Consider the following 225,573-nt stretch of genomic DNA (forward strand, 5'->3'; position numbering starts at 1 on the left):
CGCCGATCACCAGGTTGTTCGTGAACTGCACACGGGTGAGGCGGTCGAGCCCGGAGATGCCGGACAGCGACACGGCGACGGTCTGGGTTCCGGGTGACGGCCGCTTCCCGGAAGCTCAGCTGCCCTTGTGGGCGCCCTGGTACTCCTTCGTCACGATGACGATCACCCCGGGGCTCGCGCTCTGGATGCCTTCGAAGCGGGGCTCGGCCTTGATGCCGAACTCCTGCGCGAGCTGCTTGGCCGCGGCTTCCTCGTCGGTGCCCGGGCGGTAGTACGCCGTCGTCGTCGGGATGATGCCCTGGGAGTAGTTGCTGACCTCGTTGACGTTCCAGCCCGCGCCGCGGAAGTCCTCCGCCGCCCGGTCCGCCAGGCCCTTGATCGTCGAGTTGTTGAACACCCGGACGGTCACCCATTTGTTGGACGCCTGCTGGTCACCGCCCGGCTGACCGGGCTGTCCCGGCTGTCCCGGCTGTCCCGGGCCGGCCGACGTCGGCTGGCCGGCCCCCGGCGAGGTCGTCGACGGCGGTGCGGGCGACGAAGGGTTCGTCGACGGGGAAGGCGGCGTCGAAGAAGAAGTCGAGCCCGAAGGCGGCGACGAGGTGCCGGACGTCCCCGGCTGCGTCGACGTGCCGCTCGGCCCGGCTTCGTTCGCCCCGTCGCCCCCGCCCAGCGCGGAGATCCCGCCGATGACCGCGGCGATGATGGCCACGCCGATCAACGCGACGCCCGCGGCCTTCATCGGCCGCGACATGCCCGAAAAAACACTCATTTCAGCTCGATCCCCAGTCGCCGGGCGCCACGCTTGCGCTGGCGGGTGGCGCGCGTCTTGCGCAGCCGCTTCACCAGCATCGGATCGGCCTCGATCGCCTCCGGCTTCTCCAGCAGCTTGTTCAGCAGCTGGTAGTAGCGCGTCGCCGACAACGAGAACCGTTCGCGGATGGCGTTCTCCTTCGCCCCGGCGTGCCGCCACCACTGACGCTCGAAGGCGAGGATCTCGACCTCGCGTTCGGTCAGGCCGGGCACGGGCTTCGGCGGCGACGGCTGCGGCTCAGCCATCGACTCCGCGGCGTCCATCCGAGTCCCTCTCAATCGGGCGTCATGGCGAATCAGACCTAGCTCTTCCGCGGGCGCCATTCAACCACGGAAGCCGCCGCCGACGTGGGCATCGACGTCGGCGCGTCACGGTCTGATGCAGGTGTACCAGAGGGGTCCGACTAAACTGGCCCGCCGTGACCATCCACCCCATCGTTATCGCCGGCGAGCCCGTGTTGCACCAGCCGACTCGGGAGATCACCGAGTACGACGAGAAGCTGCGCACGCTCGTGGACGACATGTTCGAGACGATGTACGCCGCCGAAGGCGTCGGTCTCGCGGCCAACCAGATCGGCCTCGACCTGCGGGTGTTCGTCTACGACTGCCCGGACGACGAAGGCGTGCGGCACAAGGGCGTCGTCGTCAACCCGAAGCTGGAGACGTCGGAGATCCCGGAGACCATGCCGGACCCGGACGACGACTGGGAGGGCTGTCTCTCGGCGCCCGGCGAGTCGTACCCGACGGGCCGCGCCAAGTGGGCGAAGGTGACCGGCTTCGACGTCGAGGGCAACCCGCTCGAGGTCGAGGGCACCGGCTACTTCGCGCGCTGCCTGCAGCACGAGACCGACCACCTCGACGGCTACATCTACCTCGACCGCCTGGTCGGGCGGCACGCGCGCGCCGCGAAGAAGATGCTGAAGCACAACAAGTGGGGCGTGCCGGGCAACTCGTGGCTGCCGCCGAAGACCCCCGAGGACGACGGCGCCGTCATCTGACCCCAGAGGTCCGTGAATGCCACATCGAGGGACGCGAGTCCCTCGATGTGGCATTCACGGCTTTTGGCGACGCGTCAGCAGCCGAGGAAGTGGCAGCGGACGACGCGAGGCATCTCCAGCACCGACCCGGCCCTGACGTCCCAGGCGAGCCGGACGTACTGGGCGTGCGTCCAGGCCAGCGGCGTCGCCGAGGTGTTCGGCGTGCCGGCCGGGAAGCCGGTCTGCCCGGACGGCGGGTTCTCGTCCCACACCTGCTCCGGCATGGTCTCCGCCGAGCTGCTCACCCGGCCGAGGTCACGCAGCCGCCGCGCGGCCGAGGAGCGGTCACCGAGAGCCAGTTCGTACTCGCCGCGTTCGCCGGCGAGCAGCGGCCACAGCCTGCCGAACGTCGTGCGGCTCTCCGCCGGGAACGTGTAGTCCCACGGCGAACCGTCAGCCTGCTCGCCGTAGCCGTCCTTGGTGTAGCGGTGCCAGAACTGGCCGGTCGGCGTGGTGAAGGCGATGTCGGAGTCCGTGACGCGCACGCTGTTGAGGATCACCGGGTCGTCGGCGCGGTAGATGCCGAGCCGGACGAGGTCGAGGAAGCCCGCGTCGGTGACCGCGCGCTGGTCCATCGTCACGCTCGAGTTGCCCAGGTTGTACGTCGTCCCGGCGTTCGCGTCGGCGTCCTTGGTGAGCCGGACGAAGTACGGGTCCTTCGACAGCGGCCCGTTCGTGGTGATCGTCTGCTTGGGCAGGTCGGCCTTCATCTTGTCGGCCGCCGCGAGGTACCGGGCGGCGTCCGCCCAAGCGCCGTTGTGCTGGGCGAGGTCCGCGGCGCAGACGAGCCCGGCGATCACCGAGGCGATCGTCGACGGGGACCAGCCGTCCTGCTCTTCCCACCGCTCCTGCTGGGTGTACGGCGACGGCTGCCCGTTCGGGCCCCGGTACCCCAGGATGAAGTCGGCGGCCTTGCGCACGCCGGGCCACAGGTCGGTGCGGCCGAGCTGCTGCGCCAGCACGATCGGGAACGCGGTCTCGTCGAGCTGGATCGACGTCCAGTACGGCACGCCGTCGACCCGGCTGTTCTGCGGCATGTGCCCGTCGGCCTGCTGCTGCGTGCCGAACATGTACGTCACGGCGCGGTTCGCCGCGGACTTGTCGCCGCCGGCGGCCAGCCCGGTCGCGATCTGGTAGAGGTCACGCGGCCAGACCAGGTGGTAGGTACCGGACGGCGACCACTCCGGGTCGTTGTTCCCGAACCGCCACGGCATGCTCGGCGACGCGATGAAGGCGCCCGGGTGGTGCTTGTCCTCGCTCGCGGCGAGCGTCAGCATCGACGCCTGGTAGAGGTCGCGCTCGGCGTCCGTCTTCAGCGACGACGGGGGCTTGCCGATCCCGCGCAGGTACTGCGCCCAGCCGCGGTCGTAGGCGCGCGTGATGTCGCGGACACCGCGTCGCTGCGACGCCTGCGCGTTGCCGAGCGCGTCGGCGGCCTTCGCGCCCATGCCGAGCGCGAGGGTGACGTGCCGGCCGCGGACGCCGTCGGCGGCCGTCTGCCCGGTGAGCACGACGTTGCCCTTCGCGGCGCTGTCGTACGGGGCCAGCTTGAACGTCTTGGCGAGCTGGGTGTTGCCGTCGGACGCGCCCGCGTAGCCGACGCTGGTCTTCACGAAGGCGGGCCTCGCGGTGAGGGCGGCGGCGTTCGACGCGTCCTGCGCGGTGACGGCGTCACCCGAGCGGGCGGCCGAGTCGTCGGAGCCGTCGTTGGTCAGGTCCGGGTCGGCGACCGCGTAGAGCTGGTAGGGCCGTCCGGTGAGCGACTGGAAGTCGACGTCCACCAGCACGGTCGTGGCGGCCGGGTCGGTGACGTAGGTCTTGCGGAGGCGCCAGCGGTGCTGGTCGTCGGTGATGGTCTGCTCGTAGGTCAGGCTGTCGTCGTCGGTCCGCCGGACCTGCTGCGACTTCGCCGCGTAGTCGGTGACGGCGAAGCTGCGGCCGTCCGTGACGACGAAGTTCAGCGACCGGACGCTGGGTGTCGACAGGTCCGGGTAGTAGACCTCGGACATCTGCCCGCCCTGGAGCGTGAACCAGACGTTGCTGCCGCGGTCGCGGGCCGTGCCGAAGCCGGTCTTGTTCGCGGGCAGCCAGCTGGGATGGGCCCCGGGCGCGCCGGGAGCCGCGCCGCCCTGGGCCGCCGCGGTCGCCGGGAGCAAGCCGGTGACCAGCAGCCCGGCCAGGGCGCCGAAGATGAGTTTGCGCATATCAACCCCACAGAAAAGTCACCTCTGCACCGTTACAGAAGCGACTTGGGAGTCTGCCGCCCATCCTTCACCGGCGCATGGTCCGATCCGGTGAACCACTGACCGTCACTGGTCCGGACAATGGTGTTGCGGCCCGTTGACAGCCAGCCCACGCAGGCTTCCGCTCCGGGCTGGTCACGAACGTCGGCAACCCCAAGGCGGGCGTGTTCGCCCTGTCGTTCCTGCCGCAGTTCGTCCCGGCCCACGCGGGCTCCGGCGCGCTGCTGGTCTGCGCCGCGACAACGTGGAGCGATGGCTGGAGCGCACCTCGGGCGGGCTGCTGATCGGCTTCGGCGTGACCGTCGCCCTCGAGAGCTGAGTTCACCAGCAGCGAACGGACCTCCCGCCAAACCGAGCGCAGACTTGTAGTACCTGCAACGCTGTAATCGAGGTACGCATGGACGACGCCATGGACGCCTACTCACGCGCGGTCAGCACGGTCGCCAAGACCGTCACCCCGCACGTCGCCGGGGTGCAGCTCGCGCGCGGCAGCGGCTCGGCGGTCGTCTTCGCCGACGACGGTCTCCTGCTCACCAACGCCCACGTCGTCGACGACCACCGGCAGGGTGTCGCCACCTTCGCCGACGGCACTGAAGTGCCCTTCGACGTCGTCGGCGCCGACCCGCTGTCCGATCTCGCCGTGCTGCGAGCGCGCGGGGGAACACCGCCGGCCGCCGTGCTCGGGGACGCCGACCGGCTCGTCGTCGGGCAGCTCGTCGTGGCCGTCGGGAACCCGCTCGGCTTCTCCGGGACCGTCACCGCCGGCGTCGTCAGCGCGCTCGGGCGGGCGCTGCCGGTGCGGCAGGGCCGCACGACCCGCGTGATCGAGGACGTCATCCAGACCGACGCCGCGCTCAACCCGGGCAACTCCGGCGGCGCGCTCGCCGACTCCGCCGGCCGGGTCGTCGGCGTCAACACCGCCGTCGCCGGGGTCGGCCTCGGGCTCGCGGTGCCGATCAACGCGACGACGCGGCGGATCATCGACACGCTCGTCGTCGAGGGCCGGGTGCGGCGCGCGTACCTCGGTGTCGTCGGCCTGCCCGCGCCGTTGCCGGACGACGTCGCCGAGCGCACCGGGCAGAACGCCGGGCTGCGGGTGCGGGAAGTGGTCGCGGGCGGGCCCGCCGACCGGGCGGGTCTCAAAGCGGGCGACCTCGTGCTCACCGTCGGGCGCGCCCGCGTCTCGGACGCCCAAGGCATCCAGCGGCAGCTGTTCGCCGAAGTGATCGGCACCGCACTGCCGATCACCGTGCTGCGCAACGGAGCCATGGTCGACGTCTACGCGACACCCGCCGAGTTGGTCGGGTGAGGTGAGGACACTTGAGTATCCCGACCCGGCGTGGCATGGTCGGGGCACAACACCAACGCGGGAGCTCGCGCCATGGCGGGCTGAGAGGGCGACTTGGGGTTTCCCAGGCGTCGCCGACCGCATGAACCTGACCGGGTAATGCCGGCGTAGGGAGTGAAAGTCGTTGACGACGCTAGAGAACAACGCTGCCGTAAAGGTGACGACCGGTCCGATCACCGGCTCGCACAAGGTGTACCACCAGACCGAATCCGGGCTCCGCGTTCCCGCGCGCCGGATCGATCTCTCCAACGGGGACCACTTCGACGTCTACGACACTTCGGGCCCGTACACCGATCCGGAAGCCGAGATCGACGTCCACAGTGGACTTCACCGGCTGCGGGCGGGCTGGGCCGACGGGCGTGAGCACAACACCCAGCTCGGCTGGGCCAAGCAGGGTGTCATCACCCGCGAGATGGAGTACATCGCCGCCCGGGAACGGGTTTCGCCCGAATTCGTGCGCGACGAGGTCGCCCGTGGCCGCGCGGTGATCCCCGCCAACCGCAAGCACCCCGAGTCCGAACCCATGATCATCGGCAAGAACTTCCTGGTGAAGATCAACGCCAACATGGGCAACTCGGCCGTCTGGTCGTCGGTCGAAGAAGAGGTCGACAAGATGGTGTGGGCCACCCGCTGGGGCGCCGACACGATCATGGACCTGTCCACCGGCAAGCGGATCCACGAGACCCGGGAGTGGATCGTCCGCAATTCGCCGGTCCCGGTCGGCACCGTGCCGATCTACCAGGCACTCGAAAAGGTCGACGGGGAACCGGAAAAGCTGTCGTGGGAGGTCTACCGCGACACGATCGTCGAGCAGTGCGAGCAGGGCGTCGACTACGTCACCGTGCACGCCGGCGTGCTGCTGCGCTACATCCCGCTGACCGCGCGGCGGGTCACCGGCATCGTCAGCCGTGGCGGGTCGATCATGGCCGCGTGGTGCCTGGCGCACCACCAGGAATCGTTCCTGTACACGCACTTCGAGGAACTCTGCGAGATCCTCCGGCAGTATGACGTGACGTTCTCCCTCGGCGACGGCCTGCGCCCCGGCTCGATCGCCGACGCCAACGACCGCGCCCAGTTCGCGGAGCTGGAAACCCTCGGCGAGCTGACGCACATCGCGCGCTCGCACGACGTCCAGGTGATGATCGAAGGCCCCGGTCACGTGCCGATGCACAAGATCAAGGAGAACGTGGAGCTGGAGGAAAAGCTCTGCGGCGAGGCGCCGTTCTACACCCTCGGCCCGCTCGCGACGGACATCGCGCCGGGGTACGACCACATCACCTCGGCCATCGGGGCGGCGCAGATCGGCTGGTACGGCACGGCGATGCTGTGCTACGTCACGCCGAAGGAGCACCTCGGCCTGCCCAACCGCGACGACGTGAAGACCGGCGTGATCACGTACAAGATCGCCGCCCACGCCGCGGACCTGGCCAAGGGGCACCAGTACGCGCAGGAATGGGACGACGAGCTGTCCAAGGCGCGCTTCGAGTTCCGCTGGAACGACCAGTTCAACCTCTCGCTCGACCCCGACACGGCGCGCTCGTTCCACGACGAAACCCTGCCCGCCGAGCCGGCCAAGACCGCGCACTTCTGCTCGATGTGCGGCCCGAAGTTCTGCTCGATGCGCATCACGCAGGACGTCCGCAAGTACGCCGAAGAGCACGGACTGTCCACTGTGGAAGCGATCGAGGCCGGCATGGCGGAGAAGTCGGCCGAGTTCGGCGAGCAGGGCAACAAGGTCTACCTGCCCGTGGTGCAGCCGTGACACCGAGGACCGCCCTCACCATCGCCGGCTCGGACTCCGGCGGTGGTGCGGGCATCCAGGCCGACCTGCGCACGTTCTTCGCGAACGGCGTGCACGGGCTGGTCGCGCTGACCGCGGTGACCGTCCAGAACTCCTTGGGCGTGCAGGGCTTCACCGAGATCCCGGCCGACGTGGTCACCGCGCAGATCAAGGCGGTGGCGACCGACATGGGCGTCGACGCGGCGAAGACGGGCATGCTGGCGACCGCGGAGATCATCCGCGCGGTGGCGAAGACACTCGACGAGCTCGGCCTGGACTTCCCGTTGGTGGTCGACCCGGTGGCGGCCTCGATGACGGGGCACGCACTGCTGCGCGAGGACGCCCTGGAGGCGATCCGCACGGAACTGTTCCCACGCGCGACGCTGATCACGCCGAACCTCGACGAAGTTCGGTTGCTGACCGGTGTTCCGGTGGTCGACTCCGCATCGCAGCGCGCCGCCGCCGAGGCCCTGCTGGAGTTCGGCTCGCGCTGGGTCCTGGTCAAGGGCGGTCACATGACGGGCACTGCGGATTGCGTGGACCTGCTGTCGGACGGCCGCGAGTTCATCGAACTGAGCGGCCCGCGGTACGAGACGGAGAACACCCACGGCGGCGGAGACACGCTGGCGTCGGCGATCACGGCGTCCCTCGCGAAGGGCACCTCGGTGCCGGATGCCGTGGCGGCGGGGAAGAAGTTCATCGAGCGGTGTGTCGCGGAGGCTTATCCGCTGGGCGCCGGGGTGGGCCCGGTGTCGCCGTTCTGGGTGCTGGAGCGGTAAATCGCCCGCGGACCGGGCATCCGGACTGCCAGACTGGGCCGATGGAACCCGAGGAGCTGTGGGCGATCCTGCCCGGCGAGCTGCGCACCGAGATCGACGCCTGGCTCACCGAAGGCCACTTCCTGCGCGTGATCACGGCCCTGCGCGAGAAGTCCGGCATCACACCGGTACCGGGCATCAACGAAGGCAAGGGGCTGGTCGGCTACCGCACCGCGCTCCTCCACGAACGTGGCCTGCTGAAGCCGCCGCCGGAGTACACGGTGGACGGGATGCTCGCCGACCTGGCCGAGCAGAACCTGACACCGGTCGCCGTCGAGATCACCTGGGACGGCGACTCCCGCGGCTGGCACACGGAGTTGTGCGTGGTCGTGGCCGCTCCGAAGTTCCACCTGGTCGCCCTCGGCCGGTTCGTGCCGCACCTCGGCCGAACGGAATCAGTGCGAGACGAAGCCGTGCGGAAGGGTCAGGCGATCGCCGAGCGGCTCCGTGTCCCGTTCCACTTCCCGCTGCCGGACGAACCCGGCGTCGACCAGCCGCACTGGTGGGAATCGTGAGTCAGCGGACCGGCTGAGGTGCGGACGTCCGGGATCCTCGTCGAGCCGGACCGCGGCGGGCTGACCGGCCTCGTCGAACTGATCGAGGCCGGTCAGCCGCACGTCCGCGTCGAGCAGACCTTCCCGCTGGAGCACGTCGCCAAGGCGCACGAGCTGGGTGCGTCCGGCCGGGTGTCCGGCGAGCTCGTGCTGACCGTCTAACCCCGGGCGAGCACCTGGGGCAGCACCGTCGTGAGCCCGGTCCAGTCCGCGGTGACCACCGATGCGTGCTGCTTCGCCAGCTCGGCGACGCGCTGGTTGGCCTGCTCGACCGTCGGGTTGTGGGCGTCGATGGCCGGCGCGACGTTCTGCCCGTCGGTCATCACCACGTAGTAGTGGTTCGCGTCGTACCACCACGGCCCGGTCTGGGTCACCCACGCGTTCGCGTCGCCGTCGAACACCACGAACCACGGCTTGAGGTCGGCGGTGTACTTGTCCCGCGGGTCACCGCCGGCCGCGCCGTGCACGGTGGGGAAGATGTTCGCGTCACCGAGCCGGCCCGCGTTCTTGAGCCCGACCAGGTACCGCGCGTACTCGACGTCGGTCTTCAGCGTGTCGGTCGAGTTCCCCTCCTCCACCGTGCCCGGGATGATCTCGGTGAGCACCCGGCCCCGCAAGGCGTCCACCGACGGCCAGTTGTCCGCTTTGGCCGCGTCGTCGAGCGTGCCGTAGCTGCCGAGCAGCTCGGCCGGGCGGAACGCGACGCTGCCGAGGTGCGCCCGGAACGTGGCGTCCAGCTCGTCCGGGCCCATGCCGGTGTTGTCCGAGAAGCCCGTCTTCATCTCGAGCTTGAGCGTGATCGGCGTGTGCCCGGGGTGGGCGGCCAGCCAGATCCGGATGTCGTCGAGGCAGTACTCCAGGTTCTTGTTCTTCCCGCCGGAGTACAGCTGGGCCGCCGACGTCGCCGCGACGCAGTTGTTGTTGTTCCCCAGCGGGTTCGAGTGGCTGACCTTCCACTCGTGGGTGAAGAAGTCCGGCCAGACGTCGAGCTCGATCAGCGACGACCCGGCGTCCAGCGCCCGGGCCAGGTAGTCGTAGGCCGCCGGGTCGTACGTGTTGTGCACGCCGACGGTCGTGACGTGGGAGAGCTTCGCGCTGTCCGCGTTCGCGGCCGTCGCTCCGGAGAGCGCGAGAGCGGCCGTGAGGAATACCACCGAGAAGAGCTTCATCCAGGCTCCTTCGCCCGTGAACTGGTGAGTAGCCCCCACAATGTGCCACCGTGGTTGACTCTTGATGAAGGAAAAGCGGCCGATTGGCCCAGACCAGAAGTCGGGAAGACGATGACCTCGAGCCCTCCCTCGGCGTTGACCATCGCCGGGTCGGACTCCGGCGGTGCCGCCGGGCTGCAGGCGGACCTGCGCACGTTCCTGACCTGCGGCGTGCACGGCCTGGTCGCGGTCACCGCCGTCACCGTGCAGAACACCCTGGGCGTGCACGACCGCGCCGACCTGCCGCCGCACATCGTGGCCGGGCAGATCGAGGCCGTCGCGGCGGACATGGGCGTCGGCGCAGCGAAGACCGGCATGCTGGCGTCGGCCGAGATCATCCACGCCGTCGCCGCGGCCTGCGACCGCGCGGAGATCGGCCGGGACGCCCGCATTCCGTTCGTCGTCGACCCGGTGGCGGCGTCGATGCACGGCCACCCGCTGTTCGACGAAGCCGGGCTCGTGGCCCTGCGCGACGAGCTGCTGCCGCGCGCGACCGTGCTGACGCCGAACCTCGACGAGGTCCGGCTGCTCACCGGGATGACCGTGACCGACCGCGAGGGCATGCACACCGCGGCCGTCGTGCTGCACCGGATGGGCCCGCGGTACGTCCTGGTCAAGAGCGGGCACCTGCAGGCCGACCCCGAGTGCGTCGACCTCCTCTTCGACGGCTCGACGTTCGTGGAGCTGCCGGGCGAGCGGTACCCGACGCCGCACACGCACGGCGCGGGCGACACGATGGCGTCGGCGCTCACCGCGGGCCTGGCCAAGGGGATGTCCGTGGTCGAGGCCGCGCACTACGGCAAGTGGTTCGTCGCCCACGCCGTCGAGCACGCCTACCCGATGGGCGCCAAGGTCGGCCCGGTCTCGGCCTTCTGGCGGCTGGCTCCCGAGGAGCGCTGAAGGTTCAGCCGATCGACTGGTGGCCCAGCACGCGCAGGAAGCCGCTCAGCGGTCTTCGTCGGAGATCAGCGCTTCGAGCGCCGGCAGCGCCGCCAGCAGCGCTTCCCGGTGCTCGGGCGCAAGCCGGTCGAGCCGCCGGTTCAGCTCCTGCACCCGCGTCGAGCGGACCCCGGAGACGAGCCGCTCCCCCTCTTCGGTCGCCTTCGCCAGCCACGCCCGCCGGTCGACCGGGTCGGACTCCCGGCTGACGTACCCGGCTTCGACCAGTGACGCGATGATCCGCGACATGGTCGCCGCGGCCACCCCCTCCTTGGCCGCGAGGTCGCCGAGCCGGAGCTGACCCGCGTGCACCAGCGTCGCGAGCGCCGAGAGGGCGCCGTGGCCCGGCCCCGGCACACCGGCCTGCCGCAGTGACCGGGACAGCCTGCCGACGGCGAGGTACAACCTGCCCGAGACGTCCTGGACCGATGTGCTCGTCACGGCTGGCTCCTTCTGCCCTGCCCCGCCGCGGGTGCGCCGGAAATGCCGTCCACCTTACGGGTCCGGGGTCACGCTCGGTGTTACCAACCCGGCCAAAAGCAGGCCGCCCCTCCGCGCGGCACGTGACCGTTGCTGCGAAGCCATTCGGCTGTGACTGTGGTCGGATTGGTAACGATCGGCACCGTAAGCCACCTCGGTTCAGCGGGGCGGGCTCGACGCCTGCGCCCAGAAGCGCTGCGGTACGCGCCCGGCCTCGCGGGCGAGCCGTCCGGCGACGACGCCCGCCCGCATCGCCGCGGCCATCCGCTCGGGATCGGCCGCCCGGGTGACGGCGGTGGACAGCAGGACGGCGTCGCAGCCGAGCTCCATCGCGAGCGTCGCGTCCGACGCCGTGCCGATTCCGGCGTCGAGGATCACCGGCACGCCCGCCCGCGCGACGATCAGCTCGATGTTGTGCGGATTCCGGATGCCGAGGCCGGTACCGATCGGCGCGCCCAGCGGCATCACCGCGGCGCAGCCGGCCTCCTCCAGGCGCAGCGCGAGCACCGGGTCGTCGTTCGTGTAGGCGAACACGGTGAACCCGTCGGCGGCCAGCCGTTCGGCCGCGTCGAGGGTTTCGATCGGGTCCGGCAGCAGCGTCCGGTCGTCGGCGTGCACTTCGAGCTTGATGAGATCGGTATCGAGCGCCTCGCGCGCGAGCTGCGCGGTGAGCACGGCCTCGGCGGCCGTGCGGCAGCCCGCGGTGTTGGGCAGCAGCTCGATGCCGAGGCGGCGCAGCAGCTCGAGGACGCCGGAGCCGCCTTCGGCGTCGGCGCGGCGCATGGCGACGGTGGTCAGCTCGGTGCCGGACGCGACCAGCGCGCGTTCCAGCACGGCGAGGTTGGCCGCGCCGCCGGTGCCGATGATCAGCCGGGACGTCAGCTTGCAGGCGCCGATGACCAGCGGTTCTTCGTCCATTTCAGCCTCCCTGGACCGCGGTGAGCACGTCGACGCCCGCACCTTTGGGCACGGGCGTGGCCGGCCAGTCGGCGCGGCGGACGACGACCCCGTCGACCGCAACGGCGATCCCCGGCCGCGGCCCGCCGGTCGCGGCGAGGACGTCGGCGACGGTCGCGCCGTCCGGGAACTCCGTCCACTCGCCGTTGAGCTTGATTTCCATCACACGTGCTCCTTCTGGTGCAGGCGGGCGGGGGACGCGGCTTCGGTGCCTTCGGGCGGCTCGTCCCCCTCGAGCCAGGCGACCACGGCGTCCGCGGTCACGGGGGCCATCAGCAGGCCGTTGCGGTGGTGCCCGGTCGCGGCGAAGACGCCGTCGTCCAGGACGCCGAGGTACGGCAGCGCGTCCCGGCTGCCGGCCCGCAGGCCGGCGGCGGTCTCGGCCAGCTCGTACTCGGTGATCGCGGGGAAGACGCGTTCGGCGCCCTCGATCAGCTCGCGCACACCGCGGGCGGTGACGGCCTGGTCGAAGCCGGCTTCGTACTGGGTGGCGCCGAGGACGAGCTCCTGGTCACCGCGCGGGACGAGGTAGATCGGGCGGCCCTCGACGACGGCCCGGACGGTGTGCGTGGGCGGCGGCAGGCAGCCGCGGCGCGGCTTGAGCCGGAGGATCTCGCCCTTGAGCGGCCGGACGGCGTCGGCGAGCTGCGGGTGCAGCCGCCCGGTCCAGGCGCCCGCGGCCAGGACGACGGCTTCGGCGTCGGGGATTCTTTCGACGCGCTCGCGGACGAACCCGACGCCTCGCCGTTCGCAGGCGGCAAACAGGGCGCTGAGCAGTTTCCGGTTGTCCACGGCCAGGTCGCCGGGCACGTGGAGTCCACTTCGGACGGACCCGGTGCCGGGTTCGAGCCGCTTGACCTCCCGGCCGGTGAGCCGCTCGGCCGCGCGCCCGAGGGAGTGCAGGTAGCCGGCGAGGATGTCGAGGTGCCCGACATCGGCGCTGTCGAAGGCGACGACGAGCGTCCCGTGCCCGGCCAGGCCGGGGTCGACGCCCTCTTGCGCGAGGTCCCGGGCGAAACCGGGCCAGCGCTTCAGCGAGGCCTCACCGAGGCGCAGGACGTCCTCTTCGCCGGGCCAGGCCTCGGTGACCGGGGCGAGCATGCCGCCGGCCAGCCAGGACGCGCCGCCGCGGACGGGTTCGGGGTCGTACACGGTGACCCGGTGGTTCCGGGCGGCAGCCCGCCACGCCGCGGCCAGGCCGATCACGCCGCCGCCCACCACTGCCAGGTTCGTCATGGGATCACGCTCCCTGCGCCGGCATGACCCGGATCAGGTTCCACGGTCGGAGCGGCAGCTCCCTCTCAGCCCGTGCCTCGGGCTCCCGTGCGGACGCGTCCAGCCTACTGTGCCATTCGTTGATAATCCAACTGGTCAAGGCGCGGGGTACGGTCGCCGCTATGCCCGCCCTCTCCGGTGACAAGATCCGCGCCCGCCTCGACGCCGCGCGCCTTTACCTGTGCACGGACGCCCGCACAACCCGCGGCGACCTGGCTTCGTTCGCCGACGCGGCCCTCGCCGGCGGTGTCGACATCATCCAGCTGCGCGACAAGACCGGCGCGCTGGAGGCGGCCGGCGAGATCGCGGCGCTGGAGGTGCTGGCGGAGGCGTGCGCCCGCCACGGGGCGCTGCTGTCGGTGAACGACCGCGCGGACGTCGCCCTGGCGGTCGAGGCGGATGTGCTCCACCTGGGGCAGGACGACATCCCGGTGCCGCTGGCCCGCCGGATCCTCGGCGACGAGGTCGTGCTCGGCCGGTCGACGCACTCTCTCGACCAGGCCCTCGCCGCGGCCGCGGAGCCGGGGGTCGACTACTTCTGCACGGGGCCGTGCTGGCCGACGCCGACCAAGCCGGGCCGCCCGGCGCCAGGCCTTGATCTGGTGCGCGCGACGGCGGCCTGGACCCCGGACCGGCCGTGGTTCGCGATCGGCGGCATCGACGGGCCGCGGCTCCCGGAGGTCCTCGACGCGGGGGCGTCGCGGATCGTCGTGGTCCGGGCGATCACCGAGGCCGAGGACCCGGAGGCCGCGGCGCGGGAGCTGCGAGCCCGCCTCCCCTGACAGCCGTGAAGGCCACCCGCTGGGGTGGCCTTCACGGACTCACGGGGTCGGGGTCGCCGCCGCGCCCTTGCTGGTCGGCGGGGTTGCCGTCGTCGCCGGGGCCGAGGTCGACGGCTGCTGGGTCGTCGTGCTCGGGGTGGACGTCGGGGACTCCGAGGAGGTCGTCGGGGCCGTCGACGTGTCCGACGGCGGCGTCGTGGTCGTCTCCGTCGGGGACACCTGCGTGTCGTCCGTCGATGTCGGCGGGGTCGTCGACGGCGTCTCGGCCGGGTGACCGTCGCCGCCCGCAAAGATCTTGCCGATGCTCGAGCCCGTGCCGCCGCCGATCTGCGTTCCCGTGGCCGACTCGAAGCCGACTATCGACACGATCGCCACCACGAAGGCCACCGCGCTCGTGCCGATGAGCAACGGCCAGCGCAGCTTGCGCAGCCGCGAAACCGCCTCGGGCTTCGCCAGCTGGACCGTCGGCTGGTCGGTGATCGGCACGTCCCCCGGCTCGGCGGGACCCCGCCGCCGGATGCCCGACGTCGCCAGCTGGCGAGCCTTGAGCGCGGCCTCGCGGGTGCGCTGCAGTGAGCGCAGGTACAGCTCACTGCCGACCGTCGACACCACGCTCGCCACGCCGGCGCCGACCACCGTGCCCGCCACGCCCAGCGTCGAGCCGAGCAGCGCCGCGGTCACCGCCGCGAGCGCCGCCGCCATCACCTGCGCGATCCTCAAGCCGGACTTTTCTTCCTTCACTTCGGAAGTCGCTGCGTTCTCCTTGCTCATGGTCCCGATCCGGTAGTAAGTCTTCTCCCCTGCCCAACGTGTAAGGCGCGCGAGGAACTCCCCGCGTTGCCACAGCGTGAGGAGCGCCACTCCGACTGTCTACAATAGACACTCCATATCGAACGTTTTCTTGACATACTCGGCACATGGAACTGGTGACGATCTCTGACATCGAGGCCGCCGCGAAGCGCGTCGAAGATGTCGCCGTGCGCACGCCCCTGCTGCTCCAGACGTGGGATCCCCGCGGGACCCTGTGGCTCAAACCCGAAAGCCTGCAACCGGTCGGCGCGTTCAAGGTCCGCGGCGCGTTCAACGCGATCGCCGCCCTCGACGACGCGGCCCGCGCCCGCGGCGTCATCGCGTACTCGAGCGGCAACCACGCGCAGGCGGTCGCGTACGCCGCGCAACGGTACGGCGTGCCCGCGGTGATCGTCGTGCCGGACGTCGCGCCGCGGATCAAAGTGGCGGCCACGCGCTCGTACGGCGCCGAAGTCATCGAGGTGCCGATCGGCGAGCACGAGGCGAAAGCGCGCGAACTGGCCGCCGAACGCGGGCTGACCCTCGTGCCGCCCTTCGACGACGCGGCCATCATCGCCGGGCAGGGCACCGCCGGCCTCGAGATCGCCGAGGACCTGCCGGACGTCGAGGTCGTGCTCGTCCCGATCAGCGGTGGCGGGCTGGCGGCCGGCGTCGGTACCGCGCTCAAGGCCCGGTGCCCGCGGGCGCGCGTGATCGGGGTCGAGCCCGCGCTGGCCGCGGACGCCGCCGACAGCCTCCGGCGGGGCGAGCTGGTCCGCTGGCCGCAGGCCGACCGCGCCCGCACGATCGCCGACGGCCTGCGCTCGCAGCCGTCCGAGCTGACCTTCGCCCATTTGCAGGCCGTCGTCGATCAGATGGTCACGGTGACCGAGGACGAGATCCGCGAGGCCGTGCGCGTCCTCGCCCGCAAGGCCCGGCTGGTGGCCGAGCCCAGCGGCGCGGTGACGACGGCGGCGTACCTGTTCCACGCCGACGAGCTGCCCGCCGGGCGCACGGTCGCCCTGGTCTCGGGCGGCAACGCCGACCCGGCGATGTTCGCCGAGATCCTCGCGACGGGGTGACCGAGCTCAGGAGCCGGCGACGGAGGAGCCTCGGCGGATGTGCGTCGGCGGCCCCTCGACGCCGCAGTGGTAGCACTCGCCCAGGTGGGGGCACTCGTCGTCCGGCTTCGCCACCGGAGGTGGTTCGAGGACGCCGTTGTGGATGCCCAGCGCGATCAGCCCACCCGCGATCGCCAGCGCCGCGCAGATGATCAGCGCCGTCCGCCAGCCCGCGGTGAGCGCGACCGGGTCGGCGTACGCCTCCCCGGTCAGCCCGGCCGCGGCGGGCAGCACCGCCACCGCCAGCAGGCCGCCCGAGCGGGCGATGGCGTTGTTGACGCCGGACGCGACGCCGACGTAGCGGTCCGGGGCCGCGGCGAGCACCGTCGCGGTCACCGGGGCCACGACCGTCGCCAGGCCGAGCCCGAACACCACGACCGCGGGCAGCACCGTGCCGAGGTAGGACGCGCCGGGTGCGATGCGCAGCATCAGCAGCATCCCGATGCCGACCACGATCGGGCCGACCACCAGCTGCGTGCGCGGGCCGATGCGCTGCGCGAGCGCGCCCGAACGGCCCGAGAGCAGCAGCATGATCACCGTCAGCGGCAGCCCGGCCAGCCCGGACGCGGTCGGCGAGTAGCCGAGCGACACCTGGAGCTGCATGACCAGCAGCATCATCACGCCGCCCAGCGCCGCGTAGACGACGAACGTCAAGGCGTTCGAAAGGGTGAACGTGCGGTCGCGGAACAGCGACGGCGGCACGAGCGGTTCCGCCGAGCGGTGCTGGACGGCGACGAACCCGGCCAGCCCCGCGATCCCCAGCAGGCCCGCGACCAGCACGAGTGGGTCGCCGATGCCGCGGGCGGGCGCCTCCACCAGCGCGCCGGTCACTCCGGCGAGGCCGAGGGCGCCGAGGGCGGCGGCACCGAAGTCCGGGTGCCCGGTGGCGTCGGTGTCGCGGGATTCGGGGACGAACTTGCGCGCCATGAGGAGCACGGCGACCGCGATCGGCACGTTGATGAGGAACGCCAGCCGCCACGACCAGACCTGCACGAGGAAGCCGCCGAGCAGCGGCCCGGCGGCGGCCGCGATGCCGCCGAGGCCGGACCAGGCGCCGATCGCGCGGGCACGGGCGTCGTGCGCGAAGGACGCCTGGAGGATCGCGAGCGAGCCGGGCGTCAGGAGGGCGCCGCCGATGCCCTGCAGGATCCGCGTCGCGACGAGCATTTCGGTGGACGTCGCGGCGGCGCACAGCCCGGAGGCGATCCCGAACCAGACCACGCCGATGAGGTAGGTGCGGCGCCTGCCGTACCGGTCGCCGAGCGAACCCGCGACGAGGATCAGCGCGGCGAGCGCCAGCAGGTAGCCGTCGAGGATCCACTGGAGCCCCGCCACGGAGGCGTTCAGTTCGGCGCCGATGCGGGGCAGGGCGACGTTGACGATGGTCCCGTCGAGCATCGCCATGCCGGACCCGAGGATGGTGGTCGCGAGCACGCCCCGCGCGGCGCGGGTTCCCCACCGGATGCCGGTGTCTTCGGTGGCAGTCACCCGGTCACTTCACCGCGACCGGGGACCGCCGTCAACCGCGCTGCCTACGGCAGCAGCGTCGTCACGAACTTGTAGCGGTCACCGCGGTAGACCGAGCGGGCGAACTCGACCGGCTTGCCGTCCGTGGCGAACGAGTGGCGGGTCAGCATCAGCACCGGCATGCCGACGTCCGCACCGAGCATTTCCGCTTCCTGCGGCCCCGCCAGCGACGTCTCGATCGTCTCTTCCGCACGCTCCAGCTCGACGCCGTAGTGCTCGCGTAGAACGGCGTACAACGACCCGCCGGCCGAGACGTGCTTGCGCAGCCCGCGGAAACGGCCGAGCGGGAGGTGCGTCGTCTCCAGGGCCATCGGCTGGGAGTCCGCCAGTCGAAGTCGTCGAAGGCGAAGGATTTTCGCGCCGGTCCGGATTCCCAGCAGCTTCGCGAGGTCGCCTTCGACCGGCATTTCCTCGACTTCCAGCAGCTTCGACGACGGCTTCAGGCCTTGCTTGCGCATGTCCTCGGTGTAGGAGGACAGCTGCAGCCGCTGCGCGAGCTTCGGCTCGGCCGCGAAAGTGCCTTTTCCCTGCACACGGTGCAGCCGGCCCTCGGCGGTCAGGTCGGCCAGCGCCTGGCGGACGGTGGTGCGGGAGACCGTGAACTCCCCGGCGAGCGCGCGTTCGGTCGGGATCGGCGACCCCGGCGGCAGCACGTCCAGGAGGTCGAGGAGGTGCTGTTTCAGCGCCCAGTACTTGGGCTCGCGCTGCCCGCGCATCCCGGCGACGACGCCCGCCTCGCCCGTGGTGGTGGTCTCCAACATGCCCGACTCCCTATGTCTTCCCTCATCGCACGCCACGTCCCCGTAAGAAACGTACCCTTTTCCCCAAACGTGCCGCCCCACTAAGATTGGTCTAGACCTGACCGACGCCGCCTGAGTCCGGTACATAATGCCGGAGGTGGAGAGGAAAATGATGACGGAACAACGGCCCGGCGCGCACATGGCCGCGGAGATCGCCCAGCAGCCGGACGTCTTGGCGGGGCTGGTGCAGCGTCAGGCGGAAATCGCCGAAGTGGCGGAAAAGATCGCACAACGGCCCCCACGGTTCGCTTTGCTCGCCGCGCGTGGATCGAGCGACCACGCAGCGTTGTACGCGAAGTACCTGATCGAGGTACTGCTCGGCCTTCCGGCCGGTCTGGTTTCCCCCTCCACGGCCACGCTCTACGGCGCGCGGCCCGATCTGCGGGACGTGCTGTTCGTCACGGTCAGCCAGAGCGGCGGCTCCCCCGACCTGATCGAGGTCACCGAAACGGCGCGGCGCCAGGGCGCGCTGACGGTCTCCGTCACCAACACCCCGGACTCCCCGCTGCGGGCCGCGTCCGAGCTCGGCATCGACATCGGCGCCGGCGTCGAGAAGGCCGTCGCGGCCACCAAGACGTACTCCGCGACGCTGATGGCGCTGTACCTGCTCATCGACGCGGTGCGCGGCGGCAAGGCGGCCGACGCCGACAAGATCGGCGAGCTGGCGCAGCAGACCCTCGACGGCGCCGCCGAAGGCGTGCAGCGCGCGGTCGACCGGTACCGCTTCGTGGACCGCGTCCTCACCACCGGCCGCGGCTACTCCTACGCGTCCGCGCTCGAAGGCGCGCTCAAGCTCGCCGAAACCAGCTACCTCGCCGCCCGCGCGTACAGCGGCGCGGACCTGCTGCACGGCCCGGTCGCGGCGGTGGACGGCGAGACCGCCGTGCTCGCGGTGACCAGCGCCGGGCACGGCGGCCGGGCGATGCACGAGGTCCTCGAGGCCGTCGGCAAGCGCGGCGCGGACGTCCTCGCGGTCGGCTCGGCCGCCGCCGAGGTGCCGGCAGCGCTGCGCATCGACGTCGCGCCGACGGTCGAAGAGCTGGCGCCGATCCTGGAGATCCTCCCGCTCCAGCGGATCGCGCTCGGCCTGTCGCTGGCCCGCGGCGGCGACCCGGACAGCCCGCGCGGCCTGCTGAAGGTGACCAAAACCCGGTGAGCTTCGCGGTGGGCGTCGACGCCGGCGGCACGTCGACCAGGGCGGCGCTGGTCGACGCCGCCGGCGCGGTGCTGGGCACCGGGCGCGGCGAAGGCGCCAACCCCAACGCGCACGCGCCCGAGGTCGCCGCGGGCCGGATCGCCGACGCGATCACCGCGGCGCTCGGCCCCCACGACCCCGCCGCCGTGCGGGCGTGCGTCGTCGGCATGGCCGGGGTCAGCAAGCTGAGCGACCGGGGCGTGGCGGCGGTCTTCGACGCGGCGTGGGCGCGGATCGGCCTCACCTGCGCGGTCCGGACCGTCGCCGACGCCGAAGTGGCGTACGCGTCGGCGACCTCGGCGCCGGACGGGACGGTCCTCGTCGCCGGCACCGGCTCGATCGTGGGCCGGATCCGCAAACGACGGCTCGCCGGCACCACGGGCGGCTACGGCTGGCTGCTCGGCGACGAAGGGTCCGCCTTCTGGCTCGGCCGCGAAGCCGTCCGTTCCACTTTGGAAGCACTCGGGCGCGGGCTGCCGCTCGAGGGGCTCCCGTCGGCGGTGCTCGCCGCCGCGCTCGGACCGTCCGGTTTGGACGTCCGGACCGACTCCGGGCGGCTCGCCGCGTCGCGGGCGCTGATCACGGCGGCCAACGCCGAGGCGCCGGTCCGGCTCGCCCGGTTCGCCCCGTTGGTGAGCGCGGCCCACGCCGCGGGCGAGCCCGCGGCCCGGGAGATCGTCACCCGCGCGGCCGGGCTTCTGGTCGCGAACGCCCTCGCCGCGCGCGAGCCCGGCGAGTCGACTCCGGTCGTGCTCGTCGGCTCGGTGCTGACCGGAGCCAGCCCGGTCGGCGCGCTCGTGCGCCACCGGCTGGCCGGTCTCGAGGTGCTGACCAGCTCCGATGGGGTGCTCGGGGCGGCCTGGCTCGCCGCTGTCGAGGCCTTCGGGGAAGGGACACCGCGGCCCCGGTCGCAAGGAGATTGAGCAAAACGCGGCGCAAAGACGCGAAACCGTCGACTGAACCCGGGTAGTCCGGGTACCGTAGGCAGTGGCCCCCGGACCCTCCCCCCTCGCCGGGGGCCGCCTTATGCCCCGGGTACGTCGTCCGATCGGGTTTCCGGAACCAGGCGCAGGCCGGGATGCTCCGGCGGCAACGCCCGGTAGAGCACCCAGCCACTGACCGCGACGGTCAGCGCGACGAGCGGCCACGACAGCACCGTGCGGGCCACGCCGAGCGCGAGCACCTGGCCGGCCCACCACAGCAGGCCGTAGACGACCACGCGCAGCGTGTACTGGAGCACCCACACCCAGCTGGCCCGCGAGTACGCCTTCAGCAGCGCCGGGTCGCGGCGCCAGCGCGTCTTCTGACCCAGCAGCAAGCCGACGACGACGCCGAGCAGCGGCCAGCGCACGACGATGCTGGCCGCCCACAGCAGGGCGCTGGCCACATTGGACATCAGCTGCAGCAGGAAGAAGTCCTGGGCGCGGCCGGTGTGCAGGGCGATCAGCGCAGCGGCGACGACGGCGGCCAGGCTGACGACCAGCGCGCGGACCTTGCCGCCGCGGACCATCCGGTAGGTCCCGAGCGCGACGGCGACCACGATGGCGGCGCCGGCGCCCCAGGCGACGGACTGCCCGGCCGCGACCCAGCCGGCGACGAAGCCGACGGGCGGGATGCTGGCGTCGAGCGCGCCCCGGCGGCCACCGAGGATCTGCGCGAGCGATTCACGGGGTTCTCCGGACACGTGTCCAGCCTGCCGGATCGGGTCCCGCACGCCCCGGGCAGGGAGATTTTCGCCACATCGGGTGTTCGCTTTGCCTCCGAGCGTGCCCTTTCACGGCATGCCGAAGGTGAAGACTACGTAATAGAGAGGCGCAACAGGCCGACAAGATAAGACACTGTTACCGCTGGCTGAACGCCCGAGGTGGCGCGGGGGTGACGTCCCGATGGTTAGTTGAGGTGTACAACTACACGTCGGGGAGTGTCGGTCGCAGGATGGGAAGGGGACCCACGTGTACGGAATCGACAGCTACGTAGCCCTGGGGGACAGCTTCACCGAGGGCCTCAACGACGCCCTGCCGGACGGCTCCTTCCGGGGCTGGTCCGACCGGCTCGCGGAGGTCCTGGCGGCCGGCCGGAGCGACTTCCAGTACGCCAACCTGGCCCTGCGGGGCAAGATGCTCGACGAGATCCTGGACGAGCAGCTGCCGATCGCGTTGGAGCTGAAGCCCGACCTGGTCACGCTCTGTGCCGGCGGCAACGACATCATCGTGCCGGGCGCGGACGTCGACGCGGTCACCGAACGCCTGGAGGAGGGCGTCGCCAAGTTGCGCGAGGCCGGCATCCCGGTGCTGATGTTCAACGGCCCGGACACGAAGGTGCTGTCGGTGATGTCGGTGCTGCGCGGCAAGGTGGCGATCTACAACACGAACCTGTGGGCGATCGCCGAGCGCCACGGCGCCCGCATGGTCGACCTCTGGACGATGGATCCCTTGCACGACCGCCGCGCCTGGAGTGACGACCGGCTCCACTTCTCCCCGGAGGGCCACCACCGCATCGCCCTCAAGGCGGCGGAGGTCCTGGGTATCCCGGTGGCGGACGACTGGCGGGAGCCGTGGCCCCTGGAGGTGGCGCCGAGCCGCTGGATCGACTCGCGGCGGTCGGATCTGACGTGGACGAAGGTGCACCTGCTGCCGTGGATCCGGCGGCAGCTGCGGGGCGAGTCCATGGGGGACGGGTTGTCGCCGAAGCGGCCGCAGCTGGCGCCGCTGGTGCCACTGGACGTGCTCGACGTGCTCGAGGTGCTCGAGGTGCCGGACAACGCCCGGCAGCAGGCCAGCTGACGGAATCCGGGTCACCGAGGGCGCCACCGCGTCCCTGGCCCCCCTTTCGACGGAAAGTGTCCAAGCGATCACCGCCCCGCGAGTTGTCCACATGTCGACTTGCCTGGGGACAACTTGTGGATCACCACCCGGTTTCAGCTCGCCAAGCCGCGTCCCCCGGCTTACAGTCCCCTTATGTCCGGTGGTCGGCGCTGGATCCTCGTGGTCCCGATCGCGGTGCTGGTCACCGCACCGCTCGCGGGGGTCGCGACCTGGGCTCAGTCCGGGACCATGGAGCGCGACCTCGCCGCGCGGGCCCAAGCCGCGCTTTTCGAGGCCGGGCTGCCCACCGGAGACGTCCGCTTCGACGGACGGGACGCCACCCTCAGCGGCTTCGCGCCCGGGCAGGCCCTTCGCGCCCTCGAGGTCGTGCAGAGCGTCGACGGCGTGCGGGCCGCCAAGGTCAACGGCGATGTCACCCCGGTGGCGCCGAGTCCCTCCAGCAGCGCGCCACCGCCGCCGCCGACCACCACGACCACCAGCCCGCCGCCGACCACGAGCACGACCGCGCCGCCGCCCACGGACAAGGCCGGCGTGCAGGCCGAGATCGACCGGCTGCTCACCGAGGCGCCGATCAGCTTCGCGCCGGACACCGCGCGGCTCACGCCCGAAGGCGAACAGGCCGCCCGCAGCATCGCGATCGCCCTCGCCAAGGCGCCGGCGGGCTTCCGGTACCGCGTCACCGGCCACGTCGCCCGGGGCCCCGGCGGCGAAAACGCCGCACTGAAGCTTTCCCGGGACCGCGCCCGGGCCGTCGCGCGGATCCTCACCTCCAACGGGCTGGCGGCCAAGCGCGTGACGTACCGGGGGCTGGGCGACACCCGCCCGACCACCGGTGGCGAAGAGGACCGGCGTGTCGAAATCACGGTCGTTTGAGGGGTGATGGCAGATGATGTGGCTGTTCGGGCAGATCTGGCTGTGGCTGATCGTCGCCTTCGCCCTCGGCGCGCTCACCTCGTGGCTGCTCCTGCGCGCCGCGCAACGCCCCCAGGCGCAGCCGATCGAGCCGGAAGCGGAACCGGAGCCGCAGTACGAACCGGCACCGCCGCCGCTGTCGGTCGAGCAGACGCAGTTCATCCCGGCCGCCTGGGCGCAGCACGAGCCGGAGAACCGCCCGCCCGCCGCCGACGAGCCCGAGCCCGTCGGCCACCGCGAGGGGCGGCTACCGCTGCCGCCGCAGCGCGGAGCGGAGGCCGAGGACTGGCCCACCGAGGAAGAACCGGCCTGGCCCGAGTCCGAAGAGGCCACGCCGCGGTGGCCGCACCAGCCTGGGCGCGGTGGCTGACACCCATCCTGGTAAGTTCGGCTACGCACTGTGAGCGAGGCCTGAGGAGGGGGTGGAGTTTGGCGCTCCCCCATTGGACGTCACAGCAGGTCCTGCCGCCGGGCCGGCACGCCGGCGACCTCGCCGACGTCTACGAACGCCTGGTGTTCGACGCCCCGCACCAGAACGACCGCGAGATCCTGTTCAGCGCGCTCAACAGCTACCTCGGCGTCGCCCGGCGGATCATCCCGTCCGGCCGCGCCTGGATCGGCGGCGAGCTCATCATCCGGACCGCTCACCCGCCGCAAAGCCTCGACGTCGTCCTCATCCCGGACGAGTGGGGCGCGCTCAAGCGGCTCGACGGCGCCGGCCGGTCCGCGCTGTACGGCCTGCTCACGCTCCGCGGCGTGATCGTCGGGCAGCCGGCGATGTACCTCGACCAGGTGCAGCCGGTCGGGGGCATGCTGGACGGCTTCCTGTGCCGCCCCGGCGACGAGGACGTGTGGGCCGAGGTCTGGGCCGAAGGCGGCAGGGGCTACCCGGAGATGATCTGGTGAGGAACGAGTTCCGGCGCATCGCCGACGAGATCCCCGGTGGCACGTGGCTCGACGACCTGGCCCGTGCGTCGGCGATGGCGGCCAACGCCAAGTTCGAGCGGACGTCCCGCTCGCCGCTGCTGCACGTCTCGGTGATCGGCGAACAGACCATCGACGCCTACACCTTTTCCGACATCAGCCGTGCGCTGCAGGACGCGACGGCGAAGATCGGGCACATCATCCGCAACCCGTCCGGCGAGGTCACCCAGGTCCAGCAGAACGACCGGGACAAGGCGCCGCTGATCCAGCGCGGCCAGGCGGGCAACGCGATCTTCTTCGGCTTCCCGGAGCCGGTGGCCGAAGACGCGCTGATCGTCGACGGCATCGAGACGCTGTCCGAGCGCGCGGTCAAGGAACTGTGCGACTTCCTGCCGGCGAACGGCTCGGACGACGGCGCGCTCGACGCCGTGCTGCTCCAGCGCGACACCGTCCGCAACGCGGTGAGCGACATCGTCAACGCCGTCGCGAAGAACGCCGGCATCGGGATGGCGCTGACCCCCACCACGGGCGAGCAGGTCACCCGCAGCATGACCACCGAGCAGGCGCGGATCCTGCAGGGCAGCCTCCGCGAGTCCCGCGAGGAGGTCGGCTACGAGACGGTGCGCGGGCGGCTCGACGGCGTCCGCACCCGGCGGCGCATCTTCTACCTCGACCGCGAGTCGGGCGGCACGATCCAGGGCGCGGTGGCCCCGGACCTGCTCGACGAGATCAAGGAGAACCTCGACCGCCCGGTGACCGCCCGGCTGCGCGTCGTGCGCACGACGACGATCGACGGGCGCCGCGGCCGGCCCGTCTTCGAATTGCTCGAAATCACCCCGGAAGTAAGCCTTTTCGACTGAGAAGTCCGTTATGCGACTTTAGTCGGGAACGTCGGTACCTACGGTCGTCGTAAGCCTCACGGCGGTGCCGGGATGTCCGTACGGTATTTACGATACCGGCTGCGAGGTCGCGAAAGACCGCGTCGAACAGTGGGACTTCCGATATTCTTCCCATTGATCACCGGGCCACACCCTGCGCGCAATGTCAGGAAATACCGATACCTGACGCAAAACGGTGGGACAATGACTTTTTCCAAAATGTAACAATTTCGTTCTGGGCCACACTTATGGGTTAACGTCGTCGCACTCCCACCCGAAGGGGTTCGCATGATGACCGACCCGCAGTACCCGCCGGCCACCGCGCGCCATGGCCGACCCGCACCGCCGGTTACGGCCACGGAACGTCGTCAAGCCATTGCGAAGCGCAGCCGGAACATCCTGGCGGTCGTCGCCCTGGTGCTCGGCGTGGCCGCGCTGGTCGTCACCTTCGTCCCGGACGTCGAGTTCGTCGCGTGGCCGCTGGGCGGGCTGGCGCTGATCCTGGCGATCGCCGGATTGGTCCAGGTCAAGAAGGGCACCTCGGGTGACCGCGGGCTGGCGATCACCGCCACCGCCGTCGCGGCCGTCGCGCTGCTCGCGTCGGCCGGGATGCTGCTGTACTCGACCTTCCTCGGGAGCGGCGATTCCGGGCTGCACCTGCCCGCGGTGGCCGGCGACAAGCACGCCGTGACCTTCCAGGTCACCTCCGCCGGCGGCGCGACCGTGCGCTACGGCAGCCTGAGCGACCAGCGCACCGAAAACGCGCCCGCCAGCACCGACGCGTGGCAGGGGCAGGCGTCCTACAACAGTGGCTCCTACCTGTTGACGCTCACCGCGGACACCCGCAATGCCGACGTCAAAAACGAAATCCGCTGCGCCATTCTGGTCGACGGCAAGAAGGTCGCGGAAAACAGCGGGACGACGATCGCGCTCTGCACCGCGAACGTGAACTGAGCGGGCGCGGCAACCCGCCTGGCGACCGGCCGGCCTACCCCCATCTCGGCCGGCCGGGTCGCCACGAGCCGCTCCTGGCGGCTCCGGGCCCCGCCGCGGTTTCCCGCGCGGGGCCTGGCACCGGCGTCTCAGCCTGCCCCTCCCCTAGGGCTCTGCCGGCACCGCCGAACCTACGCGGACACCGCCCGCGCTCACTAAGAATCCACTAAGGATTCAGCGCCCGGGCGGGGTCGTGACCCATTCGCAACCGAAAGCCCCGCCGCCGAAAGTGCTGGAAAGCTTTCACTGCAGATCGGCGAGTTCGGTGCGGACCTCACCGACGAGCTTCGGGTGCACGCGCTCGTAAATGCGCACGGACAACGCGAGTTGTTCGCGTGCGCCGTCGATGTCGCCCCGGGCCCGCAGCACCCGGCCGAGCGTCAGCCGCAGCGCGCCCTCGCGCGCGACGAACTGGCGGCTGATCGCGAGGTCGATCGCCTCCCAGACGTACCGCTCGGCCGCCTCGTGGTCCCCGGCCCGCAGGCTGAGCTCGGCCAGCTTGTCCAGCGAGACGACGACCTGGTCGTCGTCGCCCAGTTCCCGGTCGATCCGCAGGCCGGCGCGCTGGTGGGCGATCGCGTCGGAGAGCCGGCCCGCCCGCTTCTCCGCCTGCGCGCAGCTGCTGAGCGCCTGCCCGCGCAGGGTGGCGTCGGGGGCGTTCGCGATCGCCTCGGCCAACCGCTCGATGGCCTTCTCGTGCTCGCCGAGCCGGCTCAGCGCGCGCCCGAGGTGCAGGTCCACCGACGTGCGCAGCCGCTCGTCGGCCAGGGCGGCGGACAGCTCCGCCGCCCGCCGCGCGTCGGCGAGGCCGAACCCCGGCAGCTCGAAGCTCAGCGCGATCTCGCACCGCGCGAGCCGCAGCCAGCACTGCCCCGCGACGTCGCCCGCGGCTTCGGCGGCGGCGACGCCGAGATCGCACATCCGCGACCACTCGTCCAGCAGCGGGCAGGCGACGCGGTAGGTGTGCCCCAGCCGGGCCAGCCGCCAGACGTCTTCGTGGCGGCCCGCGGCGTACGCGGCGTCGAGGACCGCGAGGAGGTTCGGCCACTCGGCCGCAAACCAGTTCTGCGCCTCGGCGAAGCCGGGGAGCGGCGGCATCGCGTCGTCGGCGAGCACGCCGGAGAAGTCGAGCGGGTCGGCGACCCGGCCCAGCCGGCGCCGCGCCCGGTCGGCCACCGCCTGGTAGTAGCGGATCGTCCAGCCGAGCGCTTCGTCGCGCTCCTTCTCGCCGAGCTCCTGTTCGGCGAGCTCACGCAGGTACAGCCAGACGAGGTCGTGCGGCACGAAGACGTCCCGCTCGGTCTCGGTGATGAGGTTGTGCGCGGCCAGCGCGCGCAGCCGCCGCCGGGCCTCGGCCACCGGGATCTGCGCGACCGCGGCCATCACGTGCGGCCCGGCCATCACCCCGGGCACCGCACCGAGCTGCAGGAACGTCTCGGCGACCTCGCCGGGCAGGCCGCGGAAGGAGACGTCGAACGCCGCGCGCACGCTGTCGTCGGCGCCGTCGACCTGCAGCCCCGCCAGCCGGGTGCGTTCGTTGCCGAGCTCGTCGACCAGTTCCCCGGCGGTCCGCTGCGTGCTCGCCGAGAGCCGCGCGCCCGCGATCCGCAGCGCCAGCGGGAGGTAGCCGCACAGCCGCGCGAGGGCGTGGTTGAGGGTCGCCGGGCCGGCGAGCTCCTCGATGAGCTGCACGGCGTCGTCGGGCGCGAGCGTGCCGAGCACGCGCTGCTTGGCCGCGTTCGAAACGGCGAGCCCGTCGAGGCGCGACCGGCTGGTCACCACCGTCATCGTCCGCGCGCTCGGCGGCAGCAGCGGGCGCACCTGCTCGGCGGTGCGGGCGTCGTCGAGCAGCACCAGCATCCGCCGTCCGGCGATCAACGACCGGTAGAGCGCGACGCGCTCGTGCAGCAGCTCCGGGATCTGCGCGGTTTCGACGCCGAGGCCGAGCAGGAACTGCGTGAGCAGCTCGGCCGGCTCCAGCGGCGGGTGGTGGGGGTCGAAGCCGCGCAGCGACGCGAACAGGACACCGTCCGGGAACCGCGGCGCGACCCGGTGCGCCCACCACACGACCAGCGTGCTCTTGCCGACCCCGGCGGTGCCGGTGACCACGGCGATCGTGGTCTCCCCGGCCTCGACGCGGGTGACCAGGCCGTCGAGCCAGGCCAGCTCGTCGGCGCGCCCCGCCAGGCTGGGCACCGCGGCGGGCAGCTGCGAAATCGCTTTCGCCGGTTCGGCATCGGCGGCCGGGGCGACGACCTCCCGCGCCGGCAGGTCGTCGTTGAGGACCCGCTCGTGCAGCCAGCGCAGCTCGGCGCCGGGCTCGACGCCGATGGTGCGCAGCGTCGCGCGGGAGACCGTGCGGTACAGCTCGAGCGCGTCCCCGCGGCGTCCCGCGTGGTAGAGCGCCCGCATCAGCTGCCCCGCGGTCCGCTCGGCCAGCGGATCGGCCCGGACGATCGGGCTGAGCTCGACGATCAGTTCCGCGTGCCGGCCGAGTTCGAGGTCGGCGTCGACACGCGCGCCGTGCACGGCGAGGCGCAGGTCCTCCAGCTCGGGAGCCCGCAAGGAGTCGGGCACCCCGCCGAGCGCGGGGCCCTGCCAGAGCGCGAGCGCCTCGGCCAGCAGCGTGGCCGCGACCTCCGGGGTGGCCACGGACGCGCGGTCCAGCAACGTGCGCGCCCGGTGGACGTCGATCCGGTCGGGCTCGATGTCCAGCCGGTAGCCCGGCGGGGTGGTGAGGATGCGCGGCCCGTCGAGCTCGCGCAGGACCCGCCGCAGGTGGGAGACGTTGCCGTGGACGATGGTGCGGGCGGTCGCCGGCGGGTCGTGGCCCCACAGGGCGTCGATGATCTCGTCGAGCCCGACGACCTTGCCGGGCTTGAGCGCCAGCAGCGCGAGGAGGCCGCGGACGCCGGGTCCGCCGATCGGGACGGGGTCGTCGCCGTGGAACAGCTGAACGGGCCCGAGCAGCTGGAGCCGGGTTTGGGCCATGCTCGCGCCCACCTCCCGGGTCCACGGTGTCCCGGCGTCGCCCTCGCCGGAAAAGTCAACCTACCGTGATCGCCCGCCGGCGAGTACCACCCCACCGGGCCGGGACCAGGCCGTTTCGCCGGGCTGCGGATTCCGCAGCGCCGCCCCCGCCGACCTGCGACATCCCCCGGTCGGCCCCAAGCGGGCGGACATGACACGACCCCGCACCACCGGTCCCGATCCGGTGGTGCGGGGTCGTGCTGGAACTTCCGGCCGGGCCGCCAGGGGGCCGGTCCGCCCGTCCGCCACCGAGGGCAACCGGGCAGGTGAGCTCACCCCGAGCGAAGCACCCGCTGCCGATCGTCCGCGAAGACGTGTTGCGCGGGCCACACGCTCGCGCGGTGGCGACACGGTAACAAAGCGCACCGGGACGGTCACCGGCGGGGCAGGATCAATGGCTTTCGGGGGCTCCTGGTAGCGAAGCCCCGGGATGACTCAGCGCGTGATCGGCGTCGAGTCGCGCCCCGCGATGAAGGCCGGCCTCGGCGCGCTCGCCGCGTACGGCTGCGCCAAGGCGTTTTCCACGCTGTTGAACACCAGGAAGATGTTCGAGCGCGGGTACGGGGTGATGTTGTTCCCGGAGCCGTGCATGATGTTCGAGTCGAACCACAGCGCCGAACCGGCCTGGCCGGTGAACTGGTCGATGCCGTGCTCGGCCGCCATCTTCGTGATGTCGTCCTCGCTCGGCACGCCCACCCGCTGGTCCTTGAGCGAGCTCTTGTAGTTGTCGTCCGGCGTCTCGCCGGCGCACTGGACGAACGTCCGGTGCGAGCCCGGCATGATCATCAGGCCGCCGTTGAACGGGTAGTTGTCGGTCAGCGCGATGGAGCAGCTGACCGCGCGCGGGGTCGGCATGCCGTCCTCCGCGTGCCAGGTTTCGAAATCCGAGTGCCAGTAGAACCCGGTGCCCTTGAAGCCCGGCATGTAGTTGACGCGGCTCTGGTGGAGGTACACCTCGGAGCCGAGCAGCTGCCGGGCCCGGTCCAGCACGCGCGGATCGCGCACCAGCTCGGCGATCAGGTCCGAGATCTCGTGGACGTCGAAGATCGACCGGACCTCACCGGTCTTCGCCTCGGTGATCACGCGCTCGTCCCGGGCGAGCCCCTTGTCGGAGGACAGCCGCACCAGCTCCTGCCAGTACGTCTGGACCTCCCCGACGGAGAGCATGTCCTCGACCACGGTGTAACCCTTGGTCTCGTGGTTCGCCAGGGTCGCGGCGTCGATCGGGCCGTCGGCTTCGGTGCCCCACACCGTGGGGTGCACGCGCGGCAGCTGGGCCGGAGTACCGGTGATCCGGGTCGGGTAGCGGTCGTCGACCCGGGTGTCCGTCAGCGTCACGGGCTTCGCCTCCTGTGTTCCTCTCCGGTTCTTACGATTCCTCGGTGATCAGCGGATACACCCCGTTTTCGTCGTGGACCTCGCGACCGGTCACCGGGGGGTTGAACACGCACACGCACTTGATCTCGGTCTTGGGCCGGACCTGGTGCTTGTCGTGGTCGTTGAGCAGGTAGAGCGTCCCGGGCTTGAGCTCGTACACCTTGCCGGTGGCGAGGTCTTCGATCTCGCCCTCACCCGAGGTGATGAACACCGCCTCGATGTGGTTGGCGTACCAGAAGTCGTTGACCGTCCCCGCGTAGAGCGTGGTCTCGTGCACCGAGAAGCCGACGCCCTCCTTGGCGAGGATGATCCGCTTGCTGCGCCAGTTCTCGGTCTTGATGTCGGCGTCGGTGTCGGTGATTTCGTCGAGCGTGCGGACGAGCACGGCGGACTCCTTATTTGGTCAGGACGGCCTTGACGGACTCGTCGATGATCGACAGCCCCTGCGTCAGCTCGTCGTCGGTCAGGGTCAGCGGCGGCAGCAGTTTCATGACTTCGCCGTCGGGACCGGAGGTTTCCATCAGCAGGCCGCGGGCGAACGCCTCGGCGCAGACGCGCCCGGCCAGGTCACCGTTCGCGAACTCGAGGCCGCGCGCCAGGCCGCGGCCCTTGGCGAGCAGCTTCGCCTCGGGGTAGGCCTCGACGAGGCCGCTGAACGCGGTCGCGATGCGCTCGCCCTTCGCCTTGGTCGACTTCTCCAGCGCGTCGTCGCTCCAGTAGACGTCGATCGCTTCCTTGGCGGTGACGAACGCGGGGCTGATCCCGCGGAAGGTGCCGTTGTGCTCGCCCGGTTCCCAGACGTCGAGCTCCGGCTTGATCAGCGTCAGCGCCATCGGGATTCCGTAGCCGCTGATGGACTTCGACAGGCAGACGATGTCCGGCGTGATCCCGGCGTCTTCGAAGCTGAAGAACGGGCCGGTGCGGCCGCAGCCCATCTGGACGTCGTCGAGGATCAGCAGGATGTTGTGGCGCTTGCAGAGGTCGTCGAGGCCCTTCAGCCACTCCAGGCGCGCGGCGTTGATGCCGCCTTCGCCCTGCACGCCTTCGACGATCACCGCGGCCGGCTCGTTGAGCCCGCTGCCGGAGTCCTTCAGGAGCTTCTCGAAGTAGAGGAAGTCCGGCATCGCGCCGTCGAAGTACTTGTCGTACGGCATCGGGGTGGCGTGCACCAGCGGGATGCCCGCGGCGCCGCGCTTCATCGAGTTGCCGGTGACCGACAACGCGCCCAGCGTCATGCCGTGGAAGGCGTTGGTGAAGTTGATGACCGATTCCTTGCCGGTCACCTTGCGCGCCAGCTTCAGCGCCGCTTCGACGGCGTTCGCACCGCCCGGCCCGGGGAACACGACCTTGTAGCCGAACCCGCGCGGGTCGAGGACCTTGTCGCGGAAGGTCTGCAGGAAGTCCCGCTTGGCCACGGTGAACATGTCCAGGGCGTGGGTGACGCCGTCGCGCTGGATGTAGTCGATCAGGGCCTGCTTCAGCTGCGGGTTGTTGTGCCCGTAGTTCAGCGCGCCGGCCCCGGCGAAGAAGTCCAGATAGGGCTTTCCGCTCTCGTCGTGGAGCCAGCTGCCCTGCGCGCGGTCGAACACGACCGGCCAGCCGCGGCTGTAGCTGCGGACTTCGGATTCGAGCTCTTCGAAGATGCTCATGTGATTCTTTCTCTCCTAATCGCCCGGATTCGCGGGTGCCGTCAGCGGACCGATGCGGTAAAGCTCTTCCGGCAGGTGCCCGGCTTCGGGGAAATCCTCCCCGCCGAACAGCACACTGGTTTCCGTCGCGGCGTTCCACCGCTTCGCGAACGACGCGAACAGCCGGATGGAGGCCTCGTTGTCCGGGGTGATGGTGGTCTCGAGGTAACGCACCCCCTCGCCGGCCAGGCGCGTGTACAGCGCGTCGAGCAGGGTCCCGGCCAGGCCCTTTCCGCGCTGGGACGCGTCGACCGCGACCTGCCAGACGAGCGCCGACTCCGGCTCGTCCGGCCTGCGGTAGGCGATGACGAAACCGACGGCCTTGCCGTCCTCGCGCGCGACCACCGAAGACCCGGCGAAATCGCGGCACCACAGCATGTATGCGTACGGCGAGTTGAGATCGAGCTTGGCGGAATCACGCGCGATTCGCCACAGCTCCGCGCCGTCCGCCTTGGTCGGGGATTCGATCAAGTGCGTTACGGACATACTCAGGAAACGTAACAGAGAATTTTCGGCGTGCCAGCGACGCAGCTCACCGACCCCGCGATGACCTGCAGCGACGCCGAGTACCCGGTGAGCAGTCCCACAAACATGTTTGAAGTGGACGGATCAGGGGCAAACGCGCGCCGTGGCCGCGTGCCGCGGCGCGCCGCCTCTTCGCACCATGAACCCAAATCGGGTTGATCGCAAGGCGACGGGCCGAACCGGCGTCGTCGCTCAGCGCGAGCGTTCGACGGCGGCCGGGCTCGATACCGCCCCGCCGGGCTCCGTCGCCCGCAACCGGGGCGAACGGCCGTTGCCCGACACGTTGAGCACGACACTCTTCGCTTCCCCGGACCGGGTGCGGCGGTGGCCGAGCCGGCGCAGGAAGCCGTTCACCGGCATCACGACCGCCGGCAGGATCAGCAGCCCGGAGACCACCAGCCACCACACCGCGCCCTCGCCGCGGCGCCAGCCGGCCACCACGTCACCCAGCCAGCCGAAGAACGGCTGGGCGAGCGGCGGCAGGAACGCCGCCAGCAGCAGCGCCGCCACGACCAGCGCCCCGAGCGCCGCGAACAGCCGGCGCGGGGTGCGGCCCGTCGTGAGCAGCGCCGTCGCCAGGTAGACGACGGCGCCCGCGAGGACCGGGAGGCCGATCCACTGCAGGACCGCGCCACCGTCGTTGCCGATCACCAGCCCGGCCAGCAGCGCCAGGACGCCGGCCGCGAGCGAGCCCGCCGTACCGAGCCGTGACGCGCCCTGCGCGACCCTCGCGGTGCTCCTGGCCACCGTCCGGAGGATGCCCGCGACCGTCTGCGGCCAGCCACCGGGCAGCCGGAACGCGATCGTCCCGGCGTTGACCGTGGCGGCGCCGAGCGCGACCAAGGTCCGGGTCAGCCGTGCGGTGCCCTGCTCCCCGGCGAGCTTTTCGGCCGAGACGCGGCAGGCCTGGAACTGGGCCTGAGCGGCGCCCGCGTCGACCGGGGGCCGGTCCTCGGCCAGCGCGTCCTCGATGCCCCGGCGGTCGTCGGCGTCGTAGCGCGCCGCGAGCGTGACGACCGGGAGTTCCTCCGCGGCGATCCCGGCCTGCCGCGTCCGGGCCAGCACCATGGCCGTCACCGGCAGGCTGACCGGCCGGTCGCGGCCGAACCCGACCGGGGCGAGGTCGGCGTCGAGGCCGAGGAACGCCAGCTCCGCGGTCAGCTGGTCGCACAGCTGCGCCACCTCGGCCGGCGTGCACCGGTCACGCTCGTCCGGCTTGCGCCAGGCCGGCTCGAGCGCCGCGACGAGCTCGTCGCGGAACCGCTCCGGCCCGATGATGTCGCGGAGCGTCTCGAGGCGGACGGGGTCGAGCAGGCACTGGACCAGCCAGCCCGCGCCGTCGATGCGGCCCCACATCCAGTCGCTGGCCCGCCACGACGCCTTGTAGAAGGCGCCGAAGTAGCTCGCCTGCATCCCGGTCAGCTTGTCCCACGACCGGCGCCGCGTCATGTCCAGCAGCGTCCGCGAATCGGCGCTGACCTGCACGAGGTCGACTCGCTGGTCGACCGACGGCGCCTGCGCGAGCAGCCCGCGCGTGGCCACGTGGAGGGCGATCAGCCGCGCCTGCACGACGTCGTCCGCGCCCGCGTCGTCCGGTCCCAGTGCCAGCCAGTCCAGCAACGTGGTCACCGTGCCGGCGTCGTCCTCCGCGGCCAGCGCCCGCAACGTCGGCGCCGCCGCCCGCAGGCCCGCGACCACCTTCGGCCACGCCTCGGCGACGGCGGCCGAGCGGCCCAGCCCGGCCCACTCCTCGGCGAGCTCGCGGATCCACACTTCGAGGGTGCTGCTCGCGCCGGGCCCGGCGTGCGCGGCCACCCACTGCGCCAGCCGCACGCCGCGGCCGGCGGTCCGGCGCGCCGCGTGCAGCCGGCCGCGCGCGTCGTTCAGGGCCGCCGCGCGCGTGGCGTCCGGCCGGAGCCGGAACCCGGCGTTGATCAGCTGCAAACCGGTCGCGACGGCGTCGTCGAGCGCGGTCGTCCGGTAGCCGACCAGGTCCTCGACCGCCAGCTCGGCGGCGGGCGGGCCGGCCGGGACGCCGCTGCTCAACGCGGTCACCGCGATCGCCCGCAGCTGCCGCGACATCCCGGACGCCCACTCGCGGTCCGGGGTGTCCGCATCGGACAGGGCGTACCGGCGAGCCGCGGCGCGCACCAGCTCGGCGGCGTCCTCGGCGGTCCGGCGCTCGAGGTACGCGGCGGCGATCCGGGTGTCGACCAGGCACCCGGGCCCGCAGCGCAGGCCCAGTGCGGCCAGCGAAACCCTGGTGTCCCGAGCGCGGAGCACGGCGTCGTTGTGCCGGGTCAGGTCGTCCAGCTCGGCGCTGATCGACTGGCTCATCACGGTGTTCACGACCTGGGCCATCGCGCTCGACAGCAGCGGCGGGTTCGCCGGATCGCAGCCGACGGCGTCGGCGTCGCGTTCACCGGTCGGCACGACGTAGAGCAGCAGCCGCCGGACGTCCGCGTGCGACGTGCGCTCGAAGATCTCGCGCAGCGCCGGCCGCAACGGCTTGTTCAGCAGCACGCCGCCGTCGGTCAGCCAGTGCGAGCGGGTCAGCTCCGTGTACGGCGTCATGTCGGGGTGCAGCCGATCGGTGCCGTCGGTGCCGATCGGCATCCGCGACAGCTCGAACGCACCGGGGAAGGACGCGGTGGAGCGGGCCGCCAGCGCGAGCGGCCCCTCCACCCCTACTGTCCAGAGTGGACCACAGAACCGGAAGAGCATCCGGTGTTCGGTGTCGCGCACCAGGTTCCCGAGCGCGTCGTCGAACCGGGTGGTCTCGCCGTCGATCATCGTGCCGGTGAGCAGCACCGTGATGTCGGGTTCCTCGGTGGGCGGCGTTCCCTCCGCGGTGATCTGCCGCAACGCCCGTTCGAGGTCGCCGAGCAGCACGCGGTCCCCGTCGAGCACCGAGCGCGGCTGCGGCTCCCGCGCGTCCCGGATCAGGTTCTCCAGCGAGCCGGTGGTGATCCAGGTGTCCCGCAGGACCTGCGGGGTGGCGTTGAAGGCCTCGGCCAGGCCGAGGCAGGCCGCGTTGATCCCGCCGGCGCTGGTGCCGGTGAGGACGTCGATCGAGACGGTCGCGCGCAGCAGGTCGAGCAGCTTGCGGTAGAGGCCGGGATCGGCGTCACCTCGTGATTCCCGCAGCAGCTGCGACGTCTCGGTGGCGACCCCGCCCATCCAGATGGCCAGGCTGGCGCCGCCCACCATGGTCATCGCCAGCCGGATCTCCTGCGGCCACGGTTCCGCTGTCTCGGCCATGGGCTCTCCCCGGCGGTCGCTCGTCCTGACGCAGAGTAGAGGCGAACGGAAAGCCCGGGGATACGTCCGGAGGTACGGCCGTTCGGGTGGTCTTGTACGCCCGCTCAGCCGCCCACGGTGACCACCACCTTGCCGAACTGGCCGTTCGCCTCGAGGTAGCGGTGGGACTCGGCGATGTCGGCAAGGTCGAACACGCGGTCCACCCGCGGCCGGAACGTGCCCGCCCGCACGCCGGCCCGGATGAAGTGTTCCGCGCGGGCCAGGCGTTCGGGGTCCATCGTCAGGTCGAACGCGTTGAACAGCCGCATGGTCGGCACGAACCACAGCGGGAACGGCGTTTCCTTCGTGTCTAGCGCGCCGTAGACGACGAGTGTGCCGCCCTTCGCGGTGGCTTCGGCCAGCTTGCGCACGCCTTCGCCGGCGACGGCGTCGAAGACGAACTCCGCACCCCGGCCGCCGGTGATTTCGCGGGTGCGTCCGGCGATGTCCTCCTCGTCGGTGACGATCACGTGCGCGGCACCCGCGTCGAGGAGCCGTTGCTTCTTCGCGGCCGTGCGGGTCGCGGCGATCGGGATCGCGCCGATGTGGTTGGCGACGTCGATCGTCGCCAACCCGACACTGCTGGACGCCGCCGTGATCAGCACGAAATCGCCGGGCCGCACCCGTCCTTCGTCGACGAGCGCGCCGTACGCGGTGAGGAACGGCCCCCACAGCGCGACGGTTTCGTTGGCGCCGAGCCCTTCCGGACGCCGGAGCACGGCGGTCGCCGGCACGATCGCCGCCTCGCCGTAGACGCCGTAGTTCCGCATCGAGAAGCCCGCGACCGTGCTGACGGCGTCGCCGATCCCGAACCCGGTGACCCCTTCGCCGAGGGCTTCGACGATCCCGGACGCCGAGTAGCCGAGCTTGGCGGGGAATTCGCCGGGGCGTTCGAAGTAGAGCCCGGCGCGGAACATGGCCTCCGCCCGGTTGAGCCCGATCGACTCCACCCGCAGCCGCAGCTCGCCGGGCCCCGGCTCGCCCAGCTCGACGTCCACGAGTTCCAGCACTTCCGGTCCGCCTTCGGCCGCGAACCGCACCGTCTTCGTCATTCCTGGTTCCTTTCCCGTGCTTGCGGAATCGATCGTGCCCCGGTGGCGTTCCCGCTGGAAGACGGCACTTTCCTGGTACGACGGCACACGTCTGTTACGAATGAGGTCACGGCGATGGACAACGGCGAAATTCCTCCGGCGGAGATGTGCTCCCTGCGCGAGGTGCTGGATCTGGTCGGCGACAAGTGGGCGATCCAGGTCCTGATCCGGCTCGGTGACGGGCCCCGGCGGTTCAGCGAGCTGGAACGCGCCCTGGACGGCGTCTCCCGGCGGATGCTGTCGCTGACGCTGCGGGGCCTCGAGCGCAACGGGCTGGTGACGCGGAAGGTCTACCCGGAGGTCCCGCCGCGGGTCGAGTACACGATGACGCCGCACGCGGCGGAGCTGGACGAGCCATTGCACGCGTTGTCGGCGTGGGCGGCCAAGCACCGGGCGAAGGTCGCCGAGGCGCGACGCGCCTACGACTTCGCGTGACTCACGCCGCCAGGTGCTCCAGAACCAGCACCTGCGCCTCGCCGACCGCGAAGCCCAGCACCGCGCCCGTCGCGATGAGGATCCACTCGTCCTGTTCGAAGGCCGGCCGCAGCAGGCGCTCGAACTCCTTCGGGGACAGCTGCTTCATCTTCGACACCAGCACGTTGCGGATGTCCATCGCGTCCGTCGCGTAGTCCTCGATGTAGCGCATCGTCTCCGGCAGGCGGCTCATGATCTGCGACGAGATCGCCAGCTTCAGGTCCTGGTACCTGCGGCTGCCGACGGCGAACACCAGCAGCGGCTTGACCCGGCGGCCGAGTTCGAGGTCGAGCTGGCGCTGGATCAGCGCCAGCACCCGGTCCGACAGCGGTCCGTGCAGGATCGCCTCGATCACGTTGTGCGGCGTGATGATCTCCTTGGCGATCAGCGAACCGTACGCCTCCGCGACCTCCGCGCGCCGCTTCAAGAACAGTCCCTGCCAAGTGACACCGAAGTACTTGCGCGGCTCGATCGGGTAGAAGATCATCCTCAGCGCGAGCCAGTCCGTGAACCAGCCGGTGAACAGGCCGAAGAGCGGCATGATCGGCGGGAACTTGAACAGCACCCACGCCACCATCTGGACGACGCCGATCGCGCCGCCGAACACCAGGCCGGACCGGGCGATGAACTTGAACTCCTGCGCGCCGGCCTCCTGGAAGATCCGGTTCAGCAGCCGCTTGTCCTTGACCAGGCTGGTGACCACCATGCCCTTGAGGTCGAACACGCTGTCCACATCGGACTTGATCAGGTCGAGCACGGCGGCGACCATCCGCGGCGACTCGTGCTGGACGCGCTCGATCACCAGCCGCTGCACCCGCACCGGCAGCGACTCCCACAGCCCCGGCTGGTAGTGCCCCGCGACCTCGCGCACGATGTCCTCGATGCCCGCGAGCAGCGGCTTCTCGATCTCCTTGGCGATGCGGGCAGCGTCCAGCCGCGCCACCACTTCGGCCGGCTTGATCAGCTGCTCGGTCATCGTGTCGCAGGCGATGCTCGCCATGCGCGCGGCGCGCTTCGGCACGATGCCCTGCCAGCCGAGGAACGGCTTGACGCCGATGAACTCCACCGGCTGGAACATCATCCGGATCGCGACGAGCTTGGTGCCGTAGCCGATCAGCGCGGCGACGACCGGGATCGAGACGTAGAGGGGCCAGTGCCGCGCGAAGTCGGCGACGATGCCGCCGAGGAAGGCCCCCACTCCGCTAACCCGTGCTGTGTTCGCCGAAAGAAGGGTCGCAGGCCCGCCAGAACTGCGCGCCGAGGCGTGAGACGTGGATCGTCCGCCGGACGAACTTCGCCCGCCTGACGTGCTTCTCCGCGTCGCGCACGGTTTCGTCGGTCAGCAGGATCTCGTACTGCGTCTCCAGCGACGGCACTTCTTCGTCGAGGTCGACGAGGCCCAGCCCGATCAGCCGGGTCACGTAGCCGGGCACCTGGTCGGGCAGCGACACCCCGGCCGCCTTGCCGACCGTCGAGGCGTTGCGCAGCACGACCCGGCCGTTGCCGCCGAGGCCGGTCCGCTCGACGACGTCGAGGGCGGGGAACGGCGACCCGTCGGACAGCGCGGCCAGGATGCGGGCCTCGTCCGGCGTCAGCTGGCGCAGGATGATCGCGTAGAAGTACTCGCGGGCGCGCTCGCGGCCGAAGCCGACGGAGTGGTTGAGCAGCTCCGCCATCGCGGCGCGCAACGGCTCGGCGTGGTTGTCGCGGACCGGCACGAGCGTCACGGCGGCCTCGATCGGGCGGCGGCCGGGGACCGCCGGGCGGTTCATCGCCGACGCCGCGGTGAGCGCCGCGTGGTACGGGTCGTCGACCTCGTCGAGCCGGCGGCGCAGCTCGGTCAGCAGCTGACGTTCCACCTCCCGCACGGTGCGTTCGGCGGTCTCGACGCCGGGGAACTTGCGCCCGAGCGCGAAGCCGGTGCGCGCGGCCCAGCCCGCCAGCTGACCGGCGCGGCGGGCCAGGTCATCGGCGCCACCCCGGCCGTTCGGTCGCTCTGCGTCCACGGCCCTGCTCCCCTCTGCTCACGCGCTGATGCTACCTGCGGGTAGGCCGAATGGAGGTGTGACTTCCGTGTTGGATGGGGTCATGAGTCCGACCCGCTGGGGCCCGCCGATCGACGTCCTCCCGTACTTCTCGAAGGAAGAACAGGCGCTGATGACGCTGCTCGGCGCGCTGACCCCGGAAGACTGGACGCGACCGACGGTGTGCGACGGCTGGACGGTCAAGGACGTCGCCGCCCACCTGCTCGGCGACAAGGTCGGCCGGCTGTCCCGCGGCCGCGACGGGCACGCGTCCAAAGGCCCCCGTCCGGGTGAGGCCTTCCCGCGGTTCATCGACCGGATCAACGAGGAATGGGTCGTCGCGTGCCGCCGCCTCTCGACGGACGTCCTGATGACGATGCTGTACGAGTTCATGGGCCAGACGACCGACTACTGGGCGAAGCTGGACCTGGATTCCCTCGGCGAGCCGGTGAGCTGGGCGGGCGAGGAGCCCGCGCCGCGCTGGCTGGACGCGGCTCGCGACTATTCGGAGTTCTGGGTCCACCACGTGCAGATCCGCGAGGCCCTGGAGCACACGCCGCTGGACGCGGAGTACGCCGAGCCGATCGCCGACACGTTCGTCCGCGCCCTGCCGCACACCCTGCGTGACGTCGACGCCCGCGCCGGCAAGCAGATCGGCTACACGGTGACCGGCCACGGCAAGTGGTACGCGCGCCGCGAGCGCGACGGCTGGCTCCTGGACCGCGGCGCGCCGCCGTCACGCGCCCCGCTGGCCACCGTGACGACCGACCTGGACACGTTCTGGCGGCTCTGCACCCGCAACGCAGCGGACCGCGGCCGGGTGCGGACGACCGGCGACGAAAGCGCTTGCGCGGTGCTGCTCGGGATGACCTCGATCGTCGTCTAGCGGCGGCGCGCCTGCTTCCGCAGCTGGAGGATCCGGGCGCCGCCGATCAGCGCGACCAGCACCGCCCCGCCGATGGCCGAGAACAGCATCGCGATGGCCAAGGGCAGGTTGCCTTCGGCGCCGAAGAAACGCACGGTCGCCGGGGCGAGGTTCTGCAGGATGAAGACCAGCAGCACGACGAGCACGAGCAGACCGGCGATCACCGCGACCCAGGTGCCGCTGATCCGCGTCGGGCGGGCCCGGCCCGCCGCCGGTTTGGCGGGCGCCGGGTGTACCGGCGTCGCCTCCTCCGCGCCCGGCCGGACGTCGCCGGCGCGGAGCTCGGCTGGTTCCAGGGCGCCTTCCGGCACGTCGGTGCCGGGCAGGTCGGTGCCGGGCAGGTCGGTGCCGGGCAGGTCGTGGTGGGTGGGACCGGTGGGGCGGTCTGCCGCGCCCCCGCGCGCGTGCGTCATTCACCCAGTGTCCGTCCGGCGCACGGGGAGCGCTGACTCAAACCCCCTATCGGGCGAAACCGTCTACCTCCCGCAGGACGCGGAGGGTGTTCTTCCCGGCCAGTTTCGCGCAGTCGTCCTCACTCCACCCCCGCTCGAGCAGCGCGGCGAACAACACCGGGTACTTGGACGTGTCCTCCAGCCCCTCCGGCAGCGAGGCGACGCCGTCGTAGTCGCCGCCGAGGCCGATGTGGTCGATGCCGGCGACCTCGCGGGCGTGTTCGACGTGCGCGACGACGTCGTCGACGGTGGCGAGGGGCTTGACCGGGCCGTCCCACTCCTTGACGAACTTCCCGCGCAGGCTCAGGTTCTGGTACTCCAGCCCGGCGTCGGCCATCGCGGCCTCGAGCTGCTCGTTCCAGGCGGCGACCTTCGGCGAGACGAACGCCGGCACGAAGGTGATCATCGCGACGCCGCCGTTGCCGGGCAGCTTGGCCAGGACGTCGTCGGGGATGTTGCGGGGGTGGTCGTTCACCGCGATGCAAGAGGAGTGGCTGAAGATCACCGGCACCGAGCTGACCTCGATCGCCGCCCGCATCGTCGACGGCGCGACGTGCGACAGGTCGACCATCATCCCGATCTTGTTCATCTCGCGCACGACGTCGCGGCCGAACTCGGTGAGACCGCCGTGGACCGGCTCGTCGGTGCCCGCGTCGGCCCAGGTGGTGTTGAAGTTGTGCGTCAGCGTCATGTAGCGGACGCCGAGGCGCCGCAGGATCCGCAGCACGCCGATCGACTCGGCGATGCTGTGCCCGCCCTCCGCGCCGAGCAGGGACGCGATCCGGCCGTCGGCGAACGCGGCCTCGGCCTCGTCCGCGGTGGTGACCAGCCGGAGCCGGTCGGGGTAGCGCTCGACCAGCTGGTGGACCACTTCGACCTGCTCCAGAACGGCGGTCACGGCGCTGTGGCCCTCGAACTCACAGGGCACGTACACCGACCAGAACTGCATGCCGAGCTTCCCGTCGGCGAGCTTCGGGAAGTCGGTGTGCAGGGCGGGCTGCCGCACGGTCAGGTCGAGCGACGCGGCCGCCTCGACCGGGTTCGGGCCACCGTGCTGCCGCAGCTCCCAGGGCAGGTCGTTGTGCCCGTCGGCGAGGATGACGCCGTCCAGCAATTGGGTAGCACGCTGCAGTGCCTCGTTAGTCATCGGCCGATCGTAGGGAGCCCCGATATACGGGCCGTACAAACGCGCTGACGTCTTTCCAGGAAGATATTTTCCGGCGAGGTTTGGCGGTAGAGTACGGTGCGTGACACCCGATCCCAACACCGACGACGACGAGATCGTCACCTGGTGGGGCCTGGTCATCGAGGGCTACCTGGCCACCCAGGACAAGCTGATGGGCGAGATCGCCGACCGCTTCGGGCTAGCGCCGGCGTCGTTCGACATCCTGCTGCGGCTGGTTCGCTCGCCCGAGCACCGGATGCCGATGACCCGCCTGGCCACGGAGGCGGCGCTGTCCAGCGGCGGGTTCACGAAGGTCGCGGACCGCCTGGTGGCGGCGGACCTGATCTGCCGGATCCCCAGCCCCGACGATCGCCGCGTCACGTTCGCGTCGCTGACCGACCACGGCCTGGAGGTGGCGAACAAGGCCCGCGCGGCAGCGGCGGACATCCTGCGCCGCATCGTGCTGACCCCGCTCGGTGAAGACGCGGCGGCACTCGCCGAAGCGATGCGGACACTCCGCGCGTTCAACGCCGAGCGGTGAAAAAGTCGAGGTCACGGCGATGCGCGTGAGGGCGCACGATGAGAGCCATGCTGACCGAATCGACCATCACGACCATGCTTCCGGTGACCGACAGTGCACGCGCCGGCCACTTCTACACGGACTCCCTCGGCCTGACGCAGACGGGCCGGGGCGAGGACGGAACCCTCTACTTCGCGGCGGGCGCGGGCGCGATCGGCCTCCGCCCGATGCCGGCCGGCGCGCAGAGCGAAAACACGGCACTGAGCTTCGAAGTCGGTGACCTGCCGGCCGAGGTCAGGGCGTTGGAGGACCGCGGCGTGCGGTTCCAGGACTTCGAGACCGACGGCCTGAAGACCGTCGGCCACATCGCGGAGCTCGGCAACGAGCGAGCGGCGTGGTTCAACGACTCCGAAGGCAACGTGCTGTGCCTGCACGAGGTCCTAAGCTAGGCCCGGCATCAGCTTCACCGCGTTGCCCCCGAGGACGCCGCTCAAGACGTCCTCGGGCAGTCCCAGCCCCGCCAACGTCCGGACGTTCGCGGCCACCGACGGCACCCCCGGCCAGTCCGTCCCGAACACGAACTTCCCGGCCAGCCGGTCCAGGTCGAACCGCTGGTAGTACTCCGGCAGCTTCTTCGGCGGCAGCCCGGCGAGATCGAGCCACACGTTTTCCCGGGCCAGCGCCAGGAAAGCCGCCACGTACAGCTCCTTGTCCGCCGGCGAGAACGCGCCGTGCACCGGGTGGATCTTCAGCGCCACCGCGCCCCGGTCCAGCTGCCGCGCGACCTCCGCCGCCGCCGGGTGGTGCACGTACGGGTTGACGTTCGCCACCAACCGGAACCGCGCCGGGTTGTGTTCCACCAGGGGCAGGTTGTCCTCGATCGGCTGGATCCCGGTCGCCCGCGGGCTGTACTCGCAGAACAACAGGACCCGGTCGACCCCCTCGGATTCCATCAGTTCGTCCATCGCCGGCGGGATCACCGCACCGTCGGCCGAGTACACCGAACGCCACGGGTACGCCCCCGCGAAGTCGTGCGCCCACTGCAGCCACGCGGGCTTGAGCGTCGGCAGCCGCGGCGTGTGGACGTGGGCGTCGACCACGAAGTACCCGTCGATCACGAGCTGGGCACCGTCCGCAGCGAGTCGCGGACCAGCTCGCGGATCACGTTGCGGCGGATCTTGCCGGTCGCCGTCTTCGGCAGCTCCGCCAGTTCGACCACCCCGCGCGGGCGCTTGAACGCCGCGAGCCCCTCGCGGCAGAACTCGATCAGCTCGGCCGGGTCCACCGCGAACCCGGGGGCGGGCACCACGCAGGCCACCGGCTTGTCGAGACCGTCGGCGTCCGGCGCGGCGACGACCGCGACCTCCGCCACCGCCGGGTGCTGCCGCAGCCGTTCCTCCACTTCGGACGGTGACACCCAGATCCCGCCCGCCTTCAGCATGTCCCCGAACCGGCCGAGACAGCTGTACGTCCCGTCCTCGTTCCGCACGTAGCTGTCCCCGGTCCGCAGCCACTCGCCCTGGAAGACCAGCTTCGTCACGTCGTAGCGGGCCCAGTAGCCGGTCGCGGTCGACGGGCCGGCCACGAACAGCTCGCCCGGCCGGCCGGCGGCGTCGATCACGGCGCCGGCCTCGTCGCGGATCTGCAGGGCGTACCCGGGCACCGCGACGCCGGTGCTGCCGGGCCGCACCGCGCCGGGCTGGTTGGACAGGAAGATGTGCAGGGCCTCGGTCGACCCGATACCGTCGAGGATCTCGAGCCCGAAGCGGGCGCGGAACCGTTCGAACAGCGACGCGGGCAGCGGCTCCCCGGCCGAAACCGCTTGCCGCACCGAAGAAAACGAGTCGTCGGGGACGTCGCTGGCGAGCAGCGCCGCGTAGAACGTCGGGACCGCGAAGAACAGTGACGGTTGCTCCTCGCGAGCGCGGCGCGCGAACAACGCGGGCGTCGGACGCGAAGGCTCGAGCAGCGTCGTACCGCCCGCACCGAGCGGGAAGAAGCACGAGTTCCCCAGCCCGTAGGCGAAGAAGAGCTTCGGCACGGACAGGAACCGGTCCTCGCGCGTCGTCGCCAGCACCCCGCGGGCGTACGTCTCGCAGACCGCGCGGATGCTCGCGTGGCGGTGCATCGCCCCCTTCGGCTGCCCCGTCGTCCCCGAGGTGTACAGCCACAGCGCGGGCGAGTCCTCCCACGTCCGTCCACCCCGGAACGAACCGGCCAGGTCGGACCACTGGTGCGTCCGGACTTCGAACCCGGCTTCGTCGCAGCGGTCGAGCACGACGTCGGTGACCTCGGGGGCGAGCCCGAGCGCGGTCGCCGCCTGCTCGGCGAACTCCCCGGACACGCACAGCACGCGCGCCCGCGAATCGGCCAGCACCTGGCCGAGCTCCACCCCGGTGACCATGGTGGACACCGGGACGGCGACCGCGCCGGCCAGCATCGCGCCGAGGATGCCGGTGAGCAGCTCGACGTCGTCGACCATGCAGAACATGACCCGTTCTTCGGGCCGCACCCCGAGTTCGGCGAGCCCACCGGCGACGCGCCGGGACTCGGCCGCGAGCTCGGCGTAGGTGAGGGTGCGTCGGGGCGACACCACCGCGGTCGCGTCCGGGTGCCCGGCCGAGAGCAGGTACTCCGCGGCATTGAACCCTGTCGCCACCAGGCCTCCTACGTGAGGTACACGTACTCGTAGTCGAACGGCTTCCCGTTGATGCCCTGCCGTGGCGGCGCCACCCAGCTCGCGATCTTCCCCCGCTCGTACACCGGGTGCATCAGCGAGCGGACGAACGTGAGGTCCTCGGTCGTGGGCAGCCACTTGCTCTTTCCGGCTTGCCAGGTCGCCTCGTCGACGATGGTGCCGTCGGGAGTGACGTGGTGGCCGGAGTTTATGCCGACTTCGCGGTTGAAGCCAGGGTGCGGCAACCGGAACGTGAAGTCCACGCCGGCGTCGGCGAGGATCTTGTTCCAGCGCTTCACCCCGGTCTGGCAGTCGGCGACGTACTCGCTGCGCAGGTCGAGGTTCAGCAGCAGGATCGCCTGCAGCTCCTCGGTCGTCCACGTGCCGTCGCCGGTCGGCCGTTCCAGCGTGCGGGCGTCCTCGGTGAGCTTGTGGTCGTCCCGGCGGCGGGTCTCCTGCCAGCGGCCCTTGAGCCCGGCGGTGTAGTAGTTCGCCGCGTTCGTCGACGTCTCGCTGCCGAACAGGTCCAGGGACACCGTGTAGTGGAAGTTGATGTAGCGCTGGACGAGGTCGAGGGGGATGCCGCCGTGCGGGCCGATGTCGTAGGTGTCGTGCTCGCGGATCAGCTCGGCGCTGCGGGTCACCACGCGGTCGACACCGGTGGTGCCGACCATCATGTGGTGCGCCTCCTCCTTCAGCATGAACTCGCAGGTGCGCGAGAGCGGGTCGAAGGAGCTCTCCTTGAGCGTGCCGAGCTGGTACTTCCCGTCGCGGTCGGTGAAGTAGGTGAACATGTAGAACGCCAGCCAGTCGGCGGTTTCCTCGTTGAACGCGCCCAGGATGCGAGGCGCGTCCGGGCTGCCGGAGTTGCGCAGCAGCAGCCCTTCGGCTTCGTCACGGCCTTCGCGCCCGAAGTAGGCGTGCAGCAGGTACACCATCGCCCACAGGTGACGGCCTTCTTCGACGTTGACCTGGAACAGGTTCCGCAGGTCGTACAGGCTCGGCGCGGTGAGCCCGAGCAGCTTCTGCTGCTCGACCGAAGCCGGCTCGGTGTCGCCCTGGATGACGATCAGCCGCTGCAGGTCCGCGCGGTATTCGCCGGGCACCTGCTGCCACACCGGCTCGCCCTGGTGCTCCCCGAAGGCGATCCGCCGATCGGGGTCGCGCTCGGCGAGGAAGATGCCCCAGCGGTAGTCGGGGACGTTGACGTGGTCGAAGTGCGCCCAGCCTTCGCGGCCCACGCTGACGGCGGTGCGCAGGTAGACCCCCTGCGTCTCCAGCGTCGGCCCCATCTCGCCCCACCAGTGCATGAACTTCGGCTGCCAGCCCTCCAGCGCGCGTTGCAACCTGCGGTCCTCGGAGAGGTTGACGTTGTTGGGGATCTTGGCGTCGTAGTCGATCTTCTCGGGCATCTGGGCTAGACCCGCTTCCTGTCGAAGACGGCCTTCTGCCCAGTACCGTAGCGGCGCAGCGCGCCTTCCGGTCCGGATGCGTTCGGCCGGGTGAAAATCCAGTTCTGCCAAGCCGCCAGCCGGCCGAAGATCTTGGTCTCGATGGTCTCCGGACCGACGAACCGGTGGTTGGCCTCCATGCCGGTGAGCGCGTCCGGGGACAGCGACGCGCGGCCTTCGAGGATGATCCGGATCTCGTCCTCCCAGTCGAGGTCGTCCGGGGCGTCGGTGACCAGGCCGAGTTCGAGGGCTTCGGCGGCGCTCAGCTCGCGGTTCTTCTCGCGCGCGAGCCAGGCGAGGTGGTCGTCGTCGCCGTAGAACCGCGCCTGCAGGCGGGTCAGGCCGTTCCCCATCGGGAAGGCGCCGAAGTTGGCGTCGGTCAACTGAAGGGACGCGCGTTCGTCGCTGTCTTCGTCGTCGATCGGCGGGCCGTCGAGGATGTACTGGCGGTCCGCGGCCAGCGCGATCTCCAGCAGCGCGCCGGTGAAGCAGCTGCCCGGTTCGATGAGCGCGATCAAGCTGCGACTGGTGACGTCGAGGCGCTTGAGCGTGCGCTTGAAGTAGTGCGTGATCTCGTTGGCGAGCCAGTCCTTTTCGCCGAGGACGGCCTGCTCGTGCGCCTGGACGCGCGCGGGGTCGCCCTGGGTCCGCAGGATCCACGTCCCGGCTTCGACCTCGTTGGTGCGCAACCGCAGGATGGCGTCGTCGAGCTCGCGGGTCATGGCGAGGAACCAGCCGCCCGCGCCCTCTTCGTGCAGGTCACCGGGGTCGGTCTCAGGGCCCTTGATGGTGATGGCGGCCTGGCCCTTGGTGACCTCGATGTCGACATAGCGATGTTCGAGCGGGGTCAGCTCGATGCCGTGCTCGCCCCGCTTGTCCGACCGGCGCGCGAGTTCCCGTGCCTTTTCGAGGACCTTTTCGCGGAAGTCCTGACGCGGCACCAGTTCGTCGACCAGGCGCCAGTTGACCGCCGTCTTGCCCTTGACGCCGTCCGGGCGGGTCGCGAAGACGTCGGCGAGGTCCTTGCGCACGCGCCGTTTGTCGACGACCCGGGTCAGGCCGCCGGTGCCGGGCAGCACGCCCAGCAGCGGCACCTCGGGCAGCGCGACGGTCGAGGAGTTGTCGTCGATCAGGAAGATCTTTTCGCAGGCCAGCGCGATCTCGTAGCCGCCGCCGGCACAGGTGCCGTTCACCGCGGCCACGTAGATCTGGCCGGAGTGCTCGGTGGCGTCCTCCATGCCGTTGCGGGTTTCGTTGGTGAACTTGCAGAAGTTGACCTTCCAGTGGTGCGCCGACGCGGCGAGCATGCGGATGTTCGCGCCGGCGCAGAACACCTTGTCCTTCGCGCTGGTCACGATGACCACGCGGACCTCGGGGTGCTCGAAGCGCAGCCGCTGCGTGGCGTCGTAGAGCTCGATGTCCACGCCGAGGTCGTAGGAGTTGAGCTTGAGCTCGTACCCCGGGACCAGCCCACCCTGCTCGTCGACGTCCAGTTCCAGCCAGGCCACCTCCCCGTCGAGCCGGAGGCGCCAGTGGCGGTACTCGTCCGGACGGCGGTCGAAGGCAACCGGTGTGGTGGTGGTCACTCACCCGATTGTCTACACGAGTCAGACGAACGTCAATGTTGTGTAGAAAGTTGATCTCGCACAGTGACCCGGTTGAGCGCGGCCCAGGCCCAGGTGAGGAACACCCACAGCGCGAGGCCGGCCGCGGCGTCGGTGAAGATCGTCGCGAACCAGAACGCCGGAATCCGCGGCACGCCGGTCAGGAAGTGGCCGAGCGTGATCAGCCCGGCCAGGGAGTAGACCAACAGGAACGCCAGCGCCTGCGGATACCAGCCCCGGCGGTACGCGCGGTAACCGAGCCCGCCGAACGCCGTGAGCAGCACCCAGGCGAACGCGACGACAATGCCGCCGACAAGCGGTGAAATGCCCGGCAGTTGCGGGTAGTCCGCGTACCGGATGGCGTTGTGCGTGTAGTGCAGCGTCGTGCTGAGCAGCGAGAAGCCGAGGATCACGCGAAGCAGCGTCAGCCCCTTCGCTTGAAGAACGTCCATCGCGGGGCCCCCAATTTGATAGATCGCTCTAGCGACGGTACCGCGCGGCGGCCGCGCCCGGCAAGGCACGGCCGCCGCTGCGGGTCAGACCAGGTCGATGCGGTGCTGCACCACCGGGTAACCCGCCTTCGCGAAGGCCTTGGCCATCGGGACGTTGCCGACGTCGGTGCCCGCGACGATCCGGTCCGCGCCGTGCGTGACGAGCTCGTGCGTGGCCTCGGCCACCAGGTCGTACGCATAGCCGTGACCACGGTGTTCCGGCAGCACGGCGATGTAGCCGACCACCGGGTCGTAGGCGTTGCGGCTCGGCAGGGTGAGCCCGACGAGCTCGCCATCGCCCCGGTACGCCAGCCGCCACCAATCCCGCGGCGCCGGCATCCACCGCATGATGTCGAGGTCCTCCCGGGCGGCCGCTTCGAGGCCCTGCTCTTCGACGGTCTTCCGCACGTGCGCGTCGAGGCTGCCGACGTGCACCCGCCGGAACACGTCGAGGATGACGTCGTCGTCCGGCTCGGGCCGGAAGTCGAGCCGTCCCGGCCGTTCCGGCAGGCCGATTTCCGGCGTCCAGCGGAACCGGTAGCGCTCGACGAGCTTGCGGTAGCCCGCCTTTTCGGCCGCTTCGACGCGGATGCCGACCTCGTGCGCCACGTCCGGATCGTCCCGCCACGCGGGCGGCGTGGTCAGCGAGTACTCCGCGCGCAGCGGCGCCGTCTTCAGCAGGTGGACCCCCGCGTCGAAGTCGGTGAAGTCGAACCAGTCCAGCGCGATCGGGGTTTCGTCCCCCGGTCCGGCCCACCAGGCGGCCCGCGCCACGACGACGTCGTCGCGCAGCGCGACCCACGTCCACTCGGGCCGGTATTCGCCCTTAGCCGCCATCTCGGCGAAGTCGTTCCCGAGCAGCGCGCGGCCGACGAGACCGCGATCGGGCAGGGAGAGAAAGAGCGCTTCTTCGCCCGCTTCGAGCGGGCGCACGACCAGATCGGTCATGAAAATCCTTCCAGGAGAGCGCGCTCCCGGTCAGATACCCGGCACCCTCGACCCGGGGTGGGAGCGCGAGATCGGTTGCGTGATCATCGGACCCACCTCCTTTCGTTGACCAAGGGTGCTTCCGCGACCTTAGGGCATGCCTCCCGCGGTGATCAACGGATTTTCTGGAGCACCACCCGCGTGCTCAGCCGCGGCTCCGCGTAGGAGTGCGAAGCTTCGAGAACGTACTCGCCGGCGATGTGCCGCCAGCCGTCGCGCCAGACCGAGACCGACCGCGGCGCGATCGCGATGTCGGCCTCGACGGACTCGCCGGGCCGGGCTTCGACGCCGGCGAACCCGGCCAGCCAGCGGTGCGGCCGGTCGCCGCGTTCGGTCGGGACCAGGTAGAGCTGGACGACTTCGCGTCCCTTTCGCGTCCCCGTGTTGCGTACCCGGATCCGGACGCGTGCGCCGCCTTCGTCGTCCGGATAGACGTCGAGTTCTTCGTACACCCAGGTCGTGTAGCCCCGGCCGTGGCCGAACCAGTACGCGGGCTGCCGGTCGGTGCGGGCCCAGGCACTGTAGCCGATGTACACGCCTTCGCCGTACTCGAGCACGCCTTCTTCCGGGGTTACGGTGGTGACCGGCGCGTCTTCCAGCTTCGCCGGCCAAGTCGTCGGCAGGCGGCCGCCGGGCTCTTCGCGGCCGAAGAGGACGTCGGCGAGCGCGTCGCCGCCGGCCTGGCCGGGGAACCAGGTGAGCAGCACCGCGGCGACCTCGTCGCGCCACGGCATCTCCACCGGGGAACCGGCGTTGACGACCACGACGGTGTTCCGGTTCGCTTCGGCGACCCGCGTGACGAGTTCGTCCTGGCGGCCCGGCAGGGTGAGGGAGGTCCGGTCGAAGCCTTCGCTCTCGACTTCGGCGGTCGTGCCGACCACGACGATGGCCACTTCCGACTTCGCCGCCAGGGCCACGGCTCCTTCGAGGGTCGCGTCCGGGTCGAGGACCGGGCCGCGGTGGCCGAGCGCGAAGGTGACCCAGGCGAACGTGCCCCTGGCGAACTCCGCCATCTCCGACGGGATCCAGTAGGTCAGGCTGACGTCGACCGGCTCGCCCGCGGTCAGCTCGACCTCCCGCCGCTGCTCGTGCACCTGCATGATGGACGTGAAGACGTCCCCGCCCTCCGGCAGGTTCACGCCGTCGAAGAGGGTCTGGCCGTCGACGGTGAGGCGGAGGTCGCCGGGACCGGTGACGCCGAAGGTGTGCGTGCCACTGCGCTCCGGCAGGAACGTGCCGGCGATCTCGACCGACCCGAGCGTGCCGATGTCGAGCCCGGCCGGCAGCTCGCCGATCCAGTCGATCCTGGCTTTGCGCAAGGAAAATTCGGCGAGTTCGGTGCCGTCGGCGGCCCGGGCCGTCGCGCGGAGCCGGAAATTGTCGGTGGCGGTCGGTAACGTCGTTCGCGGATCGGCACCGGGGGCGTAGGTGAGCTCGGTGCCCGGGGGAACGGCCGCTTTCAGGCCGTCGAGAGGGGAGACGACGTGATCGGGGAACACGGTGGCGCTGCCACCACCGAGGATCTTGGGGTCCGCGGCCAGCGCGCCGATGAGCGCGATGCTCCGCGGTTCCCGCAGGGGCAGCACACCGGTTTCGTTGCTGAGCAGCACGAACGACCGGTGCGCGACCTCGCGCGCGACCGCGTTACCGTCCACATAGGACGCCCCGGGGACGGGGCTGCCGCCGAGCGCGCCGGTCCGGTGGGCGAGCAGGAGCACGCGGCGCACCATGTCGTCGACGACTTCGGGGCTCACTTCACCACCGCGCACGGCTTCGGCCAGCCGCGCGCCGAACACGGTGCGAGGGCCGGGCATGGCCACGTCGAGGCCGCCGTTGGCGGAGGCGACGGTGTCGCGCGCGGCCAGCCAGTCGGAGACGACGAAGCCGTCGAAGCCCCACTCGTCGCGCAGCACACCGTTGAGCAGTTCGGCGTGCTGGGTCATCGTGACGCCGTTGACGCTGTTGTAGGCGGCCATGATCCCCCACGGCTTCGCGCGCCGGACGATGAGTTCGAACGGTGCGAGGTAGAGCTCGCGCAACGCGCGCTCGCCGACGTGCACGTCGGCGGTGAAGCGTTCGGTCTCGAAGTCGTTGGCGACGAAGTGCTTGACCGTGACGGCGACCCCGCCGTCCTGCACGCCGGTGACGTAGCCGGCGCCGATCATCCCGGTGAGGAGCGGATCTTCGGAGTAGCACTCGAAGTGGCGGCCGCCCAGCGGCGAACGCTGGAGGTTGACCGTCGGCGCGAGCAGCACGTGCACGCCCTTGCGCCGGGCCTCCTGCGCGAGCAAGCGGCCGACGCGCACGGCCAGCCGCGGGTCCCAGCTCGCGGCGAGCGCCGTCGGGCTGGGCAGGGTCACGGAGGGGTCGTCCGGGCTCCACCGCACCCCGCGGACGCCGATCGGGCCGTCGGAGAGGACCAGCGACGCGAGCCCGACCCGCGGCAGCGCGGGGAGGGACCAGACGTCCTGGCCGGCGAGCAGGCTCGCCTTGGCGTCCAGGTCGAGCTCGGCCAGCAGCGCGTCGACGTCGAAGCTCATGCGCACCCTCCCGGGTCGGTCCTGCCGTTACCCTACCTGGCGCCGACTAGTGAACGTTACAGTTCCGTGACAACGGGTCCCGTAGGCTCGGATCATGACCCGGGCCAGGGGCGCCGACCGCCGAGCGAGCATCGTCCGAGCGGCGTTCGAGATGATCGCCGAGCGCGGCTATCGCGGCACTTCGCTGGCCGCGGTCGCCGAGCGCGTCGGGCTGACGCAGCAGGGGCTGATGCACTACTTCCCCACGAAGGAAGACCTGCTGACGGCGGTGCTGGAGACCCGGGACGAGTGGGACCTGCTGCACTTCGGCCACGCCCCGGCGGGCGACCCGTCGGCGATGACGGTGAACCAGCTGGCGGACCTGGTCGACTACAACGCGACCCGGCCGGGCATCGTCCAGACGTACACGGTGCTCTCGGCGGACAGCGTCACGGAGGACCACCCGGCGCGGCAGTACTTCCACGACCGCTACGCCCGGGTCCGGGCGGGCATGACCCAGATGCTCGAACGCCACCGCGACGAACTCCCGCCCGGCACCACCCCGGAACAGCTGGCCCCGATCGCCGTCGCCGTCCTCGACGGCCTGCAGCTGCAGTGGCTCCTCGACCCGGCGGAGGTCGACATGTCCGCCGGGTTCCGCACCTTCCTGACGCTGCTGGGGATCAAGCCGGACTGACGCCTCAGCGCATGCCCACGCTCTGCCGCTCGGGTTCGATGAGCGCGACGACCCGCAGCTGGTCCCGCGAATAGGGCCCACCGGTGTACTTGGTCGCGATCCGGTCGACGATCTCCCAGGCGGCGTCGCCCTCGAGCCACTCGACGACCCGGCCGCGGATGATCACCGGCTCGAACGGGTTGTCCGGCGGGGTCAGGGAGAGCGCCACGCGCGGGTCGCGCCGCAGGTTGCGGGCCTTGCGCGAGTCCGGGCCGGTGAGGATGGCGATGCGGTCACCTTCCGGGTCGACCCAGACCGGCACGGAGTGGGGCGCGCCGTCGGGCAGGACGGTGGCCAGGTGACCGATCGCGGTGGTGGCGAGGATGCGGCGGACGTCGGCGTCGAGCATGGTGGTCAGCTCCTTGCGAGGGTGGGGTTTCAGGCGACTGCGTAGTGGAGGTGGGTGACGCCGGGCGCGGCAACGGCCTCGACGAGGCGGAGCCGCACGTGCGACGGTAGCTCCCGGAAGAAGGACCGGCCGCCGCCGAGCAGGACCGGCACCTGGTGGAGCACGACTTCGTCGACGAGGCCGGCCTGCAGCGCCGAAGTCAGCACGCCACCGCCCATGAGGCCGACGTCCTTGCCGCCGGCGGCCTCCCGGGCCGCCGCGATCGCGTCCTCGACGTTGTCGACGAGGGTCTGCCGCTCGGTCAGCTCCGGCGCGGGCCGGTGGCTGACGAGGAAGAGCGGGGCGTTCGGGTGCGGGCTACCGCCGCCGAAGTGGTCCGAGTCCTCGTAGGTGTTGCGGCCCGCCACGATCGCGCCCACCCGTCCGGCGAGGGCGTCGAAGACGCGGGCGCTCGGTGCGCTGAGCTTGAAGAAGTCGAAGACCCGGCTCTGGGTGTCCCCGTCGGAGTACCAGTCGAAGAGCGTCCCGCCGTCGCCGAGTCCCTGTCCGGGGCGGGCGTCGCGGCCGGTGATGTAGCCGTCGACCGACACGGCGTGGGCGCTGAAGACCTTGCTCATCGCGGCATTCCCTTCCGAGTTCCTTCAGGAGACTCCAGAACCGTAGCAGCTTGAGTTCCTTGAGGGAACCCCAAGTGGTAACCTGGCTTCATGCAGCGCACGAACTTCAGCGAACTGGCCGCGTGCTCGATCGCGCGCACGCTCGACGTCATCGGCGAACCGTGGTCACCGCTGATCCTGCGGGACGTGTGGGCCGGCATTTCGCGCTTCGAGCAGCTCCAGGCGGACCTCGGCATCTCACGCAAGGTCCTCACCGAGCGGCTCAACCACCTGGTCGACGAGGGCGTCCTCGAGCGCCGCCCGTACGACCGGCGGCCGCGCCACGAGTACGTCCTGACCGAAAAGGGCACCGAACTGGTCGACATGCTGATGGTGATGACCCGCTGGGGCGACAAGTGGCTGGCGGGCAAGGCGGGGCCACCGGTGCTCTACCGCCACCACGCGTGCGGCGAAATCAGCGCGGTCGACCTGCGCTGCGCCCACTGCGGCGAGCCGATGCACGCGCGGGACGTCGACCTGCTGGCCGGCCCCGGCTCGGCCCGCTGACGCCGGCTACGGCAACCGCTGCTGCGCCAGGACTTCCCGCAACCGCCGCAACGTGCGCAGTGTCGTCTCCAGATCCTCCTGCGACACCTCGGCCGCCACGTCCTCCGCCCACTCGACCTGCGCTTCCCCCAGTGCGCGCAGCGCCTCCTTCGCCCGCCGCGTCAGCAACAACAACGGCGCCCGCGCGTCGGCGGGGTTCGGCCGGCGGTCGAGCATTCCGTTGCGCAGCAAGCGGTTCGCCGTCTCCTGCACGCTCTGGCGACGCAGCCCGCGGCGGCGCGCCACCTCCGCGGCCGTCGCCGGGCCGTCTTCGAGGAAGTCGAGGACCTGCCACTGCGCCGCCGTCAACCCGACGGGCCCGGTCAGCGCGTCGCCCGCGGCGAGGAAACCGCCGTTGCACGCGAAGACCGCGTCGATCACGCGGGTGAACGTCTCGGCTCGATGCGACCGCATGCGTGCTAGTCTCGCACATCGACAGGCACCTGTCGAAATGGAGACGACCATGGACATGCCCCGCCTCGGTCCCGCGCACGACGCGCTGAAGGCGTTCGTCGGCGGCTGGACCGGCACCGAGGAGCTCGCCGCCTCGCCGTGGGCGCCGGCCTCGACCGCGCACGCGGACTGCGAATACCGCTTGGCCCTCAATGGTTTCGCCGTGCTCCAGCACTACCGGCAGCGCCGCGAGGACGGGGCGGAGTTCCTCGGCCACAACGTCTTCACCGTCGATCCGGACACCGGCGAGACGCTCTGGTACGGCTTCGACAGCTACGGTTTCCCACCCGAGTCGCCCGCCCGCGGCAGCTGGACCGGCGCGACGCTGACCCTGGAGAAGAAGACCGCGCGCGGGGCGGCCCGGCACCGGCTCACCCCGGAGGGCGCGACGCTGACGCACGAGATCGACGTCCGGATGGGTGAAAACGACGCGTTCAGCCCGTTCCTGCGTGCCCGGTACACCCGGAAAGGCCAGTAGCGGGCCGGAAACTGTCGGCCCCCCGGAGTACAGATGAAGGCGTGCCCGATTCCGCCGAGACCACCACGGACCCGCCCCCGCTGATCGGGGTCGAAAACTTGAAGATGCCCGAGTGGGCCCGCGTCGACGAACGCGTGGCCGCCGCCGGCTTCGGCCAGGCCGTGCGCACGCTGCCGACCGCGATCTCGGTCGTGCTGCGGCTGGCGTGGCGGACGTCGCCGCGGCTGACGCTGCTGGCCGGCGTCGTGCACGTCGTCTCGGGCGGCGTCACGGCGTTCGGCCTGCTCGCCACCGCGAACGTCTTCACCGCGCTGCTCGAACAAGGCCCGACACCGGATCGCGTGCTGCAGTCCCTGCCGGCGATCGCGGTCGTCACCGGGTCGTACGCGGCGCGGGCGGTGCTGGACGCGGCCGTCGCCGCCGTCGAGGGTGCGCTGCGGCCGCGGGTCACCGCGGCGGCGGACGACGCGGTGACGGCCGCGGTCGTGCGCGTCGGGCTGATCGCGTTCGAAGACGCGGACTTCCGCGAACTGGCCCGGCAGGGCGCCCGGTTCGGGGTGCGGGCCATCGAGACGAGCCTGCGCCGGCTGGCCGACCTGACGTCGTCGGTGATCTCGCTGGCGGCGGCGATGATCACGGCCGGGCTGCTCAACCCGTGGCTGGCCCCGGTGCTGCTGCTCGCCGCGGCGGCCGACGGCTGGGCCGCCGCGCGCGTGGCGAAGCTGAACTACCGGCACTTCCTGGACACCGTCGGGCGCAACATCCGCAAGTCGGTCGTCGAAGAGGTCGCCACCTGGCGCTCGATGGCCCTCGAACGGCACGCCTTGACGCTGCAAGAACCGTTGCTCGGCGAGTACCGGCGCATCTCGCGCAGCCTCACGCGCGAGGAGATCCGGCTGGCCCACCGGAGCAACCTGGTGCGCACCACCGGGCGGGCGGCGGCCGGCTTCGGCACGGCCGTCGCGTACCTCGTACTCGGCTTGCTGCTCTACACCGGGGCGATGGAGCTCGCGCTGGCCGGCACGGCGGTGCTGGCGATGCGCACGGCGTCGACCGCCCTGTCCAACACCATGCGCGCGATCAACTCGCTGTACGAGGACTCCTTCTACATCGGGTTCTACAACCAGCTGCTCGCGGAGTCCCGGAAGCGGCAACCGCCGCCGACGGCGGTGACCGCGCCCGCCGATCCGGCCGAGATCCGGCTGGAGGGCGTCACGTTCACCTACCCGGGCGGGAAAACCCCGGCGCTGCGGGACGTCTCGGTGACGATCCGGCGCGGCGAGGTGGTCGCGCTCGTCGGCGAGAACGGCTCGGGCAAAACCACGCTCGGCAAGCTGCTCACCGGGCTCTACCCACCGGACGAGGGCACGGTCCACTGGGACGACGTCGACCTCGCGCGGGCCGACCCGGCCTCGGTGCACGCGAACATCGCGGTGATCGCGCAGGAGCCGGCGGAATGGCCGATGACCGCGGCGAACAACGTCACGGTCGGGCGCCTCGGCCGGGCCGACCCGGATCGGCAAGCGTGGCGCGAGGCGGTCGGCTACTCGGGCGCGGACGAGGTGATCGGTTCCCTGCCCGCCAAGGAGAACACGGTCCTGTCGAAGAAGTTCGACGAGGGCCACGACCTCTCCGGCGGGCAGTGGCAGCGCATGGGCATCGCCCGCGGGATCTACCGCGACGCCTCGGTCCTGGTGGCCGACGAACCGACGGCGGCGCTCGACGCCCGCGCCGAAGCCCGGGTGTTCGCCGGGCTCCAGCACGCGAGCAGGTCGGACCGCGGCCGCCGCACGACGGTGCTGGTGACGCACCGGCTGGCCAACATCCGGTCGGCGGACCGGATCCTGGTCCTGGAGAAGGGCAGGCTGATCGAAGAAGGCACCCACGACGAGCTGATCCGCGCGGGCGGGGTCTACCACGAGCTGTACGAGATCCAGGCCCGCGCCTACCGGAACGGATCACCATGACCGAGCACCTGGCCCGCGTCGACGGCATCGCGCTGTGCCCCAAGACGTTCGGCGTCCCCGGCGTGTCCGCTGATCCACGTCTCGGGCGCCCGCGCCACGGCCCGCGCGATGTCGGGCGTGGCCCCGGTGATCGCGGAGATCACGCGGATCGCCAACCTCGCCGAAGTGGCGCGCTGACGCGTCACTCGCGTGATTGAGCACGCATCTCGCGTGATTGAGGGGGCATCACCGTCAGGCGGAGAGGGTGAGGGAACCGAGGTGGGAGAAGTGGGCCGCGACGCGGGAGTCTCGGCGGACCGGGACCGCGTCCGTCATGCCGCCGGTCAGGACCAGCCAGCCCGGCTCCAGGGCCAGGCCTCGCGCGGCCAGGGCGTTCGCGGCCAAGGCCAGGGCTTCCGCCGGGTGGCCTTGGACCGCCGCTCCCGTGGCCGTGTCGACGATCTGGCCGTCGACCTCCAGCAGCGCGGCCTCCAGGGACAGGTCCAGCGAAGCAGGGGGCAGCCCGACCGGGCCGACGCTGAAGTACGCCGACGAGCCGTTGTCCGCGACGGCGTCCGGGAGGGTGAAGCGGTAGTCGGCGTACCGGCTGTCGATGACCTCGATGCCGCCGTACACGCGGTCGACCGCGGCCATCGCCGTCGCCGCCGTCACGCCGGGGCCCGCCAACGGCCGGCCCAGCACGAAGACCAGCTCGGGCTCGGCGCGCGGGTGGATCAGCGCGTCGTGCGGCACCGGCACACCCGTCGGCAGCACCATCGCGTCGGTCAGCCAGGCCAGCAGCGGCGCATCGATGCCCATCCGCTCCTGCTTGGCCCGCGACGCCAGGCCCAGCTTCACCCCGATCAGCGTCTCGCCGCGGGCCCGGCGCTGCCGCAGGGCCTCGTCCTGGATCGCGTACGCCGTGTCGACGTCCAAACCCGGCCAGTCCTCCGAGAGCGGCGCGCGCTCCGAGACCGTCCCCAGCAGAGCGGTGGCCGCCTCGCGCACGTTCATGATTCCTCCGAGAAGACCGCGGTGACACTGCCGACCCCGGCGATCGTGGTGACGATCGTGTCGCCCGGCGACACCGGGATCGCCCGGGTCATCGACCCCGGCAGCACGACGTGCCCGGGCTCCAGGGTGACGCCGAGCGGGCCGACCGTGTTCGCCAGCCACACCAGCGAGTTCAGCGGCGACCCGAGCACCGCACCGCCCGCACCGGTCGCGGCCACCGAACCGTTCCGGTACAGCACGCAGCCGGCCAGCCGCAGGTCGGCGTCGCGCAACGCGGCCGGGCTGCTCCCCAGCACCACGCCGCCGGAAGACGCGTTGTCGGCGATGGTGTCGAAGAGCGAGATCTTCCAGTCCCGGATGCGCGAATCGACGATTTCCAGCGACGGCAGCACGAAATCGACGGCCCGTACCGCGTCGGCGACCGTGACGCCGGGGCCGCGCAGGGCCGAGCCGAGCACGAACGCGATCTCCGGCTCGATCCGCGGCTGCAGGAACGCCGACGTCGGGATCGGCTGGTGCTCCAGGTGGAACATGCTGCCGGTGAGGTGCCCGTAGTCGGGCTGGTCGACGCCCATCTGCCGCTGCATCGCCGCCGAGGCGAGGCCGACCTTGTGCCCGCGGACGGCGTCACCGCCCTCGACCCAGTGCCGCACCTGCTCCTGCTGGATCCGGTACGCGTCCTCGACCCCCGCCTCGGGGTAGGTCTTGATCAGCGGCTCGATCGGCTCACGCGTGGCATAAGCCCGCGCCAGCACGGCGGCGGCCTCCTGCACCCTACTGACGTCCACGTCCGGGACTCTGCCGTGCGCGTCCCGGCCACACAAGCTCCGGCGTTCCGCTCAACGGAACTCTCGCTAGACAACCTCTTGTGCGCGAGATAAATACGGCGTACCGTTCGAGGGACCACCAGGAAGGGACGTGAGGGACATGGCACCGACCCAGGCCGAGGTCACCGAGCTCGCCGGAATCCGCGACGCGCTGCGGGAGCGCCACCTGCACCCAGCCGCCGATCGCCCGGCGACGAACGGCCGCGGCATCCACCACACCGCGCTGATCTCCAGCGACGTCGAGCGGACCATCGAGTTCTACCAGGACATCCTCGGCTTCCCGCTCACCGAGCTGATCGAGAACCGCGACTACCCGGGGTCCAGCCACTTCTTCTTCGACGTCGGCAACGGCAACGCCGTCGCGTTCTTCGACCTGCCCGGTCTGGACCTCGGCCCGTACGCGGAAGTCCTCGGTGGACTGCACCACCTGGCCCTGTCCGTCGAGCCGGAACGGTGGAACGCCATCAGGGACAAACTGGACGCGGCCGGGGTCGAATACCTGTTGGAGAGCCAGACGTCCATCTACCTGTCCGACCCCGACGGCGCCCGCATCGAGCTGATCTCCGACCCGCTCGGCGAGATGTACGGCGAGAAGATCGGCTGAAAGCGTGGTCCGGGCGTCGCACGCCAACTAGCCTGTGCGCGACGCCTGGAGGTCCGATGCCCGACTGGTCCCTCTCCCGCGCGAAGGCGCGGCTCGATCACCGCGAGCTGCTCGACGAACTCACCGCGCGCACCCGGTTCGAGGTGCGGCTGCACCTGAACGAGCCGGCGACGAACGGCGCTTACGACGAGCTCACGAGCATCTTCGCGATCGGGCACGGCGAGTGCGCCGCGTTGCTGGCGCACCGCCGTCTGCTGCCGTGGTGGGAGCGCTCGCTGCTGTTCCGGTACGCGCGGCGCATGCACGGCAAGGCGATCACGCGCAGCGTCGGTGCCGTTCCCGCCGAGGTGGCGCCGCAGGCGGCTCGCGCGTTCGGCGCCGAGATCGCGGAGCTCGCGCCCGGCTCCGGGGACACCGGCGCGAAGTACGACCTGCAGGGCCGCGGGCTGCTGACCGTGTTCCGGATCGCCATAGGCGCCAAGGGCGAAACCTGGCCGGATCGCCACGAGGTGGCGACGACGTCCGCCCGCAACATCCTGACCTGCGCCGCGACCTTCGCCCGCCGGAAGCCCTGGCACGTGCTCTGGCCGGTCTACCGGGTGCGCGGCCTGCGGCTCTGGAAGCTTTGACCCCCGCCGAGCGTTCCACCGGTATGAACGCAGAGGAGATCCTCGCCGGCGCGAAGACCATCGCCGTCGTCGGCCTGAGCCGCGACCCGGCCAAGGCCGCGCACGGCGTCCCGGCGGTCCTGCAAGCACACGGCTTCCGGATCATCCCGGTGCACCCGACCGCGACCGAGCTGCTCGGCGAAAAGGTCTACCGGTCGCTGAAGGACATCCCGGAGCCGGTCGACCTCGTCGACGTCTTCCGGCCGTCGCCCGAGGCGCCCGGCATCGCCCGGGACGCCGTCGAGATCGGCGCCAAGGCGCTGTGGCTGCAGCAGGGCATCGTGTCCGCCGAAGCACGGCGCATCGCCGAAGAGGGCGGGCTCGAGTACGTCGAGAACCGCTGCACCGCCGTGGTCCGCGCGACGGCCGCGATCTCGAAGCGCTAGCCGGACGCTCCGAAGTGGACGATGCGGCGGTTGCCCGCCCTCCGTTCACCAGCTCCAGCGGGAGCACGTCCGCCGGTCGAGGAAGCTGTACGCGGGCAGCGGTCCGAGCCAGTCCGCCTGGACGCCGCCACCGCCGCCGAGCCCGGCGACGGCGTCCCGGACGACGAGCAGGTCGCCCAGCCCGACCAGGAACGCCCACCGCTCGTCGGCGCTCTCGCCCGCCGGCAGCGACACCGAGTCGTGGGCCCGTTCGGCGACCTGGGCGAGCAGGACGTCCGAGCGGGCCGCCCGCCACGCCGAGCCGGGCTCGGTGAACCGGAGGCAGACGTGCACCTCGGCCAGGCCGTCGAGCCGGTCGAGGTCGGCGCGGTAGGTGTCGGCGGCCGGGGCGAGCACTTCGGCGCGGACGGCGTCTTCGTCCTCGGCCACGGTGCCGAACCGGACCGGCAGCACCGGACCGCCCTCGATGAGCGCCGACACCACCGCCAGGTGCGCGGCCGGATCGGGCTCGGGTTCACCCACCACCATCGCGAGGTCTTCCCAGCACACGGTGCGCGGCACCCGCGGGTGCCCGGCCCGGACGACGCCGTAGAGCTGCAGCGTCACGGCTGGTCGACCGGGATGGCGGGGTCCACCGGCACCGCGACCGCGGGCGTCGGCGGCGGGGGCGGGATCAGCCCCGTCGTCTGGCCGAGGCCCTGCGAAATCTGCCCGGGCGCGGCCGTGCCCTGCAGCCGCTGCATCGCTTCGAGGTAGCGGATGTAGGTGTCGACGCTGGCGATGACGATCCGCGCCTCGATCGCCAGCAGCTCGATCCCGATCACCGACACCCGCACCGAGGCGTCGATCACGAGTCCCTTGTCGAGCAGGATGTCGAGCGTGTCGGCGAGCCCGCCGCCAGTCTGTCCGGGTCTGCTCATTTGGCTCCTTCGGTCGTGGGGATGGCGTCGAGGGCGGCGCGGATCTCGGCGAACCGGAGTTCCAGCGCGATCAGGGCCTGGCCGAGCGCTTCGACCTGGGCCGGGGCGAGGGTGCCGGCGTCGAGCCGCCGCAGCGCCTGCCGCTCCAGCACCTCCTTGAGGATGTCGAGCACGGTGACGACCAGGTGACCGAGCCCGCGCCCGGCATCGGCGGCGATCCGCTCGGTCATCCGGGCGCCCCCTCCAGCCCGAGCAGCAGCAGCCGCAGGTCGAGCCGCACAAGATCGATGCCGGCGAGCGAGATGATCACATCCCCGCTGACGACGGCCCCGCGGTGCACAACCCGGTCGAGCAAGTCGACGACGGCCTCGGCGGCGTTGGTACCCGTCGGCGAGACGGCCTCCGCGAGCAGAGCGCCGCTCACTTCGGCACGGCTCGACGCACCGGCGCCCGCGAGCAGGTCACCACCCATCTCGGCGTCAGCCATCGGCCGTCGCTCCCAGCTCCACGTTCGTGAACGAGTACGGCGGCCACGGTCCCGATGTCTCCACCGTCGCTCCCGCCGCGTGCAGCTCGCGGGCGAACCACTCCACCTCCGCGTGGAACGCCGCCTCCTGCCCGGTCTTCACCAGATAAGCGGTGTTCATCAGCACGCCGTGCGGCCGCGCCCGTCCCACGCTGTCGGCTGCGTGCCGGCGCAACGCCTCCACCAGCCGCCCGGCGGTGCCGGCCACGTCCTCGCGGGCCCGCTGGATCGCCTTCAGCCGTTCGCGCCGGCGGACGAGGTACTGCGTGCCGGTCAGGCCCGCCGCGTCGGGGCGGCTGGTCGCGGCGGGCTCGGTGTGCCGCACCCGCACGCCCCACTCGCGGTGCCCGGCCACCTCGTCGAGGCAGTCGCGGGCCTGGTCGTAGCCCGCCTCCAGGAGCCGGCGGGCGGCGTCCTCGCCGTCGAGGACCGTGCCGAACCGCAGCGGCAGCACGGGTTCGCTGCGGAAAACCGCCCGCACCACGGCGTCGTGCTCACGGGCCAGCTCGGCGAGCGTGCCGTCGACCGGGTCCAGCGTGTCGATGCGGTCGAACCGCGCCGGAGCCACCTCGGAGACGACCACCCCGAGGTCCCGGTAGCCGATGAGCCGCGGCGCCGGGCCGATGTCCAAAGCGGACGGATGGTTGCGGGTGATCGCGTACGCGCACAGCCAATTGCCGGTGCTCACCGCGGTTCTTCCCTCCCGCCCGGCACGGGCAGCCGGGCCTCCAATTCGGCGACGCGCGCCGCCAGTTCGGTCGTCTCCAGTTCAGTCCGCGCGGCGTTCGGGGCGAAGAACGGATCGTTCGTCCACCAGTCCATGCCCATTTCACGCGCGGTCTGCGCGGACGCGATGAACAGCCGGATCCGCAGGGTCAGCAATTCGACGTCGACGACGCTGACGCCGATGTCACCGGCGATCACGACGCCCTTGTCGAGCACGCGTTCCAGAATGTCCGCCAAAGAATCGGACGAAGCGGCCAATCGTGTCGACCTTCCTTTCAGGAATCGGTGGCGCCCCGCGTGAACCGCCGCAGCCGCTCGCACGCGCCGAGTTCGCCGTCGGCGTCGATGTCCACCCGATAGGTGGCCATCACGCTGGTGGAGTCCGGGATGCGGGCGAGCTCGACGACGTCGACGAGCACCGACCAGGCCCCGTCGCCCCGGCTCCGGATCCCGGTCACGGCGTGCGGGGTCAACCCGGTCACCATGCCGAACTGGGCCGTCGCCGCCCGAATGGCGTCGGCGGCGCGGAGCCGGGAAACGGATTTCCCGGCGGCTTCGGGTACATTTTTGTTTTGAGCAGGGAGCGGTAGTGGCGATTTCGTCATCGCTTTCCTCGTCACGGGTGTGTGCCCACCGTAGCAACACGAGGGATCGGCTGCAGGGGCGTCAATGGACGGTATTTTTCACCGGTTCGCGGGAACGACTGGGCAATCCGCGGCAACCAGTGGAGGCAAACGGCGCAACGCGGAACACCCAGCGGCACCAATTTTCGGAAAACGCGCGTTTGATTACGATCGAGTAACGTCCACGAGGCGGTACCCCACGCCCCGGACCGTCTCGATGGTGTGGGTGCCGAACGGCGCGTCGATCTTGCGCCGCAGGTACCCGATGTACACCTCGACGACGTTCTCGTCGCCGTCGTAGTGCGCGTCCCAGACGTGGCCGAGGATCTCGTTCTTCGACAGCGCGGTTCCCACCCGCCGCAGCAGGAATTCGAGCAACCCGAACTCCCGGGCGGTCAGCTCGATCCGCTGTTGTCCTCTGTGGACGGTACGAGCCGAGGGGTCGAGCCGCAGGTCGCCCGCCTCCAGCACCGCCGGGCGGGCCGGGGCGCCGCGGCGCAGCAGCGCCCGCAGCCGGGCGATGAGCACGACGAAGGAGAACGGCTTGGACAGGTAGTCGTCGGCGCCGAGGTCGAACGCGTCGGCTTCGTCGTACTCGCCGTCCTTCGCCGTCAGCATCAGCACCGGCGTCCAGTTCTCCGCCGCCCGCAGGCGTTTGAGCACCTCGTAGCCGGACAGCTCGGGCAGCATGATGTCGAGCACCACGACGTCGTACTCGTGCTCGGTCGCCCGCCAGAGGCCCTCGCGACCGGTGTGTGCGACGTCGGCGGTGAAGCCTTCGGCGACGAGCCCTCGCCGCAGCGTCTCCGCGAACTCGCGCTCGTCCTCCACGATCAGCAGGCGCACTACTCCTCCTTCGGCAGTTCGATCACCGGCAGCTCGATCACGAACCGCGCCCCCGGCTCGTCCGACGCGGTGTAGCGCGCCCGGCCGCCGTGGCGGGCCGCGATGCCGGCCACGATCGGCAGGCCCAGCCCGGTTCCGCCGTGCCCGCGCTGCCGCGACGCGTCGAGCCGGACGAACCGCTCGAAGATCCGCTCCCGGTCGGCTTCCCCGACGCCGGGGCCGTCGTCGCTGACCTCGACGACGGCGAGCTCGCCGCGCACCGCGCTGCTGACGCGGATGCGCGAGCGCGCGTGCCCGCGCGCGTTGTCGACCAGGTTGCGCACCGCCCGCCGCAGCTGGGCTTCGCTGCCGTGCACCTTCGCCGGCCCGGCCCGGACCTCGACGTCCACCGTGCTTTCGCCGCGGACCCGCTCGGCCTCGGCGCGGACGATGTCGTCGAGGTCGACCTCGGTGCGCTGCGGCCGGTCGGTCGCGTCGTCGGTGCGGGCCAGCATGAGCAGATCGTCGACGAGCTCGCGCAGCCGCGCGGTCTCGCGGGCGATCACCGGCACCAGCTCCCCAGCGCTTTCCGGGTGCCGCCCGGAGACGTCGAGCGCGGTGCTGATCGTCGACAGCGGCGAGCGCAGCTCGTGACTGGCGTCCGCGACGAACCGGCGTTGCGCGGCCTGCGCCGAGGCGAGCCGCCCGAGCATCTCGTTGAGCGTCACGGCCAGGCGGTGCACTTCGTCACCGCCCGGCGGCAGCGGCACCCGCGCGGCGAGGTCGCGCGTCGAGATCTCCGCGACGGTCCGGCGCATCCGCTCGACCGGCCGCAGCGCCGAGCCGACCGCGCGGTACACCGCCAATCCGGCGATCGCCAGCAGCGGCACGGCGATCAGGCCGAGCAGCAGCGTCAAGCGCGTCGACGCTTCGGTCACCGGTTCCAGCGAGCGCGCGGAAATCACGGTGAACGGCCCGCCGGGCCCGCTCACCTCCTGCGACACGACGCGGTAGTCGTCGTTGTCGCCGTTCAGCCCGAGCGGGAGGGTCTCGATGACCTCCTGCCCGACGACCGGGCGGGCCGTGGTCAGCGGCGGGTGCCCGACGATCGCCGGGTCGCTCGCGATCGGCGTGCCCCGCGCGTCCAGCACCTGCGTGACGGCTTCGGTGTCGCCGGTGCTGGCGACGTCGCTGGCGCTCAGGTCACGCGCGCCTTCGCGGACGAGCTGGATGGCGACCTGCCGCCCGGTGCTGCGGGCACTCTCGGTGACGCTGCGGTCGAGCGACTCCTCCAGCAGCAGCACCACGATCACCCCGGCGGCGGCGATGGCCAGCGCCAGCGCGAACACCGCCACCGCGGTGGCGCGCATCCGGACCCCGGTCGCGGCGATCACCTTGCCCAGTTCCACCAACGCAGCGTAACGACCAGCCGCGGCCCCGCCCGTCCCGACCGGCGGCGCGGACCATCGGCTCACCGGCGGCGGCGCGGGACGGCGAGCCGCTCCCCGCGCAGGCGATCGACCTCGGCCACGCTCAACGGGCCGAGCGGGTGCCCGATCGTCCAGGCCAGCAGCAGATCGGCCAGCGCCGGGTTGCGGGCGAGCGCCGGGCCGTGCAGGTAGGTACCCACCACCCGATCGGTGACCGCGCCCTCGGTGCCGTCGCCGTTGCCGGTGCCGCGCACGACCCGCCCGAGCGGTTCGCTGTCGGCGCCGAGCTTGCTGATGCCCAGGTGGTTCTCGAATCCGGTCAGGGTGTCCCCGCCCAGGAGCCGGGACGGCGTCGCGACCAGCTCGGCGACCGCGCGCTGCCCGCCGGGTTCGGTGGTGAGGTCGAGCAGGCCGAGGCCGTCGTGGTCGACGCCGTCGAGGCCGCGGAAGCGGGTGCCGAGCACCTGGAGGCCGGCGCACACGCCGAACACCACCGCGCCGGCCGCGACCGCCCGCCGCAGGCCCGGGTACTTCCGCAGGTGCGCGGCGGCCAGCACCTGTGCGCCGTCCTCACCCCCACCGAGCAGGTAGAGGTCCAAAGTGGACGGCACCGGGTCGCCGAGGCCGACGGGGACCACCTCGGCGTCGAGCCCACGCCACTGCAGCCGCTTGCCGAGCACCTGCGCGTTGCCGGTGTCGCCGTAGGTGCCCAGCACCTCCGGTAGCAATAGTCCGATGTAGACGGTCGAGTCACCCACCGGGCAGCCTGCCCACCAGGTCGCGGAACGCGGTGTAGTTGGCGACCAGCTCGACGGCGCCGGGTGGCAGCGCGTCGATCGCGGTGACCGGATCCGGCTCGGCCCAGTGCGCGACTTCGGCGTAGCAGAGCCGCACGGAGAGATCGGCGCCGCGCTCGCCGGTGACGACCACCTGGCGCCCGCGGAGCCGTTCGAAGTGCACGTCCCACAGCCAGGACAGGTCCCGGCCGTCGGCTTCCTGGGCGTTGACCGCGACGACGACCGGGGTGTCTTCGTCCAGCACGCGCAGCGTTTCCACCCAGCCGGCCGGGTTCTTCGCGAGCATCAGCCGGACGGAGTGCCGCGAGCGGCGGATCGTGCGGTAGCGGCCGCCGATGTCGGTGATGGTCCGCAGCCGGCCCGCGGCCGTGTGCGGCGGCACGCCGAGCCGGTGCGCCGCGGCGAGCGCGAGCGCGGCGTTCGCGCGGTTCGCGTCGCCGGGCAGCCGCAGGTCGAGATCGACCTGGCGGCCGCCCGGCGTCCCGACGAGGTCGCCGTCGAGCGTCCAGCCGGGTTCCGGCCGGGCGAGCCCGCACGCGCAACCCCAGTGCCGCCCTCGGGTTTCGATGCGCCCTTCGCAGCGCGGGCACGCCGTCGAGTCGCCGGTCCAGCGGCGGCCGACGCTCACCCACACGGCCTTCGCGGCCACGCTCGCCGCGGACGTCACCAGGACGTCGTCGCAGTTCGCGACGACGACCGTGCCGGGCAGCTTTTCCACGGCGGCGCGCAGATCGCGCTCGGTGGCGCGCACCTCGCCGACGCGGTCCAGCTGGTCGCGGCTCAGGTTGAGCAGGACCAGGACCGCCGGCCGGACCTGGCCGGCCACCCACGGCAGGTAGGTCTCGTCCACCTCGAGGACCGCGTAGGGCGCGTCGGGGCGGGCGGTCAGCGCAGCGAGGATGCCGTCGGGCATGTTCGCGCCGTCGCTGTTGGCGGCGACCTCGGCCAAGGTTTCGAGCGCGCGGGTGAGCATCAGCGAGGTCGTGGTCTTGCCGTTGGTGCCGGTGACGAGCACGACGGTGCGTTCCCGGCCGAGGCGGCGCAGGGCGAGCGGATCGAGCGCCAGCGTGACGCGGCCGCCGATCATGCCGCCGCGGCCGAGCCCCGAGCTGCGGGAGAGCCAGGCGGTCAGCCGCCCGGCGGCCACGGAGGCGCGGGTGCGGAGGGGGCTTCGGACGGACACCGGCTGGATGGTGCCCGTCGGGCGCTGTGAGTTTCCTGAGTCCGTGACCCCGCTCTCTACAGCGTGACGACGACCTTGCCGTGAACGTGCCGCGCGGCTTGCAGGGTGACGGCGTCACGGATCCGCTCGACCGGGAAGACCGCGGCGACGGGCACGGTGAGCTCGCCGGCGAGGATGGCGTCGGCGATCCGCGCCACGGCGCCCGGCTCGGCGTCGGCACCCCCGGTGGCGCGCACGCCGCCGGGTGGGTGGGGGCCGGCGGCGATCGTGGCGATCCGCTCGGGCGGGACGCCGAGTGCCAGCGCGGCCTCGGCCGTCTCGGTGCCGAACAGGTCCGCTGCCGCGGTCACGCCGCCCAGTTCCCGCACCCGGTCCGCCAGGCCGGGCCCGTAGGCCACGGGCTCCGCGCCGAGCTTCCGCAGGAACGCGAAGGTGCCCTCCGAGGCGGTGCCGATCACGGTGGCACCGGCGAGCTTCGCGAGCTGGACGGCGAAGATGCCCACGCCACCGGCCGCGCCGCCGATCAGGACGGTGTCCCCGGCCCGCACGCCGACCGCGGCCAGCGCGGCGGCCGCGGAAGAGCCGGCCACCGGGAGCGTGCTCGCCACCTCGTCGCTGACCCCGGCCGGGGTGGGAAAGAGCGCGTCGGACGTCTTGATGACCACGAAGTCGGCGACCGCTCGCGCGAGCGCGCCGCCGTGGACGCGGTCGCCCACGGCGAAGCCCGTGGCGCCGGGCCCCACCTCGTCGACCACGCCGGCGAAGTCGTACCCGAAGCCAGCCGGCAGGGTGATGCCGAACTGCGCCGCCGCCTCGGGCCGCGAGGCGAGGCCCCAGTCCATCGGGTTCAGCCCGGCGGCCGCCACGCGGACGCGCACCTCGCCGGGGCCGGCGTGCGGCTCCGGGACCTCTCGCAGCTCCAGCACGTCGGGACCACCGAACTTCTCGTAGACGACGGCTCTGCTCATGGAAACCTCCAGTGATGAGACTTGGTCCCATCACCGTACACCGCCGACGGGACCAAGTGCCGTAAACTTCTCCCCATGGCCCGCTGGGAACCGAACGCACCGGAGCGGCTGAGCAAGGCCGCCCTCGAACTGTTCGCCGAGCGCGGCTACGAGAACACGACGGTGATCGACATCGCGCGGCGCGCGGGCCTGACCAAGAGCACCTTCTTCCGGCACTTCCAGGACAAGCGCGAGGTGCTCTTCGGCGGTAGCACGCTGGCCGGCCTGCTCGCCGGAGCGATCGCCGCCGCGCCGGCGACGGCCACGCCGATCGAAGCGGTGACCCAGGCGATGGACGCGGCCGGCCGGAAAGCGTTCACGCCCGACCGCCGCGAGTTCAGCGCGCTGCGGCGATCGGTGATCGCCGCGCACGCGGAACTACAGGAGCGCGACGCGCTGAAGGGCCTGGCGCTCACCGCGGCGATGACCGATGCGCTTCGGGAGCGGGGCGTGCCGGACGTGACCGCGCGGGTCGCCGCGGAACTGGGGGCACTCGCGATGAAGATCGCCTACGAGCGCTGGATCGCCGCGGCCGCCGAGGACTTCGGCGAAGCGGCGCGGCGGGCGCTCGATGAGGTGCGGGCGGCCATCGCCTCCTGAGTGGCCTGAGCGGGCCGAGCGACCGGAGCGGGCCGAGCGACCGGAGCGGGCCGAGCGACCGGAGCGGGCCGAGCGACCGGAGCGGCCGGAGCGGGCCGAGCGGCTTGGCGGTTCGGACCTGGGCCAGCGGCTGCTGATCGCCGAACGATCCATCGAACCCGCCCCGCAGGCCGAGACTGCTCGCGGTGCGAGCGGGCCGACTTCCCCGGGCAGGCCCGCTCGGGGCGAGGCGGCAAGCCCGATCTCCGCGCGCAGGCCACTGACAAGAACAGCAAAAGAGCGCCACCCGGAGCCGGTTTGTCCACATTACGTCCGGGCTGTTGACAACCGCGCACACATTCACGGATATGAACGAAACCGCCGTCGAAGCTGTCGAACGAGGCTGGTCTTCGCTGCGCAACCGCCATAGGTAGGAAACTTAACCATCGGATGTTGAACCAATTAGCATCCTCAACTACTCGCATTGCGGCGAGTCAATCCAAGATCTTCCCCCCATACATCGGAGGTGTTACCGTCCAACCCCAGCCAGCGGAAAGGCGTGCCGCTGAGCGGGAAACGTCCAACGGAGGGCAACGTGGGACCGGAGCGCGGGCTGGACCAAAGCGGAACTCTCGAACGCGGGCTCGCCGTGCTGGAGCACGTGGGCCGGCACCAGGAGATTTCCACCAATGCGATCGCGCGGCAACTGGGGCTTTCCCGCAGCGCCGCCTACCGCATCGTCGGCACCCTGAAGAACCTCGAGTACCTGGAAGCCGATCAGGTCACCGGCCGGGTGCGGCTGGGGACGCGGCTCGTCGAACTCGGCGCCCGCGCGATGGCCGCGACCGATCTGCACCGGTGTGCGCCGCGGTACCTCGCGTCGCTCGCCGAACGGTCCGGGGAGACCACCTACCTCGCCGTGCCGGACAACGACACCATGGTCTACGTCGCCACCGAACGCAGTGCCAGCGCCGTCACCCTCGCCTGCCGGCTCGGCACCCGGCGGCCGCAGCACGCGACGTCGCTCGGGAAGGCCTGGCTCGCCGCGCTGCCCGAGGCCGACCGCCTCGAACGCGTCCGCCGGATGAAGCTGGATCCCTTGACCCTCAAGACGATCAGCGATCCGCACCGGCTGCTCGACGAGCTCGCGAAGACCAGCCGCCGCGGCTGGGCGATCGACGAGGTCGAGAACGAGCCGGACGTCGGCTGCGTCGCCGCCGCCGTCCGCGACCACTCGGGACGGCCGATCGCCGCCATCAGCATCGCCGGGCCGGCGCCGCGGGTGCTGCGCCGCCTCGACGAACTCGGCGCCTCCGTGGCCGGGACCGCCGCCGCCCTGTCCCTGCGGCTCGGGTACGTCCGGGGCCGGCCGGCCTGAGCACCCGAACCCGGTGAAGGAGCCGACCGTGACCTGGATCCAGGACTACCAGCCGGCGGGCGCGCTGTGGGTTTCCGCGCTGCTCGCCGCGCTCCCGATCATCGTGCTGCTGGTTTCGCTCGGGGTGATCCGCTTCTCCGCGCACCTTTCGGCGGCCCTCGCGCTGGTCACCGCGCTCGGTGTCGCCCTGCTGCTGTACCGGATGCCGGCCGCCCTGGCGTTCGACTCCGCGGCGATGGGCCTCGTGTTCGGCGTGTGGTCGGTGGCCTGGATCGCCTTCCACGCCGTGTACTTCCACAACGTCACGGTCGCCACCGGCCGGTTCGACGCGATCAAGCGGGTGCTCGCCGGGTTCAGCGAGGACCGGCGGCTGCAGGCGCTGCTCATCGCGTTCGGCTTCGGCGCGCTGCTCGAAGGCATCGCCGGCGGCGGGTCGCCGATCGCGATCACCGCCGCGATGCTGGCCGCGCTCGGGTTCCCGCCGGTGAAGGCCGTCGTCCTGGCGCTGCTGGCGAACACCGCCCCGGTGGCGTTCGGCGGCCTGGGCAACCCGCTGATCGTGCTCGGCCGGCTGACCGCGCCGATCATGCACCTCAAGCAGGAGCAGGCGACCGAGCTGTTCTCGGCGGCGGTCGGCCGCCAGGTCCCGGTGCTGGCGCTGATCATCCCGGCGTTCCTGGTCGTGGTCCTGGCCGGCTGGAAGCGCATGCTCGAGGTGTGGCCGGCGGTGCTGACGGCCGGGCTCACGTTCGCGGTCATGCAGTTCGTCGTGTCCAACTACATCAGCGCCAGCCTGGTCGACGTCCTCGCCGCGCTCACCGCGATGGCTGCGCTGTGGATCCTGACCCGGTTCTGGCAGCCCGCGACGGTGTGGCGCTTCGACGGCGAGAAAGCCGCGGTCAAGAGCCTCGGCGCCGCCCAGGCCGAGCGCGGCGCGCTGTACGCGTGGATGCCGTACATCGTCCTGATCCTGGCGATCTTCCTGTCGCGGATCGGCACGATCTTCAAGAACCTGCCGGGTTGGCTCGACCTGACCAAGCTGCTGCACAAGGCGGACTGGGTCTTCGCGTGGCCGGGGCTGCACAACCACGTCGTACAGCACCCGCCGATCACGGCGAAGAACGCGCCGTACGCGGCGACGCTGACCGTCGACTTCCTGTTCTCGCCGGGCACGGTCGCCCTGATCGCGGCGGTGATCGCCGGGTTCGCGATGGGCGCGCGGCCGGGTCTGCTGCTCAAGACGTACCGGAGCACGCTGGTCCAGATGCGCTGGGCACTGGCGACGATCTTCATGATCCTGGCCATCGCGTTCGTGATGAACTACTCGGGCGCGACCCAGACGCTGGGCTTGGCCCTGGCGACGACCGGCGCGGTCTTCCCGCTGTTCTCGGCGTACATCGGCTGGCTGGGCGTGTTCCTGACCGGTTCGGACGCGTCGACGAACAGCCTGTTCGGCCCGATGCAGGTGATCTCGGCGCAGCAGCTCGACCTGAACCCGATCCTGGCCGGCGCGACGAACACCTCGGGCGGCGTGATGGGCAAGATGATCTCGCCGCAGAACCTGTCCATCGGCGCGACGGCGATCGGGCAGAGCGGCAAGGAGGGTTCACTGCTGCGGCAGACGTTCCTGTGGTCGCTGCTGCTGACCGCGGTGGTCGGCGTGATCTCCCTGCTCCAGGCGACGATCCTGACGGCGATGATCCCGTCGCCCTGAGCCGCTGGGCCGGTGGATCACCTTCCGCGCGATCGCATGATCGGTGGAGAATTCCCCCTCCGCGTTTTCCGCAGCGGGCGACCCGGTTTCATACGCTTTTCCCGGAAGCGAAAGACGATTTACTTACCCAGCGGAACCGAATTTCCCCTCCCGTTGATACATCCGAGTGAAGGTGTCGACGATTCGCTTGTTCGACCATGGGGGCATTGCTACGTTCACAGGTGGTGACTCACCGAGAGTCACCGACACCGGGGGCTACTTCTTTCTTTGGCGGCGACGCGCGTCGTGGATCCACCGCGCGGGCGCATGGCCGTTTTTCGGGTGGACTTCCCGGAGTTTCACTGATTGTCGGTTCCCGGCGGTCCGTGCCGAGCAGGGAGCTCGGGCTGCCAATACGGAAAACAATCGAATGGGGAGTGGTTCAGTCATGTCAACTTTCATGGTCAAAACCGCGAAGACGGCTTCGGTCGCTTCGCTGGCGCTGTTCATGACCGCGGGGGTCGCCACGGTCGCGCAGGCGGCACCGGCCCGGAGCGGCACGGCCGCCGCGCCCGCGACGGTCCTGTCCTGCTCGAACGTCGGTGGCGGCACCTGGTGCCGCGGCACCCAGCCCGACGGCGTGCTCAAGCAGTGCTACTCGAACTACATCCACAACAACAATTACCACAGCGCGACCGCGGCGATGGCCGGCGGGACCAGCAAGAGGTACGCCAACCCCGGTTACTGGGCGAACGCGTCCGTCACAGCAGGCTGGGCGTACACGTGCTACACGTACTACAACGACAACGCCTGATTTGTCGTGAGATAGCCCGGAGCACGTGCTGAACCGGTATCGGGCCCGAGAAATTCCGGGCCCGATACCGGCGCTGATAGAATTGATGACCATCGTCGGAGAAACGCGGCAAATGCGGTCGCTGGTTTTGACAGGGAGCATCGTGGGTGACGACGGGAGCGAAGACCGGTGCGACTGACCCTCGTCGTCCTCTTCGTGGGAGTCCTCCTCGCCATTCCGGCGGTGGTGCTGGCGGACGCGGTCTTCGAGCGGGAGACGCAAAGCGAGACGGCCGCGTACCGCGTGGGCACCCCGTTCGTCTGGCCGGAGCACCCGCGAGCCGCGGACCCCGAGGGAACGCTGCGCGTGCTCGCCGAAGCGGCGACGGCGACCGGAACGAACGTGCTGCGCACCACCGTGAACACGCCGCGGTCCGGGCAGAAACGCATCAGGAACTACCTCTTCATGGGACGGGACCACACCGCGTTGTTCGACGGGTTCACCTTGGCCGAAGGGCGCTGGCTGAGCCCGGCCGAGTCGCGCGGCGGCACGGCGACCGTCTCCTCGGCGCGCGGCGGCGAGCGGGACAACGTGGGCGTGCCCGCGGTCTTCGGCAACCGGTACGAGCTCACGTTCGCCCCGCTGCGGCAGGCTTTCGACGCCCTGCCCAGCCCAGGGCGCTACGTGGTCGAATCCCCGGACGGCGCCGCCACCGGCCGCTTCTTCGCCATCGTCCGCCAACGGCTGGTCGAGGCGGGTGTCGAGGGGCTGACCCTGGCGGACCTCACGCCCGCGAACGTCCGGCCTTCCGTCGAAAGCAGCGGGTACCTGGAGGTGCTGGCGTACCTCCTCGCCGGCCTGGCCACCCTGATCATCGCGTTCCTCCTCCTGCGCGAGGGCAAGCGCATCGGCGTGCTGCGGCTGGCCGGGTTCCCCGCGACGCGGATCTGGTACGAGGTGGTGGGGCGGTTGCAGCTCGCCGCGTTCCTGGCCGGGCTGGGCGCCTGCGTGGCCGTCTCACTCGCCGTCCCCGGGGTGGACCCGTTGTTCCTGCGCGCGCTCGCCGTCACCCTCGGCCAGGTGGCGGTGGCCGGGTTCGCCGCCACCTCGGTCGTCGGGCTGGTCATCATCCACCGCGTACGAATCTCCGACCTCGTCAAAGGAAGCCTGCAGTGAACGAGCAGATGCAGCGCGCGGACCGTAAGCGGAGCCGTTCGTCCTTCGGCACGGCGATCGCGGTGCCCGCGGTGGTGAAGGCCGTCTGCGGGGTGGTGCTGGCCGTCCTGGCCGTGGTCGTGTGGCAGCAGTTCGCCGACCTGGGCAAGCAGCTGGAGTCGATGGCTCCGTGGGAAAAGGTCCAGGACTACGCGATCTTCTACCCGCGTCTCGTCGGGGACGACCAGCAGGAGCTGGAAACCGGCGGCAACGCCTCGACGGTCGCGGAGGCGCGCGGCCTGTACCTCGTCCTGGAAGAGCAGGGCGCGCTCTACGTCGACTCCGTCAACTACCAGACCGGCGCGCCGAACGACCCGTCGTCGCCGTGGCCGGTGCCACCCATCCGCGTGAACAGCAACTACCTCGAGCAATACCCGGTTCTCGACGACACGCGGAAGCGGATCGAGGTGGCGGACGGCGAACAGGCCTGGGTGGTCGTCGTGCCCGAGCGGTTCAAGCCGCGGGAAGCCGAGCTCAAGGAGCTGTTCCGAAGCACGCGAACCGGGGCCGGGGGCACCACCGGCGCCGCGCAGGCGGAGGCGCGGATAGCCGGGGACAAGGCGCCGGAGCGGTTCGCCGAGCAGGACGTCCGCATCATCTGGCTGGCGTCGGGCCAGGAGGTGTTCAGTTTCGACCCCGAGGTCGCCCCCGACCACGGGAATCTGATCACCGACCCCATCATCGAGGTCATGACGCCGGCGAACAGCCTGACGGTGGACCGGCTGAACTCGATCACCGGTGGCCTGGACACCGGGTTGAAGGTCCACGTCGACGGCGATCCCGGGGCCGTGCTCGCCAAGCTCTCCCCGCTGCTGCGGCAGCTCAAGCTCGACGACAACCTGCGGTACCTGGTGAGCGTGCACGACGCCATGGGCACGCAGGTCAACGAGTTGCGCAGCGCCATGACGCAGGCCGCCGCGTTCGCGGGCGGCGCGCTGCTCGTCATGCTCGCGCTGACCGCGACGATCGTGGTCATCGGTGCCGATCGGCTGCGGCGGCGGCTCACCGTGCGCCGCCTCCACGGCATCGGGTTCACCCGGTCCTACCGGGAACTGCTCCTCGTGGTCGGGGGAACGTGGCTGGTGCAGAGCCTCGTCGCCGCGGCCGTGGTGGTGTGGCTGGGGACGCAGAAGATGTCGATGCCCGGCGTCGAAGTGGATCCGTACGCCCAAGTGCCGAAACTGCTGGCCGTGGCGCTCGCCGCGTTGCTGGTCGAGGTGCTGCTCGTGGTCGTGACCGGCCGCGTCGTGGAACGCCGGAACGCGGCCAAGCGATTGAAGGAGCTGTAGTGGTGGAATTGTGTTGCGAGCTCCGGGGAGTACGCAAACAGTACGGCGAGCGCCGGGTCCTGGACGGCTTCGACCTCGACGTCGAGGCGGGTGAGTTCGTCGCGCTGACCGGAGCGAGCGGGGCGGGGAAGTCCACGGTCCTCAACCTGATCGGGTTGCTCGACGCCCCCGACTCCGGGGAGGTCCGGGTGCTCGGCCGCCCGGCGCCGGGGCCGCACACCCGCGCCGCGAACCGCCTTCGCCGGTCGCACCTGGGGTACCTGTTCCAGAACTTCGCCCTGATCGACAGCGAGTCGGTCGCGCACAACCTCGGCATCGCCCTCACCTACGCGGGGCGCGGCACCCCGAAGCGGGAACGCATCGCCGAAGCGCTCGCGCGGGTCGGGCTGCCGGGAGCGGAGCACCGCAAGATCTTCTCCCTGTCCGGGGGTGAACAGCAGCGGGTCGCCGTGGCGCGGCTGCTGCTCAAGCCGTGCGACATCGTCTTGGCGGACGAACCGACCGGCTCCCTCGACACCGACAACCGCGACATCGTCCTCGCTCTGCTCCGCGACCTCAACAAGGCCGGCAAGACCATCGTCGTCGCAACGCACGACGAAGCCGTGGCCGGCAGTTGCTCGCGGGTGGTGGACGTGGCCGGGCACGTCGTGCGCGGCTCCGCGTGACCGGTCGTCCGTCGCCCTAGGCTGGGCCCATGAGTGCAGACGGTCTCGCGTCCTTCGGCTACGAGCTCGGGCTCTTGAAGCGGGTCCGGCGGTCGGGGTGGTGGCACGCGGGGGTCCGCGACCCGGAATCGGTCGGCGAGCACAGCCTGCGCACAGCCCAGCTCGCGGCGCTGATCGCCGCGGAGGAGGGCGCCGCGCCGGAGCGGGCGGCGTTCCTCGCGCTGTGGCACGACACGCAGGAAACGCGCACGGGCGACCTGCCGCTGACGGCCGCCGGCTACCTGCGCAAGCCGGAGCCGCGGGAGATCACCGCCGATCAGACGGCGTCGCTGCCGGAGCGGTCGCGTGAGCTGGTCCGGGCGGCGGTGGACGAGTACGAGACGCGGGAATCGGCGGAAGCGTTGTGCGCGAAGGACGCGGACAAGCTCGAGATGCTGCTGCAGGCGCTGGAATACCGCGACATCGGGGTGCGGCCGGTCGACGAGTGGATCGAGTCGGCGCGCAAGGGCCTCAAGACGGAGACGGCGCGGAAGATCGCCGAAGCGGCGTTGACGCTGTCACCGCTGTCCTGGCGGGGCCGCTAGCCACTCACCGCCGTCGCGCGGTTCAGCAGCAGGGCGCGCTCGCGGGAGTTCTCCGTCATCTCCGCCGCCCGGCGGAACTCCTGCTCGGCCTCCTCGAACCGGCCCAGCTTCTGCAGGAGGTCGCCGCGGACGCTGGGCAGCAGGTGGTAGTCCTGCAACGCCGGTTCCGCGGCGACGGCGTCGACGACCGCCAAGCCCGCCTCGGGTCCGTACGCCATCGCCACCGCGACCCCGCGGTTCAGCTCGATCACCGGGGACGGCTGGAGCTTGCCGAGACCTTCGTAGAGCGCCGCGATCCGCTCCCAGTCCGTCTCCTCGGCCGTCCGCGCCCGGGCGTGGCAGGCCGCGATCGCCGCCTGGGCGGAGTACGGGCCGTACGCGCCGTCGGCGATCTGCTCGGACAGCGACAGCGCCGCGAGGCCGTGCTGGATCAGCAGCCGGTCCCAGCGGGAGCGGTCCTGGTCCAGCAGCAGCACCGGTTCGCCGTTCGGGCCGGTGCGGGCCTTCGCGCGGGACGCCTGGAGCTCCATCAGCGCGACCAGGCCGTGGACCTCCGACTCGCCCGGCATCAGCCCGGCCAGCACGCGGCCGAGCCGCATCGCCTCTTCGCACAGCGCCGGCCGCATCCAGTCGTCGCCCCGGGTGGCCGAGTAGCCCTCGTTGAAGACCAGGTAGACGACCTCGAGCACGGACGACAGCCGCGCGACGCGCTCGTCGCCCTCCGGCACCTCGAAGGGCACCTTCGCCGCGGCGAGGGCCTTCTTCGCCCGCACGATCCGCTGGGCGATCGTCGACTCGCGGACCAGGAAGGCGCGCGCGATCTCGTCGGTGGTCAGGCCGCCGAGCATGCGCAGCGTCAGCGCGACCCGCGCCTGGGTGTTCAGCACCGGGTGGCAGGCGACGAACAGCAGGCGCAGGACGTCGTCCTCGATGTGGTCGTCGAGCGCGGCGTCGAAGTCGGGCAGCACGCCCTCGCCGAGCTGGTGGTGGCGCCCGACTTCTTCGAGCTTCTCCGCGTACCGCTCGTTGCGGCGGAACTGGTCGACCGCGCGGCGCTTCGCGATGGTCATCAGCCACGCGCCGGGGTTGCGGGGCACGCCGGACTCCGGCCACTGCTCCAGGGCCGCGACCAGCGCGTCCTGCGCCAGTTCCTCGGCGAGACCGACGTCGCCGCGGGCCATCCGGGCCAGGCCCGCGATGAGCCGCGGCGATTCGATCCGCCAGACCGTCTCGACCGTTCTCTGTGCGTCCGCAACCGTCACCCGGCCATCAGACAGGGTGACCCGCCGCGGTGCAACCCGCTACTCGCTGATCGGGCGAATCTCCAGCACGCCGCCCTTCGCCTCCGGGTTGGGCGCCTGCTTCATCAGCTCGGTGACCTCCTCGAGCGATTCGCCGTTGAGCACCCAGAACCCGGCGACCAGCTCCTTCGTCTCCGCGAAAGGCCCGTCGATGACCTTCGGCTCGGCGTCGCCTTCGAAGACCACCCGGACGCCCTCCGCGCTCGACGTCAGGCCCTCGGCGAGCACGATCCGGCCCTCCTTGAACAGCCGGTCGTTGAACGCCGCCATCTCGGTCAGCTCCTCGGCGCTGGGCTGGAACCCGGGCACCTCGGGCTCGGCGCCGGGCTTCACCATCACCATGAACCGCATCACGCCTCCTCGGCGCTTTGCGCGCGAAGCCGTCCTTCCAGCGCCTCGACCTCGGGCGTCATGTTCTCGAAGTCGGACGCCTCCGCGACGCGCCGGATCTCGACGACGCCGGCCTGCCCTTCGGGGTTGGGCATCCGCTTGATCCACTCGACGCACTCGTCGCGGTCGCGGCACTGGAGGATCCAGAAGCCGCCGACGAGCTCCTTGGTCTCGGCGAACGGGCCGTCGACGACCTTGGGCTCTTCGGTGCCCGAGAAGACGACCCGCGCACCCTGCGAGCTCGGCGTGAGGCCTTCGCCGGCGAGCAGGATGCCGGCCTTGACCATCTCTTCGTTGAACTGGGCCATCTCGGCCAGCAGCTCGGCGCTGGGGCCCTTGCCCGCCTCGGACTCCTCGTTCGACTTGACGATCACCATGAACCGCACAACGGTCTCCCTTCGTTCGCTTTGCCAACGCGTCGAACGGCCGGGTGCCGGATCGACAGCCTCCGCCGAAAACTTTTCGCGCCGGAAAACTAGCAGCTCAGGGTCGGTCCGGGTGGGCAATCCGGACAGGGGACAATCGACAGCCGTGGCGGTTCTCCCCGACGACCTCTCCTCCGCGCTCGACGAAGAGCTGGCCAGGCACCCCGTGCCCCGGCTGGCGCAGTCCGTCGACCGGCTCAGCACGCGTTACCGACAAGGTGACGCGGCGACTTCGCCGATCCTCAACTCCGAAGCCGACGTCGCCGCGTATGCGGGCTACCGGATGCCGGCCACCTACGCCGCTGTACAGGCTGCGCTCGCCGAAGCTGCTTCACGCGCTCCGGGCTTCGAGCCGCGTACGCAGATCGACGTCGGCGGAGGCACCGGTGCCGCGGTGTGGGCCGCCGCGGCCGTGTGGCCGTCGCTGGCGAAGTGCACGGTGCTGGAGCAGGTCGCCGGCGCGATCGGCCTCGGCAAGCGGCTCGCCGCGGGTGCCGGCCGCGCGGCGGTCCGGGACGCGGAGTGGCGGCGCGGGTTCGTCGACCCGGCCGCGCCGGCACCGGAGGCGGACCTCGTCACGCTGTCCTACGTGCTCGGGGAGCTGCCGGACGCGACCCGCGACGACGTCGTGCGCTGGCTGGCGGCGAAGGCCGGGGCGGTCGCCCTGATCGAGCCGGGCACGCCGGCGGGGTACGAGCGGATCCGCGCCGCGCGCGCCCGGCTGATCGACCTCGGCCTGCACGTCGTCGCGCCGTGCCCGCACGACGCCGCGTGCCCGATCGTGCCCGGCCAGGACTGGTGCCACTTCGCCGCGCGGCTCCCGCGCTCGGGACTGCACCGGCGGCTGAAGGCGGCCACGCTCGGGTTCGAGGACGAGAAGTTCGCGTACGTCGTCGCGACGCGGAGCACGCCGGAGCGGCCGGACGCGCGGATCGTCCGGCACCCGAAGAAGCACAAGGGCTGGGTCGCGCTCGACCTGTGCACGGCCGGCGAAGGGCTGAAGCCGGGTGTTGCCGTCTCGAAGAAGCAGGGCCCGCGGTACCGCGCGGCCCGGGACGCCGAGTGGGGCGACGGCTGGTCTTCCGCCTGATCCGGCCGCCGAGCCGGCTTCAGCGGGTTCGAAGACGGTCACGTCGACGACGGGACGGAAAGCGTGCCGCGGCAGGTGAAGCCCGGTGACCCCCTGACCTTCCGCGTGCTGAACTAAGGCATCCGGACCGTCCGCAGGAACGCGGGGAGCAGCCACGGCCGCGGCCCGCCGATCCGCACGCCACCGCCGAGCACCGCGCGGGCCCGGGAAATCCGGCCGAACATCATCGGCACGAGCAACGACGGGTCGAACCGGAGCCGTACGTCGGCGGTGCCGTCCGGCTCCTCGAACCGCAGCTTTCCGTGCTGGAGCGCCAGCACGGCGGGTCTCGTGTACCGCGACCGGAACTCCACCGCGATGCGCCGGGGTGACGGCGTCGCGTCGTCGAGCAGGTGGCCCATGTCGTTCCGGACCATGCCGAACAGGAACAGCTCGAGGAACAGCGCCTCGAGCCGCGCGGGGATGCGCCACGGCTGCCCGAGGACGCGGGCGATGTCGAGGCCGTGCATCAGCATCTCGTTGACCAGGTGCGCCAGGACGCCCGCGACCGGCACGCGGGACCCGCCCAGCCACCACACCGGCTTCTCCGGGTCGAGGTCCACGCTGACGAGCAGCAGGTCGTTGATGTCCGCGCGCAGCCGCTCGGCCAGCCGGAGAGGGTCGCGCTCGGGGTGGAGCTCCAGCGCGAGCGCGTTCATCCCGGCGATCGTGTCGACGCTCGCCGCGTCGATCGGCTCTTCGAGGCCCGGCAGCGGGAGCGGCCCGCCGTCACCGCGGATCATCGCCCGGTACATCAGCGCGATCATCCCGACGTGCGACGCCGTTTCGGCGATCGACCACTCGCCGAGCGAGCGCGCGTGCGGGTCTCCGACCCCGGTCAGCAGGTCCGCGAACCGGCCACCGACCTCGGGCAGGGCCGCGCGCACCTGGTGCCACTGTTCGACCGTCACGGCTTCCGACGCTAGCTCGCGGGCACACCGGCCCGGATCTCCGAAGGTGCGGTTATCTTCTGAGCATGGCCCGGTTCCTGCCCCGGTCGACCCGGTGGCGGGTCGCCCTCTTCGCCTCGCTCGCCTCCGCGTTGGTCTTCGGTCTCGGGTCGTACTGGTTCGTCCAGTCGCTGCGAGGCGGCCTCGAGAACAGTGCGCGGATGTTGGCGAACGACAAGGTCTACGCCGTGTTGGCTCTGCTCAACTCCGGTGTCGCGCCCGCGGACGTCCCCAAGCAGCTGGAGAAGGGCGGCGGGTACATGATCAGCCGGGAGCAGGTGAACCGCTGCTCAACCGGCCTCCCGGACGTGCCGTTCGAGGGCCGCGCCCAAGTGTTCGCGCCGGACTGCGTCATCGCCATGCCCTACGGCGAAGCGGACGAGGTGTACGTCGGTTCGGCCACGGCGGACCGGCGGTACTACGTCGACGCGGCCGAGTTCCTCGACCCCGTCGGCCTCCAGACCGTGGCCACCGCCGAGCAGATCCTGTGGGGCGGGGTGCCCGCGGCCGCGCTGCTCATCGGGGCCGTCGCCTGGTTCGCCGTGCGGCGGTCGCTGCGTGCGGTCGGCGCCATCCGCGCCGAGGTCGACGGGATCCGCGCGCGGGACCTCGGCCGCCGCGTCCCGGTGCCCGACTCCGGTGACGAGATCACCGAGCTCGCCGTCACGATGAACGAGATGCTCGCCCGGCTCGACCAGTCGGTGCAGCGGCAGAGCCAGTTCACCGCGGACGCGTCGCACGAGCTGCGCACGCCGCTGGCGTCGATGCGCACCCAGCTCGAGGTCCAGCTGGCCCACCCCGACCGGCTCGACTGGCGCCGCAGCTTCGAGAACGCCGTGCTGGACGTCTCGCGGATGGAGACGCTCACCGGGGACCTCCTGCTGCTAAGCAAGCTGGACGCCGACCAGCCGGCCGGGACGACTCGCATCGCGCTGGCGGACCTCATCACCGAGCACGTTGCCGCGCGGCTCCCGCGTGACGGCGTCGAAGTGCGCGCCGAAATCCACGCCGAGCCCGTGGTCCAGGGGCACGCGGGACGGCTGGAGCGCGTGCTGCGCAACCTCGTCGACAACGCCGAGCGGCACGCCGTGAGCCGCGTGACGGTCACGCTCACCGCGTTCGACGACCACGGCGTGCTGACCGTCCGGGACGACGGCCCCGGCATCCCGGCCGAACACCGCGAGCGCGTCTTCGACCGGTTCGTCCGGCTCGACGACGACCGCGCCCGCGAGGACGACGGCGGCTCGGGGCTGGGCCTGGCGATCGCCGCGGAGATCGCGCGGACGCACGGCGGCGCGCTGCGCGTCGCCGACAGCACGTCCGGCGCGTGCCTGGAGCTCCGCTTGCCGCTTGCCTGAAGACTTCTTCAGCCTGCTTAAGCTTCGGTTCAGCGTGGCCGCAAGAGCATCCCGCCATGCTGATCGACTTCGCGCCGGCTCCGGCGCGCACGCGCGAAAGCCGCGCGGTCCCCTACGTCGTCGCCGTGGTCGCCTTCGCCGGGTACGCCGCCTGGTCGCTGCAGCGGCTCCGGACGTTCGACGCGAGCGGGTTCGACCTGGGGATCTTCGAACAGGTGGTGCGGTCCTACGCGCACGGGCAGTGGCCGGTGTCGGACCTGCTCGGCCCGGGCTACCCGACGCTCGGCGACCACTTCCACCCGATCCTGGCGCTGCTGGCGCCGTTTTACCTGCTGTGGCCGTCGCCGGGGTGCCTGCTCATCGCCCAGGCCCTGCTGTTCGCGGTGTCCGCGGTGCCGGTGACGCGATGCGCGATCCAGGTGCTCCGCCCTCGCCGGGGTGCCCTCGTGGGCGCCGGGTACGTGCTGTCGTGGGGGCTGCTGTCCGCGGTGAACTTCGACTTCCACGAGGTCTGCTTCGCGGTCCCGATGCTGGCGTTCACCGCCGAGCACCTGCTGCACGGACGGTGGCGGGCCGCGGTCTGGTGCGCGCTGCCGCTGGTGCTGGTCAAGGAAGACCTGCCGCTGACGCTCGCCGCCGTCGGCGTGGTCCTGGTGCTCAACCGGCAACGACGGCTCGGGTGGACGGTGATCGTCTTCGGCGTCGTCTCGTCCGCGTTGCTGTTCCTGGTCGTGCTGCCGGCGCTGAACCCGGCGGGCGCGTACGCGCACAGCGGCGGCTTCAACCCCTTCGGCGGGTCGATCGTCAAGGTTTCGATGCTGCTGGCCCTGCTCGCGCCGACGGCGTTCGCGGCCCTGCGGTCGCCGCTGCTCGTCCTGGCGGTGCCGACGCTGCTGTGGCGGCTGGTCTCGGCGAACGACCGCTACTGGGGCATGGGCTACCACTACAGCGCGGTGCTGATGCCGATCGTGTTCATCGCCGGCGTGCACGGCGCCCGGCGGTTCGGGGGGCTCCGGCGATACCTGCCGGCGTGCGCGGTGGTCGTCGGGCTGGGTTCGCTCGGCCTGCAGGCGGCGCACCTGACCAGCGGCGTCTGGACGCCTGCGCAGCGAGCCGGGATCGACGCGGTCCTGGCGCGGATCCCGGACGGCGCGACGGTGCTGGCGTCCAACCGGCTGGCTCCAAGACTGACGTCCCGCTGCACGGTGCGGTTCTTCGACGGCGTGACGAGCGAGCGGCCGGAGTGGGTCGTCGTCGCGCAGCCGGAACAGTCCTGGCCGACCACGCTCGCGACGAAGGCGGCGGCGCTGGCGGACCTGGAGAACACGGGGTACCTGCGCGTCGACGGGACGGACTCCGTCGTGCTGCTCCACCGTGAGTAGGAAACTCGCAGCGGTAACCGGCCAGTCGGGGGGCGTGCCGGCCGGTTACCGCCGCACCGAGGAAGAGGGGAACCCGCGCCAGGAATGACGCCCGGCCCCGCGCTTCACTCGATCGAGTGACGTCAGGCCGGATCGGCCAGGATGCCGTTGACATGCGAGCCCGGGTGGGTGGCCGCGTCCTGGCGGAGGACCCGGTGCCGCCACCCGAAGCCGGCGCCGCGGCGGGGCTGGACGACCCACCGGCCGCGAGCGCGAACGCCCCGGCCGCGCTCGGCTCAAGCCCCTCAGCTGCGGCCGAAGCACACGAACGGCATCAGCGGTTCCGCCCGCGCCGCGTCCGCCAAGGCCCGCGCCGGGGGCGTGCCCACCGACAGCGCTCGGTGGAACGCCAGCATCACGCCGCCCGCGGTGCGGTCGTCGACCCGCGCCACGCTCGAGACCACCGTGCGGCTGCCGCCGTAGAGCAGCGCCGCCGTGAAGCCGAGGACCTCGTCGCCCGCGCGGACCACCGCCTGGCCGACGTCGCACGACGACAGCACCACCTGCTCCGGCGCCGTCGCGAGCTGCTGCACGTCGTACGCCATCAGCGGGCCGTCGGCCAGGTTGAGCCGCGAGAAGAGCACGTTCTCCTGCTCGTGGTGGCCGTGCACGGCGAAGTGGGCCAGGCGGCAGCCGTCGAACGCCTTGAGCGTGGCCGCGACCGTCGCGTCCGGGCCGGTCAGCACCTCCGCCTCCGGGTACAACGGCGCCAGCCGCGCGATCTCCGCTTCCGCGTGGGTCAGGTCCGAGCCCGCGACCAGCAGGGGCGCGCCACCGGCCCGCCGGGGCCGCCGGCCCGCGTCCAGCCAGGCCGACGACGACGGCGTGACCGTCACCGGACGGCCGCGCAACGTCGGCAGCAGTCCCCACGGGATCGCCGAGAGCGCGCCGGTGGGCACGACGACGACGTCGAGGTCGCCGAGCCGGGGAGCCAGCGGCGCCAGCAGGATCGCGTCCAGCGCGGTGACCTGCGTCCGCACCGAACGGCGGATGACCTGGTCCAGCTGCGGCGGCAGCTGGCGCCCGCACAACGCGTCGAGGTCGCTGTGCAGCCGCGCGACCGGCTCCGCCACGGCCGACGCCGGGCCGAGCTCAAGCAGCGCCACCCGGTGGTTCGCGATCACCTGCGCGCACAACGCGCCGCGGTCGGCGAGGAAGCAGACCATCGCGCTGCCGGTCGCCGCGAGCTCGTCGCCGACCTCGCGCAGCTTCGCCTCCGCGTGGTCGACGTCCACGCCCTCGGCCTGCCAGCCCTTGGCGCGGATTTCCCGTTCCAGGGCGGCGCACCGCTTCACGGCTTGGGTGTCCGGCTTCCCGGCCAGCTCGCCCGCGCGGATCTGCATCGAGAGGAACCGCAGCTCGGCGACGGCGTCGACGGTCTCCGGGTGCGCCGGCGGCCGCACCGGCCGGAACCGGAACGCCTGGGCGCGCGAGCGGTCGAGCCAGCGGAACACCACTCCGGGCGAACGCTGGGCGAGCGCGGCGGCGAGACCCGCGGCGGCGAGTTCCCGGCCCAGTGACGTCGTCCCGGTCTGCAGGTCGACGCTGCCGAACCGGCTGCGGTGCCGCTGCAGCTGCGTCAGCCCGGCCCGCGCGTTGGCGAACGTCACGCGCCGGTGGCCGCTCGCGGCGCCGAGCTCGGCCAGCGCGAGCCGCCGCACCAGGCGGTTCTCCAGCGGCGCGGTCCGGCGGTCGCGCGGGGCGATCCCGGCGCGGGCACCGGCCAGGTCGCCCAGCGCGATCCGGGCCCGCGCGGCCAGCAGCGCCGCGATCTCCGCGTCGTTGCGCAGGCCCAGCCCGGTGAGCCGCTCCGCGAGCGCGGTCGCCTCCGCGACGACGCGGGCGATCCGCCGCCCCGCCGCGAAGTCCGCGCGCAGCACGGTCAGCTGCGCCACCGCCGCCCAGGTTTCGTTGCCACGACGGCGAAACCGGCGTTCCGCGCGCCCGGCCCAGCTCCGCGCGGCCACCGGATCGCCGCTCGCCAGCGCCGCCAGCGCCCTGGTCAGCTCGGCCTCGGCGTGTTCCTGGTTCATCCGCAGCCGCGGGAACAGCTCCAGCGCCGCGTCCAGCTCGGCGGCCGCCTCGTGCGGCAGCCCGGCGGCCAGCAGCGCCCGCGCCTTGTCGACGGCCAGCACCGGCAGCATCCCGACGCTCCGCGCGGCGTAGAACCCGCTCGCCGCGTCGAAGTCGCGCAGGGCACCCGGGATGTCGCCGGTGAGCACCCGCGCCTGGCCGCGGCCGTGCGCCGCCTTCGCGAAGATCCTTTCCAGACCTTCTTCCGACACCTGCCCGGCGCCGATCTGCTCGCACTGGTCGAGGTCGGCGAGCGCGAGCCGCACCCGCCCGGCGTACTGGTGCAGCATCGCGCGGTTGAGCAGCGTCCTGGCGAGCACGACGAACTCGCCGGCCTGCCGCAGCAGCGGGATGGCTTCGTCGAAGCACACCAGCGCCTCGTCCATCCGGCCGATCAGGATGAGCACGAGACCGCGTTGCTGGCGCAGGATCCCGCGCCCGGCGTCCGACACGAGGGCGTCGGCCTCGTCGAGCAGCGCCAGCCCGCGCGCGCTGTGGCCCAGCGCCGTTTCGACGGCCGCGTAGGTGCCGAGCACGCGCGTCGCGAGGTCGGGCCAGGCTGGCCACCCCGGCGGCGGCGCGGACGCGGGCAGGCCGAGCAGCCGGGCGGCCGAGCGGATCAGCCGTCCGCCGACCACGGGCTGGCCGTTGTTGGTCGCCGCGACCGCACGCCGGTGCAGGTCGCGAACCCGGTCTTCGGCCTTCGGGGACGCGACCAAGGGCTGACCTTCCGGCCGGGACCGTCCCCCTCGGCCGAGAAGGACGCCGGCGGATCGTACCTCCGCGCCGGCGGTGTCCGGGAGTTCTCGGAGGTCACCCGGGGTTTCGGGTCACAGCTCGACCGCCGGTGTGCTCACCGTCCTCGACCGGCCGGCCGTGCGGACCAGGACCTGCACCATCCCGTGCGGCACCCCGCTGACCGCGAACCGGCCTTCGGCGTCCGAGGTCGTCGTCAGCGATCCGTTTCGCGTGCGGACCTCGATCGGGTGCTCGGCGGGCGGGGTGAGCCAGCCGTCCAGGCGGATCGTGCCGCCGGGTTCCGGGCTCACGTTCACCATGATGGTGAGGCTTTCGCTGTCGAACGTGATGAGCCGCCCCTGCTCGGCGGCGCTGCGCGTGACCGCGAGCCCCTCCTGTTCCCGGATGCGCATCACTTCGAGGTCGACGTCCTCCAGCTGGATCGCGAACCGGATCTGGTCCACGAGCGTGGCGGGCATCGGGTCGGCGTCTTCCCACAGCTCGCGCACGCCGGCCAGCAGCCGGAAGTCGAGCTCGTCCAAGGGCTCGCCGGCGCCTGGTGGTTCGACGGTGGTCACAGCCAATCTCCTTCGCCGTTGGCGAGTAGCTGCTCGCGCAGGCGCGCGAGACAACGTCCCCTGGTCGGGCCGATACTCCCCCTCGGCATTCCCAGCCGGGCGCCGATTTCGGCGTAGTCCGGCCGGTGCACGAACGCCACGATCCGCAGCAGGCTGCGGCAGCGTTCGGGCAGGTTGTCCACCGCGCGCCACAACCGCGCGCGCTGGTCCTCGCGCAGCACCCCCTCCTCGGGTGCCGGCGACGCTTCGGACAGCCGCTCCGGGAGCTCCGGCAGCGGCCGTTCGATCTGGCGCTTTTCCCCCGTGCGCCAGGCCTCCCGCTTGGTGACGGTGATCAGCCAGCCGGTCAGCGCAACCGGCGAGCGGATCTCCGCGAACGAGCCGAGCAGCCGCAGCCACGTCGTCTGCACGACGTCGGCCGCCTGGTCGACGTCGAGTCCCTGGTCGCGCGCCACCTGCCAGAGCAACGGCGTGAGCAGGGAAACCAGCTCGTCCAGCGCCGCGCGGTCGCCCTCCCGCGCGGCGTCGAACAGGGCCGCCACGCGGCCGTGGTCGGTCTTGGCCACGTTCACAACGAGCCCAGCGCGGCCCAGGCGCGCTTGACGACGGTTTCGCGGTCGACCGTGGTGAGGTCCCCGGACTGCAGCAGGGCCTTGCCGAGCTCGGCGGCGGCGAGCGGCGCGGCGAACGACGTCCCGTCCCAGACCGCGAAGCCGGCGCTGTAGTCGTCGGGGTCGAACGAGTTGCGGCCGTAGCCGGGCACCTCGTGGTCGGCGGCCGCGGTGCCGCGGACGTCGGCCGGGTAGGTGCTGACGACGCCGGCGCCGGTCGCCCAGGCGCGCACCCACGGGCCTTCGTTGGAGAACAGCGCCTTGCTCGCGGTGACGTCGGGGTTGAGCGCGCCGACGCTGATCACCTGCGGGCCGCTGCCGCCGCCGAGCGGCTGGTCGGCGAAGGCCGCCGGGTAGAACCGGCGCGTCGTGGCGTCGTTGCCCGCGGCGGCCACGACGAGCACGCCGAGCCCCAGCAGCTCGGCGATGGCCGCGCCGAACTGGCCGGTGTAGGCGATGTCCGCCGGGTTCTCCTCGTAGTAGCCCAGCGACAACGAGACGATGTCGACCATGTCCTCCGGCCGGTTGTCCGCCTGCGCGGACCGGACGCGGTCGGCCAGCAGGTGCAGCGCGAGCAGGACGTCGGCTTCGTACGCGACGCCGTCGCTGTGCACGACGCGGATCGCGAGGGTGTCGGCTTCGGGGCAGGCCTGCCGGACGATGCCGGCGATGAACAGGCCGTGCCCGGTGTCGGTGTCGACGTCGCCGATCAGCGGCTGGCCGCTCGTCGGCGCGTCCCAGTAATCGGTGAGCAGCTGGGTGGGCAGTGTGGTGCCGGAATCGAGCTCGGCCTGCAGGATCGCCGCCTGGATGCCCGGCGCGACGGTGAGCCCGGCGCCGGCGGGCGGCGGTCCGCTGCGGTCGGCCAGCCCGAACCACGGGTGCGGGCCGATGCCGGTGTCGAGCACGGCGATCACCGGCCGCCGGTGCCCGGGCTTCTCGCTGCGGTAGGGCGGGGCCGCGGCCAGCGTCACCGGGATCCGGTTGGCGCCGCGGGTGCGCCCGTAGGAGCTGCCCGCGCCGAACCCGCTGGTCTCCCAAGGCGTGCCGCCGAGGCCGCTGGTTTCCCACGGCACCCCGCCGAACACCGGCGTGCTGAACAGCAGGTGCTCCGGAGAAATCCGCGCGACCATCTCGGGGTCGACCTCGGGCCGCTCGCCCGACGCGGCGGACCGCAGCAGCTGAAGCGCTTTCCAGCAGTCGACGACGACCGGGTCGACGCCTTCGCGGACGCGCAGCAGGGCGCGGACGGGCAGTTCGTCGAGCTGCTGGGGGCGGACGGCGTCCTGGGTGCCGCCCTCGCGGCCGGCCGGGGTGGCGTAGACGCCGATGCGGGCGAGGACGTCGTTGATCGCGGCCAGGGTCTGCTGGTCGCGCAGGTACCGCTGGGGGATGAGGAACACGCCCGGCCGGTACACGGTCGTGCGCGGGGCCGGCTGCCCGGCCGCGACGACGGCCGTCGCCGGGTCGAGCACGCGCGCGCCGTGCCGGTCGAGCAACTGCCTGGGCGGGGCCGGGAGCTCGTTGAGCGTGCTCGCGTCCTCCGCCGCCACTTCCGCGATCTCGTCCCGCACGAACCTGACGACCATCGGGTCCACCCTCCGCTACTGATCACCACCGGCACCCGGGAAAGACCCGCGGGCCGCCACTGGGATACGACACCGACGTCACGAATGCATAACGGCGACGGCAAACGGGTGAACACGTATCTGGCGCCCCCGGCTCACCCACTTGGCCCTCTGAACGTCACGGAATCAGGCGGGGAGATCACCATGGTTGTGCTCCGGTCGAGCACGCAAGAGGCGGCCTTCACGCCGGACCCGGCAACCGGCGGTGGCTGCTTCACCGTGCCACTCGACCTGCCGCCCGGTCCCGGTGGCAGCGCCCCCGCGCTCGCCCTGCGCTACGCGACCGGAGCGCCGGACGGCCCGTTCGGCGGCGGGTTCACGCTGCCGCTGCCCCACATCGGGCCGGCGGACGGCCACGCGCGGACGGCGACCGCGGACCGGCTCGTCCGCCGTGCCGACGGCTTCCTGCTCACCACCCGATCGGGCGTCCGGCACTTCTTCGGCCCCGGCGACGGCTCCGCCTGGCACCTCGACCGGACCGAAGACGCGTTCGGCACCACCGCGGCGTTCGGCTGGGCGCACCAGAGCGGCCAGACCTACCTCACCCGCGTCTCCTACGGCCCGTACGAGGTGGAGTTCACGTACGAGCCACGGCCGGACGTGCTGCGCCAGGGCCGCGACGGCACCCTCGTCACGACGGCGCTGCGGTGCGCGCGCATCGACCTGCGGGTGCCGGGCTCGACGCGGCCGCTCGTGCGGCGGTGGACCCTCGGCTACGACGCCGACGAGGTCACCGGGGCCTCGCTGCTGACGTCGGTGGCGCTCACCGGATTCGACACCCACGGCGCCGAAACGGCCGCGCCGGTGCTGCGCCTGGCCTACGCCTCCGCGGAGTCACCGGCAGCCGGGCGGGTCCGGCTGGCCGCGCGGGCGCGGTCCGGCGGCGGGGTGTCCCTGCTCGACGCCGTGCCGTACCACTCCTTCGGGCACCTTCCCCGCACCGGACGGCTGTGCGAGATCGACCACGGGACGGGGCTGCGCACCGCGATCGAGTACGCGACCGTCGAATCGGTGCCGGTGGTCCGGCAGGTCTCCCTGCGGGAAGCGGTCAGCGGCCACGTGGGCGTGACGCAGTTCGAGTACCACGACAGCCGGTTCCCCTGGTTCGGCCGGGTCGTCCAGGACGAGCTCGGCGACGAGTACGCGCCGACGCTGCGGACGGTGCGCTGGTTCGGCGACGAAGGGCTCCTGGACAAGGAAGAGACCTACGGCCTCGACGGTTCACCGGCCGCGGACCGGCCGTACCGCCGGGTCGAGCACCATCGCCGTCCACAGTGGACGCGCTCGGTGACGACGGTGCTCGAGCGCCGGGAGACGCCGGTTTCGGTCACCACGAAGGAGACGGCCTCCGACCCGGCCGGGAACCCGGCCCGGGAGGTGGAGACGACCGAGCGGCCCGGCCGCGACCCGGTCGTGCGCGAGACCCGGACGAAGTACGCGGCCGACCCCGAACGCCGGTTCACCGCGTTGCCCGCACGGGTCCGCGAGGTGGACGGCGCCGGGAAGGTGCTGTCCGACAAGATCTTCCGGTACGACGAAGAGCCCGACGGCTTCGCCGGTTCCCACGGCTTCTGCACCGCGCAGGAGGAGCTGGTGCTCACCGACGCGCTCGTCGCCGAGGTCTACGGCCCGGTCCCGCCGGACCTGCGCCACCACGGCTACCACCGCCGCCCCGGCGAGGACGGCTGGTGGGTCACGACGTTCCACGGCCGGCTCGACACCGTCACCGGCCTGCGCACCACGACGACCGATCCGCTCGGCCACCCCCGGGAGGTCCGGTATTCGGCCGACCGCTGCTTCCCCGAGGTGGCCACGGACCCGGTCGGGAACGTGACGATCACGCGCCACGACGTCCGCACGGCGCAGGTGTGCCAGGTGACCGATCCGGCGGGCGCGGTGACCACGGTGACCCACGACCCGCTGGGCCGTCCCGAAACGGTGGTGCGGCCGGGCGACTCGGCGGACCTGCCGACCATCCGCTACCGCTACGACCACAGCGGGCCGGCGCGGGTCACCACCGAGCAGCGCGCGGTGTCCGGCGAGGCGGAGGTGCTCGTGACCGCCGAGCTGCGCGACGGCGCCGGGCGGTTGCTGGAGCGACGGCACGCGGAGCTCCTCGGCGACGTCGTCGACGAGCACCACGAGTACTGCGCCCGCGGGCTGGTGTGCCGGACGAGCCAGGCGTTCCGGGACGGCGAGCCCCTGCCCGCGCCGGCGGTGTTCCGGTACGACGCGCTGGGCCGGCCGCTGCCCACGGAAGGTCGTGAAAGCCGGCCTGACGGGAGTCTCCGGGACCTGCTGGGGCGGGAGCTGCGCGGCGCGGACGGCGTTGCGCACGTCCGGGACGCGGCCGGGCACGTCGTCGAGTCGCGGACCGGGGGCGGGCACACGGTGTTCCACGTGCACGACGCGGCCGGCCGGGTGGCCGCGGTGCTGGTCGACGACCCGCACGGCACCCCGGTCACCACGTTCACCCACCACGACGGCGGGCTCCCGGTGCCGCTCGGCGCGGGCCCGCACAGCTGCGGGCGCCTGGTGCGCGTCGCCGACGAATGCGGTGTGACGCAGTTCGGCTACGACGCGCTCGGCCACCCGGCGGAGAAGCGCTGGCGCCCGGCGCACGTCGCCGTGGAGTACCGGCTCGACGTGGCCCACCGGGCCGACGGGCGGCTGTCGGAAGTGGTCTACCCCGACGCCGGCGACGGCCGGCTGACCGTGCACCACCAGTACGACGAGGTCGGCAGGCTGGTGTGCGTGCCCGGTTTCCTCGACGCCGTCCACTACGACCTGAGCGGCCGCCGCACCGCGGTGCACTACGCGAACGGCGTCAGCGAACACTTCACCGACGGACGGCACGTGCTCACCGGCCCGGGTGGGCTGCTGCGTGCCATCGGCCCCGGGCCGTCCCGGGAAACGCCGTCAGGCAGCCAAATCCGGGACGCGTTCGGCCGGTTGCGCGGGGTGCACGGCGACGACGGCGGCAACGCGCTGTACAGCTACGACCACACCGGCCGCCGGGTCCGCACCCTGATCACCAACGGCACGCGCATCCACGAAATCCTGACCCCCGACGAGCTGTACGCCATCGAAGACGGCGAGCTGGTCGTCGTGGTGGCGGGCGCGGTGCGGCAGTACGCGGACGGCAGGCGCCGGTACCTGCACTTCGCCGACACCGACGAGATCGCCCTGGTGACCGACGAAACCGGCGCCGTGGTCCCGGAAATCAGTCCAGCACCGCCAGGTCCAGCCGGCTGAGGCGGTCCGGGTCGGCGAGGATGTCGATCTCGACGATCCGCCCGCCCGCGACCGTGAAGCCCAGCACCGAGAACGGCCGGCCCTCGCGGGTCGCCACCACGCCCGCCGCGCCGTTGACCAGCGCCCGGTGCACCACGCCGCCGCCGGCGCCGAGGCGCGAGAACGTCAGCGCCTGGTTCGCCACCGCCGCCGCGCCGCGGACCTCGGTCGAGCCGCCCTGGGCCGCGCCGCGGTCGGCGCGCAGCACCACCTCGGGGTCGAGGACCGAGACCAGCGCGTCGAAGTCCCCGCCGCGGGCGGCCGCGAGGAAGGCGTCGACGACGGCACGCTGGCGGGCGAGGTCCGGGTCCGGCGCGACCGGTGCACCCTGGACCCGCCGCCGGGCGCGGCTGGCCAACTGGCGGGTCGCCGCCTCGGACCGGCCGACGATCGAGGCGATCTCGCCGAACGGCAACGCGAACATGTCCCGCAGCACGAACGCCAGGCGCTCGGCCGGGGTGAGCGTGTCGAGCACGACCAGCAGCGCGAGGCCGACGGAGTCCGCCATCAGTGCCTCGTGCTCGGGGCCGTCGTCGTCGCGGCTGACGATCGGGTCGGGCACCAGCGCTTCCCACGGCTCCTCGCGCCGGGCCTTGCGCGAACGCAGCATGTCGAGGCAGACCCGACCGACGACCGTGGTCAGCCAGCCGCCGAGGTTCTCGACGGCCGCCGAGTCGCTCCGGCTCAGCCGCAGCCACGACTCCTGCACGGCGTCCTCGGCCTCGCTCAGCGAGCCCAGCATCCGGTAGGCGACCGAGCGCAGGTGGTCGCGGTGCGTTTCGAAGCTCTCAGCCAGGACATCAGCTGTTGCGGGGGTCCGGGTGGCGGAGCCCCCGGCCTGGGGCGAAGCCCCGGATGTCGCAGCGTTCACGGTTCGTCCTTTCGCGGTCGATCACCACCTTGACGAACGCGGGCGCAGATTTGTGACAGGCCTCCGGGATCCGGGGCAAGCTTCGACACTCCGGCGGCTGCGGCCACCTCTCCCAACGGCCGAGGGCTTCTTCGAGTGCTCCGATGGCGCCAGTGGAACTCGCGGAGATATCTTGTGATCTTTCACGGTGTCCACTTGTTGCCCTGTTTCACCACAAACGGAATTCCAGTATGAATGAGGTTCGACGCTTCTCCGGCACGAGCGGATAACGTCTCGGAGAAGCTCCCGAGCGTCACGAAAAACTGCCAGCTATGGTTGAAACTTCACCCCGTTGCACTAGCTGACAGGGCCTGACCTGCCCTTACTCTGATGATCGACGCCAAGGTCGACAGCGAACCTGGCGTCGCTCGCTCGTTTGGGTCGCGCGGGAGGAGGCGGAGCGAATGTTGAAGAGCTTCGTCTCCTGGCTCGATTCGTACACCGCTCAGCGAGGTGCGCCGGGTGTGATCGGCGACCTTGTCGGGGTGCTGAGTTTCGCGGGCCTCCTGGGGACGCTGTTCGGCAGTCAAATGGTCCGCGCGGGAGCGTTCCTGGCGGCGGGGTTGCTCGTGATCGTCGGGATCCTGTTCGTCTTGGCCGGCAACCGGCGACTGCGGCGAGACTATGCCGTGTACCGGGAGTTGCTCGCCCAGTACTGCGACTTCATCATCGACCACCGGCCCGAGCCGCTGGTCCTGGTGAACGACTGGGATCAGACGGTGGTCATCCAGCGAAACGGTGACGTTCGCGAGAGGTTGATCATCAAGGCGGTGGCACTGCGCGAAGAAGTCCACTTCATCAGGTTCTATGCCGGCAGCGAGTGGGATCAGCCGGAGAAGTACCGGGACAAGGTCGCGATCAACGCCCGGAGCTTGAAGGTGAACGGCAAGCCCGGGCCACATTGGAACGTCACCAAATCCTGGTTGACCAGCAGGCGAATGGCGATGATCGTGCACCTGCACGCACCGATCCGGCAAGGCGAGGAGATCTGCCTCGACATAGAGCGATTTTGGCCGAAGAAGTGCAAACCGATCATGTGCGACGGGGTCGCCGAGGACTTCCACTTCCACTCGGGCAAGGTCCTGCAGATCGACAAGGTGACTCACCGAGTCGTCTTCCCCGGCAACTTCACCGTTTCTTACGACGCCATCGGCTTCCGGGACGACCGAACGAGCGGCACCTTCATCACGTCGGACACCGACGCTGACGGCCGCACGGTCATCACCCTGCACATCGACCACGTGCCCGTCGACGCCAAGTACGGCATGAAGCTGGACGTGGGGTAGTCCGTGCCACCCGCAGGCGGCACGGACTACCCCGGCAGTCAGTCGCCGCCTTCGGAACCGCCCATCAGACAAGTCACCTTCGTGTCGCGCGCAAAGTTCAAGCCCGCCCGAGAACGGGCGGACAATGAGTTGCGGGGATGTTGGTTGTCTTGTGCCGCAGGACAAGAAGCCCGAGTTGCGGCACTCGGCGACGCTAGCGCACAGACGGCCAGACTGTCCACAGTGAACACCGAGCGTACCGCTTCGGGTGATTTCGGCCGCGAACCATAAAGGCGTGACTCACACCCCCTGGACAGGCGCTTCACACCACCCCTTCGACACTCAGTGACGACAGAGAGATGTCCAATAACCCTCAGTAGTCGCCAGCGAGTAACCGGCATTCCGGTCGTTCGGGAAGCCGTGCAGCGAGACGCAGCAGGCCTTCGCGCGATGCCGCAGCAGCGCATCGACCCACCTTCCCAATCAGCCACACCAGTGAATCGTCCGGACCGAGCGGTTGGTTACACCATGAACCACCGACACCAGGTCAGCCGGTCGAAATCGAGCGCGTGACAGATCGGACGACTGTGTGCCGATGAGCGGCATCTTCCCTTGACGTACGATAAATGAGCGTCTAATCATCGGATCTCTCCGGACGAGGAGGTCCCTTGAGAATCCGACTGCTTGCCTGCCTCGCCGCAGCCATCGCGCTGGTGGCGAGCCTGGTCAGCCCCGCGAACGCCGAGCTGTACCACCCGCGCCAGGACTGGTTGCGGGCCTCGACGGCCGGGCTGTTCCTGCACTGGGGCATGTTCACCGCGCCGCGGCACACCGACTGCGCCGCCTGGGAGCGCGACGTCACCGACGGCGGCTGGACGCCGGGGTACTGGATCGACGAGGCGAAGAAGCTGGGCGCGTCCTACGTCGTCCTCACCACCTTCCACAGCCGCCTGGGCTACGCGCGGCCGTGGCCGTCGAAGATCCCGGGCAGCTGCTCGACGCTGCGCGACTTCCTCGGGGAACTGATCGCCGCGGGCCAGGCCAAGGGCGTCCGCGTCATGCTCTACATGACCGACGATCCCCAGTGGCACAACGAGACCGGCCACGAGTCGCTCGACTCGGCCGCCTACTCGGCGTACAAGGGCAAGCCGGTCGACCTGACCACCCGGGCCGGCTTCGGCGAGTTCGGCTACGACCTGTTCGACGAGGTCATGGACCGCTACGCCGGGCTCGCCGGGTTCTGGATCGACAACGACAACGAGTACTGGGAGCAGCACGGGCTCTACGAGCGCATCCGCGAGAAGCGGCCGTCCTGGTTGCTGAGCAACAACAACGAGGACACGCCGATCATGGACACGGTCAGCAACGAGCAGAAGACCGGCATGACACCGTCGTACGACTACCCGCAGGCGGTCTACACGCCGATGCCGCGGCTCACCGAGGCGGACTACAAGCTGCCCACCAACGGCGACTGGTGGTACAGCGGCGGCGACCAGGCCGTCGACTTCCGGCTCTCCACCGGCCGCTACATCACGAACGCCGGCTCGTCGATCAAGTCGCTGATGGCCGAAACCGCCATGCTGAACGGGAAGTTCCCGCCGCAGCAGGAGGCGTTCAACAACTTCATGGCGTCCTGGACGCAGCCGATCCGGGAGTCGTTCGAGGGCACCGAAGGCGGCGGGTACCTCTACGGCGGCATGCAGCCCGGCTTCTGGAACGACGGCGCGCACGGCGTGCTCACCGTCAAGCCCGGCGCGAGGACGCAGTACGTGCACGTCGTCACGCGGCCGTCGACGAACCTGGTCCGCCTGCGCGACAACGGTTACCGCGTCACCGGGGTGTCCGACCTGCGCACCGGCAAGCCGATGCGGTTCGCGCAGTCCGGCGGCTACCTGTCCATTCTGGACATCGAGGACTGGGACACCTACGACACGGTGTTCGAAGTGGACACCGCGGGTCAGCAGTACTTCTACGACAAGAACACGATCAAGGCGACCGCGTCGGCGTCGGCGGCCGGGCACCCGGCGGCGAACCTGACCGACGGCAGCTACCTGAACTACTGGGACGCCGGCGGTCAGCTGCCGGTGTCCGTGACGCTGGACCTGGGCCGGAAGCGGTCGACGGCCTACCTGGCGGTGCACGAGCGCGAGTCGTCGCCGACGTCCGCGCGGGAGTCCTTCGGCCGCGCCGAGGATTCCGCGCGGATCAAGGACTACCGCGTCTACGCCAGTGCCGACGGGAAGAACTGGGGTGCACCGGTGCGCACCGGCGCCTTGCCCAGCAACCGCGGCGTGCAGTTCGTCGACGTCGGCGAGGTGCACGCGCGGTACCTCAAGCTCGAGGTGCTGAACACGTGGTCCGGGCCACAGGCCAAGCCGTACTACCGGCAGCTCGCGCTCGACGAGATCGACGTGGCCTACGGCTATCCCGATCCCCGCGGCGAGCTGCCGCTGGAGGCGGAGTCGTGGCGCAACGGCTTCGAAGGCCGGGCGACGCCGGTGTGGTGCGAGGCGTGCTCGGGCACGAACGTCGTGACCGGCCTCGACCGCGGCGCGGTCGTCTTCCGCGACGTCCAAGCCTCGGGTCCGTCCCGTCTGCAGCTGGACACCACGGGGCCGGGCACGCTTTCGGTGAGCGTCAACGGCGCGGCCCCGATCGCGGTCACCGCACCGGCCGCGATCGCCGTGCCGCTGAACCCGGGAGCCAACACGATCAAGGTCTCCGGGACGGTGGACCTCGACCGGATCGCCGTGGCACCGCTGCCGCCGGAGTCGTACACCCCGCGGACGACGTTGACCGTGCAACCGGCGGGTGTGCAATGGGTTTCGCCGGGACAGCAGTCCCTGAAGGTGACCGCGTCGCTGCGGCTGGACGTCGACGACCCGATCGACCAGGTGTCGCTGGCCCCGGTCGTCCCGGCGGGCTGGACGGTCCAAGGTGACCCCGTGACGGCGTCGAACCTGCGGCTCGGCCAGGTCCTGAGCGGATCGTGGACGGTGACGTCCCCGGCCGCCCAGGACGCGACCATCCCCGTGACAGCGTCGTTCCGGACGCTCGGGCGGGCGAAATCGGTGAGCAAACCCGTGCAGGTGAGGCTGCGCCCGGCCGACCGGGTGTTCATGCGCGAAGCGGAGGACTCGGCGAACGACATCGGCGACGCCGGCGTCACGAACTGTTCGCCGTGTTCGGGCGGCCAGAAGGTGCGCAACATCGGGGGCAGCGCGGGCGCGGCGGTGACGTTCCCGGACGTCACGGTGGGCGCGGCCGGGCAATACCCGCTCCACCTCGACTTCACGGTCAACGGCGACCGGTCGTACTTCGTCTCGGTGAACGGCGGCGCACCGGCGGAAGTGCGGGTCAGCGGGGCCGGGAACAACACCCCGTACACCACTTCGGTCCCGGTGACGCTGACCGCGGGCGCCAATACGATCCGGATCGGCAACGACCGCGCCGGCGCCCCGGATCTGGACCGGATTTCACTGGGTTAGCTCGCGCAGCACCCGGGCCGGGTCGATGTCGACGGCCAGCCACGTGCCCGGGTGCTCGCTCGGCTCGCTCCACGCGACGGACACCCACAGCTCGGCGTAGTCGCCGCGGTCGATGCGGGGCAGCCGCCAGGTGAGCCGGCCCCCGGTCCGCTCGACGGTGTCGCCGCCGAGCAGCCGGGACCAGTACGGCGGCACGTGCCGGCCGGCTCGCGAGCAGCGCCGCAGCAGCTCGGCCCCGGGGCCGCCGACGCTCACCACGGCGTCGGCGGTCTCGGCGGTGAAGGCGCTTTCCCAGGTGCGCGCGTCTTCCGGCGCGCCGGCCAGCTCGGCCTGGACGACGAACTCGCCGACGTCTTCCCGGGCCAGCACCCGGAAGACGGTGACCTCCCTGGTGACGATCGCGTACCCGCCGGGCAGCCGCGGCACGCTCGGCCCGGAAACGACGTCGAGCCGGACGGACCGGTGCCGCCACCGGCACAGCCACGCCCCGGAGTCCAGGCTCCAGGTGAGCTCGGGTCTCGCGGGCACGTCCCAGCCGTCGACGCGCACGGCGAACCGCACGGCGCCGAGCGGAGTGCGGACGTCGAGCGCCCGCGGCGGGATCCGGGCCAGCACGTCGGTGTCCAGCATCCCGACATCCTCGCCCCACGGCGGTCGGCCCGAAATCCGAGCGGCCGAGGCTCACCCGACCGGGGTTCCCCAGCCGGGCATTGGTCCAGACAAGTGTTACCGAAAAGTGATGGAAGACCCGCTGAGCGGGAGCTACTTTGTTGTGACTCGCAACAAATGCTCGTGGATCCCCAACGGCGGAGGTGTCACGGCGTGAACCGGACCTTCAACAAGCTTCGACGACGCGGCCCGAGGATCGCGCTCGTCGCCTCGGCCCTGCTGGTGGCGGCGGGGCTCAACGCCCCGGCCGCGCTCGCCGCGGACGACTACACGCAGAGCGTCACGCAGCTCAGTGCCGGCCAAGTGCAGCTCAACTTCACCCCGGCCACGCCGGCGCTGTACGTGGACGTCCACTACACCGGCGTGCCGGGCGTCGGCCAGCAGAACCTCCGGATGACCAACGGCTCCGGCACCTGGCGCACCACCGTGACCGGCCTGAGCAGCGGAAACGTTCTCGACTACTGGTTCACCTACGAGAAGGGCGGCCCGCAGTACGACACCCCGCACTTCAGCTACACCGTCGGCGGCGGCGGCACGACGACGGTCGCCGCGCCGACGTTCAGCCCGCCCGGCGGCACCTACTCGAGCGCCCAGACGGTGACCATCGGCAGCGCCACCGCCGGCGCGACCATCCGGTACACAGTGGACGGCTCGACGCCCACCGCGTCCTCACCGCTCTACAGCGGACCGATCAGCGTCCCGGCGTCCCGCACGGTCAACGCCATCGCGACGAAGTCCGGCTCGGCGGACTCGGCGGTGTCGAGCGCGAGCTACACGATCGGCACCCAGGCGGGCTGCCCGACGCAGTCCGACACCCCGAACTTCGGGTCCAACGTGCGGATCTTCGACCCGGGCATGTCCGCGGCGACGATCCAGGCGCAGCTCGACACGGACTTCAACAACCAGAAGGACACGCTCACCGCGCAGTTCGCCGACCGGCGGGTCGCGCACCTGTTCAAGCCGGGCACGTACAACAACGTGCACGACAACGTCGGCTTCTACACCTCGGTCGCCGGCCTCGGCCAGAACCCCGGTGACGTCGTGATCAACGGTGACGTCACCGTGGACGCCTTCAACGCCTCCGACAACGGCGTTGCGCTGCAGAACTTCTGGCGCTCGGCGGAGAACCTCGCCGTCGTGCCCTCCGGCGGCAACGAGCGCTGGGCCGTGGCGCAGGCCGCGCCGTTCCGCCGGATGGACGTCCGCGGCAACCTGCAGCTGTACCCGGCGAGCTACGGCTACGCCAGCGGCGGCTACATCGCCGACTCGAAGGTCTCCGGCCAGGCCGCGTCGGTGTCGCAGCAGCAGTGGTACACCCGCGACTCGGCGCTCGGCAGCTGGGACGGCGGCGTGTGGAACATGGTGTTCTCCGGCACCAGCGGCGCGCCGGCGAACACGTTCCCGAACCCGCCGGAGACCACGCTGGCCACGACGCCGGTCTCCCGTGACGTGCCCTACCTCTACGTCGACGGCACCGGCAAGTACCGCGTGTTCCTGCCCTCGCTGCGCACGAACGCGTCCGGCCCGAGCTGGGCGAACGGCAGCACCCCGGGTTCGTCGCTGCCGATGAGCCAGTTCTACGTCGTCAAGGCGGGCGACACGGCCGCGTCGATCAACAACGCGCTCGCCGCGGGCTGCAACCTGTTCTTCACGCCGGGCATCTACCACCTGAACCAGACGCTCAACGTGACCCGCGCGAACACGACCGTCCTCGGCATCGGCTACCCGACGCTGGTGCCCGACAACGGCGTCAACGCGATGCAGGTGTCCGATGTGGACGGGGTCCGGCTCAAGGGCCTGCTCTTCGACGCCGGCACGACGAACTCCCAGGCCCTGCTGACCGTCGGGCCGTCCGGGTCGTCCGCGAGCCACGCGGCGAACCCGACGACGGTCCAGGACGTGTTCTTCCGGATCGGCGGGCAGCTCGCCGGCAAGGCGACGAACAGCCTGATCGTCAACAGCGCCAACACGGTCATCGACCACATCTGGGCCTGGCGCGCCGACCACGGCAACGCGGGCACGGTCGGCTGGGGCACGAACACCGCCGACACCGGACTCGTGGTGAACGGGGCGAACGTGCTGGCCACCGGCCTGTTCGTCGAGCACTACCAGAAGTACCAGGTGATCTGGAACGGCCAGGGCGGCCGGACGATCTTCTTCCAGAACGAGATGCCCTACGACGTGCCGAACCAGGCGTCGTGGAACGCACCATCGGGGGTCGCCGGGTACGCCGCGTACAAGGTCGGAGCGAACGTGACGTCCCATGAGGCGTGGGGGCTCGGGAGTTACTGCTTCTTCGACACCAATCCGGCGGTGTCCAGCTACCACGCGTTCGAGGTGCCGAACAACGCCGGCGTGCGGTTCCACAGCCTGCTGACGGTGTCGCTGAACTACCGCGGCACGATCACGCACGTCATCAACGACACCGGCGGCGTCACGCCTTCGGGCACGGTGCCGGTCAACGTGGTCAGCTACCCGTAACCCGGGTGAGCGGCGGCCTCCACACCGGACCCGACCCGGTGTGGAGGCCGCCGTGTTTTCAGGCGACGTGCCACACCGCGCCGGCGCCGTCGAGCAGCTCACGATCGAGCCCGAAGTAACCTCGTTCGGGCTTGGTGTCGGTGCGCCGGCGACCGGCCGGAACGTCGGCGGTCAGCTTCCAGGTCTTCGTACCGCGCTGCAGCATCCCCTCGTAGGTGTCGGGCGCCGGTTCCCCGAGACCGAGGGCTTCGCTGTGGCCGAGGCTCCCGGCGACGAAGGCGTACCGGTCGCCGAGCAGGGCCGCGACGATCGCGCCCGCACCGGAACCCGAGCGTTGCAGGTGACTGTTGTGCGCGAACACCAGCGTCCGGCCCCTGCGGGCCTCGATGGCCCGGATGTCCAGCAGGTTCTCGGCCATGAGCACCGCGCGCATGCCCGCGAGGCGCGAGATCCTGGTGTCCCGGTCGCCGGGCCGAGCCGACGCCGCGTGGTAGCGGAGCAGGCCGCGCCCGGCGGTGGCGTGGACCTTGGCCCGCCACCAGGCGGCGTCCGTCGTCAGCCGCGGTGCGTGGGCGTAGAGCGCGGTCACCAGGTCGTCGGCGAGCACCCGCAGCTCACGGGCTTCGGCGGTGGCGCCGGGTGAGGCCGCCGGGTCGAGGATGGCTTCCTGGCGGCTCCACCGCTCGTCGGCACCGGTCAGGGCTGCGACGTCGACGTCGAGGCCGAGGTAGTCGCGGACGTGTTCGAGGTAGGTGCGCGGGCTGGGCGCGCTGAACATCTCGGTCGGGGCGTCGAAGCCGTGGAAGGCCAACGGCTCGCCGGTGTGCTCGTTGTACTCGCGCAGCCACGCGACGAGCTGCCGGTTGGCGTCCACTTCGCCCAGGTCGTGCGAGAACTCGCCGTCCAGCGCGGCCACGCGGTCCGTCTCCAGCGCGATCGACCGGAAGCCGTGCTCGGCGAGCTGCGCGAAGAGGTCGTTGCGCAGGTACGCGAAGGCCGGTTCGAAGTGCGTGGGCTCGCCCAGCGCGACCAGTTCGGCGGTGAGGTCGGTGAGGTTCATGTGGTTGAATCGTATCCTTGAAGACTCAGTTGAGACCTGCTGACCTCGCCCGTGAGCACGGCATCTCCACTCAGGCGGTCCGCAACTACGAGCGGGACGGCTTCCTCCCGCCGTCGGCGCGCACCCCGAGCGGCTACCGGATTTACACCGAGGTCCACGCGGCCGCACTCCGGGCGTTCCTGGCTCTGGCCCCGGCCTACGGGCACGCGACGGCCGGCGGGATCATGCGCGCCGTCCACGACGACGACCTCGCCCGCGCGCTGACGCTCGTCGACCGCGGCCACGAGCAGCTGCTCCGGGACCGCGAAACCCTCAACACGGTCCGGAAGGCGATCGGGCACCTGGCGACCGGGCCGGCACCCGAGCCGACCGCGAGCGGCTGGTCCGTCGGCGAACTGGCCCACCGCCTCGGCGTCACCGCGGCCACCGTCCGCGCCTGGGAACGCGCGGGCATCCTGGTGCCCGAACGCAACCCGGCCACCGGCTACCGGGTCTTCCGCGCGGCCGACATCCGCGACGCCGAGCTGGCGCACCTGCTCCGCCGCGGCGGCTACCCGCTGGCCCACATCGCGACGGTGGTCGGCCAGGTCCGCACCGCGGGCGGCACCGAGTCGCTGGTCCAGGCACTCGAAACCTGGCAGGGCAGGCTGACCGCCCGCGGCCTGGCGATGCTCGACGCGGCCGCCCGGCTCAGCGCGTACCTGACCTCACGGTCGTGAGCCCGGGTGCAGCCGGTCGTACTCGTGCGCGGCCGAGCGCTGGGTGCGCACCGGCAGCACCTTTTCCTCGTCCTCGTCGTCGACCTCGTTGAGCCCGAGCTGCACGGCCAGCCGGATCTGCTCCCGGTTTTCGCGGACGACGGCGGAGAAGAAGTCGTCGATCCGCGGGTCGAGGAGGACTTCGAGCAGCACGCGGAAGGAGGTGTCGACGCAGGCGCGCACGATCTCGTCGTGGAACGGCAGCCGCTTGAGCTTCCCCAGCTGCGGGTCCGCAGCGATCTTCTCGGCGATGATCGAGCGCAGCTCGTCCTTGTGGGCCCCGAGCGACTTGGCCAGGTTTTCCGGGTAGTTGCCGGTTTCCAGCACCTTGACGACCTCGTCGAGCACCGCGACCGTCACCGGCTTCTTGATCGCCTTCACGATCGGCTCGGAGAGCTTGTCGACGAGCCGGTAGGTGAACTGCTCGCCGACGGCCCGGTCCGCGGCCCGCCCGATCCGCACGAGCAGCAGCACGACGCTGACGAACTTGTGCGCGGCCATGGCGGGGTGCGCGACGGGAATCATCGCGAACAGCTCGTACCAGTTGCGCACGAGGAACTTCTTGGCCCACCGCCGTTTCCGCCACCGCCACAGGAACTCGAGGAGGAAGACCCCGCAGATCCCGCAGTCGACGGCGAAGATCACCAGCCCGGCCTCCCGCGACGGCGGGCTGAGCACCATGAACCCCAGCAACCCGACCGAGCCGGCGGCGAGCACGAGCATGATCCAGTCGTCGGCGCGCACGTTCCCGGGCAGCACCCCGGTGTTGAGCTCCGGTTCACGGGCGTCGCGAAGGGTGACCATGCCCGATGATGACACGGACGGCGTCGATCAGCCGGTCCGGACGGCCGTACCGAACTGTCGCGTTTTCGTCCGGTTTTCGACGCGGCGCAGGCCGCCCTGATACGGCATCGTGGACGGAGGCGGTCACGGCGAGGAGGAGCATGGAGCGCACACCGCACAGCCGGCGCGCTCCGGCTCGCGGGGAAGCGGCGGCAGCCGGCCGTTCAGGCAGCCGGCTGCCAGCCCACGCCGTAGGACCGCGCCGGCCGGAGGTCCCGGAACCCGGTGTGCACCTCGCCCGCGTTGTCCAGGAAGAGCGGCTTGCGCGCCGGCAGCGGGTCCTGGGCGTCCTTGGAGAATTCGCCGTCGATGCGCCAGACGCGCAGCGGGGGCTTCCCCCGGTCGAAGCGGACGTTGAGGTCGAAGCTCTCGCACGGGAATTCCGGCGTGCAGCAGTAGAAGGGCGACGTCAGCTCGGCCACCCGGATGCGGAAGAAGAACTCGTGCTCGTCCCCGGCGTCCAGCGGCTGCGGCGGGCGCAGGCTGAAGGCGACCCGGCTGGAGCTGACCATGCGCACGGAATGCACCTCGCCGCCGGCGACGACGTCGATGCCCAGGCCCGAGAGGTCCGGCCGGCCGGTCGTGCTGGCGGGCCGGGCGAGGGAGACCGCGTGCTCGATCTCGGCGAGCCCGGCGACGTGGCTGACCACCCTGCGGGTCTCGAAGACCTCAGCGGCCGCAGCACCCGTCAAGGTCAGCCGGACCGCCAGTGCCGACGTGTGCCAAGGGCCGTCCTGGCTGATGGCCGAGGCACCCCCGTACGGCGACGGTGCCCCGTAGGCGGCCTCGGCGATCAGGTAGATGACGTCGTCGGCGCGACGCTGCATCGTGCGCACGTTGCGGTCGGCGCCCGTGCCCAGCAGTTCGAGGCGCTGCGTGTAGCGCTCGTTCGCCCCGGTGCCGAATCCCAGGACGATCCGGGCCGTTTCGCGCTGCGATTCGGGCAGCTTTTCGATCAACCTGCGAAGCGTTTCGACGACCTTGCCGCGAACCGTTCCCGGGTTGTCCTCCTCGTGGACCCCGCACACTTCGCGCAACCGTTCGCCGACGACAGCAGGCAGGGTCTTCGCTTGGATGCCCAGCCCCTTGCGAAGCAGTTTCAACTCCGCTGAGAGAGCGTTGATCTTCGCTTCGGGCGCCTCCTGAGCCAAGCCCGCCACCTCCCTCTTGGTCGTTGCCGGGGAAGTCTACTCATCTTCCCCGCGGTCCACGACGCCGTCACCCGTTTCCCAGCCGTTTCCGGATCCGGGAAACAGCGCAGGTCGAAGGAGTGACCGCGCTTTCTATTGAGAGGCAACGGGAAACGTCTGTCGGCGCGGAAATCGCCGGGTCAAGCTGACGTCGTCGAAATCCTTCGGCAACCAAGGAACTCGCCGCGGCGAAACGGCGGCGACGGCGATCCGGAAAGGGTGAACGCGATGCACACGCACCTCATCATCGTGCTCGGTCAGCTGGTCTCCCTGCTGGGCTGACGAAGTGCGCCGCCGGCGGTCCCGGGCCGCCGGCCGGCTTCCCCCCGTCCGCCGAATACAGGATGATCGAGCCATGCCGGACTTTGGAGCGGAATTGAAGCGTCGACGGACGGCAGCCGGCATGTCACTGACCGGTCTCGCGGCATCCGTCCATTTCACCAAGGGCTACCTGAGCAAGGTGGAGAACGGCAAGGTCCGGGTGAACCGGGACCTGGCCAAGGCCTGCGACCTGGCACTGAGCGCCGGCGGAGAACTGCTCGCCATGGTCACGGAATCGGCATTCCCCGCCCGCCGGAGCGCCGGCGGCATCGTCGGGCTGCCCGATGGCGGGCGGTACTTCGTCGGCCGCGAAACCGAACTCGAAGCGCTTTCCGCACTGCTGCTCGGCCCGGGCGAGGCCCGGGTCGGCGTGGTGCACGGGATGGCGGGGGCCGGCAAGACGGCACTGGCCGTCGCCGCCGCCCGGCGGGTCGCGGCCACCTTCCCGGACGGCTGCCTCTTCTTCGACCTCCGGGGGCACACCCCCGGGGCCGTCGAACTCTCGCCCGGCGAAGCCCTGCACCGGCTGCTGCGGCTGCTCGACGTCCCGGCCGATCAGCTCCCCGCCGACGAAGACGGCCTGGCCAACCTGGTCCGCGACCAGCTGCGCGGGCGGCGGATGATCCTCGTGCTCGACAACGTCCGGTCGGCCGAACAGATCCGGACCATCGTCGACGGCGAGACGTCGTCCCGCATCCTGGTGACCAGCCGGGGCCGGCTGCCCGCCCTCGACGACGCCTGGCACTACCCCGTCGGCGTGCTGCCGCTCGACGACGCCGTGCGGCTCCTCCGGAGCGTCGCCGGCGAGCACGCACCGGACGACGAAGAGGTGGCGACCGAGATCGTCCGGCACTGCGGGCAGCTCCCGCTCGCGGTGCGCATCGTGGCCGCCCGGTTCGTCGCCGGCGGCTGGACGGCGGCGAAGCTGCGCGACCGGCTGGCCGACGAGACCACCCGGCTCGGCGCGCTGGAGGACGGTGAGCGAAGCGTCGCCACCGCGTTCGCCGTCTCGTACGAAGCACTGCCCGGCGACCAGCAGCGGCTGCTGGGGCTGCTCGCCCTCCACCCCGCGGCCGCCGCGGAAACCGGCGCCGTCGAGGCGCTCGCCGGGCTCGGCCCGGGCGAAGCGGACCGGCTGGTGGACCGGCTGCACGACGCGCACCTGGTCGTCCGCGACGAACGGGGCTACGTCGAATTCCACGACCTGATGCGCACTTTCGCCGCGAAGCACGCCCTTCCGCAGGTCGGTCCGGACGACCGCGAAGTCGCCGTGCGCAGGCTGGTCGAGCACCTCGTCGCGATGACCGTGGCGGCCGACGAGCTCACCGAGCCCTACCGGTTCCGCCCCGCCACCGGCCTGCCGGTCCCGGCCGCCGTGCCCTTCTCGGACGCGGACGGCGCGCTCGCCTGGCTGGGCGCGCAGTGGCCGACGCTCGCCGACATCGTCGATTCCGCGGCCCGGCACCGGCTGCACGACCGCTGCTGGCAGCTCGCGTTCGTGCTCCGCGCGTTCTTCTTCCGCGAGAAGCTGTTCGAACCCTGGATCCGGACGCACGAGCGCGCGCTCGAAGCCGCGCGAGCGGCCGGTGACCCGAGTGCGACGGGCATGATCCTCAACAACCTGGGCATGGCCCACCTCGAGTCGGACGGCGTCGACGACGCCGTCCGCTTCCACCGGCAGGCCCAGGAGCAGTTCGCGCTGGCCGGCGACGACCGGGGCGCGATCGACGCGCTGTCCAGCCTGGCCTGGGCCCGCCTGTACCGCGGCGAAGCCGAGCCGGCACTGGCCGACCTGACGACGGTGCTGGCCGTCTACCGCCGGACCGGGCGCACCCGGAACGTGGTGATCGCGCTGCGCGGGATCGCGCTCGCCTCGGTGGCGCTGAGCCGGTTCCCCGAGGCGCTGGCCGCCGCGCGCGAGGCGGCCGAGCTCGCTCAGCTGCCGGTCGACCGGGCGATGTCGGCCAACTGCGAGGCCTGGGTGCACTTCCGGGCCGGCCGGTGGGACGACGCCGAGCGCGGCTACCACCACGCGGCCGAAGTGGCCGACGACGCGGGCAGCGAGTACGAGCGGGCCCGGGCGTTGACGGGCCTGGGCAACACCGCCGCCGAGCGCGGCGACCGCCGGACGGCGGCGCGCTGGTGGGCGGAAGCCGCCGCGTACCGGGTCACGCTCAACCCGGCCGTGCTCGGCGAAGCCGAATACCGGAACCGGCCGTCGTTCGCGCAGTGATCGGCCGGACGGCGAACTCCCCCCGATCCGCCACCCTCCGGAAAACAGGCCAAAAGCAGGACACCCACCTCGCCGGGGTTTCCCCGTGACACGCGGTTTCCGTCAACGGGAAACGCCTTGCCGGCACCTGCCCCCGGGCACACAATCAATGCAGAAAGAATTTCGCGAACACCGCGAAATCAATCGAATCCCGTTTTACGGGGAAATCGCGAGGAGCCTGCCATGATGGTCGTCTGTTCCCTTTCCGCCCTCATCCGCACGGCCCTGTTCATCGTCATGCTCGCGCTGGTCGCCGGGCTTGCGCTCGCCGGGCCCACCGCGCCGGCGACGCCCGGCTCCGGCTCCGGCTCCGATCAGGCGGTGTCCACCACGGAACCCGTCACGCACTGAGGGGCCGGACGTCAGTGCTGTTCCGGCTGTTCCGGCCCGAGGTGCTCGATCAGCCTGGCCAGCTGGTCGGCGTACTGCCGGACGAACTCGGGCGAGTCCCCGTCGGTCCCGGTCAGTCCGTCCACCACGTGCGGCAGCGTCACCGGGGCCATCGCCGCCGCCATGAGCAGCACCGTCAGGCACGCCGGGTCGACCCACTCCGGCAGGCGGCCCTCGGCCTTCAGCGCCGCGATCTGCTCCACCGTCCCGGACAGGCGCTGCGTGCGCGGCGCGTGGTCGGGGTCGGTGTCCGGGCCGTCGTACTCCAGGCCCGACCACGCCACCAGCCGGACGCCGTCACGGTTGGCGAGTGTCTCCAGCGCGAACCGCCGCACCTGCTCGGACAGCGGCAGCTCCGGTGTCAACAGCTCGCTCTGCCGCTGCCCCCACCCCTCCGACATGGCCCGGTACAGGCCTTCTTTGCCGTCGAAGTAGTACGAGATCAGCTGCTGGTTCACCCCGGCCCGCGCCGCGATCGCCGCGATCCGCGCTCCGGCGTACCCCTTCGCCGCGAACTCCGCGCCCGCCGCCTCCAGGATCAGCCGGCGGGTGCGCTCCGGATCCCGTTGGCGCTCCTGGGGCTTCGGCGAACGACGAGGCTTCGACGCGGTCACATCGTGACTATACGTCAACCAACCGCTTGACTCTGTGGAACAGAAGGTTGACGCACGGGCAGTGCTGTCGCCAGGAGGAGGGCCAGCACGAGCACCCCGGCGCTGACCGCGAGCGCTCCCGCGGTCGCGGATGCGGACCCGTTGCCGAGCCGGGTGAAGAAGACCGTGCCGAACAAGGCGATCCCGGTCGCCGTGCCGAGCTGGACGGTCGTGTTCACCACGCCGGACGCCGCCCCGGCCTGCTCCGGCCGGATCCGCGCCATCGACGCGGCGAAGAGCGAGTTCAGCGCCGCGCCCATCCCGAGCCCGACGGCGATCACCGGAACCAGCAGCGCCCACCCGCTCAACGCGGAGTCCAGTCGCGACACCAGGATCGCGAGCACCACGAGACCGGCCAGCAGCACCGCGACGGCGCCGGCGGTGAACGAGCGTCCGAGCTTCGGGGCGAGGCGCATGGCCAGGACGTTGCCCGCGACGATGCCGAGCGTCGACGGCGCGAACGTCAAAGCCGCTTCCCACGGCGAAAACCCGAGCCCGAGCTGGAGGTGCAGCGTCAGGACGAAGAACACGCCGACCCCGGTGTTGACGCAGAACAGGACCGCCTGGCTGCCGGCGAGGTGCCGCAGCAGGTCCGGCGGGAGCAGCGGTTCACCGCCGCGGCGGAACTGAAGCCGCTGGTGCCACGCGAACACGCCGAACAGGGGGACGGCGGCCACCGGCAGCACGATCGACCACACCGGCCAGCCCAGCTCGCGCCCCTGCACCAGCGGGTAGAACACCGCGAACAACGCGGCGGTCAGCAAGGCAAGGCCGCCCGGGTCCATGCGGTGGCGGAAGAAGCCCGGCCGGGCCGGCATGGTGACCAGGGCCCCGGCCAGCGCGAGCACCCCGATGGGCAGGTTCACCAGGAAGATCGCCCGCCAGCCGGTACCGAACAGGTCGGCCTCGGTCAGCGCGCCACCCAGCAGCGGGCCGGCGAGCCCGCCCACCGGGAACGCGGCCGCGTACCAGGTCATCGCCTTGGGCCGCTCCCGCTCGTCGAACTCCGCGTGGACGAACGACAGGACCTGCGGCACCATCAGGCCGGAGCCGACGCCCTGCACCACGCGCGCGGCGATCAGCACGCCGACGTGCCCGGCGAGACCGGCGGCGAGCGAGGCGGCCGTGAACACGAGCATGCCGGCCATGAACAGCTTCTTCGTCCCGTGCCGGTCGCCCAGCCGTCCCCCGGTGATCAGCGTGAGCGCGAACCCCAGCGCGTAGCCGGCCGAAATCCACTGCAGCGCGGACTCACCGGTGCCGAGCTCCCGCCGGATGGTCGGCAGCGCCACCGCGACGATCTGGTTGTCGATCATGTCCACCAGCACCGCCAGTACCGCGACCGCCAGCGCCCACCACCTGAGCGCGTGCTTCTCCACGACGTACCTCTTCTCTCGCAGCGACCGTGACCCAGCCATGGTCAACCAGCCAGTCGACTCTGTCAACTAGATGTTTGATTGAGTCCGTCGTGCGTTGGAGAAGGTGCGTCCGCGACGTGTGTCAGCCCTCGAGGACCTCCCGCAGTTTTTTGGCGAAGGCTTCGGGCTGACCGGCGTAGCCGAATTCGCCGCCGAGGAAGCCGCCGTGGTGACTCGGGAACACGGTCGCCTCCTGCCCGAGCCGCTCGGCGGTCCCGACGGCGGTCCGCCCGGTGAAGACCTCCCGGGACTCCTCGCCGACCGCGATGACGATGCGTGTCGGCGCCGCGACCAGCGCCTCGACGTCGAGCCGGTAGGTGGTCACCGGCAGGGAGCGGTCGGTCAGCAGCGGGTCGTCGCGGCGGCCGTCGTCCTCGGCGGGCATGCCGAACTGGGCCGGGTCCGCCGGCGGCTGAGCGAAGTAGGCGTCGGTGAATTCGCCCGGCCACGACGTCATCACGATGAACGCCGCCATCCCGGCCCCGAAGCCCTTGGCCTGGTAAGCGTCTCGCATCGCGCGGCCGGCGCGCTCGGCCGCGGCCGCGTCCGGCAGCGATTCGACGAGCGGCGGCTCGTGGGCGACCAGGGTGCTGACATCACCGGGGTGCGCGGTGACCAGCGCGAGCGCGGCGACGGCGCCACCGCTGCTCCCGAACACCTCGACGGCGCCGGCCCCGAGTGCCTCGATGACGGCGTGGATGTCCTCCGCCTGGACGGCGGGCACGTGGTCCTCGCGCCCGTCCTTGCGGACACTGCGCCCGAGCCCCCGCGGGTCGTAGGTGACCACGGTGCGGTCGGGGAAGTACGACGCGAGGGTGCTGAACCCGTCGGCGGTCATGGGCTGCCCGACCATGAGCAGCGGCGGCCGCGGGCTCTCGGCGGGCGCCGGGCCGTGGACGTCGTAGACGATGTCGGCTTCGGGTGTTTCCAGTGTGTGCGTGGTGGCCATGGTTCCTCCCCGGTCAGGTCTTCTCGGGAGACTAGCCCGGGGCACCGACAGTTTCGGTGCCCCGGGAACGGTCGCGCGCCGTGGTGTCGATCCACGTGGGCGGGGCTCATGAAGCCCCGCTGGTTGCCGAACCGCGCGCGGGGGTGGCCGACCGGACTCGCACCGGCTTCGCCCGGGTGCCCCCGGCCGGAGTCGAACCTGCGACCTGCGGCTTCGGAAGCCGCTGCTCTTTCCACTGAGCTACGGGGGCGCACCCGCGTCGCCCGCACTGTTGCGGCCGAGACGAGCGCAGGAAAAACGGCACCGGCGGAAGGAGTCGAACCCTCTGGTCGCGGTTTTGGAGACCACGCCGCTTCCGAAGCACGCCGATAAAGAATTGCGGCAGCAGAAAGAAGAAAGCCGCCCGAACCGGTTTCCCGATGAGCGGCTCCCGTGCCATGACGAGCACTACGTCATGACGAGGAGCCAGGAAGGCCATGCCACCGCAGGCAACCGGCCATCGGCGCACGTACGGCAACGCCGGCGGCGGCAGCGTTGTGCCACGCCTCTCGCGTCCACACATGCGTCATGATCACTCCCGAGGTTTCTTTCGTGTGGGACCATCATGAGATACCCGAACACGCCGGGTCAATGCATTTATCCCCGACCCACCCACCAGAACACGGCACCGATCCCGCCGCCGGCTTCCGGACCTGCCGAAGCCGCTGCACACGGTGGCCGACGAGGCCGACCTCGACCTGACGTATCATGGAGGCGAGTCGGCTTTACGACCCGGCGCTGATGTCGACTGGGGTGCTGGTCCGCCCGGACGGCGTCACCCCGGTGGACCTGCCCGAGGACGCAGTGGCGGCGGAGTGGCGCAGGTGGCCCGGCAGGCACTGCATCGCTCCGGGAACCCAACGGCATCGGCCGACGTGAACGAATCAACCGGGGCGGTCTTGGCGCTGTTCGATGGCGTCGGCGCCCGGCACGCGAGCAACCCGGAGTTGTTGCTCCACTGAGCTCACCGGGACGTGTCGATCACGGCTACGTCCAAGGAATTCCTTCCTCACCGAACGGAGAAATATGGCAGTAAAAGCAGGAGCCATCGAAGTCGAAGGCACTGTCGTCGAGTGCCTGCGCAACGCCACCTTCAGGGTGGAGCTCGAGAACGGGCACAAGGTGCTGGCGCACATCAGCGGGAAGATCCGGAAGAACTACATCAAGATCTTGCCGTACGACCGAGTGCTGGTGGAGCTGAGCCCGTACGACCTCACCCGCGGCCGGATCCGCTTCCGTTACCGCACGTAGAAGTCGATGACACCGCTCGTGGCCACCGTGCGTTCGAACCGACAGCAGGTCGAATTCACTGCCGCGCCGTGAGCCGGCGCCTGCGATCTCCCCTGCAGGCGCAGGCTCACGGCGCGCCCTGCGTTGTGACTCAGATCACGCGAATGCTTTGACGGTGGCGGTCCAATCAAAGACGTGACACGGATGACGAAGCACACCGCGGACGGGGAGGCGGCGCCCGACACGGACGATCGGCCGGACCTCGGCGCCCCGGACGCAGTGCGGACGTTCGGCCTGCTCTACGACCGGCACGCGCTCGCGCTGCACCGCTACCTCGGCAGGCGGGTCGGCGGTGCCGCGGACGATCTGGTGGCGGACACGTTCCTGGTCGCGATGCAGCAAAGGGCCCGGTACGACCCCGCCAGGGGAACGGCCCGCGCGTGGCTTTACGGGATCGCGACCAACCTGCTGCGCGGGCACGTCCGGGAGGAAGCACGGATCCTGCACGCGTCGGCCCGGGCTGACGCCGGCCGGACCGGGCAGGGCGACACGCACGATGGGCGGGTCGCGGACATGGTCGACGCGCAGGTACGGACGAGACGGCTCGCCGAGGCGATCGCCGGCCTCGATCCCGGCAACCGGGACGTCCTTCTGCTCAGCAGCTGGGCGGCACTCGACGTGGCCGAAATCGCCGAGGCGCTGGACATCCCGGTCGCCACCGTCCGGACGCGACTGCATCGCACCCGTCGCCGTTTGCAAGCGCACATCCGCAGCGCCGACGCGATTTCCGCGCGGCGGGCGAGGGGAGGAAAGACTCGATGACAGAGAACCACGACAAGGCGGCCGTGCACGAACTGTGGCTCGCCGACGACGAGCTCGACCGCGCGCTGCGCGAACTTCGCGCGGACGTCCAACCGGACGACCAGGCGGTTTGCCGGGGCCGCACGATCGTGCTGGCCGCGGCGGAAGACCTTCAGCACCCGGAGCCGGTCGCGGGCGGGTCCGCCCGGCGACGGAGCCTGCGCTCCTGGATCGCGGTGGCCGCGGCGGTCACCCTGCTGACCGGCGGCATCCTCGTCGCGCAGACCATCGGTGACGATCCGGGTCACGCGGCGGTCGCCGACACCCTCGGCAAGGCGGCGGACCAAGTGGCGACCGGCGCCCGGGACGACGTCGTCGGGGCCGGCCGGTACCGGTACATCGAGACGCACGCCTGGTGGGAGGCGGGATCGCCGGGCGGCTCCGTCTGGCGGGAGAACCTGCACCAGACCTGGGTGCCCGCCGACCAGCGGCAGGAGTGGCTGCAGCGCCGCGCGGTCATCGCCACCCGGCCGTCGATTCCCGCTTCGGGTGAAGAGGCCGGAGTCCGCTCCGGCGGGCGTGAGGAGGAGTCCGAGTCGCGCGCGCTCTGTGGTGACTTCTTCGCGGGCGAAGAGGGCAGGAAGCCGTGTGAAGGAATGCTGGCCGGTTGGCAGGTCCCGACGCCGCAGTGGCAGGCGGGTTTGCCGAAGAACCCCGAAGACTTGCTCCAGCGGCTGCGCACCGACGCGCCGGACAACTCTCGCGGCGATATGGAGCTCCTGGTCTACGCCTCGGACGCGCTGCGCACTGGGCTGCTCGAAGCCGAAGTACGGGCCGCTCTCTACAAGGCGCTGGCGAAGCTGCCTGAGCTGAAGGTGGTCGACCAGGCCGCGAACCTCGACGGACGTATCGGCGTCGCGCTCGGCCTCGACGACGGCCACACGCGCGAGGAGATCATCATCGACCCGGCGACCGGACAGTTCATCGGCGAGCGGTCGGTCCTCACCGAGGCCCGTGGGGGGCATCCCGAGGGCACGGTCGTCGAGTCGACCTCGGTCCGCACCGTGGTTGTGGACGCACTGGGAGCGCTGCCCGCGGGCTGAGCCGAAGCAGACGGCCAGGGTGGCCAGTCCGGGAAGCCCCAGTCGCCAGGCGCCGCTCCCCCGGTGTCGTGCCCGACCGGCGTCGTTGTCGCGCTCACGGTCAGTGTGGAGCGGCGACGTTTGCAGTGGCTGAGGCGGGCTTGGTGCCCTCGTCGACGGCGCCCAACGGACTCCGCCCAGGGTCCGGGTGTTCGCGCAGTGCTCACAGGCGTGCCTCCAGGCGGCGCTTCAGCGGCGCGTAGTCCAGGCCGGGAAAGATGCCCGGCAAGGCGTTCACTCCGTTGTGCAACCCTTCTGCGACGTGCTGCAGGGCAGGATCGGTGAGGAAGACGTCCGCGAAGAGGTACTGCCAGCCGTGCAGCCCCTTGGTCAGCAACAGCGTCTGCACGTACTCCGTGAACGTCAGGTCGAGTTTCACATAGCCCGCCGGGTAAGGGTCCGCCCCTGTCCCGGCGAGGTCCGAGAACCAGACCTCCAACGGCGCCGCCCCTGGCCGGGGAACCATCCGCAGGAACGTCATGAAACCCCGGCTCGATTCGTAGGCGTTGTCGATGTAACGCAGCTGGGCGGCGAACGACCGCTGGAATTCCGTTTTGAACGTGTCGGTACCCGGCATCCGCCCCTGGCTCAGGATCTCCATGGGAGACGGCACTCGGTACTCTCCGGAAAACGGCGGGGTCGCCGGACCGGACTCCCAATGGGCGGCCACCTCGAACCTGAGCGCATCATCGAGCATGTCCGCGTCGAGGCGCAGGTCCTCCCACGCCGCGTCGAACATGACGAGTGGTTCGATCTCCTCGAAGGCCGGACCGATGTCGCCGTGCCGCGAATCGAGCAGCGCGATGGACTCGGCGTCGCGCAGGTCGGCGAGTGAGTCCAGATGGCGCTCCTCCGGCTTGTTCAGTGAGCGCACCGATCGACACCTTCCGGGAACTTGCATCTCTGATAGAGACAGAGTTCCGGCAGGATAGCGCTGTTGGCGAGGCCTCGTGATCGTTTCCAGGATGAAGCGTGGGAACTCCTGCACCAAGCGCTGGGCGCGGACGCGATCCGGGTCCACCGCCAGGCGCTCGCCGCCGCCCTGGGCCGTCGCGCTCGCGCTCGGACTGAGGCAGGGCGAGGCTCTCGGCTTGAAGTGGACCGACCTCCAGGTTGAGCGGCACCACGGATGCGCGGAGCCGCGCTGCGCCGCGCGCAGAGCGCAAGACTGCCCGAGCGCGCATGTCACCGGGGTTCTGGTTGTCCGCCGTGCCCTACAGCGGCAAACCTGGCAGCACGGCTGTGGCGAACGGCCCTGCGGCCGCAAGCGCGGCGCCGACTGCCCCCAGCGGCACAGTGGCGGGCTCGTGGTGGTCGAACCGAAGTCCCGCGCCGGCCGCCGGGTCATCAGCGTGCCGCCTCCGCTCGTGCTGGCTCTGCTCGCCCACAGGGAGCGGCAAGAGACCGAACGCCAGGTTGCCGCCGACCTGTGGCATGACGGGCAGTGGGTCTTCGCCCAGCCGACCGGCAAGCCCACCGACCCGCGGGCGGACTACGGGGAGTGGAAGGCCGTCCTGAGGGCCGCCGGTGTCCGGGAGGCACGGCTGTACCCGCGTAGATCGCCGAATGAGACGGGAACTGAGACGGATGACGACCAGGGAGTTTCCGAACGGCGGAGACTCCCTGGTCAGGGATGAGCCGGCAAGGGGGCTCGAACCCCTGACCTTCTGTTTACAAGACAGATGCTCTACCAGCTGAGCTATACCGGCCTGGCGCCAGGACGCCGCGCTCAGTGTATCGGGCCGCCTTCCATGATCGGTTCGGGAGGCGGGATCCGCAGGTCCTGGCCACCATGGAGCAACGTGGTGGACGCCACTGGATGATCCGTGCAACGGTCGGCGGGCGGCCGTCGATGGTCATCGGGAACGAGCGAGGAGGTGGATGGATCATGAAGATCAGCGAGCGCACCAACGGGGGCCGGGCGACGAGATGGCCGCTGCTCGAGCCGCCTCGGCAAAAGCCGCGGGCCCACCGCCCCAACCTCCTCAAAAGAAGGCCGTGGCACGTTCTCGAGGCGCCCACCGGTGAACTGCCCGCCGTCGACGCCGAAGAGGCCATGGGGCCGCGGCTGCCCGACGAGACCACCGTCAACTTCGTGCTCGACCTCTCCCTGCGCATCGGTGAGGTCCAGATGGCCAGCGGTGCCGGCGCGTCCGACGTGACCGCGACCATCATCGCCATCGCCGGCGCGCTCGGGCTGCCGCACTGCGAGGTCGACGTCATCTTCACGTCGATCACCGTGACCTGCCACCGCGGCACCGACCTCTCGCCCATCACCGCGCTGCGCGTCGTGCGGAGCCGCAGCCTCGACTACACCCGGCTGACCGAGACCGAGAAGCTCGTCCGCAAGATCGTCCGCGGGCACATGGGCGCCGAGCAGGCGCAGACCGAACTGGAGCGGATCACCTCGGCGCCGCACCCGTACCCGCGCTGGGTCGCGACGCTGTCCTGGGGCGGCGTCGCGGCGTTCGTCACCATCCTGCTCGGCGGCGGGTTCGACATCGCGCTCGTCGCGCTCGTCATCAGCGCCGTCATCGACCGGGTCGGCCGGGTCGTGAACCGCTACGGACTGCCGTTCTTCTTCCAGCAGGTGATCGGCGGCCTGGTCGCGACGCTGTCGGCCATGGTCATCGTGAGCAGCAACGTCCTGACCACCGACAAGCCGACGCTGGTCGTCGCGGCCGCGGTCACCGTGCTGCTGTCCGGGTTGTCCACCGTCTCGGCGGTGCAGGACGCCATCACCGGCTACAACGTCACCGCCGCCGGCCGCACCATGGAGACCGCGCTGATGTCGGCGGGCCTGATCGCCGGCGTCGTGCTCGCGCTGCGGATCGCCGTCATGCTCGGCCTGCCGCGCACCCCGCTGCCCGAGGTGACCGGCTCGACGCCGCAGCAGCTGCCGCTCGTCGTGCTCGGCGGGGCCGGCGCCTCCGCCTGCTTCGCGCTCGCGAGCTACTCCAAGATGCGCGCCATGCTGGTCGCGGCGGCCGCGGGCAGCATCGGCGCCGCCGTCTACGGCTCGCTCATGCTGGCCCGGCTGGACGGCGTGAGCTCGTCCGCGGTGGCCGCGACACTGGTCGGTTTCTGCGGCGGTGTGCTCGCGCGGCGACTCGGCGTTACTCCACTGGTGGTCGCCGTGTCCGGGATCACTCCGCTGCTTCCGGGCCTGTCGACCTACCGTGGTCTGTACCAGATCGGGGTGGAGCCGAGCGGCAACATCTCGACGCTCATGACGGCCATCGCAATCGGGCTTGCGCTGGCAGCGGGCGTGGTACTCGGAGAATGGCTCGCCCAGCCGGTCCGCACCGGCCTGGGCAGGCTCGAGCGGCGGTTCGCCGGACCACGCATGGCTGGTCCGCTCGAACCGACCGAACGAAGCTTGGAGTAACCCAGAGGTCACGGACTGTTCATCGCGCACGCGATAGGGTTTCACTCTGGGGCCGCGACCCAGGACGCGAGGAGCAGGCGACGTGAGTGGAAAGACGGACGACGGTAACCAGGCCGATTTCGTCGTGGTGGCGAACCGCCTACCGGTGGACCTCGAACGCACGACGGACGGCGAGCGTCGCTGGACGGCCAGCCCGGGCGGGCTGGTGTCCGCGCTGGAGCCGTTCCTGCGCTCGCGCAAGGGCGCCTGGGTGGGCTGGCCGGGCGTCCCCGACGTCGACGTCGACGAGTTCGACGACGACGGCCTGGTGCTGCACCCGGTTTCGTTGAGCGCCGACGAAGTCCGCGACTACTACGAAGGTTTCTCCAACGCGACGCTCTGGCCGCTCTACCACGACGTCGTCGAGCGCCCGGTGTTCGACCGGGTGTGGTGGAACAGCTACGTCAAGGTCAACCGCCGGTTCGCCCAGGCCAGCGCCGAGGTCGCCGCCCAGGGCGCGACCGTCTGGATCCAGGACTACCAGCTCCAGCTGGTGCCGGCCATGCTGCGCGAGCTGCGACCGGACCTGCGCATCGGCTTCTTCCTGCACATCCCGTTCCCGCCGGTCGAGCTGTTCATGCAGATGCCGTGGCGCGCCGCGCTCATCCGCGGCCTCACCGGCGCGGACCTCGTCGGCTTCCACCGCCCCGGCGGGGCGCAGAACTTCCTCTGGCTGTGCCGCCAGCTGATCGGCCTCGAGTCGACGCGCGGTGCGGTCGGCGTCCGGTCGCGGCCGGGCACCATGCAGGTCGGCGACCGGACCGTGCGGGTCGGCGCGTTCCCGATCTCCATCGACGCCGCCGGGCTCGACACCCTCTCCCGCACCAAGGGCGTCCAGGAGCGGGCCGCCCAGCTGCGGCGCGACCTCGGCAACCCCAAGACGGTCCTGCTCGGCGTCGACCGGCTCGACTACACCAAGGGCATCGACCTGCGGCTGCAGGCGCTGCACGAGCTGCTGCACGAGGGCCGGCTGCAGCCGGACGACGTCACGTTCGTCCAGCTGGCCACCCCCAGCCGCGAGCGCGTCGAGCACTACCAGCGGATGCGCGGCGAGATCGAGCAGATGGTCGGGCGGATCAACGGCGAGTTCTCCCGCGTCGGTCACCCGGTCGTGCACTACCTGCACCAGTCGGTGGACCGCACCGAGCTCGCCGCCTTCTTCTCGGCTGCTGACGTCATGGTCGTGACCCCCCTGCGCGACGGCATGAACCTCGTTTGCAAGGAGTACGTCGCCACACGCCACGACCTGGGCGGTGCGCTGGTCCTTTCCGAGTTCGCCGGTGCGGCCGCCGAGCTCTCTAGCGCATTCCTCGTCAACCCCCACGACCTGGACGGGGTGAAGGATGCTCTAGTGGCTGCCATTACGCTCGACCCGGCTGAGGGCCGTCGCCGGATGCGCGCCATGCGTCGCCAGGTCCTCACGCATGACGTCGACCGTTGGGCGCGCTCGTTCTTGCAGGCGCTGGGTGCCGAGGGGGTCGACTGACGTCCAGACCCATTGCATGAGCTCCTGAGGAGGAGTGTTGACTGCCGAGGCCCTGCCCGCCGAGCTACGGCGCGCGATCGTGCAGATCGCCCGTACTCCGCGTCTGCTGGTCGCCTGCGACTACGACGGCACGCTGGCACCCATCACGCTCAACCCGGACGAGGCCCGCCCGCTGCCCGAGTCCGTCGGGGCCCTCAGATCGCTCGCCGGTCTGCACGAGACCACCACGGCGGTCATCTCCGGCCGCGCCCTGCGTGACCTCGCCACGCTCTCGCGGCTGCCGGCCGAGGTGAACCTCGTCGGCAGCCACGGCTCGGAGTTCGACATCGGCTTCATCCACGCCCTCGACGAGAAGGCGCGGGAGCTGCACCGTCGGCTGGAGTCGGAGCTCGAACAACTCGTGCTGGACGTCCCGGGGGTGTCGCTGGAGGTCAAGCCCGCCAGCATCGCGGTGCACGTGCGCCGCGCCGAGCACGAGGCGGGCCGCCGCGTGCTCGCGGCCGTCCACTCCGGACCGTCCACCTGGGAGGGCGTGTCGACCACCGACGGCAAGGAGGTGGTCGAGCTGGCGGTCGTCCAAACGGACAAAGGCCGCGCGCTGGACATCCTGCGCCACCAGGTCGGCGCCACGGCGGCGATCTTCCTCGGCGACGACGTCACCGACGAGAAGGCCTTCGCCCGTCTGTCCGGCCCGGACCTGGGCATCAAGGTCGGCGACGGCGAGACCCTCGCCGCGTTCCGCGTGCCCGACACCGTGGACGTCGCGCTGGTGCTCGGCTTCCTCCTGGAGGAGCGGCGCAACTGGCTCTACGGCGAGTCGGCGCCGCCGATCGAGCGGCTGTCGATGCTGGCCAACGAGCGGTCGGTCGCACTGCTCACTCCGGACGCCAAGCTGACCTGGCTGTGCCACCCCGGCCCGGACGCGCCCGCGGTGTTCGCCGACCTGCTCGGCGGCGAGGGCGCGGGGCACTTCTCCATCAAGCCGCACCGCAACGGCCTCCCGCTCGGCCAGCGCTACCTGCCGAACACGATGACGGTCGAGACGCGCTGGTCGCGCCTGCTCGTCACCGACTACCTCGAGCCGGAAAGCGCCCCGCACCGGACGGACCTGGTGCGCGTCATCTCCGGCGAGGCGATGGCGGACGTCAAGTTCGCGCCGCGCCCCGAGTTCGGTGGCGTGCCGGTGAAACTGGAGATCGTCGAAGGCGGCGTGCGGGTGCTCGGCACGTCGGAGCCGTTCGTGCTGTACTCGCCCGGCGTCGAATGGAGCATCACCTCGGACGGCATGCACGACACCGCGGTCGCGGTCGTGCAGCCGACGCCGACCCGGCCGGTGGTGCTGGAGCTGCGCTGCGGCACCACGGACCTCGGCGCGCACGAACTGTCCGAAGTGGAACGCCGGGACCGCGCGGGCCGCTACTGGAGCGAGTGGACGTCGAAGCTGCAGCTCCCGGCGGTGCAGACCGAGCTGGTGCTGCGCTCGGCGCTGACGCTGCGCGGCCTGGTCAACACCGACACCGGCGGGGTGCTCGCCGCGGCGACGTCGTCGCTGCCGGAGGAGATCGGCGGCGTCCGCAACTGGGACTACCGCTACTGCTGGATCCGCGACGCCGCGATGACCGTGCGGGAGCTCGTGCACCTGGGCTCGCTCGAAGAGGCCGAGGGCTACCTGCGCTGGCTGCACGGCGTGCTCGCCACGCTGGCCGGCCCGGAGCGGCTGCACCCGCTGTACACCCTCGCCGGCAGCGTCATCGGCGCCGAAGCGGTGATCGAGTCGCTGCCCGGTTACGCCGGTTCCCGCCCGGTCCGGGTCGGCAACCTGGCGAACCACCAGGTGCAGCTGGACGTCTTCGGCCCGGTCGTGGAGCTCGTGCAGACCCTGGCCGCGGCGCGTGGCGAGCTGCGCGACGAGGACTGGCAGATGGTGCGCGCGATGGCGGAAGCCGTGACGCGGCGCTGGAACGAGCCGGACCACGGGATCTGGGAGGAGCGGCACGTGCCGCGCCACCGGGTCTACTCGCGGGTCATGTGCTGGGTGACGATCGACCGCGCGATCAAGCTCGGCGAGCAGTACGGCCGGGGCGTCCCCGGCGCGTGGCCGTCGCTGCGCGACGAGATCAAGCACGACGTCCTCACGCACGGCTGGAACGACGAGGTCCAGGCGTTCACCACGGCCTACGACGGCACGGACCTGGACGCGGCGTCGCTGTTCGTCGGGCTCACCGGGCTGATCGACCCGGCGGACGAGCGCTTCCAGCAGACGGTGACCGCGATCGAGGCGGAGCTGCGCAGTGGGTCCACTGTGTACCGTTACCGCCGCGACGACGGCCTGCCGGGCGGTGAGGGCGGCTTCCACATCTGCGCGGCGTGGCTGATCGAGGCGTACCTGCTCACCGGGCGGCGCACCGAGGCGCAGGAGCTGTTCGACCAGATCGTCGCGGCGGCCGGCCCGACCGGCCTGCTGCCGGAGCAGTACGACCCGATCGCGGAACGGTCCCTGGGGAACCATCCGCAGGCGTATTCCCACATCGGGCTCATCCGGTGCGCCAACTTGCTGGCGGCGAGTTAGCCCTTTCGGTCCGAATCTCCGTGAAGGCCACCGTGCGGAACTCCGCGTTCCTTATGGTGGCCTTCACGGCGTTCGGAGGTGAGACGGGTGCAGGGGACGTTCGGCCAGGTCGAGTTCGTACCGCTGCCGCCCCGGTTCGCCGCCCGGGTGCGGTGGGGGTCGGTGGTCGTCGGGTGCTCGATGATCACCGGGGTGGTGCTGCTGTTCGGGCTGACGACGTTCCTGCAGGGCATCGTCCACGGCCACGCCTTCCCGGACACGCTGCTGGGGAAGGCCGCGGCCGTCCTGCCGCCGCTGGCGGTCCTGGCGCTGGCCGTGCTGGTGCTGACGTGCCGCCGGTGCCTGCGCGGCGACTACCTCGTGGTGGCCAGCGCCGCGGCGACGCGCAACGCGCTGCTGTTCACGTATTTGCTGACGCTGGTGCTGATCCTCGGTTCCTTCGCGGTGCCGATCGTGTTCCGGGTTTGGCGCGACACCCCTGAGCTGCGGGCGCCGGACCTGCTCACGGTGTGCTCGACGCTCGCCTTCGCCACCACGGGCTTCCTGGCGGGCATGTCGTACGTGCGGCCGTCCGTGCAAACGCTCAGGAAGTTCAGCAACCACCCGATCTGGTGACGACGCCCGGATAGCTCTTCTCTCCACAGTGGACACTGGTACCCGCCCGTCTCAGTTGTGCAGAGATTTCTTTGCACAATATTCTTTGCACAGCTACAGTGGGCTCATGACCAGCGCTCCACCACCGGAAGAGCTCGATCCGGACGCCCTCAAGGCCGTCACGCACCCGCTGCGTCGCCGGATCCTCGGCGTGTTGTCGGCCGGCCCGGCGACGGCCACGAAACTCGCACAGGCACTGGGCGAGAACACCGGCGCGACCAGCTACCACCTGCGGGAGCTGGCCCGGTTCGGGTTCGTCGAGGACGTCCCGGAGCTCGCGCGGGGCAAGGAACGGTGGTGGCGGACGCGGCCGCGGGACATCCGCTGGCCGCGCCGCAGCGAGCAGAGCGCCGAATCCCGGGTGCTGTTCGACGACATGCAGCGGCAGGGGTTCGAGGACGACCTCGAAAAGCTCAACCGGTTCGCGGAAAAGCGGGAGGAGCTGCCCGGCGGCTGGCCGGACGCGTTGCTCTTCGCCCGCGGCGCCACGTGGCTCACCGAAGAGGAACTGCAGCAGCTCTGGCACGACTACATGGAGCTGTTCCGCCGGTACTGGCGCACCGAGGACGACCGGTCACCGGAAGCGCGGCGCGTGCTCGTGCGCTGGCTCGCGTTCCCGGATCCAGGGGAATGACATGACACCAGGGGGTTTCGCATGCGAAGAGGGGTTCTACTGGCCGGGGTGATCCTGGCGGTCACGGCGACGGCGCCACCGGCGTCGGCGGCGGACGTGACCAACGACGACGTGACGTTCCGGAACGGCGGGGTCACCTTGCACGGCACCGTCGTCGCCCCGCCCGGCGGGACGAAACGGCCGGGCCTGGTGATGATCCACGGCTCGGGGGAGCACAGCCGGGACGACTACCGGTTCGAAGCCGAAGCCTTTGCGCGGCAAGGCATCGCGACGCTCATCTACGACAAGCGCACCGAAGGTTACTCGCAGTTCGAACGCTCGTACTCGACGCTCGCGGACGACGCTCTGGCGGCGGTCGAGGAACTGCGCAAGCGGCCGGAGGTCGATCCGGCGCGGGTCGGCGTCTGGGGGTTGAGCGAAGGGGGCTGGGTCGCGCCGCTGGCGGCTTCGAAATCACCTGAGCACGTCGCTTTCGTCGTGACGCTCGGCGCGAACGGCGTCGAACCCTCGCGGCAGCAGGCGTGGGCCATCGAGAACCAGCTGCGCCGGCTGGGAATGGACGGCTCGATCGTGCGGATGGCGTCGTCGACGATGATGCGGCAGCTCGTCGGCAGCGACGTGTTCCCGGAGGCCCACTACGACCCGGTGCCGGTGCTGAAGAGCCTGCGTCAGCCGGTGCTCGGGTTGTGGGGCGCGAAGGACGTCCTGACGCCGCCGGGAGAGGCCGTCCGGATCTTCCGGGATTCCCTGGCCCGCTACACGTTGCGGGTCTTCCCGGACGCCCAGCACCAGCTGCGGCGGACCACGGACGGGTTCGACAAGCTGCCCGGTTACGCGCCGGGCTACCTGGAGCTGGTGGGCAGCTGGGTGAACCACCCGCCGTCCGCGCCCACCGCCGACGCACCTCCGGCGCAGGACCGGACGAGCGTGGAGCTCACGCCGCTGAGCTGGTACGAGGCGACCTGGCTCCAGCTCGCCGTGCTGGCGCTGCTGCTGGTGGCGTTCGCCTCCTACCCGCTGCTCCGGCGACGCGGCGGCGGAACCCGGGCGGCGCGCTGGCTGGCGGGGACGGGATTGCTCGCCCTGCTCGGCTTCCTGGTCGTCGACGTGCTGATCCAGGTGACCATGGGCAAGGGACTGGGCCCGGTTCTCGCGGGTCGTCCGTTGCCGTGGCTGGCGCTGCAGCTGCTCTCGGTGGGCGCGGTGGCGGCCACGATCGGCACGGCGGTGGCGTGGTGGCGGAACCGCGGCCTCCGGCTCGGCGTGCTCCTCGCCGGCGGCGTCCTGTTCGTCCCTTGGGCGCTGTATTGGGGGCTGCTGACCCTCTGACGTAAATTCGCGTGAACGCTCGCGAAGGCTGCGGGCAACTGGGGGCATGCAGGTGATCCACGAGGACCCGGAGCTCGGGGGGCACGACCGCCCGGACCTGGGCGGGCCGGAGCCCGGCCCGGTGTTCGGGCGGCTCTTCGACGCCCACGCCGCCCAGCTGCGCCGGTACCTGGCCCGCCGGGTCGGCGCCGAACCGGCGAACGACCTCGTCGCCGAGACGTTCCTGGTCGCGTTGCGCCGGCGCGAGAGCTACCGGCCGGAGCTGGGCACGGCCCGGTCGTGGCTCTACGGCATCGCCACCAACCTGCTGCGCCACCACGTGCGGTCCGAACTGCGCGGGCTGCAGGCCACCGCACGGCTGGCGCGGACCGGCGAAGCCAGCCACGGGGGCCACGACGGCCGCGTCGCCGAGCGGGTCGACGCCCAGGCGCGCGCGGCCCAGCTGGCCGGCGCGCTGGCCCGGCTCAGCCCGGCCGACCGCGACACGCTGCTGCTCGTGTCGTGGGCCGGGCTGGAGCCGGCCGAAGTCGCCGAAGCCCTCGGTATCCCCCCGGGTACCGTCCGGTCCCGGCTGCACCGGATCAGACGCTGGCTCAGGACGACCGCCCCGGCCCAAGAGGAGGTGCAGGACCTTGCGTGAAGACAACGTCCGGAAGATCTGGTCCGAAGCCGAACTCGACGCGGCACTCGACGACCTGAACAACGACGACGTCGACGAGGACAACGGGCTCGCCTTCGCCCGCGCGTCCCTGCTCGCGGCGGCCGGCGTCGTGGAGGCTCCCCCCGCCGAACCGCGCCGGACCGGGGCGTGGCGGTGGCTCGCGGTGGCCGCGGCCGTCGTCACCCTGGTGGGCGGGCTCGGGGTGGCCGCTGCCCTGTGGACTCCGGACGCGCCGGAGCCGTCGCGGCCCGCGGCGGCACTGTCCGACCTCGATCGTCCGCTGGCGCCCGGCGAGTTCCGCTACGCGCAGGCGTCCGGCTGGACGTACGAGTACGTCAGCGGGTTCGCGGCCAAACTCCAGCGACGGGTCGAGCTGTGGATCCCGGCCGATCCCACCGAGGTGTGGCACCGGCGCACGACGTTGACGCGCGCGGCGGGAGGGCCGGACCGCGATCAGACCGCCGGACCGCTCCCCGGGCCCGTCGACGAGTACGGCCCGGGCGGCGTGTTCCCCGACCACCCCGACTTTTCCGGACAGAACAAGCCGACCTGGAACACGCCCTTCGTGAACTGGCTGCGCCCGGACGCGGCGTTCGTCGCCTCGCTCGTCCCCGACCGGGGAAAGCTGGCCAAGCAGCTGAGGTTCGACACGATCGACGTCAAGGATCCCGGGCGCGGCCGGGCGCACACCACCACGGAGACGCTGGACATGGTCCGGAGCGCGCTGGAGATCGGCCTGCTCCGGCCGGACGTCCGGTTCGCGCTGCGCGACGCGCTCGCCGGCATCCCGGGCATCGTCGTCTTTCCCGGCCGGACGACCCCGGACGGCGGGCCGGCCACCGTCTACGTGGCCAAGGACACCGGCAGGCGGCTGTTCCTCGACCCGGCGACCGCGCGACTGCTGGCCGCGGACCGGGGACCGAGCCCGGCGATCACCGGCGACATCAACATGCCGCAGACCACGATCCCGCTGCCGCCGAGCTCCGTGAACATGCCGAAAACCACGCCAATGCAGGTTCCCCTTGCCCCGCAGCGGCTCGACGCCCCGGACACCGAGTACTCCTACGCCATCACGCGGACCTCGGGGTGATCAGCGCGCGTGGCCGGCCGCGTTCAGCGCGTCCGCGACGTTCGCCACCTCCAGCACCCTGATCCCGGCCGGCGGCTTGCCCGAGTCCGGCGGCACCAGCGCGTGCGTGAACCCGAGCCGGGCCGCCTCCGCCAAGCGGCGGCCCACGCTCGGCACGCGCCGGATCTCCCCCGCCAGCCCGACCTCGCCCACCGAGACCAGCCGTGGCGAAAGGGCGACGTCTCCGAAGCTCGACGTCAGCGCCAGCACCAGCGCCAGGTCGATGCCCGGCTCGGTGATCTTCATGCCGCCGACCGTGGCCGTGTAAACGTCCTTGTCTCCGAGCTTCAGCCCGCCGCGCTTCTCCAGCACCGCCAGTACCATCGCCACCCGCGCCGAGTCGAGGCCGCTGACCGCGCGCCTCGGCTGGGGCGCCGACGTCGAGGACACCAGGGCCTGAACCTCACCGAGCAGCGGCCGCTTGCCCTCCATCGACACCGTGATCGCGGTACCCGGCACCGGCTCCGCCGTCCGGCTGATGAACAGCCCGGACGGGTCCGGCACCCCGACGATGCCTTCTTCCTGCAACTCGAAGCAGCCGATCTCGTCGGACGCGCCGAACCGGTTCTTGATGCCGCGGAGCATCCGCAGCGTCGAGTGCTTGTCGCCCTCGAACTGCAGCACGACGTCCACCAGGTGCTCCAGCACGCGCGGGCCGGCCACCGAGCCGTCCTTCGTGACGTGCCCCACCAGCACCACCGGCAGCCCGCGCTCCTTGGCCAGCGCGACCAGCCCGGACGTCACCGCGCGGACCTGCGTCACCCCGCCCGGTGAGCCGTCGACCAGCGGGGACGCCATCGTCTGCACCGAGTCGACGATCAGCATCCCCGGCTTGACGTCGTCGACGTGCCCGAGGATGGCCGACAGGTCGCTCTCGGCGGCGAGGTACATCCGGTCGTGGACGTTGCCCGTTCGCTCGGCGCGCAACCGGACCTGGCCCGCGGACTCCTCGCCCGTGACGTACAGGGACCGGTCGACCGTCTTCGCCCACTGGTAGGCGACCTCGAGCAGCAGGGTCGACTTGCCGACCCCCGGTTCACCCGCGAGCAGGACCACCGCGCCCGGCACCAGGCCGCCGCCGAGCACCCGGTCGAGCTCCGAGACCGCGGTGGGGCGAGCGCGCGCCGCTTCGACGTCGACCTCGCCGATCGGCCGCGCCGGCGCGCTGGGCGCCCCGGCCGCGACGCGCTGGATGGCCGGCTTGCCCGGCGCCCCGCGCTCTTCGAACGAGCCCCACTCCTGGCACTCCGGACAACGGCCCAGCCACTTCGCCGCTTCGTACCCGCAGCTCCCGCAGCGGTAGGTGGTCCCCTTCTTCACCCCGCGAGGCTAGCGGCGACCACCGACAAAACCGGGGACCTACTCCTTGACGTGCGCCGGCGCCGCGACCGGCAGCTCGACGGTGACCGGGCCGGCGTTCTTGAAGACGAACGTGACCTTGATGACCTGACCCGGCCAGAGCGGCTGCTTCAGCGCGGGCAGGGTCACCGTCGCCTGGCCGATCTTCTCGGGTGCGGTCGGCGTCGCGGCCGGGCCGGACGACGGGACCTCGGAGGTGGCCGTCGCGGTGAGGTTGCCCGGGCTGTTGGTCGCCGAGCTGCTGCCGGCCGGTGCGCTCGTCGGCGTCGGCGTGCCCGACGAGGACGACGGCGCGGCGGAGGACGTGGGCTGCACCTCGTTCGTGGCCTCGGCGGCCTCGTCCGGGCCGATCACCAGCGAGTGCATGGCGACGACGGTCTTCGAGCCGCCGATGGTTGCCTGGGTGCCGTCTTCGGTGGTCACCGAGACGAGTGAGTCGTCCTGCGAGCCGCGGTTCACGATGGTCAGGGTCAGCGCCGGGGTCGCGCCGGCCGCGTAGCCGGGGCCCGACGTCGGGTACTGGACCGCGGCGTTGCGGAGGTCGATGTCCTTGACCTGGGCGTGCGTGCCGTTGACGGCCGCCTGCTGCGTAGCGGTCTGGGTGATCTGCCCGGCCCCGCACCCGGTGAGCGCGAGCGCGGCACCGAGCGCCAGCACGCCCGCACCGAGCACGCGACGATTCTGCAGCCTCACGTCGCAGTCCTTCCCTTTTCACGGCCTTCTCCCCGCGAAGACTAGCCGGGGGCGATCTCCCGCGCGGAACCGGTGTGCGCCGCGACCAAGATCAATCGTCCACAAAGGAATTCCCAGCTTGTGACGAAACGCTTCCCCGCTACCTGCGTGAGCACGGGGGTCCGACGTTTGTCAACCCCCGCCCAGGCCGCTGACCTGCGAGGACGAGTCCGGCCCGCTAGGTGGCCACTGGCGGCCCGTGCTAGGATGGAGTCAGCGAAAGGGGCAGAGGACACATGGTTTTCAAGGTCGGAGAGACCGTCGTCTACCCGCACCACGGTGCCGCACTCATCGAAGCCATCGAGACCCGCGTGATCAAGGGCGAGGAAAAGAAGTACCTCGTCCTCAAGGTCGCGCAAGGGGATCTCACGGTTCGCGTGCCCGCAGACAACGCCGAGATCGTCGGTGTTCGCGATGTCGTCGGGCAAGAAGGACTGGACAAGGTCTTCGACGTTCTGCGTGCTCCGCACACCGAAGAGCCCACTAACTGGTCTCGTCGGTACAAGGCCAACCTCGAGAAGCTCGCCTCCGGCGATGTGAACAAGGTGGCCGAAGTGGTGCGCGACCTCTGGCGGCGAGAGAAGGACCGCGGGCTTTCGGCAGGCGAGAAGCGCATGCTGGCGAAGGCGCGGCAAATTCTGGTCAGCGAGCTCGCGCTCGCGGAGGGCACCGACGAGGACAAGGCTGAGGTCCTCCTCGACGAAGTTCTGGAAACCGCGACGGTCTGAGCCCAGGGCATCCCGCTCGACGGGCGAGTGGGTGCCTCTACGATCGCGTACCGATGAACGTCCTCGCGATCGTGACCGTCGCACATCATGCCTCCGACGGGGAGTCAGCTCTCACGCCGGTCCATGGTGAGGCGCTACTCACGCACACCGTGCGGGGGCTGCTCGACGTACCGGAGATCGACCTGGTGCTCGTGGCGGCCCCCCAGCGGTGTGCTTCGTCGTTTTCCGAGGCGGTTCGCGGCCTCGGCTGCCGGGTCGTCCCCGGCTCGCTCCGGCAGGCCTTCGCCGCCGTCGAACCCGAACTTTCCCGTGACTCAGTTGTACTCCTCCACGACGCTCTGCGTGCCTTCATTCCTGCGCAAACGGTGCGTGACGTCATCAGCGCGGTCCGTGACGGCTCCCCCGTTGTCGTCCCGGTGCTGCCGATGGCCGACACGGTGAAGGTGACCGACGCGGCTTCGCTGATCGTCGGCACGGAGGACCGCACGCGGCTACGCACCCTCCAGACGCCGGTGGGCTACGCGCGCACGGCGTTCCGGCCGGACCTCGCCCCCACGGGCGCGGCGACGGTCCCGGGCCACCCCGATGCGATGCGCGTCACCACCGATTTCGAACTTTCGCTGGCCGAGGCGATCGCGGCGGCACCGAAGAACGAGGAGACGCTGTGAGGATCGGCAACGGGGTGGACGTCCACCCGATCGAGGCGGGCCGCGAGTGCTGGATGGCGGGGCTGCGGTGGCCGGACGCCGACGGCTGCGCCGGCCACTCCGACGGCGACGTCGCCGCCCACGCGCTGTGCGACGCGCTGCTGTCGGCGGCGGGCCTCGGCGACCTGGGCGCGGTGTTCGGCACGGGCGACCCCCGGATGAACGGCGCGCACGGCGCCGACATGCTCGCCGAGGTCCGCGGCCTGATCGAGGCGGCAGGCTGGCGGGTGGCGAACGCCACGGTCCAGATCGTGGGCAACACACCGCGCGTCGGGAAGCGGCGCGAAGAGGCGCAGAAGGTGCTTTCGGAGGCGGTGGGCGGCCCGGTGAGCGTGTCCGGGACCACGTCGGACGGCCTGGGGCTGACCGGGCGCGGCGAGGGCATCGCGGCCTTCGCGACGGCGCTGCTGCTCGCCCGAACCGAGCCGCGCACGGCGGAATAGGAGTCACCCGGCGCCGGTTCGGCGTGATATGGCCCTCACCCTCTCGGACGACGTCCGCGCGCTGATCGACGGGAAGAACTTCGCCACGGTCGCCACCCTCGACCCGGACGGCGGCCCGCAGACCTCCGTGATCTGGATCGGCCTGGACGACGGCGACCTCGTCTTCAGCGCGACCGAAGACCGCCGCAAGGTCCGCAACCTGCGGCGCGACCCCCGCGTGAGCGTCTCGATCACCGACGCGGCGAACCCGTACCGGCACACGCAGCTGCGCGGCACCGTGACGATCACGCCGGACCCGGGCAAGACCCTCCCCAAGACCCTGAGCCACAAGTACCTCGCGCAGGACCCGCCGGCCGAGGGCGACGACGTCGAGCGCGTCGTCGTGCGCGTGAAAACCGAGAAGATCGCCGGCAACGTGAAATAGGGTCCGGCCATGGGTGTCACTTTCAACGAGGCCACGAAGGCCCTCTTCGACGGCAAGAACTTCCCGGTGGTCGCCACCATCAACGCCGACGGCTCGGTGCAGACCTCCGTCGTCTGGGCCAAGCGGGACGGCGACACCGTCCTCTTCGCGACCGTCCGCGGGCGTCTCAAGGAGCGGAACATGCAGCGGGACCCGCGGGTCTCGCTGTCGGTGTTCGACCTCGAGGACCCGCTCAAGTACGTGGAGGTCCGCGGCCGCGTCGAGATCACCGAGGAGGGCGGGCGCGAACTGATCAACGAGCTCTCGCACAAGTACGACGGCAAGGACTTCCGCACCGAACCGCCGGAGGTCGTCCGGGTGGTCGTGCGCGTGGTGCCCGACAAAATCACTGGTTACGCCGCGTGACGTGATGCGGGTCGCGGGCGCCGCTGCGACGCCCGCGATCTCGCTAGGCTGAACCCATGACGATCAGGGCGGTGTTGTTCGACTTCTCCGGCACGCTGTTCCGGCTCGAGCAGGACGAGTCCTGGCTCACCGAACTGACCGACCACCAGGGCTCGCCGCTCGACATCGAGGCGCAGGCCGAGCTGATGCGCCGGATGACCGCGCCGGTCGGGCAGGTCGTCGAGCTCGACGCCGAGCACCTGCACGCCTGGCAGCACCGCGACCGCGACCCGGAGCTGCACCGGAAGGTGTACCTGGAGGTGCTCAAGAAGTCGGGCGTCCCGCAGGCCGAGCAGGCCGTCGCCCTGTACGACCGGCTGATCGATCCCAGCCAGTGGACGCCGTACCCGGACACCGAAGCGGCGCTCAAGGCCGCCGCCGAGCGGGGCCTGAAGGTGGGCGTGCTCAGCAACATCGCCTTCGACATCCGGCCCGCCTTCACCGCCCGCGGGTGGGACGCCTACGTCGACGAATTCGTGCTGTCCTTCGAGGTCGGCGCGGTCAAGCCGGAGCTGGAGATCTTCCGCAAGGCCGTCCAAGGCCTCGGGGTGCCGGCCACCGAAACGCTGATGGTCGGCGACAGCGAAGAGGCCGACGGCGGCGCCCGCGCGCTCGGCTGCGAGTTCGCGCTGGTCGACCCGCTGCCGACCGCCGACCGGCCGGATGCCCTGCTCACGGCCTTGCGCGGCTTCGGCGTCGGCTGAGGCGCCTGCGACGTCGCTCACGCCGCCCCGTACCCTTTCAGGGTGGCCCTTCACCTTTTCGACACAGCGACCCGGAGCGTGCGGGAGTTCCACCCCGTCCGTAGCGGAACGGCGTCGATCTACGTGTGTGGTGCCACCGTGCAGGGCGTACCCCACATCGGGCACGTCCGCGGCGCCCTGAACTACGACGTCCTGCGCCGCTGGCTCGTCCACAGTGGACTGGACGTGCTGCTGGTCCGCAACGTCACGGACATCGACGACAAGATCCTGACCAAGGCCGCCGAGCACGAGCGGCCCTGGTGGGAGTGGGGCGCGACGCACGAGCGCGCCTTCGAAACCGCGTACGAGCAGCTGGGCTGCCTGCCGCCGTCGATCAATCCGCGCGCGACCGGGCACGTCACCCAGATGGTCGAGCTGATGGAGCGCCTGATCGAGGGCGGCCACGGCTACGTCGCGGACGGCGACGTCTACTTCTCGGTGAAGTCGTTCGACGGCTACGGCAAGCTGTCCGGCCAGGTCCTCGAAGACGTCCAGCAGGGCGAAACGCCGACGCGCGGCAAGCGCGACGCGCGCGACTTCACCATGTGGAAGAGCGCGAAGCCGGGCGAGCCGTCGTGGCCGACGCCGTGGGGACGCGGCAGGCCGGGCTGGCACCTGGAGTGCTCGGCGATGGCGACGGCGTACCTCGGCGCGGAGTTCGACATCCACGGCGGCGGCATCGACCTCGTCTTCCCGCACCACGAGAACGAGCGCGCCCAGTCCAACGCCGCCGGCGACCCGTTCGCCCGCTACTGGCTGCACAACGCGTGGGTGACGATGGCCGGCGAGAAGATGGCCAAGTCGCTGGGCAACACGGTGTCGATCCCGTCGATGCTGGAGCGCTACCGCGCGCCCGAGCTGCGGTACTACCTCGTGCAGCCGCACTACCGGTCGAACGTCGAGTACTCCGACGGCGCGGTCGCCGAGGCCGCGCAGGGTTACCGGCGGATCGAGACGTTCCTGCGGCGCGCCGCCGCGTCGGGTGACGTCGCGATCGGCACGGTCCCCGCCGAGTTCGCCAACGCGCTCGACGACGACCTGGCCACCCCGCAGGCGTTCGCCGTGGTCCACACCACGGTGCGGGACGGTAACACCGCCCTCGACGCGGGCGACACCTCCAAGGCACTCGAATTCGCCGCGGCCGTCCGCGCGATGACCGACGTGCTGGGCCTCGACCCGCTGTCCGCGCGCTGGTCCGAGGCGGGCGGTTCCGAAACGCCCACCAAGCAGGCGTTGGCCGAGCTCGTCGAAGGGCTGCTGGCCGAGCGTCAGCAGGCCAGGGCCGAGAAGGACTTCGCCCGCGCGGACGCCGCCCGTGACCGCCTCCAGCAGGCGGGCATCGTGGTGGAGGACACCCCCAACGGTCCGCAGTGGACAGTCAAGCCGGACTGATTTCGGTTCTGAAGCAAGGAAACTTTCACCATGGCAGGCAATTCGCGGCGCCAGGGCGCGATCCGCAAGACGGGCACCAAGAAGGGCGCCGTCGTCGGCTCGGGCGGTCAGCGCCGCAAGGCCCTCGAAGGCAAGGGCCCGACCCCGAAGGCGGAGGACCGTCCCGGGCACAAGGCGTACCGCCAGAACAACGCCGCGACCAAGCGCGACCAGGCGCGGCAGAAGAAGGCCGACAAGCCGGAGCTGATCGCCGGGCGCAACCCGGTGGTCGAGGCACTGCGCGCGGATGTCCCGGCGACGGCGCTGTACGTCGCGCTGAACATCGAGATCGACGACCGCGTGAACGACGCCGTCCGGCTGGCCGGCGACAAGGGCATCTCGATCCTGGAGATCCCGCGCGAGGAGCTGGACCGCAAGACGAACCGGGCCGTGCACCAGGGCCTCGGCCTGCAGGTCCCGCCGTTCGAGTACGCGCACCCGGACGACCTGATGGCGGTGGCCCGCAACTCGGGTGAGGTGCCGCTGTTCGTCGCGCTCGACGGCGTGACCGACCCGCGGAACCTGGGCGCGGTGATCCGTTCGGCGGCCGCGTTCGGCGCCCACGGCGTGCTGCTGCCGGAGCGGCGCAGTGCGGGCATGACGGCGGTGGCGTGGCGGACGAGCGCCGGCACCGCGGCGAAGCTGCCGATCGCGGTGGCGACGAACCTGACGCGCCAGCTCAAGACGTGGGCCAACGACGGCCTGATGCTGGTCGGGCTGGACGCCGACGGCTCGGTGGAGATCGACGAGCTGGAGCTGGCGGCCGACCCGCTGGTCATCGTGCTGGGCTCCGAGGGCCGCGGGCTCTCGCGCCTGGTGCGCGAGACGTGCGACGCGACGGTGTCGATCCCGATGGCGGCGGGCGTGGAGTCGCTCAACGCTTCGGTGGCGGCGGGCGTGCTGCTCGCCGAGGTGGCGCGGCGCCGGCGGGCCGCGGGCCGGGTCTGAGTCCTCAGCACCACCCACTCGGGTTAAGGTCACCCTCGGATAAAACCGAGGGGACCTGACCACCGATGTCGTTCGTTTCGCCGCTTTTCCTGTGGTACTTCATGCCGGCGGTGCTCATCGCCGTGCTGGTGTGCCCGCGGAGCTGGCGCAACGGCATCATCGCGGTCGGCAGCCTGCTGTTCTACACGATCGGCGCCGGCGGGTTCGTCTTCCTGCTGCTCGGCTGCATGGTGGTCAACTTCCTGGCCGGCCCGCTGCTGGCGCCGAGCCCGTGGGACGTCCAGGGTGTGCGGCGGCGGCGGATCCTGATCGCCGTGGTGTCGCTCGACGTCGCGGTGCTGCTGGTCTGGAAGTACGCCGGGTTCGCGACGCAGCAGATCGCCGCCGTCGCGCACTGGTTCGGCGGGAGCGTGCCCGTCGCGAGCCTGGTGGTGCCGATCGGCATCTCGTTCTACACGTTCCACCACATCTCGTACGTGGTCGACATCTACCGCGGCGAGCGGCAGGCGCTGCGGAACCCGGTGTCGTTCGCCGCGTACATCGCGATGTTCCCGCAGCTGGTGGCGGGCCCGATCGTGCGCTACCGCGAGATCGCCGACCAGCTCCCGCAGCTGCGCTCGCACCGGCTCGACGACATCGCGGCGGGCTTCCCCCGGTTCGCGCTGGGGCTGTGCAAGAAGACGATCATCGCCGACTCGCTGGGCCCGCTGGTCGAGGCGTGCTTCAAGGTGCCCCCGGACCAGATGACGTTCGCGACGGCGTGGCTCGGCGCGATCGGCTACACGCTCCAGCTGTTCTTCGACTTCTCGGGTTATTCGGACATGGCGATCGGCCTCGGCCGCATGCTGGGCTTCCGGTTGCCGGAGAACTTCGCGCGGCCGTACTCATCGGTGACGATCACGGAGTTCTGGCGCCGCTGGCACATGAGCTTGAGCCGCTGGTTCCGCGACTACGTGTACATCCCCCTGGGCGGCAACCGCCACGGCGCGGGCCGCACGTACCGCAACCTCTGCATAGTGTTCGTCCTGACGGGCTTCTGGCACGGCGCGCAGTGGACGTTCCTGGTGTGGGGTTGCTACCACGGCGCGCTGCTGGTGATCGAGCGCCGCTTCGGCCTCGACCTCGACCCGGCGGTTCCCTGGAAGCGCCACCTGCGCCGGGCCCTGACGATGCTGCTGGTGGTGGTCGGCTGGGTGTTCTTCCGGTCCCCCGACCTGGGCCACGCGCTCTCGATGCTCGGCCACATGCTGCTCCCCGACTTCGACGGCATCGGCGCGGGCGTCGAGCAGGCGTTCACGAACCAGCGCCTGGTCCTGCTCCTGGCGGCCCTGACGGTGTTCCTGCTGCCGGCCCACCCGGTGACGGGCCCGCTGCTGGAGTCATCCCGCAGCCGCCCAGCCACGGCATTGCGCATCGGCGTGATGACGGTAGGCCTGCTGTACGCGGCGATCTTGATAGCAACGGGAACCTTCAGCCCATTCTTGTATTACCAGTTCTGACCAGCCCCCAAGGACGCCCCCGGGCCCGGGCCCCTCCAACCAGTCCTCCCCATCGATCCGATACGCAGCCATCTTCAGCGGCCGGGCCGGTGGGGCAGGCAACCCCCGTGAGGTGATCAGGCATCCGCCACAAGCCCGCCCCGGCCGGACCCCCGACAAGCCCCGACAACGGCCTGGCAGCATGATCAGGGCCAGCAAAGGCGCACGAGTTCCGAGCGAGGACCGAACGATGACCGACCCGAACGACCTCGCCAGGGTGCCGGGCGTGATCCCCTACGTCGACCACCACGACGGTCCCCGCCGGCTGCTGACCGTCGAAATCCCCCACCTCGGGCACACCGTGCGTGCCTATGCGCCGATCGCGAGCATCGACGGCCGGCAGTACGTGGTCTCGTGGGGTTCCGTCTCCTTCGAGATCCCCGCCGACCGCAACGTGCACGTCAGCGTGCACCTGCACACCAACAGCGGGCACGAGCACACGATCACCCCGTTCGCCTCGCTCGTCCTGGCGCCACACCCCGCGCCGATGCGGCTGGTCGCCCAGTTCGCGCCGCGGCAGGGCCCCGAAGGCGCGCTCGTCCCCGTCGGCTGAGCTCGCCGGAGACCTGACCCCGTGCTGACCACGCGGTACCTCTTCCTCACCCGCCACGGTGAAGCGGGGCGGGACGGGAGACTCACCGAGGCCGGGCAGCGGCAGGCCGTTCTGCTCGGACGGCGTCTCCGCGACGTCCCCGTCACCGCCGTCCACCACGGTCCCCTCCCGCGCGCCGCGCGGACCGCCGAGCTGATCGCCGCTCAGCTTCCCGGCGTTCCCCTCCACGTCGACCCGGCGGCAGGCGATTTCGTCCCCTACACGCCGAGGCGCGAGGAGCTCCCCGAGACCTCCGGTGACCTCCTGCTCGCCTTCGCCCGGCAACTCCCGCCCGCCGACGAAGAGCTGGCCGCCGAAGCCGAACGGCGGTTCAGCGGGCCCGTGCCCGGGGCCGAGCCGCGGTACGAAGTGCTCGTCACGCACAACTTCCTCGTCGGGTGGCTCGTCCGCGCCTCGCAGGATGCGCCGCCGTGGCGGTGGCTCACCCTCACCCACGCCCACGCCGGCCTGACCGTTCTCCGGTACTCGCCGGGGCGGCCCGCCGCGCTGGTCGTCTACAACGACCTGAGTCACCTCCCCGCCGAACTGCGGTGGACCGGCTTTCCCCCCGATTTCTACGTTCCGTAACCGGCAACCGCGGAGCGTGGTGACGCCGGAAAATCGGTCTCGCCCGAATGGCCGAACGTGTCAGGATCCGCGGATGAGACCCGTTCCGTCGCCCACCTCCGATCGGCTGAGCGACTACCTCGCCGCCGACGCCGTCGTCGATCACCAGCACCCTTCGATCCGCGCGCTGCTCGGCACCTTGCGACCCACCGGGGACGATCCCGTCGAACGCGCGAAAGCCGCGTTCCTCTTCGTGCGGGACGAGGTCGAGCACGTCATCGACGCCCGCGATCCCCGGGTCACCTGGCGGGCGTCGGACGTCCTCCGCGAGCGCGTCGGGATCTGCTACGCGAAGGCGCACCTGCTCGCCGCTTTGCTGCGGGCACAAGGGATTCCGGCCGGCTTCTGCTACCAGGAACTCTCCGCGCTGCACGGGCTGAATGCCGTGTACCTGCACGGCAGGTGGGCACGGCTCGACGCCCGGGGCAACCGCACGGGTGCCGGCGGGGAGTTTTCGCTCGCCGGGGAAGAACTGGCCTGGCCGGTCGACACCGCGCATGGCGAGCGCGATCTCCCGGAGATCCACCCGGCACCCGCACCGGTCGTCGTGGATTTCCTGATGACCACCGAACCCGGCCCCGGCTGGTACGAAAACGGACTGCCGCGCACTCTTTGATCATGGTTTTCCGTCATTTTCGGAAAACCGGGCCACTCGGTGAATTATTGCCGAGAGTGACGTCTGTCCGTCAGCACTGTCCCCCGAACTTCTTATTTCGCGCACCCCGAGAGGCGCGTAAAGTAACTCCCCGCGCTCGAACCGACACTTTACGCGTTCGTCCGTTCGGGTGGCTCGAGGGAGGTGAAGCACGTGGCCGCGGCTGGCGGACACCTCCGCCGTACCCCACTGCAGGAGATCTTCTGGACCAGGACGAGCCTGCTCCTCACGGTGCTCGTCGTGGTCGCCGGCCTGAGCCTGTGGATCGCCGGCCTGATGGACCCCGGCACCGGGAAGAACCTGGTGACGTCGCTGGGCACCGGCACCCTGATCTCCGCGATCGTCGGATTCGGTCAGACGCTGATCACCGCCAGTGCCTCGCAGCGGGCGCTGGTGACCCCGGTGATCGAGGAGAGCAGACGTGCGCTGGAGGACCTCAGCGCCGAATACCGCGCGCTCAACAAGGAGTTCTTCCCCACCGACGTGTTCGAGGCGACCACCGACCCCGATCCCGCGTTCAACCGCGCGCTGATGGCCGACCTCGACGCGACCCGGCAGTACTTCTTCCGCGGGTTCTCCGGCCGGCACGCGGCCGCCCGCCTGTTGCTTTCCCGCACGGAGCGGGAACTGCGGGCCGTCATCGCCGATCCGCGCGACGCGAACTCGATCAGCGGGCGCGCCCGGTACCTGTTGCGGCGCGAGGCGGCCGACGTCGACTACGAACAGATCCAGACCCGGCTCGACGAAGAGATCCGGATCGGGCTCGTCGGCCTCTTCCTGGCGCGCAGCCGCTGCGCGCAGGTCGACATCACCGTGGTCGCCGATCCGCCGCTGGACCGGCTGGAAATGTTCGACGCCAGCGTCTGGGTGTCGCTCTACAGCGACGTCCGCGGCGCCACGAAGCTCTACCCGCGGTCCCTGCGATTCACCGAAGGTTCCTTCCTCTACAACATGGAACGCGCCGAATTCGTGCGCGTCTCGCAGTCCCGGACCGGCCGCCACTTCCGCATCACGTCCGCGACGACGCGGACGGATTTCCTGGCGCTGTTCGAAAAGATCACCGGATCCCCGTTGTCCGAGGAGCAGTTCCGCGAGCTGGAAAGCAAGTTCCACGCCTTCCGCGCGGAGTTCTCCGCAGTCGCCGAGCTAGGGAGCTGACCTTGCTCACCCGCCTGTCCCCCCTTTCCGAACTGGCCACGCGCCTGCGCACGGCCGGGTTCCCGCTCGCCGCGGACTGGCGCGCGGTCGACGGCTGGTTCCGGCCGTGGGCCACCCAGTCCGGGCTGCGGGAAGAGCTGCGCTCGCAGCTCCGCACGCTGTCCGCCGCGCAGGCCACCAAGGTGCTGCGCTCGTCGCGGGAAACGACCACCCACTTCGCCTGGTGCCTGCTCGATTCGCCGTCCGACCCGTTCTCCTTCTGGCTGCACGAATACAAGGCGCAGCAGGACTGGCGGGAGGGGTACGCGGATTCCGTGCACAACCACAGGTACCACTTCTGCACCACGATTCTCCGTGGTGACTACTTGCACGAAAGGTACGAGACGACGATCGACGCCGAAACCGGGCTGATCGCGTCCGCGCGGTTGCGCCGCCGGACGCGGTGCGAAGCCGGGGTCTGCGCCACCATGCTGGCCGACGAATTCCACCGCATCCCCGAGGCGGCGACCGGGACGATGACTTTCCTCGTGAAATCACGCCCGGTGAGCAGCTTCAGCTTGTCTTTCGACCCGGCCAGCGGAATCGGCCATCGTCACGTTCCGGTTGAGGTCCGATTGGGGGAATTGGCCGACCGCATCTAGCTACACACCGGCGTCAGCGGCGCTTACCATTACTCCACCCGTCTGAACACCACGGCCGGGATGGGAGAGGTGTATGCGCACGCAGGAAAGCACGATCGACCACGCAATCGTTGACGCCGTCGTCGGTACTGTCGAAAAAAGGGTCCACCGGCTCTGCCGGCAGTACGCCGATCGGCTGCAGTTCCACGGCTGGCACCACGTGAGTTTCGTCCGCGCGAAGGCGGTCGGATTCGCCCGGCACAACGGGGCCGACGCCGCGGTGGTGGAAGTGGCCGCGCTGGTGCACGACGTCAACTACCTGGTGCTCCGGAACTCACCCGCCGCGGCGGGCCGGAGCCTGCGGCTGGAAATCCTCACCGAGTGCGGCGTTCCGCCGCACGTCGCGCGGTGGATCGACGAGATCATCGACGAGGCGGAAATGGCGACCCGCGGGCGGGACATTTCACTGGAAGCACAGGCACTGAGCGACGCGGACACGTTGTTCAAAGCGCTGCCGGTGACGCCGGTGGTGCTGGCGCACCGGTACCTGCGCGAAAACGGGCTGAGCCTGCGCGAGCTGGCGCACAAGATCGTTGGCGAGCAGTGCGACGTCCACGACGAGGGGTATTACTTCTACAACCCGGAGGCGGCCGCGACGTACTCGCGGTGGGCGATGGCCAACCTGCAGCTGTGGCAGTGCATCAAGGAGGCCGTCGACGACCCGACAGTCGTCGAGCTGCTGGACGCGGTCCAGCTGGCTTCCTAGCCCTGCCCGTAGCCTCGCAGCCGCTCGACGACGTTGGCGACCTCGGGCGGCGGCAGCAGGCTGGGCCGGCCGGCGCTCTGCGCGAGCAGCCACACGCGGCAGGCCCACTCGAGCTGCTGGGCGCGGTGGTAGGCGGCCTCGAGGCCGTCGCCGTAGGTGAGGGTGCCGTGGTTGGCCAGCAGGCAGCCACGGCGCCCTTCGAGCGCCTCCAGCACGGCGGCGGCGAGGTCCGGCGTGCCGTAGGTGGCGTAGCGCGCAACGCGCACCGACGGCCCGATCGTGGCGATGATGTAGTGGATGGGCGGAACCTCGCGCACGAGCGTCGACACGGCGGTGGCGTGCGGCGAGTGCGTGTGGACGACGGCGGTCACGGGCTCACTGTCCGGGTCACGAACGTCCCAGTACACGGACAGGTGCATCGGCAGTTCACTGGTCGGCCGGAGCGAGCCGTCGACCACCGCACCCCCGAGATCGACGACCGGGATGTCGGCCGGGGTCATGCTCGAGTAGGCGACACCGGTCGGGGTGACGGCGACGAGGTCGCCGGCCCGCAGGGAGACGTTCCCGGACGTGCCGACGACCAGGCCATCACCGACCATCCGGCGCGCGTAGGCGCACACGGCGGCCCGCTCGGTCTCGAGGATCATGCGCAGGTCCCGTCTCGTGGGTGATCAAGCAACTGCTGTGCAGATTGCCACCCACGAGCTTCGGCCACCTCCCCGACTGGGGGATTCACGCGCTTTGCCGAGCGGGCCGGGTGCGGAAGGCACCGGTCCGAGCCGGCCCGGCGGTGTGGCCCGTTCCCGGCCACACGCAGCCCCACACGCAGCCCCCACCCGTCCCGGGGGGCGTCCCCAAGTCCAGTCTACCGGTCCTGGCCTGCGAAAACGCCGGCTCCCGAAATCTGTGGACAACCCGGACCGATGTGGATAACTAAGCCTTCGCCGGAGCCTTCGAAGCCGGAGCAGCCGAAGCAGCCGGAGCAGGAGAAGCAGCCGGAGCCGGCGTAGGCTTCCGGTCCCCGTTCGCAGGCGCCTCGTCCGCCGGCGCCAGCAGCCGCATCGCCTCCTTGACCGCCACGTCCGTCGCCGCGATTCGCTCGGCGATCTTCGCCCGCAGGTCCAGGGCCAGCTTCCGGTTCTGATCGGCCGATGCCTGCTGCGCCTGAGCCGAAGCCAGCGCGGCCTCCGTCTCCTGCTTCTTGCGCGCGAACTCCTCCTCGAACTCCTTCTTCCGCCGGGCCAGTTCCGCCGAAGCCACCCGGTCCGCCTCGGCCCGCGCCGCCGCCGCCTCGGCCTCGGCCTTCGCGTCCGCTTCCTTGCGGGCGCGGTCGGCCGCCGCGGACAGCTCGACCCTCTTCGCGCCCGCGGCCGCGTTCAGCTTCTCGATTTCGCCCTTCGCCTGCGAAAGCAAGCGCGCGCGCTCCTCCTCCGCGTCCTTCGCCAGCTTGTCGGCCGTGCGGCGGGTCTCGTGCGCGTACTTGTCCGCCTGCTCGCGGGTCGACGCCGCGTCGGCTTCGGCCGCCGAACGCAGGTCCGCGATCTCCTCCTCGGCGAGCTGCATCATCATCCGGACGCGCTCGGCCATCGCGCCGGCGCCGGACGGGCTCGAGCTCATCCGCGCGAGCGCGGCCTTCGTCTCGGCCAGCTCCTTCTGCGCGTAGGAGAGCGCCTTAGTGAGGTCCGAGGACGTCGCGACGGCATCGTCGCGGTTGCGGGACGTCTCGCGGAGCTCTTTGGTCAGCTCGGCGAGACGCTCGTCGACCTGACGCTGGTTGTAGCCGCGGACGCCCACGGCGAACTTGGCTGTCTTCGGGGCGGGCTGGGGCTTCTCAGGCGCGACCATCGGGCCACCTTAATGAGCCGGGGTCCGTGAAGACGTACCGCCAAACGGATGCATCACGAATTCGGGAACCCCCGGTGACGCATGGCATTCTGACCGCAGTTGACCAGCGGTTGACGCGACGAGGCCGCACCGGCATCCGGCCGTTCCTCGGCTGGCAGGGCGTCATCCCCGCGAACGCGCGGCGCATGGCCACCACGGCCGTCGACCTGCTGACCCGCAGCCTCGTCGACCCGCAGGAGATCTTCGCCCGGCTCGATCCGGAAGAAATGGTCAAAGAGCTCGAACCGCCGGCGCTCGACGTCCGGAACAGATCGTCACGAAGATGCAGCAGCTGACCGCCCTCGAGTTCGAAGGCATCCTGCGGCCGGCGTTCCGGCAGGACGAGTGGAAGCTGATCGTCGTCGGTGCGGTGATCGGCGGGCTCGTCGGCGAGTTGCAGCTGCTGGTCCTGCTCGGGTAGCCGGTACGGTTTTGCTCTCGGCACGGCGAGGGAGGTCGGAATGGACGCTGTCCTGCACGACCTCGCCCTGCACTGGCCGCTGTACGCGGCGATGCCGTTCGTCGCGGCGCTGATCGGGTACGTCACCAAGCGCGTCGCCATCGAGATGATGTTCCGGCCGCTGGACTTCATCGGGATCCCGCCGCTGCTCGGCTGGCAGGGCGTCGTCCCGAAGCACGGCGGGCGGATGGCCGCGGTCGCGACCGAGCTGCTGACGGCGAACCTGCTCGACCTGAAAGAGGTCTTCGGGCAGATCGACCCGGTGATCATCACCAGCGAACTTGAGCAGCCGCTGCTGCGCGCGGTCGGCCACACCGCGCGCGAAGTGCTGGCCGAGCACCACCCGCGGCTGTGGGAGGTCATGCCGACGCTGGCGCAGGAGATGCTGATCAAGCAGGTCCAGGCGGCGGCACCGCGGCTGGTGCGGGAGTTCCTCGACGACGTCCGCGAGAACCTCGACGAAGTGCTCGACGTCCAGCACATGACGGTCCAGCGGCTGACCAGGGACAAGGCACTGCTCGTCCGGCTGATCCGCGAGACGTCCCGGCCGGAGATGGCGTTCATCGCGCGGATGGGGATCTACTTCGGCTTCGGGCTCGGCCTCGTCCAGACGATCGTGTGGGCGTTCACGCGCGAGCCGTGGGTGCTGCCGATCTTCGGCGGGGTCATCGGGCTGTGCACCGACTGGCTGGCGATCAAGCTCATCTTCGTCCCGCGCGAGCCGGTGCGCGTGGGCCGGGTGATCTTCCAGGGCAAGTTCCAGCGCCGCCGGGCCGAGGTGGCGCGGCAGTACGGCGAGCTGATCGCGAACGAGATCCTGACGGTGCCGAACCTCCTGGACGCGGTCCTGCGCGGCCCCCGCGCCGACCGGCTGGCGGTGCTGGTGGAGAACCTGGTTTCGGAAACGGTCGACGCGCAGGTGCCCCTCGCCCGGGCGGTGGGTGGGACGCGGCTGCGGGAGATGAAGCACGCCGCGGCGACCAAGGCGTTGGAGCAGCTGCCCGACACCGCTCGGTACGCCGAGGGGTACCTGACCGAGGCGATGGACGTCGCGAAGGTGATCGAGCAGCGGATGCTGGCCTTGACGCCGCTGGAATTCGAGGGACTCCTGCGCCCGGCGTTCCGGCAGGACGAGTGGAAGCTGATCGCCGTCGGCGGGGTGATCGGGTTCGTGGTCGGTGAGCTGCAGGTCCTGCTGATGCTGGGTTAGGCCGCCGCGACCAGGTCCGGGGCCGGGTCCACCGACCGGACCCGCGTGCGCCGGTCCCGTTGCCAGGCGAGCACCCGGCACACCACGTAGATCAAGAACGAAATCGCCGTCACGAACGCGCTCACCGGCAGACCCGGGGCGAGTGACAGGACGATCCCGCCGATCGCCGACACCTCGGCGAACACGACCGAGAGCACCGTGGCCTTCCACGGCGACGCCGTCACGCGAGCCGCCGCCGCGGCGGGGGTCACCATCAGCGCCACCACCAGCAGCGAGCCGACCACCTTCACGCTCAACGCGGTCGAAACACCCACCAGAAGTGCGAACACCACCGTCAGCGTCTTCACCGGAACCCCGCGCGCCACGGCCACGTTCCGGTCCACCGAAGCGAACAGCAGTGGCCGGTACACCAGCGCCAGCACCGCCAGCACCACCACCGAAGACACGACGAACAACGTCAGGTTCGTCGAGTCGATCGTGATGATCTGGCCGGTGAGGATCCCGAACTTGTTCCCGGACCGTCCTTTGTAGAACGACAGGAACAGCACGCCCATGCCGAGGCCGAACGACAGGATCACGCCGATCACCGAGTCGCGGTCGGCGTCACGCGCGCCCAGGATGCCCAGCAGCAGGGCCGCCACCACCGCGCCGATCAGCGCGCCGTACTCGACGCCGATCCCGAGCAGCAGGGCCGCCGCGCCGCCGGTGAACGCCAGCTCCGACGTGCCGTGCACCGCGAACGACATCCGCCGCATCACGATCAGCGGGCCCAGCACCCCCGCCACCAGGCCGAGGATCGCCGCCGCCAGCAGCGCCGTCTGGACGCCCTCGAGCTCGGTGATCAGCTCCCAGGTCTTGCCGAAGTCGAACAGATCCAAGACTCAGCCCACTTGCTCTTCGACGTCGTGTTCGTGGTGGTGCGGCTCCCCCTCGCACAACGCGCTCTGCGCACCCGCGATGTGGATCTGGCCGCCGACCTTGAGCACCTCGACGCGGGTGCCGTACAACTGCGACAGCGTCTCGGTGGTCATGACCTCGTCCGGCTTGCCGATCCGGAACTGACCGTTGACCAGGTACAACACGCGGTCGACGAACGGCAGCACCGGGTTGATCTCGTGCGTCACGAACAGCACGGCGGTCCCCGCCGACTGCCGCCGCTCGTCGATCAGCTCGCTGATCGCGCGCTGGTGGGCGAGGTCGAGCGACAGCAGCGGCTCGTCGCACAGCAGCACCTCGGGGTCGCCGACCAGGGCCTGCGCCACCCGCAGCCGTTGCTGCTCGCCACCGGACAACCGGCCGACGGGCTGCTTCGCGTACCGCGTGGCCCCCACCGCTTCGATCGCTTCGGAAACTCGACGGCGGCGCGCCGCCATGCCGGTGAGCCCGGGACCCCAGCGGTGCCCGTCGAGCCCCAGCCCGACCAGGTCGACGCCGCGCAGCGTCAGCGACTCGTCGATCGCGCGCTGCTGCGGGATGTACCCGATCTTGCGGTTCGCGCCGCCCGGGCGGCCGCCCGCGATTTCGACCGTGCCCGCCGAGAGGTCCTGCATGCCGAGCAGCGCCTTGAGGAAGCTGCTCTTGCCGGACCCGTTCGGGCCGAGCACGGCGAGGAACTCCCCCGGCTCGACGACGAGGTCCAGCCCCGACCAGAGGGTGCGGGGGCCGAACGCGAGCCCCGCCCCGCGGACCCGGACCGCGGGGCGTACGTCGTCCGATACGGGTGCCATGGCTACTTCAACGCCCCAGCCAGCTCGTCGACTTCCCCGGTCATCCAGCCAATGTAGTCGGTCACACCCGCGGGGAGCGTTTCGGTCACGTCCACCACGCCGACGCCGGCGGCCTTCGCCTGCCCGACGACGTCCTGGGTCAGCGGCGTCACCGTCTGCGCGTTGTTGATCAGGGCCTTGACCTGTTTGGTCGCGATGAGCTGCTTGTAGGTGTTCACCGCGTCGGCCGGGACGTCGGTGTCGTTCTCCACCGCGTCCGAGAACGCCTTGGGCGTCGCGTCGGTGATCTTCGCGCTCTTCAGCAGGTAGTGCGCGACCGGCTCGGTGACGACGACCTTCGTACCCGGGTGGGTGGTGCCGAGCTCGCCGAGCCGCTTCTCGAGCGCGTCGACCTTCGCCTTGAACGCGGTCGCGTTGTCGGCGAACTGCTGCTTGGCCGCCGGCTGGAGCTCGCCGAGCTGCGCGGCGAGCTGGTCGGCGACCTTGTCGACGCCGGGCAGGTCGTACCAGACGTGCTCGTTCTCGTCGCCGGTCGCGGCGATGTCGTAGGCGACGAGCTTCTTCGCGTCCCCCGCCTGGCCGGTGAGCTTGTCGAAGAACTCGTCGTAGCCGCCGCCGTTGGAGAGCAGCAGCTTCGCGTCCTTCGCCGCGAGCGCGTCGTCCGCCGTCGTCTCGTACGAGTGCGGGTCGGCCGAGGGGTCGTGGATGATCGACTTGACCTCGACCCGGTCGCCGCCGACGGCGCTGACCACGCTGCCCCAGACGTCGGTCGACGCGACGACCTTGATCTTGCCGGCGGCCCCGGGCTGCGCCCCGCCGTCCGAGCTCGACGTCCCGCCGCCGGAGCAGGCGGCCAGGGCGAACACGGACAGGGCCGAAGCGGCGGCGAGCACGCTCCTGGTGCGGCGGGAACTCATCGAAGGACTCCTGCAGACGCTAATGGAAACCGTTGTCAGATTCACCTTACCCCATCCGGATGACTTCCTGGCCATCCGATCGTCGTTTGGTGTATGCGTCTTCACGCATGCGGATCGAGACATCGACCACGCGGGGTGTCTCTTCAGGAAAACGATCTGAACCGTTACGGTTTGCTGATGGGACGTCCTATTCGCACCCGGAGGCAGGCGACACTGGCGTCGCTCGCGGCGGAGCTCGGTGTGTCCAGGACCACGGTGTCCAACGCCTACAACCGGCCGGACCAGCTGTCCCCGGAACTGCGCCGTCGGGTCCTCGAGACCGCGCGGCGGCTCGGCTACCCCGGACCCGACCCGGTCGCCCGCTCCCTGCGCACGCGCAAGGCGGGCGCGGTCGGGCTGCTGCTCACCGAGAACCTCTCCTACGCCTTCCGCGACCCCGCCGCCGTCGGCGTGCTCGAAGGACTGGCCCTGGCTTGCGAAGACGCCGGCGTCGGCTTGCACCTGGTGCCGGCCAGCCCGGGCCGCGAAGACGTCGCCGCGGTGCACCGCGCGGGCGTCGACGGCTTCGTCGTCTACTCGGTGCCGGACGACGACCCGCACCTGGCCGCCGTGCTGGAGCGGCCGGTGCCGACGGTGATCATCGACCAGCCGAGCATCGAAGGGATCGACCGCGTCGGCCCGGACGACGCGGCGGCGGTCGGCAAGCTCGCCGAACACCTCGTCTCGCTGGGCCACCGGCAGGTCGGCGTGATCTGCATGCGGCTGGCGCGCGAGCGCAACGACGACTTCGTGTCGCCGGCGCGTCAGAGCGGCGCGCACTTCCACGTCCAGCGCACCCGGCTGGAGGCACTGGCCGCCGCGTTCTCGGGGGCGGGCGTCGACTGGGCGGGCGTCCCGGTGGTCGAGCGGTTCGACCACACAGTGGACGACGGCGCGTCCGCGGCCCGCCAGCTGCTGGACGCATACCCGCAGATCACCGCCGTGATCTGCACCTCGGACATCCTCGCGCTCGGCGCCATGGCCGAGGCCGAGCGGCGCGGGCTGCGGGTGCCGCAGGACCTGACCGTCACCGGCTTCGACGGCATCGCCGAAGCCGAGCGGATCGGGCTCACCACGGTCCACCAGCCGGTGCTCGAAAAGGGCAAGACGGCCGGGCGGCTGCTGCTCAGCTCCGGCGAGCGGAGCGCACCCAAGACGATCACCCTGCCGACCGAGCTGCGCCTCGGGCGGACGTCGGCGCCGCCGCGGACCGTCGAGGAGCCCTGGTTCGGGGGCTGACCCCGTGACATTGCCCGTAGTGCATTGCCCATCGGCATGTACACCCGGTCAAATGGAGTGGTACGCCCGCGCCGCGGGGCCACTGGCCGGAAGGTGACCGATGACCTCGATCGACGTATTGCTCAAGCGCAACCAGGAGCTCGGCGAGGTGACGCCGGGTGACCGGTCGTCCCCGAAGCCGTCGCTGCAGGTGGCCGTCCTGACCTGCATGGACGCCCGGATCCGGGTGTTCGAGCTGTTCGGCCTGCTGCAAGGCGAGTCGCACGTCCTCCGCAACGCGGGCGGCGTCGTGACCGACGACATGATCCGCTCGCTGGCGCTTTCGCAGCGCAAGCTCGGCACCCGCGAGGTGCTGATCGTCCAGCACACCGAGTGCGGCCTTTCGATGGTGACCGAGGACGACTTCAAGGACGAGCTGGAGACCGACACCGGGCTGCGGCCGACCTGGTCGGTCGAGGCGTTCCGCAACGTCGAGAACAGCGTCCGGACGTCGGTGGAGCGGGTGCGGCGCAGCGCCTACCTGCCGCACACCGAGAACGTCCGCGGCTTCGTCTACGACGTCAAGACCGGAAAGCTCAGCGAGGTCGAGTAGGCTATCGTCCCCATTCAGATGTTCTAGACATCCGAATGGGGACAACATGCGCGTGCTCTTCGCCGGCCTCGCGTCGGAAGGCCACACGTTCCCGATGCTCCCGCTCGCGATCGCGGCGCGGGACATCGGGCACGAGGTGCACTTCGCGGCGGGTGAGCACGTCCACCCGCCGCTGCACCGGCTCGGGCTCAACCCGTTCCGGCCCGCGGACTCGTTCTACGAGATCTACGCCGAAGACCTCGAGCCGGACCTGGCGCGGCTGCGGCCGGACCTCGTCGTGCACGGCTGGGGTGTCCCCGAGGTGGCCGTCGCCGCGCGCCGCGCCGGGATCCCGGCTCTCTGGCACGGGTTCGGCCGGATGTTCCCCAGCGGCATCGGGTTCGAGCGGCCGGACGGTGGGCGCCACCTCGACATCTGCCCGCCGTCGTTGCAGGACGAGGCCTTCCTCGCGACCGCCGACCGGATCGCCCTGCGTCCCGTGCCCTTCGCGGAGCCAGGCCGCTTCGAGCGCCCGCCGGCGCCGTTCACCCACCTGACGCTCGGCACCGCGTTCGGCACGCCCGAGGTGCTCACCGCCGCCATCCGCGGCCTGGCCGCGCTCGGCGGTCACGTGGTCGTCGCCACCGGGCGGGTGCGACCGCAGGAGCTCGGCAGCGTGCCGGACCACGTGACCCTGCACCCCTGGGTTCCGCAGGCGGAGGTGCTGCCACACGCCGCCCTCGTCGTGCACCACGGCGGCAGCGGCACCACGCTGGGCGCGCTCGCCGCGGGCGTCCCGCAGCTGGTCCTACCCCAGGGCGCCGACCAGTTCGCCAACGCCGAGGCGCTCGTCGCCGCGGGTGCCGCACTGCGTCTCCTGCCCGGCGAACTGAGCGCGGACGCCGTCACCGAACAGGCACGGAAGGCGGCTCCCTGCCGTGACGCGGCCCGCGCGATCGCCGCGGAGATCGCCGCCATGCCGTCCCCGGAGGAAGTGGCCCGCGAGCGCCTCCCCGAGGTGAAGTAGCCTCCCGGCGTGGCTGTGGACGCTGACGTACTGCTCGACTGGTTTTCCGCACACGGCCGGGACCTGCCCTGGCGTGAGCCGGACTGCTCCGCCTGGGGCGTGCTGGTCAGCGAAATCATGCTGCAGCAGACACCGGTCGTCCGCGTGCAGCCGATCTGGCTCGAGTGGATGGCACGCTGGCCGGTGCCCTCGGCTTTGGCGGCGTCGTCGCAGGGCGAGGTCGTGCGGGCCTGGGGCAAGCTCGGCTACCCGCGCCGCGCGCTGCGGCTGCACCAGGCGGCGGGGGTGATCGCGGCCGAACACGGCGACGTCGTTCCGTCCGATGTGGACACTCTGCTGGCGCTGCCCGGGATCGGGGCCTACACCGCGCGCGCCGTCGCCGCGTTCGCCTACGGGCGCCGCGCGCCGGTGGTCGACACGAACGTGCGGCGGGTCGTCGCGCGGGCGGTGCACGGGGCCGGTGACGCCGGGCCCGCGTCCAACACCCGCGACATGGCCGACGTCGAGGCACTGCTGCCGGCCGAGGACGCCCCGGCGGCGAAGTTCTCGGCGGCGATCATGGAACTCGGCGCGCTGATCTGCACCGCGCGCGCCCCGCGGTGCGCGGACTGCCCGATCTACGACGCCTGCGCGTGGCAGCACGCCGGGCGGCCGGAGTACACCGGCCCGGCCAAGCCGGTGCAGCGGTACGCGGGCACCGACCGGTACGTCCGCGGGCGGCTGCTGGACGTCCTGCGCGGCACCGAAGGCCCGGTCGAGAAGGCGAAGCTGGACCTCGTCTGGCACGACGGCGGTCAGCGCGACCGCTGCCTGGACTCCCTGCTGGTCGACGGCCTGCTCGAACAGACCCGGGACGGCCTCTTCGCCCTCCCGGGTGAACACTGACGCACTACAACCAAAGTTGGTCAATAGTTGTCTTCGGCACGGTGCGGAGTTACCGTTTCCGCATGGTCACTGTTGACCGCCGGACCCTGCTCAAGGCGGGGGTGACCGCGACCGCGGCCGGCGCACTGGGGATGACGACCACGGGGACGGCCGGCGCGGCCGTGCCGATCCCGACGATCCACCCGACGTCCGAGTGGGGTGCCCGGCCCGCCGCGGGCCCGATCGTGGTGGAGAACCACAAGCCGACGTACATCGTCGTGCACCACGCGGTCGATCCGACGGCCGACAACGACTTTTCGCTGGCGCGCGCGTTCTACGTCTCGCGCTTCATCCAGAACCTGCACATGGACAAGAACGGCTGGATCGACAGCGGCCAGCAGTTCACGAACAGCCGCGGCGGGCACATCACCGAAGGCAGGCACCGCAGCCTCGAAATCCTGCGGGGCGGCACGCAGCACGTCCAGGGCGCGAACGTGGGCAACCACAACAGCGAGGTCATCGGCATCGAGAACGAAGGCCTGTACAGCACGGTCGACGTGCCGCAAGCGCTGTGGAACTCGCTGGTTTCGCTCGTCGCGTACATCGCGGACCAGTACGGCATCGCGCCGGCGTTCATCAAGGGTCACCGCGACTTCAACTCGACCGAGTGCCCCGGCCAGGTGCTCTACAACCGGCTGCCCGAACTGCGGACGGCGGTGGGGCGCGTCCTCGGCGTCGCGGTGACGCGTTCCGAAGCCGAGTGGCCGCTGCTGAAGCCGGGCGACACGGGCAAGAAGGTCCAGCTGGCGCAGCAGTTCCTGCGGGCGTCCGGTTTCGACGTGCCCACCGACGGCGTCTTCGGAAAGTCCACAAAGGACGCCGTCGCCGCGTTGTCCGTCCAGGCCGGGCTGCGCCGCGACACCTGCCGGGCCGCACGCGCGGCCGACGAAACCGGCTTCCTCGGCGCGGACGTCTGGCCGCTGATCGTCCCGGCCGACCGCTCCACGGCGGCCTGGCGAGCGGACCTGGCCCGCACGTAGCGGGACGACACGCGTCCCCAACGGGACGACACGCGTACTCGGTTGGACGACACGGCGGCTCAACGTCGCGCCGGTTGTGTCGTCCATCCCGGTACGCGTGTCGTCCGTCCAGGTACGCGTGTCGTCCGGTTCAGCGGGTCAGGACCTGGCTGAGGAAGGCTTCCACCGCACCGCGGTAGGTCTCCGGGGCTTCGTCGTGGGGCAGGTGGGCCGAGCCCGGCACCACCAGGTGCTTCGCTCCCGGGACGCGGTCGGCGACGAGCGCCTGCTGGCCCGGCGGCATCGCCGTGTGCTCGCCCTCGACCAGCAGCAACGGGCAGCGGATCGCCTCGACGACGTCCCAGTAGTCCCGGCGTCCCCACTCGGCGGCGATGACGTACAGGTCCTCGAGGTCCGCGACCAGGTGGAGGCCGTCCTCGCGCTCCTCGACGCAGTCCGCGAAGTACTCGCCCGCGTCGCCGAAGAACTCCCGGACGTGGTCGAGCGACTTGAACGGGACCGGCCAGCTCTCGAAGTACCCCCGCCAGGTCTCCACGGTCCGGCCGCGCTGGTCCGGCGCGAAGTCTTCGGACACGACCGCGCGCACCAGCTCCGGGTGGCGCGCGGCGGTCGCCCACGCGTGCAGGCCGCCCATCGAGTGCCCGATGAGCACGGCCGGGCCGGCGTCCAGGGCCCGCAGCGCTTCGGCGACGTCGTCGGCGAAGCGCTCGGTGGTCCACGGCCCGACGCGCGGCGCGTTGCCGTGGCCACGCGCGTCCAAGCCGTACACCGCGCCGTAGGGCCGGAGCCACTCCGCGACCCGCCACCACGTCCGCGCCCGGCCCATCAGGCCGTGCAGCAGAACGATCGGCACGCCGCTGCCGCCGAAACAGAACACGCGGCCACCTAACCACAAAACCCCTGGTGCGGAACGTGACCAGGTGATCGCTTTCCATCACCTATGGTGGTCGTATGCGCCGCCGGCCCACCGCACTCGCCGTCTGCGCCGCGGTGGTCCTCGCCGTGGCGTGCGGTGGTGACGCCGTCACGGTGCCGCCCCCGCCACCACCCATGCACCCCGCACCCGGAGCCGCCGGTGCCGGCGATCCGTACTACCCCGACGACGGCAACGGCGGTTACGACGCCCTCGGCTACCAGGTCGGCGTGACGTACGACCCGCCGAGCGGGCACCTCGACGGCGACACCACGGTGACCGCGAAAGCCACCCAGGACCTCAGCCGCTTCGACCTCGACCTGCGCGGGCTGGACGTGCACAGCGTCGAGGTCGACGGCAAGCCGGCGCAGTTCGGCCGCGAAAAGGCGTTCGAGCTGGTCGTCACGCCGCCGGAACCGCTCCGGGCCGGGACGACCTTCCGCACGCGGGTGACCTACGGCGGCGACCCGGCGAAGACCCCGCACGACGGCGGCAGCGAAAACGGCTGGAAGCACTCGGCCGACGGCGGCGCCTACATGGTCGGCGAGCCGCACTCGGCGGCGTTCTGGTACCCGGTGAACGAGACCCCGCGCGACAAGGCCACCTTCACGCTCACCGCGCACGTCCCGGCGGGGTGGACGGTCGTCTCGAACGGCCGCGAGGGCCCGCCCGGCACCTGGACCGAGCCCACCCCGGTGGCGAGCTACCTGACGACGATCGCGATCGGCAAGTTCGGTGTCGACAGGTCGACATTGCCCGACGGGACCCCGGTGCTGTCGGCGTACGCGCCGGGCACCGAAGACCGCCGCGCGATCGGCGGCCGCCTGCCGGAGGTGCTCGGCTTCCTGAGCGGCAAGTTCGGGCCGTACCCGCAGTCGGCCGCGGGCGGGATCTTCCTGAACGAGGAAGTCCCCTTCTCGCTCGAGACGCAAACCCGCCCGACGTACGCGAAGTGGGCCGACCTGCCGACGCTGGTGCACGAGAACGCCCACCAGTGGTTCGGCGACTCGGTGTCGGTGCGGGACTGGTCCGACATCTGCCTGAACGAGTGCTTCGCGTCGTACGCGCAGTGGCTGTGGGCCGAGCGCGAGGGCCAGAGCCTGGACGACCGTTACCGCGCGGCCATCGAGATCACCCACGCCAGCACCGACTTCTGGGCGCAGAAGCTGGTCGGCATGGGGCAGGGCCACGAATTCGAAGGCGTCTACAACAAGGGCATCCTGGCGCTGCACGCACTCCGCCGCGAAATCGGCGACCCGGCGTTCGGCCGGCTGCTGCGCGAGTGGCCGTCCCGCTACCGCCACGGCAACGCGACCTGGGCCGACTTCGAGGCGATGACGACGCGGCTCAGCGGCAAGAACCTCCGGGCGTTCTTCGACGCCTGGTTCCGCGGCACGAAGCTCCCCGCCGACGCCGAGCTCTTCCCCGGCTCACTGCGTAGCTGAACTGCCCAGCAGCGACCGCGTCAGCGCACTCCGCGCGTCCAGCATCTCCCGCAACGCCGTGGTCAGCTCCCAGTCCCCGACGACGACGTCCGCGTCCGGGCGCACCGCCAGGGCCCGCAGCGACGCCCGGCGCAGCAGCTCCTTCGCGAACGACGCCGTCATCCCCGCCGTCGCGTCGACGATCGGGCCGAGGTCCGCCGTCAGCTCCAGCCCGCGCGCGTACAGGCGAAGCAGCGCTTCGCGCCCGGCCGCGTCCGGGAGCGGGATCTCGACGGCGAGGTCGACGCGGCCGGGCCGGTCCGCGAGGGCCTTCTCCAGCTCGCTCGCCCGGTTGGTGGTGAGCAGGAACGTGACGTCGGCGTCGCCGCCCACGCCGTCCATCGCGTCGAGCAGGGTGAACAGCAGTGGCTGGACCATCGGTCCGTAGCTGCGGTCCTGCGCGATCAGGTCGACGTCCTCGAGCACGACCACGCTGGGCTGCAGCCGCCGCGCCAGCTCCGCGGCCTTGCCCACGAGCTTCATCGCCGTGCCGGTCAGGATGATCACCGTGGTGTCCGGCAGGCGGCCCATCAGGTAGCGGACCGTGTGCGTCTTGCCGGTGCCGGGCAGGCCGTGCAGCAGCAGCCCGCGTTTGAGGTGCTGGCCCGCGGCCAGCAGCCGCTTGCCGTGTTGGGCGATGCCGACCGTGTGCCGCTCGATCGCGTCGAGCACGCCGTCCGGCAGCACGACCTCCTCGCCGGTCAGCGTCGGCCGGGGGAGGAACGTGAGCAGCTCGTTGCCGCGGTGCTCGCTGGTGCCGAAGGCCAGCACCTGACCCCGCAGGAGGTCGTGCTCGGTCATCAGCCGCTCGACGCGGTCGCGCACTTCGGTGGCGGTCACCCGCGACGTCGCGAGGACCTCCAGCCGGCACTGCTCGAGCCCCCACTGCGGGGTCGCGCCGCGGATGGCGAGCAGCACGGGCTCCCCGCCCGGCGCGCTGGTGCCGACCAGCCCCAGCTGGACGGCTTCGGTCGCGTCGTCCGGGCCGATCGCCGTCGTCGTGTAGTCGACCGAGCCGAGCTCGTACATCCCCTGCTTGCGCGCGATGGCGAGCATCCCGATGAGGTCTTCGTGCGTGCGCTGGCCGCCCGCGATGCCGAACCAGGCCACGGCCGTGCCGTGTTCGGCGAGGTAGGCGTCGACCCCGCGCTGGATGTTGGCGTGCTCCCACATCGGCCAGTTCCGGGTCACGACCACCACCTCGGGCAGCGGTGCCCCCAGGTGGCCGGTCACGCGCTCGATCAGTTCGTTGGCCGGGCCGCCCGCGACCTCGTTCGCGGTGGCGCGGACGATCCGGGCGATATCGGTGGCCAGATCGCGCTCGGTGCTCCCCATGACTTCCACAGTGGCACGGATCACACCCGGCAGCCAACTACGCTGGAGGCCATGAGTGTCGTGAAGATCAACGCGATCGAGGTCCCCGAAGGCGCCGGACCCGAGCTGGAGAAGCGGTTCGCCGCCCGCATGCACTCCGTCGACGAGCAGCCCGGTTTCCTCGGGTTCGAGCTGCTGCGGCCGGTTTCCGGCGAGACGCGCTACTTCGTGTACACGAAGTGGGAGACCGAGGAGCACTACCAGGCGTGGGCGAAGGGCGGCCCGGCCGCGGCGGCGCACTCGGGTGAGCGCGCCAAGCCCGTGTCCACCCGGGCGAACCTCCTGGAGTTCGAGGTCGTCTTCGGCTCGCAGCCGGGTGAGTGAGCTCGCCAGGGCCGCGGAACTCCTGGACGGCGCCGGCGCGCTGCTGATCTGCGCCGGCGCCGGCATGGGCGTCGACTCCGGCCTGCCGGACTTCCGCGGCGGTGACGGGTTCTGGCGCGCGTACCCGCCGTATGCCCGGCTCGGGCTGCGGTTCGAGGAGCTCGCCGACCCGCGGCACTTCGCCGACGACCCCGAGCTGGCCTGGGGCTTCTACGGGCACCGGCTTTCGCTGTACCGGAACACGGTGCCGCACGACGGTTTCCGGCTGCTCCGCTCGCTGGGCGCGGCCCTGCCCGGCGGCGCCCGGGTCTTCACGTCCAATGTGGACGGACAGTTCCAGAGAGCGGGCTTCGAGTTCGTCGCCGAGGCGCACGGCTCGATCCACCACCTGCAGTGCCTCGCCGGGTGCACCTCCGAGATCTGGCCGGCGTCCGGCGTCACCGTGCCGATCGACCAGGAAACGATGCGCGCGGTGCCGCCACTGCCGTCGTGCCCCCGCTGCGGCGGGCTCGCGCGGCCCAACATCCTGATGTTCGGCGACTTTTCGTGGGTCCCGGACCGCAGCCAAGCGCAGCTCGACGAGCTGACGGCGTGGCGCCGGACGGCCCGCGACCTCGTGGTGGTGGAGCTGGGCGCGGGCCAGGCGGTCCCGACGGTCCGCCGCTACGCGGAACTCGCGAGCGCGGCGAGCGGCGCGTTGATCCGCATCAACCCGCGCGAACCGCAGATCCGCCACGGCCGCGGGGTGTCGATCGCGGCAGGCGCCCTGGAAACCCTCACCCGGCTCCTGCCAGGGCTTCGGCACTAAGGCAGGCGGACTTCGGCGAACACCGCGCGGTGGTCGCTGCCCGGGACGTCGAACACCCGGTAGTCCAGCACCGCCGCGCGGTTGTCCACCACCACGTGGTCGATCGTCACCACCGGCATCGACGACGGCCACGTCGGGGCCAGTCCCGCGCCGCGTTCCTCCGCCGCGTCGCGGTAGCCGCGGGCCAGCACCGTGCGGAACGCCGCGTGGTCCAGCGTCGCGTTGAAGTCGCCGGCCAGGATGCGCAGGCCGTGCTCGCCCGCCGCCTGTGAGAGGTCCTTGATCTCCCGCTCCCACTGCGGCGTGTCGACGTCCGGGGAGATCGGGTGGACGGCGACGAGCTCGGCCACCACACCGTCGCCGAGGTCGGCCTCGGCGCCGGGCTGCTTGGCCGCCGAGTCACCGGTCAGGTTGACCTCCTTCAGCGGGAAGCGCGACACGATTCCGGAGCCGAACGCGCCGGGCGCCGGGTGCAGCACCCGGTACGGCAGCGCCTCGAACAACCCCGCCGCGGTCAGCCCGTCGACCGCGCGCGGGGTCATCTCGACCAGGTTCAGGACGTCGATCCGCTGCTCGCGCACCAGCCGGACGACCGCCTCCGGGTCCGCCTGGCCGTAGAGCAGGTTCGACGAGAGGATGCGCAGGGTCTTGCCGTGCACATCGCGCTGCTCGCTCACCGACAACCGCGGGACCACGAGGACGGCCAGCGCGGCCGCCAGCACCAGGGCGACCCCACCGGTCCACCACCGCCGCAACGCCAGTGCGACGCCGCCGAGGAGCACCCCCGCGGCCGCCGCGTACGGCGTCAGCGACAACGCGATGAGCGTGTACCAGTCGCCGTCGAAGCCGACCAGGCGCAGCGCCGCCAGCACCGCCAGAGGCACCACCGGCGCCACCAACAGGCCCGTGACCAGCGGATGCTTCCGCCGCAACCGCGTCTCTTCCGCAACCACCATGCTGCCGAGTATGCCGAGACCGGAGCCAGTCGGCCCGGGCTGCGGCAACTCCTCCACAAGATCTCCACCAGCCGCTGCCAGCGCCTGACAGCGCGCTGTGCGTGATCTACCAGAGCCCACGTCCACAGTTCACCTAGAACGCGACAGCAAAGGAGGACGCCCATGTCACACGCGATCCAGGCCGAGGGCCTGGTCAAACACTTCGGGAACACCAAGGCGCTGGACGGGGTGGACCTCGAGGTCCCGTTCGGCCAGGTCGTCGGGGTGCTCGGGCCGAACGGCGCCGGCAAGACGACCGCCGTCCGGATCCTGGCGACCTTGATGAAACCGGACGCCGGGAGAGCCACGGTCGGGGGCTACGACGTGGTCGCCGACGCGGTCCGGGTCCGCAGCCTGATCGGGCTGACCGGGCAGTACGCGTCGGTCGACGAGGACCTCAACGGCATCGAGAACCTCGTCCTGATCGGCCGGCTGTACGGCCACTCCCGGGCCCAGGCCAAGGCCCGGGCCACCGAACTGATCGAGCGGTTCGAGCTGACCGGCGCGGCCAAACGGCCGATCCGGACCTTCTCGGGCGGCATGCGGCGGCGGATCGACCTGGCGGCCAGCCTCGTCGGCCGGCCCGAGGTGCTCTACCTCGACGAGCCGACCACCGGGCTCGACCCGCACGCCCGCAACGAGGTCTGGGACGTCGTCCGCGGCCTCGTCGCCGAGGGCGCGACGGTGCTGCTGACCACGCAGTACCTCGAGGAGGCCGACCAGCTGGCCGACAAGATCACCGTGTTCGACCACGGCCGCGTCGTCGCCGACGGCCGCGCCGACGAGCTCAAGCGCCGCGTCGGCGGGCAGACGCTGCAGGTCCGGCCGACCCAGCTGTCCGACATGGATGCGGTCAACCGGATCCTCGGCGACCTCACCGGCGTGCACCCGACCCGCGACAACGCGACCGGGCTGCTCACCGCGCCGGTCAACGACCCGGTGCTGCTGTCCACCCTGGTCCGCAAGCTGGACGAAGCCGGGATCACCGCGGACGAGCTGGCGCTGCGCCTGCCCAGCCTCGACGAAGTGTTCCTCGCCCTCACCGGGCACGCCGCCGAAGAGTCCACTGAGGACACCACCCGCGACCTCGAAGGGAGCCTGGCGTGACGACGCTGGCCCTCGACCGCCCGGCCCCGCCGCGGCACATCAGCCCCGGCAAGGGTTTCCAGCACGCGCTTTCGCTGGCTTGGCGCGGCATCCTGAAGATCCGCAAGAACCCCGAACAACTCGCCGACGTCACCCTGATGCCCATCATCTTCCTGGTGATGTTCGTCTACCTCTTCGGCGGCGCGCTGTCCGGCTCGACCGACGCCTACCTGCAGATGGTCGTGCCCGGCATCATCGTGATGAACATCCTGCAGGCGTGCCTGACCGTGGGCACGAACCTCAACACCGACATCACCAAGGGCGTGTTCGACCGGTTCCGCAGCATGCCGATCGCCCGCTCGGCCCCGCTGATCGGCGCGGTGCTGGCCGACGTCGTGCGCTACGTGGTCTGCCTGACCGTGCTCATGGTCGTGGCGACGATCATGGGCTACCGGATCGCGACCAGCCCCGGCGAGTTCGCCGTGGCGATCCTGCTCGCGCTGGCGTTCGGCCTCTGCTTCTGCTGGGGCTCGGTGTTCGTCGGCATGCTGATGAAGTCGCCGGGCTCTGCGCAGGCGCTGATGTTCGTCTTCATCATGCCGCTGACGTTCGGCAGCAACGTGTTCGTGCAGACGTCCACCATGCCGGGGTGGCTGCGGGCGTGGGCGGACATCAGCCCGGTCAGCCTGATGGCCAACGCGCTGCGCGGCCTGATGAACGGCGGGCCCGTCGCCGGTCCGCTGGCCGGGGCGCTGGCCTGGATGGCCGGTGCCGTGGTCGTGTTCTTCCCGCTGGCCACCTGGGCCTACCGCCGGCGGGTCTGAGAGGCGCCGACGCACGGGGGTGAGTCGCGCCAGGGGAAAGCCGGAGGGGACGTTCGCGGGTGCGGACGTCCCCTCCGGCTTTGCCGATCACGGCCCCAGCTCGTCCAGCAGCCAGGCGATTAAGTCCTTTTTGGACTGTCCGCGGACTTCCCCGTGGACGGTGTCGTAGTCCGGCAGCGCCGCACGGAGGTCGGCGATGAGCGCCCGGACCTCGGGACTGCCGAGGTCCAGCCGCCCGCGGACGACGGCGGACGCCGCCAGCACCCGGGCCGCCGTCTCGGGCCGGCCCTGCTGCGCCCGGATCATCGCCAGCAGTTCCACCGCCCCCGCCATGTCCGGCATGTCGCCGCGCTGGTTCGTGGCCCGGATCGCGACGGCGATGTGCCGCTCCGCCTCGTCGGCGCGGCCCTGGGCCAGCAGGAACCGCGCCTCGAACGCGTGGATCCACTCGTCGCCGATGCCGCCGGGGAACCAGTCGTCGTCGCCGCCGAGCGCGGCGACGCGGTCGAGCACCGCCCGCGCTTCGGCCAGCTCGCCGGTGCGCAGCAGCAGTTCGATGCGGCCGAACATCAGGATCGCGCGCTGCTGCGGGTTCGTGATGCCCTGGCCGTAGCGCTCCGCGGCCTCCTGGTCGCGCCACGCCCCGGCGAAGTCCCCGGCTCGCGCGCGCTCGACGGCCAGCCGCCACCAGTGCTGCACGGCATCCTCGTGCGACCGCAGCTCCATCGACAGCGCCAGACCCCGCTGGTAGATCTCGATGGCCTCCGCGCTGTGGCCGTCCTGGGACAGCGCGTAGCCCTTGAAGCTCAGCGTCATCGCGATGCCCCAGCGGTCGCCGACCGCCTCGAACCCGGCGTGGGCCAGATCGCGCGCCCGGTCCGCGCCCTCGACGTCCCCCTCGTCGTCGAGCAGGAAGCTGTCCACCCAGTACCCGCCGGCGCGGGTCCACGGGTCCGGGTGCTGCTCGGCGCGGCGCACCTCGCGGACGGCGACCTCACGGTCTCCGCCGAGGAAAGCGAGCATCGGCAGGGCGACCGCGAGCCCGGGGTAGCGGTCGACCGCGCCGGTGCGCACGCACTCGTCGACCAGCTTGATGATTTCGGCCCGGTCCGACCGCACCGGGATCTCGTCCATGAGGTAGACGAGCGCGCGGTAGGCGGCCGCGACCTGAGCGGGCAGGCGGTCGCCGAACTCGAGGGTCTCGTGGATGAGGCTGCCGACCCGGCCACCCTGACCGAGGATGGTGAGGTACCAGAACATCCCGTCCAGCAGGGCGACCGCGTTGTCCACATCGGACATCTCGATCGCGCCGCGCAGGGCCGCGATCATGTTCGCGCTCTCGGCTTCGAACGCGTCGATCGCCGCCAGCTGCTCGGCGGTGCGCAGCGTCGGCTCCCGCCGCTGGGCGAACTCGGCGTAGTAGGACGCCATCACCCGGCGCGTCCGGTCGTGCTCGCCCGACTCCACCAGCCGCTCGGTGGCGTACGCGCGCAGCGTCTCCAGCATCCGGTACCGCGGCTCACCGCTGCCCGCGTCCTCTGTGTCCACTATGGACTTCTCGACGAGGCTGCCGAGCACGTACGGCACGTCGCCGGCGGGCAGCCGCCCGTCCGCGCAGACGGCCTCGATCGCCCCCAGCTCGGCACCGCCGGTGAACACCGCGAGCCGCCGGGCCAGCACCAGTTCGGCGTCGGTCAGCAGGTCCCAGCTCCACTCGACGACCGCGCGCAGCGTCCGCTGCCGCGGCAGGGCCGTGCGGCTGCCCGAGGTCAGCAGCCGGAAGCGGTCGCCGAGCCGCCCGGCGATCTGGCCCACGGTCATCGACCGCAGCCGCGCCGCGGCCAGCTCCAGGGCCAGCGGCATCCCGTCGAGCCGGCGGCAGATCTCCCCGACGTGGTCCACAGTGGACTCGTCGAGCACGAAGTCGGGGCGGACGGCGGCCGCCCGGTCGAGGAACAGCCGGGTCGAGTCGAGCTCGGCGGCCTCCGCGGGCGCGGCGCGTTCCGCGGGCACCGGCAGCGGGCCGAGCGGGCACAACGCCTCCCCGGTGATCGCCAGCGGCTCGCGGCTGGTGGCCAGGATCCGCAGCTTCGGCGCCCGGTGCAGCAGGGCGTCGGCCAGCTGGGCGGCGGCGTCGACGACGTGCTCGCAGTTGTCCAGCACCAGCAGCGCTTCCGCGCCGCCGAGCACCTCGACGGCCTGTTCCACCGGGTCCGGCGGACGGCGGTGGACCTCGGTCTCCGTGCGGATTTCCCGGACCTCGAGCGCGCCGAGCAGCGCACCGGCGACGTCGTCGGGGTTGCGGACCCCGGCCAGCGCGGCGAACCAGACGCGGCCCTGCTGGTGTGCCGGGTGCCGCGACGCCGCTTCGGTGGCCAGCCGGGTTTTGCCCGCCCCGCCCGGCCCGGCCAGGGTGACCAGCCGGGCGCCGCCGAGCAGCTCGGCGAGCAGCTTGAGCTCGTCGTCGCGGCCGATGAACGTGGTCAGCCGGGTCGGCAGCCGGTCGGCCACCGGCGAGGGCGGCGCGAACTCGCCTCGCAGCGCGGCGAGGTGGATCTCCCGCAGCTCGGCCGAGGGGTCGACGCCGAGCTGATCGGCCAGGGTGCGGCGGAGCCCGGTGTAGACGGCCAGTGCTTCCGACTGCCGCCCGGCGGCGCACAGCGCGCGGATCCGCAGCCCGGCGAGCCGTTCGCGCAGCGGGTCGGCCTCGGCCGCCGTGGTCAGGTCGGCCAGGACACCGGCGTGCTCGCCCAGCCGGATCAGGGCTTCGAACCGGTCCTCGGCCGCCTCGGCCCGCAGTTCGGTGAGCCGCCGGGCCGGGGCCGGCGCGAACGGCGCGTCGAGGACGTCGGCGAGGGCGGCGCCCTGCCAAAGCGCAAGGGCCTCGGTGAGCAGGTCGGCGGCGTGGGCGTCCCGGCCCGCGGCCAGCTCGCGGCGCCCCTCGGCGGCGAGCCGTTCGAACCGCTCGGCGTCGACGTCGCCGGCCGCCAGCGCGAGCCGGTAACCGCCCGGCCCGGATTCGACGGCCACCGGCAGCGCCTTCCGCAGCCGCGAAACCAGCGACTGCAGGGCGTTGGCCGCGTCGGACGGCGGTTCGGCGCCCCAGAGCCCGTCGACCAGCGCGCCGGCCGGGACCGCGCGTCCGGCGTCCAGCGCGAGCCTGGCCAGGAGCATGCGGAGGCGGGCGCCGCCGATATCGATCGGCGTGCCGTCGTCTTCCGCCGCCCGCAGCGGGCCCAGCAGCGCAACGCGCATGTGTCCAGCTTTCCAGACGGCAGGCCGGCGCCGGGGCGGGCCGACGGAAGTGCTGATTATCCGGACAAATGCGACGCGATCTCCCGGTTCACCCGTTCGTGGCGATACGTTGCGGGCGAGGTCCACCTGAAACGGACAGGAGCGTTCATGAGGGGACAGAAACCGGTCGTGGTGGCGGCCGCCGTGGTCGCCAGTCTCTGCCTCGGCACCGGGGTCGCCGCGGCCGGTGACGGCTGGGGGCCGGCGAAACCCGGCAGCGACGGCGCGGGCGACAGCTACTACCCGCAGGACGGCAACGGCGGCTACGACGTCGCCGACTACCACCTCAAGGTCGCCTACGACCCGGCGTCGCACCAGCTCACCGGCAACCAGGACATCTCCGCACGGGCGACGCAGTCGCTGAGTTCGTTCAACCTGGACCTGCGCGGCCTGACCGTCGACTCGGTGAAGGTCGACGGCCGCGACGCCGAGTTCACCCGCAGCGGGGACCACGAGCTGGCCATCACGCCGAGGCGGGCGCTGTGGCGGGGCCAGAACTTCAAGGTCAAGATCGCCTACCACGGCGTGCCCGCGCCGATCAGCGACCCGGCGCTCGGCAACAACGGCTGGCAGTACGCCAAGGCGGGCGGCGCGTTCGTCGCCGGTGAGCCCAAGTCGGCGACCACCTGGTACCCGGTCAACGACACCCCCCTCGACAAGGCCACGTTCCACCTCGCGATCACCGTGCCCGACGAGTGGGGCGTGATCGCCAACGGCCGTGAGCGCGGCTCGGTCAAGGCACCCGGCGGCACCACGCACGTGTGGGCCGAGGAAACGCCGATCGTGCCGTACATGACCACGGTCGCGATCGACAAGTGGACCTTCGACCGCCAGAAGCGCACGGACGGCACGCCGATCGTCAGCGCGTTCGCCCCGGGTGTCCCCGACTCGACCAAGCAGGCCGAGGCGCGGCTGCCGGAGATCCTCGACTTCCTCGAGTCGAAGTTCGGCAAGTACCCGATCGACGCGGCGGGCGGCATCTTCCTCAACGAGCAGATCGGCTTCTCGCTGGAGACGATGAGCCGGCCGATCTACTCCGCGGGCTGGGCCGGCACGGTGCCGACGATCGTGCACGAGAACGCCCACCAGTGGTACGGCGACTCGGTGGCGGTCGCGCACTGGCGGGACGTCTGCCTCAACGAGTGCTTCGCCTCCTACGCCACCTGGCTGTGGGACGAGGCCAAGGAAGGCGTCGACCTGAACAAGCGGTACGCCGGCAACGTCAAGAAGGCGTCGGCGACGTTCTGGAACGGCAAGCTCTACGACATGGGGGCCGGCAACGAGTTCACGTACGTGTACTCGAAGGGCCCGATGATGCTGCACGCGCTGCGCAATTACATCGGGCAGGCGGCGTTCGGCTTCGTGCTGAAGACGTGGCCGTCGCTGCACCGCGACGGGAACGCGAGCATGCAGGAGTTCCAGCGCTACACCGAACTCGTCGCGCACCGGAGCCTCAAGGGCTTCTTCGACGCGTGGGTGTACGGCGCCGGCAAGCCCGCCGACCAGTACCTCTTCCCGGGTGGGCTCAAGCCCGCCGCCTGACGGTCCGTGAAGGCCACTTTCAGGGACGTAAAGTCCGTGAAGGTGGCCTTCACGGCTTTCGGAGGAGATATGGCCAGGGTGCTGATGACGGGGTTCGTGCCGTTCGGCGGTGAGTCGGTCAACCCGTCGTGGCAGGCGGTTTCGCTGCTCGCCGCGCGCCGGGACGAGGTCGCCGCGGTGGAGCTGCCCTGCGAGTTCGCCGCGTCGCTGCCCGCGCTGCGGCGGGCTCTCGAAGAGCACCGGCCCGACCTGGTGGTGTGCGTCGGCCAGGCGGGTGGGCGGTCCGAGGTGACCCCGGAGCGCGTCGCGATCAACCTGATCGACGCCCGCATCCCGGACAACGCCGGCGCCCAGCCGGTCGATGCCCCGGTCGTCCCGGACGGCCCGGCGGCCTACTTCACGACGCTGCCGGTGAAGGCGTGCGTGGCGGCGATCCGCGCCGCGGGCGTGCCGGCGTCGGTCTCCCACACCGCCGGGACGTACGTGTGCAACCAGGTCTTCTACGGCCTGATGCACCTGCTGGCCACGGAATTCCCGGACGTGCGCGGCGGCTTCGTGCACGTTCCGTTCAGTCCCGAGCAGGTCGCGGGCCCGGGCAAACCCGCGCCCTCGTTGAGCGTGGACCGGATGGCCGGCGCGCTGGACGTCCTGGCGGACACGGCGTCGGCGGTCACCGAAGACCTGGCGGTCAGCGCGGGCGCGGAACATTGAGGAGCGACCGCGACGTCTGGGCGCGGTTGACCCGGGGCTAACCGCCGCGGCCGGTGAGCTCGACGAACGCCGCCGGGCCCGGGACGTTGTGGTGGACCGTCAGGTCCGCGACCCGATCACCGCTCCAGGCCGGGGTGAAGCTGACCACCAGCGTGCACCGCCGCCCCGGCGCGACGTCGTGGCCGACGCACCCGCTCGCGTCCACCGCGAAATCCGTGCTGTCCAGCTCGATCCCGCTGACCCGCAGCGCGCTCGCGCCGACACTGCGGACCGCCACCACGCAGGTCGTCGTCGTGTGCACGGAGGTCGTGCCGCAGGTGACCGACTCCGGGACGATCATCCGGGCCTCGGCCGCCGCTTCGGGCACACCGGGGAACGTCGCCGGGCGCCCGCGCACGAGGTCGAGCACGGTCACCCCGGTCACCGTCAGGATCAGCGCGCCCGTCGCCAGCAGCACGATCGCGATGGCCTTGATGCCGCGGGCGCTGCCGTCCTTGGCGGTGAACCCGCCGGCCGCCAGAACCGTGACCACGAGTGTCGAAATCAGCGTCGCGTCCGGACCGGCCCCGATCGCGGCCGGGACGAGGGTGCCCAGCAGCGATGCCCCGGCCGTGACCGCGAACCCGGTCCAGGAGAAGCGTTTCGCGTCGCGCAGCCGGCTCCGCACGGTCGGTGCGCGAGGTCCGGTGACGGTGCTCATGCAGGTAAGAGCGTCGAGCACTGCTCGCACGGACGACATTCGCCCGTTCGGCGGTATGGCGAGCCGGTCGTGATCTGAGGCACACCGTCCGCAAACGTCCCTGCCGGGTGATCGAACGGTGTTTACATGTCCGGAACGCGCAGCCGAAGAAGAGGTGAGTGATGATCGGATTCGAGACCGACCTGCAGGACCTGCGGGACTCGGCCGGAGCCCTCCAGGACGCGGCCGACGCCGCGGGAACCGCGTCGAGCGGCCTGCGCGGCACCGACGTCCCCGTCTCGGCCGGCGGCAGCGGTTTCCTCGGCGGGATTGCCGGGATGCTCCCCGTGGACAACGCTTTCGGCCGGTCGCTGGGCATGCCCGCCGTCGCGGCGGCTTACAACGACCACCTGGCGAAGATCCAGAAGCTGGTCGCGCAGCTGCACCAGACCACCGCGGACACCAGCCACGCGCTGATGCGAGTCGCCGAGCTGTACGAACAGGCCGATGAGGACTCGAAGCAGCGCGTCAACCGCGCGGCCGCGGGCCTGGAAGGGAACTGAAGGCGTGGACGGCTACTTCGACACCGGCCTCGACGCCGAACCGATGTCCAGCGGCGAGGATCGCCGCGCCGAGCTCCTCGAGGGCATCTCCGAAGACCTCAAGGACGGCGCGAACGACGCGCTGGACGCCATCGACGTGCTCAGGCAGACCGACTTCCTGCTGTTCGGCTTCGACGATTCCAACGAGAACGTCCGGAAGATGCAGGACGAGATCGCCGGGATCTACCGCGAATTCTCCGACGCCGACATCGACCACGAGTCGACCGAAGGCCTGCAGAGCCTGATCATGAAGCACGACGCCGTCTGGAAGCAGCTGCAGCGCGACTCGCGACCGAAGCTCGACGACGCCCGCCAGTTCCTCGACGTGTGGCGCGGCTCCGCGGCGAACGCCGTCAAGGCTTACCTGAACCAGCTGGCCGACGCCTTCACCGAGGTCGAAACCAAGATCACCGTGCTGGAGAGCGACCTCGTCGCGGCGCGTGAGGCCGTCGCGTCGGCCCGGCAGGACCTGAGCAACCTCGGCACGACGTTCTTGGAGACGGCGAAGAAGTTCAAGGAGGACCAGTCCCGCAAGCGCGAAGCCGCCATGTCGAAGGTGCTCGCGGCGACGTTCGCGGGCGCGGTCGCCGGCCTGCTCACCGTGGCCAGCGCCGGCGTCGCCGCCCCGGCGGGCGCGGCGATCTTCACCGCGGCCAACGGCGCGCTGGTGGCCGGGAACGCCGCCGGCGGCGCGATCAGCGCGATGGTCGCGAACCAGGCGGAAATCACCGGCGACAACGCGTTCGACCTGTACCAGAGCTTCGTCGACAGCGCGGGCAAGATCCGTGACGGCGCCGGCGAAGCGGCCCAGACGCTGGCGAACCGCATCGGCGACGAAGCCGTCGACCTGCCGAAGATCCCCGACTCGCCGGACGTCAGCCCGGGCTCGAGCTTCGACCCGAACAACTTCGAGACCGACCACACGTCGCGGCAGACCGAGAAGAACGTCCGCGACCGGGACGTCGACATCGCGCCCGACGGCCAGGTCTCGCACGATGACGGACACCTGGAGCGGCTGAATGGCTGATCGTCCGGCCAAACCGGACCGCGAGGCCCTGCTGGCCGAGCTCGACGCGCTGTCGGCGACGGCGACGTCCGCCGACGGCGCGGTTTCGCTTTCAGTCAACACCGACGGCGTGCTGACCCGGCTGCAGCTCACCGACGCCGTCTCGCGGATGTCGCCGTCCGAAATCGCGGACGCCGTCCTGCGCACCTACGTCGAAGCCCAGCGCGACTCGGCGAAGCGGACCGGGCAGCTGCTGGCCCCCCTGGGCACCGGCGGCTACCTGATGGACCGGCTGCGCTGGCGGGTGCAGTTCGAGCCGGCCCCGGTTCCGGTGGCCGCTCCGGCCGCTCCCGCCGCGCCGGGCCCGACCCCGGGCCAGGACGGCAAGGTGCTCAAGGACCGGTCCTCGGATGCCCCGGCCGCCGCGCCGGCTTCCGGGCCGGTCGCGGACGACGACTGGTACGACAAGGGCATGCGGTTCGACAAGGCCTGGTGAGCCGTCAGGACGGCTTGAGCTCGCGGGTGAAGAAGGCCACGAGGTCGGCGGTGCGGCGCGCGTCGAGCGAGGTGTAGAGCCCGGCCGCCCGGCGGTCGTCCGAGCCGAAGAGCACGATCCCGGAGAAGCCGCCGACCCCGGCGATGTACCGGCCGTGCAGCCCGCCGCCCTCCCAGGTGCCCTGCTCGATGTCGTGGGCGGCCCCCTGCAGCTTCGTGCTCGCCTCGACCTCTTCGAGGGTGACGCCCTGGTAGTAGCTGACGACATTGCCCTTGCCGAAGCCGCAGGTGACCGCCGCCTGGGCGTGCACCAGCTTGCCCACGTGGTCGGCGGCCTGACAGGTCGTACGGTCCGGGACGGTGCCGGCCAGGGAGCGCAGGCAGGGGGTCAACCCGGCCTGGTCACGCTGCGCCGTCGTCGTGCAATCCACTGTGGACTGAGCCGACTCGCTCTTGGTCGCGAAGAGGACGACGGTCACCGTGATCGCGACGACGACGAGCACCGCGATGCCGATGAGCAGTGCGGTGTTCTTCTTGCGTGGCTGCGGTTGTGGCTGCGGTTGCGGCGGCCGGACGGCCTGCTGCTGCCACGGTTGCGGCCGCGGCGGCGTCGCCGGCGGGCGGACGGGCGCGAACGCGGGCACGGTGAGGTCGGTGGTGGTGCCGAGCGGAACGTGGTGCAGGCCGAAGGCGACGGCCGTCTCGGGCTGGTCCTGCGTGGTCGGCACGACGCCGAGCTGCCGCCCGAGCAGGGTGGCCAGCAACGGCATCCGGCTCGGGCCGCCGACGAGGTAGATGCCGCCGAGCTGCGCGGGGCGGAGGCCGGCGCGGCCGATCGTCGCGGCGAGCAGCTCGGCGCTGCGCAGCAGGCTGGGCCGCACGAGCGCTTCGAGCTCGTCCCGGCTGACGAGGACGTCACCGAACGGCTCGGGCATCGGCACGTGGGTCTGCGCGTGCCGCGAGAGGCTTTCCTTGGCGTCGCGGACGTCCTGCAGCAGCGCCCGCCGGGTGCGGCGGTCGGCGGTGGTCTGCGGGCGCAGCAGGCGTTGCCACTGCGCCGGATCGGCGTGCGACACCGAGCGGCCGATGTGGACGAGCAGCGCCTGGTCGATGTCGAGGCTGCCGAGGTCGGGCAGGCCGTCCTCGGCGAGCACGGTGAAGCCCTGCTGCGTCACGCCGACGACGGCGCAGTCGAAGGTGCCGGCCCCGAGGTCGAAGACGCCGATGGGCCCGCTGGTCCGGCTCCCGAGGCTGGCGTAGTGAGCGGCGGCGGCCACCGGCTCGGGGATCAGCCGGACGTCGGCGAACCCGGCCTGCGCGGCGGCGGTCCGGAGGACTTCCTGCCGGGTGGCGCCCCAGCCGGCGGGGTGCGAGATCCGCGTCTGCGCGGGCGGACGGCCCAGCTGCCGCACGGCCTCCTCACCGATCCGGCGCAGAACGGCGGCGAAGGCGTCGACGATGGCGACTTCGGTTTCGCCGAGCCGCAGGGTGCCCTCGTCGATCCGGCGCTTGGGGTTCGGTTCGAACCGGCTGGGATCCAGCCGCGCCCGCCGTTCGGCATCCTGCCCGACGACGAGCAGGCCGTCATCGTCGACGTAGACGGCGGAGGACATGGTGACGGACCCATCGACCTCGATGGCCCGCGGCCCGCGCCCGAAGGCGGAGAGAACCCCGACGGTGCTGGAAGTCCCGAAGTCGATCGACAGCACGTCCAAAGCGGTTCCCTCCCAAGCCCGCGGGCATCGTCTCACGGGCGAGAGGTACCGCTTCGCTCAGGCGCAGGCGTCGGCGGAGCCGCTTTCCTCTCCGTCGTCTTGTCGCCGCCATGCGCCGCACGCGAGAAGGGCGGCTCCCCTTCCGGGGAACCGCCCTTCCTACGTGCTGCTCAGCCGATCACTCGCCTTCGGCTTCGCCGCCCTGCTCCTCGTGGCCGGCGCCGATGCTGACCGGCGGGGCGTCCGGGATCGAGGACGGCCGGCGCTCACCGCGGAAGGTGAACTTGGCCTGGTCGTCCTTGTCCTCCGGGTTGCCGCTCCAGCCCTCGACGTCGACCAGGATGATCTGGCCGGGCTCGACCTCGCCGAAGAGGATCTTCTCCGACAGCTGGTCCTCGATCTCGCGCTGGATCGTCCGGCGCAGCGGCCGGGCGCCGAGCACGGGGTCGAAGCCGCGCTTCGCGAGGAGGGACTTCGCCTTCTCGGTCAGCTCCAGCTCCATGTCCTTGGCCTTGAGCTGCGTCTCCACGCGGTTGATCATCAGGTCGACCATCATGATGATCTGTTCCTTGGTCAACTGGTGGAACACGATGATGTCATCGATCCGGTTCAGGAACTCCGGGCGGAAATGCTTCTTCATTTCCTCGTTGACCTTTTGCTTCATCTTCTCGTACCGGCTGCCGGTGTCGTTGCCCCCGGCGAAGCCGAGCGAGACGGACTTCGAGATGTCCGAGGTGCCCAGGTTGGACGTGAAGATGAGGACCGTGTTCTTGAAGTCGACCGTGCGGCCCTGGCCGTCGGTCAGGCGGCCGTCCTCCAGCACCTGCAGGAGCGTGTTGTAGATCTCCTGGTGTGCCTTCTCGATCTCGTCGAACAGGACCACCGAGAACGGCTTGCGCCGCACCTTCTCGGTCAGCTGGCCGCCCTCTTCGTAACCGACGTAGCCCGGAGGGGCACCGAAGAGCCGCGAAGCGGTGTAGCGGTCGTGGAACTCGCCCATGTCGATCTGGATGAGCGCGTCGTCCTCGCCGAACAGGAACGAAGCCAGCGCCTTGGACAGCTCGGTCTTACCGACACCGGACGGGCCGGCGAAGATGAACGAGCCCGACGGGCGCTTCGGGTCCTTCAGACCGGCACGCGTACGGCGGATCGCCTGCGAGACGGCCTTGACCGCGTCCTCCTGGCCGATGATGCGCTTGTGGAGTTCGTCCTCCATGCGCAGCAGCCGGGTGGTCTCCTCCTCGGTCAGCTTGAACACCGGGATGCCGGTCCAGTTGGCCAGCACCTCCGCGATCTGCTCGTCGTCGACCTCGGCGACGACGTCGAGGTCGCCGTCCTTCCACTGCTTCTCCCGCTCACCCTTCTGACCGAGGAGAGTCTTCTCCTCGTCACGCAGGCGGGCGGCCCGCTCGAAGTCCTGCGCGTCGATCGCGGACTCCTTGTCGCGGCGGACGTTCGCGATCTTCTCGTCGAACTCGCGCAGGTCCGGCGGCGCGGTCATCCGGCGGATGCGCATCCGGGCGCCGGCCTCGTCGATCAGGTCGATCGCCTTGTCCGGGAGGAACCGGTCGTTGATGTACCGGTCCGCCAGGGTCGCGGCGGCGACCAGCGCCGAGTCGGTGATCGAGACGCGGTGGTGCGCCTCGTACCGGTCACGCAGGCCCTTGAGGATCTCGATGGTATGCTCCAGCGACGGCTCGCCGACCTGGATCGGCTGGAACCGGCGCTCGAGAGCGGCGTCCTTCTCGATGTACTTGCGGTACTCCTCGAGCGTGGTCGCGCCGATCGTCTGCAGCTCACCGCGGGCGAGCATCGGCTTCAGGATCGAAGCCGCGTCGATCGCACCCTCGGCGGCACCCGCCCCGACCAGCGTGTGCAGCTCGTCGATGAACAGGATGATGTCGCCGCGGGTCTTGATCTCCTTGAGCACCTTCTTCAGGCGCTCTTCGAAGTCACCGCGGTAGCGGGAGCCGGCGACCAGCGAGCCCAGGTCCAGCGTGTAGAGCTGCTTGTCCTTGAGCGTCTCGGGCACCTCGCCCTTGACGATGCTCTGCGCGAGGCCCTCGACGACGGCGGTCTTGCCGACGCCGGGCTCGCCGATGAGCACCGGGTTGTTCTTGGTCCGGCGGGACAGCACCTGCATGACCCGCTCGATCTCCTTGCCGCGCCCGATGACCGGGTCGAGCTTGCCCTCGCGGGCGAGCACGGTCATGTTGCGGCCGAACTGGTCCAGCACGAGCGACGACGACGGGGTGCCCTCACCGCGGCCGGAACCGGTTTCGGTGGACTCCTTGCCGCCCTGGTAGCCCGAGAGCAGCTGCAGCACCTGCTGGCGGACCCGGTTGAGGTCCGCACCCAGCTTGACCAGGACCTGCGCGGCGACGCCCTCGCCCTCGCGGATCAGGCCGAGCAGGATGTGCTCGGTGCCGATGTAGTTGTGGCCGAGCTGCAGCGCTTCGCGCAGCGACAGCTCCAGCACCTTCTTGGCGCGCGGCGTGAACGGAATGTGCCCGCTCGGCGCCTGCTGGCCCTGGCCGATGATCTCCTCGACCTGCTGGCGCACGCCCTCCAGGGCGATGCCCAGCGACTCAAGCGCCTTGGCGGCGACACCCTCACCCTCGTGGATCAGACCCAGGAGGATGTGCTCGGTGCCGATGTAGTTGTGGTTGAGCATCCTGGCCTCTTCTTGAGCCAGGACGACCACCCGCCTCGCGCGGTCGGTGAACCTCTCAAACATGTGCACTCCCTCGACTGCTGCGCCGGCGGCCCGTTATCCATCGTGCTTTCACCGCGATGGATTCAGCACCGTGAGACCACTCTAGTAGCCAACTCGTCGCGCTGGCGTACCACTACGGCTGTTCGCGGTCTTTCTCGCACCCGGACGTGGAGTCTCCCGGGCACTTCCCATCTTCAGGTTGCCCTGCACCTTTACGTCAAGCCCAACGTGCGAGCGGCCACGAGGATTCCGCCATCCGCGCGGTGTCCGCTCACCGCGAACAGTCCGCAAGCTGAGAGTGCCGGCGAGGACGGCCACCCGATTGGCGCAGCAGCCTTCAGCATGTAAGGTTAGGCACGCCTAATCCCCTACGGCGCTTCGAGGAGGGCCGCGGTTGAACCAGCAGCGCTCCTTCCGTGACGCACGCGAGGTCGGAGACGGCCTCGCGTCTTCGTTGCGGCGGATCTCCGGCCTGCAGGAGCGCAGTGAGCTGCGCCGCGACGTCCCGGCGGGCTGGATCCGCTGCTCGGAGCTGCTGGAGACGCCGGCGTACTTCGACGAGTGGCGCGGCCTCCTCGGCGACTGGCTGCTGCGCGAGCACGACGCGACCCCGGCCCGCACGACGGCCAGCTGGGTGATGACGTGGTACCTGCACGTACCGGCGTACGTCGGCGCGCTGCTCCTGCACCACGAGCGGCGGGTGCCGTCGCTGAAGCCGTCGGAGCTGGCGTTCCGCCTGGCCGACGACCGCCCGCACCCCGACGGCATGGCGGTACTGGGTGACGCGTTCCACTGCCTCCCGACCGACCCCGGTTCGGCCCGTCCGGAGGCCACGGTGGTCCGCGACGAGCGAGCACTGGCGGCGGTCCTGAGGGCGCGCTACTTGGCCCACGCGGCCGAGTTCGTCCGGGCGTACGCACCGCTCAGCAGACTGGGCCGCCGCACGCTCTGGGCCACGGCGACGGACGCGCTGGAGAACTCGCTGTGGTGGGCGGGCCGCCAGGGCGGAACCCCCGAAGCGGAGGGCGCGGGCGTCGCGGACGCGGCCCTGGTCCTCGACTCGCAGTACCCACCCCTGACGTCGGCATCGACATTGCGCCTGGCAGAGGGCCCGGACGGCCACCGCGAGTGGACGCGGCGCCGCGAGAGCTGCTGCTTTGCGTACCTGCTGCCGGGCACGTCGGAGTGCGACGGCTGCCCCCGCACCTGCTCGCGGTAGCCGGAGCCCTGGTAGCGGCCCCACCCTTCACCGGCAGAGTCCGCGAACCGAGTCGCTCGCGCTGACGGCAGGGAGTGGGCAGTTGGTGCGAGACAGCACGCGCCGAGGCGTCCACCTCGCACTCCCGGCCACCAGGCCTCTGCCGGAGCCCTGGTGGCGGCCGGAAACATCCCCCACCCGCCCTGGGGGCGTCCCAAGTCCAGTCTATCGGCCGGCGGTGACCAAACCCGCAAATCGCCGCCTATCCACAGCGGTTGTCCACAACCCGTCCAAGCCTGTGGACAACCGCATCAAGGCTTCCACCCCGGGTCCCGTCCCGCCGCCCCCAACGCCCGCTCCAGCGGCGAGGCGTCGGCAGCCACCTCCACCGTGGGCCCGTACACCCCCATCGACCGCGCCTGGTCGCCCATTGCCACCGCCGACTCGTACACCGCCGTCGCCGCTTCGGGTGCGCAGTGGAGCTCCTGGCCGCTTGCCCGGGCCAGGTCCCAGCCGTGCAGGACGAACTCGCCCAGCACCATCGCGCCGACCACCGCCGATGGCAGCGGAGCCGTGCCCAGTGCCGTGGTGCCCGTCCACGCCGCTGGGGTCCCGAAGACGTCCACCAGCGTCTCCGTCTGCTTCTCCAGGGCCGCTCGCCAGTCCTCTGTCACCAGCGCCGCCTCGGCCTCGCCGCCGCCGGGTGCCGGCGGATCCTCGCGGCGTCCCGCGGCGATGAGCCACGGGCCCCAGTACAGAAGGTGGTTCAGCAGCCCGCGGACGTCGTACCCGGCGCACGGCGTGGGGGCGGTCAGGTCGGGGACCGCGTGGGCGATCCGGAGGAATTCGGCCGCGGCGGGGCGCAGCAGTTCGGCAGTCATGCCGGTGATCCAAACTCCCCGTCCACCGAGGCGTCTTGAACGAACGCGACAACTACCGTGGGCCCGTGACGCACCGGATCCCGCGCGGCATCGTGGCCGAAACCACGGCGTTCACGCTGACCAGGTACCCGCCGGCGCCGGAACTCGCCGAATTCGTCGAATACCACTGGGTCCTGCGCTGGGACCTGCGCGGCAAACCGCCGCACGAGCAGCGGGTGCTGCCGAACCTCGCGGTCAACGTCACGTTCTTCCCCGGCGCCTCCGGGGTCAACGGCCCGGCCCGCGACGTCTTTTCCCACCGCCTCGAGGGCCGCGTCCAGGGCCTCGGCGTGCGATTCCGGCCGGGCACCTTCCGCGCGTTCCTCGGCGCCCCGGTGCGTGACATCGCCGGGCGGGACGTCCCGCTCACGGACGTTTTCGGAGCGGCGGCGGCGGAGGTCGCGGAATCGGTGCGCACGGCCGACGACGACGCGCAAATGGTCCGTGCCGTCGACAACTTGCTGATCGCAAATCCCGTGACGCTGTCTCCCGCCGCGCGACAGGCCGCGGCGGCGGTGGAATCAATCGCGCGGGATCCCGGAATTACCCGGGTGGCGCAACTGTGCGCGGATACTGGACTAACCACCCGGTTCGTGCAGCGGATGTTCGCCGAACACGTCGGCTGCCCGCCCAAGTGGGCCATCCGGATATACCGGCTCAATGACGCAGCGCAGCGGCTCGTCACAGAAGGAGATCCCGATTACGCCGGTCTGGCGGTTCGACTGGGCTATAGCGACCAGTCGCACTTCATCCGTGATTTTCGGACGGTGACCGGCCAGTCGCCGGCCGAGTACGCCCGAACGGCACACGCGGCCGTCCAACGGGAACCGGACAGGGATCGGACATGAAGAAAGCCGCCGGGCGAAAATTCGCCCGGCGGCCACGCCGTAAACCCCCGCGTCGGCGAGATTTGCCACGCCCGGGATGCTGGTCAGCGACCCGCAGCCGGCACACCCGCCCGCAGCGTGAACAATGCTCAGTTCTTCTTGTGGTAGGCCTCGACGACCTCGGAGGGGATGCGGCCGCGGTCGGAAACCGCGTAACCGTTCTTACGCGCCCAAGACCGGATGGCCTGGTTCTGCTCACGGTCGACGGCGGCCGGCCGAGCCGGGCCCTTACCCGCGACCGGGCGAACCGAAGCGCGCTTGCGACCACCCGCACGACGCGCGTGCTCGACATACTGAGCTAGTGCGTCCCGCAGCTCCTCGGCGTTTTCCGAGGAGAGATCGATCTGGTAGCTGACTCCGTCCAAACCGAACTCGACGGTCTCTTCCGCCTCACTGCCGTCGAGGTCGTCGACCAGCGAGACGAGCACCTTCTGTGCCATCTGTTTCCTCCTGCGGGGCTTACTCAATGATCTGGTACGGGGCAAGCCCCGGGACAGAAGACTTTGTCTAGAACATTAGTACCCGCTTCGGGAGTGCAGCGCAAATCTCGTATCCATAACCGGCCGCTATCCTCACACGGCCGGGTTATTCAGGTCGTACCAGCGGGAAGAGGATCGTCTCCCGGATACCGAGGCCGGTCAGCGCCATGAGCAGCCGGTCGATACCCATTCCGACCCCGCCGCTCGGCGGCATTCCGTACTCCAGGGCACGGAGGAAATCCTCGTCCAGCCGCATGGCTTCGCTATCGCCCTGCGCGGCCAGCAGGGACTGTTCGGTGAGGCGTTCCCGTTCGACGACCGGATCGACCAGCTCGGAGTATCCGGTGGCGAGTTCGAATCCGCGCACGTAGAGGTCCCACTTCTCCGCCACGCCGGGCCGGGAGCGGTGCTGCCTCGTCAATGGCGAGGTCTCCAGCGGAAAATCACGGACAAACGTCGGGGCGTGCAGGTGATCGCCGACGAGGTGTTCCCACAGTTCCTCGACGAGCTTCCCGTGGCCGAGCTTCGGATCCACTTCGAGGCCCCTGGCCTGCGCGAATCCGAGCAGTTTGGCGGCCGGCGTCTCCGGGGTGACCTCTTCGCCGAGGGAATCGGACAACGACTCGTACATTCCGAGTGTGGTCCATTCGCCGGACAGGTCGTACTCCGAACCGTCGGGCAACGTGACGACCAGCGTGTCCAGCACCGACTGCGCGGCCTCCTGGATCAGCTGCCGCGTCATCACCGCGTTCGTGTCGTAAGTGGCGTACGCCTCGTAGTACTCGAGCATCGCGAACTCCGGCGAGTGCGAAGAGTCGCTGCCCTCGTTGCGGAAGTTGCGGTTGATCTCGAAAACCTTCTCGATGCCGCCGACGACGCAGCGCTTGAGGTAGAGCTCCGGCGCGATCCGCAGGAAGAGCTCCATGTCGAACGCGTTGGAACGGGTGACGAAGGGGCGGGCCGCGGCGCCACCGTGCAGCGCCTGCAGCATCGGCGTCTCGACCTCGGTGAACCCGCGGCGGTGGAACGACTCCCGCAGCGACCGGACCACGCCGGCCCGCGTGCGGACGACGTCCCGCGCGCGCGGGCGCATGATGAGGTCGACGTAGCGCTGGCGGATCCGCGTTTCCTCGGCCAGCTCCTTGTGGGCGTTGGGCAGCGGACGCAGCGCCTTCGACGTGATGCGCCAGGCGTCGGCCATCACCGAAAGCTCGCCCCGCTTGGACGTGATGACCTCGCCCTGCACGAACACGTGGTCGCCGAGGTCGACGTCGGACTTCCACGCCGCCAGCGCGTCTTCGCCGACCTTCGCCAGGCTGATCATCGCCTGCAGTTCGGTGCCGTCGCCCTCGCGGAGGCTCGCGAAGCACAGTTTGCCCGTATTGCGCAGGAACATCACCCGGCCGGTGACGCCGACCTGCACGCCCGTGGCGGTGTCGGCGGGCAGCCCCGAATGCGCCGCACGTACCTCGGCGAGCGAGTGCGTCCGAGGTACCTCGACCGGGTAAGGATCGATACCCTCCGCGAGGATCCGGTCGCGCTTCTCCCGGCGCACCCGCATCTGCTCGGGCAGTTCGTCTTCGGCGGGCTCGCTGGTGGAAGCGGGGTTTTCGGTCATGGCCCATAGGGTACGAACCCCGCTCCCCGCTACGCCAACCGGATTACCTTTCCTTTCCGTCGATTAACCTGGGTGGGGTGAGTGACCCCACACACGCCCGGCGGGCTTCGTCGTTCGGCGCCCGCGCGGCCGCATACGCCCAGCACCGGCCCGATTACCCGCGGGAAGCGATCGAGTGGGGTCTTTCCGGGACGAGCGGAACCCCGCGCCGGGTGCTCGATCTCGGCGCCGGAACCGGCAAACTCACCCTCGGCCTCACCGCGCTCGGGCTCGACGTCACCGCGGTCGAACCCGACCCGGAAATGCGCGCGGAACTCGAGCGGGCCGTCCCGTCGGCGAAGTCACTGGCGGGGCAGGCGGAACGGATCCCGTTGGCCGACGCCGCCGTCGACGCGGTTTTCGTCGGCCAGGCGTTCCATTGGTTCGACGTGCCGGACGCGATGACGGAGATCGGCCGCGTGCTGCGCCCGGGCGGTGTCTGCGTGCCGATGTGGAACTACGAAGACGAATCGGTGCCGTGGGTCGCCGAGTTCACCACACTGGGCCGCGACGGCGCCCGTCGTCCGGCGAGCGTCGAAAATATGCGCGAGGTGACGCACCCGGCGTTCGAGCCGTTCGAAAGCGACCGGTTTCGCCACACGCAACGGCGTACGGCGGAGAGCCTGCTGGAAACGATCGCGACGTATTCACTCGTCATCGTCTCGGCGCCGGAGGAGTCGGCGGCGCTGCTGGCCCGGCTCCGGCAGTTCCTGTCCTCGAATCCGGCGACGGCGAACGGCGAGTTCGATCTGCCGTTGATCACCACGGTCCTGCGCGCGCGACGGCGTCGCGGCAATTTCGCCCTTGACCTCGATCAAAGTGGAGGTTCGACACTGGGGTCATGAGCAGGAAACCTCTGGGGCGAGCGCTGATCTCGCTGACTTCGCTCGTGACGGCGGTGGGCCCGTACCGCGCCGACTGGAACGAGACCCACGTGTACAACCCGGCTTGGCCACCGCACGCGAAGTTCCACAACGGGCAGACGATGAGCTTGGGGCTCGCACTGGGGGTCACCAGCCTCTGGCAGCTGTGGCGGGCGCCGTCGGCTCGCGCCGGCCTCGACGCCGGGGCGGTGCTGGCGTCCCTGTACTGGGCGACGCAGATTTCGGCGCTGGCCTACCCGGGGGCCAAGGCGGTGGACCCGCCGGGAACCGCACGGTTCCCGCAGGCGAAGATCGCTTTCCCGGCTTTGGCGGTCACGGCGCTGGGGTACGTGCTGGAGCGCCGCCGCCTGGCCCGCGGCTGACCCGGCGCAGCCCCCGAACGGTCACGGGCGGATGTTGCGCTCGTACACCAGCCGCAGGCCGAGCAGAGTCAGCTCCGGTACGTGGTCGGTGATCGTCTCCGACTCGCCGAGCACCAGCGGCGCCAGGCCGCCCGTCGCCAGCACCGCCACCGGTTGCGTCGCGCCCGGGGAAAGCTCGCGGACGATCCGGCGCACCAGCCCGTCCACCTGGCCCGCGAAGCCGTACAGGATCCCGGACTGCAGGCACTCCACCGTGTTCTTGCCGATCACCGACCGCGGCGGCACCAGTTCGACCTTCCGCAGCGCCGCCGCGCGCAACGCCAAGGCGTCCACCGAAATCTCGATACCCGGGGCGAACGCACCGCCCAGGAACTCGCCACGGGCCGAGATCGCGTCGACGTTCGTCGACGTGCCGAAGTCGACCACCACGCACGCCGTGCCGCGGTGGAGGTGGTGCGCGGCCAGGGTGTTCGCCAGCCGGTCCGCGCCCACCTCCTTCGGGTTGTCCACCAGCAGCGCCACGCCGGTGCGCACCCCCGGCTCGACCACGATCTTCGGGACCCGCGCGTAGTACCGGCCGAGCATCACCCGCAGCTCGCGCAGCACCGCCGGCACCGTCGACAACGCACTGATCCCGGACACGGCGTCCGCGTGCGGGCCGAGCAATCCGCGGACCGTCAACGCCAGTTCGTCGGCCGTGATGCGCGCGTCCGTCCGCATCCGCCAGTCGCCGACCAACGAGTCACCGGACCACAACCCCAGGACGATGTTCGTGTTGCCGACGTCGACGGTGAGCAGCAAGCGGGTCAGCTTTCCGCGTGCAGCAGCGCGTCGAGCCGGCGGGCGTCCGCCGTTTCGGCGACCGGGAAGACGGCTGTCTCCTCGTCCGGCGGCAGCGTCACCGTGCCGCTGAGCAACCCGGAACCCTCCGGCGCGTGGCCGGGGTCGGTGTGCCGGTGGACGATCCGGTTGTCCGCGTCGACGAACACCACGCGTGGTTCGTACGTCGCCGCTTCGGCGTCGTCCATCTGGCCGTACGAGATGAGGATGACCAGGTCACCCGGGTGCACCAGGTGCGCCGCGGCGCCGTTGATGCCGAGCACCCCGCTGCCGCGCTCACCCTTGATGACGTAGGTCTCCAGCCGCGCCCCGTTGGTGACGTCCACAATGGACACCTGTTCCCCCGGCAGCAGGTCCGCGGCCTCCATCAGGTCCTCGTCGACCGTCACCGAGCCGACGTAGTGCAGGTCGGCCTGCGTCACGGTGACCCGGTGGATCTTCGACTTGAGCATCGTGCGGTACATCGTGCACTCCTATTCCCCTGCGTCCAGCCGCTCCGGGTGCTCCACGGCGGCGCCGAGCAGCACCGGAACGTTGTCGATCAGCCGGGTGCTCCCCACCCGCGCGGCGATCAACAGTCGTGCCTCACCGTCGACGGGCGCGGGCCCGAGGTCGGTTCCCCTCAACTCCAGGTAATCCACCTCGACCGCGGGTCGCGCGGCGAGGGTCTTCCACGCGGTCTCGAGGACCGCGCCGGCACCGTCCCGGCCGACGAACGCCCCCGCGGTGAGAGCAGCCGACAGGACGATGGCGTCTTCACGCTGTTCAGGCGTCAGGTAGACGTTGCGCGACGACAGCGCGAGCCCGTCACGCTCCCGCACGGTCGGCACGCCGATGACGCGCGTGTCGATGTTCAGGTCCCGCACCATCCGCTTGATCAGCACCAGCTGCTGGTAGTCCTTTTCGCCGAAGAAGGCGTAGTCCGGACGGAGCAGGTTGAACAGCTTCGCCACGACGGTGAGCACGCCGGCGAAGTGGCCGGGCCGGGCGGCGCCTTCCAGTTCGTCGCCGAGCGGGCCCGGGTGCACGGTCACCACGGCACCCTCGGCGTACAGGGCGTCCGCAGCGGGCGTGAACGCGATTTCGACGCCGTCCTCGGTCAGGACGGCCAGATCGGCGTCCAGCGGGCGCGGGTAGGCCTCGAAGTCCTCGCCCGCGCCGAACTGCAGCGGGTTCACGAAGATCGAGGTGGCCACGACGGTGTTCGGCAGCCGCTTCGCGCGGCGGATCAGCTCGCGGTGCCCGGCGTGCAGCGCGCCCATGGTCGGCACGAGCGCCAGCTTGCGGCCGACGCCGTGCAACGCCCGGCTGACCTGGCTCGCGTGCTCGGGCGACGCGAACGTGTTCAGGGTGCCGCGGCTGAATTTCGGTGTGGTCACTGGTCTTGGTGCCCTTCGGCGGGATCGTCGAGGAGTTCGGTGAGGTCTTTGGCGGCCGCGGTGTCCAGCAGCCCGGCAGCCGTCGAACGCGCCACCGTGCGCCTGGCCAGCGCGCGGTAGGCCGGCGCCACGTCCGGCGCCCGGTCCGCCAGCACCTCGAGGTGCTGGCGGACGGTGCCGAGATCGCCGCGCGCGACCGGGCCGGTGAGGGCGCGATCGCCGTGTCGCAGCACATTATCCAATGCCGCCGACAGCAGTGGTGCGACCAGGCGTTCGGATTGCTCGATTCCGGCTTGGCGCAACAGGTCCGCGCAGTCGGCGACCAGCGTCATCAGGTGGTTTGCGCCGTGGGCCAACGCAGCGTGGTAGAGCGCTCGCGCGGAGTCGGGGATCCGCACCGGCTCGGCACCCATCTCGACGGCCAGCGCTTCGCCGACGTGCCACGCCGCCTCGTCGTCCTCGGCCGCCGTGACGCCGATGCTGCACGCGGCCAGCCGCTCGAGGTCCTCCGCGCGGCCGGTGAACGTCATCACCGGGTGCAGGGCGAGCGGCAGAGCTCCGGCCTCGGCCGCGGGCGCCAGCACGTCGATGCCGTGCGCGCCCGAGGTGTGCACGACGATCTGCCCGGGCCGCAGCGACTCGGTGGCGACGAGCCCGCGGACCATCCCGGCCAGCGCGTCGTCGGGGAGGGCGAGCAGCACCAGGTCCGCCCGGCGGACGGTTTCGTCGGGCGGCAGGAGTGGCACGTCCGGCAGGAGGCGTTCGGCTCGGGCCAGCGACGAAGCGGACAGGCCGGACGCGGCGACCACCGTGTGCCCCGCCCGGGCCAGCGCGGCGCCGAGCACGCTGCCCACCCGGCCGGCGGAAACGACGCCGACCGCGAGGCGGGCGGGCCGCATCATGGCGTGCGCCTGTGGACGCTCATGGTGGCAGGCTCCCTCTGCTCTCGTTCCAGTCCCGCTCCGGGTACCGGACGACGGCGCGAGACTAACTCGGACGAGCGGGCGCCGTTGAGGCCGGGTGACCAGCTTCACCCGGACCGGTTCACCCGCGGGCGGCCTCGTCGGCGAGGCGCGTCGCCTCCGCGCGGGCGGCCTTCAACGTGCGCAGCAGCTCCTGCTGGCGCTGCTTGTCGGTCTCGCTGCGGAGCTGGTGCCGGTCCAGGAACGCGAGCTCCGTCACGCTCGCCTGGTACACCGCGACGGCGCGGGCCGCGCGTTTCCCGGACTGGCGTTTCGCCTGACGGCGCCAGGCGCGGCGGCCGGGCAGGCTGGCCAGCAGGTCGATCTCCGACGGCGCGATCCAGCGCGCCGCGGCCATGTGCGGCAGCGCGGCGGCGATGATCCGCTGCTCCCGCTTGCGCTGCAGGATCACCAGGTAGACCACGCCGAGGAACAGCGGCAGCATGATCAGGAAGTAGACGGTGAGGAACTTCGACCCGCCGAGCAGCGCGGCGCTGTTCCACAGCGCGTGCAGGCAGACCGCGGCGAGGTAGCCGGCGATCGGCGCGACGACCCTCAGCGCCTTGGTGGTCGTCCGCGCCGCGATGCCGATCCCGATGCCGGTGAGCACCGCGAACAGCGGGTGCGTGAACGGCGCGAGCACGCCACGCAGGAAGAACGCCGTGATGACGCCCTGGCTGTGCCCGTCACCGAAGCCGTAGTCGGCGAAGGCGCGCCCGAAGTAGTAGATGTTCTCGGTGAAGGCGAACCCGGCGGCGCTGAAGCCGGCGTAGACGACGCCGTCCACGACGCCGTCGAACTCGCTGGAGCGCCGCCAGAGGATGAGCACGACGAAGAGCGCCTTCGCGGCCTCCTCGACGACGGGGGCCGAAACGAGCGCGGCGAGCGTGTTGCCGCTGCCGCTGCCGAGCAGCTCGTCCCCGACGGCCTCGGCGGTGGTGTTGATGAGCAGCGCGGTGACCGTCGCGATGCAGGCGCCCCAGGCGAAGGCGAGGAGGAGGAACTTCGCGGGCTCAGGCTCCCACCGGTCGACCCAGAGGAACCCCGCGACCACCCCGGCGACCGGCACGAGCGCGGCCAGCACCCCGATGGTGACGGCGAGGGGGCCGACGCGCGCGGTGACGAGCCCGAACAGGAACAGGCCGCACAGGGCCACCACGATCAGCCCGAGCACCGGCAGCAGCACGGTGATCCGGCGAGGCCGCCGTCCGCGATCCAGTCCCGTCGCGGGCGAGAGGGTTCCGCTCACAGCGGGTCACCCTACGCAGCGCGCGGGCGGACCGGAATGCCGCCTCAGCTCTATCCAGCGAGCCGCTCGCCGCACAGCTGTGAATGCCACCTTGCGGGACTTAGCGGCCTCAAGGTGGCATTCACGGACCTTGGTCAGCGGGGGTGGCTGCCGGGTCAGTCTTCGGCGCGTCGGCGTCGACGCGGGGGCGAGCCGGTGCCGCCGTTCGCCGCCAGTAGCTCGCTCACCGAGCGGCCTGCCGCGTGCGATCCGCCGCCCGGGGTGGGCTCCGCCGCGCGGCGGCCGTTGTGCGCACCGTTTTGCGCACCGTGAGCGCCATTTTGAGTGCCGTTGTGGGCGCCGTTGTGGCCGTTGCCGTTCTGCTGCTCGATGTCCGCCGGGTCGACCGGGGTCATGTTGCGGCGGGACATGGAGGCCCGTTCGGCGACCATGCCTTCCCAAGCCGGGGGCTCGCCGTCCGGGCGACGGCGGCGGCCACCGCCCGGCGGCTCCGGTGCGGGCACCGCGGGCATCTGCTGCGACTCCTCCGGCTTGCGGCGACGGCCGCCGGACCGGCCCTGGAAGTTGCGGACCGACTCCGGCAACGTCGGGTTCGCCATCGGTGCTTCGGCTTGGGCGGCCTCGGCGGGCGCGCGGTGCGAACCACCGTGCCGGGACGGCGGCTCCTCCAGGATCGGCGACATGTCGGCCCGCGAGAACTGCTCCAGCCGCGACGGGCGACGGCCGTCGGCGGCCGGGACCGGCGTGGTCGGCGGCACCACGGGGGGCAGGTCGGTGCGCGACGGCTGCCGCGACGCCGCGCTGGTGCTCGGCACCGGCGTCGTCGGCGGGACGACCGGTCGGAGGTCGTTGCGGGACGCGGCGGCATCCCGCGGCATCGGCGGCTGGGCCGGCTTCGGCTCGGGCGGCTTCGGCCGGTTCGGCCGCTGGCGCTCGGCGAAGTCGTCGCGGTTCTGGAAGGCCGCGCTCAGGTCCTTGACCGGACGGATGTCCGAGCGCGACATTTCGGACGGCTTCGGCGGCGGCACATTGGCCGCCGGACGCCCCGGCGCCGGCCGCGGCGGCTCGGGAGCCTTGCGGGGGTCGGGACGCACGCCGTTCGGCTGACCGCCGACGCGGGGAATGTCCGGCCGCGACATCTCGACGCGCGGGATGTCCGGACGGGACATCTCCACACGCGGAATGTCCGAACGCGACCTCTCGACTCGAGGAATGTCCGAACGCGACCTCTCGACTCGAGGAATGTCCGAACGCGACCTCTCGACACGCGGGATGTCGGGACGCGACATCTCCACCCGCGGGATGTCCGAACGCGACATCTCCACACGCGGAATGTCCGAACGCGACTCCTCGACCCGCGGGATGTCCGGACGCGACATCTCGGCGGGCCGCATCGCCGGACGCGACATCTCCGCCCGGCGCGCGGGCGGCGGCTCGGGACGACGGATCTCCGTCTTCGGCTCCGGTGGGCGGCGGATTTCGGTCTTCGGGTCCGACGGACGCCGGATCTCGGTCTTCGGGTCGGCCCGCGGCATGTCCCGGCGCGTCGGCTCGGCCGCGGCCTCCGGACGGCGCTCGGGCTGCTTCGCGACTTCGTCCGGCTTCGGCAGCCGCATCGGCTGCGACTCGGCCTGGCGACGCGCCGCCTCGGCCCGCAGCTCGGCCGCCTTCAGCTCGCGCTGCGCGGCGTTCAGGGCCGGGTCGACCGGCGGTACGGGCGGACGGCGCTCGCTCAGGGGCTTCGGCCGGGCGAGCTGCTGGGTGCTCTGCACGGAGACGTTCGCCGGGACCTTCGGGGCCGGCTTGCCGCCGAAGCCCTTGCCCTTGCCGAGGCCCTTGCCGTTCGCCGGCTTGCCGTTCGACGCCTTGCGGCGGCGCTCGTCGAGGACCCGGTCGATCAGCTCGGTCGGCCGCTCGCCGCCCTCGACCACCGGCTTCTTCCCGGCCATCAGCTGGGCGGGCTTCTTCTTCGGCGCGCCGTCGGGGATCATGCGGTTCTCGTCGGACACCTTGCGCATCCGGGTCGCCTGCGCGGTCAGCGCGACGCGCTCGAGCAGCACCTCGCCGCCGAACAGCGACTGGAGGCTGTCGCGCAGCGCGGACACTTCGTTGCGCAGCGCCTCCAGCTCCTCGCGGCCCTTGGAGTCGGCCACGGAGCGGTTCTCCGCCTCCATCTCCAGTTCGTACTCGCGCCGGGCCGCGATCTCGCGTTCCAGCTCCAATTCGTACACAGCCTGCGCCTCGGAGACCGCGTCCTCGCTCTGTGCCGCGTGCTTGCGGTACTTCACGGCGAGAAAAGCGCCGATCAGGGCGGCCCAGAGGGCCGCGACGATCCCGAGCCGGAGATAGCGGAGATCGTCGCTGAGCACCAGTGCGAGGGTGGCTCCGATGGCGAGGACAAAGCCGACAACGAGCCACGGCCTGCCCAAGAGGCGGCCGCGCGAGTCGTCACCCACGCCGGTCATGACTGACACCGTACCTGCTCGTAATCCGAACGAGACCTACTCGGTCCAGCGAGCGGTGGGATTCGAGCGCTAACCGGTCGTCCCGCGGGTGCGCTCACGATGGTGATCGCGGGGGGTCCGACAGCAGTGTTCGAGCCACAAACCCGCTGCTACCAGGGCCGCAGCGGACACCGCGCCGACCACTGCGGCGCGCGTGTCGAGCACCGCGGCGACGAGTTCGTCACGTCGCGGAAAAAGATAAGCGAGCGCGGCCAGCCAGGCGCCCGTCATGAACGCTCCGGCGAGTGACGAAGCCTTGGCGAGGGCCACCGATCGGGCGACCCCGATAGCGGCAACGAGACGGCCACTCCTGATCCGCGACCGGATGGAGAACGCCAGCACGACCTCGATCACGGCCAGCACGGCGAACGTCACGCCGGCGAGCAGCGGCAGCTGCGGCAGCGAGCCGTAGGCCATCTGGAACAGCAGGTAGCCGAGGCCCAGGCCGAGCAGTCCGGCGACCACGAGGTCGCGGGGCCGGGTGAAGTGCATGCCTCAACCGTACCGTGCGAAGGTTGACTCTCCCCCTACTGGAGAGTTCATCATGCGTCTTGTGGGCACCACCGCGACCTTCACCATCGGCGAGCTGTCCCGGCGGACCGGCCTGCCGGTCAAGACGATCCGCTTCTACTCGGACGAGGGCCTCCTGCCCCCGACCGAGCGGACCGACGCCGGCTACCGGCTCTACGACGCGGCGGCGATGGCCCGCCTGGAACTGGTCCGCACGCTGCGGGAGCTGGGCCTGGGCCTCGCCGACATCGCCGCCGCCTTGACCCGGTCGGCCACCGTCGGTGAGCTGGCGGTCCGGCACGTCGAGGCGCTCGACGAGCAGATCCGGCGGCTGCGGCTGCGCCGGGCGGTGCTGCGCGCGGTGGCCAAGCGGAATTCCGAACTGGAGGAAGTGAACCTGATGAACCGTCTCGCGTCGATGTCCGACGAGGAGCGCAAACGGCTGGTCGACGAGTTCTGGGACGAGATGGTCGCCGGGCTCGACATCGACCAGGAGTTCTACCAGCGGATGCGGTCGGGGAAGCCGGAGCTGCCCGACGACCCGTCGCCCGAGCAGCTCGAAGCCTGGATCGAGTTCGCCGAGCTGGTGCAGGACCCGGACTTCCGGGCCTTGATCCGCCGGATGAGCGAAACCCAGGCGCAGCAGATCCAAGACGGCGAGTTCCAGCAACCGGCCGAAGCCTGGCAGCAGAACTGGCCGGTCTGGGTCTCCCGCGCGGAGGCGGCCGTGGCAGCGAGCGAATCCCCCACGTCGGAGACGGGGCAAACGCTTGCGGCCGACCTGGCGGCGACCTCCGCTCGCCCGGACCAGGACCCGGCATCCCCTGAGTTCCGCGCGGAACTGGCCGACCGCTTCGCCATGAGCGGAGACCCGCGGGCCGAGCGCTACTGGCAGCTGCTGGCGACCATCAACGGCTGGCCCCCGGTCCCGACGACCCAGCCCGCGGTGCGCTTCATGATCGAAGCCCTGCGCGGCTGACCGCACGACGACGACAGCTCGGCGACGAACCGGGGGCGAGCGGTAACAGCCGCCTCCGGTTCACCGATGAGCTCGGGCTCGGCAGCCCGGCTCCCGGTTCAGCGCCGTGCCGCTTGATCGAGTTCGGGCGCCTGGCCCCGGCAAGTCCCCGTGGATCCGGTCGTCAGCGCAGGTCGAGGTCCGTGCGGCGAACCGTGGCGATCTCGTCGGCCGGGCGCGCCTTCAGCAGCGCTGTGATCGGGCCGTGGCCCGGGAGGACCGCGTCCGGGTCGATCTCCACCCACGGCACCAGCACACTCGCCCGGTCCGGCGTGCCCGGGTGCGGCAGCAGCAGCTCCGGGTCTTCGGACGTCACGCCGTCCACGGTGACCACGTCGACGTCCAGGGTGCGCGGACCCCAGCGCAGCTCGCGGACCCGGCCGGCGGCCTGCTCCGCGGCCTGGCCGGTGCGCAGCCACGCCCAGTGGTCGCGCGCCGGGTCGCCGACGACGCAGACCGCGTTGAGGAAGTCCGGCTGGTCTTCGACGCCCCACGCCTTGGTCTCGTACACGCTCGACACGGCGACCAGCGCCGGCCGCACCGCGTCCAGCGCCAGCTTCAGGAACCCCAGCCGGTCGCCCAGGTTGGACCCGAGCGAGAGCACCGCCCGGCTCATCGGTCGCGCCGGACCGTGACGGCCACGTCGTCGAAGGTCAGCGGGATCGGCGCGGACGGCTTGTGCACCGTCACCTCGACCGCGCTCAGGCGCTCGTCGCGCAGCACCTCGTCGGCGATCTTGCCCGCGACGCTTTCGATGAGGTCGTACGGCTCGCCCGCCACGATCCCCGCCGCCAGCTCGGCCAGCTCGCCGTAGTGCAGGGTCTTGGTCAGGTCGTCCGACGCGGCGGCCGGCCCCAGGTCCAGCCACACCGTGAGGTCGACGACGAACTCCTGGCCGTCCCGCTTCTCGTGCTCGAACACGCCGTGACGCCCGAACACGCGCAGGCCGGTCAGCGTGATCCGGTCAGCCATCCGTCCTCCAAGCGGCGGCCACCGCGACCGCGTCCAGCGAAGCCCCGACCTCGTGCACGCGCACGCCCCACGCACCGGCCGCCGCGGCGAGCGCGGAGACCGCGGCGGTGGCGTCCTCCCGGCCGTCCGGCGGCCGCGGAGTGCCGTCCTCTTGGGCCAGAAGACGGCCGAGGAACCTTTTGCGCGAGGCACCGATGAGCACGGGGAACCCCAGGGAGAGCAACGAGTCCAACCCGCGCAGCAACGCCCAATCGTGCTCGGCGTTCTTCGCGAAGCCGAGCCCGGGATCCAGCACGATGGCGCTCTCGGCCACCCCGGCCGCGAGCGCCACGTCCACTCTGGACAGCAGCTCGGCGCGCACGTCCGCCACGACGTCTTCGTATTCGGCGAGTGCCTGCATGTCCTTGCTGTGCCCGCGCCAGTGCATCAGCACCCACGGCACGCCGGTCTCGGCCGCGACGCGCGCCATGTCCGGATCGGCCAGCCCACCGGAGACGTCGTTGATGACGTGCGCACCGGCGTCGAGCGCCGCGGCGGCGACGGCCGCGCGGGTGGTGTCGACCGACAGCGCCACCCCTTCGGCGGCGAGCGTCTTGATCACCGGCAGGATGCGCTGCAGTTCGGTGTCGGCGTCCACCCGGGACGCCCCCGGCCGCGTCGACTCACCGCCGACGTCGATCAGGTCGGCGCCACGCGCCCACATCGCGCGGCCGTGCTCGAGCGCCTGGTCGAGCCCGAGGTACCGGCCACCGTCCGAAAAGGAATCGGGCGTCACGTTCAGCACGCCCATCACGACGCACCGGCCGGGCGCGGGAAGCCCCACGTTCACCGGCGCGCCCTGATGAGGTCGAGCGCCTCCGCCCGGGACGACGGGGAGTCCTTCAGCTGCCCGCGGACGGCCGAGGTGGTCGTGCGGGCGCCCGGCTTGCGGACGCCGCGCATGGCCATGCAGAGGTGCTCGGCCTCGATCACCACGATGACGCCCCGCGGTTCGAGCTTCCGCACGATCGCGTCGGCGACCTGGGAGGTGAGGCGCTCCTGGACCTGGGGACGCTTGGCGTAGAGGTCGACCAGGCGGGCGAGCTTGGAGAGCCCGGTGACCTTCCCGCCGGCGTTCGGGATGTACCCGACGTGCGCGACGCCGTGGAACGGCACCAGGTGGTGTTCACACTGGCTGAACATCGGGATGTCCGTGACCAGCACCAGCTCTTCGTGGGCCTCGTCGAACGTGCGGTCCAGCACCGAGTCCGGCTCGGTGTAGAGCCCGGCGAACATCTCGCGGTACGCGCGGGCGACCCGGGCGGGCGTGTCCTTGAGACCGTCCCGCTCCGGGTCCTCGCCGCAGGCCAGGAGAAGCTCGCGGATCGCCTTTTCCGCCCGGTCGTGGTCGAAGACCGGGCGGTCGGCGTCACTGGGGCTTTTCTGGTCCATCCACGTCACGACGCTCCCCCTCGCTCTGCTGGTTGCCGGCTTGGTCGGCGAACCAGCCGTGCTCACGAGGGCGTTCTTCACCGCCGGGCCGCCACGACTGGCCCGGCTGGCCGCCGGGGGAGGTCGCGGGCGTCCAGCCCGGAGGGGCACCGTAGTTCGGCGGGCCGCTCTGGCCGGCCGGACCGCCCGGCTGCTGACCGCCGTAGTTCTGCGGCCAGTGCGCCGTGCCGTTGGGGCCACCGTTCGGGCCGCCGTGAGGACGGCCGCCGTTCGGGTAGGCGCCCGGCTGCGGCGGGGCGTACGGGTTCGCGTTGGGATCGATCGGGGACGGCGACGGGTACGGCGGGCCGCCCGGCAGGTCGCCTCCGCCCTGCACCGTGCCGACCGGGGTCGGCTCCGGCTTCAGGACCGGCTTCTCCTTCTCCGGCGGCGGCCACGGCTCGCCGCGCTCCATCGCCAGCTCGCCCGGGGTCTTGATCGGCGGCTTGTCCGACGGCGTCCGCTCACCGAACTCGTTGAACACGGTGATGTGCGGGCGCTTCTCGACCGTCGCGAAGATCCGCTCCAGGTCCTTGCGGGTCAGCGTCTCCTTCTCCAGGAGCTCGATGACCAGCTCGTCGAGCACGTCGCGGTAGGTGTTGAGCACGTGCCACGCCTCGGTGTGCGCCGTCTCGATGAGCTTGCGCACCTCCTCGTCGATCTCGTGCGCCACCTCGAGCGAGTAGTCCGCCTGCCGCCCGGCCGACCGGCCGAGGAACGGGTCGCCCTGCTCCTGGCCGTACTTGACCGCGCCGAGCCGGGCGCTCATGCCGTACTCGGTGACCATCGCGCGGGCGATCTTCGTCGCCTGCTCGATGTCGGACGAGGCGCCGGTGGTGGGCTCGTGGAAGACGAGCTCCTCCGCCGTGCGACCACCCATCGCGAAGACCAGCCGCCCGATCATCTCGGAGCGGGTCATCAGGTCCTTGTCGTCCTCGGGGACGAGCAGGGCGTGCCCGCCGGTGCGGCCGCGCGGCAGGATCGTCAGCTTGTAGACCGGTTCGATGTCCGGCATCGCCCACGCGGCGAGCGCGTGCCCACCCTCGTGGTAGGCCGTGATCTTCTTCTCCTTCTCGGAGATGATCCGGCTCTTGCGCGCCGGGCCGCCGACGACGCGGTCGACCGACTCCTCGAGCTCGACGTCGCTGATCACGTGCCCGTTCTTGCGGGCGGTGAGCAGCGCGGCCTCGTTCAGCACGTTGGCCAGGTCGGCACCGGACATGCCGACGGTCCGCTTGGCCAGGCTGCCCAGGTCGGTGCCCTGCGCGATCGGCTTGCCCTTGGCGTGCACCTCGAGGATCGCGCGACGGCCGCGCATGTCGGGCGCCGACACCGGGATCTGCCGGTCGAACCGGCCCGGGCGCAGCAGCGCCGGGTCGAGGATGTCGGGCCGGTTGGTGGCCGCGATCAGGATGATGCCGCCGCGGGCGTCGAAGCCGTCCATCTCGACGAGCAGCTGGTTCAGCGTCTGCTCGCGCTCGTCGTGCCCGCCGCCGAGGCCGGCGCCGCGCTGGCGGCCGACCGCGTCGATCTCGTCGACGAAGATGATGCACGGCGCGTTCTGCTTGGCCTGTTCGAACAGGTCACGCACTCGCGACGCACCGACACCGACGAACATTTCGACGAAGTCCGAACCCGAGATCGTGTAGAACGGCACGCCCGCTTCGCCCGCGACAGCTCGCGCGAGCAGCGTCTTGCCGGTCCCGGGCGGGCCGTAGAGCAGCACGCCCTTCGGGATCTTCGCGCCGAGCGCCTGGTAGCGCGCCGGGTTCTGCAGGAAGTCCTTGATCTCGTACAGCTCTTCGACGGCCTCGTCGGCGCCCGCGACGTCCCCGAAGGTCGTCTTGGGCATGTCCTTGTTCAGCTGCTTGGCCTTGGACTTGCCGAAGTTGAGGACGCGGTTGCCGCCGCCCTGGGAGTTGTTCATCATCCACATCAGCAGGCCCAGGACGAGGGCGAGCGGGATGGCGAAGATGAGGATCTGCGTCAGCACGCCCTGCTGGGTCACCTTGGTGGTGAACTTGACCCCGGCGTCGCCGTTCTTCGCGGCCAGCAGCTTGTCGTAGATCTCAAGCGACGCGTTGGCCGGGTACTGCGAAATGATCTGGGTGACCTGCTGCCCGTCGACGTCGATCGGCTTCGAGAGGAGCAGCTTGACCTGCTGTTCCTTGTCCTCGAGGCTGGCTTCCTTGACGTTGTTCGAGGTGATCTGGGAGTTCGCCACCGAGATGGGTGCCTGGGTGTACCCACGATCACTGTCGAAGATCGTGTTGTACGCGAACAACGCCAGCAACCCCGCGACGATCCACAGCAGTGGGTTCCTGAGCACGCTCTTCCGGTTCATACGACTCGGCCCTGGTGGCCTCGACCCTCCCTGGTTGGGCGGCTCCTGTGATACCCGCCATCACGATCTTGACAACCCGTGGTGCCTGGACACCTGCTCATCAGGGTACCTCCGCTGCCGCGTTCATCCCCTGTGAGCCTCTCGCAGGTCAACGGGCGAAACCGCGCCCGGGTTCCCGGCCGGTGTCCGCACTGGGGCTTATTCTGCCGTCGCCCGCCGCATGACATCCGCACTGCCCTGCGGCTTTGCGCCCGGGGCGCGGCGGGCCGACCGAAACAAGCCTCACCGGTCACGCTATCGGGTGCCGTCCGACACACTGCTCACCATCTCCCCCAGCCGGGTCCGCAGCGTCGCCTGGTCCGCGGGGGCCACGGTGACCCACTCGCGCCCGTCCGTACCTGCGCGGGAGAGGCTCAGGTAGCGCCCGGTCGCGGTGTCGAACCAGGCCAGCACGCGGGACCGCTGCTTGGCTCCGACCTGCGAACGGCTGTTCGCCGCCAGCTGACCACCACGCAGCCGGGGCTGCCCGGCGATGCGGCCGTACGCCTCGCGCGGATCGGCCGTGAGCCGTTCGCTCAGCGGCGTCCGGCGCGCCCGGCCCCGTCGTTTGTCTTCTTCCTCGCCCGGCGACGACGGCACCGGCACGCGGATCGGCGCGGTGCGCAGCGCGTCGTCCAGCGGGAGTGTGACCGACGCCTCGCTGCCACGCGGGCCGGCGGGCAGCACCCCGAGGACGGCCGAGACCAGGCCGTCCGGTGGGACGTCCCGCAGCCAGATCCCGTCGGCGTCCTGGACCGCGAGCACACCCTTGGTTTCGTCGGCCGCCGCGAGCACGCCGACCGTCGGGGCCTCGAACTGCGGGATGTGCAGCGCGTCGATGGTCAGCGGCGCGAAGGCCAGCAGGTGCAGGGCGTCTTCGATCGGCGGCGCCGGCCTGCCGCGCGGGTCGCGGATGCCGCGCGCCTTCAGCTCGACGTCGGTGCGGTGACGCAGCGAGACGCGCTCGTTCTCGGTTGCGCCGTGCGACCGGACGATCAGCGGGTACGGCAGCTCCCCGATCCCCGCCGACTCCCAGAGGAAGTCGAACGCCAGTGGCGAGAAGAACTCTTGCATCATTACTCTCCCGGATCGGACTCTTGCTCAGCGTAGCCCGCACCACCGACAAAACCGGATCGTTCCGGTGGCAGGCTGGGCACGTCCGAAGAACCCGGACCGATCCTTCCAGAGATCAGACCGCGCTGGTCGTCGCGGCTCCCGCGAGCATCTCGCCGAGGCGGTGGCGCAGCGTGGCGGCGTCGGCGGGGGCGATCGTGATCCAGTCCCGGCCGTCGCGGCCGGGGGTGGCCTGGGTGAAGTAGCGGCCGGTCTCGGTGTCGAACCAGCTCAGGACCGGTGTGCGGGTGCGCCCGCCCACCCGGTTACGGGCGTTGGCGCCGATCTGGCCGCCGCGCAGCCGCGGCTGCGCGTGCAGCCGGGCCAGTGCCTTGCGGTCTTCGTCGGCCGAAGCGCGCTCGTCGCCGTTGCCGCGGCGCTGCATGAAGTCGACGCCGTGCGTGCCGACCAGCTGATCCAGCGGCACCGTGATGGACTTCTCGCTGCCGCGCGGACCACCCGGCAGCAGCGAGACGATCGCGCCGGCGAGCCCGTCGGCCGGGCACGGCTGCAGGTGCAGGCCGCGGGTGTCCTGCACGGCCAGCAGGCCTCGGCCGCCCAGCACACCGGCGACCGCGAGCAGCGGTTCGGCGTCCGGGGCGATCAGCTGGACGGCGTCCAAGCTCAGCTCGGGGGCGGCCAGCACGCCGAAGTAGTCCTCGATGTGCGGCTCGGGCCGCCCGCGGCCGTCGGCGAGCCCACGCGCGGTGAGCCCCTCCAGCGTGTGACGGCGCAGCATCGACCGTTCGTCGACGGTCGCGCCGTGCGACCGGATGCGCAGCGGGTACGGCAGCTCGCCCAGCCCGGCGGACTCCCACAGGAAGTCCACCTCGACCGGGGTGAGCAGCTCAGCGTTCGGCATCGAGCCACCCCCAGGAGGAACCGGGCCGGGCACACCGTCAGCGTGCCCGGCCCGAAAGGATCAGCGGTCTTCGTCGTCCTCGGACCACGCGCCGATGACCGGCGGCGGGGTCGCCTGGTTCGCACCGAAGGCCTCGTCCGGGTCCGCCTCGATGAGGAAGGACGCGTGCGTGTGCTCCTCGTCCTGCTCGCCCTGGGCACCCTGCGGGGCCATGCCGCCCATGCCCGGGTTCATCGGCGGCGGGGTCTGCCCGCCGATGGTGCCCGCCGACGAGACGAGGCCCTGCTGCGGTCCCTGCGCCGAAGCGGCGCTCTGGCCCTGCCCCTCGGCCGACGCCAGGGTCGTTTCGTTCTCGGCCTTCGCGCCGGACTTGCTGCCCGCGCCGAGCGCCCGCGACGCCAGCGCGCCGAGGCCGCCGGCGACACCGCCGATGCCGAGGCCCATGCCGACCTTGCCGAGCGGGCTGCTGCCGCCGGCCGTCGTGCCGCCCGGAGCGACCTGGCCGGTCCCGGTCACGGAGCCGGAGCCCGCGACCGAACCGCCGGGTGCGTCACTGCCGAGCGCGGCCGCGTCGGCGCCGAAGCCGCCGGGCACCCCGGGGCTCGCACCGGTCACGCCGGCCGCGTGCTGGGCGCCGAACGCGCCGTGGCCGCCGAAACCGGTGCCGCCGGAGGCGAAGATCGCGTTGCCCGCGCTGCCGGGCAGCCCCTGGACCGGGCCGGCGCTGCCGACGGAGCCGACCGAGTTGAACGAGACGGAGTTGTGCGAGCCCGTCGGCTTCATGCCGAGCGACTCCGGGCCGAAGCTCGGGGTCGAGCTGTCGATCTCGCTCATCGCCTCCGTGTAGGCGTTGAACATCGCGACCTGCTGCGCCTTGACGTCGTTGGCCGCGTCGTACTGCACCTTCTGGTCGTTCGTCAGCGTCGCCGGGCCGCCCGCCAGCGCCAGCGCCATGGCCATCTTCGGATCGAAGTCCACGGGCTTCGGCATCTGCTTGACCTGCGCGGCCGCCGCGGACTGCCGGTAGAGCCGGTCGGACATCGTGTGCGCGGCCTCGGAGGCCTGCGAACCGGAGTTCGCGATCGCCACGAGCGCGCCCTGCGCACCCGCGGCACCCTTGCCGACCCACGCGTTGCCCAGCTCGGCGATCGCGTTGTACAGGTGGTCGGACGCCTGCTTCAGCTCGGTACCGTGGTGCGCCCACACGTGCCCGGTTGCCTCCGCCGTGCCGGGCTCGTTGTTGTCGCGCGCGGCGTGGTAGAGCTGCTGGCTGTCTTGGGCGTTCCAGTTCGGCGGGTTGGCGATCGCGCGGTCGTCGCCGACGTCGAAGCCGTCGGACCGGCCGCGGGCGCTTTCGACGATGTTCTGCGACGCCGAGTTGTCGCCGAGCGGGACGAGCGAGCCCTGATCAGCAGGGCCCGGAGTGGTCTTCGACGGCTGGTCGCTTTGGTTCGGAGCCATGACTTCGAAATCCCCCTCTGGACTCAGGCGTTACGGAACGGGTCGGCCGCGGCCTGGTCGATCTCGTGGTACCGGGCCATCGCCGTGACGATGCCCTCTTCGGCGGCGGAATACTGCTCGAGCAGGTTCTGCAGCGCGGCGGCGTAGGAGTCGCCGCCGCCGTCCGCGCGCTGGACGAACTTCGCGGCCATCGCGTGGCCGACCGGGTTGTCACCGAGCTTCGGCGGCTGGGCGAGCGTGCCCGCCCCGGCGAGGAGGGCTTCGACCGCGTCCTTGCCGGTGCGGATCTTGTTCAGCACGGCCTGGGCGGCGTCGGGATCGATCCCGACCTGACCCGCCGCGGCCGCGGCCTTGAAGGCGTTCGCGTCGGCAGCGCTGCTGTTCCCCATCTGCACTCTCTCCCGTTCCCCCGACCCGGTCACCGCGGGCACGATTGGTCTTCGCATAGGTTAACGCACGTGATCAGAGCCTATGACGCAATCGGCGAAGCCGGGGTTCCGAAAATCCGGTGGTTGCGGTGAACGGTCGGTGAACTACGCCGTGTAGACCTTCGGCTCCAGGGTGCCGATGTAGGGCAGGTCCCGGTAGCGCTCGGCGTAGTCGAGGCCGTAGCCGACGACGAACTCGTTGGGGATGTCGAAGCCGATGTACTTCACCGGCACGTCCACCTTCACCGCTTCCGGCTTGCGCAGCAGCGAGACGACCTCGAGCGACGCGGGGTTGCGGCTGGCGAGGTTCTTCAGCAGCCACGACAGCGTCAGGCCGGAGTCGACGATGTCTTCGACGATCAGGACGTCCCGGCCCGCGATGTCGCGGTCGAGGTCCTTGAGGATCCGCACGACGCCGGACGACGACGTCGCCGACCCGTAGGAGGAGACGGCCATGAATTCCAGCTGCGTCGGCAGCGGCAGCGCGCGGGCGAAGTCGGTCATGAACATGACCGCACCCTTCAGGACGCCCACCAGCAGGAGTTCGCCCTGCCCGTTGGCCGGATAGTCGGCAGCGATCTGCTCCGACAGCTCCGCGATCTTGTCCTTGATCTGCTGCTCGGTGACGAGCACGGAGGCGATTTCGCCCTCGTACACGGGTCATTCCCCTCGTGTGGTGGGTTGGGAGGTGAGGCAGAGCCTGCCACGGCACCGGCTCGCCTCCAAGTTGCCCGGCAACCAGACGCCACCCTGACCACGCCACCGGGCGACCAGTGCGTCGACCGCGCGCAGGTGCGCGTCGGTGAGCTCACGCACACCCGATTGCAGCAGCCACCTGCGGAGAACCCGCCGCCGCAGTGCCGCGGGTTCGGCCGCCAGCACCGCCACTTCCAGCCCTTCGGAGCCGCCCGCGCGGGTGAAGATCATGTCCGCCAATGTGTCCAACGCCTCGTTGTCCTCACGCAGCTGCGCGGACGTGCGGGCGAGCGCGGCGGCCACCCCGCCGTTGAGAACGTCTTCCAGGAGCGGCAGGACTTCGGTGCGCAGCCGGACGCGGGTGAAGCGCGGCTCGGCGTTGTGCGGGTCCTCCCACGGCTCGACGCCGAGTTCGGCGCAGGCGGCCCGGGTGGTGGCCCGCGGGACGGCGAGCAGCGGACGGCCCCACGGCGGGTCGTGCGGCCGCATCCCGGCGACGCTGCGCGGGCCGGAGCCGCGGCCGAGCCCGAGCAGGACCGTTTCGGCCTGGTCGTCGAGGGTGTGGCCGAGCAGGACGAGCCCGTGCCCGTCCAGCGCGCGGTAGCGGGCCTTGCGCGCGGCGGCTTCCGGGCCGCCCGTGCCGGTCACGTCGGCCCGGCGCACCTCGGCTTCGTCGACGCCGAGGGACCTGGCCGCGGCCGCCGCATCGAGGGCGATCTTCGCCGAGCCCTCCTGCAGTCCGTGGTCGACGACCAGCGCGCGGACGCGGTGGCCGGCGCGGTGGCCGACGTGCGCGGCCGCTTCGGCCAGTGCGAGGGAGTCGGCACCGCCGGAGACCGCGACGCAGAGTTCGGCCGGTGCGTCGGCGATCGCCAGGAATTCGCGCACGGCCCGGCGGACGGCCGCGACCGCCGGCCCGGTCATCCGTGCAGGCGCCGGACCCACGCGGCCGGGTCGGAGATCTCGGCGCGCGACGGCAGGGTGTTCGGCGACCGCCAGACGGCGTTGAAGCCGTCCATGCCGACGGCGTCCACGACGTGCTTCGTGAACTTCGCGCCTTCTTCGTACTGACGGATCTTCGCGTCGACGCCGAGCAGCGCGCGCAGCAACCGGTCGAAGACGCCGCCGCCCTTGCGCCGGGCGGTGAACCGCGCGCGGATGGTGTCGACGCTCGGCACGACCCGCGGGCCGACGGCGTCCATCACGTAGTCGGCGTGGCCCTCCAGGAGCGTCGAGAGCGCCAGCAGCCGGTCGAACACCGCGCGCTCCTTCGGCGACTGGAGCAGCTCGGCCAGGTTGAGCTTCGGCCCCTGCTTGATCGCTTCCGGCAGCCTGCCGACCAGGTCGGACAGGCTGTCGGTGCCGCCGCCGGCGAGGCCGGAGACGAGCCGCTCGACCTCGTCGGCGAAGTAGTCGCGCAGCCACTTGACCGCGGTGAACTGGAGCCGGTGGGTGCATTCGTGCAGGCAGACCCAGAGCCGGAAGTCGTGGCCGGGCACGTCCATCGCCTGCTCGGCGGCGACGACGTTCGGCGCCACCAGCAGCAGCCTGCCGGTGCGCTCGGGACCGCCGAAGGGGTCGTACTGGCCGAGCACGCGGCTGGCGAGGAACGCGAGCACCAGCCCGGTCTGCACCCCGGCGCCGCCGGCCAGGATCGGCCCGAGCGGCCCGCCCTGCTGCGGCAGCGCCCGCCCGGTCAGCGCGTCCAGCCCGGCCGCGGCGGACCGGACCCAGCCGGGGCGGTCGACGACTTCGCCGGGCAGCAGCGGCAGGTCGAGACCCAGGTTCGTCAGCTGCCGCACGTGCCCCTCGGCCTCGACGGTCAGCTCGCGCAGGTCGGTGACGGCCTCCTCGGCCCGTTCGCGCGGCACCTGCGGACCACCGCGCACCAGCAACGCGCCGGTCTGCGCGGCGATCGCCCAGTCGACGATGGACCGGGTCTGCGTTTCCTGACTCACCCTTCCGACGCTACCTGCCCGGGGTGGGGTTCCGGCCACGATCTTCGTACGGTTCGGCGTCCGCCGCTACGCGCAGCCGCACTTGCGGAGGCTCGTCGCGAGGGCGTCGATGGCGTCGCGGCCGGGTTCGGTGTCGGAGCCGTTGGACATGAACGCGAACACCAGCACCCGGCCGTCCTGGTCGAGGACGAGCCCGGCGAGGGTGTTGACCCCGGTGAGCGTGCCCGTCTTGGCCCGCACCCAGCCGCGGCCGGCCTGCGACGCCGGTGTGTCGAACCGCTTGTCGGCGAGGGTGCCGGAGCCGCCGGCCACCGGGAGGCCCGCCAGTACCGGGCGCAGCTTCGCCGTGCCCGGGTTCTTGCCCTCCGGCGCCGCCGCGGCCGCCAGGAGCTGCGTCAGGAGCCGTGCCGGGATGCGGTTCTGCGACGAGATGCCGCTGCCGTCGGACAGCGCGACGCCCGAGACGTCGAAGCCGTGGTCCTTCAGGACCTTGATGGTCGCCCTGGCGCCGCCGGCGTAGCTCGCTTCCTCGCCGTTCGCCAGCGCCACCTGCCGGGCGATCGCCTCGGCGAGAACGTCGTCGGACAGCACCATCAGGTCGGACACGAGCTCGGTCAGCGGGGCGGACTTGACCTCACCGAGCACCTTCGCGTCCTTGGGCGCGGTCGCCTGGCCGCCCGCCGGAACACCCAGCTTCGAGGCGATCGACGAGGCCAGCGCGCTGCCCGCGTTCGCCGTCCGCTGCGAGCCGTTGTCCTTGGGGCTGAGCCGGCCGCCGTCGGCCATCACGGGCGCCATCTGCGTCGCGTACGTCGACGGCGCGTCGCCCGCTTCCCAGCCCGGCGCGGTCGTCGGGCCCTTGAACAGGGTCAGGTCGACCTGCACCTTCTTCACGCCCGGCGCGGCCTTCTTCACCTGCGCGACGAGGTCGTCGACGTGCGCGGCCCCCGGGTACAGCGGCGATTCCGTGCCCAGCGGCAGGCTGGTGAGCGTCGTGTCGCCGCCGCCGACCAGGATCACCGTGCCCGGGTCGGCGCCCTGCACGATCTTGGTCGACAGCCTCGAATCGTGGTCCAGCGAGAGCAGCGCGGCCGCCGACGTGAGCACCTTCGTCGTCGACGCGGGCGTCACCGGGCTCGACGAGCTGTGGTCCCACAGCACGGTGCCGGTCACCGGGTCGATCACGCTGCCGGTGAGCTGCCCCAGCGCGCCGTTCCCGGCCGCCGAGGCCAGCGCGGACTTGACGCCGTTCGCGGTCGGCGCCGTCCCGGCCGTGGCCGGCCCCTGCAGCTGACGCGTGGCCGCGCCCGGCGACGGCGCGTCGCCCTTGGGCGCGTTCGGCGCCCACGGCAGGCCCAGCCGGTTCGCCACCTTCGGCGTCGCCGCGGCGACCCCGCCCCCCGCCAGCACCAGGAGGACGACCACGACCAGCGCGATCAGCTTGCCCTTGCGCCGCTTCTTCGGCGGCTCCCCGGCGGACGGCGCCTCGGCCGCGGACGGTGCCGGCGGCTCGGCGGGCGGCTCGGCCCGCGGCGGTTCGTTACGGGGCTGGTCGTTACGGGGCTGGGGCTGCTGCTGGAAGACACCGGGGAACTGGGTGGGCCGCTCGATCCCGACGGTCGCCTCGGCGTCGAACCGATGCCCGTCCGGTTCGATGCGCTGGGGCCGGGCCAGCGAACCCACGGACGCCGACGGCACCACCCCGCGCGGCGGCTCCGGCGGCAGCCCGGGACGGCGGTCGCCCGGTTCGGCCGGACGGTCGCCGGCGCGGTCCTCCCGCAGCTCGATGTGCTGGGTCCACGGTGCGTCGGTGCGCTGCTGGGCTTCTTCGCGCTGAGGCTCCTCGCGCTGTGCTCCTCCGCGGTTCAGCTGCTCTTCACGGCGCTGCTGCTCCGCGCGCCAGTACTGCAGCTCTTCGCGCCACTGCTGCTGCTGAGGTTCCTCCGGCTGCTCACGGCGTTCCTGCTCCCGCGGCGGGACATAGCGCTCGACCGGCACCACCGGCGTCGGCTGCTTCACCTCGATGAACTGCGTGCTCTCCACGGCCGAGGCCGGTGCGGCCGGTTCCGGCCCGGGCTGCTCGACCTCGATGTACCGGGTGCCCTCGTCGGCGGGCTGCGCCGATGGCGGCTGCTCCGCCGGCTTCGGCTCGCGGCTGCCGAGCCGGTCGGCGAGGTCCTGCTTCGCCGAGGTCGGCGGCGGGGGCGCGGGCTCCTCCACGGGCGCGTTGAGGCCCGGGACCGGCTCGGGTGGCACGTTCGGCGCGAACCACGAGCCCTTCGGGGCCTCACTGCCTGTGACCTTGGGCACGGGCGCGCGGTCCCCGCCGCTGTCCGGCGGGTCGGGCAGCGACATCGGGGTGGTCTTCCGCGCGCCGGACGACGAGCGGTCTTCGTCCGACGAAGGCCACATCGGCTGGTCGTTTTCCGGCACCCACCACTCCTTCTCACCTGCCCCGGGAGGGGCCAAGCTCACATGCCGTGAGGCCGACATCGATGCGGCCCCCAGGCAGGGTGTAGTCCACACTAGGAGACGTCACGACAGTCATGAAGGTTGCCGCCCGCGACGTGTGGCATGCCCGCAATCGAAAGAAGCAGCGAGGACAGGCGTGGAGTTCGACGTCACGATCGAGATCCCCAAAGGGGAGCGCAACAAGTACGAGGTCGACCACAAGACCGGCCGCATCAAGCTGGACCGGACCCTGTTCACGGCCACGCAGTACCCGGCCGACTACGGGTTCATCGACGACACCCTCGGCCAGGACGGCGACCCGCTCGACGTGCTCGTCCTCGTGCAGGAGCCGACGTTCCCGGGCTGCCTGATCCGCTGCCGCGCGATCGGCATGTTCCGGATGACCGACGAGAAGGGCCCGGACGACAAGGTCCTCGCGGTGCCGAGCGCCGACCCGCGCCTGGAGCACCTGCGCGACATCCACCACCTGAACGAGTTCCACAAGCTCGAGATCCAGCACTTCTTCGAGGTCTACAAGGACCTCGAGCCCGGCAAGAGCGTCGAGGGCTCGTCCTGGGTCGGCCGCGCCGAGGCCGAGAGCGAGATCGCCCGTTCGTACGAGCGGGAGACCGACCGGCTGGCCAAGGAGAAGGCCGACGGCGGCGCCGCTCACTAAGACTCCAAAGCCGTGAATGCCACCTTGAGGGACTCAACGTCTCTCAAGGTGGCATTCACGGCTTTCAGGGGTCAATGCGCCAAGGCGAGGGCCGGAGCGGCTTCCGCCTCGGCGTCCGCGCGCTGCTCCATCGCCGACTTGTCCGACAGCGGCTTCTCCTTGAGGAACCAGACCAGCGCGAAGCCGACGGTCAGCACGATCCCGCCGACCAGGAACACCGTGCTCATCGACTCGGCGAAGCCCTGCAGGATCGGCCGGGCCAGCGTCGGGTCGAGTGAGGACAGGAACGACGTGTCGTTGACGTCCAGTCCGCTCTGCAGCTGCTTCGCGAACTCCGGGTGCTGCGCCAGCGCCGTCGTGTAGGCCGGTGTGGTCATCGCCGAGCGGATGGCGTTCGCGATCCGGTCGCCGACCGTGCCGAACAGGATCGACAGGAACACCGCGGTACCCGCCGTGCCACCGATCTGCCGGAAGAACGTCGCCGCCGAGGTGGCGACGCCGATGTCCTGCGGGCGGACGTCGTTGGTCGCGGCCAGCACCAGCGTCTGCATCGAGGAGCCGAGGCCGAGGCCGATCACGAAGGCGATCACCATGACCAGGGCCAGCGAGGTGTCGACGGTGATCGTCGACAGCGCGAACAGCGCCGCCGCCATCAGGCCGATCCCGGCCACCGCGAACATCTTGTACCGGCCGGTCCGCGAGATCACCACGCCGCTGCCCAGGCTCGCGATCATGATGCCGAGCGTCAGCGGGAGCATCTGCAGGCCGGCCTGGGTCGGCGTCGCGCCCTTGACGATCTGCAGGTACAGCGGCAGCGACATCATCGCGCCGAACATCCCGGCGCCCTGCACGACCGTGACGATCGTCGACATCCGGAACACGGACCGCTGGAACAGGCGCAGCGGCAGCAGGGCGGCGTCGCCCATCCGGCGTTCGATCCACACGAAGGCGGTCACGCCCAGCGCGCCGACGACGTACATCGCGATCGAGGCGGCGGAGCCCCAGCCCCACTCGCGGCCCTGCTCGGCCACGATCAGCAGCGGCACCAGGCCCACGGCCAGCGCCACGGCACCCCAGTAGTCGACCTTCTGCTCGACGCGGGAGTGCGGGAGGTTGAGGACCTTGGTGACGACGGCCAGCGCGGCCAGCGCGATCGGGACGTTGACCAGGAAGACCCAGCGCCAGCCGGTGATGCCGGCGAAGGTGTCGATGCCGGCGAAGAAGCCGCCGACGACCGGTCCGGCGACGCTCGAGATGCCGAACACCGCCATGAAGTAGCCCTGGTACCTGCTGCGCTCGCGCGGCGCGGTGATGTCGGTGATGATCGCCAGCGCCAGCGACATCAAGCCACCGGCACCGAGGCCCTGGAAGGCGCGGAACGCGGCGAGCTCGTACATCGACGTCGCCATGCCGCTGGCCAGCGAGCCGACCAGGAACAGCGAGATCGCCGTCAGGTACATGGGCTTGCGGCCGTAGAGGTCGGACAGCTTGCCGTACAGCGGCGTCGAGAGCGTCGCGGTGATGAGGTACGCCGTGGTGGCCCAGGCCTGCAGGGACAGGCCGTGGAGCTCGTCGGCGATGGTGCGCATCGACGACGACACGATGGTCTGGTCGAGCGCGGCGAGGAACATGCCGAGCATCAGCCCGGACAGCACGGTCAGGATCTGGCGGTGGGTCAGCTTGCCGTTCGTAGGTGCTGCTCCTTCCGCCGTGGTGGTGTCGCTCATGGTGGTCTCCCTCGGAACGCCTTCGCGTAGTTGCTTGTACCCCTCAACTACTTGCCTGAGCCAAGTATTCCCCGGGAAGGTTGTACGGTGCAATCAAATATTCTGTGACCCCCGTCTCGTGGCCCCAGACGCGCCGAGGGCGGCACTTTCACGGGAAAGTGCCGCCCTCGGGGACGGGGTCAGGCGGAGTAGCCCGGGATCGGGAACGGCGCCAGGAACTCGCGGATCTCCGCGGCGATCGCGTCCAGCGAAGACTCGTCGTGCGCGGCGGCCGCCGTCACCGTGCGGTCGATCCAGTCCGCCACCTGCGGCTGGTGCTCCGGCTTGAGACCGCGGGTGGTGATCGCGGACGTGCCGAGCCGGATGCCGGACGGGTCGAACGGCTTGCGCGGGTCGAACGGCACCGTGTTGTAGTTCAGCTCGATGCCCGCGCGGTCGAGGGCCTGGGCGGCCGGCTTGCCCGCGACCGCCTTGTTCGTCAGGTCGATCAGCAGCAGGTGGTTGTCCGTGCCGCCGGAAACCAGGTCGTAACCGCGAGCGAGCAGTGCGTCGGCCAAGGCGCGGGCGTTGGCCACGATCGTGTGCGCGTAGTCGCGGAACGACGGCTGCTGCGCCTCACCGAGGGCGACCGCGATCGCCGCGGTCGTGTGGTTGTGCGGCCCGCCCTGCAGCCCCGGGAACACGGCCTTGTCGACCGCCTTCGCGTGCGAAGCGTCCGAAAGGATCATCGCGCCGCGCGGGCCGCGGAGGGTCTTGTGCGTCGTCGTCGTGATCACCTGCGCGTGCCCGACCGGCGAGGGGTGCGCGCCGCCCGCGACCAGCCCGGCGATGTGCGCGATGTCGGCGACGAGCACCGCGTCCACTTCGCGCGCGATCTCGGCGAACGCCGGGAAGTCGATCGTGCGCGGGATCGCCGTGCCGCCGGCGAAGATCAGCTTCGGCCGGTGCTCGCGCGCCAGGTCCCGGACCTGGTCGAGGTCGACCCGGCCGGTCTCCTTGGCGACGCCGTAGCGCACCGGCGTGAACCACTTGCCGGTGGCGGACACGCCCCAGCCGTGCGTGAGGTGCCCGCCGTCCGGCAGTGCCATGCCGAGCACGGTGTCACCCGGCTGCGCGAAGGCGAGGTACACGGCCAGGTTCGCCGGCGACCCGGAGTACGGCTGGACGTTCGCGTGCTCGGCGCCGAACACGGCCTTCGCCCGCTCGATGGCGAGCTGCTCGACCTGGTCGATGAACTGCTGGCCCTCGTAGTACCGCTTGCCCGCGTAGCCCTCGGAGTACTTGTTGGTGAGCACGGTCCCGGTGGCTTCGAGCACGGCCTGCGAGACGTAGTTCTCCGACGCGATCAGGCGGATCTTGTCGTGCTGGCGCTTGGCCTCGTCCTCGACGAGCCCGGCGATGGCGGGATCGGCGGCGGCGAGTGCGGTCAGTTTCGGCTGGTGTGTCATGGCGTACTCCGGCTCTGGAGTGGCCTTCACCCAGGCGCGCGGTGCCGGCCTCGTGGTCGCTTCCCGGTGGTGCTCCACCTCGATGGCGCCAGTCGCTGCTGCGCGGTCGAGCCTAGTCCACCACGCTCGAACCTCGGTTCACGCGCGGTTCAGGGCACGACCGCGACGCCCATCGAACGAGCCGTGCCCGCGATCGTGCGCATCGCCGCCTCGACGTCCGCGGTGTTCAGGTCCGGCAGCTTGCGCTCGGCGATCTCACGCAGCTGCTGCGTCGTCAGCTTCCCCGCGACTTCGTGCCCCGGACGCGCCGACCCCTTGTCCCCCAGCGCCTTCTTGATGAGGAACGACGTCGGCGGCGTCTTGAGCCGGAGCGCGAACGAGCGGTCCTCGAACACCGAGACGACCACCGGGACGATGTCGCCGCGCTGCGCCGCCGTGGCCGCGTCGTAGGCCTTCTTGACCTCGACGAGGTTGATGCCGGTCTGCCCCAGCATCTTGCCCAGGTCGACGACCGGGGCGTTGCCCGCGGCGAGCTCGAGGGTGACCTGGTGGGCGAGTTTCTTCGGAGCCATGCCGCGAAGCTAGGGTCTCCAGCTACTGGAGAGTCAATCGATCGGCTTGGTCCCGGCCCGGTGCCGCCGCGCCAGTTCCTGGTAGATCGCCGCGTTGTGCTCGACCCACATCCGCGCCGAGTCGGTCAGCGGGACGAACTTCTTCGCCGGGCTGCCCATCGCGATCACCTCCGGCGGCACCTCGGTCGCCGGCGTGACCGTCGCCCCGGCCGCGACCAGCGCCCGCGCACCGATCTTCGCCTTGTCGAGCACCGTCGAGCCGTTGCCGATCAGCGCCTGCTCCTCGATCGTGCAGTCGTGCACCAGGCACTGGTGGCCCACGGTGACGTTCTTGCCCACTTCGCAGACGCCGTCGTTGACGTGGATCACCGAGTTGTCCTGGATGTTGGCGCCCTCGCGGATGACGATCCGGCCGAAGTCGGCCCGGAGCACCGCGCCGAACCAGATCGAGGCGTCCTTCTCGACGACGACGTCGCCGATGAGGGTGGCGGTGGGCGCGATCCAGGCGTCCGGGTGGACCTGCGGGCTGAGCCCTTCGAACGAGAACAGAGGCATGCCCGCACCCTACTGCGCCGATTGTTACCAATCCGACCACAGCCACGGCCGAATGGCTTCGCAGCAACGGTTACGTGCCGCGCGGGGGGGCGGCCTGCTTTTGGCCGGATTGGCAACTGCGATGGCCGCCTTCCCCGGTCCAGCGGGAAAGGCGGCCATCCGCGGGCCGCGGCCGGCTGCTGGGGGTCAGCCGGTGATCGCGGCGTTGATCAGGATGTCCACGGCCTGGTCGTTGCGGGTCGTCTGCGGCCCGATCTGGGTGTCGCGCGGGTAGAAGCCCGGGCTGCTGCCCTTCGGGTACATCTCGAAGGTGAAGCTCCAGATCTTGTGCTGCGCCCACATCCAGTCGTTGACACTGCCGTCGGTGATGTAGAGGTCGCTGGACTGCTGCGGCGTGTAGCCGTTGGTGGCGGCCATCTGCCGGCCGAGCGTCTCGAACTTCGTCGCGTCGGCGGCGGTGAGCCCGGGCGCGGTCCGGTCGTAGGTGTAGCCGAACGGCCAGAGCACCAGCTCGGAGTAGGTGTGGAAGTCGATGTGCGTCTTGATCTGCTGGACGCCGCCGACCACCCGCGAGTTCACCCAGTTCGAGACGGCCCGGGTCTCGGGCGCGGAGAACGCCGCCGTGCCGCGGTAGGTCTCACTGGACGGCGAGCTGGAGGAACCGCCGCAGCAGCCCCACTTGTAGCCCCAGTTCCGATTGGGGTCGGTGCCGCTGCCCTGGCGGTTCTTGCGCCAGCTGTGGAACGTGCCGCCGGAGATGTCGTACTCGGAGCCGTCCGGGTTGACGCTGGGGAGCACCCAGATCTCGGTGCTGTCGACCAGCCGCTTGATCGCGCTGTCGGTGGCGTATCCGCTGGTCAGCCGCTGCACGATGTGGAGGCACATCTCCGTGGTGAGGTGCTCGCGCGCGTGCTGGTTGCAGGTGAAGAGGACCTCGGGCTCGTTCTCGTCGGTGCCGGCGTTGTCGCTGATCTTGATCGTCGACAGGGCCCGGCCTTCGTACGAGGTGCCGGCGCTGCCCAGCTTCGCGAGCGCCGGGTAGTTCGCGACCGTCTTCTGCAGCTCGGTCTGCGTCTCCGCGTAGGTGTGGTAGCCGGTGTAGCCGGCCGGGAAGTCCTCGACGGTCTCGGTGCCCTGCGGCCGGTTCACCTTCCCGAGCGCCTTGACGCCGAAGCCCTGCGCGCGCAGCTGGGCCGCTTCGCCGGGGTTGGCGATGATCGTGGTCGTCGCGCCTTCGGTGTCGAGGATGTCCGCGCCGGTCCGCGCGACCTCGGTGCGCTGCTGGGCGGTGCCGGCGCCGGTCACCTCGTACACCTGCGGTCCGTCGGGCTGAGCGGCACCGGCCTGGCCGCCGGCGGTGAGCACCAAGAGGGCGGCCGCCGCCGCTGCCATGCACGTTCGTGTGCGCATCACGTCTCCTGCTCTCGGGGGGTGCCTCGACCTTGGCCGGAGCCGGACGGAGGGCGCAATCCGGGGCAGTACGGATCTATTGGGGGTTTCTACCCGTAGTTAGCGAAACAGAGCGCCTCGATGTCGGCACGCAGCGTGGCGAACGGCCGCGGGCGCACCCGCTGCTGGACGACCGTGCCCAGCAGGTACGACAGGAGCGCCCGGGCCCTGGCCCGCGGGTCGTCGACGTCGAGCGGGGCGAGAAGCTCGGCGAGCAGTTCCGTGAGCGACGTGAGCATGACGTCGATGGCCTGCGGGTGCTGCGCCCGCCCGGCGGCGATCCAGTACTCGAACCAGAGGAACGCGGCGTTCGGGTTCGCGGCGAAGACGCGCAGGTACTCCTCGAGGACGGCGAAGAGCCGCTCGCGGGGTTCGTCGTGCTTCGCGGCGACCTCGCGCAGGCCCGCGGCGAAGGCGGTGATGTGCGCGGCCATCGCCCGGTCGATGAGGACGTCGATGTCGGCGAAGTAGTAGTGGATGGCGCTCTTGGTGAGCGGGCCGGCGTCGGCGATGGCCCGGACGGTGCACCCCGCGAGCCCGTCGCGGGCGAGCACGACGCGGGCGGCTTCGACGATCTGTTCCTGCTTGGCCAGCTGGTTCGGCGAGAGCCGCTCGCTGCGGCCGGGGACTGCGCTCACGGTGATTCTCGTTACCTTCTTCCTGGACGCCCGACCCGAAATCCTAGGGCAGACGTCCTGTGGGTGGCTTTCGGGTGAAAAACCGGATTGGCCACCCCGGTCCGCGCAGCGGACAATGCCCGGCATGGTGATCTCAGGGGACAAGGGGCTCAGCCCGGCTGCGCGCAGCCAGCTGGAGAAGGAAATCGCGAACTTGCGCACGCAGCGGGAAGCCCTCGCGCCGCAACCCGGCGAGCAGGAACGCACCGGGGACGCGGCGGACCAGGCGGACGTGATCGACCGGGCGGAAGCGGCCGCCCGGCTGGACCGCCAGATCGCCGAACTGGCGGCCAAGATGGAACACGGCGGCTACGGCAACAGCCAGCTCCCGGACGGCACGGTGGTCTCCCTCCGCTTCGCCGACGGAGACGAAGAGACGTTCCAGGTGGTGACGGTCCCGGGCGAAGACGCGGACGCGATCACCTCGGACAGCCCCCTGGGCCTGGCCCTGGTCGGCGCGAAGGCCGGCGACGAAATCACCTACCGGACCCCCCGAGGCGACGCGAAGGCCACGGTGGTCAAGCTGACCCCACCCAAGTAACCCCAGCCATCCGAAGGGCCCTCAGCCACAAGCCGAGGGCCCTTCGCCCTCTTCATTTTGCTTTTGCCCCATACGGGTGGTCCTCAGGGGAGATTCACACCCAGGTGACCACGGCGGGGGTCCGGGGGCTGCGCCCCCACAGGACACGCGAAAGCCAAAAAGGCCCCTGCCCGCGAGGGGCAGGGGCATCCGATTGGCTGAGCCGCCTAGGGGAATCGAACCCCTGACCTATTCATTACGAGTGAATCGCTCTGGCCGACTGAGCTAAGGCGGCGTGTCTCCGGCTTGCGCCAGCGACGATAGCAAGTGTAGCGGAGGCTGTGCGCGTTACTTCCCGGGGGGACCGTCGTTAGGGAGCTATGACGCCGGTCTCGTTCACCGGTCGACCTGTCTGGAGGCTCTGGCACATGCGGCGAAGACTGCCCCGTTCGGTGGCCCTGCCGGCGGCTGCGGCGTTGCTCCTGTTCAGCGCGGCGCCGGCGGGTGCCGACACCACCTATCCGACGACGCCGATCCCGCAGCCGGCGAATCCGGGGCAGGCGCCCATTTCGGCGCCGATCGGGCCGCAGCCGCTGGGGCAGGCCGTCGGGGATGCCGGGACCGCGCTCGGGATCATCCGGTTGCTGCCGAATGCCGTGCCGACGAGCACGATCCTGCCGGGGTTCGGGCAGACGCTGCCGAAGCAGTCGGCGCTCGAGGCGGGGATGGGCCTGTCGAGTGCGTCGGCGAACTCCGATGCCTACCTGAACTACGAGAAGGCGGTCGCGCAGGCGTCGCCGTTCGGGCTGTCGGTGGGCGGGAACGCGCCGCAGACGCCGGGCAGCGTCGTGCAGACGGCGTTGCCGGACAACCCGCAGCCGATCAGCGGGGGGCTCAACGCGCCATCGAACCCGTTGCTCAACGTCGGTCTGCTCAACGGGAGCGCGCACGCGCGGTGGAGCCCGACGCTCGGGCCGTGCGTCGACACCATCGCCGACGCCAGTACGTCGGTGGCGAGCCTGTCGCTGCTGAACGTCGTGCCGTCGATGCCGAACCTGGGTCTGGACGCGCTGAAGCCGAAGCTCGACCCGAGCTCCCTCGCGAGCGGGTTCGACCTGACCAAGGGCCTGCAGAGCCTCGGCGGCCTGCTGCAGGGTGGCGGGCAGACCGCCGCGAACGGCAACGGCTCGCTGCTGAGCCTGCCGAACACGCTGTCGTCGCGGTCGCAGGTGAAGCTGGTCGACATCCCCGGTTCGAAGAACAAGGCCGTGCAGTCGACGTCGACGCTGCAGGCCGCGGACATCGAAATCCTCAAGGGCACGCCGCTGGCGTTGAGCGTCAAGGTGGCCAGTCAGCCGACGCTCAAGGTGACTTCCACCGGCGACGCGAAGACGTCCAAGGTCGAGTACACCGCGCCGGTGCTGACCATCGAGGCCGGCGGCAAGGTGCTCTACACGCTCGACGCGGCGCACCCGACGAAGGACATCCCGATCGGGCTGCCGCTGAAACCGCTGAGCGACCAGTTCGGCGCGGTCAAGGACCTCCCGGTGGTCGGCGGCCTGCTGGCCACGGCGGCCGGTCAGGTCCAGCAGGTCGGTACCACCGCGGGCACCGTGCTCGACCTCGGCGTGCTGCGGCTGAGCATCGCCGGGCTCGACCAGAAGTCCGCGAACATGACCACGCCGTTCAAGGGCTTCCAGCTGGGGGCCTCGGCGCGGATGTTCGACCTGCAGCTGCTGCCGACGACCAAGCTCAAGAGCCTGCTGCCGGACGACCAGGCGAAGAACCTGCCGTCGTCGCTGGCCCAGCTGTCGCTCGGTGAGCAGATCGCGCGGGCGTACGCACCGACCGGCGGCGTGGTCTGCGGAACCGCGTCGACGCCGCCGGCGGGCGGTCAGGCGCCGAAGGGGCCGGTGAAGAACCTCGCCTACACGGGCGGCGCGTACGACACGGTGCCGCTGTTCTGGACGGGCACCGCGATGCTGCTGCTGGGCGTGGTCATGGTCGCCGCGATGCCGGGCGGCCGGCGGCGTCCGCTGGCCGTCGTTGTCGAGGAGAAGCCGTTCAAGCCGTCACCCCGCCCGCGCGAGTGACCCGAGGGGTGTGAAAGAACCCCGCCAGGTGCTCCTGGCGGGTTCCTTCGTATTCAGCCCTGGCGAAGCGTCGTGACCATCGCCTCGACGGCGATGCGCGGCTTCACGTTCAGGTCGATCGCCTCACGGCATTCCAGCACCGCTTCGAGGCGGCGAAGCGTCGACTCCAGCGTCCACGACGAGGCCGCTTCGGCGATCTGGGCGGCGTGGTCCGGGTGGTTGAGCGTCGCGCCGGAGCCGGTGGCCGTCACCAGGACGTCGCGGTAGAAGCCGACGAGGTCGACCAGCGCCAGGTCGAGCGTGTCGCGCTGGGTGCGGGTTGCGCGGGACTTCTGCTTCTTCTCGAGCTGCTTGACCGCGGCTTCGGCGGCTCGCTTGGCGCCGCCGACGCCCTTGCCGATGCCGTCGCCGCCCATCGCGGTCCGCAGCTCGTTGCGCTCGTTCTCGTCGCGGCCCTTGCTCGCCTCGCCCGCGTCGGCCTCCGCCGCGCTGATCAGCTGATCGGCGCAGGTGAAGACGTCGCTGGGACGGCGCAGGCCGAGCGGGATCCGCAGCACGGTGGCCCGGCGCTGCCGTGCGGCCTCGTCGGTGGCGAGCCGGCGCGCGCGGCCGACGTGGCCGCCGCAGACGGAAGCAGCCCATTGTGCGCGTTCGGCGTCGACGCCGTCGCGGCGCATCAGCACGCCGGCGATCGCTTCCGGCGGTGGTGTCCGGAGCGTCACCAGGCGGCAGCGCGAACGGATCGTCACCGAGACGTCCTCGGGGTGGTCCGACGGCGCGCAAAGCAGGAACACCGTGCGATCCGGCGGCTCCTCGACGGCCTTCAGCAGGGCGTTCGACGCGCCTTCGGTGAGCCTGTCCGCGTCTTCGATGATCACGACCTGCCAGTGGCCGGTCGTCGGGCGGCGCGCGGCGGCCTGCACCAGGGCCCGCATCTCGGCGACCGAGATCGACAGGCCTTCCGGCACCACGAGCCGGACGTCGGCGTGGGTGCCCGCCATCGTCGTGTGGCAGCCCGGGCAGGCGTCGCAGCCGGTGCCGGTGCTGCACTGCAGGGCCGCGGCGAAGGTCCGGGCGGCCACCGAGCGGCCGGAGCCGGGTGGGCCGGTGAGCAGCCAGGCGTGCGTCATCGCGCCGGGCGGCGCGGGCTCGCCGGCGACGATCTTGGCGGCTGCCGACGCGGCCGTGCTCAGCGTTTCGACCGCGGGCTCCTGGCCGACCAGCTGGTTCCAGACGCCGATGCGTTCGGTCGTCGTCACTTCGCCTCCACGCGAGGCTCTTCCGGGGTCTCGGCGGGCAGGGTTTCCATCGGCAGGGTCACCGGCTTCTCCGTCGTCGGCGCCAGCGAGGCCAGCCGGCCGACGAACACGGCGCGCAGCGCGGTGCGGATGCGCTCGGCGACCTCGACGTCCGTGCCGTCGGCGTCGACCACGACGTACCGGTCCGGATCGGCCGCGGCCATCTCGGTGAGCAGGTGCTGGACGCGCCACTGGTCGTTCATCGCGGCCGACTTGTCGCGCGGTGCCCCGTTCGGGGCGGCGTCCAGCAGGATGGTCAGGTCCGGGCGCAGGCGTCCGGTCGCCCAGTCGGCAAGGCCTTCGAGCTCGTCGCTGTCGAGCCCGGCGACGGCGGACAGGTGCGCCAGCGGCGAGTCGACGAACCGCTCCATCACGACCACCGAACCGGCGTCCAAGGCCGGCTGGACGTGCCGTTCCACGATGTCGGCCCGCACCGCGGCGGCGGCCAGCGCCTGGGCCCGCGCCCCGGTGAGCGAGGCGCCGGAAACGAGCGCGGCGAGCCGGTGGTCGTCGAGCGCCGGATCGGCGGCGACGGCGACCGGCCGGGTGCCGGCACGCAGCCAGTCGGCGAGGTTGACCGCCTGGATCGCGGTGTTGATCGCGGTGGTGCCCTCGACGGCGATGAGGAAGCCGTTGACGCGCCGGGGTGTGAAGCGCAGCGCGTTGCGCAGGTCGGCGAGGATCGGCTCAGTGCGCTTGTCGTCCATCTGCCGGTAGGCGAAGAGCCCGGCCACCAGCGCGATCACGGCGCCGCCGAGCATCACCGGGCGCGTGCCGTCGACGGTGGCCGAGCCGCCCCAGACGGTGAACGTGTGCTGGTTCAGCAGGCCGACCAGCACCGGCACGGTGACCGTGGTGCCGAACAGCACCAGTTTCATCATCAGCTGGTAGATCGCGTTGATCCGGCCGCGGATGGCGTCTTCCACGCGCGAGCCGATGATCGTGACGCCGGTGAGGAACGCGGTCCCGGCCCAGATGCCGACGAAGAACACACCGATCAGCGAGACCGTCAGGTGCGGCGACAACGCCACCACCAGCAGCGAGAGCGCGGCGGCGACGATGGAGATGCCGAACAGGCGGTCGTGCGCGAGCCGCCGGGCGAGCTTGGGCGCGGTGGCCATGCCGGTGGCCAGGCCGAGGAACACGGCCAGCACCAGCAGGTTGAACGCCGAGTCACCGGCGAGCAGGCTCGAGGAGTACGGCTTGGCCGAGCCGATCACGGCGCCACCGGCGGCGAACGCGCCGAAGGCCCCGATGAGCAGGCCGCGCACGAGCGGCGTGCTGCGGATGAACCGGAAGCCGTCGGCGATCATCCGGCCCATGCCGAGCTTTTCTTCGTCGGCCGGCTTGATCTTCTGTTCCGGCAGCGCGTGCACGTTGCGCAGCGACAGCTCGGGAATGCGGGTGGCGATGAGGATCGCGCTGGCCAGGTAGAGCAGGCCGGTGATCATCACGACCAGCTTCGCGATGCTGAGGCTCGCGCTCTCGTTGGGGAACAGGTGGAACGTCGTGTTGACGCCGGTGATGATGGCGTTCGCACCGGCCGCGGTGATGACCGCGAGGCCGTAGGTCATCACCATGCCGAGCTGGTTGGCCGTCTCGACCTGGTCGGGCCGGCGGAGCAGGTTGGGAACCGCCGCCTCTTTCGAGGGGATCCACATGCTCGACGCGCAGCCGACGAGGAAGTTGCCGACGAGCAGCCACCACGGCGCGCCCACGATCGCGATGGACAGCAGGAAGCCGCACCGCAGCAGGTCGGCGACCACCATCACCTTGCGGCGGTCGAACCGGTCCGCGAGCAGCCCGCCGATCGGGGCGAACAGCAAGCCGGGCGCCAGACCGGTGAGTACCACGCCGACGAACGCGAAGTTCTGCGCGAAGTAGTTGTCCGTCAGCTTCGTGGCCAGGCCGGTGAGGGCGAGGATGTTCAGCCAGTCGGCCACGCTGCACAGGTACGTGACGCCCCACAGGCGCCGGAACGGTTTGATCGCCAGTACCCGCCGGACCCGGTTGATCGTGGACGCCTCGGCGCCCGACGACGCACCCGGGCCGGCCCCGGGTACCGATCGCACGCCCTCGCTGATACGCCCACCCCACTAGTCACCGCGGCGCCGGGCGCCCCCGTGAGGTCGCCCGACCGTGAAGCCAGGGTAGCCCGATCGGCCCCTGGCGCGCGGCACGGCCCCGTGGTGCGGGGCAGGCGGGGAACAGCGAACGGACGCTAGTCGAACAGTGCGGTCACGCTGCTGACCAGGCTGGACACCATCTCGATGGCGACGAAACCGAACACGATCAGCAGGACCACGGCAAGCATGACCCCGGCCGCACTCGACGACGGCCGGTTGAACGCCGGCATCGACATCGACGGCACCCTCGGCAGCCGCCGCCGTTTGACGGGCACCAGATCGACGTCGTCGACGTCGTCCTCGGGCAGTGGATCCTGCCGGACGGGCCGCATCAGCTGGGGCGGCCGGGTCGGCCAGGTGCGCCGCCGGTTCCGCTGCCGGGGCAGCAACCCCAGCGGCTGTTCGCCGTTCTCACCCAAGGTGCCCGCGGGCGGCACTGGCTCCGCAGGCTTGACCCCGGTTCCCGTTTCCTCGCGGAGCGTCTCCTCGACCATCCGGCGCACGGCTTCCTCATCGGGCCTGACCGGGCCGGCCACGGGGAAGTGCTCCTGGCCATTCGGGACGCCGGTTCGTGGCTCGGGCGCCGCGGTGACCAGCCCGGAGACCGGATCCGCGAACATCTCGCCGGGTGCTTCGGACAGAGTGCCGTCGCGCTGAGTGAGCTCGGGGGCACTGAAGAAGGGAGCCTCACCGTTCGCGCTCATGGTGACCACCTCACTACTGAATGTCCTCGCCTTCCCAGGGTAGCGACGCTGGCGGATAACGCATCCGCCCAATGGCTCTGTCTCCAGTGGATGGTCCGTCACGCAGCGCAAGCCCGCACCCGAACCCCCTGCAGTGTCCAGCCCACCGGTGGCCGGGTCGACCGCCGATGGTGACAGATTGTAGTGACACCTGTCACAGTGACGGTGGATGCCGCCCGGCCAGTGACTGGCCGTGGGTGGCCAGTGTGACGGCCGGCGCTCGGCTTACCCATGGGGCGCACTGGAGGCTTGCAAGGGGCGGCCGGCGGCGGGCTTTGGCGCCGGCGGCCTGGGGCCAGGCTGGCCTGGGTGACCTGGCCGCGCCCGGTCGGGCCGGCCGGCGCCGAGCAGGCCGATGCGGGCGCACACGCCAAGCCCCTCCGCCGGGAGCGCCGGTGCAAGGCGCCACTAGCCGAATGCCGCGCGCCCGAGCATGCCTGCGTGAGGCGCGGCGCGGGCGGCGGAGGCGTCCCCAGACCGGACTCGGCCCCAACATCCCGACACCGACTCACCGACACCGCGGCCAAGTTCCGTGTATCCGCGAGCTCCTTCTACTCAGGCACCTCCTCCTGTCCGAGGTCGATCATCTTCCGGCACCAGTCGCGGAGCATCCCGCGGCTGAAGGGGCTCAAGACCAGCTGGCGGCGACCGTCTCCGCGGTCCAGGGCCGCCAGGGCGAAGCGGCCCAGGTCCGTGTCGACCAGGACGAAGCCGTGGTCGGGGAACTCCGCGCACAGGCCGCCGAACGCCAGCATGTCCAGCACCGCCGTGCCCGACCGCGGGCGGGCCAGGAGCTCGCGCATCGCGCCCACGTCGTCGTCCTGGCCGTCGTAGACCAGGCCGTCGTCGTCCACCGACACCCAGATCGCGCGGGGCGAGGCGCCGAACGGAGCGTCCGGCAGCTCGGCCACCAGCATCTCCGGCAGTTCCTCGAAGTCGGCCAGGTGGATCGCCGTGCGGCCGGGCAGCGCGCCCATCATGAACGCCCGCTCGCCGTCGGCGTAGCACCGGATGTCCGCGGTCTCCGGCCCTTCGTCGAACACACCGCACAACGCTGCCCGGACCGAACCGCGCAGCATCAGCGACACCACCTCGAAGCCGACATCGTTGAGCTCGCCCTTCTCGCCGAACGGCGTGCCGTCGATCCAGGCGGCCCACGCCACGTGCCGCTCGACCTCGGCCACCAGGTCCGCCGGGTCGTCCGACACCGGACCGTGCACCAGGATGTCGTCGTCGCTGACGTCCGGGTTGTACAGCCGGTCGACCGGCTCGCGGTCCGGCATCGCCGCCAGCACCGGGCCGGCGGCCAGCTCGAGCAGCTCCCGCGCCGCCGTGCGCTCAGCCATGGCGTCGCGCCGCCTCCGGCTCGGCTGCCGCCGGACGCCGCGGTATCGGCACATCGCTGATCAGTTCGGCCGCGGCGAGGATCGCGTCGCGCACCGTGAGGCCCATCCGCGCCGGCTCCGCCGCCTCCCGGGTCACGTGCTCAGGCATGGCTCTGCACCGCCTCGACGATCCACTGCTCGGCCGTGCTCCGCGACGCCGGGCCCCACGTGACCGTCCAGCGCCCGTTCCGGCCCACCGCGGCGCTGAACTGGTACCGGCCGAGGTCGTTGTCCACCAGCCCGAACGCGCCGTGCGGGTATTCGGCCAAGATCGCGTTGCGCACCGCGAGGTCGACCAGCACCGTGCCCAGCCGCGGCCGCGCCGCGCACTCCCGGATCAGCTCGACCGCCCGCTCGCACCGGCGTGGGATCAGCCCGCGCTCGTCGGTCTCGATGCGCAGGTGCTCCCCCGGCCCCGGCGGCCGGTCGGGCAGCCCGTCGAACACCCAGCCCGGCAGCTCGCTGAGGAACCCGGACCGCAGCCGCGCGCGGTTGCCCAGCTTGTGCAGGACCGTGGTGTAGTCCTCGTCGCCGAAGAACCGCACCTCCCACGGCTTGTCACGGGCCGGGAAGACCCCGGTGACGACGCCGCGGATGAAGCCACCGCGCAGCGCCCGGTACAGCCCGACGGCTTCCGCGGTGACCTCGCCACCCGGCGCGAGGCCGATCGCGGCCATCCCGGCGACGAACCGCGTGTACTGCTCGACCTCGTCCGCGAGGCTCTGCTCGACCGGCGGCGAGGAGCGACGCCCCGGCAGCGGTCCGGTGTCCGCCAGCACCGGCGGGATCTCGAACTCGGGGTCGTAGAACTCCATCACCGAGGGCCGCTCCGGCACCTCGGCCGACAGCGGGGCGATGACCTCGTCGATGACGTCGAAGACGGCGACTGTGTTGCTCACCCTTAGATTGAACACCCTGGCACCGACAATTTCTCGCACATGTGTTCGAGCGGGTGACATCGTTCGGTGAGCGGTCGGCGCGCGGCTCAGACATGGTCCGGCACCCGTCCCTCGACGAACTCCGCGAGCCGGTCCACGCTTCCGGGCAGCCACCAGAGCCGGCGATGGCCGCCCTGGCGTCTGCCCAGCGCCGCCAGGTGGCGGCCGCGGTCGTCGTCGACGAACGCCAGCATCTCCCACGGCGACCGCTCGCCGTCGCGAGCGATGTCGATCTGGACAGTGCCGAGCCGGGTCCGCCGCAAATCGTCCATCAGGTCGAGGACGAGGCACTCCTGCTCGGGCTCGAGCACGCCACGCTCGTCGGCGTCGAGGTACAGCCCGGTACCCGGCGACGGCGGAGCGGATGGCAAGCGCGTGAAGGCCAGCTTGAGAAGCTCCGCGACCGAGCCCGGCGAAGGCCCGGACAGGCGCAGGCCGTCCCCGGCGATGCCGAACCTCGTCCGGTCGTCGAAGAACGCCGAGGTCCACGGCTCGTCGGACATCGCGACGGCCACGCCGCAAACGCCGCCGCTCCCGGTGAAGCCGGGGAGTGATTCGACCAGGTCCATGGCGGTGGAACTGCCGGCGGCCGCCGCCCGGACCGGCTTCAGGATCTTGGTGGTCACCGCGTGCACGGTGCGTGGTGTCTTGGTCACGCATCCATCAGACACGGAACCACCGACAATTTCCCGAACATCCGTTCGAGGTGTCACCCGAAGGTGTGGCCACAAGCCAGATGCCGTGAATACCACCTTGAGGGACGCTAAATCCCTCAAGGTGGCATTCACGGACGTCTGGAGAAGCTACTTGGCCTTCGTCGCGGTCGAGCTGGAGCGCTTGGCCGCGGTCGTCTTCGCGGCGGTCGTCTTCTTGGTCGTGCCCGCCTTGACCGTCTTCGCCGTCGTCGAAGCCGGCTTGCGCGCCGGCGCCTTCCGCTTCGGCGCCGGGCCCTTGGCCCGCTTCTCCGCCAGCAGCTCGGACGCCCGTTCCACGGTCAGCGACTCGATTTCGTCGCCCTTCCGCAGCGTCGCGTTGTACTCGCCGTCGGTCACGTACGGACCGAACCGGCCGTCCTTGACCACCATCGGCTTCTTCGACACCGGGTCCTCGCCGAGCTCCTTCAGCGGCGGCTTCGCCGTCGCGGACCGCCCACGCTGCTTCGGCTCCGCGTAGATCTTCAGCGCTTCTTCGAGGGTGATCGAAAAGAGCTGGTCCTCGGTCGAGAGCGAACGCGAGTCCGTGCCCTTCTTCAGGTACGGCCCGTAACGCCCGTTCTGCGCCGTGATCTCGTCCCCGGACTCCGGGTCCTTGCCGACCACGCGCGGCAGCGAAAGCAGCTTCAGCGCGTCTTCCAGCGTGATGGTCTCGATGTCCATCGACTTGAACAGGGAGCCCGTACGCGGCTTCGGCGCCTTGGCCTTCGCGGACTTCTTCTGCGCGGCCGTGGCGTCCTCGGGGATCTCGATCTCCGGCAGCACCTCGGTCACGTACGGCCCGAAGCGGCCTTCCTTCGCGACGATCTCGTGCCCGCTCACCGGGTCGGTGCCCAGCGTGCGGCCCTCCTGCGGGGTCGCGAACAGCTTCTCGGCGATCTCCTGCGTGAGCTCGTCCGGCGGCAGGTCCTCGGGCAGGTTCGCGCGCTGCGAGTTCCCGTCGACCTCGCGCTCCAGGTACGGCCCGTAACGGCCGACGCGGACCACGACGGTGTGCCCGTTCTCGTCGCTGAACAACGGGATCGAGTTGATCTCCCGCGCGTCGATGTCCTCGACACTGCCCTCGACCAGCTTCTTCAGCCCGCCCAGGCGGCCGATCGAGCCGTCGACGCCCATGTCGCCGCCGAAGTAGAACTTCGACAGCCACTGCCCGCGCTGCTCCTCGCCGTTGGCGATGCGGTCGAGCTCGTCCTCCATGCCGGCGGTGAAGTCGTAGTCGACGAGCCGCTCGAAGTGCCGTTCCATCAGCCCGATCACGGCGAACGCCACCCACGAGGGAACGAGTGCGGAGCCCTTTTTCCACACATAGCCGCGGTCCTGGATGGTCTTGATGATGGACGCGTACGTCGACGGGCGGCCGATGCCCAGCTCTTCCAGCTTGCTGACCAGGCTCGGCTCCGAATACCGGGCCGGCGGCGACGTGTTGTGGCCGTCCGGGCTCAGCTCGGCCGCGGTGAGGCCCTGCCCCTTCTCCAGCACCGGCAGGCGGCTCTGCTTGTCGTCGGCTTCGCCACCGGTCTCGGTGTCGACCGCCTCGACGTACGCCTTCAGGAAGCCCGCGAAGGTGATCGTGCGGCCCGAAGCGGCGAAGGTGCATTCCTCGCCGGAAGTCGCGTTGCCGACGATGCGCACGGACATCGTGGTGCCCTTGGCGTCCGCCATCTGCGACGCGATCGTGCGCTGCCAGATCATTTCGTAGAGCCGGTACTCGTCGGTGTCGAGCTCGCTCGCGACCTGGCCCGGCGTGCGGAAGACCTCACCCGACGGGCGGATCGCCTCGTGCGCTTCCTGCGCGTTCTTGACCTTGCGGGTGTACTGGCGCGGCGACGGCGAGACGTACTCCTTGCCGTACAGCTGCGTGGCCTGGCTGCGCGCGGCCGAGATCGCCGACTCCGACAGCGTCGTGGAGTCGGTACGCATATAAGTGATGTAGCCGTTTTCGTAGAGCTTCTGCGCGATCCGCATCGTGCGCTCCGAGGTGAACCGCATCTTGCGGCCCGCCTCCTGCTGCAGCGTCGAGGTCATGAAGGGCGCGTACGGCTTCCGCGTGTACGGCTTCTCTTCGACGCTCGCGACCTTGAAGTCACGCTGCTTCAGCGCTTCGGCCAGCCGTCGTGCGTCGGCCTCGGCGAGCACGCGGACTTCGTTGTTCGACGTCTTGAGCTGCCCGTCCGAGCCGAAGTCGCGGCCGGTGGCCAGGCGCGCGCCGTCGACGGCGACGAGCCGCGCCGGGAAGTTCCGCGGCGAAGCTGTGTCCTCCGAAGCACCCGCGACTGCGCTTGTTTCCATGGTCGCCGAGATGTCCCAGTACGACGCCGAGGTGAAGCGCATCCGCTCGCGTTCCCGCTCGACCACGATCCGGGTCGCCACCGACTGCACGCGGCCCGCCGAAAGCTTCGGCATGACCTTCTTCCACAGCACCGGCGAGACCTCGTAGCCGTAGAGGCGGTCGAGGATGCGGCGGGTCTCCTGGGCGTCGACCAGGTCGACGTCCAGCTCACGGGTCGATTCGGCGGCCGCGCGGATGGCCGCCTCGGTGACCTCGTGGAAGACCATCCGGCGGACCGGAACCTTCGGCTTCAGCGTCTCGAGGAGGTGCCACGCGATGGCTTCGCCCTCGCGGTCGGGGTCCGTGGCGAGGTAGAGCTCGTCGACGTCCTTCAGCAGGCTCTTGAGCTCGGTGACCTTGGACTTCTTGTCCGGGGTGACCACGTAGAGGGCTTTGAAGCCGTTGTCGACGTCGACGCCGAGCCGCGCCCAGGCCTCGCCCTTGTACTGGGCGGGCACGTCGGCGGCACCGCGCGGCAGGTCGCGGATGTGCCCGACGGAGGACTCGACGACATAACCGCTGCCCAGATAGGGCGCGATCTTGCGGGCCTTGGTCGGCGACTCGACGATCACCAGTCGCCGGTGCCCGGCGCTGTTGTCCGCCGAGGCTCCGTTCTTCTTGGTCCGTGCTCCTGCCACGCTGTCCTGCTCTCCGCTCATCTCGTCCCGCCACCGCGGGACTGCACCAGGCCCTGCCCCGTGGGGCTCGGGCCCGCGTCTCGACCTGCCAGTGTGCACGCTGTTCCGGGCCGGACGGCGCGGAGGTGGCCCAACACGCCGCCGGTCCTGTGCCCACCGCATCGCCGCTGACCTCGACGATGTTTCCCCAACGTACCTGCCACGTGATTTCCGCCACGTCCCGCGCAGCCTAGCGCGTGACCGTCCGGATACCCTCCGTTCGACGGTGGTGGGTGCGGGGAGGTGACCGCTTCACTGGTTTCCCCGTCCAGCCGAAAGGACCTGCCATGACCCGACGCCTGCTCGGCGCCCTGTTCACCGCCGTGACCGCCACAGTATTGCTGGGAGTCACTCCGGCGAACGCGGCCGCCGCGAACTTCGCCGGCACCGTGGCCCTGTCCAACTGCTCGGGGTCGGTGGTCAAGCCGGCCGCGACGCCCGACACCGCGCCCGCACTCGTCATGTCCAACGGCCACTGCCTGGAGACCGGCTTCCCGGCACCGGGCCAGGTGATCACCAACCGCGCCTCCAGTCGCACGTTCACGCTGCTCACCGCCAGCGGCAGCAACAAGGCCACGCTCCGGGCCAAGAAGATCGTCTACGGCACGATGACCGACACCGACGTGTCGCTCTACCAGCTCACCACCACCTATGCGCAGATCAAGGCGAACTACGGGATCTCGCCGCTCGAGCTGTCCAACGCCCACCCGTCGGCCGGCGCGGCGATCGACGTGGTTTCCGGTTACTGGAAGCGCATCTACTCCTGCAACGTCGACGGCTTCGTCTACCGGTTGAAGGAGGGCAGCTGGACCTGGAAGGACTCGATCCGCTACACCTCCGCCTGCCAGACCATCGGCGGCACCTCCGGCTCGCCGATCATCTCCGGCGGCAAGGTCGTCGGCGTGAACAACACCGGCAACGAGGACGGCGGACGCTGCACGGACAACAACCCGTGCGAGGTCGACCAGGCCGGCAACGTCACCGTCCGCGAGGGCATCAACTACGGCCAGGAGACCTACGGAATCCCCGCCTGCCTCACTGCCGCCAACGAAATCGCGCTCACCCAGGCCGGCTGCACGCTGCCCCGGCCCTGACCCGGAACCCGCACCCGGTCAGGCCGTGCTCGTCACGGCCTCCGGGTGCGGAACCGGTTGCGGCGCCGCGCCCGGCCACGCGGCTTCGGCACCCGGTGGCGGCTCCCCGATCAGTTCCAGCAGGGCCTCCAACCGGCGTTTCCCGGTCACCTTGACCGCCGGGACCTCGACCTTCGGGCCGGTCAGCTTCGCCGCGACGCCCAACGGCGTCAGCGCCTCGACGAGCCGCTCGTGCATGCTCGGGGCGAGCGGATCGACGCCCAGCAGGTAACCCTGCGTGCCCGGACGGCCGCCGGCCAGCGCCCACATCCGCAGCATCGCGCCACTCAGCCGAAAGTCGTGCGGCACCGCTTTGCCCGAGTCGTCATCGGCCGGGCCCGCGCAGCCCTCACGCAGCCACCGCAGCGCCAACGGGAGCAGGTCGACCCGGAACGACGTGCGCACCTGCGGACGGCCGCAGTCGGCCTTCGACACCTGGGCGTCGGCGCCGCGGCAGCGAAATTCACGCACCAGCACGTGCGCCCGCCATGGCTCCTCGACGACCACCGACAGCCGGGCGGCGGTGCGTCCGAAGCCGGTGATCTGGCCGTGGCAGCACAACAGGCCGGCCAGGTCGCCCAGGCCCGGCCCGCTGGCCTCGGCGGAAAAGAGCGAGATCGTCCGATCCACCGCGCTATACTAGAACACAAGTTCGATCAGCGGGTACTCTTGCGACGAGGTTCAGCCGGCAGGCTGAGCCAGCCGGCGGCAAGCCGGTGCACGCTGTTCCGCCGCTGCCAACGCCGGGACATCCTCGAGGCCCTTGAGGTAGTCGAGCGCGTCGATGCGGTCGAGTGTCGCCCTGGCCTCGCCGAGAGCTTCCTTCGTTGCCGTCGCGTTGCCGCGGGCCGCCTCGATGCGGCGGCGCGCGTTCTCCGCCTGTGCGCGGATTTCGGTGAACTGCCCGATGACGTCCTTGCGGCCGCCGTCCGCCGACGGCACCGGCGGCACACCGAGCGCGTTCAGCCCGGCCAGGCTCTCGTCGAGCCCGCCGATCACCGACGAAAGCAGGTCACCGGACGTCCGGGACGCCTGCTGCGGTGTGCTCGGATCGACGGCGGGCAGCGCCGCGAGCGTGCGGACCAGATGCGTCACCGCGTCGCAGTAGCTGTCGGCCCACCTGGCCGCAGGATCCGCCTGGGGCACCACAGTCGTCACCGACAGATCCTGGTCCCGCGGCGGCGACTGCACCGCGAGCGGCTGGCCGCACCCGCCGAGGCCGATGGCGATCGTCGTGGTCAGAGCGGCGAAAACGGGGAACCGCTGCCGCACCCGCGTACCTCCTGCCCGACGGCGTCCCGGCAGCCCAGACGGTACCGACTCGGTGCCGCTTCGCAAGTCGCCGGACCTTTCTGGGATGGCCTGACCGGACCCGGGCAAGCCCCGGGCCCGGCACGCGTCGCTGCGCACCGGGCCCGGGGTCACCTGGAGCCGGGACCTCAGGCCTTGATCTCCGTCGGGGTGTCCGTCAGGACCGTCCCCCGCCGCTTCGACACCACGACCGCCGTCACGATCACGGCGACCGCGACCAGCGAGATGATGATGCGGACCGCGTTGTTGGCGCTGTCGCCGACCGTGAGCTGCACGATGGCGGGCGCGATCAGCACAGAAACCAGGTTCATCACCTTGATCAGCGGGTTGATGGCCGGCCCGGCGGTGTCCTTGAACGGGTCACCCACGGTGTCACCGATGATGGTGGCCTCGTGCGCGGACGAGCCCTTGCCGCCGTGGTTGCCGTCTTCGACCAGCTTCTTGGCGTTGTCCCACGCGCCACCGGAGTTGGCGAGGAAGATCGCCATCAGGGTGCCGCAGGCGATCGCACCGGCCAGGTAGCCGGCGAGCGCGCTGGTGCCCAAACCGAAGCCGACGGCGATCGGGGCGAAGACCGCCAGCAGACCCGGCGTCGTCAGCTCACGCAGGGAGTCGCGCGTGACGATGTCGACGACCTTGCCGTACTCGGGCCGGGTGGTGCCTTCCATGATCCCGGGGATGTCGCGGAACTGGCGGCGCACTTCGTAGACGACCGCGCCGGCGGCCCGGGACACCGCGTTGACCGCGAGGCCGGAGAACATGAAGACGACCGCCGCGCCGACGATCACGCCGACCAGGGTCGCCGGACCCACGATGTTGGCGACGAATTCGCCGCCCGTGCCGATCGCCTTCGTGATCGCGTCCGAGTAGGAACCGAACAACGCCGTCGCGGCGAGGACCGCCGTGGCGATCGCGATGCCCTTGGTGATCGCCTTCGTGGTGTTGCCGACCGCGTCGAGCTCGGTGAGGATCTGCGCGGCCTTCTCGTCGACGTCACCCGACATCTCGGCGATGCCCTGCGCGTTGTCCGAGACCGGGCCGAAGGTGTCCATCGCGACGATGACGCCGACGGTGGTCAGCAGACCGGTACCGGCCAGCGCCACGGCGAACAGCGCGACGCCGCCGCCCAGCAGGTACGCGCCGAACACGGCCGCGCCGATGACGAGGGCGGTGTACACAGCGGACTCGAAACCGATCGAGATGCCGGACAGGATGACCGTCGCCGCACCGGTTTCCGACGTGTTGCCGACGTCCTTGACCGGCTTGTACTCGGTGCCGGTGTAGTAACCCGTCAGCTTCAGGATGATCGCCGCGAGGACGATGCCGATGATCACCGCGACGGTCGCGATGACCGCCGGGTTGCCCGAGTTCTCGAAGCCCGCACCGAATTCGGAGAAGCTGCTCGGCAGGTACACGAACGCCGCGATCGCCGACAGCACCGCGGAGATGACCGCGGAGATGTAGAAGGACCGGTTGATCGTGACCAGACCGCCCTCGCCGGCGCGCGCCTTCGTGATGTAGACACCGATCACCGCCGTGATCACGCCGATGGCCGGCACGATCAGCGGGAAGATCAGGCCGTGCACGCCGAAGGCGGTGCTGCCCAGGATCAGCGCGGCGACCAGCATGACGGCGTAGGACTCGAAGAGGTCCGCGGCCATGCCGGCGCAGTCACCGACGTTGTCGCCCACGTTGTCCGCGATGGTCGCGGCGTTGCGGGGGTCGTCCTCCGGGATGCCCTGCTCGACCTTGCCGACCAGGTCCGCGCCGACGTCGGCGGCCTTGGTGAAGATACCGCCGCCGACACGCATGAACATCGCGATCAGCGCGGCGCCGAAGCCGAAGCCCTCCAGCACCTTGGGCGCCTGGCCGGTGTAGACCAGCACGACGACCGCGGCACCGAACAGGCCGAGGCCGACGGTGATCATGCCGACGACGCCACCGGTGCGGAACGCGATGCGCATCGCCGTCTCGCGGCCGCCCTCCTCACGCGACGCGGCGGCGACGCGCAGGTTCGCCTGCGTCGCCAGCCACATGCCGAGGT

Annotated in this window: 217 protein-coding genes, 4 tRNA genes, 1 pseudogene and 2 riboswitches (1 of these 224 only partly in view); of the genes and pseudogenes, 99 read left to right on the plus strand and 123 right to left on the minus strand. The window is 71.1% G+C overall.

Annotation, left to right across the window (positions count from 1 at the left end):
- Positions 1-115: 115 nt before the first annotated feature.
- Positions 116-769, minus strand: a complete 654-nt coding sequence (locus AB0M80_RS11055; protein ID WP_364562079.1) for a LytR C-terminal domain-containing protein — start codon at positions 767-769, stop codon at positions 116-118.
- Positions 766-1,074: a DUF3263 domain-containing protein gene (locus AB0M80_RS11060; protein ID WP_364562082.1), complete on the minus strand. Its 309-nt coding sequence runs from the start codon at positions 1,072-1,074 to the stop codon at positions 766-768. The genes AB0M80_RS11055 and AB0M80_RS11060 overlap by 4 nt, the downstream gene beginning before the upstream one ends.
- A 155-nt stretch (positions 1,075-1,229) precedes the next feature.
- Between AB0M80_RS11060 and AB0M80_RS11065 the strand changes: the two genes are divergently transcribed.
- Positions 1,230-1,808, plus strand: a complete 579-nt coding sequence (locus tag AB0M80_RS11065) for a peptide deformylase (RefSeq protein WP_364562085.1) — start codon at positions 1,230-1,232, stop codon at positions 1,806-1,808.
- A 74-nt stretch (positions 1,809-1,882) separates the two neighbouring features.
- Here AB0M80_RS11065 and AB0M80_RS11070 read toward each other — a convergent pair whose 3' ends face one another.
- Complete coding sequence (locus AB0M80_RS11070) at positions 1,883-4,051, minus strand: glycoside hydrolase family 15 protein (protein WP_364562088.1); 2,169 nt, start codon at positions 4,049-4,051, stop codon at positions 1,883-1,885.
- 436 nt (positions 4,052-4,487) lie between these two features.
- Here AB0M80_RS11070 and AB0M80_RS11075 point away from each other — a divergent pair, with 436 nt between their 5' ends.
- The 5 genes from AB0M80_RS11075 to AB0M80_RS11095 all read left to right on the plus strand — a co-directional run bounded on the left by AB0M80_RS11075 (position 4,488) and on the right by AB0M80_RS11095 (position 8,752).
- The gene (locus AB0M80_RS11075; RefSeq protein ID WP_364562091.1) at positions 4,488-5,399 is read left to right on the plus strand and encodes a trypsin-like peptidase domain-containing protein; all 912 of its coding nucleotides are present in this window, start codon (positions 4,488-4,490) and stop codon (positions 5,397-5,399) included.
- A 47-nt stretch (positions 5,400-5,446) separates the two neighbouring features.
- A riboswitch (TPP riboswitch) is annotated at positions 5,447-5,569 on the plus strand.
- A complete protein-coding gene (gene thiC, locus AB0M80_RS11080) occupies positions 5,563-7,200 on the plus strand; it encodes a phosphomethylpyrimidine synthase ThiC (protein WP_364562093.1) in 1,638 nt (545 codons plus the stop codon). Its footprint overlaps the riboswitch before it by 7 nt.
- Complete coding sequence (gene thiD, locus AB0M80_RS11085) at positions 7,197-7,997, plus strand: bifunctional hydroxymethylpyrimidine kinase/phosphomethylpyrimidine kinase (RefSeq protein WP_364562094.1); 801 nt, start codon at positions 7,197-7,199, stop codon at positions 7,995-7,997. Before thiC ends, thiD (AB0M80_RS11085) begins: the two co-directional genes overlap by 4 nt.
- Before the next feature lie 41 nt (positions 7,998-8,038).
- Positions 8,039-8,551, plus strand: a complete 513-nt coding sequence (locus AB0M80_RS11090; RefSeq protein WP_364562097.1) for a hypothetical protein — start codon at positions 8,039-8,041, stop codon at positions 8,549-8,551.
- An 18-nt stretch (positions 8,552-8,569) separates the two neighbouring features.
- Entirely contained in the window at positions 8,570-8,752 is a 183-nt protein-coding gene (locus AB0M80_RS11095) for a zinc-binding dehydrogenase (RefSeq protein ID WP_364562100.1), read from the plus strand.
- Here AB0M80_RS11095 and AB0M80_RS11100 read toward each other — a convergent pair.
- On the minus strand, positions 8,749-9,759 hold the full coding sequence (locus AB0M80_RS11100; protein ID WP_364562102.1) for a phosphatidylinositol-specific phospholipase C domain-containing protein: 1,011 nt from the start codon (positions 9,757-9,759) through the stop codon (positions 8,749-8,751). The two genes, AB0M80_RS11095 and AB0M80_RS11100, sit on opposite strands and share 4 nt — an antisense overlap.
- A 111-nt stretch (positions 9,760-9,870) precedes the next feature.
- Between AB0M80_RS11100 and thiD (AB0M80_RS11105) the strand changes: the two genes are divergently transcribed.
- Positions 9,871-10,698 carry a bifunctional hydroxymethylpyrimidine kinase/phosphomethylpyrimidine kinase gene (gene thiD / locus AB0M80_RS11105; protein WP_364562104.1) on the plus strand — a complete coding sequence of 276 codons (828 nt, stop codon included), beginning with the start codon at positions 9,871-9,873 and terminating at the stop codon, positions 10,696-10,698.
- 45 nt (positions 10,699-10,743) lie between these two features.
- On the opposite strand, the gene AB0M80_RS11110 is transcribed toward thiD (AB0M80_RS11105), so the two are convergent.
- From AB0M80_RS11110 to thiO, 4 genes are all read right to left on the minus strand, one after another.
- On the minus strand, positions 10,744-11,178 hold the full coding sequence (locus AB0M80_RS11110; protein WP_364562107.1) for a MarR family transcriptional regulator: 435 nt from the start codon (positions 11,176-11,178) through the stop codon (positions 10,744-10,746).
- Positions 11,179-11,376: 198 nt separating this feature from the next.
- Entirely contained in the window at positions 11,377-12,135 is a 759-nt protein-coding gene (locus AB0M80_RS11115) for a thiazole synthase (RefSeq protein WP_364562110.1), read from the minus strand.
- A 1-nt stretch (position 12,136) separates the two neighbouring features.
- Positions 12,137-12,337 carry a sulfur carrier protein ThiS gene (gene thiS / locus AB0M80_RS11120; protein ID WP_364562113.1) on the minus strand — a complete coding sequence of 67 codons (201 nt, stop codon included), beginning with the start codon at positions 12,335-12,337 and terminating at the stop codon, positions 12,137-12,139.
- Entirely contained in the window at positions 12,337-13,410 is a 1,074-nt protein-coding gene (gene thiO / locus AB0M80_RS11125; RefSeq protein WP_364562115.1) for a glycine oxidase ThiO, read from the minus strand. Before thiO ends, thiS begins: the two co-directional genes overlap by 1 nt.
- Positions 13,404-13,509: riboswitch (TPP riboswitch) on the minus strand. (Overlaps the previous gene by 7 nt.)
- Positions 13,510-13,571: 62 nt before the next feature.
- Here thiO and thiE point away from each other — a divergent pair.
- Positions 13,572-14,231 (plus strand): thiamine phosphate synthase, encoded by a 660-nt coding sequence (thiE, locus tag AB0M80_RS11130; protein WP_364562118.1) that lies wholly within the window; start codon positions 13,572-13,574, stop codon positions 14,229-14,231.
- A gap of 39 nt (positions 14,232-14,270) precedes the next feature.
- Here thiE and AB0M80_RS11135 read toward each other — a convergent pair whose 3' ends face one another.
- Positions 14,271-15,002, minus strand: a complete 732-nt coding sequence (locus tag AB0M80_RS11135) for a hypothetical protein (RefSeq protein WP_364562120.1) — start codon at positions 15,000-15,002, stop codon at positions 14,271-14,273.
- Positions 15,003-15,148: 146 nt separating this feature from the next.
- On the opposite strand from AB0M80_RS11135, the gene AB0M80_RS11140 reads away from it, so the two are divergent.
- Positions 15,149-16,102 (plus strand): threonine/serine dehydratase, encoded by a 954-nt coding sequence (locus tag AB0M80_RS11140; protein WP_364562123.1) that lies wholly within the window; start codon positions 15,149-15,151, stop codon positions 16,100-16,102.
- A gap of 6 nt (positions 16,103-16,108) precedes the next feature.
- Here the strand turns inward: AB0M80_RS11140 and AB0M80_RS11145 are convergent, their stop codons facing one another.
- Positions 16,109-17,629 (minus strand): MFS transporter, encoded by a 1,521-nt coding sequence (locus tag AB0M80_RS11145; protein WP_364562126.1) that lies wholly within the window; start codon positions 17,627-17,629, stop codon positions 16,109-16,111.
- A 44-nt stretch (positions 17,630-17,673) separates the two neighbouring features.
- Positions 17,674-18,429 carry a GntR family transcriptional regulator gene (locus AB0M80_RS11150; RefSeq protein WP_364562129.1) on the minus strand — a complete coding sequence of 252 codons (756 nt, stop codon included), beginning with the start codon at positions 18,427-18,429 and terminating at the stop codon, positions 17,674-17,676.
- A 148-nt stretch (positions 18,430-18,577) separates the two neighbouring features.
- Here AB0M80_RS11150 and AB0M80_RS11155 point away from each other — a divergent pair, with 148 nt between their 5' ends.
- Positions 18,578-19,624 carry an SIS domain-containing protein gene (locus AB0M80_RS11155; RefSeq protein ID WP_364562131.1) on the plus strand — a complete coding sequence of 349 codons (1,047 nt, stop codon included), beginning with the start codon at positions 18,578-18,580 and terminating at the stop codon, positions 19,622-19,624.
- Positions 19,621-20,586, plus strand: a complete 966-nt coding sequence (locus tag AB0M80_RS11160) for a BadF/BadG/BcrA/BcrD ATPase family protein (RefSeq protein WP_364562134.1) — start codon at positions 19,621-19,623, stop codon at positions 20,584-20,586. The genes AB0M80_RS11155 and AB0M80_RS11160 overlap by 4 nt, the downstream gene beginning before the upstream one ends.
- Before the next feature lie 101 nt (positions 20,587-20,687).
- Here the strand turns inward: AB0M80_RS11160 and AB0M80_RS11165 are convergent, their stop codons facing one another.
- A complete protein-coding gene (locus tag AB0M80_RS11165) occupies positions 20,688-21,347 on the minus strand; it encodes a DUF3159 domain-containing protein (protein WP_364562137.1) in 660 nt (219 codons plus the stop codon).
- A gap of 268 nt (positions 21,348-21,615) precedes the next feature.
- Between AB0M80_RS11165 and AB0M80_RS11170 the strand changes: the two genes are divergently transcribed.
- The 6 genes from AB0M80_RS11170 (at position 21,616) to AB0M80_RS11195 (ending at position 26,156) form a co-directional block, all read left to right on the plus strand.
- Complete coding sequence (locus tag AB0M80_RS11170) at positions 21,616-22,446, plus strand: SGNH/GDSL hydrolase family protein (RefSeq protein WP_364562140.1); 831 nt, start codon at positions 21,616-21,618, stop codon at positions 22,444-22,446.
- Between the two features lie 174 nt (positions 22,447-22,620).
- The gene (locus AB0M80_RS11175; RefSeq protein ID WP_364562143.1) at positions 22,621-23,361 is read left to right on the plus strand and encodes an OmpA family protein; all 741 of its coding nucleotides are present in this window, start codon (positions 22,621-22,623) and stop codon (positions 23,359-23,361) included.
- Positions 23,362-23,374: 13 nt separating this feature from the next.
- On the plus strand, positions 23,375-23,770 hold the full coding sequence (locus tag AB0M80_RS11180) for a hypothetical protein (protein WP_364562146.1): 396 nt from the start codon (positions 23,375-23,377) through the stop codon (positions 23,768-23,770).
- A 59-nt stretch (positions 23,771-23,829) separates the two neighbouring features.
- Entirely contained in the window at positions 23,830-24,306 is a 477-nt protein-coding gene (locus tag AB0M80_RS11185; protein ID WP_364562148.1) for a hypothetical protein, read from the plus strand.
- Entirely contained in the window at positions 24,303-25,184 is an 882-nt protein-coding gene (locus AB0M80_RS11190) for a hypothetical protein (RefSeq protein ID WP_364562151.1), read from the plus strand. The genes AB0M80_RS11185 and AB0M80_RS11190 overlap by 4 nt, the downstream gene beginning before the upstream one ends.
- A 306-nt stretch (positions 25,185-25,490) precedes the next feature.
- A complete protein-coding gene (locus tag AB0M80_RS11195; protein ID WP_364562154.1) occupies positions 25,491-26,156 on the plus strand; it encodes a DUF4190 domain-containing protein in 666 nt (221 codons plus the stop codon).
- Positions 26,157-26,438: 282 nt separating this feature from the next.
- Here AB0M80_RS11195 and AB0M80_RS11200 read toward each other — a convergent pair whose 3' ends face one another.
- The 7 genes from AB0M80_RS11200 to AB0M80_RS11230 all read right to left on the minus strand — a co-directional run bounded on the left by AB0M80_RS11200 (position 26,439) and on the right by AB0M80_RS11230 (position 37,167).
- Positions 26,439-29,186: a BTAD domain-containing putative transcriptional regulator gene (locus tag AB0M80_RS11200; RefSeq protein WP_364562156.1), complete on the minus strand. Its 2,748-nt coding sequence runs from the start codon at positions 29,184-29,186 to the stop codon at positions 26,439-26,441.
- Positions 29,187-29,660: 474 nt separating this feature from the next.
- Positions 29,661-30,563 (minus strand): ectoine hydroxylase, encoded by a 903-nt coding sequence (gene thpD / locus AB0M80_RS11205; RefSeq protein WP_364562159.1) that lies wholly within the window; start codon positions 30,561-30,563, stop codon positions 29,661-29,663.
- A 31-nt stretch (positions 30,564-30,594) separates the two neighbouring features.
- The gene (locus AB0M80_RS11210; protein ID WP_091318623.1) at positions 30,595-30,987 is read right to left on the minus strand and encodes an ectoine synthase; all 393 of its coding nucleotides are present in this window, start codon (positions 30,985-30,987) and stop codon (positions 30,595-30,597) included.
- A 10-nt stretch (positions 30,988-30,997) separates the two neighbouring features.
- Positions 30,998-32,251: a diaminobutyrate--2-oxoglutarate transaminase gene (gene ectB / locus AB0M80_RS11215; protein WP_364562162.1), complete on the minus strand. Its 1,254-nt coding sequence runs from the start codon at positions 32,249-32,251 to the stop codon at positions 30,998-31,000.
- 15 nt (positions 32,252-32,266) lie between these two features.
- Positions 32,267-32,794, minus strand: coding sequence for a diaminobutyrate acetyltransferase (gene ectA / locus AB0M80_RS11220; RefSeq protein WP_364563612.1), 528 nt, complete (start codon positions 32,792-32,794; stop codon positions 32,267-32,269).
- Positions 32,795-33,007: 213 nt separating this feature from the next.
- Positions 33,008-36,076, minus strand: a complete 3,069-nt coding sequence (locus AB0M80_RS11225) for a patatin-like protein (RefSeq protein WP_364562165.1) — start codon at positions 36,074-36,076, stop codon at positions 33,008-33,010.
- A gap of 104 nt (positions 36,077-36,180) precedes the next feature.
- Positions 36,181-37,167, minus strand: coding sequence for a zinc-dependent alcohol dehydrogenase family protein (locus AB0M80_RS11230; RefSeq protein WP_364562168.1), 987 nt, complete (start codon positions 37,165-37,167; stop codon positions 36,181-36,183).
- Positions 37,168-37,281: 114 nt separating this feature from the next.
- Here AB0M80_RS11230 and AB0M80_RS11235 point away from each other — a divergent pair, with 114 nt between their 5' ends.
- A complete protein-coding gene (locus AB0M80_RS11235) occupies positions 37,282-37,641 on the plus strand; it encodes a helix-turn-helix domain-containing protein (RefSeq protein WP_364562171.1) in 360 nt (119 codons plus the stop codon).
- Position 37,642: 1 nt separating this feature from the next.
- Here the strand turns inward: AB0M80_RS11235 and AB0M80_RS11240 are convergent, their stop codons facing one another.
- Together AB0M80_RS11240 and AB0M80_RS11245 are read right to left on the minus strand one after the other, a co-directional pair.
- Complete coding sequence (locus AB0M80_RS11240) at positions 37,643-38,878, minus strand: DUF445 domain-containing protein (protein ID WP_364562174.1); 1,236 nt, start codon at positions 38,876-38,878, stop codon at positions 37,643-37,645.
- Positions 38,879-38,882: 4 nt separating this feature from the next.
- Positions 38,883-39,686 carry an Abi-alpha family protein gene (locus AB0M80_RS11245; RefSeq protein ID WP_364562177.1) on the minus strand — a complete coding sequence of 268 codons (804 nt, stop codon included), beginning with the start codon at positions 39,684-39,686 and terminating at the stop codon, positions 38,883-38,885.
- An 82-nt stretch (positions 39,687-39,768) separates the two neighbouring features.
- Here AB0M80_RS11245 and AB0M80_RS11250 point away from each other — a divergent pair, with 82 nt between their 5' ends.
- Complete coding sequence (locus AB0M80_RS11250; RefSeq protein WP_364562180.1) at positions 39,769-40,590, plus strand: maleylpyruvate isomerase family mycothiol-dependent enzyme; 822 nt, start codon at positions 39,769-39,771, stop codon at positions 40,588-40,590.
- Here AB0M80_RS11250 and AB0M80_RS11255 read toward each other — a convergent pair.
- A complete protein-coding gene (locus AB0M80_RS11255) occupies positions 40,587-41,042 on the minus strand; it encodes a lipopolysaccharide assembly protein LapA domain-containing protein (protein ID WP_364562183.1) in 456 nt (151 codons plus the stop codon). The two genes, AB0M80_RS11250 and AB0M80_RS11255, sit on opposite strands and share 4 nt — an antisense overlap.
- Positions 41,043-41,088: 46 nt before the next feature.
- A complete protein-coding gene (locus tag AB0M80_RS11260) occupies positions 41,089-42,228 on the minus strand; it encodes a dipeptidase (RefSeq protein ID WP_364562186.1) in 1,140 nt (379 codons plus the stop codon).
- Between the two features lie 100 nt (positions 42,229-42,328).
- On the opposite strand from AB0M80_RS11260, the gene AB0M80_RS11265 reads away from it, so the two are divergent.
- Positions 42,329-42,787 carry a MarR family transcriptional regulator gene (locus AB0M80_RS11265; protein ID WP_364562189.1) on the plus strand — a complete coding sequence of 153 codons (459 nt, stop codon included), beginning with the start codon at positions 42,329-42,331 and terminating at the stop codon, positions 42,785-42,787.
- 47 nt (positions 42,788-42,834) lie between these two features.
- A complete protein-coding gene (locus AB0M80_RS11270) occupies positions 42,835-43,215 on the plus strand; it encodes a VOC family protein (RefSeq protein ID WP_364562191.1) in 381 nt (126 codons plus the stop codon).
- Here the strand turns inward: AB0M80_RS11270 and AB0M80_RS11275 are convergent.
- The 7 genes from AB0M80_RS11275 to AB0M80_RS11305 form a co-directional block, all read right to left on the minus strand.
- Complete coding sequence (locus tag AB0M80_RS11275) at positions 43,207-43,884, minus strand: amidohydrolase family protein (protein WP_364562194.1); 678 nt, start codon at positions 43,882-43,884, stop codon at positions 43,207-43,209. The genes AB0M80_RS11270 and AB0M80_RS11275 overlap by 9 nt on opposite strands.
- Positions 43,881-45,425, minus strand: coding sequence for a benzoate-CoA ligase family protein (locus AB0M80_RS11280; RefSeq protein ID WP_364562196.1), 1,545 nt, complete (start codon positions 45,423-45,425; stop codon positions 43,881-43,883). Before AB0M80_RS11280 ends, AB0M80_RS11275 begins: the two co-directional genes overlap by 4 nt.
- 8 nt (positions 45,426-45,433) lie before the next feature.
- Positions 45,434-46,855, minus strand: a complete 1,422-nt coding sequence (gene boxB / locus AB0M80_RS11285; protein ID WP_364562199.1) for a benzoyl-CoA 2,3-epoxidase subunit BoxB — start codon at positions 46,853-46,855, stop codon at positions 45,434-45,436.
- A 5-nt stretch (positions 46,856-46,860) separates the two neighbouring features.
- On the minus strand, positions 46,861-48,480 hold the full coding sequence (boxC, locus tag AB0M80_RS11290; RefSeq protein ID WP_364562202.1) for a 2,3-epoxybenzoyl-CoA dihydrolase: 1,620 nt from the start codon (positions 48,478-48,480) through the stop codon (positions 46,861-46,863).
- A gap of 32 nt (positions 48,481-48,512) precedes the next feature.
- Positions 48,513-48,950 (minus strand): hypothetical protein, encoded by a 438-nt coding sequence (locus AB0M80_RS11295; protein WP_364562204.1) that lies wholly within the window; start codon positions 48,948-48,950, stop codon positions 48,513-48,515.
- An 84-nt stretch (positions 48,951-49,034) separates the two neighbouring features.
- Entirely contained in the window at positions 49,035-49,937 is a 903-nt protein-coding gene (locus AB0M80_RS11300; protein ID WP_364562206.1) for a GNAT family N-acetyltransferase, read from the minus strand.
- Positions 49,938-50,089: 152 nt separating this feature from the next.
- Positions 50,090-52,516: a glycoside hydrolase family 3 C-terminal domain-containing protein gene (locus AB0M80_RS11305; RefSeq protein ID WP_364562207.1), complete on the minus strand. Its 2,427-nt coding sequence runs from the start codon at positions 52,514-52,516 to the stop codon at positions 50,090-50,092.
- A gap of 94 nt (positions 52,517-52,610) precedes the next feature.
- Between AB0M80_RS11305 and AB0M80_RS11310 the strand changes: the two genes are divergently transcribed.
- On the plus strand, positions 52,611-53,192 hold the full coding sequence (locus tag AB0M80_RS11310) for a TetR/AcrR family transcriptional regulator (protein WP_364562210.1): 582 nt from the start codon (positions 52,611-52,613) through the stop codon (positions 53,190-53,192).
- Positions 53,193-53,196: 4 nt separating this feature from the next.
- Here the strand turns inward: AB0M80_RS11310 and AB0M80_RS11315 are convergent, their stop codons facing one another.
- Both AB0M80_RS11315 and AB0M80_RS11320 read right to left on the minus strand, forming a co-directional pair.
- Positions 53,197-53,580 carry a PPOX class F420-dependent oxidoreductase gene (locus tag AB0M80_RS11315; RefSeq protein WP_364562213.1) on the minus strand — a complete coding sequence of 128 codons (384 nt, stop codon included), beginning with the start codon at positions 53,578-53,580 and terminating at the stop codon, positions 53,197-53,199.
- A gap of 29 nt (positions 53,581-53,609) precedes the next feature.
- Positions 53,610-54,197 (minus strand): dihydrofolate reductase family protein, encoded by a 588-nt coding sequence (locus tag AB0M80_RS11320; RefSeq protein WP_364562216.1) that lies wholly within the window; start codon positions 54,195-54,197, stop codon positions 53,610-53,612.
- 90 nt (positions 54,198-54,287) lie between these two features.
- On the opposite strand from AB0M80_RS11320, the gene AB0M80_RS11325 reads away from it, so the two are divergent.
- On the plus strand, positions 54,288-54,743 hold the full coding sequence (locus tag AB0M80_RS11325; RefSeq protein ID WP_364562218.1) for a helix-turn-helix domain-containing protein: 456 nt from the start codon (positions 54,288-54,290) through the stop codon (positions 54,741-54,743).
- A gap of 6 nt (positions 54,744-54,749) precedes the next feature.
- Here AB0M80_RS11325 and AB0M80_RS11330 read toward each other — a convergent pair whose 3' ends face one another.
- Entirely contained in the window at positions 54,750-55,196 is a 447-nt protein-coding gene (locus AB0M80_RS11330; protein ID WP_364562221.1) for a MarR family transcriptional regulator, read from the minus strand.
- Between the two features lie 49 nt (positions 55,197-55,245).
- Between AB0M80_RS11330 and AB0M80_RS11335 the strand changes: the two genes are divergently transcribed.
- Positions 55,246-55,713: a DUF1579 family protein gene (locus AB0M80_RS11335; protein WP_364562224.1), complete on the plus strand. Its 468-nt coding sequence runs from the start codon at positions 55,246-55,248 to the stop codon at positions 55,711-55,713.
- A gap of 104 nt (positions 55,714-55,817) precedes the next feature.
- Positions 55,818-57,680, plus strand: coding sequence for an ABC transporter ATP-binding protein (locus tag AB0M80_RS11340; protein ID WP_364563615.1), 1,863 nt, complete (start codon positions 55,818-55,820; stop codon positions 57,678-57,680).
- Here the strand turns inward: AB0M80_RS11340 and AB0M80_RS11345 are convergent.
- From AB0M80_RS11345 to AB0M80_RS11355, 3 genes are read right to left on the minus strand one after another with little or no spacing between them, the layout of a single operon-like run.
- Positions 57,659-57,865 carry a hypothetical protein gene (locus AB0M80_RS11345; protein ID WP_364562226.1) on the minus strand — a complete coding sequence of 69 codons (207 nt, stop codon included), beginning with the start codon at positions 57,863-57,865 and terminating at the stop codon, positions 57,659-57,661. The genes AB0M80_RS11340 and AB0M80_RS11345 overlap by 22 nt on opposite strands.
- Positions 57,866-57,911: 46 nt before the next feature.
- A complete protein-coding gene (locus tag AB0M80_RS11350; protein ID WP_364562229.1) occupies positions 57,912-58,673 on the minus strand; it encodes a fumarylacetoacetate hydrolase family protein in 762 nt (253 codons plus the stop codon).
- Positions 58,670-59,461 carry a fumarylacetoacetate hydrolase family protein gene (locus AB0M80_RS11355; RefSeq protein WP_364562232.1) on the minus strand — a complete coding sequence of 264 codons (792 nt, stop codon included), beginning with the start codon at positions 59,459-59,461 and terminating at the stop codon, positions 58,670-58,672. The genes AB0M80_RS11350 and AB0M80_RS11355 overlap by 4 nt, the downstream gene beginning before the upstream one ends.
- A gap of 139 nt (positions 59,462-59,600) precedes the next feature.
- Here AB0M80_RS11355 and AB0M80_RS11360 point away from each other — a divergent pair, with 139 nt between their 5' ends.
- From AB0M80_RS11360 to AB0M80_RS11370, 3 genes are read left to right on the plus strand one after another with little or no spacing between them, the layout of a single operon-like run.
- Positions 59,601-60,104 (plus strand): VOC family protein, encoded by a 504-nt coding sequence (locus tag AB0M80_RS11360; RefSeq protein WP_364562234.1) that lies wholly within the window; start codon positions 59,601-59,603, stop codon positions 60,102-60,104.
- Positions 60,105-60,160: 56 nt separating this feature from the next.
- Positions 60,161-60,733: a hypothetical protein gene (locus AB0M80_RS11365; RefSeq protein ID WP_364562237.1), complete on the plus strand. Its 573-nt coding sequence runs from the start codon at positions 60,161-60,163 to the stop codon at positions 60,731-60,733.
- Positions 60,734-60,756: 23 nt separating this feature from the next.
- A complete protein-coding gene (locus AB0M80_RS11370) occupies positions 60,757-61,158 on the plus strand; it encodes a CoA-binding protein (protein WP_364562240.1) in 402 nt (133 codons plus the stop codon).
- 45 nt (positions 61,159-61,203) lie between these two features.
- Here AB0M80_RS11370 and AB0M80_RS11375 read toward each other — a convergent pair whose 3' ends face one another.
- The 12 genes from AB0M80_RS11375 to AB0M80_RS11430 all read right to left on the minus strand — a co-directional run bounded on the left by AB0M80_RS11375 (position 61,204) and on the right by AB0M80_RS11430 (position 69,156).
- Positions 61,204-61,764, minus strand: a complete 561-nt coding sequence (locus AB0M80_RS11375; protein ID WP_364562242.1) for a GvpL/GvpF family gas vesicle protein — start codon at positions 61,762-61,764, stop codon at positions 61,204-61,206.
- A complete protein-coding gene (gene gvpJ / locus AB0M80_RS11380; protein ID WP_364562244.1) occupies positions 61,761-62,078 on the minus strand; it encodes a gas vesicle protein GvpJ in 318 nt (105 codons plus the stop codon). Before gvpJ (AB0M80_RS11380) ends, AB0M80_RS11375 begins: the two co-directional genes overlap by 4 nt.
- On the minus strand, positions 62,075-62,308 hold the full coding sequence (gene gvpK / locus AB0M80_RS11385; RefSeq protein WP_364562246.1) for a gas vesicle protein GvpK: 234 nt from the start codon (positions 62,306-62,308) through the stop codon (positions 62,075-62,077). The genes gvpJ (AB0M80_RS11380) and gvpK overlap by 4 nt, the downstream gene beginning before the upstream one ends.
- The gene (gvpJ, locus tag AB0M80_RS11390) at positions 62,305-62,565 is read right to left on the minus strand and encodes a gas vesicle protein GvpJ (protein WP_364562248.1); all 261 of its coding nucleotides are present in this window, start codon (positions 62,563-62,565) and stop codon (positions 62,305-62,307) included. The genes gvpK and gvpJ (AB0M80_RS11390) overlap by 4 nt, the downstream gene beginning before the upstream one ends.
- Complete coding sequence (locus AB0M80_RS11395; RefSeq protein ID WP_364562250.1) at positions 62,558-63,292, minus strand: GvpL/GvpF family gas vesicle protein; 735 nt, start codon at positions 63,290-63,292, stop codon at positions 62,558-62,560. Before AB0M80_RS11395 ends, gvpJ (AB0M80_RS11390) begins: the two co-directional genes overlap by 8 nt.
- Positions 63,289-63,588, minus strand: coding sequence for a gas vesicle protein (locus tag AB0M80_RS11400; protein ID WP_364562251.1), 300 nt, complete (start codon positions 63,586-63,588; stop codon positions 63,289-63,291). The genes AB0M80_RS11395 and AB0M80_RS11400 overlap by 4 nt, the downstream gene beginning before the upstream one ends.
- A 17-nt stretch (positions 63,589-63,605) precedes the next feature.
- Entirely contained in the window at positions 63,606-63,935 is a 330-nt protein-coding gene (gene gvpO / locus AB0M80_RS11405; RefSeq protein ID WP_364562254.1) for a gas vesicle protein GvpO, read from the minus strand.
- 183 nt (positions 63,936-64,118) lie between these two features.
- Complete coding sequence (locus AB0M80_RS11410) at positions 64,119-64,799, minus strand: response regulator transcription factor (RefSeq protein ID WP_364562256.1); 681 nt, start codon at positions 64,797-64,799, stop codon at positions 64,119-64,121.
- Complete coding sequence (locus AB0M80_RS11415; protein ID WP_364562259.1) at positions 64,799-66,187, minus strand: ATP-binding protein; 1,389 nt, start codon at positions 66,185-66,187, stop codon at positions 64,799-64,801. Before AB0M80_RS11415 ends, AB0M80_RS11410 begins: the two co-directional genes overlap by 1 nt.
- Before the next feature lie 62 nt (positions 66,188-66,249).
- Positions 66,250-66,966, minus strand: coding sequence for a glutamine amidotransferase (locus tag AB0M80_RS11420; protein ID WP_364562261.1), 717 nt, complete (start codon positions 66,964-66,966; stop codon positions 66,250-66,252).
- Complete coding sequence (locus AB0M80_RS11425) at positions 66,959-68,152, minus strand: MurT ligase domain-containing protein (RefSeq protein WP_364563618.1); 1,194 nt, start codon at positions 68,150-68,152, stop codon at positions 66,959-66,961. The genes AB0M80_RS11420 and AB0M80_RS11425 overlap by 8 nt, the downstream gene beginning before the upstream one ends.
- A gap of 92 nt (positions 68,153-68,244) precedes the next feature.
- The gene (locus tag AB0M80_RS11430) at positions 68,245-69,156 is read right to left on the minus strand and encodes an NADP-dependent oxidoreductase (RefSeq protein ID WP_364562264.1); all 912 of its coding nucleotides are present in this window, start codon (positions 69,154-69,156) and stop codon (positions 68,245-68,247) included.
- 75 nt (positions 69,157-69,231) lie between these two features.
- Between AB0M80_RS11430 and AB0M80_RS11435 the strand changes: the two genes are divergently transcribed.
- The 8 genes from AB0M80_RS11435 (at position 69,232) to AB0M80_RS11470 (ending at position 77,391) form a co-directional block, all read left to right on the plus strand.
- Entirely contained in the window at positions 69,232-69,795 is a 564-nt protein-coding gene (locus AB0M80_RS11435) for a helix-turn-helix domain-containing protein (protein WP_364562267.1), read from the plus strand.
- Between the two features lie 574 nt (positions 69,796-70,369).
- Complete coding sequence (locus tag AB0M80_RS11440) at positions 70,370-71,152, plus strand: IclR family transcriptional regulator (RefSeq protein WP_364562270.1); 783 nt, start codon at positions 70,370-70,372, stop codon at positions 71,150-71,152.
- Between the two features lie 28 nt (positions 71,153-71,180).
- Positions 71,181-72,866, plus strand: coding sequence for a lactate permease LctP family transporter (locus AB0M80_RS11445; protein WP_364562272.1), 1,686 nt, complete (start codon positions 71,181-71,183; stop codon positions 72,864-72,866).
- A 427-nt stretch (positions 72,867-73,293) separates the two neighbouring features.
- Positions 73,294-73,659, plus strand: coding sequence for a lactococcin 972 family bacteriocin (locus tag AB0M80_RS11450; RefSeq protein ID WP_364562274.1), 366 nt, complete (start codon positions 73,294-73,296; stop codon positions 73,657-73,659).
- Between the two features lie 168 nt (positions 73,660-73,827).
- A complete protein-coding gene (locus AB0M80_RS11455) occupies positions 73,828-74,814 on the plus strand; it encodes a hypothetical protein (protein WP_364562277.1) in 987 nt (328 codons plus the stop codon).
- Positions 74,811-76,142, plus strand: a complete 1,332-nt coding sequence (locus AB0M80_RS11460) for a hypothetical protein (RefSeq protein WP_364562279.1) — start codon at positions 74,811-74,813, stop codon at positions 76,140-76,142. The genes AB0M80_RS11455 and AB0M80_RS11460 overlap by 4 nt, the downstream gene beginning before the upstream one ends.
- Positions 76,142-76,807 carry an ABC transporter ATP-binding protein gene (locus tag AB0M80_RS11465; protein ID WP_364562282.1) on the plus strand — a complete coding sequence of 222 codons (666 nt, stop codon included), beginning with the start codon at positions 76,142-76,144 and terminating at the stop codon, positions 76,805-76,807. Before AB0M80_RS11460 ends, AB0M80_RS11465 begins: the two co-directional genes overlap by 1 nt.
- Positions 76,808-76,836: 29 nt before the next feature.
- A complete protein-coding gene (locus AB0M80_RS11470; RefSeq protein WP_364562285.1) occupies positions 76,837-77,391 on the plus strand; it encodes an HD domain-containing protein in 555 nt (184 codons plus the stop codon).
- Here the strand turns inward: AB0M80_RS11470 and AB0M80_RS11475 are convergent.
- Genes AB0M80_RS11475 through AB0M80_RS11485 form a run of 3 tightly spaced genes read right to left on the minus strand, consistent with a single transcriptional unit; the run spans position 77,388 to position 79,468 of the window.
- Positions 77,388-78,653 carry an RNA polymerase sigma factor gene (locus tag AB0M80_RS11475; RefSeq protein WP_364562287.1) on the minus strand — a complete coding sequence of 422 codons (1,266 nt, stop codon included), beginning with the start codon at positions 78,651-78,653 and terminating at the stop codon, positions 77,388-77,390. The two genes, AB0M80_RS11470 and AB0M80_RS11475, sit on opposite strands and share 4 nt — an antisense overlap.
- Before the next feature lie 39 nt (positions 78,654-78,692).
- Positions 78,693-79,043 carry a YciI family protein gene (locus AB0M80_RS11480; RefSeq protein WP_364562290.1) on the minus strand — a complete coding sequence of 117 codons (351 nt, stop codon included), beginning with the start codon at positions 79,041-79,043 and terminating at the stop codon, positions 78,693-78,695.
- Positions 79,043-79,468 carry a YciI family protein gene (locus AB0M80_RS11485; protein WP_364562292.1) on the minus strand — a complete coding sequence of 142 codons (426 nt, stop codon included), beginning with the start codon at positions 79,466-79,468 and terminating at the stop codon, positions 79,043-79,045. Before AB0M80_RS11485 ends, AB0M80_RS11480 begins: the two co-directional genes overlap by 1 nt.
- Positions 79,469-79,613: 145 nt before the next feature.
- Between AB0M80_RS11485 and AB0M80_RS11490 the strand changes: the two genes are divergently transcribed.
- Entirely contained in the window at positions 79,614-80,597 is a 984-nt protein-coding gene (locus AB0M80_RS11490; protein ID WP_364562295.1) for a small ribosomal subunit Rsm22 family protein, read from the plus strand.
- A gap of 113 nt (positions 80,598-80,710) precedes the next feature.
- On the opposite strand, the gene AB0M80_RS11495 is transcribed toward AB0M80_RS11490, so the two are convergent.
- The gene (locus tag AB0M80_RS11495; protein ID WP_364562298.1) at positions 80,711-81,547 is read right to left on the minus strand and encodes a maleylpyruvate isomerase N-terminal domain-containing protein; all 837 of its coding nucleotides are present in this window, start codon (positions 81,545-81,547) and stop codon (positions 80,711-80,713) included.
- 65 nt (positions 81,548-81,612) lie between these two features.
- Here AB0M80_RS11495 and AB0M80_RS11500 point away from each other — a divergent pair, with 65 nt between their 5' ends.
- Entirely contained in the window at positions 81,613-82,944 is a 1,332-nt protein-coding gene (locus AB0M80_RS11500) for a HAMP domain-containing sensor histidine kinase (protein WP_364562301.1), read from the plus strand.
- A 56-nt stretch (positions 82,945-83,000) separates the two neighbouring features.
- Positions 83,001-84,326 (plus strand): DUF2079 domain-containing protein, encoded by a 1,326-nt coding sequence (locus tag AB0M80_RS11505; protein WP_364562304.1) that lies wholly within the window; start codon positions 83,001-83,003, stop codon positions 84,324-84,326.
- 284 nt (positions 84,327-84,610) lie between these two features.
- Here AB0M80_RS11505 and AB0M80_RS11510 read toward each other — a convergent pair whose 3' ends face one another.
- From AB0M80_RS11510 to AB0M80_RS11525, 4 genes are all read right to left on the minus strand, one after another.
- The gene (locus AB0M80_RS11510) at positions 84,611-87,157 is read right to left on the minus strand and encodes a CHAT domain-containing protein (protein ID WP_364562306.1); all 2,547 of its coding nucleotides are present in this window, start codon (positions 87,155-87,157) and stop codon (positions 84,611-84,613) included.
- Between the two features lie 111 nt (positions 87,158-87,268).
- On the minus strand, positions 87,269-87,754 hold the full coding sequence (locus tag AB0M80_RS11515; protein ID WP_364562309.1) for a hypothetical protein: 486 nt from the start codon (positions 87,752-87,754) through the stop codon (positions 87,269-87,271).
- The gene (locus AB0M80_RS11520) at positions 87,751-88,326 is read right to left on the minus strand and encodes a sigma-70 family RNA polymerase sigma factor (RefSeq protein ID WP_364562312.1); all 576 of its coding nucleotides are present in this window, start codon (positions 88,324-88,326) and stop codon (positions 87,751-87,753) included. The genes AB0M80_RS11515 and AB0M80_RS11520 overlap by 4 nt, the downstream gene beginning before the upstream one ends.
- Positions 88,323-89,954 carry a S8 family serine peptidase gene (locus AB0M80_RS11525; RefSeq protein WP_364562315.1) on the minus strand — a complete coding sequence of 544 codons (1,632 nt, stop codon included), beginning with the start codon at positions 89,952-89,954 and terminating at the stop codon, positions 88,323-88,325. Before AB0M80_RS11525 ends, AB0M80_RS11520 begins: the two co-directional genes overlap by 4 nt.
- A gap of 183 nt (positions 89,955-90,137) precedes the next feature.
- On the opposite strand from AB0M80_RS11525, the gene AB0M80_RS11530 reads away from it, so the two are divergent.
- Complete coding sequence (locus tag AB0M80_RS11530) at positions 90,138-93,248, plus strand: SpvB/TcaC N-terminal domain-containing protein (RefSeq protein WP_364562318.1); 3,111 nt, start codon at positions 90,138-90,140, stop codon at positions 93,246-93,248.
- Here AB0M80_RS11530 and sigJ read toward each other — a convergent pair.
- Positions 93,217-94,083: an RNA polymerase sigma factor SigJ gene (sigJ, locus tag AB0M80_RS11535; protein WP_364563621.1), complete on the minus strand. Its 867-nt coding sequence runs from the start codon at positions 94,081-94,083 to the stop codon at positions 93,217-93,219. The genes AB0M80_RS11530 and sigJ overlap by 32 nt on opposite strands.
- A 518-nt stretch (positions 94,084-94,601) precedes the next feature.
- Between sigJ and AB0M80_RS11540 the strand changes: the two genes are divergently transcribed.
- The gene (locus AB0M80_RS11540) at positions 94,602-95,483 is read left to right on the plus strand and encodes a hypothetical protein (RefSeq protein ID WP_364562321.1); all 882 of its coding nucleotides are present in this window, start codon (positions 94,602-94,604) and stop codon (positions 95,481-95,483) included.
- Between the two features lie 647 nt (positions 95,484-96,130).
- Positions 96,131-98,950, plus strand: coding sequence for an alpha-L-fucosidase (locus AB0M80_RS11545; protein WP_364562324.1), 2,820 nt, complete (start codon positions 96,131-96,133; stop codon positions 98,948-98,950).
- On the opposite strand, the gene AB0M80_RS11550 is transcribed toward AB0M80_RS11545, so the two are convergent.
- Positions 98,939-99,580 carry a hypothetical protein gene (locus AB0M80_RS11550; RefSeq protein WP_364562327.1) on the minus strand — a complete coding sequence of 214 codons (642 nt, stop codon included), beginning with the start codon at positions 99,578-99,580 and terminating at the stop codon, positions 98,939-98,941. The two genes, AB0M80_RS11545 and AB0M80_RS11550, sit on opposite strands and share 12 nt — an antisense overlap.
- Before the next feature lie 192 nt (positions 99,581-99,772).
- Here AB0M80_RS11550 and AB0M80_RS11555 point away from each other — a divergent pair, with 192 nt between their 5' ends.
- Positions 99,773-102,100, plus strand: a complete 2,328-nt coding sequence (locus AB0M80_RS11555) for a chitobiase/beta-hexosaminidase C-terminal domain-containing protein (protein WP_364562329.1) — start codon at positions 99,773-99,775, stop codon at positions 102,098-102,100.
- 58 nt (positions 102,101-102,158) lie between these two features.
- Here AB0M80_RS11555 and AB0M80_RS11560 read toward each other — a convergent pair whose 3' ends face one another.
- Complete coding sequence (locus AB0M80_RS11560) at positions 102,159-103,160, minus strand: erythromycin esterase family protein (RefSeq protein ID WP_364562332.1); 1,002 nt, start codon at positions 103,158-103,160, stop codon at positions 102,159-102,161.
- 29 nt (positions 103,161-103,189) lie between these two features.
- Between AB0M80_RS11560 and AB0M80_RS11565 the strand changes: the two genes are divergently transcribed.
- Positions 103,190-103,879, plus strand: a complete 690-nt coding sequence (locus AB0M80_RS11565) for a TioE family transcriptional regulator (RefSeq protein WP_364562335.1) — start codon at positions 103,190-103,192, stop codon at positions 103,877-103,879.
- On the opposite strand, the gene AB0M80_RS11570 is transcribed toward AB0M80_RS11565, so the two are convergent.
- Together AB0M80_RS11570 and AB0M80_RS11575 are read right to left on the minus strand one after the other, a co-directional pair.
- On the minus strand, positions 103,868-104,722 hold the full coding sequence (locus tag AB0M80_RS11570) for an ion transporter (RefSeq protein ID WP_364562338.1): 855 nt from the start codon (positions 104,720-104,722) through the stop codon (positions 103,868-103,870). The two genes, AB0M80_RS11565 and AB0M80_RS11570, sit on opposite strands and share 12 nt — an antisense overlap.
- Positions 104,723-104,925: 203 nt before the next feature.
- Positions 104,926-105,912, minus strand: a complete 987-nt coding sequence (locus AB0M80_RS11575) for a hypothetical protein (RefSeq protein WP_364562341.1) — start codon at positions 105,910-105,912, stop codon at positions 104,926-104,928.
- 394 nt (positions 105,913-106,306) lie between these two features.
- Here AB0M80_RS11575 and AB0M80_RS11580 point away from each other — a divergent pair, with 394 nt between their 5' ends.
- Both AB0M80_RS11580 and AB0M80_RS11585 read left to right on the plus strand, forming a co-directional pair.
- Positions 106,307-108,505: an NB-ARC domain-containing protein gene (locus AB0M80_RS11580; RefSeq protein ID WP_364562344.1), complete on the plus strand. Its 2,199-nt coding sequence runs from the start codon at positions 106,307-106,309 to the stop codon at positions 108,503-108,505.
- Positions 108,506-108,727: 222 nt separating this feature from the next.
- The gene (locus AB0M80_RS11585) at positions 108,728-108,895 is read left to right on the plus strand and encodes a hypothetical protein (protein ID WP_364562346.1); all 168 of its coding nucleotides are present in this window, start codon (positions 108,728-108,730) and stop codon (positions 108,893-108,895) included.
- A gap of 11 nt (positions 108,896-108,906) precedes the next feature.
- Here AB0M80_RS11585 and AB0M80_RS11590 read toward each other — a convergent pair whose 3' ends face one another.
- From AB0M80_RS11590 to AB0M80_RS11610, 5 genes are all read right to left on the minus strand, one after another.
- A complete protein-coding gene (locus AB0M80_RS11590) occupies positions 108,907-109,548 on the minus strand; it encodes a TetR/AcrR family transcriptional regulator (protein ID WP_364562348.1) in 642 nt (213 codons plus the stop codon).
- Positions 109,549-109,562: 14 nt separating this feature from the next.
- Entirely contained in the window at positions 109,563-110,966 is a 1,404-nt protein-coding gene (locus AB0M80_RS11595; protein WP_364562351.1) for an MFS transporter, read from the minus strand.
- Between the two features lie 121 nt (positions 110,967-111,087).
- Positions 111,088-111,954 carry an alpha/beta hydrolase gene (locus AB0M80_RS11600; protein ID WP_364562354.1) on the minus strand — a complete coding sequence of 289 codons (867 nt, stop codon included), beginning with the start codon at positions 111,952-111,954 and terminating at the stop codon, positions 111,088-111,090.
- A 177-nt stretch (positions 111,955-112,131) separates the two neighbouring features.
- Positions 112,132-112,204, minus strand: a tRNA-Arg gene (locus AB0M80_RS11605).
- A gap of 51 nt (positions 112,205-112,255) precedes the next feature.
- Positions 112,256-112,324: transfer RNA gene (locus AB0M80_RS11610), tRNA-Trp, on the minus strand.
- Positions 112,325-113,019: 695 nt separating this feature from the next.
- Here AB0M80_RS11610 and infA point away from each other — a divergent pair.
- From infA to AB0M80_RS11625, 3 genes are all read left to right on the plus strand, one after another.
- The gene (infA, locus tag AB0M80_RS11615) at positions 113,020-113,244 is read left to right on the plus strand and encodes a translation initiation factor IF-1 (RefSeq protein WP_364562357.1); all 225 of its coding nucleotides are present in this window, start codon (positions 113,020-113,022) and stop codon (positions 113,242-113,244) included.
- A 183-nt stretch (positions 113,245-113,427) separates the two neighbouring features.
- Positions 113,428-114,045, plus strand: a complete 618-nt coding sequence (locus AB0M80_RS11620) for a sigma-70 family RNA polymerase sigma factor (protein WP_364562359.1) — start codon at positions 113,428-113,430, stop codon at positions 114,043-114,045.
- Positions 114,042-115,127, plus strand: coding sequence for a CU044_5270 family protein (locus tag AB0M80_RS11625; RefSeq protein ID WP_364562362.1), 1,086 nt, complete (start codon positions 114,042-114,044; stop codon positions 115,125-115,127). The genes AB0M80_RS11620 and AB0M80_RS11625 overlap by 4 nt, the downstream gene beginning before the upstream one ends.
- A gap of 202 nt (positions 115,128-115,329) precedes the next feature.
- Here AB0M80_RS11625 and AB0M80_RS11630 read toward each other — a convergent pair whose 3' ends face one another.
- Complete coding sequence (locus AB0M80_RS11630) at positions 115,330-116,040, minus strand: hypothetical protein (RefSeq protein WP_364562365.1); 711 nt, start codon at positions 116,038-116,040, stop codon at positions 115,330-115,332.
- 762 nt (positions 116,041-116,802) lie between these two features.
- Positions 116,803-116,875 (minus strand) — tRNA-Thr (locus tag AB0M80_RS11635).
- A gap of 179 nt (positions 116,876-117,054) precedes the next feature.
- Between AB0M80_RS11635 and AB0M80_RS11640 the strand changes: the two genes are divergently transcribed.
- The 8 genes from AB0M80_RS11640 to AB0M80_RS11675 all read left to right on the plus strand — a co-directional run bounded on the left by AB0M80_RS11640 (position 117,055) and on the right by AB0M80_RS11675 (position 127,016).
- Positions 117,055-118,554: a threonine/serine exporter family protein gene (locus AB0M80_RS11640; RefSeq protein WP_364562368.1), complete on the plus strand. Its 1,500-nt coding sequence runs from the start codon at positions 117,055-117,057 to the stop codon at positions 118,552-118,554.
- Between the two features lie 82 nt (positions 118,555-118,636).
- On the plus strand, positions 118,637-120,079 hold the full coding sequence (locus AB0M80_RS11645) for a trehalose-6-phosphate synthase (RefSeq protein WP_364562371.1): 1,443 nt from the start codon (positions 118,637-118,639) through the stop codon (positions 120,077-120,079).
- Positions 120,080-120,113: 34 nt separating this feature from the next.
- A complete protein-coding gene (gene otsB / locus AB0M80_RS11650; protein ID WP_364562375.1) occupies positions 120,114-122,648 on the plus strand; it encodes a trehalose-phosphatase in 2,535 nt (844 codons plus the stop codon).
- 87 nt (positions 122,649-122,735) lie between these two features.
- A complete protein-coding gene (locus tag AB0M80_RS11655) occupies positions 122,736-123,263 on the plus strand; it encodes a hypothetical protein (RefSeq protein ID WP_364562377.1) in 528 nt (175 codons plus the stop codon).
- 106 nt (positions 123,264-123,369) lie between these two features.
- Entirely contained in the window at positions 123,370-123,936 is a 567-nt protein-coding gene (locus AB0M80_RS11660) for a helix-turn-helix domain-containing protein (protein WP_364562379.1), read from the plus strand.
- A gap of 48 nt (positions 123,937-123,984) precedes the next feature.
- The gene (locus tag AB0M80_RS11665; RefSeq protein ID WP_364563624.1) at positions 123,985-125,265 is read left to right on the plus strand and encodes an alpha/beta fold hydrolase; all 1,281 of its coding nucleotides are present in this window, start codon (positions 123,985-123,987) and stop codon (positions 125,263-125,265) included.
- Positions 125,266-125,311: 46 nt separating this feature from the next.
- Positions 125,312-125,905, plus strand: a complete 594-nt coding sequence (locus AB0M80_RS11670; RefSeq protein ID WP_364562382.1) for a sigma-70 family RNA polymerase sigma factor — start codon at positions 125,312-125,314, stop codon at positions 125,903-125,905.
- Positions 125,898-127,016, plus strand: a complete 1,119-nt coding sequence (locus AB0M80_RS11675; protein WP_364562385.1) for a hypothetical protein — start codon at positions 125,898-125,900, stop codon at positions 127,014-127,016. Before AB0M80_RS11670 ends, AB0M80_RS11675 begins: the two co-directional genes overlap by 8 nt.
- On the opposite strand, the gene radA is transcribed toward AB0M80_RS11675, so the two are convergent.
- Both radA and AB0M80_RS11685 read right to left on the minus strand, forming a co-directional pair.
- Positions 127,017-128,375 carry a DNA repair protein RadA gene (gene radA / locus AB0M80_RS11680; protein WP_364562388.1) on the minus strand — a complete coding sequence of 453 codons (1,359 nt, stop codon included), beginning with the start codon at positions 128,373-128,375 and terminating at the stop codon, positions 127,017-127,019.
- Positions 128,376-128,414: 39 nt separating this feature from the next.
- Positions 128,415-129,107: a hypothetical protein gene (locus AB0M80_RS11685; protein WP_364562391.1), complete on the minus strand. Its 693-nt coding sequence runs from the start codon at positions 129,105-129,107 to the stop codon at positions 128,415-128,417.
- Positions 129,108-129,382: 275 nt separating this feature from the next.
- Between AB0M80_RS11685 and AB0M80_RS11690 the strand changes: the two genes are divergently transcribed.
- The 15 genes from AB0M80_RS11690 (at position 129,383) to AB0M80_RS11760 (ending at position 140,970) form a co-directional block, all read left to right on the plus strand.
- Entirely contained in the window at positions 129,383-129,874 is a 492-nt protein-coding gene (locus AB0M80_RS11690; protein ID WP_004559016.1) for a CarD family transcriptional regulator, read from the plus strand.
- 53 nt (positions 129,875-129,927) lie between these two features.
- Positions 129,928-130,542: a 2-C-methyl-D-erythritol 4-phosphate cytidylyltransferase gene (locus tag AB0M80_RS11695; protein ID WP_364562394.1), complete on the plus strand. Its 615-nt coding sequence runs from the start codon at positions 129,928-129,930 to the stop codon at positions 130,540-130,542.
- Positions 130,539-131,024, plus strand: a complete 486-nt coding sequence (gene ispF / locus AB0M80_RS11700; protein WP_364562397.1) for a 2-C-methyl-D-erythritol 2,4-cyclodiphosphate synthase — start codon at positions 130,539-130,541, stop codon at positions 131,022-131,024. Before AB0M80_RS11695 ends, ispF begins: the two co-directional genes overlap by 4 nt.
- 28 nt (positions 131,025-131,052) lie before the next feature.
- A complete protein-coding gene (locus tag AB0M80_RS11705; protein WP_364562399.1) occupies positions 131,053-131,448 on the plus strand; it encodes a PPOX class F420-dependent oxidoreductase in 396 nt (131 codons plus the stop codon).
- 9 nt (positions 131,449-131,457) lie between these two features.
- On the plus strand, positions 131,458-131,853 hold the full coding sequence (locus AB0M80_RS11710) for a PPOX class F420-dependent oxidoreductase (protein WP_364562401.1): 396 nt from the start codon (positions 131,458-131,460) through the stop codon (positions 131,851-131,853).
- A 56-nt stretch (positions 131,854-131,909) separates the two neighbouring features.
- Positions 131,910-132,596 carry an HAD family hydrolase gene (locus AB0M80_RS11715; RefSeq protein ID WP_364562403.1) on the plus strand — a complete coding sequence of 229 codons (687 nt, stop codon included), beginning with the start codon at positions 131,910-131,912 and terminating at the stop codon, positions 132,594-132,596.
- Between the two features lie 42 nt (positions 132,597-132,638).
- Complete coding sequence (gene cysS / locus AB0M80_RS11720) at positions 132,639-134,027, plus strand: cysteine--tRNA ligase (protein WP_364562406.1); 1,389 nt, start codon at positions 132,639-132,641, stop codon at positions 134,025-134,027.
- Positions 134,028-134,057: 30 nt separating this feature from the next.
- The gene (gene rlmB, locus AB0M80_RS11725) at positions 134,058-135,014 is read left to right on the plus strand and encodes a 23S rRNA (guanosine(2251)-2'-O)-methyltransferase RlmB (RefSeq protein ID WP_364562409.1); all 957 of its coding nucleotides are present in this window, start codon (positions 134,058-134,060) and stop codon (positions 135,012-135,014) included.
- A gap of 65 nt (positions 135,015-135,079) precedes the next feature.
- Positions 135,080-136,513: an MBOAT family protein gene (locus AB0M80_RS11730; RefSeq protein WP_364562411.1), complete on the plus strand. Its 1,434-nt coding sequence runs from the start codon at positions 135,080-135,082 to the stop codon at positions 136,511-136,513.
- A 229-nt stretch (positions 136,514-136,742) separates the two neighbouring features.
- Complete coding sequence (locus tag AB0M80_RS11735; RefSeq protein ID WP_364562414.1) at positions 136,743-137,105, plus strand: hypothetical protein; 363 nt, start codon at positions 136,743-136,745, stop codon at positions 137,103-137,105.
- Positions 137,106-137,126: 21 nt separating this feature from the next.
- On the plus strand, positions 137,127-137,732 hold the full coding sequence (locus AB0M80_RS11740; protein WP_364562416.1) for a histidine phosphatase family protein: 606 nt from the start codon (positions 137,127-137,129) through the stop codon (positions 137,730-137,732).
- 73 nt (positions 137,733-137,805) lie between these two features.
- Entirely contained in the window at positions 137,806-138,387 is a 582-nt protein-coding gene (locus AB0M80_RS11745) for a transglutaminase family protein (RefSeq protein ID WP_364562419.1), read from the plus strand.
- Between the two features lie 183 nt (positions 138,388-138,570).
- The gene (locus AB0M80_RS11750; protein ID WP_364562421.1) at positions 138,571-139,584 is read left to right on the plus strand and encodes a hypothetical protein; all 1,014 of its coding nucleotides are present in this window, start codon (positions 138,571-138,573) and stop codon (positions 139,582-139,584) included.
- Between the two features lie 2 nt (positions 139,585-139,586).
- Positions 139,587-140,225, plus strand: coding sequence for a hypothetical protein (locus AB0M80_RS11755; RefSeq protein WP_364562424.1), 639 nt, complete (start codon positions 139,587-139,589; stop codon positions 140,223-140,225).
- A gap of 73 nt (positions 140,226-140,298) precedes the next feature.
- Positions 140,299-140,970, plus strand: a complete 672-nt coding sequence (locus AB0M80_RS11760; RefSeq protein ID WP_364562427.1) for an HD family phosphohydrolase — start codon at positions 140,299-140,301, stop codon at positions 140,968-140,970.
- Here the strand turns inward: AB0M80_RS11760 and AB0M80_RS11765 are convergent.
- Complete coding sequence (locus tag AB0M80_RS11765) at positions 140,967-141,617, minus strand: class II aldolase/adducin family protein (protein WP_364562429.1); 651 nt, start codon at positions 141,615-141,617, stop codon at positions 140,967-140,969. The two genes, AB0M80_RS11760 and AB0M80_RS11765, sit on opposite strands and share 4 nt — an antisense overlap.
- A gap of 286 nt (positions 141,618-141,903) precedes the next feature.
- A complete protein-coding gene (locus AB0M80_RS11770; RefSeq protein ID WP_364562432.1) occupies positions 141,904-142,815 on the minus strand; it encodes a hypothetical protein in 912 nt (303 codons plus the stop codon).
- A 131-nt stretch (positions 142,816-142,946) separates the two neighbouring features.
- Here AB0M80_RS11770 and AB0M80_RS11775 point away from each other — a divergent pair.
- The 3 genes and pseudogenes from AB0M80_RS11775 to AB0M80_RS11785 form a co-directional block, all read left to right on the plus strand.
- Positions 142,947-143,099 (plus strand): annotated as a pseudogene (locus AB0M80_RS11775) (DUF445 domain-containing protein); the annotation flags it as partial.
- 38 nt (positions 143,100-143,137) lie between these two features.
- A complete protein-coding gene (locus AB0M80_RS11780; protein ID WP_364562435.1) occupies positions 143,138-143,275 on the plus strand; it encodes a hypothetical protein in 138 nt (45 codons plus the stop codon).
- 40 nt (positions 143,276-143,315) lie between these two features.
- Positions 143,316-144,524, plus strand: a complete 1,209-nt coding sequence (locus AB0M80_RS11785; RefSeq protein ID WP_364562438.1) for a DUF445 domain-containing protein — start codon at positions 143,316-143,318, stop codon at positions 144,522-144,524.
- Here the strand turns inward: AB0M80_RS11785 and AB0M80_RS11790 are convergent.
- The 3 genes from AB0M80_RS11790 to AB0M80_RS11800 are packed head-to-tail and all read right to left on the minus strand — an operon-like array spanning position 144,521 to position 147,168.
- Positions 144,521-145,402 carry a metal ABC transporter permease gene (locus AB0M80_RS11790; protein ID WP_364562441.1) on the minus strand — a complete coding sequence of 294 codons (882 nt, stop codon included), beginning with the start codon at positions 145,400-145,402 and terminating at the stop codon, positions 144,521-144,523. The genes AB0M80_RS11785 and AB0M80_RS11790 overlap by 4 nt on opposite strands.
- A 3-nt stretch (positions 145,403-145,405) precedes the next feature.
- Positions 145,406-146,251, minus strand: a complete 846-nt coding sequence (locus tag AB0M80_RS11795; RefSeq protein WP_364562444.1) for a metal ABC transporter ATP-binding protein — start codon at positions 146,249-146,251, stop codon at positions 145,406-145,408.
- A 2-nt stretch (positions 146,252-146,253) separates the two neighbouring features.
- Positions 146,254-147,168 carry a zinc ABC transporter substrate-binding protein gene (locus tag AB0M80_RS11800; RefSeq protein WP_364562446.1) on the minus strand — a complete coding sequence of 305 codons (915 nt, stop codon included), beginning with the start codon at positions 147,166-147,168 and terminating at the stop codon, positions 146,254-146,256.
- A 177-nt stretch (positions 147,169-147,345) separates the two neighbouring features.
- Between AB0M80_RS11800 and AB0M80_RS11805 the strand changes: the two genes are divergently transcribed.
- From AB0M80_RS11805 to AB0M80_RS11825, 5 genes are all read left to right on the plus strand, one after another.
- Entirely contained in the window at positions 147,346-148,446 is a 1,101-nt protein-coding gene (locus AB0M80_RS11805; RefSeq protein ID WP_364562449.1) for a LacI family DNA-binding transcriptional regulator, read from the plus strand.
- A gap of 100 nt (positions 148,447-148,546) precedes the next feature.
- Positions 148,547-149,038, plus strand: coding sequence for a carbonic anhydrase (locus tag AB0M80_RS11810; RefSeq protein WP_364562451.1), 492 nt, complete (start codon positions 148,547-148,549; stop codon positions 149,036-149,038).
- A 46-nt stretch (positions 149,039-149,084) separates the two neighbouring features.
- The gene (locus AB0M80_RS11815) at positions 149,085-150,044 is read left to right on the plus strand and encodes a glycosyltransferase (RefSeq protein ID WP_364562454.1); all 960 of its coding nucleotides are present in this window, start codon (positions 149,085-149,087) and stop codon (positions 150,042-150,044) included.
- Positions 150,045-150,053: 9 nt separating this feature from the next.
- Complete coding sequence (locus AB0M80_RS11820) at positions 150,054-150,929, plus strand: A/G-specific adenine glycosylase (RefSeq protein ID WP_364562457.1); 876 nt, start codon at positions 150,054-150,056, stop codon at positions 150,927-150,929.
- A 62-nt stretch (positions 150,930-150,991) separates the two neighbouring features.
- Positions 150,992-151,948 (plus strand): N-acetylmuramoyl-L-alanine amidase, encoded by a 957-nt coding sequence (locus AB0M80_RS11825; protein ID WP_364562459.1) that lies wholly within the window; start codon positions 150,992-150,994, stop codon positions 151,946-151,948.
- A 130-nt stretch (positions 151,949-152,078) separates the two neighbouring features.
- Here AB0M80_RS11825 and AB0M80_RS11830 read toward each other — a convergent pair whose 3' ends face one another.
- Positions 152,079-152,825: an alpha/beta hydrolase gene (locus AB0M80_RS11830; RefSeq protein WP_364562462.1), complete on the minus strand. Its 747-nt coding sequence runs from the start codon at positions 152,823-152,825 to the stop codon at positions 152,079-152,081.
- A 74-nt stretch (positions 152,826-152,899) separates the two neighbouring features.
- Between AB0M80_RS11830 and AB0M80_RS11835 the strand changes: the two genes are divergently transcribed.
- Positions 152,900-154,306, plus strand: a complete 1,407-nt coding sequence (locus AB0M80_RS11835) for a M1 family metallopeptidase (protein ID WP_364562465.1) — start codon at positions 152,900-152,902, stop codon at positions 154,304-154,306.
- Here the strand turns inward: AB0M80_RS11835 and AB0M80_RS11840 are convergent.
- Positions 154,292-155,680: an ATP-binding protein gene (locus tag AB0M80_RS11840; RefSeq protein ID WP_364562468.1), complete on the minus strand. Its 1,389-nt coding sequence runs from the start codon at positions 155,678-155,680 to the stop codon at positions 154,292-154,294. The two genes, AB0M80_RS11835 and AB0M80_RS11840, sit on opposite strands and share 15 nt — an antisense overlap.
- A gap of 51 nt (positions 155,681-155,731) precedes the next feature.
- Between AB0M80_RS11840 and AB0M80_RS11845 the strand changes: the two genes are divergently transcribed.
- Together AB0M80_RS11845 and AB0M80_RS11850 are read left to right on the plus strand one after the other, a co-directional pair.
- Positions 155,732-156,043, plus strand: a complete 312-nt coding sequence (locus tag AB0M80_RS11845; RefSeq protein ID WP_364562471.1) for an antibiotic biosynthesis monooxygenase — start codon at positions 155,732-155,734, stop codon at positions 156,041-156,043.
- Positions 156,036-156,851, plus strand: a complete 816-nt coding sequence (locus tag AB0M80_RS11850; protein WP_364562474.1) for a Sir2 family NAD-dependent protein deacetylase — start codon at positions 156,036-156,038, stop codon at positions 156,849-156,851. The genes AB0M80_RS11845 and AB0M80_RS11850 overlap by 8 nt, the downstream gene beginning before the upstream one ends.
- Here AB0M80_RS11850 and AB0M80_RS11855 read toward each other — a convergent pair.
- Entirely contained in the window at positions 156,848-157,807 is a 960-nt protein-coding gene (locus AB0M80_RS11855) for an endonuclease/exonuclease/phosphatase family protein (RefSeq protein WP_364562477.1), read from the minus strand. The genes AB0M80_RS11850 and AB0M80_RS11855 overlap by 4 nt on opposite strands.
- Before the next feature lie 162 nt (positions 157,808-157,969).
- Between AB0M80_RS11855 and AB0M80_RS11860 the strand changes: the two genes are divergently transcribed.
- Both AB0M80_RS11860 and AB0M80_RS11865 read left to right on the plus strand, forming a co-directional pair.
- The gene (locus tag AB0M80_RS11860; RefSeq protein WP_364562480.1) at positions 157,970-158,953 is read left to right on the plus strand and encodes an ATP-binding cassette domain-containing protein; all 984 of its coding nucleotides are present in this window, start codon (positions 157,970-157,972) and stop codon (positions 158,951-158,953) included.
- Positions 158,950-159,756, plus strand: coding sequence for an ABC transporter permease (locus AB0M80_RS11865; protein ID WP_364562482.1), 807 nt, complete (start codon positions 158,950-158,952; stop codon positions 159,754-159,756). The genes AB0M80_RS11860 and AB0M80_RS11865 overlap by 4 nt, the downstream gene beginning before the upstream one ends.
- Before the next feature lie 87 nt (positions 159,757-159,843).
- Here AB0M80_RS11865 and AB0M80_RS11870 read toward each other — a convergent pair whose 3' ends face one another.
- Positions 159,844-163,011, minus strand: coding sequence for a BTAD domain-containing putative transcriptional regulator (locus AB0M80_RS11870; protein ID WP_364562485.1), 3,168 nt, complete (start codon positions 163,009-163,011; stop codon positions 159,844-159,846).
- 147 nt (positions 163,012-163,158) lie between these two features.
- On the opposite strand from AB0M80_RS11870, the gene AB0M80_RS11875 reads away from it, so the two are divergent.
- Together AB0M80_RS11875 and pcp are read left to right on the plus strand one after the other, a co-directional pair.
- Entirely contained in the window at positions 163,159-164,592 is a 1,434-nt protein-coding gene (locus tag AB0M80_RS11875; protein ID WP_364562488.1) for a M1 family metallopeptidase, read from the plus strand.
- Positions 164,593-164,661: 69 nt separating this feature from the next.
- A complete protein-coding gene (pcp, locus tag AB0M80_RS11880; protein ID WP_364562491.1) occupies positions 164,662-165,303 on the plus strand; it encodes a pyroglutamyl-peptidase I in 642 nt (213 codons plus the stop codon).
- Positions 165,304-165,340: 37 nt separating this feature from the next.
- On the opposite strand, the gene AB0M80_RS11885 is transcribed toward pcp, so the two are convergent.
- A complete protein-coding gene (locus tag AB0M80_RS11885) occupies positions 165,341-166,003 on the minus strand; it encodes a hypothetical protein (RefSeq protein ID WP_364562493.1) in 663 nt (220 codons plus the stop codon).
- A 161-nt stretch (positions 166,004-166,164) separates the two neighbouring features.
- Between AB0M80_RS11885 and AB0M80_RS11890 the strand changes: the two genes are divergently transcribed.
- Genes AB0M80_RS11890 through AB0M80_RS11900 form a run of 3 tightly spaced genes read left to right on the plus strand, consistent with a single transcriptional unit; the run spans position 166,165 to position 168,086 of the window.
- Positions 166,165-166,545, plus strand: a complete 381-nt coding sequence (locus AB0M80_RS11890; protein ID WP_364562496.1) for a hypothetical protein — start codon at positions 166,165-166,167, stop codon at positions 166,543-166,545.
- Between the two features lie 4 nt (positions 166,546-166,549).
- Positions 166,550-167,611: a hypothetical protein gene (locus AB0M80_RS11895; protein ID WP_364562499.1), complete on the plus strand. Its 1,062-nt coding sequence runs from the start codon at positions 166,550-166,552 to the stop codon at positions 167,609-167,611.
- Complete coding sequence (locus AB0M80_RS11900; protein ID WP_364562502.1) at positions 167,604-168,086, plus strand: YbaB/EbfC family nucleoid-associated protein; 483 nt, start codon at positions 167,604-167,606, stop codon at positions 168,084-168,086. Before AB0M80_RS11895 ends, AB0M80_RS11900 begins: the two co-directional genes overlap by 8 nt.
- A gap of 4 nt (positions 168,087-168,090) precedes the next feature.
- On the opposite strand, the gene AB0M80_RS11905 is transcribed toward AB0M80_RS11900, so the two are convergent.
- A complete protein-coding gene (locus AB0M80_RS11905; protein ID WP_364562504.1) occupies positions 168,091-169,800 on the minus strand; it encodes an Hsp70 family protein in 1,710 nt (569 codons plus the stop codon).
- A gap of 178 nt (positions 169,801-169,978) precedes the next feature.
- A complete protein-coding gene (locus tag AB0M80_RS11910; RefSeq protein ID WP_364562507.1) occupies positions 169,979-172,537 on the minus strand; it encodes an ATP-dependent Clp protease ATP-binding subunit in 2,559 nt (852 codons plus the stop codon).
- A gap of 373 nt (positions 172,538-172,910) precedes the next feature.
- Here AB0M80_RS11910 and AB0M80_RS11915 point away from each other — a divergent pair, with 373 nt between their 5' ends.
- Complete coding sequence (locus AB0M80_RS11915; protein ID WP_364562509.1) at positions 172,911-173,735, plus strand: (2Fe-2S)-binding protein; 825 nt, start codon at positions 172,911-172,913, stop codon at positions 173,733-173,735.
- A 290-nt stretch (positions 173,736-174,025) separates the two neighbouring features.
- Here AB0M80_RS11915 and AB0M80_RS11920 read toward each other — a convergent pair whose 3' ends face one another.
- Complete coding sequence (locus tag AB0M80_RS11920; RefSeq protein ID WP_364562512.1) at positions 174,026-174,595, minus strand: TIGR03086 family metal-binding protein; 570 nt, start codon at positions 174,593-174,595, stop codon at positions 174,026-174,028.
- A 35-nt stretch (positions 174,596-174,630) separates the two neighbouring features.
- On the opposite strand from AB0M80_RS11920, the gene AB0M80_RS11925 reads away from it, so the two are divergent.
- On the plus strand, positions 174,631-175,482 hold the full coding sequence (locus AB0M80_RS11925) for a helix-turn-helix domain-containing protein (protein ID WP_364562515.1): 852 nt from the start codon (positions 174,631-174,633) through the stop codon (positions 175,480-175,482).
- A gap of 128 nt (positions 175,483-175,610) precedes the next feature.
- Here AB0M80_RS11925 and AB0M80_RS11930 read toward each other — a convergent pair whose 3' ends face one another.
- Both AB0M80_RS11930 and lysS read right to left on the minus strand, forming a co-directional pair.
- The gene (locus AB0M80_RS11930) at positions 175,611-175,961 is read right to left on the minus strand and encodes an Lsr2 family protein (protein WP_360268327.1); all 351 of its coding nucleotides are present in this window, start codon (positions 175,959-175,961) and stop codon (positions 175,611-175,613) included.
- Positions 175,962-176,106: 145 nt separating this feature from the next.
- Entirely contained in the window at positions 176,107-177,618 is a 1,512-nt protein-coding gene (gene lysS / locus AB0M80_RS11935; RefSeq protein ID WP_364562518.1) for a lysine--tRNA ligase, read from the minus strand.
- 77 nt (positions 177,619-177,695) lie between these two features.
- Here lysS and AB0M80_RS11940 point away from each other — a divergent pair, with 77 nt between their 5' ends.
- Together AB0M80_RS11940 and AB0M80_RS11945 are read left to right on the plus strand one after the other, a co-directional pair.
- The gene (locus tag AB0M80_RS11940; protein WP_364562521.1) at positions 177,696-178,502 is read left to right on the plus strand and encodes a class I SAM-dependent methyltransferase; all 807 of its coding nucleotides are present in this window, start codon (positions 177,696-177,698) and stop codon (positions 178,500-178,502) included.
- The gene (locus tag AB0M80_RS11945) at positions 178,499-178,903 is read left to right on the plus strand and encodes a DUF6640 family protein (protein ID WP_364562523.1); all 405 of its coding nucleotides are present in this window, start codon (positions 178,499-178,501) and stop codon (positions 178,901-178,903) included. Before AB0M80_RS11940 ends, AB0M80_RS11945 begins: the two co-directional genes overlap by 4 nt.
- A 21-nt stretch (positions 178,904-178,924) precedes the next feature.
- Here AB0M80_RS11945 and AB0M80_RS11950 read toward each other — a convergent pair whose 3' ends face one another.
- The 7 genes from AB0M80_RS11950 to AB0M80_RS11980 all read right to left on the minus strand — a co-directional run bounded on the left by AB0M80_RS11950 (position 178,925) and on the right by AB0M80_RS11980 (position 186,329).
- The gene (locus AB0M80_RS11950; RefSeq protein ID WP_364562526.1) at positions 178,925-179,704 is read right to left on the minus strand and encodes a type III pantothenate kinase; all 780 of its coding nucleotides are present in this window, start codon (positions 179,702-179,704) and stop codon (positions 178,925-178,927) included.
- A 5-nt stretch (positions 179,705-179,709) separates the two neighbouring features.
- On the minus strand, positions 179,710-180,207 hold the full coding sequence (gene panD / locus AB0M80_RS11955) for an aspartate 1-decarboxylase (protein WP_364562529.1): 498 nt from the start codon (positions 180,205-180,207) through the stop codon (positions 179,710-179,712).
- Positions 180,208-180,216: 9 nt separating this feature from the next.
- A complete protein-coding gene (gene panC / locus AB0M80_RS11960; RefSeq protein WP_364562532.1) occupies positions 180,217-181,122 on the minus strand; it encodes a pantoate--beta-alanine ligase in 906 nt (301 codons plus the stop codon).
- Positions 181,119-182,024 carry a DUF2520 domain-containing protein gene (locus tag AB0M80_RS11965; RefSeq protein WP_364562534.1) on the minus strand — a complete coding sequence of 302 codons (906 nt, stop codon included), beginning with the start codon at positions 182,022-182,024 and terminating at the stop codon, positions 181,119-181,121. Before AB0M80_RS11965 ends, panC begins: the two co-directional genes overlap by 4 nt.
- Before the next feature lie 142 nt (positions 182,025-182,166).
- Positions 182,167-183,270 (minus strand): PrsW family intramembrane metalloprotease, encoded by a 1,104-nt coding sequence (locus AB0M80_RS11970; protein ID WP_364563627.1) that lies wholly within the window; start codon positions 183,268-183,270, stop codon positions 182,167-182,169.
- Positions 183,271-183,488: 218 nt separating this feature from the next.
- Entirely contained in the window at positions 183,489-185,798 is a 2,310-nt protein-coding gene (locus AB0M80_RS11975; RefSeq protein WP_364562537.1) for a DUF6779 domain-containing protein, read from the minus strand.
- A gap of 69 nt (positions 185,799-185,867) precedes the next feature.
- The gene (locus AB0M80_RS11980; RefSeq protein WP_364562539.1) at positions 185,868-186,329 is read right to left on the minus strand and encodes a DUF3180 domain-containing protein; all 462 of its coding nucleotides are present in this window, start codon (positions 186,327-186,329) and stop codon (positions 185,868-185,870) included.
- A 61-nt stretch (positions 186,330-186,390) separates the two neighbouring features.
- Here AB0M80_RS11980 and AB0M80_RS11985 point away from each other — a divergent pair, with 61 nt between their 5' ends.
- A complete protein-coding gene (locus AB0M80_RS11985; protein WP_364563630.1) occupies positions 186,391-187,326 on the plus strand; it encodes a MerR family transcriptional regulator in 936 nt (311 codons plus the stop codon).
- Between the two features lie 163 nt (positions 187,327-187,489).
- On the opposite strand, the gene folK is transcribed toward AB0M80_RS11985, so the two are convergent.
- The 13 genes from folK to dacB all read right to left on the minus strand — a co-directional run bounded on the left by folK (position 187,490) and on the right by dacB (position 201,141).
- Positions 187,490-187,981: a 2-amino-4-hydroxy-6-hydroxymethyldihydropteridine diphosphokinase gene (folK, locus tag AB0M80_RS11990; protein ID WP_364562541.1), complete on the minus strand. Its 492-nt coding sequence runs from the start codon at positions 187,979-187,981 to the stop codon at positions 187,490-187,492.
- Complete coding sequence (gene folB, locus AB0M80_RS11995) at positions 187,978-188,337, minus strand: dihydroneopterin aldolase (protein WP_364562543.1); 360 nt, start codon at positions 188,335-188,337, stop codon at positions 187,978-187,980. Before folB ends, folK begins: the two co-directional genes overlap by 4 nt.
- On the minus strand, positions 188,330-189,127 hold the full coding sequence (gene folP, locus AB0M80_RS12000; protein ID WP_364563633.1) for a dihydropteroate synthase: 798 nt from the start codon (positions 189,125-189,127) through the stop codon (positions 188,330-188,332). Before folP ends, folB begins: the two co-directional genes overlap by 8 nt.
- A gap of 35 nt (positions 189,128-189,162) precedes the next feature.
- On the minus strand, positions 189,163-189,768 hold the full coding sequence (gene folE / locus AB0M80_RS12005; protein WP_364562546.1) for a GTP cyclohydrolase I FolE: 606 nt from the start codon (positions 189,766-189,768) through the stop codon (positions 189,163-189,165).
- A complete protein-coding gene (ftsH, locus tag AB0M80_RS12010; RefSeq protein WP_364562549.1) occupies positions 189,746-192,151 on the minus strand; it encodes an ATP-dependent zinc metalloprotease FtsH in 2,406 nt (801 codons plus the stop codon). Before ftsH ends, folE begins: the two co-directional genes overlap by 23 nt.
- A 294-nt stretch (positions 192,152-192,445) precedes the next feature.
- Positions 192,446-193,267 (minus strand): ESX secretion-associated protein EspG, encoded by an 822-nt coding sequence (locus AB0M80_RS12015; RefSeq protein WP_364562552.1) that lies wholly within the window; start codon positions 193,265-193,267, stop codon positions 192,446-192,448.
- A 112-nt stretch (positions 193,268-193,379) separates the two neighbouring features.
- Entirely contained in the window at positions 193,380-194,165 is a 786-nt protein-coding gene (locus tag AB0M80_RS12020) for an ESX secretion-associated protein EspG (protein WP_364562555.1), read from the minus strand.
- Between the two features lie 60 nt (positions 194,166-194,225).
- On the minus strand, positions 194,226-195,626 hold the full coding sequence (locus AB0M80_RS12025) for a hypothetical protein (protein WP_364562558.1): 1,401 nt from the start codon (positions 195,624-195,626) through the stop codon (positions 194,226-194,228).
- Between the two features lie 23 nt (positions 195,627-195,649).
- On the minus strand, positions 195,650-196,015 hold the full coding sequence (locus AB0M80_RS12030; RefSeq protein WP_364562560.1) for a hypothetical protein: 366 nt from the start codon (positions 196,013-196,015) through the stop codon (positions 195,650-195,652).
- Between the two features lie 144 nt (positions 196,016-196,159).
- A complete protein-coding gene (gene hpt / locus AB0M80_RS12035; protein ID WP_364562563.1) occupies positions 196,160-196,711 on the minus strand; it encodes a hypoxanthine phosphoribosyltransferase in 552 nt (183 codons plus the stop codon).
- A 3-nt stretch (positions 196,712-196,714) separates the two neighbouring features.
- Positions 196,715-197,674: a tRNA lysidine(34) synthetase TilS gene (gene tilS, locus AB0M80_RS12040; RefSeq protein ID WP_364562566.1), complete on the minus strand. Its 960-nt coding sequence runs from the start codon at positions 197,672-197,674 to the stop codon at positions 196,715-196,717.
- Positions 197,671-198,681: a zinc-dependent metalloprotease gene (locus AB0M80_RS12045; RefSeq protein WP_364563636.1), complete on the minus strand. Its 1,011-nt coding sequence runs from the start codon at positions 198,679-198,681 to the stop codon at positions 197,671-197,673. The genes tilS and AB0M80_RS12045 overlap by 4 nt, the downstream gene beginning before the upstream one ends.
- A 93-nt stretch (positions 198,682-198,774) precedes the next feature.
- Positions 198,775-201,141, minus strand: coding sequence for a D-alanyl-D-alanine carboxypeptidase/D-alanyl-D-alanine-endopeptidase (dacB, locus tag AB0M80_RS12050; protein ID WP_364562568.1), 2,367 nt, complete (start codon positions 201,139-201,141; stop codon positions 198,775-198,777).
- A gap of 175 nt (positions 201,142-201,316) precedes the next feature.
- Between dacB and AB0M80_RS12055 the strand changes: the two genes are divergently transcribed.
- Entirely contained in the window at positions 201,317-201,835 is a 519-nt protein-coding gene (locus AB0M80_RS12055) for an inorganic diphosphatase (RefSeq protein ID WP_364562571.1), read from the plus strand.
- Between the two features lie 71 nt (positions 201,836-201,906).
- Here the strand turns inward: AB0M80_RS12055 and AB0M80_RS12060 are convergent, their stop codons facing one another.
- The 6 genes from AB0M80_RS12060 to AB0M80_RS12085 all read right to left on the minus strand — a co-directional run bounded on the left by AB0M80_RS12060 (position 201,907) and on the right by AB0M80_RS12085 (position 208,224).
- Positions 201,907-203,562 carry an MDR family MFS transporter gene (locus tag AB0M80_RS12060; RefSeq protein ID WP_364562574.1) on the minus strand — a complete coding sequence of 552 codons (1,656 nt, stop codon included), beginning with the start codon at positions 203,560-203,562 and terminating at the stop codon, positions 201,907-201,909.
- 179 nt (positions 203,563-203,741) lie between these two features.
- Positions 203,742-205,010 carry a serine hydroxymethyltransferase gene (gene glyA, locus AB0M80_RS12065; RefSeq protein WP_364562577.1) on the minus strand — a complete coding sequence of 423 codons (1,269 nt, stop codon included), beginning with the start codon at positions 205,008-205,010 and terminating at the stop codon, positions 203,742-203,744.
- A gap of 149 nt (positions 205,011-205,159) precedes the next feature.
- Entirely contained in the window at positions 205,160-205,582 is a 423-nt protein-coding gene (gene rplK / locus AB0M80_RS12070) for a 50S ribosomal protein L11 (RefSeq protein ID WP_364562580.1), read from the minus strand.
- 33 nt (positions 205,583-205,615) lie between these two features.
- Positions 205,616-206,137, minus strand: a complete 522-nt coding sequence (locus AB0M80_RS12075; RefSeq protein WP_364562582.1) for a gamma carbonic anhydrase family protein — start codon at positions 206,135-206,137, stop codon at positions 205,616-205,618.
- 186 nt (positions 206,138-206,323) lie between these two features.
- Positions 206,324-207,529, minus strand: a complete 1,206-nt coding sequence (locus AB0M80_RS12080; protein ID WP_364563638.1) for a M14 family metallopeptidase — start codon at positions 207,527-207,529, stop codon at positions 206,324-206,326.
- Between the two features lie 107 nt (positions 207,530-207,636).
- Complete coding sequence (locus AB0M80_RS12085; RefSeq protein ID WP_103351040.1) at positions 207,637-208,224, minus strand: TetR family transcriptional regulator; 588 nt, start codon at positions 208,222-208,224, stop codon at positions 207,637-207,639.
- Between the two features lie 124 nt (positions 208,225-208,348).
- On the opposite strand from AB0M80_RS12085, the gene AB0M80_RS12090 reads away from it, so the two are divergent.
- Positions 208,349-208,804: a GreA/GreB family elongation factor gene (locus AB0M80_RS12090; protein ID WP_364562586.1), complete on the plus strand. Its 456-nt coding sequence runs from the start codon at positions 208,349-208,351 to the stop codon at positions 208,802-208,804.
- Positions 208,805-209,004: 200 nt separating this feature from the next.
- Here AB0M80_RS12090 and AB0M80_RS12095 read toward each other — a convergent pair.
- Positions 209,005-209,078: transfer RNA gene (locus AB0M80_RS12095), tRNA-Thr, on the minus strand.
- Positions 209,079-209,211: 133 nt separating this feature from the next.
- On the opposite strand from AB0M80_RS12095, the gene AB0M80_RS12100 reads away from it, so the two are divergent.
- The gene (locus tag AB0M80_RS12100) at positions 209,212-210,876 is read left to right on the plus strand and encodes a hypothetical protein (RefSeq protein ID WP_364562589.1); all 1,665 of its coding nucleotides are present in this window, start codon (positions 209,212-209,214) and stop codon (positions 210,874-210,876) included.
- Positions 210,877-210,929: 53 nt separating this feature from the next.
- Here the strand turns inward: AB0M80_RS12100 and AB0M80_RS12105 are convergent, their stop codons facing one another.
- The 8 genes from AB0M80_RS12105 to topA all read right to left on the minus strand — a co-directional run bounded on the left by AB0M80_RS12105 (position 210,930) and on the right by topA (position 221,067).
- Positions 210,930-212,135: a DNA polymerase III subunit delta' gene (locus AB0M80_RS12105; protein ID WP_364562592.1), complete on the minus strand. Its 1,206-nt coding sequence runs from the start codon at positions 212,133-212,135 to the stop codon at positions 210,930-210,932.
- Positions 212,132-214,246 carry a dTMP kinase gene (locus tag AB0M80_RS12110; protein WP_364562595.1) on the minus strand — a complete coding sequence of 705 codons (2,115 nt, stop codon included), beginning with the start codon at positions 214,244-214,246 and terminating at the stop codon, positions 212,132-212,134. The genes AB0M80_RS12105 and AB0M80_RS12110 overlap by 4 nt, the downstream gene beginning before the upstream one ends.
- A 149-nt stretch (positions 214,247-214,395) precedes the next feature.
- On the minus strand, positions 214,396-215,004 hold the full coding sequence (locus AB0M80_RS12115; RefSeq protein WP_364562597.1) for a hypothetical protein: 609 nt from the start codon (positions 215,002-215,004) through the stop codon (positions 214,396-214,398).
- 590 nt (positions 215,005-215,594) lie between these two features.
- Entirely contained in the window at positions 215,595-216,389 is a 795-nt protein-coding gene (locus AB0M80_RS12120) for a hypothetical protein (RefSeq protein ID WP_364562599.1), read from the minus strand.
- Positions 216,382-216,537 (minus strand): hypothetical protein, encoded by a 156-nt coding sequence (locus AB0M80_RS12125; RefSeq protein WP_364562601.1) that lies wholly within the window; start codon positions 216,535-216,537, stop codon positions 216,382-216,384. The genes AB0M80_RS12120 and AB0M80_RS12125 overlap by 8 nt, the downstream gene beginning before the upstream one ends.
- Positions 216,530-217,327 (minus strand): ESX secretion-associated protein EspG, encoded by a 798-nt coding sequence (locus AB0M80_RS12130; protein ID WP_364562603.1) that lies wholly within the window; start codon positions 217,325-217,327, stop codon positions 216,530-216,532. Before AB0M80_RS12130 ends, AB0M80_RS12125 begins: the two co-directional genes overlap by 8 nt.
- A gap of 86 nt (positions 217,328-217,413) precedes the next feature.
- Positions 217,414-218,022, minus strand: coding sequence for a hypothetical protein (locus tag AB0M80_RS12135; protein WP_364562606.1), 609 nt, complete (start codon positions 218,020-218,022; stop codon positions 217,414-217,416).
- A 147-nt stretch (positions 218,023-218,169) separates the two neighbouring features.
- Positions 218,170-221,067 carry a type I DNA topoisomerase gene (topA, locus tag AB0M80_RS12140; protein WP_364562608.1) on the minus strand — a complete coding sequence of 966 codons (2,898 nt, stop codon included), beginning with the start codon at positions 221,065-221,067 and terminating at the stop codon, positions 218,170-218,172.
- Positions 221,068-221,372: 305 nt separating this feature from the next.
- Here topA and AB0M80_RS12145 point away from each other — a divergent pair, with 305 nt between their 5' ends.
- Positions 221,373-222,179, plus strand: a complete 807-nt coding sequence (locus tag AB0M80_RS12145) for a serine protease (protein ID WP_364562611.1) — start codon at positions 221,373-221,375, stop codon at positions 222,177-222,179.
- Positions 222,180-222,197: 18 nt separating this feature from the next.
- Here AB0M80_RS12145 and AB0M80_RS12150 read toward each other — a convergent pair whose 3' ends face one another.
- From AB0M80_RS12150 to AB0M80_RS12160, 3 genes are all read right to left on the minus strand, one after another.
- Positions 222,198-222,848, minus strand: a complete 651-nt coding sequence (locus tag AB0M80_RS12150) for a hypothetical protein (RefSeq protein WP_364562614.1) — start codon at positions 222,846-222,848, stop codon at positions 222,198-222,200.
- Between the two features lie 51 nt (positions 222,849-222,899).
- Positions 222,900-223,490, minus strand: coding sequence for a hypothetical protein (locus tag AB0M80_RS12155; protein ID WP_364562617.1), 591 nt, complete (start codon positions 223,488-223,490; stop codon positions 222,900-222,902).
- Between the two features lie 167 nt (positions 223,491-223,657).
- On the minus strand, positions 223,658-225,573 hold the 3' portion of the coding sequence (locus tag AB0M80_RS12160; RefSeq protein ID WP_364562620.1) for a sodium-translocating pyrophosphatase. It continues 349 nt past the right edge of the window; the window shows 1,916 of its 2,265 coding nt (coding positions 350-2,265); the start codon falls outside the window, past its right edge — the gene reads right to left on this strand; it ends in the stop codon at positions 223,658-223,660.

The sequence above is a fragment of the Amycolatopsis sp. NPDC051045 genome (genome assembly GCF_040682955.1).
Lineage (GTDB): Bacteria > Actinomycetota > Actinomycetes > Mycobacteriales > Pseudonocardiaceae > Amycolatopsis.

Excerpts from the sequence above, each read along its gene's own strand:
- AB0M80_RS11055 (WP_364562079.1), bottom strand. The coding sequence starts at position 769 with ATGAGTGTTTTTTCGGGCATGTCGCGGCCGATGAAGGCCGCGGGCGTC.
- AB0M80_RS11060 (WP_364562082.1), bottom strand. The coding sequence starts at position 1,074 with ATGGACGCCGCGGAGTCGATGGCTGAGCCGCAGCCGTCGCCGCCGAAG.
- AB0M80_RS11070 (WP_364562088.1), bottom strand. The coding sequence starts at position 4,051 with ATGCGCAAACTCATCTTCGGCGCCCTGGCCGGGCTGCTGGTCACCGGC.
- AB0M80_RS11075 (WP_364562091.1), top strand. The coding sequence starts at position 4,488 with ATGGACGACGCCATGGACGCCTACTCACGCGCGGTCAGCACGGTCGCC.
- AB0M80_RS11090 (WP_364562097.1), top strand. The coding sequence starts at position 8,039 with ATGGAACCCGAGGAGCTGTGGGCGATCCTGCCCGGCGAGCTGCGCACC.
- AB0M80_RS11100 (WP_364562102.1), bottom strand. The coding sequence starts at position 9,759 with ATGAAGCTCTTCTCGGTGGTATTCCTCACGGCCGCTCTCGCGCTCTCC.
- thiD (WP_364562104.1), top strand. The coding sequence starts at position 9,871 with ATGACCTCGAGCCCTCCCTCGGCGTTGACCATCGCCGGGTCGGACTCC.
- AB0M80_RS11115 (WP_364562110.1), bottom strand. The coding sequence starts at position 12,135 with ATGGACGAAGAACCGCTGGTCATCGGCGCCTGCAAGCTGACGTCCCGG.
- thiS (WP_364562113.1), bottom strand. The coding sequence starts at position 12,337 with ATGGAAATCAAGCTCAACGGCGAGTGGACGGAGTTCCCGGACGGCGCG.
- thiO (WP_364562115.1), bottom strand. The coding sequence starts at position 13,410 with ATGACGAACCTGGCAGTGGTGGGCGGCGGCGTGATCGGCCTGGCCGCG.
- thiE (WP_364562118.1), top strand. The coding sequence starts at position 13,572 with ATGCCCGCCCTCTCCGGTGACAAGATCCGCGCCCGCCTCGACGCCGCG.
- AB0M80_RS11135 (WP_364562120.1), bottom strand. The coding sequence starts at position 15,002 with ATGAGCAAGGAGAACGCAGCGACTTCCGAAGTGAAGGAAGAAAAGTCC.
- AB0M80_RS11140 (WP_364562123.1), top strand. The coding sequence starts at position 15,149 with ATGGAACTGGTGACGATCTCTGACATCGAGGCCGCCGCGAAGCGCGTC.
- AB0M80_RS11150 (WP_364562129.1), bottom strand. The coding sequence starts at position 18,429 with ATGTTGGAGACCACCACCACGGGCGAGGCGGGCGTCGTCGCCGGGATG.
- AB0M80_RS11155 (WP_364562131.1), top strand. The coding sequence starts at position 18,578 with ATGATGACGGAACAACGGCCCGGCGCGCACATGGCCGCGGAGATCGCC.
- AB0M80_RS11175 (WP_364562143.1), top strand. The coding sequence starts at position 22,621 with ATGTCCGGTGGTCGGCGCTGGATCCTCGTGGTCCCGATCGCGGTGCTG.
- AB0M80_RS11180 (WP_364562146.1), top strand. The coding sequence starts at position 23,375 with ATGATGTGGCTGTTCGGGCAGATCTGGCTGTGGCTGATCGTCGCCTTC.
- AB0M80_RS11195 (WP_364562154.1), top strand. The coding sequence starts at position 25,491 with ATGATGACCGACCCGCAGTACCCGCCGGCCACCGCGCGCCATGGCCGA.
- AB0M80_RS11200 (WP_364562156.1), bottom strand. The coding sequence starts at position 29,186 with ATGGCCCAAACCCGGCTCCAGCTGCTCGGGCCCGTTCAGCTGTTCCAC.
- ectB (WP_364562162.1), bottom strand. The coding sequence starts at position 32,251 with ATGAGCATCTTCGAAGAGCTCGAATCCGAAGTCCGCAGCTACAGCCGC.
- AB0M80_RS11225 (WP_364562165.1), bottom strand. The coding sequence starts at position 36,076 with ATGGCCGAGACAGCGGAACCGTGGCCGCAGGAGATCCGGCTGGCGATG.
- AB0M80_RS11230 (WP_364562168.1), bottom strand. The coding sequence starts at position 37,167 with ATGACGAAGACGGTGCGGTTCGCGGCCGAAGGCGGACCGGAAGTGCTG.
- AB0M80_RS11235 (WP_364562171.1), top strand. The coding sequence starts at position 37,282 with ATGGACAACGGCGAAATTCCTCCGGCGGAGATGTGCTCCCTGCGCGAG.
- AB0M80_RS11250 (WP_364562180.1), top strand. The coding sequence starts at position 39,769 with ATGAGTCCGACCCGCTGGGGCCCGCCGATCGACGTCCTCCCGTACTTC.
- AB0M80_RS11255 (WP_364562183.1), bottom strand. The coding sequence starts at position 41,042 with ATGACGCACGCGCGCGGGGGCGCGGCAGACCGCCCCACCGGTCCCACC.
- AB0M80_RS11260 (WP_364562186.1), bottom strand. The coding sequence starts at position 42,228 with ATGACTAACGAGGCACTGCAGCGTGCTACCCAATTGCTGGACGGCGTC.
- AB0M80_RS11270 (WP_364562191.1), top strand. The coding sequence starts at position 42,835 with ATGCTGACCGAATCGACCATCACGACCATGCTTCCGGTGACCGACAGT.
- boxB (WP_364562199.1), bottom strand. The coding sequence starts at position 46,855 with ATGCCCGAGAAGATCGACTACGACGCCAAGATCCCCAACAACGTCAAC.
- AB0M80_RS11295 (WP_364562204.1), bottom strand. The coding sequence starts at position 48,950 with ATGGACGTTCTTCAAGCGAAGGGGCTGACGCTGCTTCGCGTGATCCTC.
- AB0M80_RS11300 (WP_364562206.1), bottom strand. The coding sequence starts at position 49,937 with ATGACCGATCTGGTCGTGCGCCCGCTCGAAGCGGGCGAAGAAGCGCTC.
- AB0M80_RS11305 (WP_364562207.1), bottom strand. The coding sequence starts at position 52,516 with ATGAGCTTCGACGTCGACGCGCTGCTGGCCGAGCTCGACCTGGACGCC.
- AB0M80_RS11310 (WP_364562210.1), top strand. The coding sequence starts at position 52,611 with ATGACCCGGGCCAGGGGCGCCGACCGCCGAGCGAGCATCGTCCGAGCG.
- AB0M80_RS11315 (WP_364562213.1), bottom strand. The coding sequence starts at position 53,580 with ATGCTCGACGCCGACGTCCGCCGCATCCTCGCCACCACCGCGATCGGT.
- AB0M80_RS11320 (WP_364562216.1), bottom strand. The coding sequence starts at position 54,197 with ATGAGCAAGGTCTTCAGCGCCCACGCCGTGTCGGTCGACGGCTACATC.
- AB0M80_RS11325 (WP_364562218.1), top strand. The coding sequence starts at position 54,288 with ATGCAGCGCACGAACTTCAGCGAACTGGCCGCGTGCTCGATCGCGCGC.
- AB0M80_RS11330 (WP_364562221.1), bottom strand. The coding sequence starts at position 55,196 with ATGCGGTCGCATCGAGCCGAGACGTTCACCCGCGTGATCGACGCGGTC.
- AB0M80_RS11335 (WP_364562224.1), top strand. The coding sequence starts at position 55,246 with ATGGACATGCCCCGCCTCGGTCCCGCGCACGACGCGCTGAAGGCGTTC.
- AB0M80_RS11340 (WP_364563615.1), top strand. The coding sequence starts at position 55,818 with ATGCCCGAGTGGGCCCGCGTCGACGAACGCGTGGCCGCCGCCGGCTTC.
- AB0M80_RS11350 (WP_364562229.1), bottom strand. The coding sequence starts at position 58,673 with ATGAACGTGCGCGAGGCGGCCACCGCTCTGCTGGGGACGGTCTCGGAG.
- AB0M80_RS11360 (WP_364562234.1), top strand. The coding sequence starts at position 59,601 with ATGGCACCGACCCAGGCCGAGGTCACCGAGCTCGCCGGAATCCGCGAC.
- AB0M80_RS11365 (WP_364562237.1), top strand. The coding sequence starts at position 60,161 with ATGCCCGACTGGTCCCTCTCCCGCGCGAAGGCGCGGCTCGATCACCGC.
- AB0M80_RS11370 (WP_364562240.1), top strand. The coding sequence starts at position 60,757 with ATGAACGCAGAGGAGATCCTCGCCGGCGCGAAGACCATCGCCGTCGTC.
- gvpJ (WP_364562244.1), bottom strand. The coding sequence starts at position 62,078 with ATGAGCAGACCCGGACAGACTGGCGGCGGGCTCGCCGACACGCTCGAC.
- gvpK (WP_364562246.1), bottom strand. The coding sequence starts at position 62,308 with ATGACCGAGCGGATCGCCGCCGATGCCGGGCGCGGGCTCGGTCACCTG.
- gvpJ (WP_364562248.1), bottom strand. The coding sequence starts at position 62,565 with ATGGCTGACGCCGAGATGGGTGGTGACCTGCTCGCGGGCGCCGGTGCG.
- gvpO (WP_364562254.1), bottom strand. The coding sequence starts at position 63,935 with ATGACGAAATCGCCACTACCGCTCCCTGCTCAAAACAAAAATGTACCC.
- AB0M80_RS11430 (WP_364562264.1), bottom strand. The coding sequence starts at position 69,156 with ATGAGCAGAGCCGTCGTCTACGAGAAGTTCGGTGGTCCCGACGTGCTG.
- AB0M80_RS11435 (WP_364562267.1), top strand. The coding sequence starts at position 69,232 with ATGGCCCGCTGGGAACCGAACGCACCGGAGCGGCTGAGCAAGGCCGCC.
- AB0M80_RS11450 (WP_364562274.1), top strand. The coding sequence starts at position 73,294 with ATGTCAACTTTCATGGTCAAAACCGCGAAGACGGCTTCGGTCGCTTCG.
- AB0M80_RS11470 (WP_364562285.1), top strand. The coding sequence starts at position 76,837 with ATGAGTGCAGACGGTCTCGCGTCCTTCGGCTACGAGCTCGGGCTCTTG.
- AB0M80_RS11480 (WP_364562290.1), bottom strand. The coding sequence starts at position 79,043 with ATGCGGTTCATGGTGATGGTGAAGCCCGGCGCCGAGCCCGAGGTGCCC.
- AB0M80_RS11500 (WP_364562301.1), top strand. The coding sequence starts at position 81,613 with ATGGCCCGGTTCCTGCCCCGGTCGACCCGGTGGCGGGTCGCCCTCTTC.
- AB0M80_RS11505 (WP_364562304.1), top strand. The coding sequence starts at position 83,001 with ATGCTGATCGACTTCGCGCCGGCTCCGGCGCGCACGCGCGAAAGCCGC.
- AB0M80_RS11525 (WP_364562315.1), bottom strand. The coding sequence starts at position 89,954 with ATGGTCGTCAGGTTCGTGCGGGACGAGATCGCGGAAGTGGCGGCGGAG.
- AB0M80_RS11530 (WP_364562318.1), top strand. The coding sequence starts at position 90,138 with ATGGTTGTGCTCCGGTCGAGCACGCAAGAGGCGGCCTTCACGCCGGAC.
- AB0M80_RS11540 (WP_364562321.1), top strand. The coding sequence starts at position 94,602 with ATGTTGAAGAGCTTCGTCTCCTGGCTCGATTCGTACACCGCTCAGCGA.
- AB0M80_RS11550 (WP_364562327.1), bottom strand. The coding sequence starts at position 99,580 with ATGCTGGACACCGACGTGCTGGCCCGGATCCCGCCGCGGGCGCTCGAC.
- AB0M80_RS11560 (WP_364562332.1), bottom strand. The coding sequence starts at position 103,160 with ATGAACCTCACCGACCTCACCGCCGAACTGGTCGCGCTGGGCGAGCCC.
- AB0M80_RS11570 (WP_364562338.1), bottom strand. The coding sequence starts at position 104,722 with ATGGTCACCCTTCGCGACGCCCGTGAACCGGAGCTCAACACCGGGGTG.
- AB0M80_RS11580 (WP_364562344.1), top strand. The coding sequence starts at position 106,307 with ATGCCGGACTTTGGAGCGGAATTGAAGCGTCGACGGACGGCAGCCGGC.
- AB0M80_RS11585 (WP_364562346.1), top strand. The coding sequence starts at position 108,728 with ATGATGGTCGTCTGTTCCCTTTCCGCCCTCATCCGCACGGCCCTGTTC.
- AB0M80_RS11600 (WP_364562354.1), bottom strand. The coding sequence starts at position 111,954 with ATGGCCACCACGCACACACTGGAAACACCCGAAGCCGACATCGTCTAC.
- infA (WP_364562357.1), top strand. The coding sequence starts at position 113,020 with ATGGCAGTAAAAGCAGGAGCCATCGAAGTCGAAGGCACTGTCGTCGAG.
- AB0M80_RS11620 (WP_364562359.1), top strand. The coding sequence starts at position 113,428 with ATGACGAAGCACACCGCGGACGGGGAGGCGGCGCCCGACACGGACGAT.
- AB0M80_RS11625 (WP_364562362.1), top strand. The coding sequence starts at position 114,042 with ATGACAGAGAACCACGACAAGGCGGCCGTGCACGAACTGTGGCTCGCC.
- AB0M80_RS11640 (WP_364562368.1), top strand. The coding sequence starts at position 117,055 with ATGAAGATCAGCGAGCGCACCAACGGGGGCCGGGCGACGAGATGGCCG.
- AB0M80_RS11660 (WP_364562379.1), top strand. The coding sequence starts at position 123,370 with ATGACCAGCGCTCCACCACCGGAAGAGCTCGATCCGGACGCCCTCAAG.
- AB0M80_RS11670 (WP_364562382.1), top strand. The coding sequence starts at position 125,312 with ATGCAGGTGATCCACGAGGACCCGGAGCTCGGGGGGCACGACCGCCCG.
- AB0M80_RS11690 (WP_004559016.1), top strand. The coding sequence starts at position 129,383 with ATGGTTTTCAAGGTCGGAGAGACCGTCGTCTACCCGCACCACGGTGCC.
- AB0M80_RS11695 (WP_364562394.1), top strand. The coding sequence starts at position 129,928 with ATGAACGTCCTCGCGATCGTGACCGTCGCACATCATGCCTCCGACGGG.
- AB0M80_RS11705 (WP_364562399.1), top strand. The coding sequence starts at position 131,053 with ATGGCCCTCACCCTCTCGGACGACGTCCGCGCGCTGATCGACGGGAAG.
- AB0M80_RS11710 (WP_364562401.1), top strand. The coding sequence starts at position 131,458 with ATGGGTGTCACTTTCAACGAGGCCACGAAGGCCCTCTTCGACGGCAAG.
- AB0M80_RS11715 (WP_364562403.1), top strand. The coding sequence starts at position 131,910 with ATGACGATCAGGGCGGTGTTGTTCGACTTCTCCGGCACGCTGTTCCGG.
- rlmB (WP_364562409.1), top strand. The coding sequence starts at position 134,058 with ATGGCAGGCAATTCGCGGCGCCAGGGCGCGATCCGCAAGACGGGCACC.
- AB0M80_RS11730 (WP_364562411.1), top strand. The coding sequence starts at position 135,080 with ATGTCGTTCGTTTCGCCGCTTTTCCTGTGGTACTTCATGCCGGCGGTG.
- AB0M80_RS11735 (WP_364562414.1), top strand. The coding sequence starts at position 136,743 with ATGACCGACCCGAACGACCTCGCCAGGGTGCCGGGCGTGATCCCCTAC.
- AB0M80_RS11745 (WP_364562419.1), top strand. The coding sequence starts at position 137,806 with ATGAGACCCGTTCCGTCGCCCACCTCCGATCGGCTGAGCGACTACCTC.
- AB0M80_RS11760 (WP_364562427.1), top strand. The coding sequence starts at position 140,299 with ATGCGCACGCAGGAAAGCACGATCGACCACGCAATCGTTGACGCCGTC.
- AB0M80_RS11765 (WP_364562429.1), bottom strand. The coding sequence starts at position 141,617 with ATGATCCTCGAGACCGAGCGGGCCGCCGTGTGCGCCTACGCGCGCCGG.
- AB0M80_RS11770 (WP_364562432.1), bottom strand. The coding sequence starts at position 142,815 with ATGGTCGCGCCTGAGAAGCCCCAGCCCGCCCCGAAGACAGCCAAGTTC.
- AB0M80_RS11780 (WP_364562435.1), top strand. The coding sequence starts at position 143,138 with ATGCAGCAGCTGACCGCCCTCGAGTTCGAAGGCATCCTGCGGCCGGCG.
- AB0M80_RS11785 (WP_364562438.1), top strand. The coding sequence starts at position 143,316 with ATGGACGCTGTCCTGCACGACCTCGCCCTGCACTGGCCGCTGTACGCG.
- AB0M80_RS11795 (WP_364562444.1), bottom strand. The coding sequence starts at position 146,251 with ATGGCACCCGTATCGGACGACGTACGCCCCGCGGTCCGGGTCCGCGGG.
- AB0M80_RS11800 (WP_364562446.1), bottom strand. The coding sequence starts at position 147,168 with ATGAGTTCCCGCCGCACCAGGAGCGTGCTCGCCGCCGCTTCGGCCCTG.
- AB0M80_RS11805 (WP_364562449.1), top strand. The coding sequence starts at position 147,346 with ATGGGACGTCCTATTCGCACCCGGAGGCAGGCGACACTGGCGTCGCTC.
- AB0M80_RS11810 (WP_364562451.1), top strand. The coding sequence starts at position 148,547 with ATGACCTCGATCGACGTATTGCTCAAGCGCAACCAGGAGCTCGGCGAG.
- AB0M80_RS11815 (WP_364562454.1), top strand. The coding sequence starts at position 149,085 with ATGCGCGTGCTCTTCGCCGGCCTCGCGTCGGAAGGCCACACGTTCCCG.
- AB0M80_RS11825 (WP_364562459.1), top strand. The coding sequence starts at position 150,992 with ATGGTCACTGTTGACCGCCGGACCCTGCTCAAGGCGGGGGTGACCGCG.
- AB0M80_RS11835 (WP_364562465.1), top strand. The coding sequence starts at position 152,900 with ATGCGCCGCCGGCCCACCGCACTCGCCGTCTGCGCCGCGGTGGTCCTC.
- AB0M80_RS11840 (WP_364562468.1), bottom strand. The coding sequence starts at position 155,680 with ATGGGGAGCACCGAGCGCGATCTGGCCACCGATATCGCCCGGATCGTC.
- AB0M80_RS11845 (WP_364562471.1), top strand. The coding sequence starts at position 155,732 with ATGAGTGTCGTGAAGATCAACGCGATCGAGGTCCCCGAAGGCGCCGGA.
- AB0M80_RS11855 (WP_364562477.1), bottom strand. The coding sequence starts at position 157,807 with ATGGTGGTTGCGGAAGAGACGCGGTTGCGGCGGAAGCATCCGCTGGTC.
- AB0M80_RS11860 (WP_364562480.1), top strand. The coding sequence starts at position 157,970 with ATGTCACACGCGATCCAGGCCGAGGGCCTGGTCAAACACTTCGGGAAC.
- AB0M80_RS11870 (WP_364562485.1), bottom strand. The coding sequence starts at position 163,011 with ATGCGCGTTGCGCTGCTGGGCCCGCTGCGGGCGGCGGAAGACGACGGC.
- AB0M80_RS11875 (WP_364562488.1), top strand. The coding sequence starts at position 163,159 with ATGAGGGGACAGAAACCGGTCGTGGTGGCGGCCGCCGTGGTCGCCAGT.
- pcp (WP_364562491.1), top strand. The coding sequence starts at position 164,662 with ATGGCCAGGGTGCTGATGACGGGGTTCGTGCCGTTCGGCGGTGAGTCG.
- AB0M80_RS11885 (WP_364562493.1), bottom strand. The coding sequence starts at position 166,003 with ATGAGCACCGTCACCGGACCTCGCGCACCGACCGTGCGGAGCCGGCTG.
- AB0M80_RS11890 (WP_364562496.1), top strand. The coding sequence starts at position 166,165 with ATGATCGGATTCGAGACCGACCTGCAGGACCTGCGGGACTCGGCCGGA.
- AB0M80_RS11900 (WP_364562502.1), top strand. The coding sequence starts at position 167,604 with ATGGCTGATCGTCCGGCCAAACCGGACCGCGAGGCCCTGCTGGCCGAG.
- AB0M80_RS11910 (WP_364562507.1), bottom strand. The coding sequence starts at position 172,537 with ATGTTTGAGAGGTTCACCGACCGCGCGAGGCGGGTGGTCGTCCTGGCT.
- AB0M80_RS11920 (WP_364562512.1), bottom strand. The coding sequence starts at position 174,595 with ATGACTGCCGAACTGCTGCGCCCCGCCGCGGCCGAATTCCTCCGGATC.
- AB0M80_RS11930 (WP_360268327.1), bottom strand. The coding sequence starts at position 175,961 with ATGGCACAGAAGGTGCTCGTCTCGCTGGTCGACGACCTCGACGGCAGT.
- lysS (WP_364562518.1), bottom strand. The coding sequence starts at position 177,618 with ATGACCGAAAACCCCGCTTCCACCAGCGAGCCCGCCGAAGACGAACTG.
- AB0M80_RS11945 (WP_364562523.1), top strand. The coding sequence starts at position 178,499 with ATGAGCAGGAAACCTCTGGGGCGAGCGCTGATCTCGCTGACTTCGCTC.
- panD (WP_364562529.1), bottom strand. The coding sequence starts at position 180,207 with ATGTACCGCACGATGCTCAAGTCGAAGATCCACCGGGTCACCGTGACG.
- AB0M80_RS11965 (WP_364562534.1), bottom strand. The coding sequence starts at position 182,024 with ATGATGCGGCCCGCCCGCCTCGCGGTCGGCGTCGTTTCCGCCGGCCGG.
- AB0M80_RS11975 (WP_364562537.1), bottom strand. The coding sequence starts at position 185,798 with ATGACCGGCGTGGGTGACGACTCGCGCGGCCGCCTCTTGGGCAGGCCG.
- AB0M80_RS11980 (WP_364562539.1), bottom strand. The coding sequence starts at position 186,329 with ATGCACTTCACCCGGCCCCGCGACCTCGTGGTCGCCGGACTGCTCGGC.
- folK (WP_364562541.1), bottom strand. The coding sequence starts at position 187,981 with ATGAGCCGGGCGGTGCTCTCGCTCGGGTCCAACCTGGGCGACCGGCTG.
- folB (WP_364562543.1), bottom strand. The coding sequence starts at position 188,337 with ATGGCTGACCGGATCACGCTGACCGGCCTGCGCGTGTTCGGGCGTCAC.
- folP (WP_364563633.1), bottom strand. The coding sequence starts at position 189,127 with ATGGGCGTGCTGAACGTGACGCCCGATTCCTTTTCGGACGGTGGCCGG.
- folE (WP_364562546.1), bottom strand. The coding sequence starts at position 189,768 with ATGGACCAGAAAAGCCCCAGTGACGCCGACCGCCCGGTCTTCGACCAC.
- ftsH (WP_364562549.1), bottom strand. The coding sequence starts at position 192,151 with ATGAACCGGAAGAGCGTGCTCAGGAACCCACTGCTGTGGATCGTCGCG.
- AB0M80_RS12015 (WP_364562552.1), bottom strand. The coding sequence starts at position 193,267 with ATGATGCAAGAGTTCTTCTCGCCACTGGCGTTCGACTTCCTCTGGGAG.
- AB0M80_RS12020 (WP_364562555.1), bottom strand. The coding sequence starts at position 194,165 with ATGCCGAACGCTGAGCTGCTCACCCCGGTCGAGGTGGACTTCCTGTGG.
- AB0M80_RS12025 (WP_364562558.1), bottom strand. The coding sequence starts at position 195,626 with ATGGCTCCGAACCAAAGCGACCAGCCGTCGAAGACCACTCCGGGCCCT.
- AB0M80_RS12030 (WP_364562560.1), bottom strand. The coding sequence starts at position 196,015 with ATGGGGAACAGCAGCGCTGCCGACGCGAACGCCTTCAAGGCCGCGGCC.
- tilS (WP_364562566.1), bottom strand. The coding sequence starts at position 197,674 with ATGACCGGGCCGGCGGTCGCGGCCGTCCGCCGGGCCGTGCGCGAATTC.
- AB0M80_RS12060 (WP_364562574.1), bottom strand. The coding sequence starts at position 203,562 with ATGAGCGACACCACCACGGCGGAAGGAGCAGCACCTACGAACGGCAAG.
- glyA (WP_364562577.1), bottom strand. The coding sequence starts at position 205,010 with ATGACACACCAGCCGAAACTGACCGCACTCGCCGCCGCCGATCCCGCC.
- rplK (WP_364562580.1), bottom strand. The coding sequence starts at position 205,582 with ATGGCTCCGAAGAAACTCGCCCACCAGGTCACCCTCGAGCTCGCCGCG.
- AB0M80_RS12075 (WP_364562582.1), bottom strand. The coding sequence starts at position 206,137 with ATGCCTCTGTTCTCGTTCGAAGGGCTCAGCCCGCAGGTCCACCCGGAC.
- AB0M80_RS12080 (WP_364563638.1), bottom strand. The coding sequence starts at position 207,529 with ATGGCAGCGGCGGCGGCCGCCCTCTTGGTGCTCACCGCCGGCGGCCAG.
- AB0M80_RS12090 (WP_364562586.1), top strand. The coding sequence starts at position 208,349 with ATGGTGATCTCAGGGGACAAGGGGCTCAGCCCGGCTGCGCGCAGCCAG.
- AB0M80_RS12100 (WP_364562589.1), top strand. The coding sequence starts at position 209,212 with ATGCGGCGAAGACTGCCCCGTTCGGTGGCCCTGCCGGCGGCTGCGGCG.
- AB0M80_RS12115 (WP_364562597.1), bottom strand. The coding sequence starts at position 215,004 with ATGAGCGCGAACGGTGAGGCTCCCTTCTTCAGTGCCCCCGAGCTCACT.
- AB0M80_RS12120 (WP_364562599.1), bottom strand. The coding sequence starts at position 216,389 with ATGGCTGAGCGCACGGCGGCGCGGGAGCTGCTCGAGCTGGCCGCCGGC.
- AB0M80_RS12125 (WP_364562601.1), bottom strand. The coding sequence starts at position 216,537 with ATGCCTGAGCACGTGACCCGGGAGGCGGCGGAGCCGGCGCGGATGGGC.
- topA (WP_364562608.1), bottom strand. The coding sequence starts at position 221,067 with ATGAGCGGAGAGCAGGACAGCGTGGCAGGAGCACGGACCAAGAAGAAC.
- AB0M80_RS12145 (WP_364562611.1), top strand. The coding sequence starts at position 221,373 with ATGACCCGACGCCTGCTCGGCGCCCTGTTCACCGCCGTGACCGCCACA.